This window comes from Pseudomonas sp. MDT1-16, assembly GCF_054898115.1.
In genome coordinates, this window is record NZ_CM142717.1 from 1,965,939 (window position 1) to 2,196,624 (window position 230,686).

Below are 230,686 nucleotides of genomic sequence, written 5' to 3' on the forward strand. Positions count from 1 at the left end.
ACTAGCGTTTGCTGGGAGAACCAAAAGTGCTAGAAGGGGTTGTTTTTTATTTGATAAATGTCATCGCTGTCTTCAAGGCTATGGTTGAATCACTGTCCGTCGAATCCTTTAGATAACGGTAGCTTGAAGGCGTCTTGGTCTCTTACGATCATTATGATTTTTCTTTGGGCACGGGAAAAGAGTGGCGTGCCTGTTTTCAGCATGCCTAGGTCGATAAGCGAGTATATTGTGTTTCTTCCAACGGATAGTACTTCAGCAGCTTGGCTTACCGAGAAGTAGTGTTCAAGGTGATCTGACATTCTGATGACGTCATCGGTGTGGATGTAGTTCGTTATTCCCCATATTTGAGGAGAAATAAAGTTTGTCGAAGAAAAGCGAGTGCCTATAATTCCGTGGCTGATCTCTAAAGCGCATTTGACTTCAGCGTATGAACGGTAATATTTTCGCCATGTATCGATAAGTTTTGTTTGTCGAGAAGATAGCGTGGAGTAAGGCGGCAGCCATTTAAAATGATTGCGAAGGAGATCTTTAAGGGTTCTTATATCTAACGAAAGCTCTTTGGATTTTCTATAAAGCCATACGTCATCTGATATTCCTTTATAACTATGGCGGCGATGGGTGGCAAATAAATGCGGTGTTAGGATCTTGTTGGTTGCGTTTCTTAAGTAAATAGAAGGTATCCACTCGCTTAATGATTCTAGGATTGGAGGGATGTTGAGTTTGTGCATGAGGGTAGTAACCGTTTTGCTTGGGACTCGATAGGTTTCGGCGATCTCACCGGCCGTGATGTAATTAGTTGTGAAGTCATCGATTGACGTTTTCGGTATGAAATGGGCTCTATGATTTTTTAACGCTCCGTAAAAAACGCCTATGCTTATTAAGTTTAAGACGGCTGTCGTGGTCGTGCGCAGTCTGTCAGCGGTCTGAGATGCCGAGAGATAAAGAGCTTCGCTTGGTTTTGAATAGCTGTTGTTGATTGGCTTACTTAGTTCTTCTTGAATGATTGTGCACAGATCAGGTGAACCATAATAGATTTCGTTGGAATTTTGAATGGTGATGGTCTCGACGACTCCCTGTCGGATCATCTCTCTCGCCCGGCGGTGTTCGACATGGCAGGCGTAGCACAATTCTGAGAAGTTTAGTTTGACAGTGCTACAGCACTTGGGGGATTGACATTCTGTCTTATCTCGTTTGCACTGGAATAGAAAGTCGAGGATCTCGAAACGTAATTTCTCGTTTTTTAGATTGTGCCAAGGTGCTTCAAATGCCCTGAGTGGAAGTTTGCAATAAGTGTTAATTTCAATTGTGAGTAAAGACTCTATCAAAGGGTTGGCAAAAAAAGCCGTGGGCACATGGCAATTACTACTTGCAAAGCTGCACCTTAATATGTGATTGTCAAAATATTTGTTAAGCGATCTTATCACGTTCTGTTGACCAAAACTCGACGTCAGGGCGAATAAAAATGGCTTGGCTTTTTTGTAATTTACACGATCTTTGAAGTTGAAGCCGCAGGCGCAAGAGTAGCCGTTGATGTTATACCAGTAATTGTGCGCAGAACAGGCGGGGCATTCAGTAATAAATGGAGCGTGATGATAGGGACATTCATCAAAGAAGTTTAAATCTTGTGGGGATCTTGTGTAACCCTCGATAATGCAATAGGCGCATGGGCGAAACTCTTTCATAAGTGAGCTTGCCGGAACCTCATGACCATCAACCAAAATCGGAGCGCTACGACAAATGTGTTTTCGTGGTTGATCATAAAAGACTTGCCGAAGTTCTTCTGTTAGACCTGGCGCTTCAGTGCACATCAGCTTAAAGAATGCGCCTGATTGAAGGCGTAAATCTAACCAGCGTTTTGAACCTGTTGGTAATAATATGCTTGTCATGTGGTGCACATTCAGGAAGCCATTTTTTTTGGCCGTACGAATAAGAACGCTTGTGGGGCTTTCAAAGGGGCGCGGTCGCGGCACATACACTAAATAATTCATGAAATTTTATTAAGTATTCGAGTAAGTTCAAAGTCGCGTGTGGTAAATGGATTAATATCCGGCCTAATACGACCTTTGAAGATGATTTCATCCGCCGCCTTGGCAAAGTCTTCGCAAGTTAATGAATGGTCTCCTCGAGTTAATGCTCTTTTGAACGCGCCGTTTAAAATGAAGCGCAAGCCACGCATGTTGCCGGCGCAATAGATATAGGTGGCTAATGCAAAATACTCATCTGAGAGAAAAATGTAATCGGTGAGTTCCCCTAGTTCAATCATCGCGGAACTTAACTTCGCAAGTACGATCGTCCATTCAGACTCTATTTCAAGACTGTTTCGCTGATATGTCAGATTTTTTAGTCTTGCGCGATAAGGGTATCGCTGGGAAAGTTGTTCATTGTCGTCAACGATGTCCTCAAGCGTGGGAATTCCTGAAAGTAAACAAGCAATATGGCTTTCATTGAGCAGCGTTTTAACCCAATCACACATCGCCGCTTTAGTCTTAGCTGCTCCCTTGTCGGCGAGGGTCTGGAACTCATCGATTATCACCAGTTTGGTTTCGCAGGTATCTAACAGGGTAATAACGATATCTAGAAGTGTCCGATTGTTTTTCGAACTGTGGAAATACCCAAGCCCGCAAAGCATCTGTTCGGCAAGTTTTTTGGTGGTGGGGTCTGCTTGTATATTGCAATATAAACAAGGTATCGTTTTTATTCGGCCTTCGAAACGGTCTTCCTCCTGAGGTTTACCCAATAAGTTTTTTACTCGCTTGCATACCCTGGATTTTCCAGTTCCAGGCTCACCAAGCAACATTGCCGAGGCCGGTTCGCCCAATTCGGCCGTGGTTTCGATGCTTTCCATTATCCGTTGGATAGCCAGTTTGAACCTGGGGTGCTGAACAGTGAATCTGTTGAACTTTCCAAGCACATCGGATACCTTGTTCATATCTTTAAGCCCTCAAAGCTATTCGTCAATATTTTTCACCAGTCACACATGCTGTGTTGTACTTTTGAGTGTGTGGTTTCTATTGTTTGAAGTTCTTCTACAATGATAACTCGGTTTCCTCGCGCGTTGTAGCATCCGGAGTGAGACCAGAGGTATGGCTTGAATGGCGCGAGGTTTTATATTTCTTCGCATTGGCCGTATTTTGAATATTAGTAATTTTTATTCCTGTCTTAGTTGTGGTGGGAAGGTAGAAGAGGTGTAAATGGTTGTTTGTCGGGTGGCTTGTTAGTCCTAAGTCGGTTTTGAAATATAGAACGTTTCATACAGTTCATTGGCAGGATGGCCCTGCTCATCGACAAACATCGGCTCTTTAGGCCGATCTCCGTCCAGGATCGATGTAAGATTAGCGTTGTGGGTGGTATGGATTTTGGTTTTTTGCTTTCTGCTTTTTGCGAAAAGATCTACATCTCTCATTAGTTCTTGGCGGATTTCGTATAAAACGCGAATGGCAAGATTGGGGGAGAGTTGCGCATTGTGCTGTGTCATCCAGCGTGCTACTAAGTCATGTTCGTACAGTGTTAAGTTATTCTGGTAGGCGGGAAGTGTGGCTGTCGCACGAAATAGTTCTTCTGTACGATCGGAGAGTGCGACAAATACTTCACCCAAATTGCTGTTATTGACGTAAATCGTGGCTTTTTGCCCTGGCTTCAGACGGCGCTCCATTTCCGCAAGTCCTGGGCCGGTCCATTGCAATCCAAACAATTTTACGCGTCCTCCTGAAATGGTTCGTCTATGGACGTTACGAAGAAGTTGGTCTAGGTCCCGTTCTGAAAATTTTTCAGGTGGTAGTTGACGAGCGATCGCCCGATCCCACTTTTCATTAGGAGAGGTTTTTTGGCCGCCTTGGGGGTTGTTATGGTAAAAACCCTCTAGCCACTTGCTAAAATAGTTTTGTAGTTGTTCCAATGTTAGACACGCTTTGGCCTCCGAATCGTAATCTCCTCGTTCGACTGGGTTGGAGAATGTCGTACCTGGAAGCCCATGGATGAACTGGGTATTCATCGTTTTAAAGAAACGTTCGATGTGCGGTTTGGCGTCCGGCGTTTTGGGAGGGACATAGCGAATCTGAATGCCCAATACTTGCGCGATGTTTTTAATCGTACTGTTCGCGACCTCAATACCATTGTCGACAATCAATTCCTGCATTTTACCGCGGTGCAATTCCTCTCCGAGTTTGGCTTCGAGCGCCATTTTCATTACGCGGAGCGTTTTTTCTGCACAGGGAGGAGTGGAAGATAGTTCATATGCAATGATCTTGCTGGATTTTACTTCCAACATTGCAGACAGGTGAGCAATGCGCCCTATTGGTGACCCTTGTTTGTCAACCAATTGCACGTCGACAGGTGTGCAATCCATTTCTACTTGTTCCAGCAACCTTTCGGGTTCTGACCACATCTCTCCAAATTTATTTTTTTTTTGCGCTAAGCGGGAGCCTAGACGACAAGTGTCCGTGCGAAAACCACATAGTTTAATGATTCGGCGACGGACAGTGCTCAGTGACGGTTGATGAATGAGTTTGGCGTTATTTTCGCGTCGGTCGATGTTGTCGTGGATTATCTGTCCTTTTATTAGTCTATGTACATAAACGATTGTATTTTGCTGATCTGATAAATAGATTTCCGTGATGTAGCGGTCGATAATCGATGCGGTGTTATCGGGTGTTAATTTTCCACGAGGTACGGCGCTTTTTTGTTTAAGGAGTGAAAACGGCAACCAGTTGTTCTTCATGCAAAGCTGGGTCCACTTGCAGACGCTGGAATAACCTGGAGGAGAAGCGTCGCCATACTGCTTTGCCAGTTTTTGAATTTCGATTAAGCTAAGTTTTTTGGGAAGTGACCCTTGAAACAGGGATTTCAAACCTTGGACGTAATGATATTTTCGTCGTGCTTCAACAACACGTGGATCTTCTGAGTTGGTAAAGAAGATTGCTGTCGACTCCTGTAATGGGGCGTGTTGAAATAGTGTGATTTCTTTCCGAAAGAGCGCCCCTTTAAAATCATCGGGACTAAAATATTGCGCGCGCTTGCCATGAACGTCGCGAAGCGAAATAAGTGTTTCAGTGATGTTGATGACTTCATAGATTCGCCCGTCCAATTGATACTGCGCGCCGACGGTAATTACATTAGAGTTACTCATGATCCTGACCTCTTTGTCAACATGGCCTGGGGTGTTAATGGTGTATTTAAATTGGTTACCAGTTCACCTGTAAAAATGGCCATGGACAATGCCCGAATCGATGGAGGGTGCCGGGACGCCAAGCATTCATTAATGGTTAGGCTATCATCATGGGTCAATAAGAACTCATGTAGTTGGTTGACCTCCCAACCCGTAATTCGATGCAGTCGGTTGTACAGCAGCTTTAGGTTTTGAAGGCGAATTGGTTGATGAATACTTGTACAATCAGCTAATTTTAGATGAACGTCTTTATGGTCGTCATGAGCAATGAAGGATTCGAGGGTAAGCTTGAATTTATTAGATGTCCTATTAAAATCCGGTTTAACTTCGGTAAAGTGGTTCGGTGAGTTCAGGTGAATGACATAAAAATCCGGTGTGTATCGCATCTTTTCTTTTTTGCACGTCCACCGAAACGTATAAGGCTGGGGGTAGTAAGCTTTGACATCGCTATCCCACTCAAGCCAAATACAATAGTCGGCTTCAAGAGCGCTTTCGCACACCAATTGCGTATTATTTTTGATCGAAGGGAAATAGATCGTGTTGCGGCCATACCGGCCCCGCCCAATGTCTCGGGCGGGGGCTGAGCCCTCGGCCATCCATGCATGTTCATTCCACATGAAGGTTGCCCTCCATACACTGTCACCTACGCGGTCAGGGTGGCTAGGGTGATTGCTCGACCCTGCTGGCGATGACAAAGCGCAAGTGGCTTTGTGAATGACGTTACCCCGTTGCTCGCGGGCAGTTGAACACCTAAGCAAACGATGAATTAACCTAGTAGAAATAAGAGTACACCTATAGTACACATCGTCTACTGGCACGCGACAATCGGTATTAATTCAATTAATACAATAGGTTGTAGGTTTGTCAGTGCCTATGTTTTGAATTGTTTGTTAACATCGTACATACCTTTTTGTGAGCTCGAACCTTTCAGTTCGGGCAAGCTTCACAGTGAAGTGTCGACACTTTGGAGGTGGGTGATGGCACAGATTTGACGGGCATTCTGACGGTGTGGGCCAACAACGGACACAAGATTTCGTGGGCCCGGCTTCATGGGCTTTCGACTACGCGGGCGTGACCGGGCAGCTGTGTGGACTTTTTGCCATGCCCGCGCGGATCGATACCGCCCAAGAGTGAGACTATGAGGGGCGCGGGGGGGGGGCGCGAGACTTTCTGAGAAGTGAATTATTCCACTTTGTTTGTTCCTACGCAGTTAGTTTCCGTGCGTTGTTGCCAGATCAACCAATTGCAGGTCAATGATTTTAATGTTGCCCTCCGAATTCTGCATGTAAACTGATTAAGTTGCTCGAAACGGTGATTCCGTGCATGGAGTACTTGTTATTGTTCATGATTTAAACATTGGTCGGCGCTGAGTTTCTCCAGCAGTCGGGCATTCTCACGATGAAGTTCGACCAATTCTTGTTGCGTGCTCATGAGTATGTCGGAGTTGCGTCGTAACTCTTCAGCTAGTTGTGCAACTTGTCGTTCCTGCTGCTGCAGGGTGGCTTCGTGCATCTCCTGGAGGGTCTGGCGAAACTGTTCAAGGGTTTCACTGGCATGCTTATTTTCATTGTTAAGTATTGCTATATGCGTATTTTGATCCTGCAACCGTTTGGTTAATTCCTGGATAGTTTGTTGCGCCAGTGATAACTCCATTATTTGTTGTTCCATTCGAGCCGCTTCTTCTTGTCGCTGTTGTTGCTCGTTGATCAGTTGCGTCTCTAGTTTATCAATAGTGCGCTGCTGCACTTCCACGGTTTTCTGCGCACTCTGCACCTGTGATTGGAGCTGCGTTTTCTCCAGGAAAAATTGAGCTTGTGCCTCATTCAGCTGCTCATCGGCCTCGACTTGCAGTTGTTCACTCAAGCCCTGGATCAGCCGCGCTACCGGTTCTGTGAGGCGCTCGAGCGTGTCCCTGGGTTTTTCTTCGAGTTCTTTGAGGTAGTGGGAGATCGTGGTTTTGGATCCGGTATTGCCCAACGCAATGCGCACGGCATCGATGGTCGGGCGCTTGCCCTGGGCCAGCAGTGCCGTTTTCGCTTGCTGCACCAATTGCTTATTGATGCCTTCGCGAGCCATTTCCCCTCCGACGATTTCGTCCTGTATTACGTTGCATGTAATTACACCGTACAAAACCAGTAATCGAACGCTTGTTTATCAGGATTCATCACACGGGGTAATTCAATGTTACCCTAGGTGATTACCGTTCATCGGTTGTCGCGACTTTTTTAACGTGGTGTTACAGGGTAAGGACCGACTCTCCAATCGATAACGACTCGGTGCCCTTAGGGACTTGAACGCCGCTCTCGCTTTTGCTGCCAATAATGGAAGCTAACTTCGAAAAAGTATAACGTTTACTCGGTATAATAATACGATATCGTAGTTCAAAACGCCGCTGTATATCCTTTATCTTGCTTACAGGGGGGGTAATCAGGTGTGTCTATGATGACCGGTCGGGAATATCGTCAGCTCTACGCCCCAGCAACCGAGAATTGAGCAAGGAGAAACTGCAGTTATGACTATCGTTGCACCTCGCCAATCAGCGTGGGCCCTGATGAGTGGCACTTCCGGCAGGGGGCTTGCAACAAAAGATTGACCTGGCGCCGCATCGGCTGCACTGCCATGAGGTTTGCGGTAGTTTTATTGCCCTGTATCGATTGGCCCCTCACACAACCAGCGACCAGTATCCATAGGGTTTGTTCTGCTTCCGGAAGCATTTTTTAGCTATCGCAGGGTTATTCGTTGTCGGTGTAAAACATTTTCTGCAAATGGACGCAACGTTTGATCACCGTAGCTGCCTGTCCTATCGAGAAAGTAGCCATGGAAGCCGTAGTTGTTGGGAGCATCGCAATCGCATCGTTTGGAATCACCAATCATCCAGGTGTCGCCAGGGGGTATGGATAGCATGGTTGTCGCGTGCCGATATATTTCGAACGACGGCTTGGTCGCCCCGATGGCAAAACTGTAGAAATAGCCATCAAGACTTGGATACAGTCTTTCAATGGCGGCTGCGTAGGGCTTAGCGAGGTTGGAGCAGACCGCCACTCTCACCCCCGCAGACTGAAGCGCCTCAACCACTTCAAGGCCGTCAGGGTAGGCCTGGATGTTGGCCAGTTCTTCTATCAAGTCGGCCTCTAATCGACGCATCTTGTCCGGGTCAACATGGATGCCAAAAAAGACTGCGGCTTTTCTGAGGTCCATTGGCATTGACAGGAGGTGTTCCGCGTCACTCGGTTTCGGCCGTCGACCTTGATCCCTTCCAAGCTTGAGAATGGCCCGATAGGGGTGGGTGCCCTCACTGATTTTTACCAAAGTACCGAATGCGTCAAAAATAGCCGCTTGAACCGTCATAGAGAGACACTCAGTTTCAGGCATTAGGCTCGCGTTACTGACATCAAACTGCAGGCCGCCACTTATCGGGAAAGAACGGCAGCTAAACACAGCGACCGTTGTGACGTTGACCCCGTAATCCATTTTCTTGCGTCAAACCATGCATCTCCGCTGCGCGGAGGTCCTCTGCGTTTAAGCACCGGGTCAGCGTGAATTAGGCACGCAACGGCTGGAGGACATCTCATTGCGTTGGCTACTGAGGCTAAATACTATAACCGGATCTGCCGGTGCCATTTCTCAAATACTCATACACAGATCAGCGCGGCTCAAGAGGATTTTGGCCTGTCGCAAATCTACAGGGCAGGTGAAGCACTCCAACAGCGCGACTGCTTTTCGAATGTGGCTGGGCTAGGTGCTGATCGACCGACACTTTATCCGCTGACGCTGACCTTTTTTGCGGGCGGCGATGCCGCTGCTTGAGAAATGTTCAAGGCTCTTTGTCTCGTATTTACCGTCGTTGCATCTGTCTGAACGCAACGGGGCTAGACAATTGAGAAACGCTGGTGCGGAAGTCTGCCGGGTTCATGGAAACTCATTGTGCTAAGGGCCGGGCCTGTGCAGTCATTTTTTCAGTGTGCAGCTCCGTGGTTTTATCATTTGTACAACCTAAAATTATTTACAGACAAACCCACCTTCACATGACGCGAAGGTTGCCGGATGCTTATGGAAAATACACATCTACGAAGGTGACCTATGTTCGCTCAAGCTATGCGTGAAATTGCCTACTGTGACTATCGGGTACGGTTAGAAGCGCTTCTCCATATCCCCACAGGCGCCTCGGATCAGGATATCCACAGGATGATCGAAGCAGGATTCTCGGCAAACAGTGTCAAGGCTCTTTGCGATCGTGGAACATTGAGCGCCCTAGAGCGCGACCAGATTATTCCCCCCAAAACCCTCCAAACAAGATTGGCGCGCGGTCAGTTACTGACGGCCGACGAAAGTGATCGTCTGTACCGGGTGGTACACATCACGGCCATGGCTGAGGCTCTCATTGCGGATCATGAAAAGGCGAAGCGTTGGCTCTCCGAATCGAAGGACCGCTTTTCGGGCAAAAGCCCCAGAGAGATGCTCTCCACCGTCGAAGGTGCGCGCCGGGTTGAGGAGATGTTGATCCAGATCGCAGAAGGGTTTGCATTTTGACTGGCCGTTCAGTTCTAACGCCGATATGCAGCCACGCACTGTCTCATTTGGCTCATACTTACGGCCGGCATGCCATTAGCGTCGCCTATTAATGTCAGTGGAGCTCTGTCACGCACGGCTTTGCTTTTGGTTGTGGATTCAACCGGTCTATGCAACAGAACGGATAAGTCGCTCAACACATTTCCTCCCTTGCGCAGACTTCAAAACCGTTCAGCCGTTTAGGTCATGGCGCCCTATGTCAATTGCGGAAACAGGCTTACGATCGGTCTGTGATTTTGGCAAGCAACCTCAGCGCGGGTCATCATATGAGTGAAGACAACAAGCTTTCGGAAGACTCCTGTGTCGAAGAGATATTGGAGGTTAAACGACAAGCCAGAATCAGGCTTATAGATGCGGTATACGCGGCAGATCGAGAGAGCCTTGAACTAGCGGCCGAATTCGTCAAAGCTGCATTACGTGGGAAATCTTCGATTCCAAGACCAAAAAGGTTCAGCAGTCTAGGCCGCGAGGACTGAAGAATGCATGACTCGGCGCGGTAGTCATACGTTGCTCACCTCGGCACCGGCCCGATTCCCACGCTCGAGACCAATGGCATGTTATCCATGCGAGACGCTGGTTCTGCCGGTTGAGCCTTGAAGATGAAGTACTCGGTCACTCGACGTTTTCCAAAAAACGACACGGGCGTTTTCGGGACAGTGATGTGTTTCGTTGGTTGTTCAATGAAGTGCTACGTCGCTGCATGGACGCCGGCCTGGTCAAGCCGGAACTCCTTATTGGCGATGCCGCTTAGCGCCCAACGTAGCCACAGATCAGCTTGATCTGCTCCTTCAAGTTATCCGACCGGCTTTGAGCTCCGCCTCGAGCCTGGGTTGATTCGCCTTCATTGCTTTGGTGTAGGCCCCGATCTGAGTCACCGCCTGGTTCGAGGTCGGTTTGCGGAAATTGTGGGCCTGCTGGCCGAGCCGAAGTATCGGATTCGGGAAGTCGCTATCGTGGCGAACACGTGACATGGCTTCCGACAATTTGTCGTAAACCACGTCTAACGCCTCAGTCTAATCCGACAACATCAGGCAGGAACGCCGATTGAAGGCACAGTCGGCAGCGATCGCTGTGATCGTGTGGCTTTTTCCGGTCCCCGGCGGGCCGGAGACGACAACGATCTTGCCCTCCAGCTGTCGTACGGCAATCAGTACCTTGCGCTGCGCCGCGGCGCCTCGTTGAGCGGGAGCGGGAGCGGCGAGTCGGAGACCATGCGGTCTACCATCGGAAGCGCATCCCAAGCAGTCTCTACAGCCGCAGCAATGGACTTTGGGTTCTCGCGCAGTTTGCCGCCAACGATGCCCTCGAACAGTTCAACCACGGCCGAACCGCCATGTTTAAGTGCTTCGAGTATCTCATCGTAGTCGTTGAGCAAGCCTCGTCCGAACGTTCATAGGCGGCCTGGGATAGGGGGCTGGACAACCCGACCTCAATTGTCGAGGCGTCGGCAGAAGAGGAGAAGAGGCTGATCTTGCCGCCGAGGTCCATCGCATTGGCAACGCGCTGGAACAGTACACGGGCCTCTTCGTATAAGGACTGCTCCGGTTTGATGTAATGGATTCGCTCGGGGATCGGAGAGACCCACGCGCGTTCTAGCCCAGCGGCCAGCTCTTGCAGAACAGAGTCGATCGCCTTGCGGTTGGTATAAAGCTGGTTAATCAGTTTTAGCGTGTATCCAGCTCCCTTTTCCTGCCTGTGTACTTCGATGGTAATGAAGAAGAGCGGGTGTGAAAACGCATACACCGTTTTGAAGCCTGCATTGCAACGTAAAATCTGCCGGTGTTTTGGTTAGTCAGCAGACTTGAAATTTACGTAGGAACGCGATCGATCCATTGACGTATTAAATCCTTAGCCTATCTGGTAAATTCTGAAGGTCCTCAGATTCACCTTTTGGATTTCGCATTTAAGGTCATGAAGGGCAGCTATCGACCAATTGCTGCCTGTCGGCAAGGGATGCATGACGGTGAGGAAATGCAGAAACTGCCAAAGCAGAGACGTCTTACGGCCTATCACCTTCAAAGATGCCGCAGGGTGGGCATCAATCGTTTAAAGTCTGACTAGGGCTAGAAAAGGGAACGCTAAGATTTGATTTGCTCGCCAGGTCGGAGCATTGGGTACGGGCACCTTCACATCAATCGCAGACAGACCGAGGCAACAGCTACCAGACTTATCTCTCTGTGGCTTGGCGGATCCTTGCTGTGGTTCGTCAGTTGGGCCATCATCAGGTCATACCGAGCTGGGCATTTTTGGTTGTAAATATAGATGGTCGCCCCAGCTCCTTTCTAAGCAGAGAACAATATGAGCAGTTATATCTTTAGTAGCATTGAAACAGGTCCGGAAATCGAAGGCTTTTTGCATCAGCTTGCTGATTGGTGTGCCCAAAATTATATTCAATGTTATGTTATTGACAAGCCGCTCATTGAAGTTAAGGGTAGCTATGACTCGGACAGATGCTTTGCTATTTTGATTCCGAAGCGAAAAATTGTATTCGTTAGTTATAACGAAAGTAAAGATACACTATCTGACTATGCAGATGATTTCGTGGAGGATATAGGTTACATCTCGACAAAATTCAACTACAAAGACAAGATAGGTAGACCTAAGCGATGGCAAGACGCTCTAACTTCCCAACAGCTAGATGCTGACAAATTCACAATCGCACAGTATCTTGAAGTTTCGATGCTGAGTAATCCAGAAGATCAGAGACTATCAGAGCTGCTCGTATCGCTAGCCACCGGAAGTATTAACGATATTGAGCGTGTTGGGATCGATGTTCCGGAAAATGATTTAGATCGAATCAAGCGTAATATTCTGCTTTTCGATGGAGATCAGACTCGTTTTGTTTACCAAGACTTGAAGCAGAAAGAGGTCAGGATACAAGGCCTTTCTGGCACGGGTAAAACTGAGCTACTACTTCATAAACTAAAAGAGTTGTACGTTTCTGACGACAGTTCGAAAATTGCAATGACTTGTCATAATAAAATTTTAGCGGCCAACCTCCGAGCGAGAATTCCGAAATTCTTTAACTTTATGAAGGTTGAACAGCAGATTGAGTGGAATCAGAGACTACTCTGCGTCCATGCGTGGGGGTCGACAGGTCAACCTTACTCTGGTGCCTACGCTGCAATTTGTAGTGCGTACGATATTCCATGCCACCCTTGGTCTCGATCTACGGATTTTGATAGAGCGTGTACTCTCTCTTTAGAGTCTTTGAAAGCCAAAGGCGGATCAGGTGGTGTCCATGTATTTGACTACATGCTCATAGATGAAAGCCAAGACTTCCCTGAAAGTTTTTTTGAATTGTGTGAAATCGCCACCAAAAATTCTCTGTTTATTGCTGGCGATATTTTTCAAAGTATCTTCGACGAAAGAAAAGACGCAGGTGCAAAAGCGGAATTCACGCTTAGCAAATGCTACAGAACAGCGCCAACAACGCTAATGTTTGCGCAGGCATTGGCAATGGGCTACTTCGAAGATAGAAAGCTAAACTGGCTGGATCACGACGACTTAGATGCTTGCGGATATCAAACTTCGACTGATCCGCTTACAAATGAGTTGATATTAAAGCGCGAGCCCATCAGCAGGTTCGAGGATATATCTCAGGAAAGTAGAAGCGTAGAACTAATCCGGTTGAATGGAGAGTATCGCCAGCAAAGCTGCCTGCAGATAATTGAGTGTATCAGGGAAATAAAGAGTCAATATTCAAACGTCACTGCGAATGATGTTGGAATTATTATGGTTGACAGAGGTAAGTCGATATATGAGATGTCTGATGTGCTCGCTCAACTTATACCAAGGGAGATCGGCTGGCCCGTAAACAAGGCCTATGAGTCAGGTAGTCCTAGTAAGGATGGAGAGCTATTTCTTAGTAACACTAACCATGTTAAAGGCTTAGAATTCCCGTTTGTGATCTGCGTTACCTCTCATCTTTCGGAGTCGTTCAATCACCGAAATGCGCTTTACATGGCAATAACCAGATCTTTCCTAAAAACGTATTTTTTAATTCCAAATGGAGTAATGAATCAAACTCTCGACAAGGTGCAAGCCGGTCTTGAAAAAATAGCGAAAGATGGCGTTCTAAGAGTGACGCCTCCGCCGCTGAGAGAGCAAGAGCAAATAAGGGCATCAGTTAAATGGCACGGCAGACTGAAATCTTTCGATGATCTTGTATTAGACATTCTCCTAGAACTCGGAGTGTCAGAATCTCGACAACCTCGTTATCTTATTGCGATGAAGTCGTTACTCGACGCAGATGCATCAAAAGCCGAAATCCAAAAGCTTGCTCAAAAGATAACGTCGGAATAATCTTAAATGACGGTTAATATTTTTAAGGTTGACAAATATCAAGCGGAAACTTTTACAAAAGCCATTCGCAGCAGATTTGATGTTCTCCGTATATGGATGGATGCGGTTAAGTTAATCATTAATTATACTCCACCTTCAGAGGAATTCACTGCGGCAGAGATTCATGTTCATAACTCGAGAATGAGCAGGCTTTTTTACTTGAGTGGCGCAAAGACATTTTCGATCGCTTTTCCATTCAGAATTGATACTGAAGAAAATTTATTCACTGTCAGAACTCCAGCCGGTATCGATGTTGACAGTAAGCTTTCGTCCGAAATTGTACTAATGGCAACGCTCCTCAAAAACAACGGGTTGGTGAATGAGTGGGCGTTGGCCGAACACTTTGAAGATCAAGGCGGAGCATCAGCTGAGTTTTGGCCAGTGTTGTCCGGGCTACTTGATGCAGAAGACGGGTATTTACGCTTCGACCATGATCCGGGTAGAAGGGACGACCACAAACACCCCCTGGACCATGCTGACCTTTTTTACACAAATGGCGCTAGTTTTAAAGTCGGCTTGCACAAAAAACTTGCCCTTGAAGAGATCATTGACATTCTCAACCGGGAAACTGACTGTCACTACCTCAATCGTGTTGTTGTACGGAAATAGGCGCTTCGCAAACGGCCAGAAGCGGACGTTAGAGCAGGGAAAATTAATCTGCCCCATTTCGTCTCTACGCGCATGATGCGCGGCTGGCTTGGCAGATCGTGGTGTGGGCGAAAGAGGCTTCGGCACCTTTCTTTGATTAAATCTGCTCTTTGAGATATTGAGACATTTCCTCGAAACCACTCACCACGGTGCAATCCAGAAACTTGTCCAACCCAATTCGTTTGTCGGACAAGAGGGTTGCAAATTTCCTGTCTGTAAAAAGCGCATGGGCAACGGGGAGGGCGGATGCCGCTACCATGAAATCGTTTGGATCTCCATTCTTATAACGGCGGTTTGGGTCAAATCGCATCAAGCCATACAGCGAGCTAAGAATGCGCAATGTCGGCAGTGCTTGCGAAGCAGGTTCATGCTTCCAGAGGTTTATCGCGTTCAGTGCATCCAAAGTGATTTGCTGATGATTGAGGGTTTTGTCTTCATTGATGAACCAAGCTTCGATGCCCCCTTTAAGTTCAAGGAAGATGCCCGTGTTGAGATTCGCTACTTCGGATTGATGTTGAACCTTGCCATCATTTAGGTCGGCAATGCCGCGTGAGTTATCCCATTTTCCACCTGGTGCGTTGCTGGCAATTTCCAATTGGATGGAAAACGGAAGCTCATATTGAGCATCAAAAAAAGCCTTATTGAATGTGATCTGATCTACATGTTCTTTGACGAAAGCCGGTAGCGAGATAGTCGGTATTCCCATCATCTCGATAGGGCTGCACAGGAAACCTTCCAGCCCTTCTACTTCACCTAGCTTGTTCGTTCGAAGCATTTCTAACTCAGAGCCCACACGGTCATGGTAGGACGTGATGCAAAGCCCCTGGGAAAGCTCGTCAACCAGTATCTTTAGCATCCCTTGAGTGACTGGATCGTAAGGGATCCATGAACCCCACATTCCAAGCGGATAGCTGACGGCTGATGCTGTGCTCCCGATTTCCATGAGGAGCCCATCACCATGATGCGTCCCAATGCCAGCGTTGAAAAAGTGTACCTCTATCCAAAGCCGGTAGACTTTCGAAAGTCCATCGATGGCCTGGCTGCGCTGGTCGAACTGGATATCAAGGTCGCGGTGTTTGACCCCGTGCTCTTTGTTTTCCTGAATCGCCACCGTAACCGCGTCAAAGTGTTGTACTGGGAGCGCAACGGCTTCTGCCTTTGGCTCAAGCGCCTGGAGTCCGAGCGTTTTAAAATTTCACCTGATGAGGTGGACGAGGCTATCGTGCTGACCGTTCAGGAACTGAACTGGCTACTGGATGGATTTGATCTCTGGCGCAACCGTCCTCACAAGGTTTTAACGCCAAGATTCGTCGCTTGACGGGTATAATCCGGGCATGGTGCGACACGAGATCGCGTGTTCAACTGTTTAACTTCAATAGGTTAGCAGTCAAACACGTGTCGTAAGCTCTGGATCTCATTGCTCAACTCCGCTTTCTGGAGTAACGAGCCTGACGTGTATCCGTCAGTTCACTAGATCGGCATGCGTCAGGAGCCAATCTTGGGGTGTGAAGCCCGATCAACAATGTCCCTCCCGCAAGAGAGTGCAACCCGGTAACGGGATGCGCAGCACAACCGAATTGCACGGTAGTACGGGGACTAGTGACCCAACCCGCATGGCTAACATATGTGAATCGTCGACAGAACCCTCGTAAGGATTGACGGGCCTACGGCAATTATCGGCCCCAGCCAAAAAAAAGGCATTGCAGCCAGCCATTCCTGTCATGTAATGGGATGCGGTACTAGAAGCGCTGCCGGGGGATAGACGAAGCCTAAACGGGGAATTGATGCGATTCAGGGAACGTGGCAATCCCGACCACTCGCCTTACCATCCACATCGGCAAGGCAGACTTTCCGCAAGGGACGTTGATGAGTGTGGGGAATAGGAGGATGCAAAAAGCAAAGGGCCGTCTGTAACGGATGGCATACCGGTTTCAACATTACCGGCAGGGGCAACCCTGGCTGACGTGCATCTGGTTTACGAGCGCAAATACAACTGTTGATTCCGTCGAACTATGAAGTTAGCACGGGTACACGCTAAGAGATCCTGTGCAAACAGTTTCTAACTTCGAGCAGGACTGTATGAATACGCAACCACCGACTTCGGTTACGTCTGCGTCCTTGGATGGGGCCATGAATTGGTACGGTCTCGATTGGGCCAGAATTCAAACCTCCGTTCGGAAAACACAGTTGAAAATTGCGCAGGCAACAAGGAAGGCCGACTGGCGAAAGGTGAAGCGCCTGCAACGCATGCTAACTCACTCGTTTCATGGGCGATGCTTAGCTGTGCGGCGAGTCACGGAGAACCGGGGTCGCAGGACGCCGGGGGTCGATGGCGAAACGTGGGAGACGCCCCAAGCCAAACTTCGAGGGGTGATGTGTCTATCGATCAAGCGGGGTTACTGTTCTAAACCGTTGAGGCGGGTATGGATACCGAAACCTGGCAAACAGGAGAAACGCCCACTCGGAATTCCCACGATGTTGGACCGGGCCATGCAAGCGCTTCATCTGCTGGCAATTGAACCTGTTGTAGAGAGCCAGAGCGACCCCCGAAGCTACGGCTTCCGACCGGATCGCTCCACGGCCGACGCAATGGTAGAGCTGTTTCATTTGCTGGCCCCCCAAGTAGCCCCTGTCTGGATTCTGGAAGGGGACATCAAAGGTTTTTTCGATAACATCAGCCATGATTGGCTTTGTCAAAATATCCCAATGGATAAGACGATACTGCGCAAATGGCTGAAAACCGGGGTTGTTGACCGGGGGCAATTTGTTGCTACGGAGGCAGGCACGCCACAGGGCGGTATCATCTCTCCCTGTCTGGCAAACGCCACCTTGAATGGTTTGGAGCTTTTGCTGAAAGATCACTTGAAAAAGCGCTTTGGCACCATAGAAGCGAAGAAAACCAAGGTTCAGGTTGTGCGCTATGCAGATGACTTTGTGGTTTTGGCAAACTCGAAAGAGTTGCTTGAAAACGAAATCAAGCCTTGGATAGAGCAATTCCTGTCTGTACGCGGGGTTGCATTATCGCAAGAAAAAACGCGCATCGCACACATCCATCAAGGCTTTGATTTTCTTGGGTGGAATTTTAGGAAGTACGTCCCGAAGTCGCCGCACAGAAAGGCAAAGCTGTTTATCAAGCCTGCGAAGAAGAATGTTTCAACGTTCTATCGGAAAGTGCGAGATATTATAAAAAACAGCGGAACCCTTACTCAGGGTGCACTGATGGGGCGACTGAACCCAGTGCTGCGAGGGTGGGCGCAATATCACTCCCCGGTTGTGGCGAAAGCCACCTTTAACAAGCTGGACAACCTTATCTTCTGGCGGATCTTGAGGTGGGCAAAGCGTCGGCATCCGAGGAAGTCTGTTGGTTGGCTTAAACGGCGATATTACTGTTCCAGAATTCACCGGGCATTTGTATACCCAGTAAAGGGGATCGACGGGACAGTGAAGTTTCGCCAGCTATACATGCTGGCGGATACCGTAATCGTTCGTCACAAGCGCTTGCCGGGTGCGTATCAGCCGTACGATGCAGAACAGGAGTTTAAGTGGGAGGCGTTAAGGGTTCAACGGATGCTACATAAGCTCCGGTATCGGCGGCAGATACTGAGTCTTTTCAGGCGGCAACAGGGTAAATGTGCTTTATGCGGGCATGCCATCAGCAAGGATACCGGCTGGCACGATCACCACATTGTCAGGCGGGTGGATGGCGGCCCGGATAAACTAAATAACCGTGTACTGCTCCATCCCGACTGCCACTTACAGTGCCACAAGCAGGGATTCAAGGAGCCACTTAAGCATAGCGGTTTGCAAAAACCACCTTCCGCGTGACCGGCCAGTAATAGACTGGCTTTCGTAAGCTTGAGCCGTATGCGGGGAAACTCGCACGTACGGTTCTAAGGGGGCCCCGGATCAGTAATGATCTGGGGCTACCCGACACTTTGATGCCCGAAGACCTCCCTGATGACCCTATTCTGCTCAAGCAAATGTTGCTTGAGGCACTCAGCCGTCAGCAGGCAACGGCTGAGGCATACCAGACTCATATCGTCGATCTAAAAGAACAGATCAAGTTGCTGCGCGACCGTTTATTCGGACGTAAATCCGAGCAGACCGTTGAACCCAACACGCCTCAACTCGCGTTATTCAACGAGCCCGAAAGCGAGCCGATGCCTTCAATCGGCGACGCTGACGAAGAAGTGGTTGCTCCGACGCCACGTCGTGGCAAACGCAAGCCACTGTCGGCTGATCTGCCGCGCATCGAAGTCATCCACGAACTGCCAGAACATGAACTGACCTGTGCCTGCGGTTGCCGCAAGCATGTGATCAGTGAAGAAACCAGCGAACAGCTGGACATCGTGCCGATGCAGATCCGAGTGATCAAACACATCCGCAAAGTCTACGGCTGCCGTGGTTGTGAAACGGCTCCGGTCACTGCTGATAAACCTGCTCAGTTGATCGAAAAGAGCATGGCCAGTCCGAGCGTACTGGCGATGCTGCTGACCACCAAGTATGTCGATGGCTTACCGCTGCATCGTTTCGAAACGGTGCTGAGCCGACACGGTATCGATATCCCGCGTCAGACTCTCGCTCGCTGGGTTATCCAGTGCGGAGAGCACTTACAACCGTTGCTGAATTTAATGCGCGACCGATTGCTGGAAAGCCCGGTCATCCACTGTGATGAAACCCGCGTCCAGGTACTTAAGGAACCGGATCGAGACCCTACCAGCCAATCCTGGATGTGGGTGCAGGCCAGCGGGCCGCCAGACCGAAAAGTCGTGCTGTTCGACTACACGTCCAGCCGTGCGCAGGACGTGCCGTTGCGCCTGCTGGAAAGTTATCGCGGCTACGTGATGACTGATGATTACGCGGGTTACAACGCATTGGCGTTGCAACCGGGTGTGGAGCGGCTGGCGTGCATGGCCCATGCACGGCGCAAATTCGTCGATGCGCAAAAAGTGCAGCCCAAGGGCAAGACGGGACGTGCCGATATCGCGCTGACGATGATCAACAAGCTGTACGGCATCGAGCGTGAACTCAAGGATGCCAGTGATGAGCAGCGTTTTATTGGCCGTCAGGAAAAGAGCCTGCCGATCCTGGCTCAGTTGAAAAGCTGGCTGGATAAAACGCAGTCGCAGGTGACGCCGCAAAGTGCGCTTGGCAAGGCCGTTAATTATCTGGCCAGCAACTGGAGCCGTCTGGAGCGTTACGTGGAGGCCGGATTTTTACCGATCGACAACAATCCGGCGGAGCGTGCAATAAAACCGTTTGTGATCGGGCGCAAGGCATGGCTGTTCAGCGACACGCCCAAAGGCGCCACCGCCAGTGCGCAGATCTACAGCTTGGTCGAGACCGCCAAGGTCAACGGCCAGGAGCCCTATACGTGGCTGCGCCACGTACTGGAGCGGCTGCCGCATGCGGAGTCGGTGGCCGATTACGAAGCGCTACTGCCATGGAACTGCTCGCCAGAGATGCCACGGTAAACGAGGCGGTTGTCTTACGGTAGGTGTGGTTCATGGATCGGATACGATCTATTGGCGCAGACGGTAAAAATAGCATAAAGCCATCTCTTGTGGGTGGGGCTTGGAAAATGTCACTTTGGGCAATTATGCTCACGATTATAAATTATGTTCGCAAATATAATTTGTCATAAATCTCGATCCACGACTCGAGGCTATCGCTCGATTGCAACGATGGGGTCAAAGATCAGATCGCTGACTTTAGTCCACCAAGGATGTGTGCAGGCCCGCCTGAGGCAGAGAAATGTTTGTATCGCTATCTCTGATTGCGCAGTTAGCTGTAGATATTATGTGGTTTATTAACTTTTGACCGAACTCATATCCATCTCCGGGCTCAAAGTTCCTAGCCAAGCGACTAGGCACACTATGATTATTGCTACCGAGAACTCTATGGCCATACTGTGCCGCAAAACATTAACGACGCCAGTGTATTCTCTGCTCTGGATTGATCTTTCTAAAAGTGGACTCAAGTGAAAACGGTTCAGCGTAGCTAATAAAATCATTGCTGCAAATAGTAAAATTTTTAAACAAAGCAGCACGCCATAAGTGCTAAACGTTATCCCATCCAATGTTGGACCTACAATGAAAAGATAATTTACTATACCGGTAATGCTTAGACTCACTACGATCAATGCACCAGCTGATTCAAACCCGGTAAGAGCTCGGGAGAGAATTCGCACCTCTTGTTCGCCATTTAGAATCTTAGTGCGCAGCAGTAAAGCGAATGCGGCCAGAGCTCCCATCCAGGCGCCGGCGGCCAAAAGGTGAAGAATATCGCTAGCGAAATGCATATAACGACGATTGCCTTCATCCATCGCTCCATGCCCTGTCCACGCCAAGGTTGCGAGAGCTGTAGCACCGAAGAAGGTAACCGCCCAGAGGCTGAGGGTCGGGAAGCGTTTGTTTAGTGTGACAGCTATACCTGCTAGAACAAGGGCTGCTATTCGGACCATCCAAGTGAGTCCGACGTCGGTACCAGTAAGTACCATTTCGAAGATGTGCTGGCGAAGCTCCATAAACTCTGAAACGCCGCTCATTGCTTTCGCAAGCAGCAACATCGCGGCAAGAGACAGAAGTACACCAACAACGACTGTACCAAAAAGGAGCGACTCAAAATTTAAGACCGTGCCGGATACCCGTTCTTTTCCCCTAAGGCTATACAAGCCAAAAATTGCTAATCCAAATAGCAGCATCAGGTCTAAATAAAGAACGAAGCGAAGGGCGATGTTTATTGAGTCGCTCATGGATCATTTCACTTTAAAAGAGAAGTTGCCTGTGATGGGATGAGTATCGGAAGAGACCGCCCGCCATTCGACCTTATAAGTACCGGTGGTTAACGGAGCGGCAGGCGTGATAACCATCATTTTTGGATCGGCGCCTCCTGCGACACCAGCCTTAACGCCCATTGGAGAGTTCGGCATGCCAGGCATGTCGGTCATGATCAGTTTTGCCCCTGAGAACTGAGTCGTGAGGTTCTCCGAGAAGTGCAGCTCGATTTTAGACGGCGCGGCGGACGTCGAGCCTTCTGCAGGGGTAGAGGACACTAGCTTTGGATGCGCCTGGGCGATGGCGCTCACGAGCAAGCCGGCGGTAAGTGCAACAGCTACGATAGTAGTTTTAAAGAGTGACATGCAAGACTCCTCACAGCTAAAGCTGTTGGTTCGAGGTTTGATGGAGTAGATCTAGTTTTTATTTCTCAATTTCGGTTAAAACCACCTGCGAATACCCAGCGTGTGCCGCGAACTGAAGCTAGGTAACAGATCAGGGTGACCGCGTTAAAGAGCTAGGACACGATGCCACATGACTGCCGACTGTTGGATTACATTTCAGTAAGCTTTGCGCGTGCTCTCTGGTCCAGAATTGGGGGGCATGTGGCCCAACTGTACCTCTGAGGTTCGTAGGGAAGTCACTTCGTCTAGGACGCAGTCGCTATCTTTACTTCGATGCGGTGCCTGAACAAGGATCAGGCACGTTTCAATCCGGCACTAGGAAGCTCCATATGGAAGGCTGTTTTCCCATTGGATGAGTCACACCAGATCTTGCCTTCATGGGCTTCTATGATCGACCGCGTAATTGAGAGCCCCAGCCCAGCGTTGCTGGGGCTTCCTTCGCGCCGGGCCGGATCTGCGCGGTAGAAGCGATCGAAGAGCTTTTCCAGATGCTCGGGCGCGATGGTCTCTCCTGGATTTTCGACCGTCACCATTGTTGACGTATTTCTTTGTTGGATATCGATCCTGATGGTTCGCCCCTCCGGGGTGTACCGCAGCGCGTTCGACAGCAAGTTCGAGATGGCTCTGTGCAACATCAACACGTCACCCCGGACACTTCCTACTCCCGAAACGGTCAGTTCGATACCGCGCTCATCCGCCAGCAGGTGGTAGTACTCAAGCAGTTTCGACACGACCTCCAGCAGGTCAATCAGCTTGTTCTCAGGTTTGATTAACCCGTTGTCGGACTTAGCCAGGAAAAGCATGTCATCAATCATCCGCGACATACGCGTCAAGTCATCCAGATTCGAATACAGATTATTTTCGTAGTCCTCAATATCCCTTTTTCTAGAGAGCACCACTTCGGTATGGATCATCAGGTTGCTGAGCGGGGTGCGCAACTCGTGAGCAATGTCCGCTGAAAAATTTGATAGCCGGACAAAAGCATCATCCAGCCGGGACAACATCGCGTTGAACGACGACACCATCTGTTGCAGCTCTTTTGGGACCGGCGCTAGAGGGATGCGGTCATTGAGTGATTTGGCTGACATCGACGCCGCGACCATGGTCACCTGGCGAATAGGACGCATGCCGCTGCGTGCAACCATCCAGCCTAATGCGGCACTGACGAGCGCGCTGATGACCAACCCTATCCAGAACCATTGCTGAAGGGTTTTGAAGAAGGCCATGTGCTGAGTCACATCGAAGATCAAGATTACGCTCAGCGGTTTTTCCTGACCGACCATCGTCGCTTGTGCCGTCATGCCACGGAACATCTGCTCTTGGTCTTGCCATTCCCACACACTCTTGTTAGTCGTCAGACGGAACTGCTCAGGGACATTTACTGGCCCTGGATCAGCGAAAAGCAGCTTTCCATCGCTATCCAGGATCAGGGCTGTCAAATCACGGTGAGCCCCCAGCAGCGCCTGCAACTGGGGTTTTAGCTCGCTGAATTGATCAACACTGCGCAGCTCTCCCAGGATTCTTTGGGTCGAATAGAGCTTTTCGTTCAGGGTCTGCTGATCCAGCATTTTGAAATGACGCTGGCTGAGGTGGTTAAAGCTGAGTCCGGCGACGGTGAGCACAGCCGTTACCGCAAGCATGAACATCAGGCTCATGCGTGCAGTCAGGGATAGACTGTTCATTCCGACTCCGGGGCATCAAGCATATAGCCCATACCTCGGGCGGTCTGGATCAATTTCAGTTCAAAATCATCGTCAATTTTCGCTCGCAAACGTCGGATAGCAACTTCGATCACATTGGTATCACTATCGAAATTCATGTCCCAAACCTGGGAAGCGATCAAAGATTTCGGTAGCACTTCGCCGCGCCGGCGCAGCAGCAGTTCGAGCAACGAGAATTCTTTCGCCGTCAGGTCAATTCGCTTTCCACTGCGTACAGCACGACGTTTCAGCAGATCGACTTCAAGATCTGCTATTTTCATGATGGTCTGCGTGGGCGAGCTATTCCCCCGGCGGAGCAGCGTCCTGACCCGGGCTAACAATTCGGAAAAGGCGAATGGCTTGACCAAATAGTCGTCTGCACCCAACTCCAATCCTTTGACGCGATCTTCGACGCCATCACGTGCCGTCAGAAACAGCACCGGGACATCTTTCCCCGCTGCTCGCACCATCCGCAGTACTTCCCAGCCATCCAGGCCCGGCATCATCACGTCCAGAATCAACAGGTCATACGCTTCGCTCAGTGCATGCTGAAGTGCATCCGTTCCCGTCATGACGCGGTCGACGTTGAACCCAGCCTCAGTGAGGCCTTGCTGCAGGTAAGTGCCTATTTTTGGCTCGTCTTCAGCGACCAGAAGTTTCATGAGGGCAGTTTCCAAATGTTGTGTCGCCTGAGTGTGCAGCCAAATAGCCCCCCCAACCATAAGCTTACGAAAATGTAATCCTAGCTTCAGGCCTTTGTCAGGGAGTTTTGTCTAGTGTGCAAGCATGAGCACTAGGTTGTGCTCTCGGCCCTCGAATCAACAACAACCAGAGGTGCCGGCCACAGCTTCTTGTGAGGAGACTACCTTATGAAATTGCTTAAACATCTGCTTCTCGTTGGTTCGCTCCTGCTGTCCTCAGCTGTCTGGGCAGAATCCGGGGGTGATCGCACCATCCAGCGCATTGAACAACTGCGGGATAAGGCCGAAGCCGTATTGATCCAGGCGGAGAAGGCTCCCCCTGGCCAGCGCCATGTGCACATGAAGGAGCACATGAAGATGCTCGATGAGATGATGAGCGAGCTTCACAAAGGACACCCAGCTCCCGGTATATCTGCGCAAGAGCATCTTGCTTGGATGGAGCGGCACGACAAATTGGTGGATGACGCCCTCGGGCAGATGATGCGGGAGCACAAGTTAATGATGGCTGACAAAGAGTGCCATCCATAAGAAATTCCCTTCAAGGCCTTCCGTGATTGCTCCTTTGACCTAGCGGCGCCACAACGGCGCCGCGTTTTTTCAAGCTGACTAATTTGTAGTTTTGGGGTAAGCCCCGGCAGGAGCCTGGGAATAGCATGAGATTTCCAACCACCTCAGTGAGGTTTCATCATGAAACGTTCACGTCTCCAACGGTTGATCGCCGGACTTCTCTTCGGTGCTGCAACTCAAGCCTTTGCGCAAACGCCTGGCAGTGAAACCAGCATTGGCCGACAGACCCAAGCAACCCCTGCTACGCGTACCGTTTTCGTCAAGATGGATGACATCAGCTACGGCCAGAAGTCGATCGATGTGAAGTCTGGCGAGACCGTCCGCTTCGTGTTGAAGAACGAAGGGGCGCTGATGCACGAGTTCAACATCGGCAAAGCCGTATCGCAGCTGGAACATCAACGCGAGATGGCGGCGCTATTTAAAGACGGCACGCTGACGCCGACGGGCAAGGCGAAGTCGATCGTCTGGCGGGAGCACTTCACTGCCCCTAGCGATTCCGATCCTCCGGGATATCCGGAGGTCAATGAGGCAAAACATGACGATCCTAACGCCATCCTCGTAGAGCCTGGGACGACGAAGGAATTCGTCTGGACATTCGCCGATGTGTCCAACCTGAACTTTGTCTGAACTTTGCCTGCACCCTGCCGGGACATTATCAGGCAGGGATGGTGGGTGAGTTCGTAATGCGTTGAATCGACGCCCAGGGGCCCCGGCGCTGTGTGCCGGGCAGCACCTGATCTCAGCTAACTTCACCGATATGTAATTATTGCGTAAGTCAGCTGGCAGCTCAGCCTGGCTAGCATTAAGGCGTTTTAAACCACTCTGTCCTGCGAGGTTCACCATGAAAGCTAAGTCCGCATTCCTGCTTTTCGTTGCCAGCCTTATGTTTTCAGCGTCTGCAGCGATGGCCAACCCGAGCCACGGTAATGTAGACATTGGTCAGCCAGGCGATTCTCAAAAGGTTGATCGCACCATCGAAGTGAAGATAGGCGATAGCTTCTTCGAGCCAAAGAGCATTGATGTCAAACCGGACGAAACAATTCGCTTCGTGCTCAAAAACGAGGGCACGTTGCTACACGAGTTCAACATCGGCAAAGCCGCTGCCCATGCCGCGCATCAAAAAGAGATGGCGGCCATGTTCCAGAACGGCTCGCTTAGTCCTACTGGTAAAGGGCAAGCCATGAGCGATATGGACCACAGCATGGTCGGTATGAAGATGGACGGGATGGCGCACAACGATCCCAACAGCGTTCTGATCGAACCAGGGACAACCAAAGAGCTTGTCTGGACCTTTTCCAAGAGCACAGGCCTGGAGTTTGCCTGCAACGTTCCGGGCCACTATCAGTCGGGGATGGTGGGTCAGTTTGAAGTGAAGTAAGCGCGGCTTGATCGATATCACAGCCTCAGAGCGAGCGTTGACTACTCTCAGTCGCAGACGTCACCGCAGCTCTTGCCAGAACACTGGGGACCACATCATGACTAACCATCCGCATTCGGTTGAAAATTCGCCTTCTTCTTTCTGGAGAAGCAAAACGGGTGTCGTACTGACCATGCTGGTTGCAATCGGTGTTTTCTACGTCGTCCGGGAACACTTCAGCCATGTTTCACCTTATCTGCCCTATCTGATCCTGTTGATCTGCCCGTTGATGCATTTTTTCGGGCACGGTCACGGCGGTCATGGTCGACACGTGAGCTCCGAATCCAACAAGGACGATAAAGGAAACTAGTCATGTCTAACGCCACGAGTCACCGCGACCATGATCACGTCCATCCGATAAAACCCCACGATGGTGGTCTACACGATCCAGTGTGCGGCATGGCAGTTACCCCGCCGAGCACGTTCAGTGAGCTATACGAGGGGCGGGCCTATCAGTTTTGCAGCCTGAAGTGCCAAGAGAAGTTTCGAGCAGAACCCCAACGTTATGCTCCGAATCCGTCGGGTACCAATCACTCTAGTCGCACTGAACCCGCGGCTGAGCCACAGCTGAGTACTGAATTCACTTGCCCCATGCACCCAGAGATACGACAGCCTGGCCCCGGCACCTGTCCTAAATGCGGAATGGCATTGGAACCAGTCATACCAGGGCTGGAAGAGGAGGAAAACCCCGAACTCAAGGATTTCACCCGTCGCTTTTGGTGGTCGTTACCGTTAACCGTGATCGTGACCGTGCTCGCCATGGCAGGACATTCATTACACCTCCTCTACGGAACCACACAGAACTGGGTGGAGCTGGTCCTTGCAACCCCGGTGACCCTATGGGCCGGCTGGCCCTTTTTTGTGAGGGCCGTAGCGTCCATTCGTCATCGCAGTCCAAATATGTGGACCTTGATAGGACTGGGTACAGCAGCGGCCTATCTTTACAGCGTTGTGGCGACGTTTTTCCCCCAGAGCTTTCCCGCCACCTTCATGCAAGATGGCCGCATCGGCGTCTACTTCGAAGCTGCCGCAGTCATCATCTCACTCACCCTGCTTGGGCAGATTCTCGAGCTCAAAGCCCGCTCGCAAACCTCCGCCGCCATTAAATCTCTTCTGGGTCTGTCTCCGAAAACCGCACGCAGGATCAATGCCGATGGCACAGAAGAAGACATCCCTCTGACGCATGTCCACAAGGGTGATCACCTCCGGGTAAGGCCAGGTGAAAAGGTGCCTGTTGATGGCTCAGTACTGGAAGGCGAAAGCGCCGTCGACGAGTCGATGCTGACCGGAGAACCCGTGCCGGTGATGAAGAGAGCTGGAGATAGTCTGATCGGAGCCACGCTCAATACCCATGGCAGTCTGGTGATGGAGGCACAGAAGGTTGGGGCCGAGACCATGCTGTCGCAAATCGTACAGATGGTGGCTCGCGCTCAGCGCTCCAAAGCACCGATGCAACGCATGGCTGATGCCATTGCCGGCTACTTTGTGATGGGCGTCATCGCTATTGCGGTGCTGACGCTCTTGGGCTGGGGGCTCTTTGGTCCTGAACCCAGTTGGGTTTTCGGCCTGATCAATGCGGTCGCCGTGCTGATCATTGCCTGCCCCTGTGCTCTGGGGCTCGCGACGCCGATGTCGATTATGGTGTCCACCGGTAAAGCAGCCAGCATGGGCGTGCTGTTCAGAGATGCCAGTGCCATCGAGAACCTTTGCAAGATCGACACACTGATTGTCGATAAGACCGGCACCCTGACAGAGGGACGTCCAGTGTTTCACAGCGTGGAGGCCGCACAGAACTTCGACCCCAATGATGTTCTTCAACTCGCTGCCAGTCTCGATCAAGGCAGTGAGCATCCTCTGGCTCACGCAATCGTTGATCACGCCCGAGCTGAAAACCTTGTATTGAGCAAACCCGAATCGTTCGAGTCCGGATCTGGGATTGGTGTCAGCGGTATGGTTAGCGGCAAGAAAATTCAACTGGGCAATACCGCCTTGATGGAAGAAGCAGGCGTGAGTATCCGGCCCCTCCAATACCGTGCAGAGCTGTTACGACTTGAAGGTATCAGCATCATCTATGTTGCGGTCGACGGAGTACTGGCTGGATTGCTCGCAGTGTCAGATCCGATCAAACCAACCTCCAAAGAGGCTGTCACCAAGCTCAAGGCTGACAATGTAAAAATCATCATGGCCACTGGTGATGGCCTCACCACGGCACGAGCTGTCGCCAAGGAGATGGGTATTGAAGAAGTCCACGGTGAAGTGAAGCCTCAGGACAAGGAGCGCTTGGTCGCGGACCTTCAGCAATACGGTCGGCGGGTTGCCATGGCTGGCGACGGTATCAATGATGCGCCTGCCTTGGCCCGAGCAGATGTGGGCATCGCCATGGGGACCGGGACAGACGTCGCGATGAACAGCGCGCAACTGACCTTGGTTAAAGGCGACTTGATGGGAATTCTTCGTGCGCGAGCCCTTTCTGTCGCGACCGTAAAAAACATGAGGCAGAACCTGGGCTTCGCCTTTCTCTACAACTCGATGGGTATACCACTCGCTGCGGGTCTGTTGTATCCACTGACCGGGCATCTGTTATCACCGATGGTCGCGGCCATCGCGATGAGCGTCAGCTCTGCATCTGTTGTTTTCAATGCATTGAGGCTGAGAAACATCCGTATAGATTGAAGCCTGGGAACCATTCAAACCGGGGCGCAGACACTACTTGACCTTCCTATCGTGTCAACGTTGATGCTGTGGTTGCGGCTAAAGTAGCCGCTCAATACGAGAGGAATAACTATGTTCGTCTTAGATGTGTCCGGCATTGGTTGCGGCAGCTGCGTTAGCAAAATCATCAAAGCCATTCAATCGTTGGATAACGAGGCAACTGTTTCGGTGGATCGTGCTGCCGGTAAGGTCAACGTGGAAAGCATCGAAAGCCCGGAGCGAGTCCGCGCTGCTGTTGAAGCGTTGGGTTTTCCTTCCAAGGTAAGCGCCTGAGTGCGCTGATCTGCTCCAGCGTCAACGCCCTCATGCACAGACTCTCCTGGGCTCATTTCAGATACTCACCGAGCTCCAGCTCCGACAGCGCTGAAGACTCAATGACCACTGTCAGCTTCGATTCGGCTGACCAGTTCTCTGCCGGTTGCTTGGTTTCGGACAATTGGGTTCCTCTGGCAGCAGCTTGTTTACACCAATAAAACAGGGACAAATCACTGCAACCCTTTCGGCGCGCGACTTCTGCCATAGAGAGACTGAGTGGAGGGAGCAACATTTTAAGCAGTGCCGCTTTTCGTTCGGGTGAATAGAAAGGCATGACCATACTCTTGCCGCCCCCGGAATGCGTTTAAAAAATCCGGAGACACGACAACTACTCTGACACGTGGGATCACTCTCCACGTATTGCCTTAATTAATCCTTTAAATGAGCCATTTAATCGAGTAAAAGCCGCCTCGAAATGAATTTCATTCTCCGTATACTTCGCGATTTCGATCTGCTGATCCACGGTATTTTGGTCAAGGGACGGTTGATTTTGAGTTCTGTAAAGTAAAGCACGCCCATCAGAGTCGCCTTCTGAGCCATTTCCATGAATATGATTTTGGTTTGTTGTTTGTAAAGAAATCTGAGTGCTCGCAACTCGCTTTGACTGTTCTGCAAGCAAGGTAGGAAAGTCCAGATCGCGAGCCTTAAAATTCGGTGTGTCGGCGTTGACGATATTGTTGCTCAGCACCTCAGCTCTTTGACTACGATAGATTAAAGCTCTTTCTGCAGAGCCAACGGCCTTATCAAAATTAATACTCATGCCAAATCACCTTTGTGGATAACTTCCAGTTCCAACACAATACGCATAGCGAGCAGTCAGGTTAAAAATAATGGGTCCACATTGGTGAGTTTCAGATTCTCAGCAGTTATTAAAAAGCTGTCGAGCACTTTTAAGAACGTTAAATTCCGCCGACATCCGTCGTCTTCGCTGAAAATGACTGGAGGCTTACAAGTTTGTCATATATTGGTTTTTAAGCGGTTAATTGCAGCTTTGGATGAACGAGACCATACGGATTAAGCCGCATGATGTTCAAGAGGGAAATCGCAACCTGACACAACTGTAATATTCACCTAAGGTTTCTGACAGGGGATAAGTCTTAAGGTGACATCGAGCCTTAAGCTCAGTCCCGAGAATCATCTCTTGATGGGGATTCTACGGGGCAACCAAATACTTATCCGAGGCTACCCAAATGAAATCCATGAAAACCCTATTGGTTATTGCAGCTTTGACCGTTTCTTCTCTGGCGATGGCCGAAGGCGGCGGTGACCGGACATTTGCACGTATGGAAGCGGCCAGGAAGGACTCGATGGAGTCGTACCAAATTGCCCAAAAGCAAGGCACTCAAGCCCCCGTAGCCGAGAGCAAAGCCAAAGCCGTCGACCATGCCAACTGCTGATCTATTTGGCGGATTCCCAAGCTGACAGAAATGTAATCCCCTTGATAGTCAAAATGTGGCAACTTCTGAGCTCGCCTGCCGTATAAATTTTGTCATTTGCGGCGGCGGGCAAGACTCATAGGGATTCAAGACGAACTCCAGAGAAATTGCCCCAACCGGTAAGCAAAACGCACAACGTGTTTCGCACGGCTTCCCTTTTGACTGAGTGGACATAAACGGCATGCATTCCAAAACCTCTAGACGGACATTCGTTAAAGGCCTGGCCGCTGGTGGCATCCTTGGCGGTCTTGGCCTATGGCGCACTCCGGTATGGGCGGTGACCAGTCCCGGTTTTCCAAACGTACTGACCGGTAACGAATTTGATCTGTTCATTGGTGAAACCCCAGTGAACATCACCGGCTCGGCGCGCACGGCGATGACCATCAACGGCTCTTTGCCGGGACCGCTGCTGCGCTGGCGTGAAGGGGAAACGGTCACTCTGCGAGTGAAAAACCGCCTGGATCAGGACACCTCTATCCATTGGCACGGGATCCTCCTCCCGGCCAATATGGACGGTGTACCAGGCTTGAGCTTTCACGGTATCGCGCCGGATGGCATGTATGAGTACAAATTCAAAGTCCATCAGAATGGTACTTACTGGTACCACAGCCACTCAGGTTTGCAGGAACAGGCAGGTGTCTACGGGCCCATCGTGATCGATTCGAAAGAACCTGAACCTTTCCAATACAACCGCGATTACGTGGTCATGCTGACCGACTGGACCGATGAAGATCCTGGTCGGGTCATGGCCAAGCTCAAGAAACAGTCGGACTACTACAATTTCCACAAACGTACCGTTGGCAACTTCATCGACGATGTCAGCGAGAAAGGCTGGGCCGCGACGGTGGCGGATCGGAAGATGTGGGCCGAGATGAAAATGAACCCCACCGATCTCGCCGACGTCAGTGGGTATACCTACACCTATCTCATGAATGGCCAAGCCCCTGACGGTAACTGGACCGGAATTTTCAAACCGGGTGAAAAGCTGCGCCTGCGCTTCATCAACGGTTCGGGCATGAGTTATTTCGATGTTCGTATCCCAGGCTTGAAAATGACCGTGGTGGCCGCCGATGGCCAGTACGTCAACCCGGTCAGCGTCGACGAATTCCGCATCGCTGTGGCAGAAACCTATGACGTGATCGTGGAGCCTGTCAGCGCAGAGGCTTACACCATTTTCGCTCAGTCCATGGATCGAACCGGATATGCCCGCGGAACCCTGGCCGTGCGTGAAGGGTTGAAGGCGCCGGTCCCGGCGATCGACCCGCGTCCCCTCGTCACCATGGATGATATGGGGATGGGCGGAATGGATCACGGCGACATGGCCGGCATGGACCACAGCACCATGAAACCGGGCGACATGGCCGGCATGGACCACAGCACCATGAAACCGGGCGACATGGCCGGCATGGACCACAGCACCATGAAACCGGGCGACATGGCCGGCATGGACCACAGCACCATGAAACCGGGCGACATGGCCGGCATGGACCACAGCACCATGAAACCGGGCGACATGGCCGGCATGGACCACAGCACCATGAAACCGGGCGACATGGCCGGCATGGATCACAGCACCATGAAACCGGGCGATATGTCTGGCATGGATCACAGCAAGATGACTGGCATGGATCAGGGCGATATGTCCGGCGGCATGGATCACAGCAAGATGGCAGGCATGGGCACAGGAGCCATGCAATCTCACCCGGCTTCCGAAACCAACAACCCGTTGGTTGATATGCAAGCCATGAGCACAGCGCCGAAGCTGAACGACCCAGGTATTGGTTTGCGCAACAACGGCCGTCGCGTGCTTACCTACTCAGACCTTAAGAGCACTTTCCAGGACCCGGATGGTCGCGAGCCCAATCGGACCATTGAGCTGCACCTGACCGGTCATATGGAAAAGTTCGCCTGGTCATTCAACGGCATCAAGTTCTCTGATGCTGAGCCTTTGCGCCTCAAGTATGGCGAGCGGCTCCGTATCACCTTAGTGAACGACACCATGATGACCCACCCTATCCACCTTCACGGCATGTGGAGTGATCTTGAGGATGAGGATGGCAACTTCATGGTGCGCAAGCACACGATCGACATGCCACCTGGCACTAAGCGCAGCTATCGAGTAACAGCTGATGCGCTGGGGCGCTGGGCCTATCACTGCCACCTGCTATTTCACATGGAAATGGGCATGTTCCGTGAAGTACGGGTTGATGAGTAAAGGAGACGGGTTATGAGTACATATCTGAATCGTAAGTCGCTGATCAGTTGCGCCCTTGCCATTGGCCTGTTGGGTGGAGTGCCCTTTGCACTGGCAGGAGAAAGCAGTGGTGAGCATTCCCATTCCACTCCAGCATCATCAACGGACAAGCCAGAGCCAACGCAAAAGCCCAAGGCCAATGAATCCAAAACCGATGACGGTTCTATGGATCACAGCAAGATGAGTGAAGAGTCGATGGATCATGACCAAAAAACCAAAAAAGCGGATTGAGATCATGACCAATAAGCTTTTACGTCCGACCCTGATGGCGCTGACGGTTTCAGTCAGCACCGCTTTTGTTGGCTGGGCCAGCGCCGCTGAAGAGATGGATCCGTCGATGACCATGTCCTCGGGAACGGAGTCAAAACCGGCGGTGCCTCAAAAGTCGACCCCGGCCAAAGACAGCCAGATGGACCATTCCAAGATGGATCATGGTTCGATGGGGTCTATAGACCAAAGCAATATGGAGGCGATGGACCATAGCAAAATGAACATGGGCCAAGGCCAAGAAAAGCCGATGGACCACAGCAAAATGAATCATGGGCAAATGGACAAAGGCCAGATGGAAGGCATGGATCACAGCAAAATGAAGATGGATGCCGGGGCGACCAGCACGAGTCGAACTCCCATTCCTGTATTGACGGATGCTGATCGTAAAGCTGCTTTTCCGCCAGTGGCAGGCCATGGTGTTCATGACAAAAGCCTCAACACATTCTTTCTGCTTGATCAGTTCGAGTATCAGGACGCTGATAACGGCAGTGCCCTGAGTTGGGATGCAAAAGGCTGGATTGGTGGCGACATTGATCGTTTATGGCTGCGGTCGGAGGGGGAGCGTACCAATGGTGTGACTGAAGACGCCGAACTCCAAGCGCTTTGGGGGCACTCGATCAGTCCGTGGTGGGATGTGGTGACCGGCGTGCGTCAGGATTTTAAACCAGGCTCGCCACAGACCTGGGGCGCCTTCGGTATCCAGGGTCTGGCCCTCTACAACTTCGAAGCTGAAGCCACCGCTTTCATTGGTGAGAACGGCCAGACCGCGGCTCGGTTAGAGGGCGACTACGACATTCTGCTGACCAATCGCCTGATCCTGCAGCCCACAGCCGAAATGAACTTTTACGGAAAAAACGATCCTCAACGCGGCATTGGTTCTGGTTTGGCCAATACCGAAGTGGGTTTGCGGTTGCGCTACGAGATTGTCCGTGAGTTTGCCCCCTACATCGGGGTTACCTGGAGTCGCTCTTATGGCAAGACCGCCGACCTCGCTAGCGATGAAGGAGAGGATGCGAACGAGGCGCGATTTGTCGCCGGTATTCGGATGTGGTTTTGAGAGCCTGACATGAAAAGAACATTGAAAACATTAACTGCTGCTGGTGTGGTCGCCGCAATAGTAGGTGCCGGCGTGGTGTATTTTGGTGTGATTAATGTTGGGGCGGATGATCCACATTCCGAACTCGTTTACTCACTGCTGTCCACTGCTCGGGATCGCTCGATAGCAGTGCGTTCACGCGACATCAAAGTTCCCGACTTGACCGACGGAACTCTCGTTCGGGCAGGTGCTGGCAACTACAACTCAATGTGCATTGGCTGCCACCTTGCTCCGGGTCTCGCAGGAACCGAGTTAAGTAATAGCCTTTACCCTGCACCTCCAAATCTTTCAAAACTGGGCGTTGATGGAAACCCTGCCGCAGCGTTCTGGATCATCAAGCATGGAATCAAATCCACAGGCATGCCCGCCTGGGGTAAAAGCATGGCCGATCCCTACATCTGGGGGATGGTCGCTTTTCTCCAGCAGCTGCCTGCATTGAATGCGGAGCAATTCAACGCCCTAGTAGCCAGCAGCGGTGGCCATCAACACGGTGGCGGCGAGAGCAAAATGCACGACCATGAAGGCCAGCATGATGCCCAAAAAGGGGCTGCTGCTGGACATCATGATGCGGGTGCAGCCGAAGAGGTAGCCAAAGCAGACGACCATCATGGCGAGAAAAACAGCGCCCATGCTCATGAGGCTGCCGCAGCACCTACTCAGGATGAAAGTCCCGAACACGCCCATCCTCAGGGTGCCGAGGCTTCACTTGACGCTTCTGCAACTCCTGCCGCTCAACCAAAAACTCATCCCCATGCTGATGGGAAGGAGCATACCCATGCGAAATAACATTTATCGGCCCGGACGGATACTTCGCCTTGCTGCATTCGCGGCTCTGTTGATCAGTTCAACTGGTCATGCAGCAGAATCGCTGACTATCGACGTCCATCGTGACGCTAACTGTGGATGCTGCAAGAAGTGGATGCAGCACCTTGAAGCCAACGGCTTCACCGTCGTTGATCATGTAGAAACCAACATGAGCGCGGTCAAGCAGGACCTAGGTGTTGTTCCGCGTCTCTCGTCATGCCACACCGCGGTGTTCAACGGAAAGTTTGTTGAAGGCCACGTACCTGCTGAGCAAATAGTTGCTTTGAGCAAACGCGATGACCTTCTCGGAGTTGCTGTACCCGGCATGCCGGCAGGCTCGCCTGGTATGGAGGTCGGTGGGAAGCAGGATGCGTATCAGGTCATCGGTCTGAGCAAAGCAGGTACCGACCAAGTGATCGCTGAGTACCCGGCAAACTAATCACAAACGTTCATAACCCGAACGATGGTAAACCGGTCGATCCGGCATCGGCAAAACCCTCAAATATCCAGGTGCGAAATGCACCACAAAGAAATTGGGAGTCGGCGCGCGAATGGCCCATCATGGCCCAGCATCAATACGATGCCGCAGTCAGATGCCGAATGACTATACGTGTGTGGTCGGCACGGACAAAAGCGGAAGTGGGCCGAGCTAGATAATGAAGAGCTGGGTTACAACAGAGACCGTGCGCTGGGCAGGTCATGCTTGGGTAGGTCCCGGTATCGGTGTCTTTCATGGCCGCGCCGGTCACCAGGAGTGGCACCTCCATCAAGCGCATCAGATCTCAGTTGGCCTCGACTCAACTGTATCGGTTCAAACCCCGATGGGTATTCAAACCGGGGGCGCCATCTTCATTCCGGCCGGCTTGAAACACCGGCTGAGCGCCGATCACGTTCTGTCGATCTATGTGGATGCGCTGTCCGAGGAAGCTCGTGTTTTGCAGGGTGCCGAAGAGGCGAGGGTGATTGGGATCACTCCGGCGGACGTAGCGCCGATTATCGACGCGCTGCATGCGACTGGACACACTGATCTCCAGGTTAGGACTGGGGTGCGCCAGGCACTGCGACTCCCCGATCTCTCGCCCCCAGATCCTCGCTTGATCAAGGTAATTGAGGCGCTGCGCAGAGGCCAAACGAGACGCAGAGAATTGGCCGCGGTGGTGCATCTATCCCCCACGCGGTTTTCTCATTGGTTCGTGGAGCAGACGGGGCTGCCGCTTCGCAGTTACGCGAGATGGTTACGTCTCACGCAAGCCTTGCAGCATTTGGCCAAAGGTGTACGGCTGACTGACGCGGCTCATGAGGCGGGCTTTTCAGACTCTGCTCATTTCTCCCGGACATTCCGGGCGCTATTGGGTATCGATCCGTCATCCGCCTTGGCTGAAGTTCATCTCCAGGAGATTTAGCTCTTTCGTTCAAGTCGAAAGCTCACCTCTTCACATATTGTGATGGTTCCATATCCAGGAGCTGAGCAATGCCTTCCTCTCTCCGATTCGCCTTACGGTGGGTGAGCTATCCACTCGTGTTTGGCGGCTCTGCCGCCTTCATGATCTGGGCGCTGTATACCGGCGTACCGTATTGGCCCACGATTCCCCTAGTTGCTGCAGTGGGACTTTTGATCATTGCTGGTTTGGAGCGTATTCAACCTTTCCGCGAAGCCTGGCTTGAGGATCATCAAGACACCGCGACAGACCTGCTGCACATGCTGGTGAACCTTTCCGTCATTCAATTCACAGCTGGGATCCTGGTCAAGCTTGGTGATGCGGTGCCAGCTTCGGTTCGTCTCTTTCCGATCGAGAGCCCGCTGTGGCTGCAGTTGCTACTGGTCATCGCCGTGCTCGATCTGAGCCTGTATGCCATGCACCGGACCAGTCACCGAGTGCATTGGCTGTGGCGTTTTCACATGCCTCATCACAGCGCCGAGCGGTTGTATTGGATGAACGGGGAGCGACGACACCCGTTGCACGCGGTGCTTATGGCGAGTCCGGGGCTGGTGATTCTGTTCGCATCAGGCGCACCCTCCGCAGTTGTGGCCATCTGGTTTGGAATTCTAACAGTGCACTTGGCCTTTCAGCATTCGAACCTGGACTACCGGCTGGGATGGTTGCGCCACATCATTGGGGTTGCCGAAATTCATCGCTGGCATCACAAGCGCGACTTTGAGGACAGCCAGGTCAACTTTGGTGAGTTTCTGATGGTGTGGGACCGACTGTTCGGCACGTTCTACGACAGTGTGGGGAAACTGGGCCAAGCTGAGGTCGGATTGCATGAAAAGGATTACCCCAAAAACTACCTTGGACAGCTCATCGAACCCTTTGAGCATGGCCGTATAAACAAAGGCTAGTGGGCTCCCTCGCTTGTAGCTACGGCAGCTACCGAGGCCACACTAAAGGCCAAACCGATCAAATGTGATTCGAGCGGCATGCTGTGAGCTGTAACTACTTCCATGCTCAGGGAATTGGGCGTCGTTGTTTAGCGAGTCCTTGTTTCTGAGAGAGGGGCTTCATGTTGATCTGCAAATGCTGTCTGGCAGGCTCTTCCTGACAGATTCGTAATGGTATAGCCCGTCACCAGCGACTAGACTCCCTCGCATGAAACGCTATCTGCGGTGTTGCCTCATTTTCCTGATCAGTCTGGCGCTTCCCCTGAGCGGGATGGCGGGCATTCAGTCACCGACAGAACCTTGCCCGATGAAAACGACGGGCATGACCATGATGGATGATATGAACCAGGACTGCTGCCTTGACATGAGCAGCTCCGCCGATCACGGCAAAACCTGCAAACCTGGCCAGGAATGCAGGAGCGCCAGTCTGCTACAAGTGTCGTTTGGGAAACCTGCCACCCGTTTGTCCAGTCCGCAGATGCTAACAATCTTCAGCGTCCTCCTCCCTACTCAGGCCCCGTCCGGGGTATGGCGACCGCCTCGCGCTTGATTCCTGTACCACACTGAGCCTCATCCCGCCCTGGCGCGGGATGGCATATCTGCGCGCGAGCCCAAGAGGCGCGCAGTGGATCATCACAGGAATCGTGAACATGAACTCCAAGTGCTACTGCACCGGTTGGCCCCTCGTGGCTGCCCTGGCGGCAAGCGTGCTGGCATTGCCGAGCCTTGCTGCGCCGCTGACACTCGATGAAGCCTTGCGGTTGGCCGAAAGCAATGCCCCATCGCTGGCCGCCCAAGCGGCCAAACTGCAAGCCGCCAGCAGCGCCGCCATTCCAGCCGGCGAACTACCCGACCCGAAGCTCCTGCTGGGCGTACAAAACTATCCCATCGGCGGCCCTGACCGCTGGCGCCTTGAACAGGATTTCATGACCATGCAGATGGTCGGCGTCATGCAGGAGGTGCCCAACCGTGACAAGCGACGGGCGCGAATCGAAGTGGCCGAGGCATCCGTAGATCGCGCCGCGGCCGAAAGCCGTGTCGAGCGACTGAACGTTCGTCAGGCCACGGCATTGGCCTGGATCAGCAGCTACTCCGTCGAGCGTAAAGAGGCGCTGTTTCAGGATTTTTACCGGGAGAATCGTCTGTTGGCCGAAACCGTACGGGCGCAGATCGCCGGTGGTCGTGCTCAACCTGCCGATGCAGTAACGCCGAAACAGGAGGCGGCTCAGTTGGCGGAACAACAAGACGATCTGGTCCGCCTGCGGGCCCAAGCCAGAGCGGCTCTCAGGCGCTGGATAGGTCCGGCCGCCAATGATCAACCCGTTGGCAGCTTGCCCGAATGGCCCATCGATGCCTCGGGTTACCCTCATAAGCTGCAACATCACCCCGCACTGGCGGCATTCACGCCAATGACTCGCGAAGCGCAGGCCAAGGTCCGTGAAGCCAAGGCGGAAAAGCAGTCCGACTGGAGTTGGGAGCTTGATTACCAGCGCCGCGGCCGTCAGTTCGGCGACATGGTCAGCGTGCAGTTCACGTTCGACCTGCCACTGTTCCCCGACTCCCGACAGAACCCGAAGATCGCCGCCAAACACGCTGAACTGAATCAGTTGGAGGCCGAGCGCGAAGCTCTCGTACGTGAACATACCCAGCAACTGGAGGACGATCTGGCCGAATACGAGCGTCTGAACCGTGCCGTGCACCGCAGCCAGGAAAGCCTGTTACCCCTGGCCAAGGAAAAGGTCGGGCTGACCATGGCCAGCTACAGCGCCGGTAAAAGCGACTTGGCGGCTGTCATCGCTGCCCGACGTGAACTCATCGAGACCCGCCTCAAACAGGTCGACTTCGAAGAACAGCAAGCCCTCACCAGTGCTCGCCTATATTTTGCTTATGGGGACACCAATCAATGAGCTCTCAAATCTGGAAAGGGGCTTTGCTGACAGGACTTTCGATTGCCTTGGGCGCGGCCGGCGGTTACTGGTTCGCTCAACAGCGCGTGCCTGATAGCACAGCCGAACAGGCCCCTAAAACCCAAGACGAACGCAAAGTACTGTATTGGTATGACCCGATGTCCCCGCAGCAGAAGTTCGATAAACCCGGCAAATCCCCCTTCATGGATATGGAGTTGATGCCCCGCTACGCTGATGCTGCAGCGGACAGTGCGGCCATCAGTATCGACCCAAGCCTGACCCAGAATCTCGGCGTGCGTCTGGCCACCGTCACTCGCGGCGTGCTTGCTTCCAGTCTGGACGTCGTCGGTGTGCTGGCATTCAACGAGCGGGATGTCGCGGTGATTCAATCGCGTACTGCTGGCTTTGTGGAGCGGGTGTATGCCCGTGCTCCAGGCGATGTGCTCAAAGCCAATGCGGCTTTGGCCGATATCCTGGTCCCGGAGTGGGCCGCTGCTCAGGAAGAGTTTCTCGCACTCAAACGCAGTGGCGATGCGGACTTGCTGGCGGCAGCACGCCAACGCTTGCACTTGACCGGGATGCCAGCGACGTTGATTGCTCAAGTGGAGCGAAGCGGCAAGACCCAGCCGGTCCTGACGCTCACCAGCCCCATAAGCGGTGTGCTGCAAGAGTTGAATGTACGTTCGGGTATGACCGTTGCGGCCGGCGAGACTCTGGCTCGAGTCAATGGCTTGAGCAGCGTCTGGCTGGCAGTGGCCGTTCCAGAGTCGGAGACTGGATCGATCAACATGGGGCAAGCGGTCGAAGCACGTCTGCCAGCCTTTCCAGGAACAGTGCTCAAGGGCACGGTCAGCTCGATTCTGCCCGAAACCAATCCCGACAGCCGAACTGTGCGTGTTCGGGTCGAACTCCCCAACCCTGATGGGCGACTCAGGCCGGGTATGACAGCCCAGGTGCACCTGAATCGTTCGACCGAACAAAGCGTTCTGTGGGTGCCGAGCGAGGCAATCATTCGCACCGGCCGACGGGTCCTGGTGATGCTCGCCGAAGACGCTGGTCGCTACCGACCCGTAGAGGTGCAACTCGGGCAGGAAAACGAAGGCAAGACGGTGGTGTTGAATGGGTTGGAAGAAGGTCAGCAGGTAGTCAGCTCTGGACAGTTCCTGCTCGACTCTGAGGCCAGTCTCAAGGGCATTGTTGCGAGCGCGCTGGAAATGTCACCACCCAGCGCAGCAGCCTCCAGCTTTCATGAGGCGGATGGGCAGATCGTCGAGATCAACAACCAAGACGTAACAATCGCCCTTGGTCCGTTCAAGACGCTGGGCATGCCTGGTATGACTATGACCTTCCCATTGGCTGACCCTGCTCTCAAGCAAGGACTCAAGGCGGGCGACAAGGTTCGGGTTGCGGTGAGCCAAACCGATGATGGATTGCGCGTTGAACGCCTGGAAAAACTAGGGGGCCAGCCATGATCGCCGCCCTTATCCGCTGGTCAGTCGCCAACCGTTTTCTGGTACTGCTGGCCACGATCTTCGTCACGGTCTGGGGCGTTTGGTCGGTTCAGAGCACTCCCATCGACGCATTGCCAGACCTTTCCGATGTTCAGGTGATTATCCGCACCCCTTATCCGGGACAAGCGCCGCAAATAGTTGAGAATCAGGTGACCTACCCGTTGGCTACCACCATGCTCTCGGTGCCGGGGGCCAAGACCGTACGCGGCTATTCTTTTTTTGGCGACAGCTTCGTGTACGTGTTGTTTGAAGACGGTACCGATTTGTATTGGGCCCGCTCGCGGGTGTTGGAATACTTGAGTCAGGTCCAAAGCCGCCTGCCGGCTTCCGCCAAACCGTCCTTGGGACCCGACGCCACAGGCGTGGGCTGGATCTATCAGTACGCACTGGTGGATCGCAGTGGCGGACACGACCTGGCGCAACTGCGCGCCTTGCAGGACTGGTTCCTCAAGTTCGAACTCAAGACCCTGCCGAACGTTGCGGAAGTGGCCACCGTGGGCGGCATGGTCAAGCAGTACCAGGTGCAGCTCGATCCGCTGAAACTGGCCAACCTGGGCATCACTCAAGCAGCGGTGACCGAAGCTATCGGCAAGGCCAATCAGGAAACCGGTGGTGCGTTACTGGAGATGGCGGAGACCGAGTTTATGGTGCGCGCTTCCGGTTATCTGAAGACACTCAACGACTTTCGTGCGATTCCGCTCAAGCTGGGTGCGGGTGGCGTACCAGTGACCCTCGGCGACGTGGCGACGATCCAGCTGGGGCCGGAGATGCGTCGCGGTATCACTGAACTCGACGGCGAAGGCGAGACCGTCGGCGGCGTGGTGATTCTGCGCAGCGGCAAGAACGCTCGCGAAACCATTGCCGCGGTCAAAGCCAAACTTGACGACCTGAAAAGCAGCCTGCCGGCCGGGGTGGAAATCGTCACCACCTACGACCGCAGCAAACTGATCGACCGCGCAGTGGAAAACCTCAGCTACAAACTGCTCGAGGAGTTCATCGTCGTCGCGTTGGTCTGTGGGATATTTCTCTGGCACCTGCGTTCTTCCCTGGTGGCCATTATCTCTTTGCCGGTGGGGGTGCTCATTGCCTTCATCGTCATGCGGCATCAAGGAATCAACGCCAACATCATGTCCCTTGGCGGGATTGCCATTGCCATCGGCGCCATGGTCGACGCCGCCGTGGTAATGATCGAGAACGCTCACAAGAAGATCGAGGCTTGGCATGTGGCCCATCCTGGGGAGGAGTTGAAGGGCGAACGTCACTGGCATGTGATAACCGAAGCGGCGGCGGAGGTGGGACCGGCGCTGTTTTTCTGCCTGCTGATCATCACCCTATCGTTCATCCCGGTGTTCACCCTGGAGGCTCAAGAGGGTCGTTTGTTTGGCCCATTGGCCTTCACCAAGACCTATGCCATGGCAGCGGCGGCCGGGCTTTCGGTAACACTGGTGCCGGTGCTGATGGGCTACTGGATTCGTGGTCGGATCCCCAAAGAGGACCAGAACCCGCTGAACCGCTGGTTGATCAGGATCTATCAACCGGCCCTGGATGCGGTGTTACATCGGCCCAAAGTCACCCTACTGATCGCGTTAATGGTTTTCCTCAGTGCGTTGTGGCCGATCTCTCGCTTGGGTGGCGAGTTCCTCCCTGCGATGGACGAGGGCGATTTGCTCTACATGCCTTCGGCTCTGCCGGGGTTGTCGGCGCAGAAAGCGGCGCAGCTGCTGCAACAGACCGACCGCTTGATCAAGACGGTACCCGAAGTCGAACACGTTTTTGGTAAGGCTGGTCGTGCCGAAACCGCGACCGACCCAGCGCCGCTGGAGATGTTCGAGACCACTATCCAGTTCAAACCACGCGAGCAGTGGCGTCTTGGTATGACCCAGGAAAAATTGGTGGAGGAGCTGGATCGAGTGGTGCGCGTCCCTGGGCTGACTAATATTTGGATACCCCCGATCCGCAACCGCATCGACATGCTCGCCACCGGGATCAAGAGTCCGATCGGAGTGAAAATTGCCGGTGCCAATTTGACGGAAATCGACGCGGCGACTCAGGCGGTCGAGCGCGCGGCCAAAAATGTGCCCGGGGTCAGTTCGGCTCTGGCTGAACGATTGACTGGTGGGCGTTACATTGATGTGGATATCGATCGTAAGGCTGCTGCCCGCTACGGGCTGAACATCGCCGATGTGCAGTCGATCGTGGCTGGCGCTATTGGCGGTGAAAACGTCGGAGAAACGATTGAAGGGCTCGCACGCTTCCCGATCAATGTGCGCTATCCCCGTGAGTGGCGTGACTCGCTCGGCGCCCTGGAACAGTTGCCGATCTACACCCCACTGGGGAGTCAGATCACCCTCGGCACTGTGGCGAAGGTCAAGGTCAGTGAAGGCCCGCCGATGCTCAAGAGCGAAAATGCCCGACCTTCCGGATGGGTGTATATCGACGTGCGTGGCCGGGACATTGCCTCAGTGGTTGCTGATCTACGTCGGGTTGTGGGTGAGCAGGTCAAGCTGCAGCCAGGCATGAGCCTGAGTTACTCAGGCCAGTTCGAGTTTCTTGAACGAGCCAACGCACGGCTCAAGCTGTTGGTGCCAGCCACTCTGTTGATTATTTTCGTGCTGCTGTACCTGACGTTTTCCCGATTCGACGAGGCGTTGCTGATCATGGCTACCTTGCCGTTCGCCCTTACCGGTGGAGCGTGGTTCCTCTATCTACTCGGCTTTAACCTGTCGGTGGCCACCGGCGTCGGTTTCATCGCTCTGGCGGGTGTGTCTGCCGAATTCGGCGTGATCATGCTGCTCTACTTGAAAAACGCCTGGGCCGAACGTGTAGAGGCCGGCGACAGTACCGAGCGTGGGCTAATCGCAGCAATTAGCGAAGGAGCCGTGCAGCGGGTTCGACCCAAGGCCATGACGGTGGCGGTCATCATTGCTGGCCTGTTACCGATCCTATTGGGCAGCGGTTCCGGTAGCGAAGTGATGAGCCGCATCGCCGCACCCATGGTCGGCGGTATGGTTACCGCGCCCTTGTTGTCCCTGTTTGTCATCCCGGCAGCTTACCGCTTGATGCGCCGCCGACGCCTCGCTGTTGAATCCATACCCTCGGATGGAAGCAGGCTATGAAGTGATTGTGTCCGCCACTGCCTACACCGTTACTGCACAACCCCTGATTGCCTGTGCAACATCATCCAGCGGTCTGGTTTTTCTGGTCGGGCAGGGGATGCAAACAAACGCTCGACAATGCCGGGCGTTTGTTCTTCAGGTCCGTACTCAGAAGCGGTAGTTGGTGCTCAGCTCCAGCGTCCGTGGTGCGCCGGGAGTGATCAGATCCACTGAGCCATGCGCCGAAGCGTAATAGTCCTTGTCGAAGACATTGCGCAGACGCAGGGCCATGTCCCATTTCGGCTGGTTGTACAGCAGCGCCGCGTCCACTGTTGTGTAAGCCGGCATGACCACTACGTTATCCAGGGCCGTGTAGCGGTCATCGACATAGTTGGCCCCCATGCCCAAACGCCAGGTTTGCGTCAGCGAACGCACCAACCACAGGTTGGCGCTGTGGCGCGGAGTCAAAGTGGGCACCTGACCTTCGTTGGCGACACCGTTGGTACGGCTGTTGGACTTAATGATCTCGGCATCCAGATAGGCGTAACCGGCATAGACCTGCCATTTGTCACTCAACTGCCCGCTGGCGGTCAGCTCAAGGCCGTCGGTACGCTGCTCACCAGCAAGCACCAGCTTGGTCGGGTTCGCCGGATCGGTGGTTTTCATATTGGTGCGTTCCAGACGGAACAGCGCCGCCGTCAACGCTAGGCGATTGTCGAGCAGGTCCCATTTGCCGCCGATCTCGAAGTTGGTGGTTTCCTCCGGCTCAAGGTCCTGGTTCGTCGTGCTCAGGGCGAACATTTCGGCAGAGGGCTGGTAGGAACGGCTTACCGAGACGTAATAGGACTGCACCTGATCAGGCTGGTAGACCAGACCGACTCGCGGACTCCAAGTAGTGTCGGTGCGGGAGAGTTCCTTGTTCGTCAGGTCATCGGCGTATTCCTGGTCGAACACGTCATAACGCACTCCCAGCAGAGCTTTCCACTGCGGCGCCAGTTCGATCAGGTCCTGCACGTAGAACCCGGCGGTGTCCTGGGTATTGGTGCCCTTGGCGGTTTGCCGGTTGGCCTGGAACGGCACGTCGACCAAAACATCGCGGTACACCGGCACCCTTGCCACGTTGGGTTGGCTGAACACGGACTGGTCCTTCACCTGGCGCCCCAGCTCCACACCATAGAGCAGGTTATGGTTCATCCCGGCGAGCACGGCGCGCTGCTTGAGTTCGGTCTGGTTGAACCAACCGTCTTCCTTGCGCTGCACGTTGCCGCGGTTGAGTTTTACCAGCAATTCGCCGTTGGCGGCGGTAACGAAACGCGTTGGACTGGAGTCCGCGAGCGTATTGTTGCGATCCAGGTCGTAGTGGTAGTAGCGGCTGGTGTTGCTCAGGGTGAAGTCGTCATTGATGCTGTAATCGACGCCGGCCGTGAACGAGAACACTTCGCTGCGGGTGTAATCGTCATCTGGATCAGCGGAACCGAAACGCTTATCGCGGTCCACATCGACTGGACGGTCGCCTCGTGCTGGGATACCGAAGTCGATCAGGCGCTTGTCATACAGATAGGTAGCGCCCAGGTTCAGTTCCAGATCGTCGGAGAGCTTGAAGTAGGCCGAAGGCGCGATGGCCTTGCGGTCGATGTAGCCGTCATCCCGGAAGGTGTCGCTGTTCTCCAGCACCCCTGTCACACGAAAGGCATTATCGCCCTGTTGCTGATCGGCCCAACCGGCATCGAACTGAGTGCGCTTTTTGCCCTCGCTGTCGACACTGACACCGACCTCCTGCTTGGGCGTGAAGTTGGGTTTCTTGCTGATGCTATTGATCAGACCGCCCGAAGAGCCTCGGCCATAGAGCACTGCGGCCGGTCCCTTGATCACTTCCACCCGCTCGACGTTGGACAGATCACGGAAGTACAGCGCATCGTCACGAATGCCGTCGACGTACATGTCGCCAATGGCGCTGAAACCACGGATGGTGACTTGATCGCGCTGGCCGTCACCATTGGACAGGCCGATACCGGGGACATTCTTCAGCACGTCTTCCATCGACTGCGCCCCCTGATCCTTGATAACACTCTGGGGAATCACGTTGACGGTTTGCGGGATATCTCGTAGAGGGGCGTCGATCTTCAGCGCGCTCCTGCTCTCGGTCGGCTTGTAGCTCTGCTCGCTGTACTCACTGTTCACAGCGGTTGCCGGTAGGGTTAGAGCAGACGCCGTTTCTGCCTGTAAGTCAGGTACAACCAGAACGCCCAGCAACGACAGAGAGACTGAGTAAATACGCGATCGAGCCACCATGAACACCTTTTGTATGAATTATCGCGCAGATGATAACGATTATCTTTTGTAAGTAAATACATATCATTCTGATTCAAGCCGTTGATACGACTCGGAACGATCGTCTCAATTTAATAGGTGGTCTATCTGTCACTTGCTTGCCAGTCTTCTGCCCTTGGATCACTTCCACCGGGGTAATCGGCAGTGTTCAGAGTGATGCCGAAGCTGTGTCGTTTGTTGAGGCGCATTTTCCGGGCAGAGAGTATGCCTGGTAGCTGATTGGACGCTGGTCGATGTGTCCGTTTCCGACGAGCAGGCAAGAATGCTTGCGACGCTGGGCCTTACGGCCAGCATCGTTTAACCGCTCTGCGCGAAGGAACAACACAACTCCAAATATGGCACCGGCGAATCGCCTCTCGGGTTGATCTTGATGAAGAAGTCCGGGCTAAATGCGGCTTTTTTCGAGGTAGTTGTCGCGTTCGCCGGCTCGGTATCGATACCCACAAGCACGCGGCGTTCATGCCACGGGATTGTCATGTCTGCCGCTCGGAAGGTTTTTCTGCCTTATCACGCATCGAACTTGTCAAAGGAGAGCGACGCGTGATGGCGACGCTCATGGTGGTCAATGAACAGTGGCTAGCAGGCGGAGAGCTGGTGTTTACGTTGATGGTCGTTTGTTGACCAAGCCTGCTCACAATTCGTGTAAGTCCATGATCAGGAAATAAAAAAAAGGCGCCACAAGGGCGCCTAAGCCGCCTCCCACCAAAGGAATAACAAGGAGACGGGGTGTACCTGGTGAGCGAGCATTGCTAATGCTCGATTTATAGAATCTGCAGCGGGTACTCCACAATCAGACGAACCTCATCCAAATCTGATTCGAAGGCGGTAGCTCGAGTCGTTGCTTGGCGCACACGGAAGGACATGTCTTTCAGAGAGCCGGTTTGAATGATGTACTTGGCCTCGATGTCACGTTCCCAACGCTTCTGGTCCTGCAGTGGGGTGCCATCAGCTCCTCGGCGCATATAGACGCTGTTCGCATTCGAGTAGTCAGCATCCCAGCCCTTCGCGTAACGAGTCATAAAGCTCAGGCCAGGAATGCCAAAGGGCTGCATGTTCAAATCATAGCGTAGCTGCAATGACTGCTCTTTCGGGGAATTGAAGTCGCTGTATTGGATAGAGTTATCCAGGAAAATCGAATCAGATTGGCGCAGGTAATCAAAATCGTCATCCCCATGGCTGCGCTGGTAGCCAACGGTCAGCGTGTGGGCACCAAACTGGACACCGGTCTTACCGCTCCAGATATTGTTATCGAAGCTGCCCAGCAGTTTTTCCCCCTCGTCGACTGCTCGGTAGTAGTTCAGGCCACCAATCAGCGCGACATTCTCGGAAAGCGGGTAGTTTAACGTGGTGCCTGCATAGTACTGGTTCCACACATCTTTGAAGCGGCTGGTATAGAGACTCACACCGACATTTTTGTTGACGGTGTAATCGCCACCCAGATAGGCGATCCAAGGCGCGTCTACAGATCCTGCATAGAACGTAGCAAAGCCGTCGCGCATGCTGCTTGAGTTTGGTTGGCTCATAGCATGCAGGCGACCACCCTGCAAGGTCAGGCCTTCAATGCTGGTGTTGGCAAACGTGGCGCCACGAAAGCTCTCAGGCAGCAGCCGTGAGTCCCCATACGCCACAACAGGCGTGGAAGGAAATACGTCCCCAACCTTGACGACCGTATCTAGCAAGCGAAGCTTGGCTGCTCCACCGACTTTTGAGTAGGTATCCTCAGGCTGACCTTTGCTGTTGTAGGGCATGATGTCTACTGTGCCACCGGCTCCAGAACGGCCATCACCCGAGTCAAGCTTGATCCCTTGCATTGCGAATGCATCAATGCCGAAGCCCACAGTGCCCTGGGTGAAGCCTGACTCAAAACGTCCGATAATTCCGTGAGCCCACTCTTCGGAGTAACCGTTCCCCGTTCGACTGGACTGACCGTTGCGGAAGTCGCGATTGAAGTAGAGATTGCGGTTGAGAATGTTAAAACTGCTCCCCTCAATGAACCCCTCTGGTTTTTGCTCAACGGCCACGGCAACCTGCCCCATACTCATGCCAAGGGCAATGAGGGAAAGCCCATAAAAGCTTTTATTATTCATGTAACACTCCAGGCTATAGCTTGGCAGAGTTTCTATGTGAAATATTTTTATGATTATGGGAGTGCAGGTAATTTACCCTGCGTTCCGTCGTCGATAATTCCACATGAAACATAACTGGAGCGTGACCTGAAAATTACTTTTTTGTCAGCAAAAAGTAAGGCCTTGTTGAATTTTCAATAAATTTTTTGACGCTTTCCTGTGTTTGACTTGTAATCGATCAGCCGCCATGAGGGCAGTTGCTTCCCAACACTTGGTATTCGATAGTGTTGAGCTGGCCGCTCGAGTCTTCGTAGGTCATACGCGAAGGGACCAACCCACAATACTTGGCGGCTGTTGGAGTCACGCTAACCACTTTTTCGATATCGAGGTCCATCCCATACTTGTAGTGGACAATTTCAGGCACGGCTTTACCGTTTTTGATGGCGTATTGCTCCATTGCCTGCTGGTTTTTTTGCAACATCCGACCGTAGATGCGATCCCCTCCGCCTTCAGCCATGGCCGCGGAAGAAGCTGCCAATATTGCAATAGCGATGCCTATATTCAATATTTTCATGATTTTCTCCGTGCTCTAACTAATTTATAGTTAAATAGTAGTCCGCGATACCTGTCAGAAGGCTACCGCGAACATTACTAATGTGTCAGGTATGATCTTTGCTCTGTTAATGGCATTCCGAGCGGTGCACCTATTGTGGTCAACACTTCGTCAGCTAATAGGCTTCGGATGGTGCTAAATACCCATGCGCAACGAAGTGCTAACCGACTAAAAGCTGACAGAAATGTAATATTGATTTCTATCGCCTGCCGCCGAGCGTGGTCTAGGGTTAAATGTGAGCTATTGGGCATGCACTAACTTGAATGCTACGAAACATTATCTTGCGCGCATTACGCTTGGTGTTTGTCTGCAGTATCCTCATCCGCGCACAGTCCAAAATGATCAGCTGTTTTTAATAGAAATTGTCGAATGCCGCTGGTCTCAGCACCACTGCTAGCGTTGTCTTTCCTTGGATGCAATGGAGAACATAGCTATGAGCGACACCCCGGTTACCTCTCACAGAAACACTCACCAATACCTGCAGCCTTGCGTTGAGGCGTGTAGTCACTGCCACAAAACCTGTCTGAATACAGCGATGACCCATTGCCTTGAGGCAGGGGGTAAACACCTTGAAGCCGAACATTTTCGCCTAATGATCAACTGTGCCGAGATCTGTCAGACGTCGGCCAATTTCTTGTTGAGTGGTTCCACCTTTCACCACCACGTTTGTGGAGTTTGCGTCGAGATTTGTGAGGCTTGCGCGAAGAGCTGCGAACAGGTCGGTGGTATGGAAGATTGCGTCAGGGCCTGCCGTGAATGCGCAGAGAGCTGCCGCAAAATGGCTGGCGACCAGAGTTAGTCAAGCCCCATGCAGTACAGAAATAGCAATTCCCGTGTTCGGGGGCCATGGCATGCATGTGTCGACCCTCCGGCCCTAACAGGAGATTCACAATGTCACAGCATGTTAAGCACAACAGCTCTAGTCGGTTCACTTTGTCGATGAGGGCGGCAGCGATGGCTGTCGCGGTAATGGTAGCACCGCCGACGTGGGCCCATGCCGCAGAACCCGCGAAAAGTGAAACGATGCCGATGCCTTCTGAGCAGATGGATCCTTCGAAGATGGGCGGCATGAAACAAATGGGCGGCATGTCCATGACCGGTGATGTGGATTATGACTTTGCGGCCAACATGCGCATGCACCACCAAATGGCAGTCGAGATGGCGCAGGCCGAACTCAAGAACGGGAAAAATCCGGAGATGCTCCGTATGGCCAAGGACATAATTGCCGCACAGAAGAAGGAAATCGCCGTATTCGATCAGTGGATTAAAGCGAATAAAAAACCATGACTATGGTGATGCCGAAGTCGGTCTGTGCGCTGCATCTTTGAAAGAAATAGCCGCGCCGTTTTGGATGGTATTTTGCTGCCGATGCATATCATCTTGAACTGGTACTGGACGAAAACTAAGCTCCGCTTGGTCTATAGATCTCCAGAACCATTCGAGATAGGCCGAAGGGCTGCAAGCAGAGGCACTGATCGGAGCCCGAGACGATGCTCTGACTCTGTCACTGCGCCTTGAGAAGCCCAATCGCTTGAGCGCGGTAGAGACATTCCGAGTCCAGAACGTGGGCCAAAGCGTTCTGTCCGGGCTAATTTCGATGACTGCATGATGGCCGGTATTGCCCTGACCGCGGCACTCTTTAATCTGCGGATGAGTGCCCCGCTGCAACGCTGGATATGGCCGCCGGATCCGCGCAGAACTGGAGGCCCTCAGTTCACTGGCTAATGACGCTGGCGTCCGACAGCATCGGCAACAACTGGAGAGCCAGATGACAAGCAAGCAGGCTCAATGTCATGTGCTGGATTGCCTTATTGTCGGTGCAGGCCCTGCCGGGCTGACGGCGGCTATCTATTTGGCGCGGTATCGCCGACAGGTTCTACTGGTTGATGCCGGCCAGAGCCGTGCAGAGCTGATCCCGATCACCCACAACTATCCGGGTTTTCCTCAGGGTGTTTCGGGCGCCGAGTTGTTGACACGGCTACGCAAACAGGCAGAGCGCTACAATGTTTATATCCGACGAGCCACTGTGAAAGCACTATCAAAGCGAGGAGACGACTTCATCGCCGACATTGATGAAGACCGCGTTGTGTCGTCGACTGTGCTTCTTGCCACCGGCGTTATTGATAAGCCTCCCGAGATACCCGATCTACGTGAGGCCACTTTCGGTGGCGATGTGCGTTGGTGCCCGATTTGCGACGGATACGATGTCATCGACCAGAACATTGCTCTTCTCGCCTCCGCCAAGGAAGGTTTCAGGCATGCGCTATTTCTCCGTACCTACACCCGCCAGCTCACACTAATTGTGCAACCGGGCAGCAGAGAACTAGACAATGACGAACGTCTCAAAATTGCACAGGTAGGCATCCGGCTCGTCGAGGATCCGATCGCGCAAATCCGCAAGATCAAAGGGCATCGTGTGGCGATACGCTTGGCTAACGGCGGCGAACTCAGTTTCGACACCCTATACCCGATGCTTGGCTGCAACGCACGGACCGAGTTGGCTAAAAGCCTCGGCGTAACTTTTGACAGCAATGGCGAGTTGGTGGTGGACACCGACCAGCGCACGTCAGTCCTGGGGTTGTACGCGGCGGGTGATGTAGTCAACGCGCTCAATCAGATGAGTGTTGGAGTCGCCCATGCGGCGACTGCGGCGACCGCGATACACAACGCCCTCAAGGACAACTATCGCTGAAAAGTTATCCAAGGACGGTCTGCTTCGGCCATGCCGCGATAGCAACTGCTGCCCACGACATTACGTGCTGGTGAGATGCGGGTCGGACTGAGCAGCGACTTTAGAGTGGTAAGCGAAGCGTCGTCGGGCAATACCGCCGACCTGAGCCTGGCAGGCGGCAAGCTGAGCTGTGCTCAAACTGACGTTTCCCGGCAAGTCGGCTGAGTTGTTTCGCTTCGTCTTGTCGTGAGCAATAACTACTTTTTCCGCAGCGCTCAATGCCAAGTAGTTGATCATGATCAATGAGCGACGGGTTGCGGCGGCGCAGCATGGTAGGCAGGCGATTGCTCGCCGAACACCAGTCGCAACAGTCACTGTTTCGCTAAAAGGATCAGCGCTCATGTTCAAGTTCAAGTTCAAACTGCTTTTGGCGTCCAGTCTCGCTCTGGCTTTAAACGTAGCGCTGGCAGCGCCAGTTGGCACTGTGTACACGGCCAATGAACGCGACAGTTCGATTAGCCAAGTCAGGCTCGACACGGGAGTAGTCAAAACGCTGGCCCTGAACATTGCACCGCATAATTTACAAATCAGCGCCGATGGACGCTGGCTGCTAGTGGTGGGCATGCCTGCGCATGCTGAGCATCAAACAGGAGCCATGAGCGCGGGTGAGTTGCTGGTGTTCAGCACTGCCGCGCTGGATAAACCGGCCTTTAGCCTGCCGGCGGGGCAACATCCTGCCCACGTGGTGACTGACCTGAGCGGACAGCGGGCTTTCGTTAGCGACTCTGCCGCTAATCTGGTGCGGGTGTTTGACCTACAAGCACGCACTCAGCTCGGCACTGTTAAGACCGGTAGTTTCCCCCATGGATTACGCCTGAGCCCGGATGGCAAGAAGCTGTATGTCGCCAATATGCGCAGTGGAAGCGTATCAGCAATCGATACCGCAACGCTGAAAGAGACCACGCAAATTGCCGTTGGTAACGGCCCCGTGCAAGTCGGTTTCGCCCCAGATGGGCGGCAGGCCTATGTGTCACTGAGCGCGGAGAACAAGCTCGGAATCATCGATACGGAAACACAACGTTTGATAGGTAAAGTTGCCGTCGGCAGAACGCCGATTCAGATGTATGCCACGGCAGATGGTCGCCAGGTCTACGTGGCCAATCAGGGCAGCAGCAGTCAGCCGGATGACCGCATTTCGGTGGTTGACCCGAAGACCTTGAGCGTTGTCGCCACTCTGACCACCGGTAAGGGCGCTCACGGCGTGGCCATCAGCAGCGACGGCGCTTATGTGTTTGTTAGCAATATCGAGGCCGGCACCTTTTCTGTGATCGATACTTCCAGTCGCACAGTGGTGGCCAGCCATAAAGTCGGGGCCGGCCCCAATGGCATTAGCTACCAAGTGCCCGAGTGAGCAGCAAACAACCGCTGGTTTGACTTAGGTCAGTTCGGGTGCTGCTTAGCGTGATCCGAATTGATCCCAAGGGTCAGGGTCGGTCCCCCTCAGTCCGGAACTCCTCGAGTTGACTGGATAGCACCGCTTTGTCATGCAGGAGAAGCTGCTTTTCTGTGGCCAATTCGGTCACATGGGTTTCAGCCCGGGTTAAGCCTTCCGCCAAAAGGCTCCGGTTCCCTATCGACCACTGCCAGGCGCGTCAGTGTTTCGGCCAAACGCTGCTCGCAGTTCCCGTGCTCTTGTGCCTGATGGATCCACGACAACATGCGATCCTGAAAAGATGTGTGTAGTCACTGCCACGAAACCTGCCTGTATACCGCGATGACCCATTGCCTTGCGGCAGGAGGCAAAAACGTCGAAGCAACACATTTCAAGAGCCAATCGAACACCCCAATGCAGGCACACAAGAAAGTAATTTTCATGCTTCGTGGGCAATGGCAGCGTGTGTCGACCCTCCGGCCTCTACGTGGAGATTCACGACGTCACAGCAAATCAAACACAGCAGATCTAACCAGTTCACTTTATCGGCCTGCGCCGTAGCGATGGCCGTCACGGTCATGGCAGTAGCACCGACGTGAACGAATAACGCCGAACCCACGAAGAAGGATGCGAAGTCCATGTCCGCGAGCAGATGGATCATTCGAAGAAGGATGGCATGAAGGATATGGGCGGCATGAAGCACATGGAGGGCATATCCATGACCGGCGATGTGGATTATGACTTCGCGGCCAACATCCGCATGCACCACCAGATGGCGGTCCACATGTCGCAAGCCGAACTCAAGAACGGCAAAGATCCGCAGTGCTCCAGGTGACCAAGGACATCATTGCAGCACAGAAGAAGGAAATCGCCGTATTCGATCAGTGGATGAAAGCGCACAAGAAGCTATGATTAAGGCGCTACTGAAGTCGAATTAGGGTGCGGCTGCTTTGAAATAAGCGGTCGTGCCGGTTTGAACAGCAATCCCCAGCCAGGCTGGTTTGCCTGAACTAAGTAGATCCGAGGATGCGCCGCGGAGCTCGGAAGCATTGATGCGCAACCCGCTCGGTATGCAAGCCGTGGTACCGGTGCTGCTCGATGAAGCAGAACCGAAGACCCCAATCTGCCGCGCTATACGGAGATCGTAGCTATTGCGCATACATCGGAAGGGAATACTCGGAGCCAGATGCCGTTGAGCAAAGCAAGTGCCCTCTTATCCGCCTTTTTTGTATTCACGACAACGGGCTGCCAACCTTCCAACGTTCAACCGTTATCAATCACTGGGGATGCCGTAGCGCGGTCTCAATCGGCGTGTCAAAAGGAGGACTTCATCTGGCATAACAAGATTGTGCCTTCCCTCTACGGCTCTGAACTCCCAGCGCTGACTGCGCCAAGCATCGGCGATACCTTAACCTTGGCAATGCCGAGTTTTACGGTTAAGTCGCTGACTGCGCAGGGAGATGAGCTGGAGCAAGGGCGGCGCAAATTGGTGCATGCATTTGGTGCAGAGGCGCGCTTCCGGTTTGTGGCGAACCGTGCAGTGGCGAGTCACTATACCGGCATTTTCCAAAGCGGCGCCGACTGCGTGATTGGTCGTCTTTCGTTGGCGACTAAGCCGACGGATACCCACTCTGTACCGGCCTTGGCTTTGAAGTTTTTCATTGACGGTAATCATCCGTCGGTCAATTTACAGGTTATGAATTCCATCGATGGCCAAGAGAGATACAATTTCTTCGAGAAGACTTTCAGCAACATCATTCCACCCGCAGGCTCTTTTGCGACGCGCTTACTCGCCGGTTTCTTTAAATGGGCAGCCATACGTTTTGGGGCTAGAGATTCAGATCCCGGTCACTTGACCGTTGAGCATCTGGCCGATATTAACGTCGATGGCTCTAAAGTGGCTGCGCCAAGGGCGCCTTACCAACTTCTTTTTAAGCCGCGGCCGGCAGCTGCTGCTCGCTTCAACGGGGTGACAATGCAGAATGACTTTCGGATAAGGTTGACTGACTTCCCTATCGGAGAGGTGCTGTACGACGTTTACGCTGGGGATTCCATGCGCACTTGGACACCCATTCCACGAACACTTGGACAGCGATTCCACGCTGACTTGGACACTCATTCCACGGCCACTTGGACACTGATTCCACGAGCACTTGGACAGTGATCTCTCACTGATCCGACCCCAAGCTCAGGCAGGCAGCAACGCAGGACTATTCACTACCATCGACCTCTTTTATCGAAGCGAAGAGGTCGTCGTGGAGCGTATATCCATGCGTAAAATCCGAGAGGTACTACGCCTAAAGTTCGACGCCGGCCTGTCCGTGCGCAAAATTGCTACCAGCCTGCGCATTAGCAGCGGCAGTGCCGGCAATTACCTGCACCGTTTCAACGCTTGCGGGCTGACTTGGCCGACGTCGTTGTCGGACGCCGAACTGGAGCGATGTCTGTTCCCGCCAGCACCGACGGTTCCCAGTGATCAACGTCCGATGCCGGACTGGGCATGGGCGCATGCTGAGCTACGCCGCCCCGGCGTAACCCTGGCCCTGCTTTGGCAAGAGTATCGGCTCACCCACCCGCAAGGCTTCCAGTACAGCTGGTTCTGCGAGCACTACCGCCTCTGGGCTGCCAAGGTCGACGTGGTCATGCGCCAGGAGCACCGTGCGGGCGAAAAGCTGTTTGTCGATTACGCCGGCCAGACCGTGCCGGTCATCGACCGGCAGACCGGGGAAATCCATCAAGCCCAGATCTTCGTCGCCGTCCTCGGGGCGTCCAGCTACACCTTCGCCGAAGCCACTTGGTCGCAGAAACTCTCTGACTGGCTGGGCTCGCATGCCCGCTGCTTCGCCTTTCTCGGCGGCACATCGCAGATACTGGTACCCGACAATCTGCGCAGCGGCGTTACCAAGGCACATCGCTACGAGCCCGACATCAACCCCAGTTACCGCGACCTGGCCGAGCATTACGGCGTGGCCGTGCTGCCCGCTCGCTCGCGTAAACCCAAGGACAAAGCCAAGGTTGAAGTCGGCGTACAGGTAGTCGAGCGGTGGATCCTGGCGGTGCTGCGCAACCGCCAGTTCTTCTCCTTGGGCGAACTCAACACAGCCATCGCGCTGCTGCTGGATCGCCTCAATCAGAAGCCCTTCAAGAAGCTGCCAGGCTCACGCCGGTCAGCCTTCGAGACCATCGACCAACCGGCGTTGCAACCGCTGCCGGAACACCCTTACGTCTACGCCGAATGGAAAAAGGTACGCGTACACATCGACTACCACGTCGAGGTCGACGGCCATTACTACTCGGTGCCGTACCAGCTGGTGAAGCACCAACTCGAAGTGCGGCTAACCGCTAAGACCGTCGAGTGCTTCCACGCCAACCAGCGGGTGGCCAGCCATCTGCGCTCGCCGCACAAAGGCCGCCACACCACCCAAACCGAGCACATGCCCAAAAGTCACCGCGAACATGCCGAATGGACGCCGCAGCGATTGATCCACTGGGCAGAGCAGACAGGCCCGAATACGGCCGGCGTCATCGCCTACATCCTCGAACGCCGGATCCATCCGCAGCACGGCTTCCGCGCCTGCCTGGGCATCCTGCGCCTGGGTAAACAGCACGGTGAAGAGCGGCTGGAAGCCGCTTGCCAGCGTGCGCTGGCACTGGGCGCGTGCAGTTACAAAAGCCTTGAATCGATCCTGCGCCAAGGGCTGGAACGGCTGCCGCTGGCCCAGCAAAACCTGCCGTTACTGCCTGAAGAACATATCAATCTGCGCGGCCCTGGCTACTACCACTGACTGAAAAAGGAGCATCAAAATGCTGCCCAACCCAACTCTCGATAAGCTGCAAACCCTGCGCCTGCACGGCATGATCAAGGCGCTTGGCGAACAACACGCAACGCCTGACATCAACGATCTCAGCTTCGACGAACGCCTCGGTCTGATGGTCGACCGCGAGCTGACCGAGCGCGAAGACGCCCGCCTGACGACTCGCCTGAAAGCCGCACGACTGCGCCATAACGCCTGCCTGGAAGACATCGACTACCGCAGCCCGCGTGGCCTGGACAAGGCCTTGATCCTCCAACTGGGCAGCGGCCAATGGCTGCGCGACGGCCTGAACCTGATCATCGGCGGCCCAACTGGCGTAGGCAAAACCTGGCTCGCCTGCGCGCTGGCTCACAAGGCCTGCCGCGACGGTTACAGCGTGCGTTATCTACGCTTGCCGCGCTTGATGGAAGAACTAGGCCTGGCCCACGGCGACGGCCGCTTCGCGAAACTGATGGCGGGTTATGCCAAGACCGACTTGCTGATCCTGGACGACTGGGGCCTGGCGCCGTTTACCGCAGCGCAACGGCGCGACATGCTTGAGCTGCTGGACGACCGCTACGGCAACCGCTCGACGCTGGTGACCAGCCAGATGCCCGTGGACAAATGGCATGCACTGATCGGCGATCCGACCTTGGGCGACGCGATCCTCGACCGGCTGGTGCACAACGCTTATCGGATCGAACTGAAGGGCGAATCGATGCGCAGACGCGCAACGAAATTGACGGCGGTAGGAACTTCAGACTAACAATGCAAACCTGCGTCGCTGCGCTCCGACTGCCTGTCCAAGTGGATGTGGATCAGGTGTCCAAGTGAGCATGGAACGAGTGTCCAAATGATCGTGGGCTGAGTGTCCAAGTGTCGTGGAATCCGCAGTTTACGCCTTGGATAAAGGCGAGACGATCGAGCAGGCTAAACTTTTAGGCCAACTGGTTCTAAATTCCAAGATCGTGGCGTCTCGGTATGGCGACGAAAAGCTCTACTTTCAACACAATATGCAAAGATAAGAAGCCTAAGCCGCTTGCGGGACAGCAGGTTGATTCGGTGCTCGCCGGTAATGCGTTGACCATCAACCGCCGTCTCAATGGTCGCGGCAGGAAGGGCAGTTACCTGCCCCCCGGGCACTGACACAGCGCTCGCGCGGGTCGTGGCGGTGTTCGGTGCGGCGCAGCAACACGGTGCTTATCTGTTCGCCAACCGCCGCGCCAATCGCATGAAAGTGCTGGTGCATGACGGGCTGGGTATCTGTCTCGCTGAACGCCGTCGGCATCAGGAAAAACTCTTCTGGCCTGGCTCTCGAAACGGTTCTGAAGTTGAGTTGAACACTGAACAACTACAAGCCCTGGTGCTGGGTTTGCCTTGGCAAAGAGTCGGGCCAAACGGAGCAATTACGGTCTTGTAAATGACAGCCACGGACAGCCTGCCAGCAGGTAAATGCCGGCGGTTGCCAAAATTACGATTCGAACGCAGCATGACTGTGATGACTTTGGACAACGATGTTTGGAGGGGGCGTACAGGTATGAGCGAAGACGAACGCTGGTTTGCGAAATGCCAAGACGCTGGGGATGGAAGTGGCGACCTTGTCATCGATTTACCGCCCGAGCTGCTTAAAAAAATGGGCTTAAGCCTCGGGGACGAGTTGACGATCGAAGTGGTGGATGAGGTGATCGTCCTTACGCCCATACGCCAAGACCATCCATCATCGGCATGACTCTTTGGGTTCAAGCAGCTGCTTTTTGCCGCTTTCTGCCTGTCGCGACTGACTGAAATCGACCAATTGCTGTCCGTCACCACAGGCATTTATGGGGCGGTTCGGCCTTTCAACCTAGAAACGACAGTTGAGCGATGTCCCAGTACTGGCGCGAGTTTTCGGCCCCTTTTTTGACAACTTCGGAGCAGTTTCAAATGGGTGAGTCGGCGAATCGGCAGATCCCACGGCGCGACAAGCATTTGTTTTGGTTTGGGCTCATCAACTGCCGTTTTTAGGCTCAATGGTCGTCCGAGAAGAGGATAGCGTCCTTCAAGCCGGCGGCAACCATCGCAAGGTCAGGCTCGATCCAGTCAAAGTCCGGGGCAAGAATCAATCGCTTGGGTACGCTGCAATCCGCCAGATGTCGGATGAGATCCTGCGAATCTTGGACGACGACCGGGTAGTTGTGCGCCTCAATGAAGAGGGCCAAGGGTATCCGGACAGTATTGTCGTCCGTAATGTCCTGGGGCAGTTTCGCAACGTATTGCGCCATCAACGAATCAGTCAGGGGTATTGCCCCTAACAAGTCGTCGTCGGTATTAGTGACAAGCGCGACATACCCTTTACGAAGTTCGCTCGACAAATCCAATCTCATGCCGCTGAACTCGATGCAGGTTCTTTTGGCAGCGGCGGCACGGTCGTTCCGTTTACTGGCAGCCGCGGCGCTGGGATCGACCAACTTGATTCCGATGGCTTCCATTATGGACAAATCGAGAATCCAGTTCAGCTCTGCGGGTCTTTGCGCTTTCCGCTCACGCAAGTGTGCAGAAAACTCTTCCTCGGTCCATCCGGTGAGTTTGCGAATGTGTGCTCCGACCTCTTGGGTACGTCCAATGTTCCCGGTGAATCCCCAGTGCGTCCCGAGGTGACATGACTTGCAGAGACACATGAGGCGGGTGAGCTTCTGCGTCTTGGTGCTCGCATCGAACGACCAACGTTCATGCGCTTCAGGCCGTCGCTCCGACGAACAAATCTCGCATTTCCCGCCCGCACGGGCCCTCACGTACTGACTGGTCGCCTTCCACTGCGCTGGCGATATTGAGTTCTTGAGGTCTTTACCCCATGAGCTCGCTGGAAGCATGTCCACATAAAAATCGTTGCCGCCGAACGACCGATCCTCCCCGGGCAGGCAGTCGCCGTACTTCGTCAGGTCAAGTGTTTGAGCTTTCATAGTCGGGGTAATCATCCCTTCGATTTGTGAGCAGTGAGTTTGGCCGTAGCACTTGAACGAGGTGCTGGTGACATCGATCGTTGAGCCGCTGGACGCTGAAGGACTCCATTTGGTCGAGTGTAGCCGCTCGCTTCGCGCCGCGTTCGACACATCGCTGCCGGTGGCTACAGGCAGCAATTGGCCGATTTCTGCCTGTTACGAAGGTCAGCAATCGGCCCATACCAGCGGGTAAATGACACCTACAAAATCAGGGGCTATTCAGTTTTTATTTCAAACTCCGCTCCCCGGGCTAGTGTTCTGCGCTCGAACGAAAAAACTGACGAAAACTAATTTGGAAGCGCGGCACTCAGTTAACGCCGAAAATTAATTCTTTTGCGTAAGGACTAAAGCGATATCCTTTATATTCTTCAGGATTTTTAAGAGGCACATAAATTTTATGGCTTTCGTCAGTTCGAAATTTAGGAGAGAAGCTAAATACGGTAACCTTTGTTGCCGTAGCCCAACCCCACAAATAACGCCAAAATCCTTCTTTCTCCCTAAGTTCGATAGCGACATACTCTCCATAGTCCCGCTTGATCCAGTCTCCTATCCCTTTGTTGTCTTTGGCAACAACCCCTCTGTACCTAATATCCCACTCATGCTTTGATTGCGTTTCACTAGATAGAGATACCTTGACATCCAGACCCGAACCAAGCGACATATAGATAGGGGTATCCTTTCCCAAATAATTAGGCACGGCAAACGCACCGTCCGTAAAAGAGATCTTATCTGCAGGTGGCATCAGTGCGATTCGATAGTTGGAATACACGTAACTATCGTTTGAGTTTGTATCATGCAATATATCTGCTGCGCCAAGCGAGCCAGAGTGTGTCTGCGCGCTTTCAGGCAATTTATCGCGATCGGTTGCCTTGACGTATTTCAGAGACAGGTTGACGCTTTTAGCCGCCTTCCTTGATTCATTTAATACCGATATTTCCACAGGAACTATAATGCGCTCTGATTCTGAAAGCCTAGGGCTTGCGTAAAACATATAAACTGGCAAATCACTTTCAAGCGGCTCACTGTGCAGATAGAGCGTCGTCTCACCAGACCATTTTCCATCTGATAAATCACCTGCCACCTGGTAGATAAATGGAGTAGCGGGCATTGCCAAAACAACAACGGCGGCAATCGGATGAGCCATTATATACGCCAAAATTTTGCCAGTCTTCGATAGCTTCGCCACCTCAGTTCGAGTTGGGTCTTGAGTTTTCACAATAGGCTTAGACTGTTTTTTTTTATTTCCCAAAACTTATCCCTTATTTGGCTAAATCCAATTGGCTTTAATCAAAGCCATGAATGTATCGGCAGTAACAAAAAAATCTTGATTTCAAAGAGAGGCATTATTTGTAAAAAATTCACGCTTCCGCGTAGCGCCAACGACGTGTCGGGCAAATTTCGACTGAGCTTAGGTAGCATCGAAATGGGAAAAAAGTGTTGCCGTCTTTACAGCTAGCTGAATAGCCGCGTTTCGCGGATGCATTTGAGTACCCGCTTCTGGCCGATTTCTGCTTGTCGCGACTGGTTGAATCCACAACCCATAACGGTCATTCAGCCTTTAAGCACGGTGGATGTCGAAAGTCCTTACGCGCCTCAGCCACATGCCGAAGCGCGTTAGACTACGATTCAACTGTCATCGTCTTCAACGGCGGACTTCTGGGAAAAGTAACTTTTCACGACTTAGCCCTAGGCTCAAACCTGTTGGGAGTTGCTCAATGGCGATGAGTGAGATGTTGTCAGTGATGATCCTATTGTCGTTCAGTACTGCAAATGATGGACACCATATGAATGCTTCCTTATCGAACTCATAGATCAACTGCCGCGCTGCTGTTCCCCGTGCCTTTAGCTTCGCAACCAACTTCGCTGCCTGAGCCGCCGCAGCAGGCAGGGCGTCGTGCGCTGCGTAGTGCTTTTTCACGTCCTTACCTCGCAAGAGGAACGACACCTGACAGCCATCCTGATGCGTATGAATATCGAGTATCGGGTTACTCCGGTCAGCCATCCGTCCAAGTAATTTCCGGAGCCACGCACGAGTCGCGGCATAAGTACCTTTACCAGCCTCTGATGCAATCGAGGTTATAAACGGATTCCAGATGACGGCCAGATAGATAAGACCAAGTCTGATTAACTCTTGTGCGGAATCTGCTGCGTTGTGTGAAAGTTCAGTGCGTTCAATCCGAAGTGGTGCATCGCTGATTACCTGATCCAGCCATGCCGCATCCACTTCCCTTGGGTCCGTCGCGAACTGAATCCAACTGCCATCGGGCATCATGGGAAGGGTTGCCGGCGGCGGTACAGATGCTGTTGTATCGAGCCCCAATGCTCGAAAGTCCAGTACGTCGCCGCCCGCGTAATACCCCAGAATTGCAGCAATAAACTTGCCACCGCCTGCAGTCTCGAAGTACGCACTTTCAAGGATCTGACCTTTTGGTCGTCCGGGATCGTGATTGTAGAGAAGGATGTGCGGATTTTCGTTGATATTTGCAACTAACTCTAATGGATCGACTGGCACCAAAGGTTCGCCATCATCATGTCGTGCATCAGTCCAAATCACCGCAGACACAAGCTTTCCAAATATACCCGCCGAGTGACGCTGGATTGTGCTGTCCGCCCAATCACGGGCGGTAGGAGTTCCTTCTAACAGATTAGACATAAGCATCTCCAGTATGGTTACTTGCGTTGTACCTAATGAAGGCTTGATTCACCATCCACTAAAAGACATTGCTATTCTATATCGCACGTCTGTGCTGAATTGCCCTAATTCAGGTCCAGTGTGAGGGACCGCGTTTGGCCGGACAGCGACGGTCTAGCCTCGACCGTCGCAGTGGAAAGTCAGACTTCCGTCTGTTCCGCCATTTCAAGGGCATCATCGACCTCAATTCCCAGGTATCTGACGGTGCTTTCAAGCTTCGTATGACCAAGCAGGAGTTGGACTGCTCTCAGGTTCTTCGTCCTGCGATAGATCAGCGATGCCTTGGTTCGGCGTAGCGTGTGAGTGCCGAACATGGTTGGGTCCAGGCCAATGGTTTTCACCCAGGCTTTGACTATTCCGCGTATTGCCTGGTGGAGAGGTGATCTGAATCGTGCAACCGGCTCGGAAACAAGAAGTCCTCACTGCGAAGATGGGCTTAATGCATCCAGGCCTCCAGAAACTTTCGAGTCTGCTCAGTGATTTCAAATTGCACTGGTCGTTGAGTTTTCTGTTGCATCACGATAGCCCGTGACGACACATGTTCCCCATGGGCTATGTCTCGCACGCAAAGCTTGGTTAAGTCACAGGCACGCAGCTTGCTGTCGATGGCCAAGTTGAACAGAGCCAGGTCGCGTGTCTTCTCCGCCAGTTGGAGCCTTACTCGAATGGCCCAGATATCTCTGACTCGAAGCGGGGCTTTTTGCCCGACAAGCTTTCCCTTGTTCCAAGGCCGATGGCTGTATCTAGCAATTTTTTTCATGTCATGTCCTCCACGTTGTGGGAGAACAAGGGTGGATCAGTCACTGTGCGCGGTCGCTATCAGGCCGATGCCGCTTGTCACGACGGGGCTCTTCAATTGGTCGGCGTTTACGAAAGACTCCCGAGAAATTAGGTAGAAGTATGATTGCACGGAGCTCAGGGAGAAGAGGGCTTACTGCGTACTGGCTTTAGCACTATTGCGCCATCAGTCACCTCGAGACTCAACTCATCACCTAGGTCTAGGCCAAGTCTCGCAAGCACTTCTGGTGGCAGTTCGACGATGAAGTCGCCGCTTTCATCTGGGGTGTCCTGGCATTTGACCGCCCAGCTTCTGATGTCACTTATGATACGACTCTCACTACATCGTGGGGGAGTCGCTTCATTATGCTCGTGCTTTGTCCTGCATGGATGGAGGAAATTTAACAGTCGGTGATGGCTGAGCGCCGCCCATTAAGGCAAATGAATTTTGAGTGAACGCACCCGACGCTTCGATCAAAAACGTTGGCCGCGGGGTAGGGCAAAACCGGTGCAGTTCATTTTTTAATGAATTCGTTCCAATTTCTAATGAATCTCTACGCCATAACTCTCAAGCAGGTATTGAGTCGCCTTGAGTTGAAAGGGATGATCTTCCACCAGCAAGATGCGCAGATCGTCTTTGAACATAGGATTATTCACGCTTCTTCTGTCGAACTGAGAGAAGCGGGATTATTTCGCGAGGTTACTGAATAATCGATCAGCTAGCTCAGCACATGTTGTAGGGGGATTCGGCGAACGTTGAGTGCATTTGGGTTTTTGAGAGGTAAATCAACCATTGCAGGCGGCGTAATGGCTGATCAACCGGGTCTCATCAGTGGCTCGAACGACCCGTCATCTCCAGCGCCATTTCGCTCGCATAGCTGTCGGTCATACCGGCGATGAAGTCAATCATCCGTAGAAACGAGGTGTGCAATGGGCCGTGAGGGTCGGGTGCATTGTTGCCCAACAGGTCGAGGATGCGGCGACTCTTGAAGGACGGCGTTCGACCGTTATGCTGTTCCAGTGCCGCGCCGCAGAAGGCGTTGAGCAGGATTTCCAGCGTGGTGTATGCGCCGATTTCATGCAGGGTCTTGCGCTTGTCCTGAAAGATTTTTTTGCGCGCCATGTCCTTGGCATTCAGTACGCAACGCTTGGCGGGACCGTGCATGTGCTCCACCAGATCACCGGGCAGCGTGCCGGCCAGCAACGCGTCCTGTTGCTCGACAAAGGCGCGGGCTGCGGCGTTGGTCAGGTGTTCAATGGCTTTGCCTCGCAGGATCGCCAGTTTGCGCCGACGCGAATCCTGTGGACCGAGCTGGCGGTAGGTTTCCGGCAAATCGTCACCTACAAGGTCCAGCAACAGGGCCTCGACTTCGGCGTATTCCAGCAGCTCCATCTCCAGACCATCTTCCAGGTCGATCAGCGCGTAGCAGATGTCATCGGCAGCCTCCATCAGATACACGAGCGGATGGCGCGCCCAGCGCTGTTCCTCGAGTTGCGGCAGACCGAGTTTATGGGCGATCTGTTCCAGTAGCGGCAATTCGCTCTGATAGCAACCGAACTTGTGTTTCTTATAGCCCAGTGAATCCGCGTGTTTTGCAGTCCATGGATACTTCAGATAAGTACCCAGCGTGGCGTAGGTCAGCCGGGTACCGCCGTCGAACTGGTGATATTCCAGCTGGGTGAGTACCCGAAAGCCCTGGGCATTGCCTTCGAAGTTGAGGAAGTCATTGCGTTCGACTTCGCTCATTGCATCCAGCCAGCCACGGCCGGCGGCTTGCTGGAACCAGTGGCGAATCGCGTCTTCACCGGAGTGTCCGAAGGGCGGATTGCCGATGTCATGGGCCAGGCAAGCCGATTGCACCACCATCCCCAGGTCGCTGGGCTCGCACCAGTCGGGCAAGGCGCTGCGGATGGTTTCGCCGACGCGCATGCCCAGCGAACGGCCGACACAGCTGACTTCCAGCGAGTGGGTCAGGCGCGTGTGGATATGATCGTTGCTGGTGACCGGATGGACCTGGGTCTTACGCCCGAGGCGGCGGAACGCTCCCGAGAAAATGATGCGGTCGTGGTCTTTGTGGAAAGGGCTGCGGCCGAGTTCTTCCGGGCTGTGCAGAGGCTTTCCGAGGCGTTCGCGGGTAAGCAGGGTTTGCCAATCCAAGGCTGGTTCTCTCCGTCAGGTGACTGAGCCCCTAGCTTCCCGTTTCGCGTCATGGCCTGCAAGGGAAAAACACGCACACCTGTAGGAGCACGGCTTGCCGGCGATGAGGGTGTGTCAGGCACTCCATTATCGATTGACCTGCCGTCATCACGCCCTGAGCCTTTCCGTCAACACGATGTTGCTGTGTCCGGCTCGCTGATCAAAGGCGAGCCGTGCCGAAGCAAGGTCTGTAAATAAACGTTTTCGTCGTACACGGTGCTGGTCTTCCAGCACCGATAAACGATGCGGATCCACTTGAACGCCAGAGCCCTGAGGCCTCCTTGGTTAGGTCTTGTTCTGGGGTAAAACCTGGTCACCGGTCAGGCACGCAGGATTGAACCCCTCGATAAAGAGGTTCATCCCGATGATGTTGCAAGAATGCAGCCAGAGGGTGGCTTTAGCGGTTGCGCGAAGAGCCCAGCATGACCAGCTTGATCAGCGGCCCCAGCGTGGTGCCCAGACGAACCAGTCGAGTGAGGCTGCTTATGCCACCGCTCTTGGCACCCTTGCCAGTCAAAAAGCCCAGCAACGTGACGGCTGCCACGCCCCAGAGTGGGGCGTGCTTGATGCCGAAACCATCGTGCAGGTTTTGCGTCATCCCGCGCATGCGCTGCAAGGGTTGCAGCAATTCCCGGGATTCGTGGCGAATTTCCTGGCGATGCATTTCCATGCGCAGGCGGATCAGCGCTTTGCGCATTTCTGTGCGCGAGCTGTTGTGAGGCAGTTCAGGCAGGCTCATGGCAGCAGGCGCTCCCGATCATTGGCCAATTCTTCCAGGGTGCCGTGGAAGGGCGAGGATTCATCGAAAATCGCCGCTCTCAAGCGCATTGCACAGAATATGGCCGCGAGTGTGTAGAACACGCAGAGCCCAATGATGGCCGCCAGGCGATAGGTGTCCCAAAACAGGATCATCACCAGCGTCGACAACCCCACCAGTAACAGCAAGGCAAAAACCAGCGCCAGGCCTGCAAACAGCAACAGGCTTACAGTGCGCGCTTTTTGTTCCTGCAATTCGATGCCGAATAGTTCGACATGGCTGTGCAGCAATCCAAGAAAAGCGGCACCCAGGCGCCGCGGAGAGGAGCTTGTGCCCGTCGCGGACGAGCCGGATTCGCCGATCGCCATATCAGCGCCGCGTTGCCAGCAAACCAATCAGGAAACCTACGCCAGCCGCGATTCCGACCGATTGCCATGGATTTGCCTGAACGTAATCTTCGGTGGCGGTGACGGCGGCCTGGCCGCGTTCGCGCAGGGAATCTTCGGTCAATTTCAAGGTTTCGCGGGCACGCAACAGACTGTCGTGGATCTGCTCACGCAACTCATCGGCCTGATCGCCGGCCAAGGAGGCGGTGTGTTCCAGCAACCGTTCGGTGTCGCTGACCAGTGTCTGAAAATCGTTCATCAGGATCTCTTGAGCAGTCTTTGCCTTGATGCTGGCCATGGGTGGATCTCCGTAAGTGGTTTCTGTTGCTTTCGAGTATGAGCCTTGCGCGAAGGTTCAGTACAAATGACTGGTACAACTTTTGCTACGTCGTGGTGCGTTTGCCTGCGCCGTTGCGCTGTTGCTGGGCATGATTTCAGTAAAACCTTAACTCAAACAATCAAAACTCGCGCAATCGTCCCGGTCTTGATTTGCCTTCATGAATTTTGTGCGCCAAAGCGGTTCACCGCGATCGGCTCCTTGATTCCGGCAAGTCGCAACTTGGTGCATGAATTGTTTGCGCGAACTGCTTTGGTGCTTTTTTCAGCCTTAAGGTCTGCCAACCCATGGAAAATCTGCAAAGCGCTGTGGACAGTCTGGTCCATAGCTCTAATACGTTGTTCATTCTGACCGGCGCGGTCATGGTGCTGGCGATGCACGCCGGTTTCGCCTTTCTCGAAGTCGGCACGGTTCGACAAAAGAACCAGGTCAACGCCTTATCGAAGATCCTTAGCGATTTCGCCATTTCGACCCTGGCCTACTTCTTTATAGGCTATTGGATTTCCTATGGGGTGACCTTCATGCAACCGGCGGCTGTGATCAATGCTGATCATGGCTATGGCCTGGTGAAGTTTTTCTTTCTGCTGACCTTTGCTGCGGCGATACCAGCGATCATTTCCGGGGGGATCGCCGAGCGTGCCCGGTTCGTCCCTCAGTTGTGCGCGACGGCACTGATCGTGGCGTTCATCTATCCCTTCTTTGAGGGGATGATCTGGAACGGCAACTTTGGCCTGCAAGCCTGGTTGCTGGAACGCTTTGGCGCCAGCTTCCATGATTTTGCCGGCTCGGTCGTGGTCCACGCCATGGGCGGTTGGCTGGCGCTGGCAGCGGTGTTGTTGCTCGGGCCACGTCAAGGCCGCTATCGCGAAGGGCGCCTGGTGGCGTTCGCGCCCTCGAGCATTCCCTTTCTGGCGTTGGGGTCGTGGATCCTGATCGTTGGCTGGTTCGGTTTCAACGTGATGAGTGCGCAAACCCTGCAAGGTGTCAGTGGGCTGGTGGCGGTGAACTCGTTGATGGCCATGGTCGGCGGTACCGTGGCGGCGCTGATCGTCGGGCGCAATGACCCGGGCTTTCTGCATAACGGCCCGCTGGCCGGATTGGTGGCGATCTGCGCCGGTTCCGATCTGATGCATCCGGTGGGAGCACTGGTGACGGGCGCTATCGCCGGGGCTCTGTTCGTCTGGTGCTTTACCGCGGCCCAAGGCAAATGGCATATCGATGATGTGTTGGGGGTTTGGCCGTTGCATGGCTTGTGTGGCGTCTGGGGCGGGATCGCCTGCGGTATCTTCGGTCAAAGTGCTATGGGCGGTTTGGGCGGTGTGAGCCTGATCAGTCAACTGATCGGCACGGCACTGGGCGTGGTCGTCGCGCTGACCGGTGGTTTTGCGGTGTATGGCGTGATCAAGGCGTTCCATGGTTTGCGCCTGAGTCAGGAAGAAGAGTATTACGGTGCAGACTTGTCGGTGCACAAGATTGGCGCCGTGAGCCAGGACTAGTTCTCTTCATCGTCTGCACCGGGATAAAACCCGTGCAGCAAGCGATAGCGATCATGCCGCACCTGATCGACCCGGTCCTGCACTTGCTGTCCGGGCAAGCCGAGCATGATCAGCGCATGGGAGGCGAGCATCAGGCTGGACTCCAGCAACTCGGGCACGACTTCGCTGGCACCGGCCGCCTTCAACTCGGCCAACTGACTGTCATCGCGGGTGCGCACCAGGATCGGCACGGTCGGGTTGAAGCGCCGTGCCTCCTTGAGTATCAGCAGGGCGATGTCAGTATTGTCGACCGCAACCACCAACAGCCTTGCGCGCTCCAGCCCTACGGCAACCAACAGTTCGCCGCGACGGGAGTCGCCGTAATGCACACAGCTTTCAGCGACGGCTGCTTCCTGGACTCGCACCGGATCACTGTCCAGCGCAATGTAGGGTTGATGCTCGTAGCGTAAAAAGCGGCCGATGGACTGGCCGACGCGACCGTAGCCACATATCACGACATGGCTGTGTAACCCCGCATTGAGCGCGCTGATTTCTTCAAGTTTCGCTTCTTCGTTGGGTTTGCGGTGCAGGCGTGTGGCGATACGAGGCGCGGTGCGCAGCAGCAACGGGGTGACGAGCATCGAACAGAAGGTCGCCGCCAGCAGCAGGCCGCCGAGGTCGGCGGGCATCAGTTTGTTCAGCTGCATCTGTGCCATCAGCGCGAAGCAGAACTCGCCGCCTTGGGCCAATGCCAAGCCGCTGCGCCAGGCGGTTTCACCATCGCTGCCGCGCCATTTGACCAGCAGCGCAACGACGCTGCCCTTGATCAGCAACAATCCCAGGGTCAGGCCGAGAATCAGCAGGCCGTGGCTGGCGAACAACTGCAAGTCGATCAACATGCCGATACTGACGAAGAACACCCCGAGCAGGATGTCGCGGAACGGGCGGATGTCGGCTTCGATCTGATGCCGGTAGTGGCTTTCCCCCAGCAGCATGCCGGCGAGAAACGCACCCAGGGCAGGGGAGAGGCCGAGCAGGTGAGTCAGCCACGCTGTCAGCAGCACAATGACCAGCGCCAGTAGCACGAACAGTTCCGCGGAACGGGCCGCCGCCACTTCATGGAAGAGCCTCGGCAGCACCCAGCGACTGGCCAGCAGCAGGCCGACGAACAACACGACGGTTTTCCCCAGCGTCAGTGGCAGCGCCCAATACCAGGCCTGATCGCTGCTGCCAGCGAACACTGGCACCAGGGTCAGCAGCAATACAGCCACGATGTCCTGGAACAGCAACACGGCGATGGCATTCTGGCCGTGGCTGCTGAAAATCTCGCCAAGACTGCTCAGCTCTTTACTGACAATGGCAGTGGATGACAGCGACAGGCCGGCGCCGAGTAACAGCGCAGGCGTGATCGGCATGCCGAGCAATATCAGCAAACCGCCCAACAGCATCCCCGAGCACAACACCTGCAGACTGCCAAGCCCGAACACCACCTGGCGCAATGCGAGCATTTTCGACAGGGAAAATTCCAGACCGAGGGAGAACAGCAGGAACACCACGCCCAACTCTGCGAGGTCTGGTAACTCTTCGCTATCATTTATCCAGTCGAACGCCGTCGGCCCGATCATCAGCCCCACGCACAGGTAGCCCAGCACCGGTGGTAATCGCAGGCGCTGGAACAGTGCAATCACCACCAGGGAGGAGGCGAGGATGATCAACAGGTTGGCGAACACAAAAAACTCCGGTGATGGACGCTGGCCACTCAAGCGTAGAGGCAAAAAAAACCGTGAGCATGGTGCAAGTGATGTTCAGGCCGATTGATGTGCGTCAGGGAGTTGCCGAAATCTCTTGAAACCCGGCTTTGGTCCAGACGTCCGGATCACTGGCTCGACTGCTTTTCATGGCGGGCCTAGAATGAACGCCTACTTTGCCGGGTCTTATGGTCATGCTTCCTGAATGTCAGCTGTTCGGCACCCTTGGGTGTCATCTCTGTGAAGTGGCTGAAGCCATGCTGATGGAATTTGTCGAGCGCGGTCTTCCGGTGGAACGGGTGGATATCGCTGACGACGAAACATGGTTCGAAGCTTACAGTCTGCGTATTCCGCTGTTACGACGGGTTGATACCGGCGCGGAGCTGGGTTGGCCGTTTAGTGCCGATCAGGTAGTGGCGTTCCTGAGTTAAGCGGTTTTTGCGGTGACGGTGTTCCCGCCTGTCGAACTTTGCGATTGATCCCCTTGGCTTTACCGGTGTTGTTCGGATACTGTATGCGCATACAGTTATTCGTAATGCCTGCCTCGCGTAGGCAGTCCGGGCGTGAGAGGGATGAATCGTGGTCAATGTCGAACAATTGAAGAACAGCGTGAACCGGATGTCGGCGGACGTGGTACGCGAGGCTGTCCTCGAATTGCGTCTGGATGGCCTGGTGACAGAAGGAAAAACCCCCTTCAACAAACTGCATTTCAATACCTGTTTCGCCGAAATCGAAGCCTTGTTCCAGCGCGCGGGCTATCACCGGCAGCTGGATGTCGTGGGTTATCAGGGGTTGTTGTACGCGCTTTATGATCCCGGTCGCTGGGAAGCGGTCGATGTGTTGCGCTGGCTCAAGGAATTCACCGAAGCGGCAGCGCGCACGCAGATAACGGCTTGAGGATTCTCTTCTAGGTTCGTCCCGGCCGCTGTTGGATAATGCCGCCCTGTATTGAGGGTTAGAGCTTTCGTATGTCCACTTCATCTTTTTCTGCTGCACACAACCAGGCCAGCACGCTCTACTTGCCGCCTGGCCCGTGGCAGACCGTACTCGATTGTCTGTGCGAACATTTCAGTGCCATTGGCCGTGATCAATGGCTGGACAGAATCGCCCGCGGTCGTGTGCTTGATGGCCATGGCATGCCAATCGCCCTGGACTTGCCTTACAAGGAAGGCCTGCGGATTCACTATTTTCGCGAAGTGCCGGACGAAAAGCCGATTCCGGTGGTTGAGTCGATTCTGTACGCGGATGAGCATCTGGTAGTGGCGGACAAGCCACATTTTCTGCCAGTGACTCCGGCGGGTGAATACGTGGAGCAGACCTTGCTGCGACGGCTGATACGTCGACTCGATAACCCGCATCTGGTGCCTTTGCATCGCATTGACCGTCACACGGCGGGGCTGGTGCTGTTTTCCGCCAACCCTCAGAGTCGTTCGGTGTATCAGTCGTTGTTTCCTACGCGGCAGATCGAAAAGCGCTACGAGGCAATTGCCCGAGCATTGCCTGAACGCTCTTTTCCATTGGTCCATAAGAGCCGGCTCATCGATGGCGAGCCTTTCTTCCGCATGCAGGAAGGTCCTGGCGTCAGTAATACCGAGACGGCAGTCGAGGTCAGGGAGAAGAATGGTGACCTCTGGCGTTATGCGCTTTACCCGGTGACGGGCAAGAAACATCAGTTGCGAGTACACATGACCGCCTTGGGCGCCAGTATCTGCAACGACCCGTTTTATCCGCAGGTACTCCAGGATGTTGAGGATGACTATGACAATCCTTTGAAACTGCTCGCTCAGGGGCTACGGTTTATGGATCCGGTCACCGGCCAGGAAAGAGTGTTCGAAAGTACCATCACCCTGCAGTGGTGATCGCGAGTTCAGCGAACCTGCTGATCTTCAGCCACGAAAAAGCCCGCATAAAGCGGGCTTTTCCATATCCGGTTATCACCGCAAAAATTAAAGCTCTTTAACGGTACGAACCTGATCCTTGTTGATGCGGGTCTGCTTGCCATCCAGTTGTTCGAATTCGTAGAAACCTGAATCCTTATCGAACTGTGGCGCATCGACAGCCTGGATTTCTCGACCGTCATTCAAGGTGATCACTGTAGGCGATGCACAACCGGCGAGGGTAGCGAGGCCCAGTGCGAGCATGAAAGTGGCGAGGGTCCGTTGAGTCATGAGTGTGTCTCCGAATATGAATTTTTTGGTTACTGTGCTTGAGACGTGTACAGCGCGCGCAAGTTCCTTCTCCTGTCAGTCTGACACAGTGTTGTGAGCACTTAACAGTTCTGGCGTGTTGAGGTTGGCCAGGCGCGGGTCATTGTCGGAGCATTGCAGGGCGGTAGTGCCCAGTTTGCGCATGAGGCGACCCGGGCTGCGTTCACCGTGGTTCCAGGCACTGTCGAAATCTGCCAAGAGTGCCACGGGGATAATGCACAACAAGGGCTCCCAGTGTTCACCATGGCGCAGCATTAGCGGTTGGTCCGGGTGCTGGCTGGCGGTTTCGCGCATGCTATTGAGCAGCGCGGCGTCGATGCGCGGTACGTCACAAGGCAGCACCAGCAGATGCGCATGGCGGGCGGCCTTCAAGCCTGCGCGAATACCGGCCAGGGGGCCAGGAAAGTCGCCTTCATCGTCATGAACCAGTTGGTCGGCGTAGGGCGCATACTTTTCCAGGTTTCTGTTGCAGGAGATGATCAGGTCATCGCTCAGCGAACGGGTCTTGCGGTGCAAGTGGGCAATCAGTGGTTCGCCGTGCCATTCCAGCAACCCTTTGTCCTGTCCGCCCATGCGTTGGCCACGACCACCTGCCAGGAGCAGAATGGAACAGGGTGGCAAATGTGTATTCGAGGTCATGGCAGGTCTCCACGGGGGCGGCGAAAAAATGAGGCGCTGTGATATAACACCGGGCTGTTTCTCCTACAACTGGATGAGCCTATGACAGCCAAGGCTGATGTGCCTTTCGCGCCGCTCAATATCGCGGTGCTGACGGTCAGCGATACCCGTACCCTGGAAACCGATACCTCAGGCCAGGTCTTCGTCGACCGGTTGAGTGCCGCCGGTCATAACCTTGCGGCCCGTATTCTGCTCAAAGATGACCTCTACAAAATTCGCGCGCAAGTCGCCAACTGGATTGCCGACGATGTCGTGCAGGTCGTGTTAATTACTGGCGGTACCGGTTTCACTGGACGCGACAGCACTCCGGAAGCGGTGAGTTGCCTTCTGGACAAACAGGTCGACGGTTTTGGTGAGCTATTCAGGCAGATATCGGTGGCGGATATCGGCACCTCCACTGTTCAGTCCCGTGCCCTGGCCGGCCTGGCAAATGGCACGCTAGTCTGCTGTTTGCCGGGCTCGACCAATGCCGTGCGTACCGGTTGGGATGGCATTCTGGCCGAGCAGCTCGATTCGCGGCACCGCCCGTGCAATTTTGTGGCTCATCTCAAACAGGCGGCACCCTGTGAATCCCGTGGGTAAGCCAGGCAAGACGGGTAGTCTGCTGGCTGTCGAGGTGGCTCTGGCACGCTTGCTGGCAATGGCTGAAGCTTCCCCGATTCGTGAACGTGAACGCTTACCATTGGCGCAGGTTCAGGGCCGCGTGCTGGCCGATGACTTGGTCTCGACGCTTGATCTACCACCTTGGCCCAATAGTGCCATGGACGGTTATGCCTTGCGCATGGCCGACTGGACTGGAGAGTCACTGGTGGTCAGCCAGAAGATTTTTGCCGGACAGGCTCCGGAGCCCTTGAAGCGCGGCACCTGTGCACGAATCTTCACCGGTGCGCCCGTTCCCGCAGGGGCTGATTGCGTCGAGATGCAGGAAAATGCCGAGGTTCAGGCGGATGAGCGAGTACGTTTCACCGAAACCATGGCTTCAGGACAAAACATCCGTCCCCAAGGCCAGGAATCCACTGTCGGTGAATTGATTCTGCCAGCCGGCACGCGCCTCGGGCCGATCGAACAGGGACTGGCTGCATCGCTGGGATGTGCAGAGCTGGACGTGATTCGCAAGGTTCGTGTTGCTGTTCTGTCCACCGGGGATGAACTGATTGAACCGGGTCAGGCACTGGGGCCGGGACAGATCTACAACAGCAATCGAGTGTTGCTTTGCAGTTGGTTGCAGCGCTTGGGTTGTGAGGTGATCGATGCCGGTATTCTTCCGGATGATTTAGCAACCACTCGCGCTCGCCTTGGTGAACTGAAGGGTGTCGATTTGATTCTTTCGACCGGTGGTGTATCGGTGGGAGAGGCTGACTTTCTGGGCATTGCCTTGCGTGAAGAGGGCGAGTTGACGTTGTGGAAACTCGCCATCAAACCAGGCAAACCGCTGACATTCGGGCATTTTCGCGGTGTACCTGTGATTGGTTTGCCCGGCAATCCGGCGTCGACCCTGGTGACCTTTGCTTTGTTGGCAAGGCCCTATCTCTTGCGTCGACAGGGCGTAAAAGAGGTTGAACCCCTGAAGTTCCAGGTGCCGGCAGGGTTTGCCTGGCCCAAAGCAGGCAATCGGCGCGAGTACTTGCGTGGACGTCTGGAGAACGGCCGGGCAATCATCTACAAGAATCAGAGTTCTGGTGTACTGCGTAGCGCCGCCTGGGCCGATGGTCTGGTTGAGGTGCTGGAGGATCGCACGCTGATCGAAGGTGACTGCGTAAGCTTTATCCCGCTGAGCGAAGTCCTGAGCTGATTCCTGCAGCAGGCTTGCCGCAACCCCGGTTGATCGAACCGGGTTTTGCATTCATGGCTACCCCTTAATGAGCCAGGAGTGTCACGACCTGGTCAAAACGGCTATTGGCGATCCAGGCCAGCAGCCCGATAACCACGGTTGTTCCGCCAGCCGAATAGGCAAGCCTGTGTTTAATGGATTTGACGTCACTACGGACTTCATCCATGTCTCGTCGGATGTATTTGAGGTGAGTCTCCAATTCAACGACGCGAGGTTCCATATCAACTTCTCCAGTGGGTTGTGCGCTGTTTTTGAATTCAGCTTGATGATTGGCGCGTTTTTCTGCGTACGGTACGACCGGAATGACCGGTGACCTGATCTCATGGTTATGCATGGCACGTCCCTGTGTGTTTCCTGCTGATGTTTGATAACCGCAGACGCCAAGGTGTACCAATCGCACTTGCCGGTCAATTGAGCCGATTCCTCAGGTTTTGTAAGAAAAAGCCCCGCCTTGTAGGACGCCATACTGCTCGCCTTCAAATAATTCAAATTCTTGCGACTTTTATGTGGCGCGACGAGGTCAACATCTCTCATACGGAATTCAATCATGGGAGTGACAACAATGAGCGAACGCAAGGCGGTGTTGATTCTGCATGGCAAGCAAGCGCTCAACGAGGCGGTTCGTTCTGCCGTCGAGGGCAAGCGTAAGCAGGGTTGGGAGCTAGCCGTTCGAGTGACCTGGGAGGCCGGCGACGCACAGCGGCTGGTGGATGAAGCGCTGGCGGCAGGCTACATGCAAATCATCGCCGGCGGCGGTGATGGCACCTTGCGTGATATTGCCGAGGCCATGGCGGCGCATTCGACGCAGGCCAGCCTGGTACTGATGCCCTTGGGCACCGCCAATGATTTTGCGCGTGCCGCCGGTGTGCCTCTGGAGCCCGCTCAGGCGCTGGATCTTCTCGACACTGCGCCGAGTGCCATCGATCTGGGGGAAGTTGGCGGGCAGGTGTTCCTGAATATGGCCACGGGGGGGTTTGGCAGTCAGGTCACTGCGAACACCTCGGAGGACTTGAAAAAAATCCTCGGGGGCGCGGCTTACCTGTTCACCGGTTTATCGCGATTCAGTGAACTGCACGCGGCCTATGGCGAGTTGCAGGGTCCTGATTTTCAGTGGAGTGGCGAGCTGTTGGCATTGGGCATCGGCAATGGCCGACAGGCCGGCGGAGGACATGTGTTGTGTCCAGAAGCGCTGGCTGACGATGGCCTGCTGGACATCAGTATTCTACCTGCGCCACAGGAACTCGTCGGCACCTTGAAAAACCTGCTGGCCGATGGCTTCGGCATCGACAATATGTTTGTGCGAGCCCGACTGCCCTGGGTCGAAATCAAGGTCTCGGAAGGCCTCTATATCAACCTCGATGGCGAGCCTCTGGAAGGCGACAACTTGCGTTTCTCGGCACGTCCGGCGGCACTGCGCGTACATTTGCCTGAAAACTCGCCGCTGCTGGGGGCATCGCAATTGATCAATCATCCAGGCTGATGATCTGCTCGCGAACGGCGAACAGCACCAGGCCCGCCACATCGTAGATCTGCAAGCGCTTCATGACCTGCGAGCGATGAGTTTCGACCGTCTTGATACTGAGACCCAGGCCGTTGGCGATCTCTCGGGTGGATTTTCCGCGAACGATCAGCCGAAGGATTTCCAGCTGACGCGCTGTCAGGTTGTGCGAGTCGGCAGGTTCCGGCGGGTGTTTCTGAGATCGGGTCAGCGCCTGGTTGATGACGGTGTGAGCGATGGCCGGGCTAAGGTAACGTTCGTTGTTACGCAAGGCTTGCAGGGCATGTTCGAGCTCGGTGGCCGTGGTGTCCTTGAGCAGGTAGCCATGTGCACCGGATTCCAGTGCCTGCATGATGAGTGCAGGATCGGTGTGCATCGACAGGATTAGCACCTTGCTCTGCGGGCGTACTCGCTTGAGTCGCTGCAAGGCTTCAAGGCCGCTGGTTTCCTTCATGGAAATATCCAGCAGGACGATGTCCGGGGACAGCTGCTCGACCATCTCGAGCAACTGCGAGCCATCATTGGCCTCACCGATTACCGCGTAGCCTGGAATATCCAGCACCAGAGCGCGCACACCTGCCCTGATAAGCGAGTGGTCATCCACCAAAAGTAAGTTACAAGTCAATGCATAACCTTATTCGAACTGGCCCGTTCGAGCGCACGAGGCGCCCAGGGAAAGAGAGTTTCGATTTGAGTGCCTTTGCCCGGCTCGCTGGTAACGCTCAGTGTGCCGCCGAGCTGATCGATCCGTTCCGACATCCCCGCCATTCCGCGTTGCCCTTCACGACCTGGATCCATCGATGGCGCGAAACCCAGACCATCGTCGCTGATCGACAGCGCCAGTCCCTGAGGCAGACGTTGCAGGCGGACCAGCAGATTTTTCGCGTCGGCATGGCGCAGTATATTGGTGACCGCTTCCTGGGTTATTCGAAAGGCGGCCACCGCCATTTCTTCCGGCAGACCGGTTAAGCGCTGATGGCATTCCAGGCTCCAGTGCACCGACGTGTTGGCCAGTGTCTTGAGTAAATGCGCACGCAGACTGGCTTCCAGCCCGAGACTGGTCAACTGCCTGGGATTGAGAGTGGCCGATACATCCCGAACTTTGGTCAGAGTTTCTTCCAGCGTGTCGCAAAGCACCGAACACTGGCCCTGAAGTTCTTCGGGCATTCGGCGTTTGAGCCAGTCACTTTGAAGTTTTGCCGCGGTCAGCAACTGGCCGATGTCGTCATGCAGTTCTCGACTGAGCCGGTGACGTTCGTTTTCTTGAACCTCCAACAGCCGGTCGGCCAACTCTTGAGGTTGAAACTTTATCGATTTGCGCGAGAGGCAATGCCCCACCCAGACGCAGGTCAGCGCCGCCACATTGAGCACCAGCAGGCTCAGCGGCAGGCGAGTGGACAGACTGTAAATCAGCAGGCTGCCAATCGCCGAGCAGGTACACAACATAAGCGTGACCAAGCGCGCGTTTTTTCGGGAGGGTGGCCATAGGGTGATTGACTTGAGGCTGGCGTACATAGCGGATGGAGCCAATGGATGTTCGCTGCGGGAAGACCGGTCATAACGGATGACGGTCTCTGTCTGGAGTCACTCTGCCATTAATTGACGTCAACTAATGGGCGGCATAATACCACTTAAGATACCGTTGGTCGCGTTTGGTATATAGGTCCGCAGGGGCAGGAAATAAGAGGTTATGGACTGCAGTTCCATAATGGAAAAAGTTGGGTGGCAGGCATTGTTTATGGTTTTCGAGTTGTCGTTAACAGGTAGGGGATATTCAATTGCGACATGACTTCGCTAAAGTTAGAGAGGCGGTCACGGCAATAAAAAATCGGAGCTCGGCAGAGTGCTCCGATAAATTCAGGCTTGTCGCCCTGAAAAGGAAACGAGTGCAAACGGTTTGGAATGAGCGGGTGGATGAAACTGACTGTGTCCGACCTGGCAGGCGAAGGCTTCGATCAGAGAGGTCTGTTCACTGTCATCGAGGCTGAGTTGGCCGGTGTTCTGATCGATAAGCTCGAGTTGCCAGGCGATCAACGTCAGGCAGTCTTTCAGCGCACCCAAGGCCTGCTCGTGCAAGTCCATGTGATTCTGGGCGTGGCTCAGCAAACCATGAATGTGCAACGAGAACTCCGAAACGGCTGCCAGGGCGAGCGCATCAGCCTTTTTGGCCAGTTTGAGCAGGGTGCTAAGCATGCAGTCGATGGCGTCCATGTCATTGCTGATCAGTTGCAAATGACTCAGGCATTCCTCGGTTTTGTCCAGGAGCGTCTCAGCTTCGACGAGAAACTCCGCGAGCTGCTGAGCCAACTCTTTAGGATCGTTCGGCATGCTTAGCTCCACAACGTCATGTCAAATGAGGGAATGTCGTGTGTGTCGACGAGGACGATCAGAGTACCGGCATTGCCGTGCCATCGTGGGATCGCGCTCCGGCCTGTCTCGCTGCAGGTTGGGGAATTCGATAGGGTGGATGGCCACTGACCTGCGATCGCACACAAAAGCCTGACTCCGTTCATGCAATGAGAATGGCGTCACATTAATGGCTATTGGATATTGCGAACATCAGGTTAGACCTGATTGCTACTAGGGGAATCCCTTACACAGAGGAACCAACCGACCGAAACGAGGTCTCGCGGGAGGGAATGAAGCAGGTGAAATCACGTGGCCAGTAAAGCATGATGTTAATGTGACATCAATGTTCGATCGTGGCATTTTACAGGGGGGTCAAGGTCCGGCAAAAACAGCCGATAACCTCCTTTAGTGAATTCATCAGAACAAGCCCAGGAGTCATTGATGGCCGGCATTCTCGACACGGTAGACCAACGCACGCAACTGGTGGGTGAGAATCGCCTGGAAATTCTCATGTTCCGGCTGGCCGGACGGCAATTGTTCGCGATCAACGTCTTCAAAGTGCAGGAAGTGCTACAACTGCCGAAGCTGACCCTGATGCCCCAGCGTCATCCGTTTGTCTGCGGCGTGGTCAACCTGCGCGGCCAGACCTTGCCGGTGATCGACCTGTCCCAGGCGATCGGCATGCGTCCGCTGGTGCCAAGCCCTACCAGCACGATCATCGTCACCGAGTACAACCGTTCGGTGCAGGCGTTCCTGGTCGGCGGCGTGGACCGCATCGTCAACATGAACTGGGAAGCCATTCTGCCGCCGCCGGCCAGCGCCGGTCGTCAACATTACTTGACCGCTATCAGCAAGGTCGACGACCAGTTGGTGGAAATCATCGACGTCGAAAAAGTCCTGGCGGAAATTGTCCCGTACAACGCGAAGGTATCGCGCGACAAACTCGACGATCCGGTTCTGGAACGTGCCCGTGGCCGTGAAGTGCTGCTGGTGGACGACTCTAACGTGGCACTTTCGCAATTGCGTGACACCCTGGGTCAGTTGGGCGTGAAGATGCACATTGCCAGCGATGGCTTGAAGGCACTGAACATGCTCAAGGCCTGGGCCGATACCGGTGTGAACATGACCGACAAACTGCTGATGATCTTCACCGACGCGGAAATGCCGGAAATGGACGGCTATCGCCTGACGACGGAAATCCGCAACGACCCGCGTCTGCGTGGCCTTTACGTGGTGATGCATACCTCGTTGTCCGGTAGCTTCAACGACTCGATGGTCAAGAAAGTCGGCTGCGACAACTTCCTCTCCAAATTCCAGCCGGACAAACTCGTCGATGTGGTGCGCCAGCGCCTGATGCTCGACGAAGTGCCTGCCTGACACCCCCCGCAGAGGCTGGCCTGAAGTCAGCCTTTGATTCGGCGATCAAGCTCGTATAGGGTGGCGTTTTTTGCCCACCAGGGAGCTGGCCATGCTGCGTCTGAGCGCGCTTTATCGTTATCCGTTGAAATCCGGCAAGGGCGAGATCCTGCAGCAGGTCAGCCTCGACAAGCTGGGCCTGGACGGTGATCGACGCTGGATGCTGGTGGACGAGGCCAGCGGCCGTTTCCTGACCCAGCGCGTAGTGGGGCAGATGAGTCAGTTGTCGGCGCTGTGGAATGCCGGCGGTGGTTTGACCCTCAGGGCTCCGGGGCGCTCAGCGATCGATATTGCCTTGCCGGCCAGCGACGCTGAACTGCGCGGCGTGACGATCTTTAGAGACAGTCTGCGAGTGCCCGATGCCGGTGATGAGGCCGGTGCCTGGGTCAGTGAGTTCATTGGCAAGCCGACGCGACTGGTGCAAATTCCTCTGGGTCGCGCGCGCACCACTCAAGCGGGCTACGGAAGGGACGACGATCAAGTGGCTTTCGCCGATGGCTTTCCGCTGTTGCTGATCGGACAGGCTTCCCTGGTGGACTTGTCGCAAAAGGTCGGCCGTGCGCTGGAAATGCTGCGCTTTCGGCCCAATCTGGTGATCGAGGGCAGCGAAGCGTATGCCGAGGATGGCTGGAAGCGCATCCGCATCGGCGATGTCGAGTTCCGCGTGGTCAAGTCGTGCTCACGCTGCATTTTGACCACCATCGACCCGCAAACCGGCGAGCGCAGTGAAGATCGCGAACCGCTGGCGACCCTGCAGAAATACCGCGCGCAGGAAGACGGCGCAATGTTCGGCCAGAACTTGGTCAATGACGGCAATGGCCGGCTTGAAGTCGGTATGCCGGTGACGATCCTGGAATAAGACAATCTGAACGACTGTCCTTGAATAAAAAGTGCCCGTGTCCTAGGACACGGGCATTTTTTTTCGCTGTGAAAACCCGAGGGTTTAGCCGCGGTATTCGCACAGGTAAGCGGTGTCGACGGCCACTTTCAGCTGGAACTTGCTGTTGGCGGGTACGTTGAACTGGCTGCCGGCGGCGAAGGTTTCCCAGTCGCTGCTGTCCGGCAGTTTGACGGTCAGGGCGCCGGTCACCACGTGCATGATTTCACGCTGGCTGGTGCCGAATTCGTATTCGCCCGGTGCCATGACGCCGATGGTCGCAGGACCTTCAGCGGTGCCAAAGGCGATCGACTTGACGGTGCCGTCGAAGTACTCGTTGACTTTAAACATGGGCGATTCCTCGAAAAGGGCTAAAAAGGGCTGGCCAGTATGCACAAGGCCCTTGGCGCCGTCACCTCTCTAGAGGGGGAGAACCAGTGGTAACAGACGCGCTGTATTGCGCGCATCTTCAAGCGCCCGATGTTGTTGGCCGCTGAACTGCATACCCGCCAGTTGCAGCGCGCCGTTGAGCCCCAGCGGGCGTTCCAGCCGGCGAGCCTTGGCAAAGCGCTGCTTGAGGTTCATGTGCGGCACCCGGCTCAGGGCGCTGTCGAGTTGCAGTTTTTGCCATTCCTGAAGCAGCTGTTTGCGGTCGTAGTCGCCCCAACTGGCCCAGCCTTCCAGGCGCGAGTGATGTTGGCCGAGCCAGCGTTCGAACGACACCCAGACCTCGCTCAGCGACTCGGCGTCATCGATGTGGGCCTGGGTGATGTGGGTCAGTTCCCGACAAAACGGCGTCAGCAAAGGCCGACGCGTCGGGCGCACGAAGCGCTGAAAGCTATCCAGTTCTCGACCTTTTCGGTCCACCAGGGTGGCACCGATTTCGATGATTTCCATTTCAGTTACTGGCCAACCACCCTGATCGGTGGTGGCTTCGAGATCAATGACCAGCCAGTGAGGCATCGCAGGGTTCCTGGTATCCGCGTCCTGATAGGGCTTGAGCGTAGCCAAACCCGGCGGATCCGCCTAGCGGCTTATTCGACCTCCAACAAAATCTGACGATTTTTCACCTGATCACCGACCCTGACCTGCAAGCGTTTGAGCACACCGTCGATGCCCGACTTGAGCGGATGCTCCATTTTCATGGCCTCCAGCACGACCAACAACTGGCCTTTAATGACCAGACTGCCCTCAGTGACCAGCACGTCGACGATCGCCCCGTCCATCGGAGCCTTGAGGGTGCCGGTGCTGACGCTGACCTGGCTGCTGACCAATGCCTGGGTCCGTTCCACCAGCCGTAAACTGCCGGGTCGGGTGAACAGCCAGAGGTGTCCGGCTTCAAGACGGTAGGCATGGCGTCGCCGTATACCGTTGATTTCCAGACTCGCCCAGCGTCCGTCACACTGGATGACCTTCAGTTCAAAGGGCGTTGTGGCAACTTGAATCCGATACGGTTCGCCCGGCTCAGCGTTCAATTCCACTGACCAATCCTGATCATCAAGGCCGATTCGATAGTGCAACGGCACGCTGGCGTTGTTGCGCCAACCGGCCAGTGGCGCCGGATGAACCTGCGCCGAGGCCTGATAGAACAACGCTGCGGCGATTGCCAGTGCTTCGGCGCCGGGTGCACGGGGGTGCAGACAGGCATGGTCGGCAAAATACGTCGGGATGAACCCGGTGCTGAACTCGCCACTGATGAACTGCGGGTGTTCGAGCAGACTGGCGAGCAAGCGCTGATTGCTTTGCACGCCGAGCAGCACGCTGTCTTGCACCGCCCGCAGCAACTTGCGCCGGGCTTCTTCGCGGGTAGCACCGTGGGCAATGATCTTGCCCAGCATCGGGTCATAGAACGGGCTGACGTTCTGGCCTTCGATCAGACCATGGTCGATTCGTATATCGCCCTGCAACGCTGGCTCCCACGCGGCAATGCGACCGGTTTGTGGCAGAAAATCGTGCGCCGGATCTTCGGCGTACAAACGGACTTCCATGGCATGTCCGTTGAGTTGTACGTGTTCCTGACGCAGCGGCAGCGGCAGCCCTTCAGCGACGCGTAACTGCCAGGCCACCAGATCGAGGCCGGTGACTAATTCAGTCACCGGGTGTTCCACCTGGAGTCGGGTGTTCATCTCCAGAAAGTAAAACTGCCCGCGCGCATCCAACAGAAACTCGACGGTGCCAGCGCCGACGTAATTCACCGCGCGACCGGCCTTGAGCGCCGCTTCACCCATGGCCTGACGCAAGTGGGCGGTCATCACCGGGCAGGGCGCTTCCTCGATGACTTTCTGGTGGCGGCGCTGGATCGAACAATCGCGCTCGCCAAGGTAGATCAGGTTGCCGTGCTGGTCGCCGAACAGTTGAACCTCGACGTGGCGCGGATCAACCAACGCTTGCTCAAGGATCAGCTCGTCACTGCCAAACCCGTGCAGCGCTTCGGAGCGGGCAGTGCGCAACTGCTCCAGCAAATCCTTGGCCTCGTGCACCAGGCGCATGCCACGCCCGCCACCGCCGGCACTGGCCTTGATCATCAGCGGATAGCCGATGCGTGCGGCTTCGCGGCTCAGGGTGGCGTTGTCCTGTTCGGCGCCCTGATAGCCTTTGATGCACGGCACACCGGCTTTGATCATGGCGAGTTTCGACAGGCGTTTGCTGCCCATCAGTTCGATGGCCTCGGGGCTGGGGCCGATGAAGGTGATGCCGGCATCCTGGCAGGCGCGGGCGAATCCGGCGTTTTCCGAGAGGAAGCCGTAGCCGGGATGGATTGCGTCGGCACCCGTGCGCCGGGCGGCGTCGAGCAATGCCGGGATGCTCAGATAGGATTGCTGTGCCGGGGCCGGGCCGATGTTCACCGCTTCGTCGGCCATCTGCACATGCAGGGCATCGGCGTCGGCATCGCTGAACACCGCGACCGTGCGATAGCCCAGGGCCTGGGCGGTGCGCTGGAGGCGGCAGGCGATTTCACCACGGTTGGCGATCAGGATTTTGCTGAATCCGGGCATGGGGTTTTCCCTTTTGTTTTGCGGTGAATGTCAGGGCCTCTTCGCGGGCAAGCCTCGCTCCTTGTATGTTGACCCTGACTCCAGCGAGAGAGGTTACGCTCAAGGATTCATTCAACAGCAAGTGCGTTTCTGGGGGAGGCCGATCGCTCCTGAAGGCAGGATTTGCTCCTGACCTTGTCTGTAGAGAGGCCCCCCCGCCTCATTGCCCACCACGAAGAGTATCGAGAAGCCGACAAGTCGGACTTCGCATTACAAGGTTGCAGTGGCATGAAGTTCGAGGTCGGGGGAACCGGAAGCAATCTTACCTAAAGTCAGGGAAGTGAAAAGCATGAATACTCATGTCGGCATAGACATTGGTGCCAAAACGTCTGCCATGGGATGGCGGCAGAACGGCAAAACAGTCGGCCAGTGGGACATTCAGCACACGCCCAAGGGTCGTAAGGCCGCGGTGAATAAGATGATGGGCCTCAAACCGCTGAGCGTGGTCATGGAGGCCACCGGTATTTACTACCTGGATCTTGCGTTGGAGTTGCATGCCGCGGGCTTACCGGTCTCGGTGATCAACCCAAAAAGCTTCCACAACTTTGCCAAGTTGATGTTGCAAAACAGCAAGACTGACCAGATCGATGCGCAGTTGCTGGCTGAATATGGCGAGCGCATGGCACCCAGGCTTTGGGTCCCGCCTACGGCGGATCAAATGATGCTGCGTGCGATTGGCCGTCATATCAATCGACTGATTGGCCATCGGACCAGAGCCAAGAATGAGCTGCATGCGCTACAAGCGACAGATACGAGTATTGAGTTGCTAATCGCAGATGAGAAAGACGCGATTGCTGCATTGGATATACGCGTTGACCGTTTGAAAAAGGCTGCGCGCGACGCCATCGCCAAGTGCCCGAACCTGACCTTGCAGTTTCGCTGCATGATGGCGGCACCCGGCGTGGGAGAGGCTTCAGCGATTGCTGCACTGGCTGAGTTGACGACGCTACCTGTAACGCTCAAATCGGCACAGGTGAGCCGTTATGCGGGGCTGGACGTGAGATTGACCCAGTCAGGAACAAGTGTGAACCGCCCTGGCCGAATGTCGAAATGTGGCAACGCCTACTTACGCGCAGCGATGTTCATGCCGGCAATGACGGCAATCCGTTGCGATGAGAACGTGAAAGCCTTCTACGAAGCTCTGGTGGCCCGGGGCAAGAAGAAAATGCAGGCCATTGGAGCGGTGATGCGCAAGTACCTGACGGGTTTATGGGCTTGCATGCGCTCCGGCGAAGAATTTGATACGGCCAAGCTTTTTAGCGAAAAACATCTCGCGAAAGCTTGACCGTGAACAGAGTATCTACAGGTTTGCGCAAAGCTCTGTAGGAGCGAGGCTTGCCCGCGAAGCTTTTAAGGCGCCCACCCCGGTTTACGCTTTTGTACAAAAGCCATGGTCCCCTCAATACCTTCAGCCCCGGTCACCGCTTCGCTGAACCACTCGGCCGCTTCATCCAGCAACGCATTCGACGGCTGCCCCGCACTCGCCAGCAACAGTTTTTTGGTCCGCGCATTCGCCTCCGGCGCGCAGCACAACACATGGGCCAGAATTTCATCGAGACGCTCGGCCAACGCTTGCGCGTCATGCTCGACAAAATGCACCAACCCCATGCGCCGTGCCTGTGTGCCATCGAAACGTGCCGCGGTCAGCGCCAGTCGGCGAGTCTGAGTCAGGCCGATGCGCTGCACCACGAACGGCGCAATCTGCGCCGGCAGCAGACCGAGGCTGGTTTCCGGCAGACCGAATTGCGCCTGGTGATCGGCCAAGGCGACGTCGCTGACGCAGGCCAGACCCAAACCACCGCCGAGCACCGCGCCTTGCAGGACCGTGATCACCACTTGCGGCGCGTGTTGCACCGCTTGCAGCAGCGCACCGAACGCTCGATTCAAGTCGCGATAGGCGCTCGGACCTTGAGCGCGTGCATTGGCCATGTCCTTGATGTCGCCACCGGCGCAGAAATGCCCGCCGGCACCGCCGATCACCAATGCACGAACCGCGCGGTCATCGTGCACGGCCGCCAGCACCGCGCGCAGTTCAGCGACCATCTCCAAGCTCATGGCGTTGCGGCTTTGCGGGTGATTGAGGGTGATGTGCAGGACACCGTTATGGGGTTCCAGCAGCAACGTCTGGCAAACCGGCAGGGTGCTCATTTCTTTTTCCCCGGCAGGATGCCCATGAGTTTGCAGATGATCCCCAGCATGATTTCGTCGGCGCCGCCGCCGATCGACACCAGCCGCACATCGCGGTACGCGCGGGCCACCGGGTTGTCCCACATGAAGCCCATGCCGCCCCAATATTGCAGGCAGCTGTCGCTGACTTCACGACCCAACCGTCCGGCCTTGAGTTTGGCCATGGACGCCAGGCGGGTGACGTCCTGGCCTTTGATGTATTGCTCGGTGGCCTGATAGACCAGTGCCCTCAGGCATTCGATTTCGGTTTGCAGTTCGGCCAGTCGGAAGTGGATGACCTGGTTATCGATCAGCGCATTGCCGAAGGTTTTGCGCTCCTTGCAGTACTCGATGGTGCTGTCGATGCAGTACTCCAGGCCTTTGATCATGTTCGCCGCGCCGAACAGCCGTTCCTCCTGGAACTGCAGCATCTGCATCATGAACCCCGCGCCTTCGTGGCCGATGCGGTTGCGTTGCGGCACCCGCACGTTGTCGAAAAATACCTGAGCGGTTTCCGAGCTGCGCATGCCGAGCTTGTCCAGGTGCGAGCTGAGGCTGATGCCCGGCGTGTTCATCGGCACCATGATCAGCGACTTGTTGATGTGCGGTTTGTCGTCTGAGGTGTTGGCCAGCAGGCAGATGAAATCCGCGCTCGGTGCGTTGGTGATCCACATCTTGCTGCCGTTGATCACGTAGTCGTCGCCGTCTTTGCGGGCGGTGGTCTTCAAACCGGCTACATCGGAGCCGGCGCCGACTTCGGAAACACCGATGCAGCCGACCTGCTCGCCAGTGATGGCCGGACGGAGAAACTCTTCGCGCAATTCATCGGAACCGAAGCGGGCGAGGGCCGGGGTGCACATATCGGTTTGCACGCCGATGGACATCGGAATCCCGCCGCAATGAATGGTGCCGAACGCTTCGGCAGCGACGATTGAGTAGCTGTAGTCCAGACCCATGCCACCGAACTTTTCCGGTTTGGAAATCCCCAACAGGCCAAGATCGCCGGCCTTGCGAAAGATCTCGTGGATCGGAAAGCGTCCGGCCTTTTCCCATTCCTCGACGTGTGGATTGATCTCGTGATCGACGAATTGGTGGACGGTGCGGCGCAGTGCTTCGTGTTCCTGGGTGAAGATCATTTTTATTGTTCTCCTGAATGATCGTTCCCACGCTCTGCGTGGGAATGCAGCCTTAGACGCTCTGCGTCATCAAAAACGGGCGACACCAAAACTGTTGGATTGCAGCGGCCGCACGTCGGCCTCATGGCAGATATCCAGCAAGTACCCAAGCAAGGTCCGGGTATCGCGAGGGTCGATCAACCCGTCATCCCACAGGCTGGCGCTGCCATACAGCGCGGTGGACTGGCTGTCGAGTTTCTGCGCGGTGACCTGTTCCAGCAGGTCGAGCATTTTCGGGTCGTGCACCAGGCCGTCCTTGGCCTGTTTGGCCTCGGTGACGATCCGCAGCACTTTGCCGGCCTGGGCGCCGCCCATCACCGCCGTGCGGCTGTTGGGCCAGGCGAAGATGAAGCGCGGGTCGAGGCCGCGGCCACACATCGCATAGTTGCCGGCGCCGTAGGAGCCGCCGACGACGAGGGTCAGTTTAGGCACCCGGGCGTTGGCCACCGCTTGAATCATCTTCGCGCCGTGTTTGATCACGCCTTGCTGCTCCGACTCGGTGCCAACCATGAACCCGGTGGTGTTGTGGAAAAACAGCAGCGGCGTCTGGCTCTGGTCGCAGAGCTGAATGAACTGCGCCGCCTTGCTCGCACCCTTGGGGGTGATCGGCCCGTTGTTGCCGATGAACCCGCAGGCGCGGCCTTGAATCTGCAAATGGCCGCAGACCGTTTGCTGATCGAACTCGCCCTTGAATTCGAGAAAGTTCGAGCCGTCGGCAATCCGCGCGATGATCTCGCGCACGTCGTAAGGTTTTTTCGTGTCGTCAGGAATCAGTCCGAGCACTTCGTCGATGGGGTAGAGCGGTTCTTCCCAGTGCCGCGCAGGCGCTAAAGGTAACCGGGCATTCCACGGCAGCAGGCTGACAATCTCGCGCACCTGCCGCACGCCATCGGCATCGCTCTCGGCCAGGTATTCAGCGGTGCCGGCGATTTGCGCGTGCATCTCGGCGCCGCCCAGTGCTTCATCGGTGGCGACTTCGCCGGTGGCCGCCTTGAGCAGCGGCGGGCCGGCAAGAAACAGCTTGGCCTTGCCACGCACCACCACGACGTAATCCGAGAGCCCCGGCTGATAAGCGCCGCCGGCCGTGGCCGAACCATGAACCACCGTGATTTGCGGCAACCCCATGGCTGACATCCGCGCCTGATTGGCAAAGCTGCGGGCACCTTCGACGAAAATCTCCGCCGCGTAATTGAGGTTCGCGCCGCCGCTTTCGGCCAGGGTAATGACCGGCAGTTTGTTCTCCATGGCGATCTGTTGCAGACGCAGGGATTTTTTCAAACCGCTGGGGGAAATGGTCCCGCCCTTGATCGCACTGTTGTTCGCCACCACCAGAACCCGAACGCCGGACACGTAACCGATCCCGGCGATCAAACCGCCGCCAGCCGAATTGCCGTCCTTGTCGTCATGCAGTTTGTAGCCGGCCAGGCTGGCCAGTTCAAGGAACGGTGCGCCAGGGTCCAGCAGCAGATTGAGGCGTTCGCGGGGCAACAATTGGCCGCGCTTGTCGAACCTGGGTTTGGCTTCGGCAGCCTTGTTCAGCAGGTTCTGTTCGAGCTGGCGGACGTGCTCGATGCCGACCAGCATCGCCGCTCGATTGAGCGCGAACTGCTCGCTGAACGGGTCCACTTGCGACTGAATCACCGGCATGACTTATTCCTTGTCCTTGAGCACGTCGGGTCTGAGCACGTCGGGTAAGTACGCGCGGTGGAAACCGTTATACGACGTACTGATCTGCGCCTTGTGTATCGGCCAGGCGCGCCCGCCCAGGCTGGCGGCGCCGTCGATGCGCAAGGTGCTGCCGCTGACAAATGCCGCTGCCGGGCTGAGCAGGAAAACGATCGCCGCGCTGACCTCCGATTCGGTGCCGATGCGTTTGAGCGGCACGTGCTCGCTCAACGTCGGGATCACCGCTTTGAATGCGCCTTCGTAGGTGTCCATGCCGCTGGACGCGATCCAGCCCGGCGCCACGGCATTGACCCGGACCCCGGCGTAACCCCATTCGAACGCGGCGGTCTTGGTGAGGTTGTCCATGCCCGAACGCGCTGCACCCGAGTGGCCCATGCCGGGCATACCGCCCCACATGTCGGCGAGCATGTTGACGATGGCGCCGCCGTGCGTGCTCATGGACTGGTTGAACACTTCCCGGGCCATCAGGAAGCCGCCCATCAGGTTGGTGCGCAACACCGTTTCGAAACCTTTTTGATTGATCGACGCCAACGGCGCCGGGTACTGCCCGCCAGCGTTGTTGACCAGACCGTGAATCGGTCCGTGCTTGCGGATCAACTCACTGACCACATGCTTGACCGCTTCCTCCTCACGAATATCGCAGACCATCCAATCCGCCTTGCCGCCATCTTCGGCAATCTCGGCAGTGACGTTTTTCAGCTTGTCGACCTTGCGCCCGAGCAGCAGCACATGGGCGCCGAGGGCCGCCAGTTCGTGAGCGGTGCAACGGCCGATGCCGCTGCCGCCACCGGTGACGATGATGGTTTGGCCTGCAAACAAATCGCCTTTGAAAATCGAATCGTATGCCATGGCGACAGTCCTCTAGTTGACTTGGTCGGCGATGCGCTGAGGCACCGGTATCTGGATTTCCAGCAGTTGCTGGGCGAAGGCTTTGCCTTGCGGATCGATCCGCAGGCTGGCCACGCCACCGCCTCCAAGGGCGTTCTCCAGCAGAAAATTAAGGCTGTGGGTGCCCGGCAGATACCAGCGTTCAACACGGCCGTGGATCGGGTCGAGGACATGACTCATCCAGTCGACGATCACTTCTGGCGTCAAGGCTTCGGCAATCCACGGCAGGTACTCCGGCTCGCGGGCCATGACGCCGATGTTGCTGTGGTTGCCCTTGTCACCGGAGCGCGCCACGGCGAGTTTGACCAGGGCCACACTGGCATCGGCCCGGTCTGAGGGTTTCGGTGGGGCACACGCCACGGGCAGGTCGGCGGTGTCGAGCACATCCACGGCGGGCAGGGCGCATGGGTGGCGCTGGCCCTTGAGGTCAATTTCCAGCGTGCAGGCAGTTTTGTCGATAAGGAACGAGAACAGCCGGATCAGCGGATACACCGTCGGCCGTCCACCGACAATCCCGGTCAGTCCCGGCGCCATGCCAGTGGCGGCCTGGGCAATTTCCCGGGAGAACACCATCAACGCCTGTTTACCCGGATGGCGCACCGCCAGTTTGATCACCACTTCGCGGCTGTCATGGCGCTGACCGTGGGGGCCGTAAGTGGCTTCGCTGCCGAGCAGTTCGATGTTCACTTCGCTGTAGGGCGGCCAGCCACGCTGGCTGAAGATTTCCGACGTCTTGTTGATGATCGCTTCGCTGACTCGACGCGCCTTGTCTACCGCATCGATCCCGGCGATCAGGCAACTGGCGGTGCAGCGAAAACCGTCCGGGTAAGTCGCGCTGACCTTGTACTGATCGGTCGGCGGCAGGCCTTTTGCCCCGTGCACCTGAACCGCATGTTTGCCTTGTTGCACGAGTTTGACTTCAGTGAAATCGCAGACCACGTCCGGCAGCAGATAGGCCTGCGGGTCGCCGATTTCATACAGCATCTGCTCGCCGACCGTCAGCGGTGTAACCAGTCCGCCGGAGCCTTCGGGTTTGCTGACGATGAACTGGCTGTCGGCGCTGACTTCGACGATGGGGAAGCCGATGTGTTCGTAGTCGGGCACCTCGCGCCAATCGGTGAAGTTGCCGCCGGTGCACTGGGCGCCACATTCGATGATGTGGCCGGCCAGTGCAGCCTGGGCAAGTTTGTCGTAGTCGTGCCAGGACCAATTGAATTCATGCACCAATGCAGCGCTGACCACGGCGCTGTCGACCACACGCCCGGTGATCACAATGTCGGCGCCCAGGCGCAGGGCTTCGACGATGCCCGGTGCGCCAAGGTAGGCGTTGGTCGAGACGCACATCGGCGGCAGGGGCGCGCCGCTGAACATTTCATGGATACCGCTGCTGCTCAGCTGTTTGAACTGCGGCTGCAGGTCATCGCCCAGCAGCACGGCGATTTTCAACGCCACCCCGGCCTTGTCGCAGGCAGCGGTCAGGGCGGCGGCGCAGGCCTGCGGATTGACTCCGCCGGCGTTACTGATGACGCGGATTTTCTGTTCGGCGAGTTGACCCAGCAGCGGGCTGAGGACTTCGATGAAGTCGCTGGCGTAACCAGCCTGAGGCTCTTTCATCCGCGCACCGGCCATGATCGACATCGTGATTTCGGCCAGATAATCGAAGACCAGATAGTCCAGGCGCCCACCTTCCACCAATTGCGCGGCGGCGGTCGAGGTATCGCCCCAGAAGGCGCTGGCGCACCCGATGCGAATTGTTTTAGGCCCAGTCAACTCCATAGCCACCTCCGACAGAAGTGCATCGAGACTACCAAGCAAGCGCTTGGTTTGTAAACGGCTTAACTATCTTCTTCCCGAGCGCTTGCTTGGGCGCCCCGGCCAGCTTAAATTGCCCGCGCAACCCCGCTGTTTTAGCGGTGATTGGCGTATTTGATTGATCGACTGTAGGAGAGAACGGGTGGACGAGCAAAAAGCCCTGAGGGTGATGCGCGAATTGGTCGACAACGGCCAATTGACCGACCCGGACAGCGCCCGCGGCAAATTGCTGCAAGTGGCGGCTCACCTGTTCCGCAACAAAGGTTTTGAACGCACCACCGTGCGCGATCTGGCCGGCGCCGTGGGCATTCAGTCGGGCAGTATTTTTCATCACTTCAAAAGCAAGGACGAGATCCTGCGGGCGGTGATGGAGGAAACCATTCGCTACAACACCGCGTTAATGCGTGCAGCCCTGGCAGACGCCGGCAGTGTGCGCGAGCGCGTGCTGGCGCTGATTCGTTGTGAATTGCAGTCGATCATGGGCGGCAGTGGCGAGGCCATGGCGGTGTTGGTGTATGAATGGCGTTCGCTGTCCGAAGACGGGCAGGCGCAGGTGCTGGCGCTGCGCGACATTTATGAAGATCTCTGGCTACAGGTGCTGGGCGAGGCCAAGGACGCCGGTTTTATTCGCGGGGATGTGTTCATCACCCGCCGCTTTCTGACGGGGGCGTTGTCCTGGACCACCACTTGGTTTCGCGCCGGCGGCAGCATGAACCTCGATCAGTTGGCCGATGAGGCGTTGATTCTGGTGCTGGAAGAGAAACAATAGCTTTCCAAGTCAGACGGAAACTGGCTAAGTGGCCGAAACCACCTAGCTTGAATGCATTGATGCGTATTTTCTCGGGGAGTAGGTTGTTTTGATATCTTCGCCAAATCGGACGGCCTCGCGGCTTTTGCTGGCGGCGCTTGCAGTGTTCTGGGTGTTGCCTTCTCAGGCTGCGCAACTGGTGCGGATCGGTGCCGCACACTTTCCGCCCTATACCGTGCGCCCGGAGTCCGGTGCCGATACCGGTCTGTTGCCGCAACTGGTCGAGGCACTCAATGCCTTGCAAAGCGACTATCAGTTCGCCCTGGTACCTACCTCCATTCCCCGGCGCTTCGGTGACTTCAAGCAAGGCCGGGTGGACATGGCGATTTTCGAGAATCCGGATTGGGGCTGGAAGGACATCCCTCACACCAGCGTCGACATGGGCCTGGAAGATGCCGAGATTTTTGTCGCACAACGGGAGCTCGATCGCCGGGAGAGTTACTTTGCCGACCTCACCGGCAAGCGTCTGGCGCTGTTCAGCGGCTATCACTACGAATTCGCCAACTTCAATGCCGATCCAAAATTCCTCGCGCAGAACTACAACGCCACGCTGACGTATTCCCATGACAGTAACCTGCTGATGGTGCTGCGCGGGCGTGCCAACGTTGCCTTGGTGACACGCTCGTACCTGAGCGATTACCTGCTGCGCAACAAGGAAGTCGCTGATCAACTGCTGGTGTCCCAGCGTATCGATCAGGTTTATCACCACTACGCCATCCTCCGTCCGGCCGCACCCATCAGCGGCGTGGCGTTCAGCAAGTTGCTGCAAGGGTTGCGGGACAATGGCCAGATGCTGAAGATTTTCGACCCCTACAAGATCGCCGTGGTGCCGGTCCCGGGAAGCTGAGATCGCGCCACAGGTCGCGTATTTGCCGACCTCTCTTAAATTTCCCGCGCTGGCTCACGTCACATCGTTGAACTGCCGACGATTAACGTGAGCCCGACCCATGTCCACTCTGAATGTCCTGACTGCCCTGGCCTTGCCGACAGGAAGCCGTCTTGTAGCTGATGAAACCGAACGCCGCCTGTGCCTCAGCCTTGAAGGGCAGCCGCTGATCCAGCTGCGCCTGACTCGCGAGCCCGAGCTGCATGTGCAAGTCGAAGAGCGTTTCGACCACGCCGACAGTCAGGCAGTATGGGTGGCCTGTTATTGGCTGTTTGCCCGTGACCCGGGCTGTCAGCGCCTGATCTGGCAACTCGATGTAGCCCCCACCGAAGCATTGCTCAGCGGGTTGCTGATCCCCACCGAACTCGTCGGCCAGTATCGCTGTGAGCGAACACTGTTCTGGCAATTGCCTCAGCCTTGGCTGGGTGTGTCGCTGACTTCGAGTTATCCCCAGCAAATGATCATCAGTGGCGGCAAGCGTCATCCGCTGCGCCCGATGAAACCGCGCGGTGAAGTCTATCGGCGTTTTGATGCGCGCCTCGGTGCCTGGATTTCCCTGCGCACGGTGGACATCGACCTGGACCTGGCGCGTTTCAATCGTTGGCAGAACAGTCCGCGAGTGGCGAGTTTCTGGCAGGAGGAGGGCAGCCTCGACCAGCATCGCGAGTACCTGAGCAAACTTGAAGCCGATCCCCGCACACTGACGCTGATCGGTTGTTTCGATGATCAGCCGTTCGCCTACTTTGAAGCCTATTGGGCCAAGGAAGATCGCATCGCGCCGTTCTATGACGCCGGCGATTACGACCGCGGTATTCACATGTTGGTGGGTGAGGAAAATCACCGTGGCCCGCACAAGGTGGCGAGCTGGTTATCGGCGTTGACGCATTACCTGTTTCTCGACGATCCACGCACTCAGCGGGTGGTTGCCGAGCCTCGCGCCGACAACGCGAAGATGATCGGGCATATGCAGAACCAGGGTTTTCACTGCCAGAAAGAGTTCGACTTCCCGCACAAGCGCGCGGCGTTGATGATGTTAGGGCGTGAGCGGTTTTTTGATCGGTGTGCGTTGGCTTGATACAAAAAAACGCAGCCTTGGGCTGCGTTTTTCCTGCGTGCGCTTGCGTGTCAGCGGCGAGCAAAGGTATCCACACGACTGCCCGACACCTTGCGGCAATGCACCAGCGCATCGCGAATCATGAAGTTCACCAGGGTCGGCGAGACGCCAAGCTCCTTGGCGATGTCCTTTTGCGGCACGCCGTGCAGGCGATACATCTCGAAGGCGTAGCGGGTGCGGCTGGGCAGCTCGGTCAGCGCATCGGCAATGTTTTCCAGCGTCGAGAAGTTGATGTGCGAGGTTTCCGGCGAAGCGCCTTGAATCACCACGTTCAGGCCTTCCTCTTCAGGGCCCGAATACTTCTGCTCCAGTGCCTGTTTGCGGTAGTGATCGATCGCCAGGTTGCGCACGATCTGGAACAGGTAGCTGAGCTGAGCCTTGAACGAGGACGTGATCTGCGGCGCAGATTGCAGCCGGAAGAACGCATCCTGCACCACGTCTTCAGCACGCGACCGGCAACCGGTAATGCGGGCTGCAATCTTGACCAGAATCAGTCGATTGTCGACGAATGCCTGAAGTAGCGGTGAATCGCACCTGCCTGTGGACATTTGTTCCGTCATGGAAATCACCTTGCTGCCAATAGGTTCGTGGGACGGCAAACGGGGCTGAGCCGTCCTACACATCGAGCGACAAATTATTCTGAATGATAATGATTGTCAAATGAGAAAGAGAACTAATGATCGACAAGGGTGCAGAGTGAGAACGGCGACACGCTGCCGCGCCCGCTTGCCGCACCGCAGCCCCATTGGCGATCTGGTCTTCCGACTAATTATTTGAAGACGTCAACCGTTCTCATTGGTGAAGGGTTCCGGGTAGCACCTGCGGCCAAAACAGCATTCCCAAACCTTGCGCGGTCGGCGAAGACCGCGTCCTGCGCGCCCTCGAAGGGGCGTGACGTCAGAAAACCGATTTCACTTGCAAGCCGAATTCAGGCAGGAAACCTCATGACCGACGCGTTCGAACTCCCCAGCACACTGGTCCAAGCCCTTCAGCGCCGAGCGGCCCTGACGCCGGACCGGGTGGCCTTGCGTTTTCTCGCCGAAACCCAGGATCAGGCTGTGGTGCTCAGTTATCGCGAGCTGGATCAGCGGGCGCGGACCATGGCTGGCGCGTTGCAGGCCGAGGCTGCATTTGGCGATCGCGCGGTGCTGTTGTTTCCCAGCGGCCCGGATTACGTCGCGGCGTTCTTCGGCTGCCTGTACGCCGGTGTGATCGCGGTGCCGGCTTATCCGCCGGAGTCGGCTCGTCGTCATCATCAGGAGCGTCTGCTGTCGATCATCAGCGATGCCGAACCGCGTCTACTGCTGACCAGCGCCAGCCTGCGCGATGCGTTGCAGCAAATTGAGGGCGCGCCGCCATTGCTGTGTGTCGATACGCTCGACAGTGCATTGGCCGAACGTTGGGTGGCGCCGAACCTTGCAGACGACCACATCGCGTTCCTGCAATACACCTCCGGCTCCACCGCGTTGCCCAAAGGGGTGCAAGTCAGCCACGGCAACCTGGTGGCCAATGAACTGCTGATTCGCCACGGCTTTGGCATTGATCTGAATCCTGACGACGTGATCGTCAGCTGGCTGCCGCTGTACCACGACATGGGCCTGATTGGCGGTCTGTTGCAGCCGATTTTCAGCGGCGTGCCTTGCGTGTTGATGTCGCCGGCGTATTTTCTCGGCCGGCCGTTGCGCTGGCTGGAAGCGATCAGCGAGTACGGCGGCACCATCAGCGGCGGGCCGGATTTTGCCTATCGACTGTGCAGCGAGCGGGTCAGCGAATCGGCCCTGGAACGCCTCGACCTGAGCGGCTGGCGCGTGGCGTACTCCGGCTCCGAGCCGATTCGCCTCGATACGCTGGAACGCTTCGCCGGGAAGTTCGCGGCCTGCGGTTTCACCCAAGACAGTTTCATGGCGTCCTACGGGTTGGCCGAAGCGACGCTGTTCGTGGCCGGCAGCCCTCGCGGTCAGGGCATTGGCAACCTGTGCGTGGACGATCAAGCCCTGGCACAAAACCGTGCGGAGGCAGGCGACGGCAGCCCGATCATGAGTTGCGGCATCAGTCAGCCGGAGCACGCGGTGCTGATTGTCGATCCGATTGCGCTCAACGCGCTGGCGGACAACACGGTTGGCGAAGTCTGGGCCGCCGGGCCAAGCGTCGCCCACGGCTACTGGCGCAACCCTGAAGCCAGCGCCAAGACGTTCGTTCAACATGCCGGCCGTACCTGGCTGCGTACCGGCGACCTGGGCTTTATGCGCAACGGTGAACTGTTTATCACTGGGCGCCTGAAAGACATGTTGATCGTCCGTGGTCACAACCTTTACCCACAGGACATCGAGCAAACCATCGAACGCGACGTGGAGGTGGTGCGCAAAGGGCGGGTCGCCGCTTTCGCGGTCAACATCGAAGGCCAGGAAGGCATCGGCATTGCGGCGGAAATCAGCCGCAGCGTGCAAAAAATCCTCCCGCCCGACGCGTTGATCAAAGCCATCCGCCAAGCCGTGGCCGAGGTGTATCAGGAAGCGCCGAGCGTGGTGGTGCTGCTCAATCCGGGGTCGCTGCCGAAGACCTCGAGCGGCAAACTGCAACGCTCGGCATGCCGCAATCGCCTGGCGGACGGCAGCCTCGACAGCTATGCGCAGTTCCCGTCGGCAAACGTCGACAGTAAATCCACAACTGAATCAGGTTCTGAACTGCAATCCTTGATCGGCCAGATCTGGTGCGAACAATTGCAGGTCAAACAGGTCAGCGCCGACGATCACTTCTTCCTGTTGGGCGGCAACTCCATCGCGGCCACTCAGGTGGTCGCGCGTCTGCGCGAAGAACTCGCTCTGGAGCTGAACCTGCGCCTGCTGTTCGAAGCGCCGACCCTTGGCGCGTTTGCCGCCGCGGTCGCTCAGCAACAACAGGAGGGTGGCCTCGCCCAAGGCGCGATCACCCCGCTGTCGCGCGCAGAAGCCATGCCGCAATCCCTGGCGCAGAACCGACTGTGGATTACCTGGCAACTCGACCCGCAGAGCAGTGCCTACAACATTCCCGGTGCCTTGCGCTTGCGCGGCGAGCTGGATGAAGACGCCTTGCGCGCCAGTTTCCAGCAACTGATCGAGCGTCACGAATCCCTGCGCACGCGGTTCTTCGAGCGTGACGGTGTGGCGCTGCAACAGGTCGATGCCGCGAGCGAATTCAACCTGCAACTCATCGATATCAGCGACCTGCCGGTGGCCGAGCGTGAAGGCCGTGCGCAGCAAATCCGTGAGGACGAAGCCCGTACTCAATTCGATCTGGAAAAAGGCCCGCTGCTGTGGGTGACCCTGGTGCGCCTCGATGATGAGGACCATCAACTGTTGGTGACGATGCACCACATCATCGCCGACGGTTGGTCGCTGAACGTGCTGATCGACGAGTTCTCGCGCCTGTACGCCGCAGCGTCCCAAGGACAACCAGCGACGCTCGCGGCATTGTCCACGCAATACGCCGACTACGGCAGCTGGCAGCGCCAATGGCTGGCGCAAGGGGAGGGCGAGCGTCAGCTGGCTTACTGGAAAGCGCAATTGGGCTCTGATCATCCAACCCTGAGTTTGGCCACCGACCATCCACGCTCGGCGCAACACACTCACCGTGCTGCCCGCCATTGCGTGAAGCTGGGCGCGACCCTGAGCGACGCCATTCGCCAGACCGCCCAGGCCCATCAATCCACTTCGTTCATGCTGTTGCTCGCGGCGTTCCAGAGCCTGCTGCACCGCTACAGTGGCCAGCGCGACATCCGCATCGGCGTGCCGAACGCCAACCGTCCGCGCCTGGAAACCCAAGGGTTGATCGGCTTCTTCATCAACACCCAAGTGCTGCGCGCGGAGTTGGATTCGCAGCTGCCATTCGTGGCGTTGCTGGCGCGAACCCGTCAGGCCGCGTTGGGCGCACAAGCGCATCAGGACCTGCCGTTCGAACAACTGCTCAAAGCCTTCCCGCAAGCCCGCGAACAAGGTTTGTTCCAGGTCATGTTCAACCACCAGCAGCGGGATTTGAGCGCACTGCGTCGCCTGCCTGGGTTGCTGGCCGAAGAGCTGCCGTGGCACAGCCGCGAAGCCAAGTTCGACCTGCAGTTGCACAGCGAGGAAGACCGTAATGGTCGCCTCAGTTTGTCCTTCGACTACGCCAGCGAACTGTTCGACACCGCGACCATCGAGCGTCTGGCCGAGCATTTCAGCAACCTGCTGCGAGCGATCTGCGAGCAACCGAAAACCGCTATCGGCGACCTGCAACTGCTGAACCCGTCCGAGCTCGATCAGCAAACTTTGTGGAGCGCCGCACCGTGTACGCCGGCCCGCGTTTGGCTGCCCGAGTTGCTCAATGAACAGGCTCGCCTGACCCCTGAGCGCACCGCCCTGATGTGGGACGACGGCAGCCTGAACTTCGCCGAACTGCACACCCAATCCAACCGCCTGGCCCATTACCTGCGCGACAAAGGCGTCGGCCCGGATGTTTGCGTGGCCATCGCCGCCGAGCGTTCGCCGCAGTTGCTGATTGGCCTGCTGGCGATCATCAAGGCCGGTGGCGCCTACGTGCCGCTGGACCCGGATTACCCGGCCGAACGCCTGGCCTACATGCTCAGCGACAGTGGCGTCGAATTGCTGCTGACCCAAACCGAGCTGCTTGACCGCCTGCCGGCCGCCGACGGCGTCAGCGTGATCGCCATGGACGCCTTGCATCTGGAAAACTGGCCGAGCCACGCACCAGGCCTGCACTTGCACGGAGACAACCTGGCCTACGTGATTTACACCTCAGGTTCCACCGGCCAGCCGAAGGGCGTCGGCAACACCCACGCAGCCCTCGCCGAGCGGCTGCAATGGATGCAGAACACCTATCGCCTGAACGAAACTGACGTGTTGATGCAAAAGGCGCCGATCAGTTTCGACGTGTCGGTGTGGGAGTGCTTCTGGCCATTGATTACCGGTTGCCGCCTGCTGCTCGCCGGGCCGGGTGAACACCGCGATCCGCACCGCATCGCGCAGCTTGTCCAACAGTACGGCGTGACCACGCTGCACTTCGTGCCGCCGCTGCTGGCGCTGTTCATCGACGAACCACTCACCGTCGAATGCACCAACCTGCGCCGCATATTCTCCGGTGGCGAAGCCTTGCCTGCGGAACTGCGCAATCGCGTGCTGGAACAACTGCCAGCCGTGCAATTGCACAACCGCTACGGCCCGACCGAAACCGCGATCAACGTCACTCATTGGCACTGCACAACCGCCGATGGCGAACGCTCGCCAATTGGTCGTCCGCTGGGCAATGTGCTGTGCCGCGTACTCGATGAGGCACTCAATCCCGTTCCGGCCGGTGTGCCGGGCGAGCTGTGCATCAGTGGCATCGGTTTGGCGCGCGGTTATTTGGGTCGTCCAGGCCTGACCGCCGAACGCTTCGTCGTCGATCCGCTGGGCGAGCAGGGCGCTCGCTTGTACCGCACGGGTGACCGTGCGTGCTGGACCGCCGATGGTGTGATCGAATACCTCGGCCGTCTCGATCAGCAGGTCAAACTGCGTGGTTTCCGCGTTGAACCGCAAGAAATCGAAGCACGCCTGCTGGCTCAGGACGGCGTCGCTCAAGCCGTGGCGCTGGTGCGCGAAACGGCGGCCGGCGCACAGTTGATCGGTTACTACACCGCCACTGAAACCAGTGAAACTGAAGACGTTCAAACCACCCGCCTGACAATAGCGCTAGCCGCAGAGTTGCCGGAGTACATGGTCCCGGCGCAGCTGATGCGTCTGGACGAAATGCCCCTGAGCCCCAGCGGCAAACTCGATCGTCGCGCCTTACCGGAACCGCAATGGCAAGTCCGCGAACACGTCGAACCGGTCACCGCGCTGGAACAACACATCGCCGGTATCTGGCGTGAAGTATTAGGCTTGGCGCAAATCGGTCTGCGCGACGACTTCTTCGCCCTCGGCGGCCATTCCTTGCTGGCCACGCAAATCATCTCCCGCACCCGTCAGGCCTGCGACGTCGAGTTGCCGCTGCGCACGCTGTTCGAAAACAGTGAGCTGGGCGTGTTTGCCGAACAGGTTCGCTTGATTCAGGCCAGCGGCAAAACCAACCAGCAACCGCCCATCGAGAAAGTCGACCGCAGCCAACCGGTGCCGTTGTCCTATTCCCAGCAGCGCATGTGGTTCCTCTGGCAGATGGAACCGGACAGCCCGGCCTACAACGTTGGCGGCATGGCGCGGCTGCGCGGGGTACTTGATGTCGGGCGCTTTGAAGCAGCGCTGCACGCATTGATCATGCGTCACGAAACCTTGCGCACCACGTTCCCGAGCATCGATGGCGTGGCGCAGCAAAGGGTTCACCCGGACACCGGCATGCGCATGGACTGGAAGGACTTCTCCGCGCTCGACGCTGATAGCCGCGAACAGCGCGTCCAGCAACTCGCGGACGACGAAGCGCATAAAGCCTTCGATCTGGAAACCGGACCGCTGCTGCGCGCCTGCATGGTCAAGACCGCCGAGCAGGAGCATTACCTGGTACTGACCTTGCACCACATCGTCACCGAAGGCTGGGCGATGGACATCTTCGCCCGGGAACTGAGTGCACTCTACGAAGCCTTTGTCGATGACCGCGAATCGCCGCTGCAACCACTGCCAGTGCAATACCTGGATTACAGCGTCTGGCAGCGTCAGTGGCTGGAATCCGGCGAACGTCAGCGCCAACTCGATTATTGGACCGCACAACTGGGGCGTGAACATCCGCTGCTGGAATTGCCCGCCGACCGTCCACGTCCGCCCGTGCAAAGTCATCGGGGCGAACTGTTCCGTTTCGACCTGAGCGATGACCTTGCCGCCCGGGTCCGCGCCTTCAATGCACACAACGGTCTGACCCTGTTCATGACCATGACCGCCGCGCTGGCCGTGCTGCTTTACCGCTACAGCGGCCAGACCGATTTGCGCATCGGCGCGCCGGTGGCCAACCGGATTCGTCCGGAAAGTGAAGGGCTGATCGGTGCGTTCCTCAACACCCAGGTGCTGCGTTGCCAGCTCGACGGGCAAATGTCCGTGGGTGAGTTGTTCGAGCAGGTTCGCTACACCGTGATTGAAGGTCAGTCCCATCAAGACTTGCCGTTCGATCACTTGGTTGAAGTCTTGCAGCCACCGCGCAGCGCCGCTTACAACCCGCTGTTTCAGGTGATGTGCAACGTGCAGCGCTGGGAATTCCAGCAGAGCCGCACACTGGCCGGCATGACCGTCGAGTACCTGGCCAACGATGCGCGAGCGACCAAGTTCGACCTCAACCTGGAAGTCACCGACCTCGACCATCGCCTGGGTTGCTGCCTGACCTACAGCACTGATCTGTTCGATGAACCACGCATTGCGCGGATGGCCGGGCATTGGCGCAACCTGCTGGAGGCGCTGCTGGCCGATCCGCAACAGCGCCTCAGTGAGCTGCCGTTGCTGGAAGCTGCCGAACAGCAAAACCTGCTCAACAGCCTCGGCGTCGAGCCGGGCGAACATCGACTCGATCAGTGCATTCAGCACCTGTTCAGCGAGCAGGTCCTGGCCCGCAAAGATTCACCCGCACTGACTTTCGCCGGGCAAACCCTGAGCTACGCCGAACTCGACAGTCGCGCCAATCGCCTGGCCTGGATGCTCCGCGAGCGTGGGGTTGGGCCGCAGGTTCGGGTCGGCCTGGCACTTGAGCGGTCGCTGGAAATGGTCGTCGGCCTGCTGGCGATCCTCAAGGCGGGCGGCGCCTATGTGCCGTTGGACCCGGAATACCCGCTGGATCGTTTGCACTACATGATTGAAGACAGCGGCATCGGTTTGCTGCTCAGCGATGCGGCGATGTTCCAAGCGCTTGGCGAACTGCCGCCTACCGTGGCTCGCGGGTGCCTCGAAGAGGACGCCGCCACACTGGCCTATTACCCGGACACCGAGCTGCCGTTTATCAGCCTGCCACAACACCAGGCGTACCTGATTTACACCTCGGGCTCTACTGGCAAACCAAAAGGCGTGGTGGTGTCCCACGGTGAAATCGCCATGCACTGCCGCGCCGTGATCGAGCGCTTCGGCATGCGCCCGGACGACTGCGAGCTGCATTTCTATTCAATCAACTTCGACGCCGCGACCGAGCGTTTGCTGGTGCCGCTGTTGAGTGGGGCGCAAGTCGTTCTGCGTGCGCAAGGCCAGTGGGACGCGGAAGAAATCTGCGGTCTGATTCGCCGTCACAACATCAACATCCTCGGCTTCACCCCAAGCTACGGCAGCCAGTTGGCGCAATGGCTGGCGACTCAGGGCGAGACATTACCGGTGCGGATGTGCATCACCGGCGGTGAGGCCTTGACCGGCGAACACCTGACGCGAATTCGCGCAGCGTTCAAGCCGAGTCTGTTTTTCAACGCTTACGGCCCGACCGAAACCGTGGTCATGCCGTTGGCCAGTCTGGCGCCTGAGCAGCTTGAAGAGGGAATGGGCAGTGTGCCGATCGGCAGCGTGATTGGCGCTCGGGTGGCTTACATCCTCGATGCCGATCTGGCGTTGGTGCCGCAAGGCGCGACCGGCGAGTTGTACGTCGGCGGTGCCGGGCTGGCGCAGGGTTATCACCAGCGTCCGGGCATGACGGCCGAGCGGTTTGTCGCCGATCCTTTTGCCGCCAATGGCGGGCGCCTGTACCGCACCGGCGATCGGGTGCGTCAGCGCGCCGATGGTCTGGTGGAGTACCTCGGGCGCATTGACCATCAAGTGAAAATTCGTGGTTTCCGCATTGAACTGGGCGAGATCGAAACCCGTCTGCTGGAGCATGAATCCGTGCGTGAGGCCGTAGTGTTGGCCCTTGATGCACCGAGCGGAAAACAACTCGTCGGCTACCTGGTAACTGACATTGCCGAGCAGGACGAAACCCAACAAGCCTCACTGCGCGAGGCCCTCAAGGCTCACCTGAAATCCCAGTTACCGGATTACATGGTGCCGACGCACTTGATCTTGCTGGCTCGCTGGCCACTGACCGCCAACGGCAAACTCGACCGCCGCGCACTGCCGGCGCCGGATCCGGAGCTGAGCCGTCAGCACTACGTGGCGCCGAGCAATGAGCTTGAACTGACGCTGGCCGCGATCTGGTGCGAAGTGCTGAATGTCGAACAAGTGGGCCTCAACGACAACTTTTTCGAACTGGGCGGCGACTCGATTCTGTCGATTCAGGTGGTCAGCCGTGCGCGGCAGCAGGGCATTCACTTCAGCCCGCGTGACCTGTTCCAGCACCAGACTGTACAGACCCTGGCCGCCGTGGCGACCCGTACGGAGCAGGTCACGGCCGAGCAAGGTTTGCTGATCGGCGAATCACGGTTGACGCCGATCCAGCACTGGTTCTTCGACACCGATATCCCTCAGCGCCAACACTGGAACCAGGCATTGCTGCTGGAGCCCACCGTGGCGCTGGAACCCCATCGCCTCGAGCAAGCATTGCTGGCGGTGATCGAACAGCACGACGCCTTGCGTTTGCGCTTCACCGAAGTCGCAGGTCAATGGCAGGCCGAGCATCAGGCGATTTCCGATGCGCCGGTGCTGTGGCAAGTGCGCGTTACGTCCATGGACAAATGCGCGGCACTGTTCGCCGATGCCCAGCGCAGCCTCGACCTCGAAGCGGGGCCGTTGATGCGGGCGCTGCTGGTCGACGGCCCCGAGGGCCAACAGCGGCTGTTCATCGCCATTCACCACCTGGTGGTGGACGGCGTTTCGTGGCGAGTGCTGCTGGACGACCTGCAAGCGGTGTATCGCCAACTGGACGCGGGGCAGTCGGCAAAACTGCCGGCGAAAACCACTGCCTTCAAGGACTGGGCCGCACGCTTGCAGGCATATGCCGGCAGTGAATCCCTGCGTGAAGAACTGAGCGGGTGGCAGTCGCAACTGGCCGGTGAAAGCGTCGAGTTGCCGTGTGATCGCCCCGAGGGTGGCCGGCAGAATCGTCATGCACAAACCGTCAGTGTGCGTCTCGACAGCGAGCGCACCCGACAATTGTTGCAGCAAGCGCCGAGTGCCTATCGCACCCAGGTCAACGACTTGCTGTTGACTGCATTGGCGCGCGTTCTGTGTCGCTGGAGCGGTCACGCATCGGCGTTGATTCAACTCGAAGGCCATGGCCGTGAAACGCTGTTCGACGAAATTGACCTAACGCGCACCGTCGGCTGGTTCACCAGCGCTTATCCGTTGCGGCTGACGCCAGTGGACGGGCAGGGCGCCTCGATCAAGGCGATCAAGGAACAACTGCGTGCGGTGCCGCACAAAGGTCTGGGTTATGGCGTGTTGCGTTATCTCGCCGATGATCTGTGCCGTCAGAGCATGGCGGCCTTGCCGGTGGCGCCGATCACCTTCAATTACCTCGGTCAGTTCGACCAGAGCTTCGGCGCGGACGCCTTGTTCCTGCCTCTCGATCAAGCGGTCGGCGCGGCCCATGATCCTCGCGCGCCGCTGCCCAATGAGCTGTGCGTCGACAGTCAGGTCTACGGCGGTGAGCTGGTGCTGCGTTGGACCTTCAGCGCCGAACGCCACGACCCGCAGACCATCACTGAACTGGCGGACGCATACCTTGGCGAATTGCAGAGCCTGATCGAGCATTGCCTGGGCGACGATGCGGGTGGCCTGACGCCGTCGGACTTCCCGTTGGCGAAACTGACCCAGCCACAACTCGACGCGCTGCCCATCCCCGCCGCCGCTATCGAAGACGTCTACCCGCTGACCCCGATGCAGGAAGGCATGCTGTTGCACACCTTGCTGGAACCGGGCACCGGCCTCTATTACATGCAGGATCGCTACCGCATCAACAGCGAGCTCGACCCGCAGCGTTTCGCCCAGGCCTGGCAAGCCGTCATCGCCCGTCACGAAGCCCTGCGCGCGTCGTTCTGCTGGAACGTCGGCGAAGACATGCTGCAAGTTATCCACAAGCCAGGCAGCACGCCGATCGAGTATCTGGACTGGACCGCAATCGTCGATGCCGAGCAGGAGCCGACGTTGCAGGCACTGCTCAAACGCGAGCGTGAGGCTGGGTTCGATCTGCTCAATCAGGCACCGTTCCACCTGCGTTTGATCCGGGTGGGCGCGGCGCGTTACTGGTTCATGATGAGCAACCACCACATCCTGATCGATGCCTGGTGCCGTTCGCTGTTGATGAACGATTTCTTCGAAATCTACACCGCACTGGGCGAAGGTCGAGACGCGCAGCTGGCCGTGCCACCGCGCTATCGCGACTACATCGGCTGGCTGCAACGCCAGAGCCTGGCCGAGGCGCGGCAGTGGTGGAAAACCAACCTGCAAGGCTTCGAGCGGACCACGCCGATTCCGAGCGACCGGCCGTTCCTGCGTGAACATGCCGGTGAAAGCGGCGGGATGATCGTCGGCGACCGCTACACAAGGCTTGATGCTCGTGACGGTGCGCAACTGCGCGAACTGGCCCAGGCGCATCAACTGACCATCAACACCTTCGCTCAAGCGGCGTGGGCGCTGGCGCTGCGACGTTTGAGCGGTGATCGCGACGTGCTGTTCGGCGTCACGGTGGCTGGGCGTCCGGTGGCAATGCCAGCGATGCAGCGCACCGTCGGGCTGTTCATCAACAGCATCGCGCTGCGGGTGAAAATGCCCGAGGACGATCAGCGGTGCAGCGTTCGTCAATGGCTCAGTGGCTTGCTCGACAGCAACATGCAATTGCGCGAGTACGAATACCTGCCGCTGGTGAGCATTCAGGAAAACAGCGAACTGCCCAAGGGCCAGCCGTTGTTTGACAGCCTGTTCGTGTTCGAAAACGCCCCGGTGGAAGTCTCGGTGCTGGACCGAGCGCAGAGCCTCAACGCGACGTCGGATTCGGGCCGCACCCACACCAACTTCCCGCTGACGGCGGTGTGCTATCCGGGCGATGACCTGGGCTTGCACCTGTCTTACGACCAGCGTTACTTCGATGAGTCGACCGTCGAACGCATGCTCGGCGAGTTCAAGCGGTTGCTGCTGGCGCTGGTCGAAGGTTTCCATGGCAACATGGCTGACTTGCCGCTGCTGGGGGCCGAAGAGCAGGATTTCCTGATCCATGGCTGCAATCAGAGTGAACACGACTATCCGCTGGAGCAGAGCTACGTCGCGTTGTTCGAGGCTCAGGTCGCGCAACATCCACAACGGATTGCCGCGAGTTGCCTCGACAGGCTGCACAGTTACGTCGAGCTGAACCAGCGCAGTAACCGTCTCGGTCATGCGTTGATCGCGGCAGGCGTCGGGCTGGATCAACCGGTGGCATTGCTCGCGGAACGAAATCTGGATTTGCTCGGCATGATCATCGGCAGCTTCAAGGCTGGCGCCGGTTACCTGCCACTGGACCCTGGCCTGCCGAGTCAGCGTCTGAGCCGGATCATCGACCTGAGCCGCACGCCGTTGCTGGTTTGCACTGAGGCCTGTCGTGAACAAGCTGTCGCGCTACTGGATGAGTTCAGTTGCGCCAATCGGCCGAAGTTGCTGGTGTGGGAAGAGGTGCAGGCGAGCGATGTTTCGGTGGTCAATCCGGGTGTCTACAGTGGTCCGGACAACCTCGCTTACGTGATCTATACCTCGGGTTCCACAGGTCTGCCGAAGGGCGTGATGGTCGAGCAGCGCGGCATGCTCAATAACCAGTTGAGCAAGGTGCCGTACCTGAATTTGAGCGCCGACGATGTGATCGCTCAGACCGCCTCGCAAAGTTTCGACATTTCGGTCTGGCAGTTCCTCGCCGCACCGTTGTTCGGCGCTCGGGTGGACATCGTGCCGAACACCATCGCCCATGATCCGCAAGGGTTGCTGGCGCATGTGTCGGCGCAGGGCATCACCGTGCTGGAAAGCGTGCCATCGCTGATTCAGGGCATGCTCGCCCAGGAACGCATGAGCCTCGACGGACTGCGCTGGATGCTGCCGACCGGTGAGGCAATGCCGCCGGAGCTGGCGCACCAGTGGTTGCTGCGCTACCCGCAGATCGGTCTGGTGAATGCTTACGGTCCGGCGGAATGCTCGGATGACGTGGCGTTCTTCCGCGTCGACATGGCGTCGACTCGCGGCAGTTATTTGCCGATCGGTACGCCGACCGACAACAACCGTTTGTACTTGCTTGATGGCGCGCTGGAACTGGTGCCGCTGGGTGCGGTGGGCGAGTTGTGCGTCGCGGGTACCGGTGTCGGCCGTGGCTACGTCAGTGACCCCTTGCGCACCGCTCAAGTGTTTGTGCCGAACTCGTTTGGCGCGCCCGGTGATCGTCTGTATCGCACCGGAGATCTGGCCCGTCGTCGCAGTGACGGCGTGTTGGAATACGTCGGGCGTATCGACCATCAAGTGAAGATCCGCGGCTACCGCATCGAACTGGGTGAAATCGAGGCGCGTCTGCATGAACAGCCGCAAGTCCGCGAAGCGGCAGTAAGTGTGCAGGAAGGGGTCAACGGCAAGCATCTGGTCGGTTATTTGGTAGCGGCTGATTCTTTGATCAATCCAACCGAGCGACTGGAGCGCATCAAGCAACGGCTGCGTGCCGAGCTGCCGGAATACATGGTGCCGCTGCATTGGTTGTGGCTCGACCGGATGCCGCTGAATGCCAACGGCAAACTCGACCGCAAGGCCCTGCCGGCGCTGGAAATCGGCCAGTTGCAGAGCCAGGACTATCAGGCGCCACGCAATGAACTGGAGCAGATCTTGGCTGATATCTGGGCCGAAGTGCTAAAGGTCGGGAAGGTGGGGGTGCGTGACAACTTCTTCGAGCTGGGCGGGCATTCATTGCTGGCGACGCAGATCGCTTCGCGGGTGCAGAAAGCCCTGCAACGTGATGTGCCGCTGCGGGCGATGTTTGAATGCAGCACGGTGGAAGAACTGGCCGAGTACATCGAAGGGCTGGCGGCGAGCGACATCACCGAGGAGAAGGTGGATCGGTTGAATGATCTGATGGCGGAGTTGGAAGGGCTTTGATTCTCTAGCGATTGTGAAGGCCCCTTCGCGAGCCTGCTCGCGAAGGGGTCGGTGACGTCACTTAGGCCCGAGAATCTTCACCAACTTGTCCGGCGAAGGCGCGCCTTGCTGCTGTTGCAACTCGCCCTTGTCGTCCATATAGAAAATCGCCGGGGTGGCCTGCAACTCAAGGTCCTCCATCAGCTGCATGTTCGCCGCCAGTTTCGCCTGAATCGCCGGAGGTATATCCTTCAGGGCTTTTAGCGAACTGCCCTTGCCGGATTTCTCGTGATCTTCCAGCGCTTTGCTCGGATCCTTGGCGGCCAGCAGCGCGGCCGATTTGCCCGGGCTGTCTTCGCGAATGATGCCGACCATAATGTGCCGCAGCTGCACCTTGCCAGCCTTGACCCATGGCCGCGCCTGCTCCCAGAACATGTTGCAGTAAGGGCAATTCGGATCGCTGAACAGGTAGACGATCCGCGGCGCATCTTTCTTCCCGTCACCGATCCAGTTGCTGGTTTCCATTTTGCCCCAGACCTCCTTGGCCATCGGTGCATAAACCAGCTTCTGCAGCGGCGCACTGCTCAGGTCGTTGCCGTCGGCATCGTACAAATTGCCGAGCAACACATGCTTGCCATCCGGAGTCAGGTACAGCGCTATGCCACGGCTCTGGTACTGCGCCGCATAACCCCGCAGACCGTCGGGTGCGTCGAATTGGCCAACGATTTTCGCGCCCTTGGCTTCGATTTTCTTAATCGCGTCGGGCAGCTCTTCAGCCTGGACCGACGGTAGATGCAGCAGGGCAGCGCCCAGGGTCAACGTCAGCAGGTGGTGGAGGCGGGGCATGGCAGTTTCCTTGAAGAGGTGGCCGGTGCGGCAGGACTCGGGGTATCGAAGTTTTCCAGGGCGCGGGCCAGGCTGGCGTCCGACAGCTCACCCAGGTGGCTGCCCAGCAGGCGACCGTCGGGACTATAGAACAGCGTAGTCGGCAACGCCATGGAGCCGACGGCCTGGCCCAAACGGCCACTGCCGTCGAACAGCACGTTGGACAGGCTCAGGCCCTGGGTTTCCAGGTAAGTACTGACGCTTTGCATGCTTTCAGCCTGGTTGACGAACAGGAAGGTCAGGTCCGGGCGGTGTTGCTGGGCGTTTTCCAGCACCGGCATTTCCCGGCGGCACGGCGGGCACCAGGTGGCCCAGAGATTGATCACCAACGGGCCACCCTTGTAGTCGGCCAATTGCACGGTTTCACCGGCGGCATTGCGCAGGGCAATTTCCGGCAGGCGCGTGCCTTGTTCGTAAATCGTCAGGGAGAAAGTCGCCAGCAGCCAGAACGCCAGGCCACTGGCCACGCCAAAGCCCAAGGGGCGGCGCAAGCCCGGGCGACGCCAGCCTCGATGCAACGCGGCGAGCAGCAGCACGATCACACCGGGCCAGGCGAGAAAGCCGCCGTCGCGCAGGTCGATGATCTGCCACGGATCGTTGCGGTACTGCGCCCAGTAGGCGATCACGAAGCTGATCCGGGCGGCCAGCATGCCCAGCAGGAACAGGCTGAACAGCACCGACTCCGGGTTCTCGCCGCCGCGCTTGGCCACTCGCCAGCCGACGAAGGTCGCCAGCGCCAGGGCGCTGATCAGCAGCAGGTGATTAAGCGCAATGGCAAAAGTGCCGAGGGTAAAGGTCAGCATTAACGGGCGTCTCGGGTGGTGGACCAGCGTTGCAGGAAGGTGTCGGCATCGACCTCACCGGTAATGCGCTGGCTGCGACGCTCGATGCCGTCGGCACCGATCCACAGCAGGCTCGGTGGCCCCGGCACTTTATAACGGCCGAGCAGTTCGCGGCTGGCGGCATTGTCGGCGGTGACGTCCAGGCGTAGCAAGCGCACATCGCTCAAGGCTTCCAGTACGTGGGGTTTGCCGAATACCTGTTTTTCCATGACCTTGCACGACACGCACCAGTCGGCGTAGTAGTCCAGCAGCACCCACTGGCCTTGGGCCCGTGCCGCGTCCAGTTCCCGTTGCAGTTCGGCGGTGTCCTTGAGGGTGGTGAAGGCATCGTGGCCGACAGGGTTTGCCGCACGGCTCGAGTTTGAAGTGCTGTAGACCTGCAACGGCTTGAATAGATCGTCACTGCCACCGGCGGCCCCCAGCAGCAGCAGGCTGCCCCACAAACCCAGTAACAATGAGCTGGCCCCGAACACATGAGCGGTGCGTCCGAAACCGTCGGATTGGCGCCAGGCGCTGTAAGCCGCGATCACCAGCAAGGCGCCGCACAAACCGACCCACAGGGATTCATCCAGCACCGGGCGCAGCATCAGCAGGGCAGTGGCGAGGAACAGGAAGCCGAACACACCTTTGAGCAGGTTCATCCAGGCGCCGGGTTTGGGCACAAAGCGATTGCCGACGGTCACCAGCAACAGCAGCGGTACACCGATGCCGATGCCCATGGCGAACAGAATCAACCCGCCCTGCAGCGCATTGCCGCTTTGCGCGATGTAGAGCAAGGCGCCCGCCAGTGGGGCGGTCATGCACGGGCCCACCAGCAAACCGGACAAGGCACCCAACACACCGGCGCCGAACAGGCTGCCGCCGCGCTGATTACGCGAGACATGTTCCAGGCGATCACGCACAGCCACCGGCAGTTGCAACTCGAAGAAGCCGAACATCGGCAACGCCAGCAACACAAACACCGCCGCGAAACTGCCCAGCAACCAAGGGTTTTGCAACAATGCCTGCAGATTCGCCCCGAGCAGCGCGGCCAAAACGCCCAGCGCCGCATACACCAGCGCCATGCTCACGACGTAGCTGGTCGCCAAGGCGAAACCGCGCTTGGGCGTGGCGCCACTGCCGACGATCAAACCGGCCAGAATCGGCAGCATCGGCAACGAGCAAGGCGTGAAGGCCAGCAACAGCCCCAGACCAAAGAACACCAGCAAGCTCCAGCCCAGCGCCCGTTGCTGCAGGTCACTGGCCAAGGCTTCATCCGGCGCTTCGTTTGTCGCAGCGATAGCGGATTTGCCGCCCAGATCCACCACCTGAGTTTGTGGTGGATAACACAAACCGGCGTCGGCGCAGCCCTGGAATCCAACCTTGATCTGGCCGGTCGCACCTGCCGGAATCTTCAGTTCCAGACCCTGACGATAGACCTGCTGTTCGCCGAAGAATTCATCGCTGTGCGCTTCGCCGTCAGGCAATACAGGCTTGTGTTCCGCGGGCAAGCCATCGAACTTCAGGCGTTGCTGGTAGAGGTAATAACCGTCGGCGATTTGCCAATAGAGCTGGGTTTCACCGGAATCAAGGCGTTCGGAGGTGAAGATGAACGCCTTGCCGACGGGAAGAAAGTCGGGTTTGGTCGCGAACGGATCAGTCCCTGCCTGGGCCAGACCCGAGATCAGGAGAACAAAGAATAGAAACAGTCGACGCATGGGTAAGCCTTGTCCCTGTGCAAGTGAGGTGCACAATGGGCGGCGTCGATTAACCGATGATTAACCGCGGTGGCCTTGTGGCATTGGCGCTTGCGGCATAATGTCCGCTTAATCGGCCACCGGCCTAATCAGCTTTTTTCTACGGGGCTCCCCATGCACGTACTGGTTTGCGAAGACGATGAGCTGATTGCCAGCGGCATTGTCGCCGGCCTCACCGCTCAAGGCCTGACGGTAGAGCACGTCGCTACCGCATCGTCTGCCAGGGCGATGCTCAAAGTGGCGGAATTCGACGTGATGGTGCTCGATCTTGGCCTTCCCGATGAAGACGGCCTGAAGCTGTTACAGCAGTTGCGCCATCATGGTCTGGAGATTCCAGTGCTGATTCTGACGGCCCGGGACTCGGTCACCGACCGCGTCGATGGCTTGCAAGCCGGCGCCGACGATTACTTGCTCAAACCTTTCGACCTGCGCGAACTGGCGGCGCGCCTGCACACCCTGTTGCGGCGGGTGGCGGGGCGCAGCGTCAACCTGATCGAGCACGGCCGTTTGACTTACGACCCGAGCAGCCGCGAAACCATGCTGGGCGGCCAGCCGGTGGACCTTTCCCGTCGCGAGCAGTCGCTGCTGCAGGCTTTGCTGCATAACCGGGGTCGGGTGCTGTCCACCGAGCAACTCAAAGACAGCGTCTACGGTTTCAACGATGAACTGGAAAGCAACGCCCTCAACGTGCATATCCATCACCTGCGGCGCAAACTCGGCAATGGCATTGTCGAGACGGTGCGCGGCCTGGGCTATCGCCTGGGGCCGGCCGATGGCGCAGAGGAATTGAAAAAGTGATGAGCCTGCGTTTGCGCCTGAGCCTGACACTTGGCGCCGCTTTTGCGCTGATCTGGGCCCTGGCTGCGGCCTGGATGCTCAGCGACCTGCGCAACCAAATGATGTTTTCCCTCGACCAGCGGCTGGTGGCCTCGGCACGCATGGTCGCCGGCCTGATGGAACAATTGCCCGCATTGCCGACTAAGGGTGAGGGCACCCATTTCAGCGCGGAACAACTGAACATCCCCGGCGGCATGGCCTGTCAGGTCAGTTCGTTGCGTGGAGAAATCCTCGCCCGCAGTCACACCGATCCGCAACAAACCCTGGAAGCCGAGAAAATGGGTTTCCACGACCAGATGATCGATGGTGCACCGTGGCGTAGTTTCACTCTGGCCCGCGGCGATCTGCGCATCACCACCGCCGATCGACAGATCGAACGTGAGGCTCTGAACCTGTCGATCCTGCTGGCGGCTTCGGTGCCGGTGGGCGTGGCCTTGCTCGGTTGTCTGTGCCTGCTCTGGCTGGGCATCGGCCAGGGGCTGGCGCCACTCAACCGCATGCGCGATGCCTTGATGCGCCGCAGTGCCGACTCCCTGGAACCTCTGCAGATCCAGCCGCTGCCCAGCGAACTGCAACCGTTGCTGGACACCCAGAATCAGCTGTTTCAACGGATCGGCAAGACCATCGAACGGGAACGCCGTCTGACCGGTGACGCCGCCCACGAGTTGCGCAGCCCGCTGACGGCGATCAAGACCCACCTGCAAGTGGCGCGCATGACCGACGGCGCGGCCCGGGATCAATCCCTGGCCCGGGCCGAAGAGGGTGCCGATCGCTTGCACCGGACCCTTGAGCAATTGCTGCTACTGGCGCGGGTCGAGGGCAGTCTGTCGTTCGATGATGGTGTGCAATGCAGCGCCGAGCAGGTGGCGAAACTGGCGATTCAGGACGCCGCCAGCGGTGATCGTCAGCGGATCAAGTTTCAGGTGCCGCCGAAGATCTCTCACGCCCCGGTGCAAATGCCCGCCGTGCTGTCGATTGCCGCGCTGCGCAACCTGCTGGACAACGCGCTGCGTCACACCCCGGGCGACGGCGCGGTGGAGCTGAGTCTGGTCACCACCGGCAATCGCGTGCAGTTTGTGGTTCGCGACCACGGGCCCGGCATTGCCGAAGACGATCTGCAACACCTGACCCAACGCTTCTGGCGCAACGGCCAGAGCACCGGCTGCGGTCTCGGTCTGGCGATTGTCCAGGCGATTGTCCAGCGCTGCGGCTGCACCCTGCATTTCGACAGCCGGCCGGATGGGCTGCGGGTTGAGTTGACCATGCCGTTGCAACCCATCTGATCGCCCCCTCAGGGGTTCCGTGTCGCACACCAAATGTAACGTCTCTCCATTAGCCACCCACTCACCATGGCGCTATCGTCCCCGGCAGCTTTGACTCAATGGATTGAGGTAACAGCGCCATGGATGCACCCCTACACATTTGCAAGGCAACCCCCGCCGACGCCGGCATCATCAGCCGGATCGTCGAGCGCTCCATTCGCGTGGGTTGCGCGCTCGACCATCGCAACAATCCGCTAACCGTCGCCACCTGGACCCACAACAAGACCATCGAACACGTGCAGCCCTGGCTGACCGACCCGCGGTTGTACCTGAACATCGCCCTGTTGCAGGACAAACCGGTCGGGGTCGCCATGGCCGGCATCAGTGGCAAGGTCGCGTTCTGTTACGTGCAGCCGGAATGGTTTCGTCGCGGGGCCGGGCAAGCACTGGTGCACGATCTCGAAGGCTGGTTGACCGATCAGGGTTTGCGCCAGGCACGACTCAATAGCACGCGAACCAGTGAAGCTTTTTACCGTCATCTGGGTTACCAGCCTTGCGCTGAAACCTTCGCGGTGGCGGGGCTCCATGCCATTCCCATGTGCAAAGCGCTGACACCCCCTTCATAGAAAGCTGATCGAGGGTCTAAATCCTCGGCGCCCTGACGCGTTTCCAGAACAGGAAAACCTTATTGAGGGGTCGAGAGATGTCAGTCGCTACCAGCCTTATGGAAGATCAGTCGGCCCGGATCACTCCGGCGCCGACTGAGACGCTTTATCAGTTCAATGAATCGCCGTTGCTGGCCCGTCAAAACCAGCAGGAATCGAATGCCCGCAGCTATCCGCGACGCATTCCCCTGGCCCTCAAACGTGCCAAGGGCATTTATGTTGAAGACGTCGAAGGCCGCAGCTTTATCGATTGCCTGGCCGGTGCCGGCACGCTCGCGCTGGGGCACAACCATTCGGTGGTGATCCAAGCGATCCAGCAAGTGCTGACCGATGAACTGCCCCTGCACACCCTCGACCTGACCACCCCGGTCAAGGATCAGTTCGTTCAGGACCTGTTCGGTTTGCTGCCGCCGACATTGGCCGCTGAAGCCAAGATCCAGTTCTGCGGCCCGACCGGCACCGACGCGGTGGAAGCCGCGCTGAAACTGGTGCGCACCGCCACCGGACGCAGCACTGTGCTGTCGTTCCAGGGCGGTTATCACGGCATGAGCCAGGGCGCGCTGAGCCTGATGGGCAGTCTGGGGCCGAAAAAGCCCTTGGGCGCCTTGCTCAGCAGTGGCGTGCAGTTCATGCCGTATCCCTACGATTACCGCTGCCCGTTCGGGCTCGGCGGCGCGCAAGGCGTGCAGGTCAATCTGAATTACCTGGAAAACCTGCTGAATGATCCCGAGGCGGGTGTGCAATTGCCAGCGGCAGTGATCGTTGAAGCGGTGCAGGGCGAGGGCGGGGTGATCCCGGCCGATCTCGATTGGTTGCGCGGCCTGCGACGTATCACCGAAAAGGCCGGCGTGGCGCTGATCGTCGATGAAATCCAGAGCGGTTTTGCCCGCACCGGCAAGATGTGCGCCTTCGAACACGCCGGGATCATTCCCGATGTGGTGGTCATGTCCAAAGCCATCGGCGGCAGTTTGCCGCTGTCCGTGGTGGTCTATCGTGACTGGCTCGACACCTGGCTGCCGGGCGCCCATGCCGGGACCTTCCGCGGCAATCAGATGGCCATGGCGGCAGGTTCTGCGGTGATGCGTTACCTGACTGAACACAAGGTCTGCGAGCACGCCGCTGCCATGGGCGAACGCTTGAGCGAACACCTGCGCATCTTGCAACGGGACTTCCCGCAACTGGGTGACATTCGGGGGCGCGGCTTGATGCTTGGCGTTGAACTGGTCGATCCGACGGGTGCGCCAGATGTATTGGGTCATCCACCGATTTTCGGTCGTCTGGCACCGCTGGTGCAGCGTGAATGCCTCAAGCGCGGCTTGATTCTTGAACTGGGCGGTCGTCATGGCGGCGTGGTGCGCTTCCTGCCACCGCTGGTGATCACTGCGGCGGAAATCGATCGGGTGGCCGAGATTTTCGGCAGGGCCATGGCCGCGGCCACCGCCAGTCTCTAAATTTTTCCACCTCTGGCACGTTCCTTTTACATAACGGCTGCGCACGCAGTGCAGCCCACCCTACAGCGATGGAGAAACACCATGACTTCAGTATTCGACCGCGAGGACATCCTCTTTCAGGTCGTGGTCAACCACGAAGAGCAATACTCGATCTGGCCCGACTACAAAGCGGTGCCTGCAGGCTGGCGCACCGTGGGCAAGAGCGGCCTGAAAAAGGAATGCCTGGCCTACATCGAAGAAACCTGGACTGACATGCGTCCTCTGAGCCTGCGTCAGAAAATGGAAGAACAGGCGGCTGTGGCTCATTAAGTCACGGCGCAGAAAAGAAGCCCGCTGAACCGGTAAGGTCAGCGGGCTTTTTTTGATCTGGAGTTTGTGTTGTCTGACTTTACGCCCCGCTCAACCCCTTGATCACCAAATCCACATTCCCTTCCAGCTCGGCCACCGGATCCGCCGCATCCACACTCAACACCACCAATCGGCTACCTGCCTCGGCAATCACTGCTTTCAGCGCATCCGACGGCTGCCGATGATGCAACACCACCGCCACGTCATTGTCCTTGAGCGTCGCGCCCAATTGCTTGAGCGCTTCAGGTGTCCACTCGGCGTCCGGCCGCGCATCGAGGCCGATCAGCTCCAGGTTGACGCCGCCAATCAGATAGCCAAAGTGATCAGTCAGGCTCATCACGCTGAGGTTGTCGGCGCTGGCCAACCGCGCTTCGCTGTCGGCGCTGAACGTGAGCAAGCGCTGTTTAAGCGCCGCCAGGTTGGCCTCGATTGTCGGCTTGGCCTCGGGCGCCAGACGCACCAGGTCCGCCGCCATCACGTCCGCCATCCGCCCCATATTGTTACTGGAAAACCACGGCTGACTGTTCAACCCATCGACCTTGTTGCCAGCTTGCAGGGCGATGCCGGGCAAGGCGCCATCCACCGGGCGCGCGGCATCGACCTCAACAATACGGATGTTGCTGCGCCGGGCGATCGGGTACAGCGGGTCATCCGCCCACAGCGAGCGCAGGCCGATCACCGCATCGGCATCGGCCGCCAGTTTGGCCAGCGCCGGAGCGCCACGACCTGTGAAGTACGCGGTCTGACGGCTGCCTGGCAGATTGGCTGGCGCGGCCCGTTCTAGGTTGACGTCGGTGCCTTTGAGCAAGACCTCGCCCAAACCGTAGGTGATCGGTAAGGAGGCCAATACACGCAGCGGTTTGGCGCTGTCAGCCGCTATGGATGTATTGACCAGCCCACACAGGGGCAATGTGAAGGTCAATGCCAGGGTCAGTTGACGCAGAGAAAAAGACATTTATCCGAGATTCCCTTTCAGGCTTGGGACGACGCCACGGGCAATGGCAGCGAGAGCGAAGGCGATACCGGCCACCAGAATGATCGCGGCGCCGGACGGGATAGGCAGGTCGAACACAATCGGCGCGAGGATCCCGCACAGCGTGCTGACCGTGGCGATCAGCACCGAGCACCAGAAGAATCCCTTGAGCGACTGGCTGAGCAAACGCGCCGCCGCCGCTGGAATCACCAACAGGGCACCGACCAGAATCGCGCCGATGACTTTTACCGCCGCCACGGTGATCAGCGTCACCAGAATCACAAACAGATAATCCAGCGTCTTCACCGCCACACCGCGAACCGCCGCCAGTTGCGGGTTGAAACTGGCCAGCATGATGCGGTTGTACAGCGGCAAGGCCAGTGCCATGACCAGCGAGCCGACGATGGCCAACACCAGCAAGTCATTACCGTTCACCGTCAGTACCGAACCGAACAGCACGTTTTCGAGGATGTGTACGTTGATCTTGCCCGCCAGAATCAGCAGCAGACTGGCGCCCAATGCCAACGACACCGACAGAAACACACCGATCAACGTATCCGGCGCCAGACCCGTGCGGTTGCGCAGGTAGTTCAGCAAAATGCCAAACAACAAGCAGTAGCCGAACAGGCTGCCGTAAGGCCCGGTGTAAGGTTCGCCCAGCAGAATGCCGATGGCCACGCCGGTCAGCGCCGCATGGCCCACCGCTTCGGAGAAAAACGCGAACCGCTTGACCACCACCAACGTACCCAACCCACCCAGTACCGGGCCGATCAGCAAGCCGGCGAGCAGCGCGTTGACCACAAATCCGTAGGCCAGCGCCTCGGGCAGATAACCCGACGAGGCCCAACCCTGAACCATCAAACGAAAGGCTTCGTAACTCATCAGGCAGCGCTCCGTGGATGGGTCGAAAACAGCGTCAGCAATCGCTCCGGCGTCAGTGCCTGTTTCGGCGCGGCATCGAACAGCACCCGGCGATTGAGCCCGGTGACGCGATCCGCCAGCCGTCCAACCGCTTCCAGATCATGTTCGATCCACAGCACGGTGATCCCGCTCTGGCGCCAGTCGCCGAGCAGCCGTTCGAACACCTGAATACCGGCCTCATCGAGCGCCGACATCGGTTCGTCGAGCACCAGCAACTGCGGCGCCGGAATCAGACCCTGAGCCAGCAATACCCGTTGCCGTTCACCGCCGGACAACGCACCCATGCGCCGCTTGCGTTTGTCCTGCATGCCGACCCGCTCCAGGGCTTCGCCAATAGCGGCGGCGTAGTGTTTGCTCAAGCCGAGGAACGCCGGACGGCGCTGACACATGGCCGCCATGAAATCATCGACGGTCATCGGCAAGCCCCGATCGAATTCCAGGGCTTGAGGCACATAGCCGATGGCCCCCGGCGTGCCGGGCCATTGCAGACTCAAACGGCCCTGATGCGGCATCTGCCCGAGCAGGGTCTTGATCAGCGAACTCTTGCCGCCACCGTTTGGGCCGACCAGCGCATGCACGCTGCCGGGCTGAACCTGGAACGTGACGTTGTCGAGGATCGACGTGCGGCCCAGTGTCAGGCTGACGTCGGAGAAATCGAGGGTCGGGCCGGCGCTTTGCACCGTCAGGGTTTCTTGAACAGTCATTTGCCAGACTCCTGAATCGCCCGGACCACGGTGTTGAGGTTGCCGGTCATTTCCTTTTCGTACTTGTCGGCGGTGTATTCGCCATAGGAAATGTGCGACAGCGGATACAGCTTCACCCCGGATTCACGCTGGATGGTCTCGACGTAGGTGGACGGGAAATCCATCTCCGAGAAGATCACCTTCACGTCCAGATCCCGCAGTTGATCGATGGTCTTTTTCAGCTGGCTCGGGCTCGGTTCGATGCCGTGGGCCGGTTCGACCACGGCGGTCACTTCGAGGCCGAATTCACGCAGCAAATAGTCGTACGCCGCGTGGACAGTGGCCACTCGCAGTTCCGCGTTCGGCGCCTGGGTCAGTTTCGCCAGGGCATCGGCGCGCATCTGCCGCAGGCGTTTACCGTAGGCGCGGGCGTTCTGGGTATAGGTCTTGGCGTTGGCCGGGTCGAGCTTGCCCAGTTCCCGGGCAATGTTGTTGACCTGGGCAATCGAGGCGCTGATCGACAGGAACGTGTGCGGGTTTACGACCTTGCCGGCGCCGCGAGCGGCGACGCCGGTGGCGGCCAGCAACGGCACGTTTTCGTTGGCTTCGATCACGGGGATGTTCGGGGTTTCGCTGGCGGCGATCATGCGGTCGGCGAAGTCGTCATGGCCGACGCCGTTGAGCACGATCACGTCCAACCCGCTGATGCGCTTGATGTCTTCGGCGCGCGGCTCGTAGGCATGTGGGTTGAAACCGGCCGGAATCAGCGGCACCACCTCGGCCTTGTCACCGACGATGTTCGCCACGTAGCTGTAATAAGGGTGCAGGGTGATGCCGATGCGCAGGCGCTTGGCCTCGTCAGCATGGGCCATGGGTGTCAGCAGACAGGCAAACAGGCCAACCAGCAGCAGGCGCAAAAGTAGACGACGTTGAGATGAAATAGGCATGGGAAAGCGTTCTTCTCTCGGGTGAAGGCGAGGGTTCAGTGCCGGTGCTGGCGGGTCACGCCGGCATCGAACTGCGCGACGATCTGCTGCCAGCCGGCGCTTTCGAGCGCGGCGTCGGTGAGATCGCTCGGGACCGCGAGGGCTTTGCCGCGGTTGAGCCAGACGTCCGGAGCATCGCCGTCAGCGGTCAAGCGCATCAAAAACGAACCCGCCACGGTGGGTGTCTGGCTCTGGCCGAAGTAAGCCTTGGCGTCGAGCAATTGCCAGGCATGAGCGCCGCGGCTGACGGAACTGGCGTCCTGGGCGAACGGCGCAAAACCTTCATCGGCAAGGGCCGCGGGGGCGGGGAGCGCCTGTTGCTCCTGACGCAGCAGGTGAATTTCGTCGAGCGTCACCCGCAGGTCGGCGTAGATGCCTTGCTCGGACGCGCTCAAGTCACGGCGGGCATCCAGTTGATGGCTGCCTACGCTACTGACTTCCTGAGATTCATGGCGCCAGGCGACCACCGAGCCGGCAACCGCCAGGATCATCAGGCACAACAGCAACACATAAAGGGTTTCATGGCCGGCACCGGCCGGGCGGACGACGTGGGTGGTTGGCGTACTCATGGGGCTTCGATGTCCGCTTGGTCGATCTCGACGACGTGGCCGGGACCTGCGTCGAACAGCACGTAGAACTCGGCGCCCGGCTTCTTGAAGGTCAAGGTTGAATCGGCACCGAGCTTGCCGGGCACCAGGATGGTTTCGTCGTAGCCGATCACATCCAGGGTCACGCCCGGCGCGCCGCTGCCGTCGGAGAAACCGCCGGTGCATTTGATCTGCTCGGCGTCGATGGCTTTGCATTCGCACATCGGGTTGTGGGCCAGGGCGCTAGCGCTGAAACCGGCGCAGAGCACCAGCAGCACGGCGCTGAGAGGACGTTTAACGTTGCTCATGGTTTGCCTCCTTGTTGGTTCAGCCACTCGACGGTGGCGGGGGATGCCTGGCTCAGCGGGATGGCGGCCTGATGCATCGCGCCATCCCAGCCTTCCATGGTGATCCACAGCTCGGCGTCGGCTTTGGTCTTCTCGGGAATCGGCAGCATCGCGCCCATGCGGTACGGCGTACCGAAGAAAATCACCCCGGCCGCGCGCAGGCTGCGTGGTTTACCAATGCGCAGGTAAGTGGCCTTGACCTGATCACGACAGCGGTCGCACAGCGCCGCGTTGAAGTTCTTCATGTAGCCGGCCGGGCCATCGAGCGTCGGCGCTTCGTTACGCAACTCGGCCAGTCGCAGGCTCCAGGGACCCACCTGAACCTCGCCGATTTCCCGCTCACCCAAACCGGTGTCACCGCGAAACAACGCGGCGTCGGCGAAGTATTTGGGCATGAACCCGAGCGGCACCAGCAACAGCAGCACGTTGATATGGAAGCGCCATTTGTGCCAGAAACGGCTCAGTTTCGAGCCCGGTTTTTCTGCGGCGAACAGGCTCATTGGCTGGCCTCCGTGGTTTCGCGGCGGGTGGCCGCAGCGGCCTGACTGCGTGGGCGTTTGTTGCTGCGTCTGAGGGCGTTGGCCGTGGCCAGGGCGGTGCGCTTGGTCCAGATCAACAGGCCGCTGAGGACCATCATGCTGAGGATCAGGCCGAAGAAGAACCAGATCAGTTTGATCCAGATGCCGCCGAAATCGCCGGTGTGCAGTGGACGCATGGATTCGGTCACCCACTCCAGGCCGGAGCGGTCCGACAACAGGCGGGTGGCGGCGATGTCGCCGGTATACGGGTTGATGTCGGCGGTCTGGAACATCAGCGGATACCAACTGCGCCCGCCCACCGATAGATAGCTATAGGCATTGGCGGGCAGGCTGACGAAACTGTCGTCCAGACCGGGAATTCGTTCCTTGGCTTGGCGAATGGCCGTCTCCAGACTGATCATCGGCGCGGGCGAACCGTCGGCAGTCAGCGGGACACTTTCACGCGGAACCACGGCAGCCACCGGCGCGGTGGAAATCGAAATCTGGTTATCGAACATGAACGCCTGAATCAGGAACCAGGTGCTGGTGACGGAAATTACCGCGATGAACCAGATCGACCAGATGCCGCTGAGGCGATGAAAGTCGCCCCAGAAAATCCGTGCACCGTGACGAATGCGCAAAGTCGGTCGGAAGAAACCTTTCCAGAAGCGCTTGTAGACCACCAGCCCGGTGACCAACGAAGCCAGCAATGGCAGGCTGAGAAACGACACCAGATACCATCCCCAGCTGTAGCCATTGGTAAACGGCACCAGCCACCAGCCATGCAGCGCGCGGGTAAACGCCTTGAAATTGAATGGCGGGGCAGTGCCCTGAATGACGCCGCTGTAGGGATTGACGTAAACCGTCACGGAGCGACCATCGGGATAGCTGACGTCTACGTCGAGGGCGAAGTGCGATTCATCGGGCCGACTGATGGCCTCGACCAGGGTGTTGGGCTCAGCCTTCTTGATGGCGGCGATGATCTGGTCATAGCTGAGCAGCGGCGCATCGTCCGAGGGTTGGCTGGCGCGCATTTGCGGGTTGGCCAGCCAGACGATTTCCTGACTGACCACCGCCAGGGTGCCGGTCACGCAGACGATCAGCACGAAAAACCAGATCGGCAGCGCCAGCCAGCTATGGACCAGAAACCAGAGTTTTGAACGGGATTTCTTCGACATGATTAAAGGTCTTGTTTCGATGAGTGGGCCGCAGCTAGGGGCTTCCCAGCAATGAGGTCCATGAAAGGCCAGGCCGTGGCTTTTGCCTACGCGGGCCGACTGCATCTAAATAAGACGGATGAGCATTGGAAATCCCGAACGGGGATGTGAAAGAAAATGTTTCGTATTGCTGGGGGGCGGGATTTTGTTTACTTGGGTGCGGCTGTGCGTAAATTGTTCATGAAGTGTGTAGAGCCATGATCGTTCCCACGCAGAGCGAAGGAACGATCATTAGGTTCAACCCTGCTTGAACATCTCCTTCGCCCGCTGCTCAATCTGCTCCTGAGTCAGATCTTCCTTGCGCGTGGCCAGAAACCACAGATGCCCATAGGGATCCTTCAAGGTCCCCGAACGGTCGCCATAAAACTGATCCTTGACCTCGGACACCACCGTACCGCCGGCGGCAATCGCCTGTTTATAAGATTTGTCCACATCGTTCACATACAGGTGCAGGCCCACGGACGGCGACGTGTCCGGATTGCTCAAGGGGCCCTGATCGCAAGGCGTGCCGAGCATGATCGGACAATCGCCGATGCGCAGTTCGGCATGCCCGATGCCGCCATCGGGCATGGACAGGCGCATGACTTCGGTGGCGCCAAAGGCTTTCTTGTAAAACTCGATGGCTTCGGCCGCTTTTTGAATGCCCAGATACGGGGTGATGCTGTGATAACCCTCTGGAATGGGTTTGACGCTCATGATGGTTCTCCCTGTTCTCTTGTCGTGAGTGAAAAGTGTTCCTTCGCCGATTTCCGGTCGAGTAACTATAGGTCAGCGTTTTTCGCTCGACCGAACCCCCGACGAGCAGTAATCACTGTTCAGTTATCATTAAAGCAGCTGCGCCCCGGGCCCTTGCTCCCCCAACACATCGCCAAAATTACGCAACGGACACGCCTCCATCGATAGACACCCACACCCAATGCAGCCATTAAGCCGGTCCCGCAGCAGCACGAGCTGATTGATCCGCTCATCCAGATCCCGACTCCATTGCGCTGACAACACCTTCCAGTCCGCCGACGTCGGGGCGCGGTTATCCGGCAGGGACTTGAGCGCCTCGCCAATCTCCGCCAACGGAATTCCCAGCCGCTGGGCCACTTTGATCAACGCCACCCGCCGCAACACTTCTCGTGGATAACGCCGCTGGTTGCCTTGGTTGCGATTGCTTTTGATCAAACCCTTGGACTCGTAAAAGTGCAGCGCCGTGACCGCGACGCCGCTGCGCGCAGCCAATTGGCCGACGGTGAGTTCCTTATGCAGATTTTCCGAGGTGATCATTTAAAAAATGCCCCTTGACCTCTAGTTAGCTAGAGGTTTTACCCTGCAGACCTTCGGATCGCAAGATCTGGCTTACACGCAAGTGGGGACTATTCATGAACGCGTCAGAGAAAAATCGCAGCTTCACCCAACTGATCGAATTCGAGATCGAACCTCATCAACAGCCCGCGCTGGTGTCGGCCTTGTCGAAACAGACCGAGCGCCTCGCCCAGGGCTACAGCGGTTTTCTGAGTGCCAGCATCCAGGCCAGCGACGATGGCCGGCGGGTGCTCAACTACTTGCAATGGCAAACACGAGAGGCGGGAGAAGCCGCGTTTCAAAGCTTTGAAAGCGGCGAGCAGGATTTCTGGCAGCTGATCCGTGCGCATCAAGCGAAAACCGTGACCTTCGGCTCGTTCCAGGTGCTGCACAGCCTGGAACGCAGCCACGACAACGCGCTGCACTGCAATCTGGTGGGTTAGATCGACAACTGCATGACACGCTCGCCCTTGAGGTTTTCCGTGGGCCGGCGCTTGTTCACCGCCAGCTCGCCGATCTTGATCAGTCGCGTGCGTGTTACGTTGCGGCTCAACCCCAGTAGCGCAGCAGTGTGCACCTGGTTGTAATGGCTGAATCGATAGGCCGCCCGCAGCAAAGCGTCTTCGACTTTTTCGTGCAGCGCCCCGGCCTGTTCTTCGAGTGACGCTCGATGCGCATGTTCGACAGGCGCAAGTCGTCGCGTTCGATTACACCGTTTCGGCAGATCAGCAGGGTGTGGTGAATGACGTTTTCCAGTTCGCGGATGTTGTCAGGCCAGCTGTAGCTGCGCAGTTTCAGTTCGGCTTCTTTGCTGAGGGTGATGGCGCCGTATCCGAGGCGCTGGCTGTAGGCTTCGACGAAGTGTCGGGTCAGCGGCAGGCTGTCGCCGGGGCGGTCGCGCAGCGGGCTCAGTTCCAGGCTGACCACGTCGAGGCGGTAGTACAGATCCTCGCGGAAGTGCCCGGCGTTGATGGCTTTTTCCAGTTGCACGTTGGTCGCCGCCAGCACGCGCACGTCGATGGGAATGCTCTTGCGCGAACCCAGTCGTACCACTTCGCGCTCCTGCAACACCCGCAACAACTTGACCTGAATCGCCATCGGCAAATCGCCGATTTCGTCGAGGAACAACGTGCCGCCGTCGGCCTCTTCAAACCGCTTGCCGCCAGCGCTTTCATCCACCGCCGAGACGATCAGCATTTGCGAATTGCTGGCGCCGGAGCAGAAGCTTTTCTTGCCGGAAAACTCACGCCAGCCCCCAAGGTCTTTCACCACGGTGCGGGTGTCCAGCGGGTTGAGAGCGTTGCCCCAGAACCAGTTCTTGCGGGCCGTCTGTTCGAACCACGGCTGCCACTGCTCGGGCCGGGAGAACAGGCGGACGGTGGCGAGCATCAGGTGATGGAAGCCGAAGACATGGGCAATCGAACTGTCGACTTTGGCGAACTCGCGCACGATGGTCAGGGTGTCACTCCAGCTGGCGCCGAGGCCGCCGTACTGGGTGGGAATGCTTAACGCGAGCAGACCGCTGTGACGCAAGGCGTCACGTTCGGCTTTGGGCGTACCGCCACGCTCATCGCGCTCGACAGCGGTCAGGGCAAACTCGGCGGCCTATCGGCGGGCGGTCTGCAAGGGGGACAACAGGGCGCTTTGTGGTTTGGCCGTCACGCAGGGTTCCTCAGTGAAGTCGACCACAGGGATTGCTTGTCAGGCCGAGGCTTTAGCCGGCAGCACATCATTGGCGATCATTTCGCCAAACGGCCCGGTGAGGTTAGTGACGCCGCGCCCAGCAAGGCTGGCGTATGGCTCAGGCAACAGCGGGAACACCAGCTCGGCAAAGCGATAAGCTTCTTCGAGGTGCGGATAGCCGGAGAAGATAAAACGCTCGATCCCCAGGTCCGCGTACTCCTTGATTCGCGTCGCCACTTGCTGCGGATCGCCCACCAACGCCGTCCCGGCACCACCGCGCACCAGGCCGACGCCGGCCCACAGGTTGGGTGAGATTTCCAGGTTGTCGCGACGCCCGTCATGCAACGCCGCCATGCGCCGCTGACCTTCTGAATCGAAACGCGAGAACGACTTCTGCGCTGCCGCGATGGTTTCGTCGCTGATGTGTTCGATGAGTTTTTCCGCGGCTTTCCAGGCCTCTTCGGCTGTTTCGCGGATGATCACGTGCAAGCGAATTCCGAACTTCACCGTGCGACCGTTTCGGGCTGCACGCTCACGCACATCGGCCAGTTTTTCCGCCACGGCGGCCGGTGGTTCGCCCCAGGTCAGATAGACATCAACCTGCTCGGCGGCCAGTTCATGGGCGGCTTCGGAAGAGCCGCCGAAGTACAGCGGTGGATAGGGTTTTTGCACCGGCGGATACAGCGCCTTGGCGTTCTGCACTTGCAGGTGTTTGCCTTCGAAATCCACCGATTCGCCTTGCAACACCCGACGCCAGATTTTCAGGAATTCGTCGGTGACTTCGTAGCATTCGCTGTGATCGAGGAAGATGCCGTCGCCACGGTTTTCATCTGGGTCGCCACCCGTTACCACGTTGATCAGCAAGCGGCCATTGGACAGTCGAGCCAGCGTGGCGGCCATGCGCGCCGAGACCGTCGGCGAGATAATCCCCGGCCGGATCGCCACCAGATAACGCAGCCGTTCGGTCAGCGGGACCAGCGCCGAAGCAATGACCCACGAATCTTCGCAAGAGCGTCCGGTTGGAATCAGTACACCGTGGTAGCCAAGGCTGTCGGCAGCCTGGGCCCCTTGTTTCAGGTAGTCGAGTGTCACCGGGCGTGCGCCCTGAGTGGTGCCCAGGTAATGGCCGTCGCCGTGAGTCGGCAGAAACCAGAAAACATCCATGAAGAGACCCTTAAGCGATTTTCAGCAGATTTTTGGGGTGCACGCCGAACAACGGCGCGGCGCGTTCTGCAGCAAGACGAATGCGGGCCTTCAAGGGCTCACTGGTTATTTGGTAATTGGAGAAGGCGGCTTCGGAGGCATAGACGCCAATGGGCAACGTCAGGGCCTGGAAGAAACTGAATAGCGGTCGCAACTGGTGATCGAGCACCAGTGCATGACGCTCGCTGCCACCGGTGGCGGCCAGCAATACCGGCGTGTTCGATCGCTTGCAGTTCGGCTTCGATCTCGGCGCTCAATTCCTGACGGGACAACGCGGCGCCCAACGGTCGGGCAATGTCACCCAGTTCAATCAGCTTGCCTTCAATCGGTAATTGCTCGGCCAGCTGCGTCAACAGCGCCTGAGTGAGCACTAACGTGCGAGACGGATGCCAGGTACCGCCGGAGAGGGCAACGACTTTCAATGGACGCGACATGATCAGTTCCTTTTTAAACAGTTGCTCAGGGAGCAGTGAGTAGTCACTGACAGTGAGCAAGAGCTGTACCAATCCCTCGGAGCCCCTATTCACGGGGCTTTCAGCGCGTTGGCCGGTTGACGCTTTTCGAATGGAAGCGCTGTTTTTTGAATGACTGTTGCTCGGCAAACAGTTGCTTGGGCAACAGTGCGTGAAGCGATGGTTGTTATAAAGACTCGGTGTTATTCCGTAAAAGACATTAAATTATTATTTATAGATCGTTTGGAGATATAAGGCGGTCTACCTGAGCGGCATTAGTCAAAGTCGATAGCCACTATCGAGAGCGTTGATTTCTGCTGATCGGATGCCCGGCGTAGCCTGTGTTCATTGCCTCGAACCCAGATGTCAGGACGCTCACAATGAAACCTCTAATCGCTACTTTCTTGCTGCTTGCGGTCTCCGTGCTCGCCGGATGTACCAGCCATGTTTCCCCGGAATTACGGCCGTACACCGCGGAAAAAACCAGAGAATTGGCACTTGAGGCGTTGAATCGTCGCGGTCTGTCTTTTGAGGAGTACCACGCGAAAAAAGCCGAATTGCTCGGCCAACCGCAAAAGTCGTTCAGTTTCGACAAACAAGGCGAAATGAATGCCGAACGTGCTGTACAGCTTCACGGACGTCCTGGCTGAGACTGTACGGGTCGAAGTTTTACGTAACTGTCCATGGGTTTCCCTCAAGGCGTGCGATAGGGTCAACACCTGACTGACCTGATGGATCGCCGCTATGACGCTCTCGCTCGATTTGCTGCTGGGCTTCGCCCTGTTTGCGCTTGTTACCTCGATTACTCCCGGCCCCAACAACACAATGTTGCTGGCATCGGGTGTGAACTTCGGCTTTAACCGCACCATTCCCCACATGCTTGGCGTCACCTGTGGGTTCTTCGTGCTCGTCGTGGCGGTAGGTTTCGGCTTGGGGGCAGTGTTTCAAACCTATCCTTTGCTCTACAGCGTTCTGCGTTACGTCGGCGCGGCGTATTTGTTGTATCTGGCGTGGAAAATCGCCCATTCAGGTCCGGTTTCCGAGAGCGAAAAGGGCGAGAGTAAGCCGATCAGCTATTTGGGCGCCGCAGCGTTTCAGTGGGTCAACCCCAAGGCCTGGATCATGGCCATCGGTGCCATCAGCACCTACACGCCGATGCAGGGCTACTTCACCAACGTGATCGTGATTGCGGCAGTGTTCGCCTTGATCAACCTGCCGAGCGTCGGTGTCTGGGCAGGTTGCGGCACGTTGTTGCGCAACGTGCTGAAGGATCGCCGCTGGTTGCGGCTGTTCAACTGGGGCATGGCCTTGCTGCTGGTGGCTTCGCTGTATCCGTTGTTGCTCGAAAGCTTTGACTGACGCATTGCTTCAACCGGTTGCCCGATGCCTGTTAAGCTCGACTTCAGGAGCGTTCCTACGCACTTTTAAATGAAGTTGTTCTTCTTTAACGGCCTCCGATCAGGTATTTCTAACGCTCTGAACGATCGGCGCAGCTCACGAGGCTGCGTTTGACGTTTCAGTGACGAGCTTCCTGATCCCGGAACACGCTCTGCGAGTCTTTTATGAATAAACGTCCGTTGTATTTCGACTACGCCGCCACCACGCCGGTGGATGAGCGAGTCATCAAGGTGATGGTCGAGTGTCTGGGTTTTACCGGCAATTTCGGCAATCCGGCGTCCAGCTCCCATGCGTTCGGGCAACAGGCCCGGCAATCGGTCGAGCAGGCGCGGCGCCAGGTCGCCGAACTGGTCGGCGCTCAGGCGCAACAGATCGTCTGGACCTCCGGCGCCACCGAATCGAACAACCTTGCTCTCAAGGGCGTGGCCCAGGCCCGCGGCGTTTCTGGCGGCCACATCATCACCAGTCAGATCGAACACAAAGCGATTCTCGACACGGCAAAGCAGTTGCAGGACGCCGGTGTTGCGGTGACTTATCTGGTGCCTGACGCCGAGGGTTTGATTACCCCGCAAGCGGTCAGCGAAGCGATGCGCGAAGACACCTTTCTGGTGTCGTTGATGCTGGTCAACAACGAGCTTGGCACCCTCAACGACATCCCGGCCATCGGTCAGGTGGTGCGTGATCGCGATGCGTTATTCCATGTCGACGCGGCTCAGGGCGCGGGCAAAGTGGCGATCGATCTGGCCCAGTGGCCGGTGGATCTGATGTCGTTTTCCGCCCACAAACTCTATGGCCCCAAAGGCATCGGCGCGTTGTATGTCGGGCCTCGCGCGCAACAGCGCTTGCAGGCGCAGATCCACGGCGGTGGTCACGAGGGTGGTTTGCGTTCCGGCACCCTGGCGACTCACCAGATCGCCGCCATGGGTGTGGCGTTCGCGTTGGCGGCGGCCTCGTTCGATGAAGAGAAGGCCACGATCGTGCGTCTGCGTGAACGCTTGCTTGAGCACCTGCTGAGCATTCCCGGGGTTCGGCTTAATGGCAGCCCGACCCAACGCATTCCCCATACCCTGAGCCTGACCTTCAACGAAGGCGAGTTCAACTCTGCGGCGCTGGGCCATTCGATTGCGTTTTCCGCGACCTCGGCCTGCAACTCCGCCAGCAATGCTCCCTCCCATGTGCTGCTGGCCCTGGGGCATGACGCCCGCTCGGCGAGTCGCACCATTCGCTTGAGTCTCGGCCGGTTCAGTACCGAGCAGGACATCGACCAAGCGGTACACCTGATTCAAGCGGCCTGCGCCAGTGCTCCGGCATTCTGGCAATAAGGTCTGAAAGTGCCGGCGTTGATCGGCACTCAACAATAATGATGCAGTGATTAGCAGGAGACACGATGAGTACGCAGCCTTCGATCAATGGATCGGTGCCCCAACGCCTGGCGCAAACCCGCGAACTGATGAGCCGGGAGGGCATTCACGCTCTGCTGGTGCCGTCGGCCGACCCGCATCTTTCGGAGTACCTGCCGGGTTACTGGCAAGGGCGGCAATGGTTGTCGGGCTTCCATGGCTCGGTCGGCACGCTGATTGTTACGCCGGACTTTGCCGGTGTGTGGGCCGACAGCCGTTATTGGGAACAAGCGACCAAGGAACTCAAGGGCAGCGGTATCGAACTGGTCAAGCTGCAACCGGGTCAACCCGGCCCGCTGGACTGGCTGGCCGAGCAAACCCCTGAAGGCGGCGTCGTCGCGGTAGATGGTGCAGTGATGGCCATGGCGTCGGCGCGTACGTTGGGTGGCAAGCTCGAAGAACGCGGCGCACGCCTGCGCACCGACATCGACTTGTTGAGCGGAGTCTGGAGCGACCGTCCGACGCTGCCGAATGAACCGATCTATCAACACCTGCCGCCTCAGGCGACTGTCAGCCGCGGCGAGAAACTGGCCAAGCTGCGTGAGGTTTTGAAAGATCGCGGTGCCGACTGGCATTTCATCGCCACCCTCGATGACATCGCCTGGCTGTTCAACTTGCGCGGCGGCGACGTGTCGTTCAATCCGGTGTTTGTTTCCTTTGCTTTGATCAGCCAGCAGCAGGCAACCCTGTTCGTGGCCCTGAGCAAGGTCGATACCGAACTGCGCGCAGTCCTCGAACAGGACGGCGTAACCCTGCGCGACTACAGCGAAGTGGCTGCCGCCTTGCGCGCCGTACCGAACGGGGCGAGTCTGCAAGTCGATCCGGCGCGCGTCACCGCAGGCTTGCTGGATAACCTGGATAGCGGCGTGAAGCTGGTCGAAGGCCTGAACCCGACGACGTTGGCCAAATCGCAAAAAAGCCTGGCCGATGCCGAGCACATTCGTCAGGCCATGGAGCAGGACGGCGCGGCGCTATGCGAGTTCTTCACCTGGCTGGACACTGCGCTGGGTCGTGAGCGCATCACCGAACTGACCATCGACGAACACCTGACGGCGGCGCGTACCCGACGTCCCGGGTACGTGTCGCTCAGTTTCAACACCATTGCCGCATTCAACGCCAATGGCGCGATGCCGCACTACCACGCCACCGAAGAAGAACATGCGGTGATCGAAGGCGATGGTTTGTTGTTGATCGACTCCGGCGGCCAGTACCTGGGCGGCACCACCGATATCACTCGGATGGTGCCGGTCGGTACGCCGACCGATGAGCAGAAGCGCGATTGCACGCGGGTGCTCAAAGGCGTGATTGCGCTGTCCCGTGCGCAATTCCCGAAAGGCATTCTGTCGCCGTTGCTGGACTCCATTGCCCGCGCGCCGATCTGGGCTGAAAGCGTTGATTACGGTCACGGCACCGGTCATGGCGTCGGCTACTTCCTCAACGTGCACGAGGGCCCGCAGGTCATCGCCTACCAAGCCGCCGCCGCGCCACAAACTGCAATGCAGCCGGGCATGATCACCTCCATCGAGCCGGGCACTTACCGTCCGGGACGCTGGGGTGTGCGGATCGAGAACCTGGTGTTGAACCGCGAGGCGGGCACAAGTGAATTCGGTGAGTTTCTGAAGTTTGAGACCCTGACGTTGTGCCCGATCGACACTCGTTGCCTGGAGCCGTCGCTGCTGACGGATGACGAAAAACAATGGTTCAACGCCTACCACGCCGAGGTGCGCGAGCGCTTGAGCCCGTTGCTCGACGGTGCAGCCCTTGAGTGGTTGAACACCCGCACTGCGGCTATTTGATCGGTTGGAGTGCAGGCGCTTCATAGAGCGCCTGGCTCATGTGGTCGTCGAGTTTTAACTCAGGGCTTCAAGGACGAAGTCCAGGCGATCCTGACCGAAGAACAGCTGATTATCGACAAACATGCTCGGGGCACCAAATACGCCTCGTTGCACGGCTGTCTCTGTGTTGTCCTTGAGAGTGGCTTTGACTTCCTCGTCGGCAGTCAGGGCCAGCACCTCATTAGGATCGAAACCGTTCTGTGTCAGAACTGTCGCGACAGTCGCCGGATCAACAAGGTCGCGGCCTTCAACCCAAAGCGCGTGAAACAGGCAATCGATGAACGCCTGAAAGCGTTCGGGATGGCGCAACTGCATGCCGGTGATGGCGCGCATCAACATCAGGGTGTTGATAGGGAAGTGTGGATTGAACTTCAGCGGCACGCCGTAGCGCTTGGCATAGCGATCCAGGTCCTGAAACATGTACCGGCCCTTGGCCGGGATGGTTGCCGGAGACGCGTTGCCGGTGGCTTTGAAGACCCCGCCCAGCAACATCGGCTTGTAGATCAGCTGGCTGTCGGTCTGCTCGCAGATCTTCGGCAGCTGGGTATAAGCCAGGTAGGTGGCTGGGCTGCCGAGGTCAAAATAGAACTCTACGGTTTTGCTCATGGTCGATGCGCTCTGCTTATTATTTTAGGGTGGGTTTACCAGCGTTCGCTCCAGGGACGCAGGTCCAGCTCGAAGGTCCATGCGTCACGGGGCTGGTTGTGCAGGTACCAATAGTTCTCGGCGATGTGCTCAGGATTGAGAATGCCGTCCTGGTCCTTGGTCGCGTACTTCTCGGGGAAACTCTCGCGGATAAAATCGGTATCGATGGCACCGTCGACTACGACGTGGGCGACGTGAATGTTCATTGGCCCCAGTTCTCGAGCCATGCTTTGCGCAAGGGCGCGAATCCCGTGCTTGGCGCCGGCAAAAGCCGCAAACCCTGCTGCTCCACGCATGCCTGCGGTGGCACCGGTGAACAAGATAGTGCCGCGTTGACGCTTGGCCATGCGCTTGGCCACTTCACGAGCGTTGAGAAAACCTGAGAAACAGGCCATTTCCCAGATCTTGAAATATTTGCGCGCGGTTTCTTCGAGAACGCTGCAAGGCACATTGGCGCCGATGTTGAAAACGAACGCTTCGATTGGGCCAATCTGGCTTTCGATCTGCTCGACCAACGCAATCACGTCCTCTTCCTTGCGCGCATCACAGGCAAAACCATGGGCTTCACCGCCATCGGCCTTGATGGTATCCACCAGCGGCTGGAGTTTGTCCGCGCTGCGGCGGGTGACACAAGCCACAAATCCTTCCTGCGCAAAGCGTTTCGCAATGGCGCCGCCTGTGGCATCTCCTGCGCCTACAACCAGTACGACTTTCTTGTTATTCATGGGTAGATCCCTTTGCTAAACGATCGTTAACTAAACGAACGTTATGCTACGATTCGGCAAGCGTCAAGGCGATCAATCCTGAGGGCAAGGCAATGCGTTACTCGGCCAATCACAAACTCGAAACCAAAGAGAAACTACTTGAAAGCAGTGCGGTGTCGGCCAAGAAGTCAGGTTTTTCAACGGTAGGTGTCGACGGTCTGATGAAGGCGATCGGCTTGAGTGGCGGGGCTTTCTACAGTCACTTTTCTTCGAAGGATGAACTATTCGCCTCAATCGTCGAGCGTGAGTTGTGCCAAAGCCTGGAGCGTTTAGGGGCGGACCAGAATCGTGACAAGCTCGAGCGCTGCCTGAAACGCTACCTGAGCATGGCCCATGTCGAGCACCCGGAATCCGGTTGTGCTTTGCCGGCATTGGGGGCTGAAATTGCACGCTCAGACGTGATGATTCGTCAGCAGGCGGAGAACTGGATTTGTCGGCTTCAGCAGAGTTGGGCGCGGGTTCTGGAAAGCGACAGCCTGGCATGGGCAATTCTGTCGCAATGTATCGGTGCGTTGGTTGTGGCACGAATGCTGGCCACGCCAGACATCCAGCGCACGGTGCTGAAGTCCAGTTACGATGAGATTGGCCGCCAGATTGCAGGTCCACGAACCTGACAAGGCGGTATCAACCTATTTGCAGATGACAATCATGCTGCGGCTGGTATAGCCGGCAGGGTTGAGGCCGAACGGGTAATCGCCTGGTTCCTCCACGGCGTCCCCCGACTTGGCGATGACCTTGTAACCTTTGGGTGCGCACGAGTTGGCAGCGCTGGTGTAGCACTTGTCCCAGGATGATGAGAGCCCGGAACAGTTGATATGCAGCCCTTTCTTGCCGTGTTTTATCTGGGTTTTCGATGTCGCCGCGCAGCCCGCAACCGCAAGTACGGCGATCAGTATCAAAATTCGTTTCATTGCTGTCCTTATAGCGTCCCGGATCTTTGCGCCCGGGTCTGGCTGCATTCGCTTTCGCTTGAAGCGTTCTGATATCCCTATCTGAAAAATCCATGTCTGACACTGGGTTACGGGCCTAAACATGGCCTAATTGCGCGGCAAATACCAGACCCTCGTCAAATCCTGTCTCAATCTGCAGCGACTGCAGGCTTGGCCGCACGCCCCATCGTCATGGTCGCGCCTATGGAAGCCAGAATGATGCACATGATGGCCATCCATTGTGACAGTGAGAGGTACTCATGAAGAAACAATAGGCCTGACAGTGCGCCGATAGCAGGTTCAATGCTCATTAACGTTCCGAAGGTCCGGGTTGGGATTCGGGTGAGGGCGATCATCTCCAGCGTGTAGGGCACGGCGGTGGACAGAATGGCGACAGCGATGGCCACGGGGATCAGTGAGGGAGTGAGCAGCGCGGCGCCAGCATGGACGATGCCGATAGGGGCTACAAAAAGTGCCGCAATCATCACCCCCAGTGCCGCGGTCTGCACGCCATTGTCGGCGCCGGCCTTTTGGCCGAACAGAATGTACAGCGCCCAGCAGACACCCGCGCCCAATGCATAACCGGCGCCTACCAGATCGATTCCCGCAGTCGTTTCTCCCGTAGGTATTAACAGCAGTAAACCGATGGTAGCCAGGGCGATCCACAAAAAGTCAATCGCGCGACGTGACGCAAAGATGGCTACCGCCAGTGGGCCGGTGAATTCCAGCGCAACCGCGATCCCCAGAGGTACGGTTTGCAAGGACATATAGAAGAGGAAGTTCATGCCGCCTAACGCCATTCCGTAGACGATGACGGTGCGCAGGGATTTTGCGGTGAGCTTCGCTCGCCAGGGACGCAGTATCAGCATCATGATCACGCTGGCAAAGATCAGTCGCAGGGTGGTGGTCCCCTGCGCGCCGATAATGGGGAACATACTTTTAGCAAGGGAGGCTCCCGACTGGATCGATGCCATGGCTATCAACAGCAGGCCAACCGAAAACAGAGTCGAGGCAAGGCTGCGGGGTTGGTCATTCATTGCGTGGCATCGTCCGAAGTAGAAAGCAAGAGTGTTGTTGAGCAATATACTGCGCATTCGTTACGGGCGCGTCTATATATAGCAACGATTTTGAACATCCTTATAGAAAAGCGTAATTAGGTGTTGACGGCAGATTCTGGACGTCTATAATTCGCCCCACTTCCGGCGCAGTCGAAACGGAAAACTCCTTGGTAAACAATAAGTTACGCAGTTTTCGGCAGCGAGTTGCTTCAGGTCATCGAAGCCCAGAAGGAGTTGAAAGAGCGGGGTTGTTTGGCTCTTCTAACGGTTCGGTCTTCTCGGTCGAAAGCGGTGTAAAAGAGGTGTTGACAGCAGCGAGTAACGCTGTAGAATTCGCCTCCCGCTAACGAGAGATCGAAAGCGCAAGTGGTTGAAGTTACAAAGGAAACTTTGAAAACTTCTTAAAATAACCGCTTGACAGTAACAGGGGCTGCTGTAGAATGCGCGCCTCGGTTGAGACGAAAGATCTTAACCAACCGCTCTTTAACAACTGAATCAAGCAATTCGTGTGGGTGCTTGTGGAGTCAGACTGATAGTCAACAAGATTATCAGCATCACAAGTTACTCCGCGAGAAATCAAAGATGTAACCAACGATTGCTGAGCCAAGTTTAGGGTTTCTTAAAAACCCAAAGATGTTTGAACTGAAGAGTTTGATCATGGCTCAGATTGAACGCTGGCGGCAGGCCTAACACATGCAAGTCGAGCGGCAGCACGGGTACTTGTACCTGGTGGCGAGCGGCGGACGGGTGAGTAATGCCTAGGAATCTGCCTGGTAGTGGGGGATAACGCTCGGAAACGGACGCTAATACCGCATACGTCCTACGGGAGAAAGCAGGGGACCTTCGGGCCTTGCGCTATCAGATGAGCCTAGGTCGGATTAGCTAGTTGGTGAGGTAATGGCTCACCAAGGCGACGATCCGTAACTGGTCTGAGAGGATGATCAGTCACACTGGAACTGAGACACGGTCCAGACTCCTACGGGAGGCAGCAGTGGGGAATATTGGACAATGGGCGAAAGCCTGATCCAGCCATGCCGCGTGTGTGAAGAAGGTCTTCGGATTGTAAAGCACTTTAAGTTGGGAGGAAGGGCATTTACCTAATACGTAAGTGTTTTGACGTTACCGACAGAATAAGCACCGGCTAACTCTGTGCCAGCAGCCGCGGTAATACAGAGGGTGCAAGCGTTAATCGGAATTACTGGGCGTAAAGCGCGCGTAGGTGGTTCGTTAAGTTGGATGTGAAATCCCCGGGCTCAACCTGGGAACTGCATTCAAAACTGTCGAGCTAGAGTATGGTAGAGGGTGGTGGAATTTCCTGTGTAGCGGTGAAATGCGTAGATATAGGAAGGAACACCAGTGGCGAAGGCGACCACCTGGACTGATACTGACACTGAGGTGCGAAAGCGTGGGGAGCAAACAGGATTAGATACCCTGGTAGTCCACGCCGTAAACGATGTCAACTAGCCGTTGGGAGCCTTGAGCTCTTAGTGGCGCAGCTAACGCATTAAGTTGACCGCCTGGGGAGTACGGCCGCAAGGTTAAAACTCAAATGAATTGACGGGGGCCCGCACAAGCGGTGGAGCATGTGGTTTAATTCGAAGCAACGCGAAGAACCTTACCAGGCCTTGACATCCAATGAATCTGCTAGAGATAGCGGAGTGCCTTCGGGAACATTGAGACAGGTGCTGCATGGCTGTCGTCAGCTCGTGTCGTGAGATGTTGGGTTAAGTCCCGTAACGAGCGCAACCCTTGTCCTTAGTTACCAGCACGTCATGGTGGGCACTCTAAGGAGACTGCCGGTGACAAACCGGAGGAAGGTGGGGATGACGTCAAGTCATCATGGCCCTTACGGCCTGGGCTACACACGTGCTACAATGGTCGGTACAGAGGGTTGCCAAGCCGCGAGGTGGAGCTAATCCCAGAAAACCGATCGTAGTCCGGATCGCAGTCTGCAACTCGACTGCGTGAAGTCGGAATCGCTAGTAATCGCGAATCAGAATGTCGCGGTGAATACGTTCCCGGGCCTTGTACACACCGCCCGTCACACCATGGGAGTGGGTTGCACCAGAAGTAGCTAGTCTAACCTTCGGGAGGACGGTTACCACGGTGTGATTCATGACTGGGGTGAAGTCGTAACAAGGTAGCCGTAGGGGAACCTGCGGCTGGATCACCTCCTTAATCGACGACATCAGCTGCTCCATAAGTTCCCACACGAATTGCTTGATTCATTGAAGAAGACGATAAAGAAGCAGCCCTGAGGGGTTGTAGCTTGGTTGGTTAGAGCGCACCCCATGCTCTGTGGTAGAGAGCAGGGTGAGGTCGGCCTTATAGCTCGAAATTGGGTCTGTAGCTCAGTTGGTTAGAGCGCACCCCTGATAAGGGTGAGGTCGGCAGTTCGAATCTGCCCAGACCCACCAATTTTGTGTGGGAAACGCCTGTAGAAATACGGGGCCATAGCTCAGCTGGGAGAGCGCCTGCCTTGCACGCAGGAGGTCAACGGTTCGATCCCGTTTGGCTCCACCACTAACTGCTTCTGTTGTTGAGAGCTTAGAAATGAGCATTCCATTGTACGATGGTGAATGTTGATTTCTAGTCTTTGATTAGATCGTTCTTTAAAAATTTGGGTATGTGATAGAAAGATAGACTGGACGTTACTTTCACTGGTAACGGATCAGGCTAAGGTAAAATTTGTGAGTTGCTCTTTATGAGCAAGAATCGAATTTTCGGCGAATGTCGTCTTCACAGTATAACCAGATTGCTTGGGGTTATATGGTCAAGTGAAGAAGCGCATACGGTGGATGCCTTGGCAGTCAGAGGCGATGAAAGACGTGGTAGCCTGCGAAAAGCTTCGGGGAGTCGGCAAACAGACTTTGATCCGGAGATGTCTGAATGGGGGAACCCAGCCATCATAAGATGGTTATCTTAAGCTGAATACATAGGCTTAAGAGGCGAACCAGGGGAACTGAAACATCTAAGTACCCTGAGGAAAAGAAATCAACCGAGATTCCCTTAGTAGTGGCGAGCGAACGGGGACTAGCCCTTAAGTGGCTTTGAGATTAGCGGAACGTTCTGGAAAGTACGGCCATAGTGGGTGATAGCCCTGTACGCGAAAATCTCTTAGTCATGAAATCGAGTAGGACGGAGCACGAGAAACTTTGTCTGAATATGGGGGGACCATCCTCCAAGGCTAAATACTACTGACTGACCGATAGTGAACTAGTACCGTGAGGGAAAGGCGAAAAGAACCCCGGAGAGGGGAGTGAAATAGATCCTGAAACCGTATGCGTACAAGCAGTGGGAGCCCACTTTGTTGGGTGACTGCGTACCTTTTGTATAATGGGTCAGCGACTTATTTTCAGTGGCGAGCTTAACCGAATAGGGGAGGCGTAGCGAAAGCGAGTCTTAATAGGGCGTCTAGTCGCTGGGAATAGACCCGAAACCGGGCGATCTATCCATGGGCAGGTTGAAGGTTGGGTAACACTAACTGGAGGACCGAACCGACTACCGTTGAAAAGTTAGCGGATGACCTGTGGATCGGAGTGAAAGGCTAATCAAGCTCGGAGATAGCTGGTTCTCCTCGAAAGCTATTTAGGTAGCGCCTCATGTATCACTGTAGGGGGTAGAGCACTGTTTCGGCTAGGGGGTCATCCCGACTTACCAAACCGATGCAAACTCCGAATACCTACAAGTGCCGAGCATGGGAGACACACGGCGGGTGCTAACGTCCGTCGTGAAAAGGGAAACAACCCAGACCGTCAGCTAAGGTCCCAAAGTTATGGTTAAGTGGGAAACGATGTGGGAAGGCTTAGACAGCTAGGAGGTTGGCTTAGAAGCAGCCACCCTTTAAAGAAAGCGTAATAGCTCACTAGTCGAGTCGGCCTGCGCGGAAGATGTAACGGGGCTCAAACCATACACCGAAGCTACGGGTATCACTTAGGTGATGCGGTAGAGGAGCGTTCTGTAAGCCTGTGAAGGTGAGTTGAGAAGCTTGCTGGAGGTATCAGAAGTGCGAATGCTGACATGAGTAACGACAATGGGTGTGAAAAACACCCACGCCGAAAGACCAAGGTTTCCTGCGCAACGTTAATCGACGCAGGGTTAGTCGGTCCCTAAGGCGAGGCTGAAAAGCGTAGTCGATGGAAAACAGGTTAATATTCCTGTACTTCTGGTTATTGCGATGGAGGGACGGAGAAGGCTAGGCCAGCTTGGCGTTGGTTGTCCAAGTTTAAGGTGGTAGGCTGGACTCTTAGGTAAATCCGGGAGTCTAAGGCCGAGAGCTGATGACGAGTTACCCTTTGGGTGACGAAGTGGTTGATGCCATGCTTCCAAGAAAAGCTTCTAAGCTTCAGGTAACCAGGAACCGTACCCCAAACCGACACAGGTGGTTGGGTAGAGAATACCAAGGCGCTTGAGAGAACTCGGGTGAAGGAACTAGGCAAAATGGCACCGTAACTTCGGGAGAAGGTGCGCCGGTGAGGGTGAAGCATTTACTGCGTAAGCCCATGCCGGTCGAAGATACCAGGCCGCTGCGACTGTTTATTAAAAACACAGCACTCTGCAAACACGAAAGTGGACGTATAGGGTGTGACGCCTGCCCGGTGCCGGAAGGTTAATTGATGGGGTTAGCTAACGCGAAGCTCTTGATCGAAGCCCCGGTAAACGGCGGCCGTAACTATAACGGTCCTAAGGTAGCGAAATTCCTTGTCGGGTAAGTTCCGACCTGCACGAATGGCGTAACGATGGCGGCGCTGTCTCCACCCGAGACTCAGTGAAATTGAAATCGCTGTGAAGATGCAGTGTATCCGCGGCTAGACGGAAAGACCCCGTGAACCTTTACTATAGCTTTGCACTGGACTTTGAATTTGCTTGTGTAGGATAGGTGGGAGGCTTTGAAGCGTGGACGCCAGTTCGCGTGGAGCCAACCTTGAAATACCACCCTGGCAACTTTGAGGTTCTAACTCAGGTCCGTTATCCGGATCGAGGACAGTGTATGGTGGGTAGTTTGACTGGGGCGGTCTCCTCCTAAAGAGTAACGGAGGAGTACGAAGGTGCGCTCAGACCGGTCGGAAATCGGTCGTAGAGTATAAAGGCAAAAGCGCGCTTGACTGCGAGACAGACACGTCGAGCAGGTACGAAAGTAGGTCTTAGTGATCCGGTGGTTCTGTATGGAAGGGCCATCGCTCAACGGATAAAAGGTACTCCGGGGATAACAGGCTGATACCGCCCAAGAGTTCATATCGACGGCGGTGTTTGGCACCTCGATGTCGGCTCATCACATCCTGGGGCTGAAGCCGGTCCCAAGGGTATGGCTGTTCGCCATTTAAAGTGGTACGCGAGCTGGGTTTAGAACGTCGTGAGACAGTTCGGTCCCTATCTGCCGTGGACGTTTGAGATTTGAGAGGGGCTGCTCCTAGTACGAGAGGACCGGAGTGGACGAACCTCTGGTGTTCCGGTTGTCACGCCAGTGGCATTGCCGGGTAGCTATGTTCGGAATAGATAACCGCTGAAAGCATCTAAGCGGGAAACTAGCCTCAAGATGAGATCTCACTGGGACCTTGAGTCCCCTGAAGGGCCGTCGAAGACTACGACGTTGATAGGTTGGGTGTGTAAGCGCTGTGAGGCGTTGAGCTAACCAATACTAATTGCCCGTGAGGCTTGACCATATAACACCCAAGCAATTTGCAGGCTTTGAGCTGAAAAGCGAAAGAGCATCAGATTGCGGTGTGTGAAGACGAAACGAACCGAAAGTTCGAGATACTCACAAAACACCAAACTATCACTTACCCATTCGCTGGAGCGTGAACCTGAAAAGGCCCACGACCTGGCTACCGAATTTCTTGACGACCATAGAGCATTGGAACCACCTGATCCCATCCCGAACTCAGCAGTGAAACGATGCATCGCCGATGGTAGTGTGGGGTTTCCCCATGTGAGAGTAGGTCATCGTCAAGATTAAATTCCGAAACCCCTATCTGCGTATGCAGGTAGGGGTTTTGTTTTGTCCGCAGGAAAGTGACGTGACGAAAAAGGGAAGCCGATTGACTATCCCTGGTTCCAGCAGCATCGTTGTGAAACTTCGGCAAAATGTATTCAGCGATCTGTTCAATAACTCCGGCAACCGGTCGTTCGCTACGACGCAGATGCAAGCCAATATGCTGCACACCGGCCTCTCGCAACACCTGAAGCTCATCGATCAATGCCAGCTCCCGCAGCTGCCACCGAAACGCACACGGCGCATCGGCGCATGGGGAGTGGCTGCCAGATCCAGGTGCACGAAGCTGATGTAGGGTTTATCGCCACCGACCTCCCGCCACTGCCCCACTCGACGACGATGTTCCTTTGGAGTGCCGGGGTAGGCGAGCAGCCGGATCGCTTGACTGTGTGAGTGTCAGCTTATGGCCGTTCACTGCCTGTAAGGGAGGACGGCTCTCATAGCGGACACACAGAGGAAGTACAGCTACTTATTCTAGGCAGTCAATCCAGGGATGGGCCGCCCGCTAATTGAAAGAGCGGCCTATAACCATCGCAGAAGGGGCCGAATTTTGTATTTTGTTTATGTGAAATAGCGATCCATAAAAATCTCGGTAAATCAATGTGATAGGTCTAAAGTCCTGGTTTTTCCCTTATCTTGGCATGATCCCGATTTCGGGTGAGGCTGATCGCGCCTCAGTTCGTCAAACCGTACGTCAAGAGCAACAAGAACGACGCCAACGATGCCGATGTAATTTGTGAGGCAATGAGCCGTTCCAGCGTCTGCTTCGCCGCCATCAAGACCATCGTACAACAAGATTTCCAGGCGACGCATGGCATCCGAGCCGTCTAAATTGAACAGCGGACGGCCAACGCTAATCAGATCCGTGGTCTGGTTGCGGAGTACGGCCTCGTCGCTCCGAAAGAGTTACTGATGCTACGTCTTGGCATACCGAATTGCCGATGCGCGGAGATCCACGCACCGGTGCCGTCATTATCCATGGAGTGGATAAGTTCGATGCAACTGTCAGTGTAAGACAGTGTGCCTTCTGATGGGAGCCTTACAGATGCCATTCAAAGTTCAGAAACGGCGTATTGGCCTCGGTGCCAGATGTGTTGGAAGAGTTGTTGCCGAACTTGTTCTTCCAATATTCGTAACCCACCCCGGCAAAGAAGGTATCTTTCTTGCCGAAAGTGAGCTCGCCCACGTCCATAAGTAAGGAGGCGTGCACGAGCGTCTCGCTCACGGTGTCGTTCCCGAAGCCATCCTTGCCTTTGGGGGGGATGAAGTTGGCAAAGCCCTTGAATTTGAGCGGTACCGAACCGAGCTGGAAGGGAATGTCCCAAGCAGTTTCCAGGTAGTAAGTGTCGTTGAAGCGGATATCGTGCTCTTGGGCGAACGCTAAGCCATTATGGTTGGTCTCGGAGCGGTACATCACACTCAAGTCCCAGAAACCTGGTACGTCGAAATTGATAGTCGGGCCGATGACGAGCATGCGTTTTGCTGGCGCGAAGGTAGTGTTTTTGGTGTTCCAGTCGAGGCCACCCGATAGTGACCAGTCCCGAACGGGGCCCCATTTGAAATCCTGACCGGAAATTTTATTGAGTGAAAGTTGATGGCGATACACCGCATACACCTCGGTAGATCCGTTGTCGCCACCGGCGGCTGGATCATTTTTATCGGAAAATAGCACCTGTACGTCGAGGAAGTTGCTACCGTATTTGTATCCATCAACATGAGTGAACTCGACTATATTCTTGGCTATCGGACCATCGATACCCGGCTCAGCGAAGTGGGTGCCATACAAGTAACTAATAGAGTTGTCGCTCCAGTCGGCCGCTTGCACTGAAGTGGCCGTACTCAATAACAGAGCACTGATGGCAAAGGTCTGGTGGACAAGCAACTTTCGGTTCTGCATATTCTATTTCCTTGAGTAGTCGTCCATTTCGGCTAAAGGGACTGTTTTTTATATTTGCCGAGGAAATCTCGCAGTTGTACAAATAGTCTGAGTAGGTTAACAACCCCATTCCCTACTCGAATTCAGAACGTATTCAGCACTATCACAGCTAGGAAAACTCTGAACGCCGGCTTTTATGAAGTCACTGGCCTGTAATGTGCTTAATTACTTGGGCACTTTTTGGGGTATGGATTTTTTCAGACCATCCTTAGTTACTCGACTCACCCTTACGCTGGGCAAGACGATGGAACGATGCAGGCAAGAGCAGCTTCACGTGATTGCGGTCTTTTGATCTTCATTGAAAACACCTCAATTAACCGCTGCCGCCACCTCAAACTTTTCACACACCAACAAATCCACTTGATGAATTGGTTTGCTCCGGTGCTTCAGCATCCCGCCGTTACGCTGATTCAACGCTGCCATCATCTCCGCCAGAATCGAGAGCGCCACGCTTTCGGGCGCATCGCCGCCAAGGTCCAGGCCCATGGGGTAGTGCAGTTGTTGCAACGCATTCAGGACCGGAATGTGTTGGTGAATGTCGGTCAACAATCGCTCGGTCCGCTCTCGGGGGCCGAGTTGGCCGATGTAGGCCGGTGCGTCTTGCAGCAATTGGCCGAGCCAGTGACGGTCCTGTCGGTAGCTGTGAGTCATGACGGCCACCGCTGCCCCCTCGATCAACGGTCCGAGGACGAAGGGGGGGCCGAGGTTCGCGACGATTACCGCATCTGCCTGCGGAAAGCGTTCAGGTCGGGCAAAATGGCTGCGGCTGTCGATCACGCTGACATGCCAGTTCAACAACTTGGCCATGCGTACCAGTGGTTGGGCGTCGTGGCCGGCACCGAAGATCACCAGGCGCGGCGGCGGGGCGATGTACTCGAAGAATACTTCGACTTCGCCACGGGCGTCGGTGTAGAGCCGCAAGGAGGATTTTTTCTCGCTGAGTGTCTTGTGCAGGTCGTTGTGGATGGCCTGTTCCAGAACAGGGTGTCGAAGGCTGGCAGCGGCGTTCGATATCACCCGATCACCGACTCGAACCAATGCGTTGCGTGAGGTGGCAATGATGGTCGCCATGGCCGCAGGCTGCTGACGATCACGTACCTGGCGTAGCAGCTCAACGGCGGCTGAGGGCGTTTTCACCCGTAGGCGTTCGAGCATGACGAACACCGTGCCATTGCAGCCGAGGCCGAAAGTCAGGGCGCTTTGTTCATCGTCTTCATCCTCGGTGGCGCCGGTGCTGTAGCGGCGCACGACTGGTTCGCCGGTGTCGGTCAGCCACCAGGCTTTTTTGGCTAGGTCCTGTTCCAGGCAACCGCCGCTGACGGTGCCGATGGTGCGGCCGTGGAGGGGAATGAGCATGCGTGCGCCGGGGCGGCGGTAGGCTGAGCCTTCGACCTTGACCACGGTGGCGAGGATGGTTTCTTCGCCCTGACCGGCGGCGGTTTCGATGGCTTGCAGCAGATCATTTACGCCGGACATGTAATCTCATCCTCAGTCTAATTCCTGCGCAAGACACAAGCGGGCTTGCCCGCGATGACGGCGGAACATTCAACATCTCTGTTGCCTGACACACCGCTATCGCGGTCAAGCCCGCTCCCACAGGGGGTGTATTGGGGGGTGGTTAGTCATGCACGTTCATTAACTGCCGCACCCCGTCCCACGCCTCGGCGCGTATTTTCGCCAAATCCAGCCCCGGTATAACGCCGTCATCGACCACCACGCGGCCACCGACGAGGCTGTACCTCACGGTAATCGGTTCACCCGCTACCACCGGCGCCACGGCGACGTCGTGGAAGCCGAAGAACCGTGGATGATCTAGGCCATAGATCACCAGATCCGCCGCCTGACCGACTTCCAGCGTCCCAACCGCACCGAGCCCCAACACCTGCGCGCCACCGGCCGTCCCCCAATGGATCACGTCTTCGGCGGTGGTGGCCGAAGCCCCTTGCTCCGCTCGATGAATCAGCCACGCCGTGTGCGCTTCACCGACCATACTCCCGGATTCGTTGGACGCCACGCCATCCACCCCGAGGGAAATCGGTACGCCAGCCTCGTACATCTGCGGCACCGGAGCCACGCCGCTGCCCAACCGCGCGTTGCTCACCGGGCAATGAGAAATGCCGGTGCCGGTTTGCGCGAGCATGCGGATTTCCCCCGGTTGCAGATGCACCGCGTGGGCGAACCACACGTCCGGGCCGAGCCATTCGTGTTCGGCGACGAATTCCACCGGCAGGCAGTTGTATTTCTCGCGGCAGAAGTTGACGTAGTTCTGCGTCTCCGAGAGGTGGGTGTGCAACCGCAACCCAAGGCCGCGGGCGGTGTGGGCCAGTTCCCGCAGTAAGGTGGGTGGCAGCGAGAAGGTCGGTGTCGTCGGCGCCACCACCACTCGACGCATCGCATCGGGGCTGTCCTGGTGGTACAGCGATTTGAGCCGTTCGATGTCACCGACCATTTGGTCCAGCGTCTCCGGTTGCAGCGCGGTTTTGGAGAATCCCGGGTGAGCGCTGGCCGATTCCAGCGCACCACCCCGGCACAGTACAAAACGCATGCCGAACTCATCGGCCAAGTCGAACAGCAAATCACCGGTTTCGGTAGTGCCGTTAGCATGGTAGAGATAGTGGTGGTCGGCGCAGGTCGTCACCCCGGACAACAGCAACTCGGCCATGCCCAACCGTGCGGCGATCTGCGCCAATTGCGGAGTAAAACGGTTGAGGCGCGGGTAGGGCACGCTGGCCAGCCAGCCTTGCAAGTCTTGGTTCAACCCTTCCGGCACGGCTTTGAGCAGGTTCTGGAACAGGTGATGGTGGGTGTTGATCCAGCCCGGGTAGACCACCGAGTTGCGTGCGTCGATCACCCGTTCACCGGGTTGCGCTACGAGGTCCGCAGCCATTTCCGAGATGCGACCGTTGACGATGCGAATGTCCACGCTACCTGCCCGGGCACGCGGGCCGCGCAAACCGGTCATCACCGCCACCGGGTTTTTGATCAGTATGTTTTGAAGTTGAGTCATGGGCTTCTCCAGTCAGAGGCTGTGGGAGGCAGGCTTGGTGGCCGCACTGTCGGGAACGCTGACGCCGTTGAGCGCCGCGTTAAGCAGCACTGACACCAGGCAGGCGATCACCACGCTGCTGTGCAGGAACGGCTGGGACCACTCGGGCATTTGCTTGAACAGGGCCGGCGCGAGTACCGGCACCAGAGCCGCGGCGATGGTGAAACCGACGATCAGCACGTTGTAGCGGTTGCGCTCGTAATCGACCTTGGCCAGGGTTTGAATTCCGGCTGCCGCGACCACGCCGAACATGGCAATCCCGGCACCGCCGAGGGCGGCAGTCGGCATCGACGCGATGATCGCCCCGGCTTTGGGCACCAGTGCCATGGAACACATCATCAGCCCGCTGATTGCCACCACCCAGCGACTGCGCACTCCGGTCAGAATCACCAGCCCAACGTTTTCCATGAAGGCAATGAACGGAAACGCCGCGAACATCCCGGCGATGGTGCTCGCCAGTCCGTTTGCCCGCAGGCCGTTGATCACCTGTTTCTCCTCCACCGGTTTGTCGACGATGTCGCCGATGGCCACGAACAGGCCCATGGACTCGACCATCTGCACGATCATCACCACCACCATGGTCGCAATCGGGATCAGGCTGAAGGTCGGCAGGCCGAAATAAAACGGGTAGGGCACGGTGAGCCAGGGTGACCCCTGCACGCTGTGAAAACTGCCCATGCCCAGACCGTAAGCCAATGCGGCGCCGACCAGCATGCCGACCAATACAGCCATATTGCGCATCATCGGGTTGCCATAGCGGTTGACCAGAAGAATGGTCGCGAGCACCACGGCGGCGACGGCAAGGTACGCCGGCGCCCCGAAATTACTGGCGTTGCGGCCACCACCGATCCATTCATAGGCAATCGGGAACAGCTGCAAACCGATCACGGTGACGATGCAGCCGGTGACCACCGGTGGAAAGTACCGGCGCAATCGGCCCACGAACGGCGCGACGAGCATCGTAAAGATCCCCGCGCCGATCACCGCCCCGCAGACCCCGGCGAATCCAACCTCCGGATTAGTGCCGATGGCGATGACCGGGCCAACACTGCTGAACGCCACGCCCTGCAAGATCGGCAAACGCACGCCGAATTTCCAGAAGCCGACGGTTTGTAAAAGCGTGGCGATGCCCGAGCAGAACAGTGTGGTGCTGATCAGCACCACGGTGTCGGCTTGGGACATTTTCAACGCGCTGGCGACAATCAACGGCACGGCGATGGCGCCGATGTACGAGACGGCCATGTGTTGCAGGCCGAGGGTGAGCATTTGTCGGATCGGCAGAATCTGGTCTACCGGGTGCACGGCTGAAGTCATGGCGAAACTCCTCTTGCTGTTTTTTGTTGTAGAGAGGGATACCCGTTCAGTGTGCCCGGAGCCGCCATCCACCGGCCCCGGAGCCGTTTAGCCTGCCAGGCAGGCGGCAAAGCCATGGTTCAACGCCGCGCGGTCCAGGTCGCGGCCAATGAACACGATCTTGCTGGAGCGCGGTTCGGCGCCCCATGAAGTGGACGCGCGAAACTCGACCAGGCTGTGCACGCCTTGCAGCACGTAGCGCTGATCCTGGCCCGCGACCGCCAGCACGCCTTTCATGCGATAGAGGTTGTCGGCCTGTTCGGTGCGCAGTTTGCTGATCCAGCGGTGGAAGTCACCCAGATTCACCGCACCGTCCACGGCGATGCCGACTGACGACACGCTCGGGTCGTGGTCATGATCCAGATCGTCATGCTCGTGATGATGTTCATCGGCGTGATGGTCATGCTCAGAGCCAATCTCCATCAGCTTCTGAGTCGACTCAAAGGCACCGATGCCGAGGATCTTCGACAGGTCGATCTCGGCGTAGCTGGACGTCACCAGCTCTGCCGTGGCGTTCAATCCACGAATTTTGTCGCACAGGGCCGCCACTTCCGCGGCACTGACCAGATCGACCTTGTTGATGACGATGCGGTCAGCGCAGACGATCTGATCCACCGCCTGGTTATCGACGCCATCCAGTTGCAGGTCTTCCAGATGTTGAGCGATGTGCTTGGCATCGACCATGGTGACGATGGCGTCCAGTTCCACTTCATCGGCAATCGGGTCGTTGATAAAGAAGCTCTGCGCCACCGGGTACGGATCGGCCAAACCACTGGTCTCGATCAAGATGTGATCCAGCCGCACCGGGCGCGCCACCAGTTCGCGGACGATGCGCACCAGGTCCTCTCGAACCTCGGCGGTGCAGCACACGCAGCCGTTGACCATCTCGTAGATTTCTTCGGTCTCAGAGCTGAGCACCAGGTCGCCGTCGATGCCGACTTCACCGAACTCGTTTTCGATCACGGCGATTTTGCGGCCGTGGTTTTCCTTGAGGATGTAGTTGAGCAGGGTGGTTTTGCCGGCGCCGAGAAATCCTGTGAGGATGGTCACCGGGATCTTGCGGTTCGGGGTCGGGGCGTTGAATGGGCTGTTCATGCGAGCTCCTTCATGGTTGCGGAATGGCCGGTGGCCGATGGGCTGGGTTCACCCCAGCGCAGCGCGGTCCCGGCGTCGAGGCCGAACAGGTCGAGGACACGGCCGAGGCTGTGATCGACCATTTGCGAAAGGTTTTGCGGGCGGGCGTAGAAGGCCGGCACCGGTGGCGCGATGATCCCGCCCATTTCGGTGACGGCGGTCATGTTGCGCAGGTGGGCGAGGGTCAGCGGCGTTTCCCGGGCCATCAACACCAAGGTCCGGCGCTCTTTCAATGTGACGTCGGCAGCGCGACCGATCAGCCCCGAGGAGGAGCCGGTGGCAATCTCCGCCAACGTGCGCATGGAGCACGGCGCGACCACCATGCCCAGGCAACGGAACGAACCGCTGGCGATCCCGGCAGCCACGTCGTCAGCCCGGTGGTAGTGGCTGGCCAGCGCGGTGACGTCCGCCAGTTTGTAGTCAGTTTCATGGGCCATGGTCAGCAGCGCGGCGCGGCTGATGATCAGGTGGCTTTCGATGTTCAGCTCAGCCAGCAACTCCAGCAGGCGCACGCCGTAGATGAAGCCCGACGCGCCGCTGATGCCGACCACCATGCGCTGGCGGTTCATGATTGAACGCTCTTCAGCAGATTGCGCGCCCGCTCGACCACGTCTTGATCCAACTGCGCCTTGATCCCGTCGAATCCCGAGCCTCGCGTGGCATCCAGGCCCATGCGCGAGGTGGTGCCGTTGACCGAGGACGACGGATCGAGCGGACTGCCGGGCAAACCGTCGATGACGAAAATATCCTGATGCGGCTGAAAGTGTGTGGCCAATGCCCACAGCACCTGGCTGTCGTCGCTGATGTCAATGTCGCTGTCCACCGCGATCACGGTTTTCAGGTACGGGTCCCAGCCGAGCAGGGCGAGCATGATCTGCCGCGCCTCGCCGTCGCGGCTTTGATCCAGCGCCACGTAGCAATGAAAGTGCGTGCCGGAGTTCGGGTAGTGCACGGCGGTGACGGCGGGGAAACGTGCCTTGAGTTTTTCGCTCATCTCCGCTTCCCGTGGCAGCCGCGCCAGAGTCAGGTGTTCGGCGTACCGTCCGCCGACCACGTCCACCAGCCAGGCGTCCTTGCGGCGCATCAGGGTGTCGACGCGCAGCACATTATTGGTTGAACGGTCCGAGGAATAGCCGCTGAACTCGCCGAACGGACCTTCCTCGGCATAGGCCGTCGGGTCGATGGCGCCTTCCAGCACAAACTCCGCGTAGGCCGGCACGCCGATGCCATAGCGCGGAGTCTTGACCAGTTCCAGCGGTGCGCCAAATAGGCCGCCAGCCACCGCGCGTTCATCACTGCCAAACGGCAAGCGTGCCGCTGCCGCGAGCATGAACAGCGGATGCGCGCCGACCACCATCGCCACGCGCAATTCTTCGCCGCGCTCGCGAGCGGTTTGCAGCATGCGCCACAAGTGACCGCGTGAATGCAGGCTGGTGGCGAGGGTCTGCCGGGCATGGCGCATCGAACGGTGATAGCTCATGTTGGCGATGCCGGTGACCGGGTCCTCGGCAATGATGATTGCGTTGGTGATGTACGGCCCGCGATCGCTGTCGAAGTGCTTGAGCATCGGCAGCAGCGCGAGGTCCACGGCTTCGCCTTCAAAAATCTCGTCGAGTACCGGGCCGGTTTCGACGTATCGCGGTGGAATCGGGTGGTTGGCACGGGCCTGGAAAGTTTCGTGCAACTGTGCCGGGCTGACACCGAAGATCCGTGCGATACGGGTCCGGGAAGCGAACAGATTGGTAGCGACTTGCACACCGAGGCTGCCAACCTTCTCGCAGATCAGCAGCGGGTCGCGACCTTGGGTGGCCAGGGCATCGACCAGGGCGGTGACGTCCTGATCGGCCGACAGCGATTGGTGAACGGTCAGCACATCGTCCGGGTATTGTCGGCGATAGGCGTCGATGAAATCGTGGAAGTCCTGGGTATCGCCGAGCGTAGAGAGGGTCATGGTTTCACCTCGTAAAAAGCAGGCGCGCAGGGCTGAGGGCGACGTTCGATCGACAAGCCGTTGGCCTGCCGGTCGATCGAACTCCGGTTCATCTGTACGCCTGTAAAGTCGCTGTGCTCTGGTTTTAAAACGTTTAGAGGTAGGTCGTGGTCAGACGAATGTCCGCCTCGATCAGGTCCTTGGGTGGCGGTGTCGGTTCGATACCGCACAACCGGGCAATGTTGTTGCCCAGGTAATCCTCAAGGTGATCCTCATCAATCCCCAGGCCTTGCGGCGCTGGCGAACACAGGACTTCGAGTTCGCGCAACCACATGCCCGGTTCGTTCGGCGGCGAGTCGGTGCCGAAGACGATTTTGTTGCGCGGCAGTTCCTTGGCGAACTCGACGATCCGCGACTGGAAGCACCAGCCGGATTCGCAGTACACGTTCGGCGTGTCCATGGCCATCCAGAACGCTTCGAACGAGTAGTTGCCGCCGGTCTGGATACCGAAGTGGCCGATGATGAAGTTGACCATCGGGAACTCGCGGATGATCGGGTAGAACATCGTCGGGATGGTGTACGGGCCATCACCGGTGTGGATCAACACCACGATGTTGTACTTGGCGCAGACTTTCATCGCCGGGCGCAGCCAATCGAGTGCGCGGTCCGGGCGATAGCCGTGCATGTTGGCGTGCAGCTTGAGCATCTTGAAACCGTATTCCTTGATGTGGAATTCCAGCTCGGCCGCACCGTTTTCCGGTCCCCAGCGCGGATTGAAGTTGAAGTTGCCGATGAAGCGATCCGGGTACTTCATGCACAGCTCGGCGATGTACGACATGTAGTCGCGCACGCCTTCGCGGCCCCGCCGGTTGCCGTCGCGATAACCGGTGTTGCCCGGTGGCGGCTGGATGAAGCCCATGTCGATGCGGCGCGGTTTGCCGTTGATCATGTACGGGCCGTCCATCAGCTTGAGCATGCGCTCGCCGGTAAACGGTTCGCCGGTGTGGCGCCAGGCCTCGTCGACCAGGTTAGTGGGGTGCAGGTGGGTGTCGATAATCATCGGTTTAGCTCCTGGCCAATTGTGTGGTGACAGGGCGCTTGAGCTGCGCCTCGGCTTCGGACACGGAACGTGGCGGCGGGGTCGGTTCGAGGCCGATCATCCGTGCGGTGTTGTTGCCCAGGTATTCTTCGAGGGTGTCCTCGTCGAGGTTCAGGCCTTGGGGCGGCTCATGACAGAGCACTTCCAGCAGGCGCAGCCACATGCCCGGTTCGTTTGGCGGGGTGTCGGTGCCGAACAGGATCTTGTGGGTCGGCAGGACCTTGGCGAACTCGACGATCCGCGATTGCAGGCACCAGCCCGATTCGCAGTAAACGTTGGGCAATTCCATCGCCCATTGCATTGGCTCGAACACATAGACGCCACCGGTCTGCACCCCGAAGTGCGCCATGATGAAATCGACGTTGGGGAATTCCTTGATCATCGGCACCCATTCCGACGGGATGCTGTAAGGCCCGTCGCCGGTGTGCAACTTGACCGGGATACCCAGCTCAGCGCATTTCTCGAAGGCCGGGCGGACCCAGTCCAGCGCACGGTCCGGGCGATAGGCGTGCATGTTGGCCTGCATCTGGACCATCTTGAAGCCGTGTTCCTTGACGTAACGCTCAATCGCCTCGACACCGTTTTCCACGCCGCAGCGCGGGTTGTAGACGAAGCAGCCAATGAATCGATCCGGGTAGGTCTGGACCATCTTCAGCGTGTAAGCCATGTAGGCATCGATGGATTCGCGTCCGCTGAGGTCGCCGTCGGTCCAGGTGTAGATGGTGTTGCCTTGTGGCGGCTGGATGAAGGCTTTGTCGATGCGGCGAGGTTTGCCGTTGACCATGTACGGGCCATCCATCATCTCCAGCAGACGCTCGCCGGTGAACGGGTCACCGTCATGCCTCCAGGCGAGGTCCACCAGGTCGGTGGGATAGCAACTGATATCGATGATCATTGAAGTCGATCTCCTGATAGCGGGGAAGGGAACCTTGCGGTTCACAGCAGCCACGTCCCGGGTAATCGGCCATTTCTATGCGCACTGCTGCGCATTCCCTCGCCTGGTCGCATCCGGCTCGGGACGCTGGCTGCTTGGGAGGAAGTATTGGAAGGGGGGATCGGGTTCGTACAATATTAATTGGGCGGGGTGTTGATATGTGTTCGATATGGGGCAGGGTTTGGTGGTGGATGTGCCGGCGCCATCACGAGCTTGTTCACGATGGCGTCAGTCCAGTGTTTGCCGAGCCAACTGGCGGATCACTTCAACCACCGGCGCCACCCGCTCGGCCTGCCCTGGTGGCCACACGGCGTAGAGGTTGTAATGCGCGGGAATCTGCGCGTCGTTCAGCTCCACCAAACGCCCCGCGCGCAACGCATCCGCCGCGAGCAAACCGCGCACCAGCCCCGCGCCAACTCCGGCTTCGGCCGCTGCAATCAGGTTGGCCGCATTATCGAAAACCACCCGCGCATTCGGCTCGGTCGACGCCATTGCGGCTGCATCCAGCCAGGGAATCCACGAGCGCCGCGTATACCCCAGCAGCGGTAATTCCAGCACCTGCGCCGGCGTGATCGGCACCTGCAATCCATAGCGCTCAAGCAACGCAGGTGAAGCCACCGCAGTCACTCGATCACCACAGATCTGCGTCATCTCGCAGTCTTCCCAATCGCCATACCCGTAGCGCAACGCCAGGTCTACGCGCTCGAACGAACTGCGATCCGACCGCGGCATCGACAGCAATACCACTTCATGGGCAGGCAACAAATCGAGCAGTTCCGGTAGCCGTGGATTGAGCCAGCTCTGGGCCAATTCACTGTCGACATCAAGGGTCAGCCGTTGCGCGACGCTGCGGTTTTTCACCGAGGACAGCGCCCGGTCGATCTGCGCCAGGCCGTCGGACAGCACGCTGGCAAACAATTGCCCGGCATCGGTCAGGTTACTGCCGCCACCTTCGCGTACGAACAGCGGCTGGCCGATGAAGTCTTCCAGGCTGCGGATCTGCTGGCTGATAGCGCTGTGAGTCAGGTCGAGTTTGCGCGCGGCACTGGAGAAGCTTCCGCTGCGCGCGGCCTGGATGAATGCACTCATGGACTGCACTGACGGGTATCGCTTGTACATGCTGTTAGTCCTACTTACACAGGATGGCAGAAATCGTCGCTGGCCCGTTTTTGCGCGGACTCCCAATAATCGGCGACCAGGCCTGCACAAAGACGGGCCGCTCTCTTGGAGCCTGACAATGATCGAATTCACGGTAAACGGCGAACGACACGAGCTGGTAGAGCCATCGCCCTCCATGCCCTTGTTATGGGTGTTGCGAGACCACTTGAAACTCACCGGCACCAAGTTCGGTTGCGGCATGGGCCTGTGCGGTGCCTGCACCGTGCACCTGGACGGTGTCGCGATACGTTCCTGCCAACTGCCGGTCGCCGCCGTGGCGGGGCACAGCATCACCACCATCGAAGGCTTGTCACCCACCGAACAGCATCCGCTGCAACTGGCCTGGGTTGCCGAAGATGTCCCGCAATGCGGTTACTGTCAATCCGGGCAGATCATGTCCGCGGCCGCGTTGCTCAACACCGGTGCGACAATCACCGATGACTCGATCCGCAACGCCATGTCCGGCAACGTGTGCCGCTGCGGCACTTACGGGCGAATCAATAAAGCCATCAAGCGCGCAGCTGCTGCGCCGAAGGAGGCGTGATGACGTTTATCGACGACACACAGATCGAACTGCCGCGCCGTCTCTTTCTCAAGCAGGCTGCCACGGTTGCCAGCGGCCTGGCAATTGCGTTTTATCTGCCCTCAGGCATAGCCGCGACGGACCCGAAAGCACCTGCGCCTGCGGGTGAATTCGAGCCCAACGCCTGGGTTCGGGTATTGCCCGACGGCACGGTGAAACTGGTGGTGCACAAACACGATTCCGGCACCGGCACCCACACCGCATTGGCCGCTTGCGTGGCTGAGGAACTGGACGTCAACCCGATGACCGTGCAAGTGATATCGCCGGAAAATCCATTCTTTGAAACCTATATTCACCCGATATGGAAAGTCTTCTCGACGGGTGGTAGCACCAGTGTTTCGCTGGAATACGATCGCCTGCGAATGGCCGGTGCCACGGCGCGCGCACTGCTGATCACTGCGGCGGCCAAGCAATGGAAAGTCAGTCCCGACAGTTGCACAACCGAAGAGGGCCGGGTGGTGCATTCCGCCAGCAAACGCAGCCTGGGTTACGGTGAGCTGGTGAGTGTTGCCGCGAAATTGCCAGCACCGGCCAAGGTCACTCTGAAGGACCCGGCGCAGTTCAAATACATCGGTAAGTTGCGGCATAAACGGGATGCAGCGGCCAAGGTTTGCGGGCGCTTCAAGTACAGCATCGACGTGGTGTTACCGCAGATGCTGGTGGCGGTGATTCAACGCACACCAGTGGTCGACGCGAAAGTGCTGGCGGTGGATTCCAGCGCCGCGTTGCAGGTGCCGGGAGTACGCAAGGTGATCGCGATTCCGGGCCGGCCCGACGTACTCGGTGGTAACCAGGAAGGCGTCGCCGTCCTGGCCGATAACTACTGGGCCGCCCATCAGGGTCGCGAGTTATTGAACGTGCAATGGAGCGACTCGCCCCTCGCCGGGTTCGATAGCGATCAACTGGCAACGGCGCAAGCAGCGGCCATCGACGACAAGGCTGCGCAACGGGTGTCCGCGATGGCGGCGGGGGATGTCGCCGCGCAATGGCCGAAAGCCGCGAAGCTGCTCGAAGCCGATTACCTCATGCCGTACAAGGTGCAGAACCCGCTGGAACCGATCTGCATCACCGCCGAGGTGAAGAATAACGCCATCACCTACTGGGGCGGCGTTCAGGTGCCATCTTCGGCGCTGGAGGCTGCGCAAAAGGTGTGCAAGATCGCCAAGGATAAGGTCACCATCAATGAGTTGGTGTCCGGCGGCAGTTTCGGGGCGCGGGAGGCCAAGTACTGGTTGTTCGAAGTGGCATACCTGGCGCAGGAGGCCAAGGTGCCAGTCAAGTTGATGAACAGCCGTGAAGACGAAATGCGATCGCTGTTCATGCACCCGGCGACTCTGCATCGAATCAAAGGTGCGCTGGATGCTCAGGGCAAACTCACGGCGTTGAAACTTGACGCGGTCTCACCGGCTTCGCCGGAACAGTGGGAACCAGGCTATTTCGAACGCCCCGACCACATGGACTACAGCACCACCGAAGCCATCACCGCGTGGGATTTTGCCTATCGCCCGGCGAATCTGGACCTGGTCTGGGTCAAGCATGAAAGCAACGTGCCCAGCGGCTGGTATCGCTCGGTGAGCTTCATTCCCAACGTGTTCGCCGTGGAAAGCTTCATGGATGAACTGGCCCACGGTGCTGGGCAGGATCCATTGGCCTTTCGCCTGGCCAACATGCACGGTCGCCCTCGGCACGTCGCGGTGCTCAAAAGCGCCGCCGAACGCGCCGGTTGGGGCCAGCCGCTGCCGGAAGGCACAGCATTGGGGATTGCTACCAATCAGGGTTACACCAGCTTCATCGCGGTGGTCGCCAGGCTTTCGAAAAAGGACGGTGTGATCAAGGTCGATAAGCTCACCTGCGTGGTCGATTGCGGCCTGGCCGTGTCGCCGGGCGGTGTCGAAGAGCAGATCTACGGCGGCCTGATGTGGGGCCTCGGTCACGCGCTGTTCGACCGTATGGACATCAAACAGGGCAGGGTGGTGCAGAGCAACTTCCATGACTATCGGGTGACCCGCATGTCTGACATGCCGGCGGTGGACATCCTGGTGCTGGACGGTGAGCCGAGCAAACCCGGCGGCGTCGGTGAGCTGGGCAGCCCGTCGGTGGCCCCGGCCATCGCAAATGCACTGTTCAGCCTGATCGGAGTGCGCCAGCGCTCGACGCCACTGACCCTGGGGTAAGCCGTCATGGACCTGCGATTGCTGCGGTATTTCATGGCCGTTGCTGAAGAGCTGCACTTTGGCCGGGCTGCCACGCGTCTGCACATCTGTCAGCCGCCGCTGAGCCAGCAGATTCGTCTGCTGGAAGAGGAACTGGGTACGCCGCTTTTCGAGCGCAGCCATCACCGGGTCGAGCTGACGGCGGCTGGACAGATGCTCAAGGAACAGGCGCCGCTGGTGTTCGAACAACTGAACCGCGCGCTAGACCTGACTCGTCAGACCGGTCGAGGTCAGTTGGGCGAGCTGGAAATCGGCATGATCAGTTCGGTGATGGTTGGCGTGCTGCCGCGGGCCTTACACCTCTTCCGCGAGCGCTATCCTCAGGTGTCCTGGCGTCTGCATGAAATGACGCCGGCGGCACAGGTCATGGCGTTGAAGGAGAAACGCATCGATGCCTGTGTGTTCCGGGTCGGCTATGACGATCTGCAGTTGCGCAATGAACTGTTGATCTACGAGCCGATTCGCGTGGTCATGCCTGTCGACCATCCCTTGGCACGGCGCGAAAGCCTGGCGCCGGCGGACCTGGCACAGGAGCCTTTTGTGGCGCTGGAACTCAAGCAGTCGCGGTTTGCCGATTTTCTCTTTCAGTGCTGCATCAAGGCCGGGTTTACCCCGCAAATTCGCCAGCAGGTGATCGAGGTTCAAACCTTGCTCAGCTTGGTGCGGGCTGGTTTCGGCGTGGCGTTGTTGCCAGCGTCCATCGAGCAGATGGCGCCAGCCGGGCTGGTGTTCCGCCGCCTGACCCCAGCATTGCCGGAAGTGCCGCTGTACGCCACTTACCGCGCAGACGATGACTCGCCGGTGCTCAAACTGTTTCTCGATACACTGCGCGAACTAGTCCTGGAAGAACGCGGTGGCCGCCCCTCAACGATCTCCCAGGAGCTGCCGAAGGCTGCGATCTTTTGATCTTGCCCTAAACCTCCCAGCCTCTCCTCGCCCTGCTGCGGCTGCCGCATTCAGACTGATAACCCGACCAGCCCGGCAATCGCAAGACGATGCGGTCGCACGAAGCTTTAGAACCAGCTGGCCGGGACGTTTAACGATGTGGCGATTTTTGATCCCGAGAGCATGAAGCAGATTGGCAGCATCAAGTTTCCGGGTAGGGATATGGCGATCACGACTGCGCAACTATTTGTTCGGTAGCTGCGGCGCCTGAGCTGACGCCTTCGCGAGCAGGCCCTTAAAGGCACCGAATCATCAAGCACCGGGCACCGGGCAACTCAAATCCCCCTCCTGACACTTCAGATAATTCTTGAAAGTCTCAACCCGCGCCTTGGTCAATTCAGTAACGCAGCTGCTGTAGATCAGCGCAAACACACTCCCGCCTTCCATACCGGCGCTCGAGAACTTGCACTCGGCATCCCGAAACGCAACCCACGAACGCTGCGCCCCGATCAGCAGTTTTTTGCTTTCGGGGTTGCTCTTTAAACGCGCATTGATCTGCTGGTAAAGCGTATTTAACTCCTTATCCGCCGCCTTGTGCTGCTGCGCCACGCACTGATTCATCGCGGCCTGATCGGCGGCGTTGTCGCAGTCCACAGCATAAGCAGCGGTGGTGAACAGCAGAGGCGTCAGCGCCAGAAAAAAACGTGGGTGCATGGGGAGTCTCGTTGTGACGTGGAAAGTTGAGGTGCAGTGTAACGCTATGTATTGGCCTGGCTACGCCTGCCATTCAGGGTGATTTTCGATCGGCTCGTAGTTGAGCCACGGCACATCAAGTGACGTCCAGATATGGGCCTGCGGCGTCATTTTCGGGTCATCGTCCAGTGTTGCCACACGAACAATGACGTGGGGTTGGGCCAAGCGCTCAGCCATCAAATGTGAACCGCAGACCGAACAGAAATGCCGAAGCTTGCCCGGCGACGATTCATAGCTGCTCAGATGGGGCCATGAAGGCTATTCATGATGTTTCCCTGAGGGCATGAGTGAGTGTGGGGCTAATATTCTTGTCTGGTTTGCAAACGTTACCAGCTTCAGCCCGCTGACTCTTGTCTTCAAACCGTTGCTCAGGGGCAGAAAGGCAGCCGAACATTTCCTACTGGGTTGATTGCGATACCCGATTGATACAACTTTAGGGTTGGTCTTGTGGTCTTACAGGCCTACTGTTCAGTACAGGAGGTGACTTATGAATCCAGCATCAGATCGCATCGAAAGGAAGATCCTGCTCAAAACGCCGCGTTCGCAGGTCTGGCGCGTGCTGGCCAATGCCGAAGCCTTCGGGCAGTGGTTTGGCGTGGCGCTGGAAGGCAAGCGTTTTGTCGCCGGTGAATGGACCCAGGGGCAGATTACATATCCCGGATATGAGCACCTGCTGTGGAATGTGCTGGTGGAGCGAGTCGAGCCGGAACGGGTGTTTTCGTTTCGCTGGCACCCGTATGCGATTGAGCCCGAAATCGATTACTCCCAGGAGCCCACCACGCTGGTGAAGTTCGAGCTCGAAGACATGGATGAAGGCACGTTGCTCAAGGTCACCGAGTCCGGTTTCGATCACATTCCTCAGACGCGCCGGCTCAAGGCGTTCCGCATGGACAGCCGCGGTTGGGATGAACAGATGAACAACATCGAAGAGTTTCTCAAAGTCAGTGCCAAGGAACGCGAGCGCCAGGAAGAGTGATGGCTGCAAGTTCGAACCCAATTCCGACTTATGCTGCCGAAGGTCAACTGCAGGCCGCTGAGCTCGAGGCCTCTATGCTTGATGCCTGACCTGTCTAAGGGTTTTCGGAAGGCTGGCTATAGCGAATGTCTTACACGCGATGGTAGCTATGTCGTCTATTGCACATTGGATCCGAAGCGTAATCTAGCCTTATCAACCGAAGCACAGGAAGTGCTCGGGATCACGGATGATCGACCATAAGCAAGGAATCGCTACCGACAGGGAGTCGTAATGGTCTTGGAAAAACCCGCTTCGGCGGGTTTTTTTTCGCCTGCTGAAATTCGCTTCAGGACCCGAGTAGCCGAAGGCTTACACCCGCTGACGGGTATGTCGTCTTTTGATGCGGCACCGATGTGTTTAATCTGGATTTATCAACTGAGTCGCAGGATGCACTCAGGATCACGGATGATCGACCATAGGCCCGGATGGCTGCTGACAGGATGTCGCAATGGTCTTGAGAAACCCGCTTAGGCGGGTTTTTTTGTGGGCGATGGAAAGTCCTCGATGCAGCCGGGCGCTGGCAGCACCGAGGAACGGATCAACGTACTGACGCCCGATCAAGTTTCGCCGCAACACGCTCGGTAATTTCTGAGCGCAGTTTCAACGATCCGGCAGCACGTTTCCGTGCTTCCTCCAGCACGCTGACCGGTGCTGTCTCAGGACTGCCCGACGCAAACGGCGGTGCTGGGGCATATTCCAGCTGCAACTGCACCAGCTCTGCCGTGTCCTTATCGAACAACTCCGCGGCCAGCGTCAGAGCAAAATCGATGCCCGCCGTGATCCCGCCACCGGTCAGCAGATTACCGTCGCGCACCACTCGATCCTTCACCGGGATCGCACCCAAAGGCGCCAGCAATTGGTGATAGGCCCAGTGAGTGGTGGCGCGCTTGCCTTTCAACAGACCCGCCGCGCCGAGCACCAGCGCGCCGGTGCAGACCGACGTGATGTAACGCGCGTTGGCGGCCTGAGCCTTGATGAAAGCCAGTGTCTGTTCATCCTCCATCAATGGCCCGACGCCGCTGCCGCCGGGGATGCAGATCACATCCAGCGGTGGGCAATCGTCGAACGTGGTGGTCGGTTTCAGCACCAGGCCCGTGCTCGCGGTGACCGGCATCAGGTCCTTCCAGATCAAATGCACCTTCACGTTCGGCAGCGAGGCCAGTACGTCGTAAGGGCCGGTGAGGTCCAGTTGCTGAACCTGTGGAAACAACAGAAAACCGATCTGCAACGTCATGGCATTTTTCTCATGAAATGGGGGTAGACGACTTCACTTTAGGTTCGTAGGATTTGGCGTATACGCCAATAACCCCACGAATTACGCCAATCATGCCGAAAACCATTCACGTACTCGCCTTTGCCAATGTGCAATTGCTCGACGTCACCGGGCCATTGCAGGTGTTCGCCTCGGCCAACGATATTGCTCGCCAGAAAGGCTTGCTGCCGCCTTACGCGCCGACGGTGATTACCAGCGGCGGCGGGGCGGTAAAGTCGTCGGCGGGGTTGGTGCTGTTAACCGAACCGTTGCCCGAGGGGGGGAGTGACACGTTGATCATTGCCGGTGGCTGGGGTGTTTACGACGCGGCGCAAGACCCACCGTTGGTGGCTTGGGTGCGTGAACATGCGGCGGGGTGTCGGCGGGTATCGTCGGTGTGCACCGGGGCATTTTTGCTGGCGGCCAGCGGCTGGCTCGATGGCCGGCGGGTGGTCACTCACTGGACCCGTTGCGAGCAGTTGGCGCAGAAACATCCGCTATTGCGGGTCGAACCCAATCCTATTTTCATCAATGACGGCCCGGTCTGGACCTCGGCCGGGGTCACCGCCGGCATCGACCTTGCGCTGGCGATGGTTGAAGAAGATCTTGGCCGCACGATGGCCCTGGAAGTCGCCCGGCAACTGGTGGTGTTCCTGAAACGGCCCGGCGGCCAGGCGCAGTTCAGCGTGACCCTCTCTTTGCAAAAGGAGGGCAACCGTTTCGACGAACTTCACGCCTGGATCAGTGAAAACCTCACCAAGGATCTGGGCATCCCGGCCCTGGCCTTGCAGGCGGGCATGAGCGAACGCAGCTTCGTGCGCCATTACCGCGCCGACACCGGCCAGACGCCAGCGCGGGCCATCGAGCTGATTCGGGTCGAGACCGCCCGACGCTTGCTCAGCGACACCGGAGTGCCGATCAAACGGGTGGCGGTGCAATGTGGATTCGGTAGCGAAGAGACGCTTCGGCGCAGTTTTCTGCGGGCCATGGGCGTGACCCCGCAGGCCTATCGCGAGCGTTTCAGCGTCAGCCCTCCAGCAGATCCAGTAACGCTCTGACCGTTGCCTCCGGCGCCTCTTCGGGAATGTTATGCCCGACGCCCACCAGCACTCTCCGCTCATAACGCTCGGTGAAATGGGCGATGTCTTCGTCTAACTCCGGTGCCGGTCCGACGCCATCGTCGGCCCCGCACAGGGAAATCGTCGGTACGCTGATCGGCGGCTGTCGGGTCAGCGCTTCTTCGATCCACTCCAGTGCCGGGTCGCCGGGCGCGTACATGAACCGATGGCGGTAGGAGTGAATCACCACTTCGACGAAATCCGGATTATCGAAGGCCGGTGCGCTTAACGGATACAACTCAGGGCCTTTGCTCCAGGTGGGTGACCACAACGTCCAGAGCAATTCGCACAAGGCTCGGCGATTTGTCGTCAGGCCTTCGACGCCGCGTGGTGTGTGGAAGTAGTACTGATACCAGAGGCGGTGCTCGGTTTGCGGGTCCAGCGGTTCGGTGGAATGGGGAATGTTCTGAAGGTTGTAACCGTCGCCGGTCACCAGGCAACGAACCCGCTCAGGCCATAGCGCCGCCACGATGCACGCCGCCCGACCGCCCCAGTCGTAGCCGCACAGGGCGGCTTGTTGAATGGCGAGGCCGTCCATCAAATCCAGCAAATCCTGGGCGAGCGCGGCTTGTTGTCCGGAGCGCAGGGTGTCGGGGTTGTTGAAACGGGTCGGGCCGTAACCGCGCAGGTAGGGGACGATGACGCGGTAACCCTTTGCGGCGAGGGCTGGGGCGATTTCGTCGTAGGCGCGCGGGGAGTAGGGGAAGCCGTGGAGGAGGATGACGGGGTCGCCGGTGGTGGGGCCGTGTTCTTCGTAGGCGAGAGACAAACTTGGAGTTTTGGTGAAGTGGATCCGCGCTTCATTGTTCATTCGATTCTCCAGAGAGGTTGTTCTTGCCGACTTCCTAGACTTCGATTTCCGCCACCTGATTGAAGTACTTCGACCGATCCGGCGTAAACGTCACCACCATTTTTGTCCGCGAACAGGTCAACGCCCGTTCTTCACTCAGATCGATATCCAGATCGTCCCCGCGCAACCCCTGCCACTGAGCTAGGTATTTGAGGGATCCGTATTTTTCGAGTTTCTTCAGGCTACGGCTGGCACCCCCTTTCCAGCCCAGCACCGGCAGTTCGCCGGCAAGGCATCGTTGGGCGAGCTCGGGAAAGCGGGCGGCGCGTTGGCGGCCGATCTCCCAGCATTTGATCAGGCCTTTGTCGTGGGCTTCCCACAATTCGTCGCGGTTCAGGCCGGACCTGAGTGAGGTGTCAATGCTGCGGTGGATGCGCTGGGTCATTCTGGTTCCTTGAATTCGGGTTTTGTTGGACAGCTCCGCTGTACCCGTTGACGGTGGATGGTAGGGGTGGAGGTAACGGCTGGCAACAAAGGATTTTCGGGGGGGGATGCGGACTTTGTTTATGAAATGTAAGGTTTTGGTCTACACAAAACCTGTGGCAAGGGGCGACTCGGTCTCAAGGCTGCCAGTAATTCTTCTCCCCACTCAGTTTTCGATCCAGAAAACTGGCCGCACTGATCAGCGCCAAATGCGTCAGCGCTTGCGGCGTATTCCCCAGATGCCGCGCATGGCTGTCGAACTCTTCGGCGTACAACCCCAGCGGGTTCGCATACCTCAGCAACTGTTCAAATTCCAGATGAGCCTTTTCCACCTTGCCGGCGCGGGCCAGGCATTCGACGTACCAGAACGAGCACGCGGCGAATGCGCCTTCGGTGCCGTCGAGGCCATCGATCCGGGTGTCGTCATTGCGATAGCGGTAAACCATTCCATCGCGCACCAGATTCTTTTCGATAGCGTCGAGGGTCGCGAGCCAGCGCGGGTCCTTGGCACTGACGAAGCGCACCAGCGGCATCAGCAGCATTGAGCCGTCGAGGGCGGTGCCGCCGATGTGCTGGATGAAGTGCCCGCGTTCTTCGTTCCAGAAGTTTTCCCAGATGTCAGCGTAGATCGCCTGTCGGGTCTGGTCCCAGCGGGCGAACGGGGCGGGCAGCGAGCGTTTGGAGGCGAGGCGAATGGCCCGGTCCAATGCGACCCAGCACATCAGTCGCGAGTGCAGGAAGTGATGTTGTTCGCCGCGCATTTCCCAAATGCCAACGTCCTTTTGCTCCCAGGTTTCGCAGACTTGATTGACCACTTGCACTGCGTGTTTCCAGCCTTCATGGGAAATGGCGTCGCCGTATTTGTTGACCAGGTACACCGCGTCCATCAGCTCGCCGAAGATATCGAGCTGGACCTGTTCGTAAGCCTGATTGCCGATGCGCACCGGTGTCGCACCGCCATGGCCGGACAGGTGCGAGAGTTCGGATTCCGGCAGTTCCTGACGGCCATCGATGGCGTAGAGAATGTTGAGTTTCATCGGCTTGCCGTGGCAATCACTGACTCTGCCACGTAGCCAGCGCATGTAATCGTTGGCTTCGTGAACGAAACCCAGGCGCATGAACGCGTAAACCGTGAACGAGGCGTCGCGGATCCACGTGTAGCGGTAGTCCCAGTTGCGCTCGCCGCCAGGCGTTTCCGGCAGGCCGAAGGTCGCGGCGGCGAGGATTGCGCCATGCTTGCGCGAGGTCAGCAGCTTCAGCGCCAGGGCCGAACGATTGACCATTTCCCGCCAGCGGCCGCGGTAGGTGGACTGGCCGATCCAGTCGCGCCAGAACTTCAGGGTACCTTCCAGGCATATCGCGGCGGCACCTTTCTTGAACCGCGGGTCGTCGATACCGCCCAGCATGAATTCGGCGCTCTGGTCCTGTTCAAGGGTGAACTCTGCGACCGCCGCATGGCCATCTATGCGTAAAACCTGGTCCGAAGACAGGCGCAGGGACGGCTGACCGGCGGCCTCGAAGGTCACGTCCTTTTCATCCATGCGTGCGCGGGTCTTGGCGCGAGCGTAGTCATGACGCACGGCGCAGCGCATGTGAAACGTTGCCTGGCCACTGACCACGCGAACCCGGCGCATCAGCACCGACGTGTCATCTTCGCTGTCGCCAATGGGCAGCAGGTCGGTGACTTCGACGACTGCGCGGTCGCTGAGCCATCGGGTTTGCAGCACATTGGTGTCGGGCAGGTAAATCTGTTCGCGGCGAGCGTCGGGTAAATCCGGGGACAGTTGGAAAATCCCGGCCTCAGGCGTGTCCAGCAGCGAACAGAAGATCGACGGGCTGTCGAATTCGGGCCAGCAGAAAAAATCCACGCTGCCCTTGTCATTGACCAGTGCCGCGCTGCGCATGTCGCCGATGATGCCATGGGCATCGATAGCGCTTTGTTTTTCGGGATGATGATCAGCCATTGCCACGAAACTCCGGATAAAGGCTCATGCAGCCGTCGATGAACAGGGTGGTACCGACGATGTAGTCGGAGGCGTCGAGAGTTTGTGCAAATAACTATTCGATGCCTGCTTCTTTGGATACGTCGGCGCCAATGCCCGATCTGGCACCCGTGATCAGGGCGACCTGTTGGTCGAGGGAAATCTGCATGAAGGTTAAAGACTTGAGTCGAGGGCTTACCTAGCTGACTGGTTTGAGCGGCAGAGAGTTCATTTGTGACTGCGCTGGCCCCTTCGCGAGCAAGCTCGCTCCCACAAGGTTTGCGTAAATCAGTGGGAGCGAGCCTGCTCGCGATGGGCCTTCACATTCAACCAACAATTAGCCGCTTTCCCCTCGCTCAGCGTTTATGGCAACTTGCACGCCCTTGTTGAGACCCGAACCATGGCCAACCCCTACCGCGAACTATTCAAAGCCCCCGGCAGCAGAGCCTTTGTGCTGGCCGGCATGATCGCGCGCATGCCGATTTCCATGACTGGCATCGGCCTGATCACCATGCTCTCGCAATTGCAGGGTGGCTACGGATTGGCCGGTGCGGTGGCGGCGACGTTTGCCCTGGCTACGGCATTTTGTGCACCGCTGGTTTCGCGGCTGGTTGACCGTTTCGGGCAGCGCCGGATCTTGCCGGTATCGGCGCTGATCGGTGGCGGGGCGTTGTTGCTGGTGTTGCTTTGCACTCGCTTGCAGGCGCCGCAGTGGACGTTGTTTGTGTTCGCAGCGCTGGCCGGTTGCATGCCGAGCATGTCGGCGATGGTGCGGGCACGCTGGACCGAGATGTATCGCGGCCAGCCAGAATTGCAAACCGCCTATGCGTTGGAGTCGGTGCTGGACGAAGTCTGCTTTATTGTCGGGCCGCCTCTGTCGGTGGGGTTGTGCGTGGTGGCGTTCCCCGAAGCCGGGCCGTTGGCGGCGTTGCTGATGCTGGCGATCGGGGTCACGGCGTTTGTGCTGCAACGTGACACCGAGCCGGCGGTTCATCCTCATGAAGACCATCATCAAGGTTCGATCATTCGTTCTGGCGAGATTCAGTTGCTGATGCTGTTGATGGTCGCGATGGGCACCATCGTCGGGGTGGTGGATGTGGTCAGCGTGGCGTTCGCCCAGCAGCAGGGCCAGCCAGCGGCGGCGAGCATTGTGTTGTCGGTGTATGCCATCGGCTCGTGCCTGGCCGGGCTGGCGTTCGGGGCATTGCGCTCGAAACTGCCGCTGCCGCGACTGTTTCTTTACGGCGGGGTGGCGACGGCGGTGACCACGTTGCCGTTGCTGCTGGCGACGAACATTCTCGGGCTGTCGCTGGCAGTGTTTGTCGCCGGGTTGTTCTTTGCGCCGACGCTGATTGTGGCGATGGCGTTGGTGGAGCGCATCGTGCCGCCGGCCAAACTCACCGAAGGCCTGACCTGGCTGGTGACCGGGTTGAGCATTGGCGTGGCGATTGGTGCGGCCAGTTCCGGGTGGCTGGTGGATGCGTTCGGGGCGCGTAGCGGGTTCTGGGTGGCGATTGTTGCTGGCGCCGTGGTCCTCGGTTCCGCAGTCCAAAGCTTCCGCCACTTGAAATGATGATTTACCTGTTCGACTAATTCCCCTCGGCGCTCACCCGTTCTTCTATACAGACAACTTTCGAGGTAAGCCTGGTGACCCAGCTGACATTGCTCTGCCTGCCCTATTCGGGCGCGAGCGCCATGGTCTACAGCCGCTGGCGGCGCAAACTGCCGGAGTGGCTCCAGCTGCAACCCGTGGAACTTCCGGGACGTGGCGCCCGGTTTGGCGAACCCTTGCACACCGACATGCGGCGCTTGGCGCTGCAACTTGCGCAGGAACAAAAAGCCACGCTCAAGACGCCGTACGCGCTGTTCGGTCATAGCCTTGGCGCGTTGCTGGCCTGTGAGATGGCCCATGCGTTTCGCTCGCTTGGCTGCGCGGAACCGGTGGCGCTGTTCGCCTCGGGCACCGCCGCACCGACCCTGCGTGCCGACTACGATCGCGGTTTCGCCGAGCCCAAAACCGATGCCGAATTGATCGAGCAACTGCGCACCCTCAACGGCACCAGCGAGGAAGTGTTGGCCAACGAAGAGCTGATGAGCCTGACGCTGCCAGTGCTGCGCGCGGACTTTCTATTGTGCGGACGTTTCGAACCGCAGCAACGGCCGTTGCTCACGTGCCCGATCCATGTGCTCGGCGGCAAGGCTGACCGTGCCACCACCGAACAGTTGATCGGCTGGCGTAAGGAAACCCACGGCAGCTTTTCGGTGGACATGCTCGCTGGCGGTCACTTTTTTATCCATAAGCACGAGACCAAGGTGTTGCGGGTGATCAAGGATCAACTTGAGGTTCATCATCGGCGGCATGCCATGGCCACCAGCGCCTGACCCAATACCTGTGGGAGCGAGCTTGCTCGCTCCCACATTTTGAATTGCTACAACCTGACTTTCCTCGCTACAACCTTCCTTTCTGATACTTGTTCTCATTCGCTAATTTTTCCGGTCTGCATTCGTTTTATAGGGACGACGTGCCGTTGTGCTTCCCGCCACTGATCCGGATGCTAAGAAATGAATGCTGAAGACTCCTTGAAACTAGCTCGCCGGTTTATCGGGTTGCCCCTGGAAAAGCGCCAGATGTTCCTTGCGGCCTTGCACAAGGAGGGCGTTGATTTCGCCCGTTTTCCGATTCCTGCCGGCGTTGACGCCGACGATCGCCAGGCGTTGTCGTACGCCCAGCAGCGCATGTGGTTTCTTTGGCAGCTTGACCCGCAAAGCGGCGCCTACAACCTGCCCGGCGCGGTGCGTCTGACCGGGCTGCTGAATCTGTCAGCGCTGGAGCAAGCCTTCGCTAGCCTCGTCGCGCGCCACGAAACCCTGCGCACGGTGTTCCAGCGTCAGGCCGACGGCAACCTGCTGCAAGTGCCGGCCAGCGCGCCTCTGGTGATCGATCAGGTGGATTTCAGCGCATTGCCGGCTAATGAACGTGAGCAAGCAGTCGCCCGCGCGGCCGAGCAGCAATCCGTGCTGCCCTTCGATCTATCGGCCGGCCCGCTGCTGCGCGTCACCTTGCTCAAACTCGCCGAGCAGGAACACGTCCTCCTGCTGACCCTGCACCACATCGTTTCTGACGGCTGGTCGATGAACGTGCTGATCGACGAATTCATCCGCTGCTACGACGCCTTTGAGGCGGGCGCACAACCGCAACTCACGCCGTTGCCGATCCAGTACAGCGACTATGCCCTGTGGCAACGCCGCTGGCTGGAGGCTGGCGAACAGGCGCGCCAACTCGACTATTGGCAGGCGCAACTGGGCGCTGAGCATCCGGTGCTGGAGCTGCCCACCGATCATCCGCGTCCGGCGATGCCGAGCTATCGCGGCACCCGCTACGAATTCGCGATCGACGCGCAACTGGCCGAGCAACTGCGGGCCACCGCGCAGAAACACAACATCACCCTGTTCATGCTGCTGCTCGGCGCGTTCAACGCGCTGCTGCATCGCTACACCGGGCAGACCGACATCCGCGTCGGCGTGCCGATTGCCAACCGCAACCGCGCCGAAATCGAAGGGCTGATCGGCTTCTTCGTCAACACCCAAGTGCTGCGCACCAAGCTCGACGGTCAAATCCGGGTCGACGATTTGCTGCGCGCCATCAAGGAAACCGCTCTCGGCGCCCAGGCTCATCAGGATTTGCCATTCGAGCGCCTGGTCGAAGCGCTGAAGCTGGAACGCAGCCTCAGCCACACGCCGCTGTTCCAGGTGATGTACAACCACCAGCCGCAGGTCGCGGACATTTCTACGGTCAGCACCGCGTCCGGTCTGGCGCTGGGCGTGATCGAGTGGGAAGGGCGCACAACTCAGTTCGATCTGACACTGGATACTTACGAGAAGCGCGGCAAGCTGCACGCCGCGCTGACCTATGCCAACGACCTGTTCGACGCGGCGACCATCGCGCGTATGGCGCAGCACTGGACGCATTTGCTGCACGGCATGGTCAGTGATTCGCAACAACGCATCAGCGATTTGCCGCTGCTTGAGACAGTCGAATATCAGCGCATCGTGCATGACTGGAATCGCGCTGACGAAGGCTTCGCCCAGGACCTGTGCATTCATGAGTTGATCGCCCGGCAAGCCGCCGCGAGCCCGGATGCATTGGCGGTGACCTTCGGCACAAAGCAACTGACTTACGCCGAGCTCGACACTCGGGCCAATCGTATGGCCCACAAGTTGATCGAGCTGGGCGTAGGCCCGGAAGTCCGGGTCGGCGTGGCGATGCAGCGTTCCGAAAACTTGCTGGTAGCGTTGCTGGCCGTGCTCAAGGCCGGTGGCGCCTACGTGCCGCTGGACCCGGATTACCCCGCAGAACGCGTTACCTACATGCTTGAAGACAGTCGCGCGCTGTTGCTGCTGACGGAACAGGCTGTCGCCGCGACATTGACCGTCGCCGCCGACACCCAAGTCCTGATGATGGAGGGTATGGAGTGGGCCGATTACCCAAGCAGCGCGCCGGTGACCCGCGTCACGCCGGATAACCTTGCCTACGTCATTTACACCTCCGGTTCCACCGGCAAACCCAAAGGCGTGGCCATCGCCCATCGCAACGTGCTGGCGCTGATCGACTGGTCGCAGTCGGCCTACAGCCGCGAAGACATTCAAGGTGTGCTGGCCTCGACATCGGTCTGCTTCGACCTGTCGGTGTGGGAGCTGTTCGTCACGTTGGCCAACGGCGGTTCGGTGATCATTGCCCGCAATGCCCTGGAATTGCCGCAGCTGCCGGCCCGTGATCAAGTGCGCCTGATCAACACCGTGCCGTCGGCGATCAATGCGTTGCAGCGCGACGGGCAGATCCCGCCGAGCGTGCGCATCATCAACCTCGCCGGCGAGCCGCTGAAGCAGAGCCTGGTGGACGCGTTGTATCAGCAGCCGACCGTCGAACACGTCTACGATTTGTACGGTCCGTCGGAAGACACCACCTACTCAACCTGGACCCGTCGCGAGGCCGGTGGCCGCGCAAACATCGGCCGCCCGCTCAAGCACACCGCCAGCTACTTGCTGGACGCTGACCTGCAACCGGTACCTCAAGGCGTGTCGGCCGAGCTGTACCTGGCTGGTGCCGGCATCACCCGCGGCTACCTGGCGCGACCGGGCATGACCGCCGAAAAGTATGTGCCCAACCCGTTTTCCAGCAATGGCGAGCGCCTGTACCGCACCGGCGACCTGACCCGTTATCAGGCCGACGGCACGCTGCAATACGTCGGGCGCATCGACCATCAGGTCAAGGTCCGCGGTTTCCGCATCGAACTCGGTGAAATCGAAGCGCGGCTGTTGCAGCAGGACGCCGTGCGTGAGCTGGCGGTGCTGGTACAGGACGGCGTCAACGGTCAGCAACTGGTCGCCTACATCGTGCCATCCGATCCGGCCATGTTGCTGGACGATCTCGACGCTCAAGCGACCCTGCGTGAAACCCTGAAAGCTGCGCTGCGCCGACATTTGCCGGACTACATGGTCCCGGCATTTCTGCTGTTCCTCGAACAGCTGCCGCTGACCCCCAACGGCAAACTCGACCGCAAGGCCTTGCCGGCGATTGACGGTACCCAGCAACAACGCGAACACGTCGCGCCGCGCACTGCGATGGAAAAATCCCTCGCGGCGATCTGGCAGGACGTGCTGGCCATCGACAATGTCGGTCTTGAAGATAACTTCTTCGAACTGGGCGGTGACTCCATCGTTTCCATGCAAGTGGTCAGCCGCGCGCGTCAGGCCGGGATCGTGTTGAGCCCGAAAGATCTGTTCCAGCACCAGACCCTCCGCAGCCTGGCCCAGGCCGCTCGCAGCGGCGAGCAGCCGTTGATCGACCAAGGTCCGGCCATTGGCGCGGTGGCGCTGGCGCCGGTGCAACAGTGGTTCTTCGAACAAACCATTCCTGAGCGTCAGCACTGGAACCAGTCGCTGCTGCTGGTGCCGCGCGAGGCGTTGAGCGTCGAGGCGCTGGATCGCGCGTTTGAGCAGTTGCTGACTCATCACGACAGCTTGCGTCTGCGCTGCGAGCAGACCGAAAACGGTTGGCAGCAAGCCTACGCGGCGCCGACTACTGAATCGGTGTTGTGGCAGCGTCAGGCGCAATCGGTTGAAGAACTCAATGCCCTGTGCAACGAAGCCCAGCGCAGTCTTGATCTGCAGAACGGCCCGTTGCTGCGCGCACTGCTGGTGGCGATGGCCGACGGCTCGCAACGTTTGCTGCTGGTCATTCATCACCTGGCGGTGGACGGTGTTTCCTGGCGTGTGCTGCTGGAAGATCTTCAGCAGTTCTACAGCGGCAGCCCTGTTTCGCTGGCGAGAACCAGCCCCTATCAACGCTGGGTCGCCCGTCTGCACGATCATCTTCCAGCCTTTGAAAACAGCCTCGGTCACTGGCAGGCCCAACTGCGCGACGCACCGAACGATCTGCCGTGCGACCGTCCAACTGGCGCGCTGGAAAACCGCTTCGAGCAGAAACTCGAACTCAAATTCGACGCCGAGCAAACCCGCAAACTGCTGCAACAGGCCCCGGCGGCCTATCGCACGCAGGTCAACGACCTGTTGCTGACTGCCCTGGCGCGAGCGGTGTGCCGCTGGAGCGGGCAGGGCAGCACGCTGATCCAGCTCGAAGGCCATGGCCGCGAAGACCTGTTCGATGACATCGACCTGACCCGCACCGTGGGTTGGTTCACCAGCCTGTTCCCGGTCAACCTGATGCCTTCCAGCAATCTCGGCGCGTCGATCAAAACCATCAAGGAACAACTGCGTGTCGTGCCGGACAAAGGTCTCGGCTACGGCGCATTGCGTTACCTCGGCACTCCGGCGATGCGCGCCGAACTGGCGGCGTTGCCGCAACCACGTATCACCTTCAATTACCTGGGGCAGTTCGACCGTCAGTTCGACGAGGGCGCGATGTTCGTGCCGTCCACCGAAGGCAACGGTGTGGCCCAAGACACCTCAGCGCCATTGGGCAACTGGCTGACGGTTGAAGGCCAGGTTTACGGCGGCGAGTTGTCGCTGAGCTGGGGCTTCAGCCGTGAGATGTTCGACAGCGCAACCATCCAGCGTCTGGCGGACGATTACGCACTGGAACTCAACGCGCTGATCGAGCACTGCTGCACGCTTGAGGAAAGCCAGGCCACACCGTCGGACTTCCCGTTGTCGCGCATCAGTCAGGCGCAACTCGACGCATTGCCGGTCGCTGTCTCGACCCTCGAAGACCTTTATCCACTGTCGCCGATGCAGCAGGGCATGCTGTTCCACACCCTGTACGAACCCGAAGTCGGCGCCTACATCAGCCAGTTGCGTTTGGACATCCAGGGCCTCGATCCCGTGCGATTCGCTCAGGCCTGGCAGACCGCGCTGGAGCGTCACGATATTTTGCGCAGCAGTTTCCACTGGCAGGGCCTCGACACCGCGCATCAGGCGATTGTCCGCCAAGTGGCGCTGCCGCTTGAAGTGCTTGAAGCGACCGACACCGATGCGCTGGGCGACACCGAGCGTGCTCAAGGTTTTGAATTGGGCACTGCGCCGCTGTTCCGTTTGAAGCTGGTCCGCACGGGCGTCAATGACTGGCACCTGATCTACACCAGCCATCACATTTTGATGGACGGCTGGAGCAACGCGCAGTTGCTCGCCGAAGTGATCCAGCACTACGCCGCCGAGCAGTCGCTGCCAGCGCCGATCGGACAATACCGCGACTATCTGGGCTGGTTGCAGCAGCAATCCGCCGTCGCTGGCGAGCAGTTCTGGAAAACCGCGTTGGCACCGCTGCAAGCACCAACGTTGCTGGCCGAAGCCTTGCGGCCACCGGTAGGCGCCGAAGGTAACGAGGAATATCGCGCAGCACTCGACAGCCGCGCGACCCAGCGTCTGGCCGAGTTTGCCCGCCAGCAGAAAGTCACCCTTAACACCCTGCTGCAAGCGGCCTGGAGCCTGTTGCTGCAACGCTACACCGGCCAGGATTGCGTGGTCTTCGGTGCCACGGTCGCCGGTCGATCCGCGCCGCTGCCGGGGATCGAAGAGCAGCTTGGGCTGTTCATCAACACGTTGCCGCTGGTCTGCGCGATGAAGCCGGATCAAACCGTCAGTCAGTGGCTGAGCGAGTTGCAAGGGCTGAACCTGGCCATGCGCGAGTTCGAGCATGTGCCGCTTTACGACATTCAGGGCTGGGCGGGGCAGCAGGCTTCGGCGCTGTTCGACAGCCTGCTGGTGTTCGAAAACTTCCCGGTGGCCGAAGCGCTGAAACAGGGCGCGCCGGCCGGGCTGTCGTTCGGCAACCTGCACAACCACGAGCGCACGCACTATCCGCTGACGCTGGGCATCGAACTGGGCGAAGGCCTGAGCCTGGACTTCAGCTACGACGCGGCGCGGTTCAGTGCCGCTCAGGTCACTGAGTTGTCGGCCAATTTTCAGCACCTGCTGGCGCAATGGGTGGCGCTGCCGGACGCGGCATTGGGCGCGCTGGAGTTACTCGATGAGGCCGGAAAAAATGCGGTGCTCGCGGTCAGCCAACCGGCTGCAGTTGAGTTATCCACAACACTTTTGGCGCACGAACAAATCGCGGCTCAGGCCGCAGCCACCCCGTACGCGGTGGCGTTGCAGGTGGGCGGTCAGTCGTTGAGCTACGGCCAGTTGAACGCTCAGGCCAACCGCTTGGCCCATCGCCTGATCGACAACGGCGTCGGCCCAGGCTCGCGTGTCGGTCTGGCGCTGCATCGTGGTCCGCAACTGATCGTCAGCCTGCTGGCGGTACTCAAAGCCGGCGCGGCCTATGTGCCTTTGGACCCGAAATACCCGACCGAACGCCTGACGTACATGATCGACGACAGCCGTCTCGATGTGCTGCTGTGCGAGTCCGGTGTGCTGGAAGATGTGCCCGGCGTGCGACGTCTCAGCCTTGAAGACAGCACCGACTACCCCGACAGCAATCCGCAAAACCATGCGGTCGCCGACAATCTGGCCTACGTCATCTACACCTCCGGTTCCACCGGTCAACCCAAAGGCGTGGCCATCGCCCATGCCGCGCTGCGCGAGTTCTGCCAGACCGCCGCCAACTATTCAGTACTGTCGGCGTCCGACCGCGTGTTGCAGTTCGCGACCTTCAGCTTCGATGGCTTCGTCGAGCAGTGCTTCCCGGCGCTGTGCGTCGGCGCGGCGTTGATCATGCGCGGCGATGACGTGTGGGATGCCGGCCGACTCGCCGCCGAAATCGTTCAGCAGGGCGTGACCGTGGCGGACTTGCCGGCCGCTTACTGGTACTTGCTGGCCCGCGAATGTGCGAGCGGCGCGGTGAGCAACCTGGGTGATTTGCGCCAGGTTCACGTTGGCGGCGAAGCGATGTCGGTCGAAGGTCTGCGCTTGTGGCACCAGGCCGGTTTGACCCACGTGCGTTTGCTCAACACCTACGGCCCGACTGAGGCGACGGTGGTGTCCAGCGTTCATCAATGCCGTCTCGACGATGCCAGCGACGCGTTTGGCATCCCGATTGGTCGAGCCATCGCAGGTCGGGCGCTGTACGTGCTGGACGCGGCCGGTCAATTGTTGCCAAACGGTGGCGTCGGCGAATTGTGCATCGGTGCTCCGGCCAGCCTGGCGCAAAGCTACTTTGATCGCCCGGTACTGACCGCCGAGCGTTTCCTGCCAGACCCGTTTGCCCGTGAGCCGGGCGCGCGTTTGTACCGCAGCGGTGATTTGGCGCGTTACAACGCTGAAGGGAATCTGGAATACGTCGGCCGCATTGACCATCAAGTGAAGATTCGCGGCTTCCGCATTGAAATGGGCGAGATCGAAGCCTGCCTGCAAGCTCGGGAGGAGGTGCGCGAAGCCGCCGTCATTGCTCAGGACGGGACGCAACTGGTGGCGTATATCGTGGCCAGCGGCGCGGTGATTTCTCAGGCTGATTATCTGGAAGAACTCAAAGCAGTTTTACGCCAGTCGTTGCCGGAATACATGGTGCCGAATCACCTGATCCTGCTGCCGAAACTGCCGCTCAACAACAACGGCAAACTCGACCGCAAAGCCTTGCCGCGTGCGGCAGCCGCCGATGCACAACGGGCGTTCGTGGCGCCGGCCGAAGGGCTTGAAGCGCAACTGGCGCTGATCTGGCAGGAGGTGTTGCAGGTCAAGCAAGTGGGTCGCGACGACAACTTCTTCGAGTTGGGCGGGCACTCGTTGCTGGTGCTTCAAGTGATCTCCCGTGTGCGTCAGCAACTGCAACTTGAACTGTCCGTGAGCAGCCTGTTCTCCGCCGCCAATCTGGCGCAATTCGCCGAGCGTGCCGCACTGTCGAACGTCAGCGGCCAACCGGTGCTGCAACGTGCAACGGTCGATCAGCCGCAGATCCTGTCGTACGCCCAACAGCGCCAATGGATTCTCTGGCAGCTGGACCCACAGAGTCCGGCCTACAACATTCCCGCCGCGCTGCGCCTCAAGGGATCGCTGAATCACGACGCCCTGCGCGAAGCCTTCGCCCAGTTACAGGCCCGTCATCAAACTCTGCGCACGACCTTTGAACAGGATGGTCAACAGGCGCGTCCGGTGCTGCACGACACTCTGGCGCTGCAACTGGATGAACGCACACTCGATCAGTCGTCGATCGACAATGCCGTGGCCGAAGAAATCGCCCGTCCGTTCGACCTGCGCAACGGTCCGCTGTGGCGCGTGTTGCTGTTGCAAGTGAACACCGACGAACACGTGCTGGTGCTCACCGTGCATCACATCGCCGCCGATGGCTGGTCGATGCAGATCATGGTCGATGAATTCAGCGCGCTGTATCAGGCCGCCGTCGAAGGGCATCTGGCAAACCTGTCCAACCTGCCGGTGAACTACAGCGACTACGCCCGTTGGCAGCGTGACTGGCTGGAGGCCGGGGAGGGCGCACGCCAACTGACGTGGTGGAGCGAGCAACTGGCGGGCAGCCAGGCACCGCTTGAGTTGCCAAGTGAACTGAGCCGTCCGGCCCGTCGCACCGAGCGTGGTGCCAGCCTGGCGCTGAACGTTGATCGCGAGTTGCTGGCCGGTTTGCGCCAACGCGCCCAGGAACAACAGGTGACGTTGTTCATGGTGTTGCTGGCAAGTTTCCAGACCTTGCTGCATCGCCAGAGCGGGCAGTCGAGCATCAGTGTCGGCGTGCCGAGCGCCGGTCGTTCGCGCCTCGAAACCGAAGGCCTGATCGGCTTCTTCATCAACACTCAAGTGCTGCGTGCCGAGATCGACGGGCAGCAGACGTTCAGCACCTTGCTGCAACAGGTTAAACAGGTAGCACTTGGCGCGCAGGCCAATCAAGACGTGCCGTTCGAGCAGTTGGTCGACGCCTTACAGCCTGAACGCAGCCTCAATCACAGCCCATTGTTCCAGGTGCTCTACAACCATCAACAGCAATTGGGTGCCAGTGTCGAGCGCACGGTTGCCGACTTGCAGGTCGAGCGTCTGCACTGGCAGCAACACACCACGCAATTCGATCTGGTGCTCGACACTCAAGAGCAGGGTGAAGCGCTGGACGCCAGCCTGACCTACGCCACTGATGTGTACGATGAGGCTTCGATGAAGCGCCTCGCCGAGCAGTGGCTGAACCTACTGCGAGCGGTGGTCGCGGATCCGCAGCAGCGGGTGGCGGAACTGCCAATAATTGACCGGCTGCAACGGGAGGCTTTGGCGCAGCACTGGAACCCAACGTTCCAGGCGCAACCGCCGTCGCCCACCTTGCACCACTTGTTCGAAGCCCAGGCTGCCGAGCGGCCGAACGCAATCGCCTTGGTCTACGAAGGCGAGCAACTGACCTACGCCGCACTCAACGCTCAGGCCAATCGACTGGCGCGCAAACTGCGTGAGCAGGGCGTCGGGCCAGAGGTGCGGGTCGGCATTGCCACCGAGCGGGCGATGCCGCTGGTGGTGGGCTTGCTGGCGATTCTCAAGGCCGGCGGCGCCTACGTGCCGCTGGACCCGCATTACCCGGCCGAGCGCTTGAGCTACATGATCGAAGACAGCGGCATCACGCTGCTGCTGACCCAGCAACACCTGATCGACGGTTTGCCGTCCCGCGACGGTGTGCAAGTGTTGAGCCTGGAGTCGTTGCAACTGGATGGCTACAGCGCCGACAACTTGCCGGCACTGGCGACCCCGGAAAATCTCGCCTACGTGATCCACACCTCTGGCTCCACCGGCCGGCCGAAGGGTGCCTTGCTCAGCCACGGCAACGTCGGGCGCCTGCTCACGGCCACCGCTGCCGAGTTCAACTTCGGCCCGGACGATGTCTGGACGCTGTTCCATTCCTACGCCTTCGATTTCTCGGTGTGGGAGCTGTTCGGTTCGCTGTGCACTGGCGGGCGTCTGGTGATCGTGCCGTATGACATCAGCCGCGAGCCGCAAGCGTTCCACCGCTTGCTCTGTGATGAGGGCGTGACGGTGTTGAACCAGACCCCGACTGCTTTCCGGCAACTGTTGCCGATTGCCTGCGCCAGCGAGCGAAACCTGGCGTTGCGTCAGGTGATATTCGGCGGCGAAGCCCTCGAAGTCGCGAGCCTACGTCCCTGGTTCGAACGCTTCGGCGACCGCCAGCCAACCTTGGTCAACATGTACGGCATCACCGAAACCACGGTGCACGTGACCTACCGCGCCATCCGCCTGGCCGACCTCGATGGCAAGGCCCAAAGCCCGATTGGCCTGCCGATTCGCGACCTGCGCTGGTACCTGCTCGACAGCCAGTTGCAGCCGGTGCCGGTGGGTGTGGCGGGTGAGCTGTACATCGCCGGCGCCGGTCTGGCGCGCGGTTATCACGGACGTTACGGCCTGACCGCCGAGCGCTTTGTGCCGAGCCCGTTCGAGGCCTCCCAGCGCCTCTATCGCAGCGGCGACCTGGCGCGTCAGCGTGCCGACGGCAGCATCGATTACCTCGGACGGATCGACCAGCAAGTGAAGATTCGCGGTTTCCGCATTGAGCTGGGTGAAATTGAAGCCGCGTTGCTGGTGCAGCCGGGCGTGCGCCAAGCGGTACTGAGCGTGCATGCAGGCGACGGCGGCCCGCAGCTGTGCGCTTACGTGGTGGCCGAGCAAACCCCGCACGACCCGATCGCCTGGCGCGACAATCTGCGCGCCGCGCTCAAGGTTGATCTGCCGGATTACATGGTGCCGAGCCACTGGTTGCTGCTCGATGCCTTGCCGCTGACCGGCAACGGCAAGCTCGACCGCAAGGCCTTGCCGGTGCCCGATGCCGAGGAATGGCAGCGACCGTTCGAGGCCCCCGAAGGCGATCTCGAACGACAACTGGCAGACATCTGGGCCAGCGTGCTGGGCGTGGCGCAGATCGGTCGGCGCGACAACTTCTTTGAACTGGGCGGGCATTCGCTGCTCGCCGCCCAGGCCAGTGCCCGTGTGGAACTGGAACTGGGCATCGAGCTGCCGCTGCGCGCGCTGTTCGAATCCACCGACCTTCAGGCTTATGCCGCCATGGCCGGGCAACACGCCCCGGCTGACAACGATGCACGTCTTGATGCGCTTGAGTCGCTTCTCGACGAGATGGAGATCAACTGATGGAACACACCACTGCCCAGCGTATCGCCACTCGCTTCGCCGGCCTGCCTGCTGACAAGCGCCGCGAGTTTCTGCAACGCATGCAAGAGCAGGGTGTGAGCTTCGGGCAACTGCCGATTCCGCCGGCTGCCGAGCCGCAAACGACCTTCGAACTGTCGTACGCGCAGCAGCGCCAATGGTTCCTCTGGCAGCTTGATCCGCAGAGCTCGGCGTACAACATTCCGGCCGCATTGCGTTTGCACGGGCCACTGAATGTCGCGGCGTTGCAGCAGAGTTTCGACGTGCTGCTGGAGCGGCATCAGAGCCTGCGCAGCCGTTTCGTCGAAGACGACGGTCAGGTGGTGCAGACACTGGCCGAGTTCACGTCGCTGCCGATCGCACAGATCGACCAGCGCGCCGAACCTCAGGAACAGCGCCTCGATCTGGCGATGAAAAGCGTCGAGCACGAGATTGCCCGGCCGTTCGATCTTCAGCACGGTCTGTTGTTGCGGGTCAGCCTGTTGCAACTGGAACGCGACGACCATGTGCTGTTGCTGACACTGCACCACATCGTCACCGATGGCTGGTCGATGGGCGTATTGGTGGAAGAATTTTCCCGGCTCTACGCCGCGCATTGCCAAGGTCAGAACGCAGCGCTGGAAGCGTTGCCGATCCAGTATTCCGATTACGCGATGTGGCAACGCCGCTGGATGGAAGCGGGCGAGCTGGAACGTCAACTCAACTGGTGGCGTGAAACGCTGGGCAGCGAACAACCGCTGCTGGAATTGCCCACCGACCGTCCACGCCCGGCGCGGCCGAGTCAGCGCGGTGCGCGTCTGGATTTCGCCCTCGACGCGACCCTGGCCAGCGGCCTGATGAGCCTGGCCAAACAGCGCGGCGTCACGCCGTTCATGCTGTTGCTGGCGAGCTTCCAGGCGTTGCTCTATCGCTACAGCGGCCAGTCCGATTTGCGCGTTGGCGTGCCGATTGCCAACCGTAATCGTGCGGAAACCCGGGGTCTGATCGGCTTCTTCGTCAACACCCAGGTGATGCGTGCCGAACTCGATGGACGTCTGCCGTTCAGCCAGTTGCTCGACCAGACCCGTGCCGCTTCGCTGGATGCCCAGGCCTATCAAGACTTGCCGTTTGAACGTCTGGTGCAAGCGTTACAAGGTGAACGCAGCCTCAGCCACAGCCCGTTGTTCCAGGTGATGTTCAACCACCAGCAAGCCAAACCGGCGGCGGTCAGCGGTTTGCTCGCAGGCCTGCGCGTCGAAGCACTGAACGCGACGGCGCACACCACGCAATTCGACCTGCAACTGGACACTCAGGAAGAGGGCGACAAGCTGTTCGCCAGCCTGACCTATGCCACCGATCTGTTCGACGCCGAGCGCATCGAACACCTGGCTCGTCACTGGCGCAATCTGTTGGCCGGGGTGCTGGCGAATCCGCAATGCCCGCTCGCCGAGTTGCCACTGCTGGATGCCAACGAGCGTCTGCGCATTCTTGATGACCTCAACGACACCGCTCAGGATTTTCCGGGTGAAGTCTGCGTGCAGCGGCATTTCGAGGCGCGCGTGGCTGAAGACGGTGAAACGACGGCGCTGGTGTTCCAGGGCCAGCGCCTGAGTTACGCCGAGCTGAACCGGCGCGCCAACCGCTTGGCCCATCACTTACGCGCCCAAGGTGTTGGCCCGGAAGTGCTGGTGGGGATTGCCTGCGACCGCTCGTTCGAAATGGTCGTCGGCCTGCTGGCGATTCTCAAGGCCGGTGGCGCTTATGTGCCGCTGGACCCGGAATACCCGCTCGATCGCCTGAGCTACATGATCGAAGACAGCGGCATTTCGTTGTTGCTGACTCAGGAACATCTGCTGGCGCAATTGCCGACGCCGGACAACGTGCGCACCTTATGCCTGCACGCCGAAGGCGATTGGCTGAGCGATTGGCCGGGTACTGATTTACCCAACCTGGCAATCGCTGAAAACCTCGCCTATGTGATTTACACCTCCGGTTCCACCGGTAAACCCAAAGGCGCCGGCAACCGCCATGTGGCGCTGCATAACCGTCTGGAGTGGATGCAGCAAGCCTACAACCTGTTGCCGAGCGACCGCGTGCTGCAAAAAACGCCGTTCAGTTTCGACGTGTCGGTGTGGGAGTTTTTCTGGCCGCTGATGAAGGGCGCAACACTGGTCATTGCCGCGCCTGGCGAGCATCGCGATCCGCAACGCCTCGCTGCGTTGATCGTCGAGCAGGCGATCACCACGCTACACTTCGTGCCGTCGATGCTCTCGGCCTTCATCGGTGCCGACGAGGCGCTGGCCTGCACGTCGTTGCAACGGATCATTTGCAGCGGCGAAGCGCTGCCGGTGGAGCTGCAACGCCAGACCCTGCGCAGCCTGCCGCAAGCCAATCTCTACAATCTGTATGGCCCGACCGAAGCAGCCATCGACGTGACCCATTGGACCTGCGTGGAAGAGGGCCGCGACAGCGTGCCGATCGGTCGGCCGATTGCCAACCTGCGCACCTGCATCCTCGACAGCGAACTGCAGCCGTTGCCACTCGGCGCGGTGGGTGAGTTGTACCTGGGCGGCGTCGGCCTCGCTCGCGGTTACCACCGTCGTGGCGCGCTGACCGCCGAGCGTTTTGTGGTCGACCCGTTTGGCAGCGGCGAGCGCCTGTACCGCACCGGTGACCTGGCGCGTTATCGCGCTGACGGCGCCATCGACTACTGCGGTCGTATCGACCATCAAGTGAAAATTCGCGGTTTGCGCATCGAACTGGGCGAAATCGAAGCGCGTCTGCAAGAGCATGCCGACGTTCAGGAAGCCGTGGTGTTGGCCCTCGACGGACCGAGCGGCAAGCAATTGGTCGCGTACATCGTGCCGCAGGATCGCGCATTGGTCAGCGTCGATGCAGAGCAACAAGGCGCGTGGCGCGAAACCCTGAAAAGCCATTTGCTGGCGAGCCTGCCGGATTACATGGTGCCGGCGCAGACTGTGCTGATCGAACAAATGCCGCTGAGTCCGAACGGCAAACTCGACCGCAAACGCCTGCCCGCGCCGACCGCACAGGTCAGCCAACGCGCGTTCGAAGCGCCACGCAGCGAACATGAACAGGTGCTGGCGCAGATCTGGCAGGACGTGTTGGGCGTGGAGCAGGTCGGGCGTCAGGACAACTTCTTCGAACTGGGCGGTGACTCGATCATTTCGATTCAAGTGGTCAGCCGTGCCCGTCGTGCAGGCCTGAGCCTGCAACCGCGCGATCTGTTCCAGCAGCAAACCTTGCAAGCGCTGGCCGCTGTGGTCAAAGAACAAGCGGCACCGCTGGCGCAACAAGGGCCGGTGGACGGTGTGCAAACACTTACGCCGATCCAGCGCTGGTTCTTCGACGAACCGATCCCGCGGCGCGCGCATTGGAACCAGGCGGTGTTGCTGGTGCCGCGCGAAACCCTCGAATTGCCGCGTCTGCAAGCCGCGCTGCAACGTTTGCTCAAGCAGCACGATGCGCTGCGTTTGCGCTTCAGCCAGGTCGACGGTCAATGGTCGGCGCGCTACGTCGGTGCCGACAGCTGCGATGTCATCGACATGCTCTGGACCGCTCGCGTGGCCAGCGATGCCTCGCTGGAAGCGGTGTGCGACGAAGCCCAGCGCAGCCTTAGTTTGCAAGACGGTCCGTTGCTGCGCGTCGCGTTGATCGCCCAGGCTGATGGTTCCCAGCGGTTGCTGTTGGTTATCCACCACTTGGCGGTGGACGGTGTGTCCTGGCGGGTGTTGCTGGAAGATCTGCAGGCGGCTTACCAAGGGCAAGACCTGCCGCCGAAGACCAGCGCCTTCCAGGCCTGGGCCGATAAGCTCGACGCTTATGCGCGCTCCGATGCCGCTGCCAGCGAGCTGGACTGGTGGCAGGCGCACCTTCGCGTCGCGAATGATTCGTTGCCAGCGGCAAATACCGGGGCCAGTCAGGCCGGGCATCTGCGCCAGGGCGTCAGCATCGGTCTGGACCGCGAACAGACCCGCCAGTTGCTGCAACAGGCGCCAGCGATCTACCGCACGCAGGTCAACGACCTGCTGCTGACCGCGCTGGCCCGAACCCTCAGCCGCTGGACCGGCCACGCATCGGCGCTGATTCAGCTCGAAGGCCATGGCCGCGAAGCGCTGTTCGATGACATTGACCTGACCCGCACCGTTGGCTGGTTCTCCAGCTTGTTCCCGGTGCGCCTGACGCCGACCGCCAACCTTTCGGGTTCGATCAAGGCGATCAAGCAGCAATTGCGCGAGATTCCGGTCAAAGGCATGGGCTACGGCCTGTTGCGTTACATGGGTGATGCCGCGACCCAAGCGGCATTGGCCGCGCTGCCGCAAGCGCGCGTGACGTTCAACTACCTTGGGCAGTTCGACCAGAGCTTCGCCGAAGACGCCCTGTTCACCCCGGCTCGCGAATCCAGCGGTGCCGCGCAATCGGCGGACGCACCGTTGCCGAACTGGCTGTCGGTGGACGGCCAGGTGTATGGCGGTGAACTGAAACTCGACTGGACCTTCAGCCGCGAATGCTTTGACCCGCTTGAGATCGAGGCGCTAGCCGCGCAATTCCGCAGCGAGTTGCTGGCGCTGATCGCCCATTGCCTGAGCGATGGCGCGGGCGGCGTGACCCCGGCGGACTTCCCGTTGGCGCGCCTGACTCAAGCGCAACTCGATGGCCTGCCGGTGCCGCCAGCGCAGATCGAGGACCTGTATCCGCTGTCGCCGATGCAGGCCGGTTTGCTGTTCCATAGCTTGTACGAATCCGATTCCGGCGCGTACGTGAACCAGCTCAGCGTCGAAGCGCGAGGTCTCGACGCCGAGCGTTTGGGCCGCGCCTGGCAAGCGGTGCTCGACACCCATCCAATCCTGCGCAGCAGCTTCCACTTCCCCGACGGCTTCGAAGCGCCGGTGCAACTGGTGCATCGTCATCTGCACTTGCCGCTGACCTGCCTCGATTGGTGCAACCGCAGCGATCAAGCCGACGCGCTGGCGCAGTTGATCGACAGTGAGCGCCTGCAACTCGATTCGACCCAGGCGCCGTTGATGCGTTTGACCCTGGTGCGTCTGGACAATGAGCGTCAGCAACTGATCTACACCCACCATCACCTGTTGCTCGATGGCTGGAGTAACTCGCTGCTGTTGAGCGAAGTCTTGCAGCGTTATGCCGGGCAAGAAGTGCAGGCACCGACCGGGCGTTTCGCCGATTACATTGGTTGGCTGCAACGTCAGGATGCCCACGCTGACGAGATCTTCTGGCGCGAGCAACTGGCGACCCTCGACAACCCGACCCTGTTGGCGCAGAGCCTGGCGCATGTCGATCTCAAACAGCAGGCGACGGCAGCGTTCGCCGACCATCGCCAGACCTTCGATGTCGCCACGAGCAAGCGATTCAGTGAGTTTGTCCGTCAGCAAAAAGTCACGCTGAACACCTTGGTCCAAGGTGCCTGGGCACTCTTGCTGCAACGCTACAGCGGTCAACGCAGCGTCGCGTTCGGCGCCACGGTGGCGGGGCGTCCAGTGGACTTGCCGGGCGCCGAAAGCCAGCTCGGCCTGTTCATCAACACCCTGCCGGTGATCAGCACACCGGACGCGGTCGAAAGCGTCGGCCAGTGGCTGACCCGCTTGCAGGCGCAGAACCTGGAATTGCGTGAGCATGAATTCACCGCCCTCGGTGATATTCAGCGTTGGGCCGGACGTGCCGGTGAACCGCTGTTCGACAGTCTGTTGGTGTTCGAAAACTTCCCGGTGGCCGAAGCGCTGCAACAGGGCGCTCCAGCCAGTTTGAGCTTCTCGATCCCGCAGAACCACGAACGCACCAACTTCCCGCTGACGCTGGCGGCCACTGCCGAAAGCCAACTCAGCCTGAACTGGAGCTACCAGTGCGCGCACTTCAGCAGCGAAGCGATTGCCCGCATGAGCGAGCATTTGGCCGCGTTGCTGGCGGCGATGGTTGCCGCGCCACACGCTGCATTGAGTGAACTGGACCTGCTGACTGCGCCGGAACGCGCACAACAGTTGGTGGAGTGGAACCCACCGTTCACCGTGACGGAAAACCCGCTCTGCGTGCATCAGTTGATCGAGGCCCAGGCCGTCGCCCGACCAGACGCCACGGCGCTGATCTTCAACGACCTGGAATTGAGCTTCGACCAACTCAACCGCCGCGCCAACCAATTGGCCCATCGCCTGCGTGCACTGGGCATTGGTCCGGAAGTGCGGGTCGGCCTGGCGATGCAACGCTCGCCGGAGATGATCATTGGCCTGCTGGCGATCCTCAAGGCGGGCGGCGCCTACGTGCCGCTGGACCCGGCGTACCCGGCCGAGCGTCTGCGCTATCTGATGGAAGACAGCGGCATTTTGCTGCTGATCAGCCAATCGTGGCTGCGAGAAAAACTGCCCTTGCCGCAAGGCCTGTCGGTGCTGGAAATCGACCGCGAACCGCTGGCGTTCATGGCGGACACCAACCCGGTCAACCTGACCTGCGGCGAGAACCTCGCGTACCTGATTTACACCTCGGGCTCCACCGGGCGACCAAAAGGCGTCAGCGTGGCTCATGGTCCGTTGGCCATGCATTGCCTGTCGATCGGCGAGTTGTACGGCATGACCCCGGATGATCGCGAGTTGCAATTCGCCTCCATCAGCTTCGACGGCGCTCACGAGCGCTGGCTGACACCGCTGGTGTTCGGTTCGGCAGTGATGCCGCGCGATGACGAGTTGTGGAGCGTGGAGCGCACCTGCGCCGAGATCGAAAAGCACGGCATCACCCTCGCCTGCTTCACCCCGAGTTACCTGCTGCAGATGGCCGATTTCATGGGTGAAGCGGGGCGTGATCTGCCGATCCGTTCCTACACCCCGTGCGGGGAAGGGATGGCCAAGCATGCGTTCGACGAGGTGCAGCAAGTGCTGCAACCGAAGCGCCTGATCAACGGCTATGGCCCGACCGAAACGGTGATCACGCCGCTGATCTGGCTGGCGTATCCAGAGACTGAATTCGACTCGGCGTTCATGCCGATTGGTCGGCCGGTCGGCAACCGCAGCGCCTATATCCTGGACGGTGGCTTGCAGCCGTTGCCGGTTGGCGTGGCGGGCGAGTTGTACCTGGGCGGCGAGGGCGTCGCGCGTGGTTACCATCAACGTCCGGACCTGACCGCTGAACGTTTCGTGCCCGATCCGTTCGTGCCGGGCGCACGTTTGTATCGCAGTGGCGACCTCGCGCGGTTCCGTGCCGATGGTGTCGTTGAGTACCTCGGCCGTATCGACCAGCAAGTGAAGATTCGCGGGTTCCGTATCGAGCTGGGTGAAATCGAAGCCTGCCTGCTTGAACACGAAGGTGTGCGTGAAGCGTTCGTGATCGATCGCGAAGGCCCGGTGAGCCGCCAGTTGGTTGGTTATGTGGTGCCGCGCGATCCGCTCGCTGATGAGCAGGACCTGCGTGAAGCGCTGACGTTGCACCTGCGCAGCCGTCTGCCGGCGCACATGCTGCCGGCGCACTTGATGTGCCTGGCCGCGTTGCCGCTGACGCCGAACGGCAAGCTCGACCGTCAGGGCCTGCCGGCGCCCGAAGCGTCGCGTCAGAACCACGATCAAGTGGCCGCCGCGTCGCCGGTCGAAGCGTTGCTGGTGGAGATCTGGCAAGCGCTGTTGGGGCTGGACTCGGTGGGCGTCACCGAGAATTTCTTCGAACTCGGTGGTGACTCGATCATCTCCCTGCAAGCGGTGAGTCGTGCCGGGCAGCGCGGGCTGGTGTTCAGTCCGAAGCAACTGTTCGAGCAGCAGACCATTCGTGCTCTGGCCGCAGTCGCCAGCAGCCGTGAAGCGGCGTTGATCGAAGCGCCGAAAGTCCCAGCCTTTGCGCTGGTGCCGCACATCGATGTGGCCGCCCGTGAGGGGCTGCAAGACTTGTATCCGCTGTCGCCGATGCAGCAAGGCATGCTGTTCCATTGCCTTGATTCGCCGGAGCTGAACCCCTACGTCAACCAGTTGAGCGTGGCGGTGGACGGCTTGCAGGTGCCGCGTTTTCGCGCGGCCTGGCAAACGCTGGTGGAGCGTCATGAAGTGCTGCGTGCGGCGTTCCGCTGGCGCGATGGTCTGGCCGATCCACTGCAAGCGGTGTTCGCCGACGTCGAGTTGCCGATCGAAGAACTCGACTGGCGCGACCGCACCGACACCGAGCAGGCGCTGAGTGAATTGGCGGCAGCGGAACAAGCCAAAGGCTTCGACCTGAGCTGCCCGCCGTTGATGCGCTTCATTCTGGTGCGTCTGGGCGATGACCGTTACCAGATGATCTGGATTTACCACCACTTGCTGCTGGACGGCTGGAGTGCTTCGCGCCTGTTGGGCGACATGTTGCGCCTGTACCACAACGACAGCCTGCCGACCCTGACTGGTCGATACGCTGACTACATTGCTTGGCTGCAACGTCAGGACGGTGCGCAGGCAGAAGGTTTCTGGCGCGAGCGCCTGGCGTTGCTCGAAGCACCGACCATTCTGGCCAAGGCATCGGGTGCCGCAGGTTCCGGTCATGGCGTGATGTACAGCAACCTCGACGCCGAGGCGACGCGCAAACTGCACAGTTTCGCCAAGCGTCAGCGCGTGACCCTCAACACGCTGGTGCAAGGTGCATGGCTCTTGCTGCTGCAACGCCACAGCGGCCAGCGCAGCGTCGCGTTCGGCGCCACGGTGGCGGGGCGTCCGACGGGACTTGCCGGTGCGCAGGACATGCTCGGCCTGTTCATCAACACCTTGCCGGTGATCCAGACCCTCGATCCGGAGCAACCGTTGGGCGAGTGGTTGCGCGCGTTGCAGGATTACAACCTGATGGTGCGCGACTACGAACACACGCCATTGTCGGACATTCAGCGCTGGGCCGGGCAGGGTGGCCAGGGCTTGTTCGACAGCATCATCGTGTTCGAAAACCATCCGGTGGACCGGGCCTTGAAAGGGGGCGAGGAAGGTGAATTGCGTTTTGCCGAAGTCGGCAGCGGTGGCGTGACCAACTTCCCGATGGACTTGATGGTCAGCGCCAACGAAGAAGGTCTGGAGGTCGAGTACCTGTTCCTGCGTGATCGCTTCAATGAAGTGGAAGTGCAGCGGATTCGCGCGCAGCTTGAAGGGTTGTTGCGTACGTTGCCTGAGGATGCTGCTTGTCTGCTCGGCAACATTGGCTTGCCTGAAGCGCGTTTGAGTTTGCCGCAGGTGTCAGACGACAACGCCGATTTGCTCCACGTCTTCAATCAACATCTGCGCATTCAGCCGCAGAAAATCGCCCTGATCTGCGAGGATCGGGACGTCAGTTATGCCGAGCTTGAGGCGCAGGCCAATGGGTTGGCGCAGCAATTGATCGGTCGTGGTATTGGCCCGGAAAGTCTGGTGGCGGTGGCGTTGCCGCGTTCCGAGCGCACCATCGTTGCGTTCCTCGCGGTGCTCAAGGCCGGGGCGGCTTATCTGCCGCTGGACCTGGCCTACCCGGCCGAGCGACTGGCCTACATGCTCAGCGATTCGGCCGCCAGCCTGTTGCTCTGCGACAGCGATCTGGGTGAACGGTTGACGCTGGCTGATAGCCCGCCGCGCTTGTTGCTCGATCAACTGTCCATTGCCGGCAGCACCGAGTGCCCGGTTTCCAATCCGCTGCCGGGGCACCTTGCGTACCTGATTTACACCTCCGGTTCCACCGGTCAACCGAAGGGCGTGGCCGTGGCGCGAGGACCGATTGCCCGGCATTGCCGAGGCATCATCGAGCGCTACGAATTGGCGCCGCGCAGCCGTGAGTTGCACTTTATGTCGTTCGCTTTTGACGGCGCTCAGGAGCGTTGGCTGAGTGTGCTGTTGGCCGGTGGCAGTCTGGTGATCCGCGATGACAGTGTGTGGACGCCGGAGCAAACCCTGGACGTGCTGCAGCGTCATGGCGTCACCGTGGCCTGCTTCCCGCCGGCGTACCTGCAACAGATGGCCGAAGTGGCTGAACGTCTGGGCAATCCGCCAGCGGTCGAGGTGTATTGCTTTGGCGGTGATGCGGTGCCGGAGGCCAGTTTCGAGCAGGTCAAGCGGGCTCTGCGTCCGCAGCGTCTGATCAACGGTTATGGCCCGACCGAAACCGTGGTCACGCCGCTGTTGTGGCGCGCCGAAGTCAGCGAAACCTGCGACGCGGCCTATGCGCCGATTGGTCGTGGTGTGGCCGGACGTGGGCTCTATGTACTCGACGCCGACCTCAATCCGTTGCCGGTCGGTGTCAGCGGCGAGTTGTACCTGGGTGGCGAATGCCTGGCGCGCGGTTATCACCAGCGTCCCGGCATGAGCGCCGAGCGCTTCATCCCCGATCCGTTCGAGGCCGGTGGCCGCATGTACCGCACAGGCGATCTGGTGCGCCAACGCGAATGCGGGTTGATCGACTATTTAGGGCGGCTTGACCAGCAAGTGAAAATCCGTGGTTTCCGCATCGAACTGGGCGAAATCGAAGCCCGTCTGCGCGACTGCGCCGGGGTGCAGGATGCCGCCGTGGTGGTGCACGAAACGCCGACTGGCAAGCAATTGGTCGGTTACGTGGTGGCTGCCGGCGCTGTAGGCCTTGATCGCCGCTTGAAGGCTGAACTGCAAGCACAACTGCCGGACTACATGGTGCCGGCGCGAATCCTAGTGCTGGAACGCTTCCCACTGTCGGCCAACGGCAAGCTCGACCGTCGCGCGCTACCGGAACCTGAATGGGCGCTCGGCGGTTATCGTGCGCCGCGCAACGCGCTGGAAACGGCGTTGACTGCTATTTGGCAAGAGGTGCTCGGCGTGCCGCAAGTGGGCATCGACGACAACTTCTTCGAACTCGGTGGCGACTCGTTGCAGGTGCTCAAAGTCATCTCGCGGGTGCGCAGTCAGCCGCAACTGGGCTTCGAATTGAAGCTGCGGGATTTGATGCAGAAACCCTGCATCGCCGAACTCAGCGGTTATCAGGCGGCCGAGCCGGCCAAGGCGCCAGACCCATTGCTGGCGCTGAATGCGCGGATCCCCAACGTGCCGGCGCTGTTCTGCCTGCACGCCGGTTTCGGCACGGTGTTCGACTACGAACCGCTGGCCCGCCGACTGGAAGGACGGCGCACGGTGTACGGCGTGCAATGCCGCATGCTGCTCGACCCGCACTGGCAGGACGAGTCGCTGCTGGCCATGGCTCAGGCCTACGCGCAACGGATTCGCAGTCAGCAGGCCAAGGGGCCGTATTACTTGCTGGGTTGGTCGTTGGGCGGCGCGTTGACGCAACTGGTCGCTCACGAACTGGAAACCCAGGGTGAGACGGTGGCGTTTGCCGGGCTGGTCGACAGTTACGTGGCCGGCGCCGCAGAAGCGGGGGACTGGCGCGAGGACCTGGGCGACTTCCTGAAGTTTGTGCTCGGTCTGCCGGCCGATGAGGCTCAAGCGCTGATTGCGCTGAAAGCCGCTGATTTGAATGAACGCGAGGGTTCCACGGCGGTGATCGAGGCGGCCATGCACGGCTCCAATGAACAATCTGCGTTGGGCGCGGGGGAACTCACACAGATCTTCGCCACCGGTTCACGGCTCAAGCAATTGGCCCTGGCGCATCGGCAACTGCCGGCGATTCAGGTCACGGCACATCGCTGGTGGGTGGCCGAGCGCGACGACGAACGCCGAGTGTTCGAGGCTCAGGTTGGTAGCCACGGCGTTGATCGCTTGTTGGCGGGCGGGCACTACGAGTTGCTGCGCGGTGACGAGTTGCTCGACGCGCTTGAAGACTTGCTGGAACGCCGATTGGCGATCATTTGAAAACAGCCGGGTGCTTCACCGCGCCCGGTTATTGACCTATTTGTGTGAAGGATTCGTCCCATGGCTGTGTTGCCAGAACTTGAAGCATTTTTAGAACTCGCCGAGTTCGGCCGGATGACCGGCAAAAGTCGCGCGATGCACGAACTGTCGCCGCAACAGGCGCGGATCGATTTTGAAGCGTCGTCCGGGTTTCTCGATGTGCCGCTGGACAGCGTTTCCTGCGAAGACTTCAGGATTGCTGCGCGTGACGGTCACAGCCTGTCGGCACGGCTTTATCGCGATGGGCACACGGTCGACGGGTTGCAGCCGGTGGTGTTGTATTTCCATGGCGGCGGCTACGTGGTCGGCAGCCTCGATTCCCATGATGCGCTGTGCCGGCGATTGGCGGCACAGGGTGGTTTTGCGTTGTTGACCGTGGGTTATCGCCTGGCACCGGAATGGCGTTTCCCGACGCCGGTGCAGGATGCCTGCGATGCGGGGAACTGGCTGGTCCGCGAAGGCGCGGCGCATGGCCTGGACGCGACGCGAGTGGCCGTGGCCGGTGACAGCGTGGGTGCGACGCTGGCGACGGTGTTGTCGATCATGGCGGTGCGTGAACCTCAGGAACTGGCGTTGAAACCCAAGGCACAATTGCTGGTGTACCCGGTGACGGATGCCACGACGAAACGGGCGTCGCATCGGGATTTCGCCGAGGGTTACTTGCTGGAGACGCCGACGCTGGACTGGTTCTACGGGCATTACGCACGCACGCCTGAGGATTTGGCGGATTGGCGTTGTTCGCCGTTGCTGGCGGCGGATCTGTCAGGTGTGGCGCCGGCGTTGGTGTATTTGGCCGGACATGATCCGTTGCATGACGAAGGGTTGGCGTATGCCGAGCTGTTGCGTGCCGCCGGTAACGACGTGTCGTTGCTGGAACAGCCAGGGATGACCCATGACTTTTTGCGCATGGCGGGGTTGTTGGGGGAGGTTGAGGGGATTCAAGCGGAAGTGGCGGGGTGGGTGCGTTCGCGGCTGTGATCTGAAGTCTGGCTCAGATCGTTAAACGTCGTTTGATCGCGCTTGTTTAATTCCCCGCAGCGTTACTTCATGAAAGCTACAACGCCTTGCGTCGTTGCCTACAGTTACGCCAGAATCCGCCGGCTTGTGCGCCTTGGGGCCGGCCGGTAACTTGGTTCCCGTCACTGATTGTCAGTGATCGGGTTTAGTAGCCCGCAGTCCCCACCATCGGTTGCATAAGCGTCATTCAGTCAGGTTCACCTGCACTTAATGGTGGCTGTGCGCATGGCGTCCTCGGACGCGCCGGGTTTGGTGGGTGTTACCGGTCTACTAACTTGCGCACAGCCGCCACCCTTTCGTGTAGTAGCGGAATGGGTGTGGCCCTATGAGGAACACCACCAATGTTCAAACCTACACCGAATCCACCAGACACCGATCCAGCATCCCCGCACGAAAGCCCTGCTTCAAAAAAACGCCACGAAGCCGCCGACCGCGCCCTCGATTACCACCTCCACCCTGCCGCTTTCATCCACGTCACCCCGCGCAAACTCAGCACCATGTTCACCGTCAACCCGGAGCTCGATACCGAAACCCTGCTGGCCCATGCGTGCGAGTCGCTGGCCTCGGCCAATGTCATGGCCATGGACCTGGCGGACCATATGGATGGGCCGAGTCGAAATTCCCTGTTGGGCATTGCGCAAGTCATCATGCTGGGCGAGCTGGCGGTGAACCGGGCGCTGGATAGACTCGATCAACCTGAATAGTTGACACCTGATCGTTCCCACGCTCTGCGTGGAAATGCCGCCAGGGACGCTCCGCGTTCCGCTTCTGAAGGTGACGCAGAGCGTCACGGGATGCATTCCCACGCGGAGCATGGGAACGATCATGGAGTAGCCATAAAAAATGCCCGTATCTCACGACACGGGCATTTTTCATTTCAGCTCAGCAACTCAGAAATCATACTTCGCGGTGAGCTGCAGGTTGCGTGGCTCGCCGTAGAACGTGGTATCGAAGTTGCCAAGGCCCGTCAGGTATCGCTTGTCGAAGACGTTGTTGGCGTTGACGGTGAAGCTCAGGTGTTCGTCGAACTGATAACGGGTCATCAAATCCACGAGGGTGTAGCCGCCTTGCTTGATCTGGGTGTAGTCGCCCACGCTGGAGCTGTAGATCTTGCCGTAGTAGGCACTCTGCCAGCTGACGCCGCCACCGACGGTGAACGGGTTCAGGACGCCCGGCAGACGGTAAGTCGTGAATGTACGCACGACGTGTTCCGGCCGGGTGGTGGACAGCGGGTATCCGAAGATACGTTGCTCGTCCTGGTCACGGGTACGGGCGTAGGTGTAGCCGGCGGACAGGTTCCAGCCTTCGGCCAGTTCGCCCGCCAGTTCCAGTTCCACGCCTTTGGTGGTAGCGCCGTCGATGGCTTTGTAAATGCCTTCGTTGGTGACCGGGTTGGTGCCGATCGATTCGGCGACGTTGTCCTGCTCAATGCGGAAGAAGGCCAGGCTGGCGTTCAGTTTGCCTTCGAAGTAGGCCGCTTTCAGACCGGTTTCGTAGGCGCTGCCTTCAACCGGTGCCAGGGTCGAACCGTTGGCGTCCTTGTAGATTTGTGGCTGGTAGATAGTGGTGTAGCTGGCGTAGGCCGAGTACGTGTCGTTCAGGTCATAGACCACGCCGGCGTACGGTGTGACGACGCCGTGTTCCTTGTAGCTGGCGTGAGTGTCGGAGAGGGTGCCACCCGGAGTGTAGGAGTAATCCTCGTTGTACTTGAAGGTGCTCAGACGGCTGCCGAGGATGAACGACAGGTCGTCGGTCGGACGCAGGCGCGTGGCCAGGTAAATACCGTTTTGGCTTTGGGTGCGTTCGTATTTGCCGTTTTTCGGGAACTCCTGTTTCGGCAGATTGCCTTCCCAGTCATAGATGCTACCCGGCACCAGTTGGAAAGCGCTGGAGTCGTAAGTCGAGCCGGTCTGGCGCGAGTGCGATGCCATGACACCGGCAACCACTTCGTGTTCGCGACCGCCGAGGGTGAACGGGCCGGAGACGTTGACGTCAGCGGTGTTCTGCACGCGATGGCCTTCCCAGCGACCCCAGTAAAGGAACATGCCTTCACCGGTGGCGCGGTCCGGGCTGCCGCCGCTGGCCGAGGCCAGTTGGGTATCGTGATCGGTGGTTTTCTGGTCCAGGCTGAGTTTGAGTTTCCAGTCATTGGCCAGCGCTTGTTCCAGCGATGCGAAGTAGGTGGTGCTGTCGAAATCACGACGGCTCCAGTCGGCGCCGGAGTTGAAACTGCGAGAGAAGTCGGTACGGCCGCCATCGGCGAAGTAGGTAGGGTTACCTGTCCAGGATGTACCGCGCGGGGTGGCGCTGGATTTGTCGATGCCGAAGGTCAGCAGGGTGTCGTCCGTGAGGTCGGCTTCGAGGACGCCATAAAACAGGTCTTTTTTCTGGCTGTAATGATCCAGGTAAGAGTTGGCGTCCTGATAAGTGCTCACGAAGCGACCGCGCACGTTGCCGGAATCGGTCAGCGAGCCGGAAATGTCGCCTTCTGCGCGGTATTTATCCCACGAGCCGGCGGCGGCGCTGACCGAGGCCTTGAATTCCTTGGTCGGCTTCTTGCGGATCAGGTTGACCGTGGCGGAAGGGTCGCCGGTGCCGGTCATCAGGCCGGTAGCACCTTTAATGACTTCGATGTGGTCCAGGCTGGCAGCGTCGTCGCTGTTGTTCGGGTTTTCACCGTAAACACCGTCGTAGAGGGTGTTGACGCCATCGTACTGAAAGTTGGTGATGGCCTGGCCACGGGCGGAAAACTCGGTACGGTCGCTGTCGTACTTCTGCGACGTGATGCCGGGGGTGTTGCGCAATACGTCACCGACGCTTTTGGCGCCGCGATCGTCCATCTGCTGACGCGTCACCACGGTTACCGATTGCGGTGTTTCACGCAGGGTCAACGGCAGCTTGGTCGCGGTGGTGGTCGCGCCGGTGGTGTAAGAACCGGTGTCTTCGGTGGTCAGGCCCAGGGCCTGGCCGGAAATGGTGGTCGCGCCCAGTTGCAGGCTCGAGGAACCGCCGGACACCAGGGTGACGCTGTTGCCGTTGATCTGGAACGCGATGCCGGTGCCTTGCAGCAGGGCCTTCAGGGCGTCGGACGGTTCCAGCGAACCGGACACCGCGCGGGACTTGATGCCTGCAACCTGGTCCGGGCTGTAGAGGATCTGCAGATTGGTCTGCATGCCCAGCTCGGTCAGCGCGTTGGAAAGCGATTGACCTGCAATGTTCACTTTCACAGGTGCAGCATTGGCCATCGAGCTCCCCAGCAAGGTGGCGGTCAGCAATACGCTAGTGAACAGGGTGCGATGCAAAGTCGGGCGCTGTACGGCCAGCGCGAGAGGTGTGCGGCGTGTTTGAGGTCGCATTACTTACCTGAGCTCCAGAAAAAGAGTTGTGCAGAGTTTTTGTTAATAGGAATGATTATTAGACGCAGCACGAACGAAAAACCGGAAAGAAACCGGAAAAATAAATGTCGAAAGGTGGTTGTAGGAGCCAGGCTTGCCGGCGAAGGCGTCCTCAAGATCGCTTTCGCCGGCAAGTCGGATCGCCGCACCGCTGGCTCCTACGGGGGCCGGGTTGTCAGGCGGGGGCCAACTCGGTGACGACCCGTCCGCTTTCCATGCGCACCAGTTGGTCCGCCACGTCGAAATAACGGTCATCGTGGGAGATCACGATGATGGTCTTGCCCAGACGTTTGAGGTCCGGCAGCAACTCGGTGTAGAAAATCCGGCGGAAGGTCGGGTCCTGATCGGCCGCCCATTCATCGAACACCAGCACCGGACGTTCCTCCAGCCAGGCATTGACCAGGGCCAGGCGTTTGCGCTGGCCGGTGGAGAGGTCGGTGGTGGTGAAGTTGCCGTCCTTGACGCTGACCTTGTGCGCGATCTCCAGCCGTTGCAGGTATTGGTTCGCATCTTCGGGGATGTGCTGATCGCCCTGGACCACATCATCGAACAGGTAATAGTCGGCAAAGATGGTGGTGAACAACTGGCGATAGTCATCGCGGTTCTGCGCGTCGATCGCTTCGCCGTTGACGCGGATTTCGCCCTGTTGCGGTGTGTACAGGCCCAGCAGCAGCTTGATCAGCGTGGTCTTGCCGCAGCCGTTCTCGCCGACAATAAAGGTGATGTCGCCTTGCTTGATCGTCAGGTTCACCGGCCCGAGCTGGAATGGCGCAGCACCTTCGGCAGCCGGGAAGCTGAAACGCACATCGGCCAGTTTCAGTTCGTGTACCGCTTGTTTGACGTTGCCTTTATCACTCAGCAGCAGGTGAGGTTCCGGGGTGGAAAACTGCTCCGAGAGTTCGGCGATGCGGCGGAAGGCGATCTGCGCGCGGCTGACGATTGGCAAGGTGCTGATCAAATGCTCCAGCGGACCTTTCATGTACAGCAGCACCAGCACGAAGCCGCTCATCACGGTTTTGTCGGCACTCGGCCAAAAGGTTTGCAGGGCCAGGGCCAGGCCGATCACCACAAAGAACAGCATCGAGCCGAACGTCTTGGCAATGACGAAGGTGTTGATCGAGCGCACCTGAGTGTTGCAGATGAACTCGGCCGTTGCCTTTATGCCCGAGACGAACATGCGCTGGCGGCGTGGACGATGAATGCGCAGTTCCTTGGCACCTTCGGCAATCGCGTTGTAGTGCTTTTGCAGTTCATCTTCGGCCTCACGGGCAGCCATGAAACCCTGCACTCCTTTGCTCTGAGCGTAAGCCTGAATAGCGGTGCCGATCAGGATCGCGGCGACCATGATCAGGAACATCGGCCACGACAGAATGGCCAGGTAGCCCATGCAGCCCAGGGTCACGGTGACGGAAATGGCCAGCGGCGCAAAGGCGAAAGCGAAGTCGCTGATGGTGTCGACGTCGTGGGTCAGCACCGGAATCAACCGGTGGCTGCGATAGCGCTCGATGTGTTCGATCGGTGCCGAGAGAACCTTTTCACCCAACTGTTTACGCAGTTTGGCGATGATGTGCTGGCCCACATAGTTGGTGCCGATGTCCGAACAGATCGAACTGGCCAGTGCCAGCAAGCACAACCCGGCGAACAGGGCGACGACGCCCTGGGTCAGGCCGGTGTCCGAATGCAGGGCGTTGTTGATGGTCGCCAGCAATACCGTGACGCTCAGGCCGCCGACCATGCCCAGGAAAATGGACGCGGCGACGATGAGCCGAAAGGGTTTCAACAGGGCGAACAACTCGCCGATGGCACCACGGGTAGGCTGGGTCATGGAAGACAGTTCCTTGGGTCGTAAAGGCAGATACCCAGTAGAACGTCTGGTGGAAGGCTTAATTTACAAGGTCGCCGATTGGTGGCGATCCGATAATAACTGCGTGCCTGATGATCGTTCCCACGCTCCGCGTGGGAATGCATCCCGTGACGCTCTGCGTCACATTCACCAGCGGAACGCGGAGCGTCCCTGGCGGCATTCCCACGCGGAGCGTGGGAACGATCAACACCAGAAAGCTTAAAGGTCACGCACGATACGGAATCCCATCCAGTCGCCGCGCTCTTGCGGGTACTGGCTGTTGCGGTTGCCGGAGCGCGAGAACACCGGCGCTTCACCCCAGTCGTTGCCGCGAATCCGCACGGCTTCGCACGTGGGCTCGACCCAGGCGCTGCCATCGGTGGGGGCACCGACGTAATCAGGGTGTTCGCAGTCTTCGACCCATTCGTAGACGTTGCCGTGCATGTCGTACAGGCCGAAGGCGTTCGGCGGGTAGCTGCCCACTGGCGAGCTGTAGCTGTAACCGTCCGCGGGGCCATACGTATTGGCGTGCTTGGCGATGCTGTATTCCTTGCCTTCATCGAACGGGAAGGGGAACGGCCCTTTGCTGCCGCCACGCGCGGCATATTCGCGTTGGGCTTCGCTGACCATGTGGTACGTCTGCCCGGTCTTTTTCGACAGCCAGGTGACATAGTTTTTGACGTCGTCGAAGTTCATGCACACCGCCGGTTGACGCGGGCTCTGCGGATAGCGCGGCTTGCTGGCGACGCACTCGCGACCCGGCCGGGTGTCGCCATTGGCGATGGTCACGCCACTTTCGCGTACGTAGCTGTCCCATTCGCCGGCGGTGACCTGGAAGCGGCTCATGGCGAACGGTTTGGCAAAGGTTACCTCGTACATCGGACTTTCATCAGGCTCGCGCCCGACTTCGTCGTCCGGCGTACCCATGGTGAAGGTGCCAGCCGGCAGCACAACCATTTCCGGGCAGCCCCGGCAGTCCTTGAACACTTTGCCTGGTTGCGCCGGTGCGGCGGCCTGGGCGGCGGTCGGCAGCAGTCCTGCGAGGAGGGCAGTCAGCGTCAGAGTCAGCAGATCACGGTTCATGAGTCATCTCGATTAAAGGAAATCACAGGCTCTTGCTCAACACGGCCATGAAACGGTCGATATCGTTTTCGGTGTTGAGCAGGCCGGGGGCGATGCGGATCACCGGGCCGACGTCGCGGTCCACCGAGTCGCAGACCACGCGGTTTTCCATCAGCTGGACGGCGACTTTTTCGCAGTCCCGGTCCTTGATCCGGAAGAAGGTAAAACCGGCCGACAGGTCTGGACTTTTTGGCGTCACTGTTTCGATCTGCGGGTGCTCCAGCAGACGGTTTTTTGCGTAGGTATTGAGCGCGTGGATGCGCGCCTGGACCTCGGCCTTGCCCAGCTCCAGGTGCAGCTTGAAGGCTTCGTTCAGGGCCCAGCGATGCTCAAAGCTGTGATAGCCGCCGGGGGTCATGAGGGTCGAGAAGGTGGTGGCTTCGGAGAACGTCGGGATGGTCGGCGTCACGTCCTTGAGTTCGGCCGAACGCGCGCAGATGATCCCGGTACCGCGCGGGCCGAACATCCATTTGTGGGTGCCGGCAATGAAGAAATCGCAGTGCATGTCGGGGAAGTCGAGGTCCTCGACGCCGAAGCCATGGACGCCGTCCACTACATACAGGATGCGGTCCTTGTCCTCGCGGTTGCGATTATGTTCGTCCACCAGTTTGCCGATCTCGCCAATCGGCAGTTTCACACCGCTGCCCGATTGCACCCACGTCATGCCGAGCACTCGGGTTTCAGGGCGAATGCCTTTGGCGATCGAACCCAGCACTTCATCCACTGAAAGGGTGTGACTGTTCTCGAACAACTTGAGCTTGCGAACCTTGACGCCGTCCTTTTGCTGGCGGTACGCCAAGGCGTAGTTGGTGGCGTAATGTTCGTGTTCGCTGGTGAGGATTTCCTGGTCGGGGCGCACATGAATGCCGCCATAAATCAGCGACAGGCCTTCGGTGGTGCTGCCGGTGAGGGCGATTTGCTCGGGCTTGGCCTTGAGGTAGCGACCGGCCCAGACGCGCACTGCTTGCTCGCGCTTTTCGGTTTCCCCCAGGTCCCAGTCCATGGCCCGACCGGGATTACGGTCGAGGTTGGCGCGGTGCATGTCGATGGCTTCACGCACCGGTCTTGGGTGTGAGGTCACCAGAAAATTGGCGAAGTGCAGGTAATCCGGGTCCTGATTGAACATCTGGCGCAGTTGCGCCCATTTATCCTTCGGCAGCGGCGCCGGATTGGCGGCCAGCGCCGGCAGGTTCACGGCTGCGCCCAAGGGCAGGCTGGCCGCGAGAATACCGGCCTGCTTGAGGAATGAACGACGGTTGGTCATGAGCTCGATTCGCTTTTGCAAAAGAGGGGATCAGTTCTTGGCGACAGGCTTGGACGATTTTTGCACCTGGTCCCAGACCCGCAGGAAATTGCCGCCCCAGAGCTTGGCGATATCAGTTTCGCCGTAGCCGCGGCTGATCAGCTCGGCGGTCACGTTGCGGGCCTCGCTGACGTCTTTCCAGCCGTCCAGGCCGCCGCCATCGTTGAAGTCGGAACTGATGCCGACGTGGTCGATGCCGATTTTCTTCACCGCGTAGTCGATCGCGTCGCCGTAGTCCTTGAGCGTGGCCTTGGGCTCCTCGTCGACGATGGCGTAGAGCTGGCTGGCGTATTCGCCGAAGCGTTGTTCGGACCAGACGGTGATCACCGGATCCCCCGGCATCAGCGCCATCTCCAGGCCTTGCAACGGTTGCAGGTCGAAGCGTGCGCGCAGGGCGTTGAGTTTGTCCTGGGTGGCCTGGCTGAGTGGGCGGATGTAGGTCGGGAAACCGACAATCTGTACCACGCCGCCGCTGTTTTTGATCAACTGCATTTCCTGATCGCTGAGGTTGCGCGGGATGTCCACCAGCCCGCGTGGCGCGGAGTGGGAAGCGACCATGGGTGCACGGCTCAGCTGGGCGACTTGCTCCAGTGCCTTGGTCGACATCTGCGAAACATCGATGATCACGCCGAGGTCGTTGAGGCGGTGCACGGCTTGTTTGCCAATCTCCGAGAGGCCGCCGAGGGCGTCCCGCGAGTCATTGAAAAACGGCAACGGCCGGGACGAATCTGCCCAGGCGTTGTTGCCCACGTAACTGAAGCCGAACATGCGCATGCCCCGGGCCGCCCATTTGTCCAGGGCATTCAGGTCGTTGCCCAGCGGATAGGCGTTGAGCATGCTCATGAAAATCGCGAACTTGCCTTCGCCGTGCAGGCGGCGGAAATCGTCGGGGGTGTAGGCGATGGCGACCTGATTGGGGAAGTCACGAACCAGGGTACTGATGATTTTGTAGCGGGTTTCCTGCTCGAACCGTGCTTCGTCGACAAAACCGGCGGTTGGGCGGTGCGGGGCGTTTTCGCCGTTCCAGATTTCCGGCCAGCCGAAGATTGTCAGGGCCGCACCGGACAGGCGTCCGCGTGCGGACTTGACCAGGTCGAACTGCCCGGTGCCGTCCTTGTCGGCTTCATTGCCGGCGGTGCCGAAGTCCAGCGGAACGGTGACGTGGCTGTCGAAGGAAAGGATCCGCTCGTGCAACTCATCGGCCTGTTTCATTACCTTGACCGAGTAACCGGGATTGTCCTTGAACCCGTAATCCCAGGCCGCAAAGCCTGCACCGGCGCTGATCGCCAGGGCCAGCGGCAGGCCGATGTAAAGCGCCTTTTTCGAACGTGGTTTTGTCATTGCCGTCTCAGTCAGGTTCGCCGTTGGGGGGCAGGCGCAGGGGCCTTTGCTATCTGGGAAGAACGAGTGACCGACGAGAGAATTTAGGTGTTTGTGCTGACACCATGGTGATCGTTCCCACGCAGAGCGTGGGAACGATCTTTCGGGGGCATCATAAATTTTCGGTGGCAACAAACGTTCTAGCTTGGATAAAGCCTGCTTCATGGCTGACACAGGTAGGGCAATGACGATTTCTCGACGATGGTTCATGGCAGGCCTGGCGCTGACCGGCGCCGCGGTGCCTGCGGCTTTTTATGGGCATCGTGAATGGACGAAACCGGATCCGACGATCACCCCCGGCGAAGCTTCGTTCGATGTCGCGGATGTCGCTGGCCAGCACTTGGCGAACACCTTGCGCGGTGTCTGGCAGATTCGTTTCGAGGGGCCTGACGCTGGCATCGAAGGCCTGCCACGGGACGGGCTGGAGGTGTTTCTCGACATCGGTCACAAAGGTCGCGGCTTGAGCGGGTTCCTCGACACCGCCGAACGTTTGCGTTCGAGCGAAGCGCCGCGTTATCGGGTGCTCGGCGACCTGGCCGGCGCCAACCCGGCGCAGTTGCGCTGGCGACTGCTCAGCGCCAGCGGCACAGCGGACTATGAATTCAGCATGGCGCTGGACGAGGTCTGGGCCGGTTTCGGCAACGCCGGCAGCGGCACCCTCAGTGGTCGGGTGTTGAATCTGGACCGTCCGTTGATGTTGACGGCGCAGGACAATCGCTTCATTGCCGTCAAGCGCGTGTTCCCCGAAGCCCGCGAGCGAACCGGCCTCAATCCGACGCTGCTGGCCTGGCTGATTTCGCCCGGGCATCGACTGTTCCACCAGCTCTGGCATGCCTCCCGGGACAAATGGCACACACTGTCCGAAGACAAGCGCGCAGCCCTTCGCGGCATTGGTTGGCAGCCTGGCCCGCGAGACAAGGAGCGTGATGCCCGTGGCGCGCGCAAGGATCGCAACGGCTCGGGGGTGGATTTTTTCTTCATGCACCGGCACATGCTCGGCACGGCGCGCTCCCTGCAGGACTTGCCGTCCTGGCCGCATTTCCCGTTGCCACAGCCGGAACTGGCGCGGGATCGACTCGGGTTTGCCGATTATTTCGACAACCACGACGGCACCGCGCTGCCGCCGACCTGGCTGGCCGATGACGATGCCGAGTACTCGCAATGGGTCAGCGACATCAAGACCGCCGAGACCTACCACAGCAATTTCCAGGTCTGGGAGTCGCAGTACCGCGATCCGCGTTATCTGTCGACATTGACCCTGGGTCAGTTCGGTTCAGAGGTGGAATTGGGGCTGCACGACTGGCTGCACATGCGTTGGGCCTCGGTGCCGCGTGATCCGTCCAACGGTCAGCCGGTGCCGTTTGCCCGGGATCCGGCGGACTTTTCCGCTCGCTGGTTTGCTCCGGAAAACGACTTCCTAGGCGATCCGTTTTCGTCCCACGTCAACCCGGTGTTCTGGCACTTCCATGGCTGGATCGACGATCGTCTGGAAGACTGGTTCCGCGCGCATGAGCGTTTTCATCCGGGGGAGGTCAGTCGGCTTGAGGTGAAGGGTGTGCCTTGGTTTGCGCCGGGACGTTGGGTCGAGATCGACGACCCGTGGCTCGGCCCGAGCACTCATGGTTGCAGCACTACGCCGGGGTTACAGACCGGCAAGTCGGTCGAGATGGACCCGGAAACCATGAAGCTGGCGTTGCGGATTACCTTTGGGGATGACGAGAAGAAGCTGGAGGATTTGTTCCGCAAGGTGCCGCAGCGGCCTTGGTATGCGCGGCATTTGAAGGCCAAACCGGTCGTCACATGATCGTTCCCACGCTCTGCGTGGGAATGCCTCAACGGACGCTCCGCGTTCGGCTCTCGATGGGACGCAGAGCGTCCCGGGCTGCATTCCCACGCGGCGCGTGGGAACGATCAATTACAGTGTCTGCCACCCCCCACCCAGCGCCTTGTACAACGCAATACTCGCCTGCAACCGCGACAACCGCAGCTGCACATTCAAATCCTGCGCCGCATACAGCGTGCGCTGCGTCTCCAGCACCGTCAGCAAATCCTCGGCTCCGGCCTGATAACGGCTTTGCGCAATGTTGAATGCCGTCTGCGCCTGGTTCAGTTCTTCACCTTGCCACTGCCGCTGTTCGTCCAGTCCGCGAATGCTGTTGAGGGCTTTTTCCACATCGGCGAACCCATTGATGATCGCCCCGCGATACGTCTCCAGCAGTTCTTCCTGGCGGGCCGTGGCCTTGTCGCGCTCGGCACTCAGGCGCCCATTGTTGAAGACTGGCGCGAGCAATCCAGCGGTCAGGTTGTAGAACGGACTGCGCAGGATGTCGGCTGCGCGGTCGGCACCGGAGCCGATGTCTGCGCTCAGGGTCACGGCCGGCAGCATGGCGGCGCGGGCGACGGTGACGTCGGCCTGTGCGGCGGCCAGTTGTGCTTCGGCACGGGCGATGTCCGGTCGACGGCTGATCAGTTCACTGGGCACACCGGCAGCGATGGTTGGCCATGACAGTTGATCAAAGCGTTCCTGGCCCAAAGACAATTCCTGTATCGGCCGGCCGAGCAGGGCGGCAAGACTGATCTGCGCGTCCTGAGCCTGTTGCTGCACCAGCGGCAATTGTCGTTGTTGTGCGGCGACCAGACTTTTCTGCTGCGCCAATTCCAGCGCCGTCGCCGAGCCTGAGTCAAAACGCGTCTGCACCCGTTTCAAAACATTCTGCGCGTTCGCCAGATTCAACTCGGCAATGCGACTTTGCTCACGCAACGACAAGCTTTGCGCGTAACTGTTGGCGACGCCGCTGAGCAGCGTCAATTCCACGGTCGCCTGATCGAACTCACTCGCCTGCAAACCGAATTGTGCGCCTTCACGGGAAGCGCTTTGACCGCCCCAGAAATCGATTTCGTAACTGGCGCTGAGGCTGGCGTTGAAGTAATCGACGGCCTTGTTGTCGCTGTCGGCATCAAGCTGGCTGTAGCCGTTGCCGCGCAATAGTTTTTCCCGATTGGCGTTCAGGGCACCTTTGACTTCGGGTAGCAGCGAACCACCGACAACGACCGTTTCAGCCCGAGCCTGGCGCACCCGGGCGATGGCGGCGGCCAAATCGTAACTGCCGACCCGGGCCTGTTCGATCAGGCGATCAAGCTCGGGGCTGCCAAACTGCGTCCACCATTGCAGGTTGCTGCGTGTGGCATTGGCGGTATGCGGCGACTGCCAGGAGGCGGGCGGCTGGAGGCCGCTGTCCGGGCGCTGGGCGGGACTGCCGCAGGCGCCGAGCAGCAGGCAGAGGGTCAGCAGACTGAGTTGCGGCTTCATGGAGAGATCATTCACTGGTAAGGGCCGTGACCGGGTCGAGTCGGGCAGCTTTGCGGGCCGGCATGAAGCCGAAGACAACACCGGTGACCAGGGCGCAGCCGAAGGCGCCGAGCACCGCTATCAAGGAGAACGCGACAGCGACTTCGCTGAGGATCAGCACGCCGCCGACGATCAGCGCCAGGGCGATCCCGGCGAGCCCGCCGACCACCGAAAGCATCACCGCTTCGGTGAGGAACTGGCGCAGGATGTCGCGTTGGCGCGCGCCGGTGGCCATGCGGATACCGATCTCACGTGTCCGTTCGCGCACGGTCATGAGCATGATGTTCATCACGCCGATGCCGCCCACCAGCAACGAAATCGCGGCAATCGAGCCGAGCATCAACGACAGGGTATTTTGCGTGCGTGCCTCGGCTTGAATCATTGCCGCGTTGTTGGTCAGTTCGAAATCCTTTTTGCCGTTGTGCAATCGCAGCATCAATTGCTCGATGGCTTTTTCGGTCTCCTTGACCTTGCGCGCATCGGCGGCGGCGATGGCCACGTATTCGGGATTGTGGGTGCCGAACAGCCGCACACTCGCAGCGGAATACGGAATGGCGATGCGGTCGTCGCTGTCGGAGTCGCCGGAGCTGGCGCCTTTTTCGGCAAGCACGCCGACCACCTGGAACGGCACGTTCTCAATCAGGATGTACTGGCCGATCGGGTTGGCGACGTCCTTGAGCAACTTGGTCCGCACCTTGTGGCCAATCACCGCGACCGCCGCCGCATTACGTTCATCGTCTTGAGTGAAATAGCTGCCTTCCACCACCGGCCAGTTGAAGATGTTCGGGAAGTTGGTGTCGTTGCCGCCGACGTAACTCAAGTGGTCGAGGTTGCCGAAACGCACCCCGGCCTCCTGGCCATTGACCGGCATGATACGCATCACTTGGGGCAGGCTCGCCACCGCTGCGACGTCATCCAGGGTGACGATGCCCAGTGGTGTTCGCGGGTTTGGCGACGAGCCGCTGAGGTAAATGATGTTGGAACCGAACGCGCCCATTTGCGCCATCACCTGGCGCTTGCTGCCTTCACCCACCGCCAGCATCACCACCACCGACGCGACGCCGATGATGATCCCTAGCAACGTCAGCGCGGTGCGAAAGCGGTTGATCCACATCACCCGCCACGCGGCTTGCACGGCATCGACCAGTTCGCCTTTCCAGGCCCCGGTGGCTTCGGCGCCTTCGGTGAGGCGCTTGCGCAAGTCCACCGCTTGCAGCGCGCCGGGATTGGCCGACGCCTGTACTTCGGGGTTGTCCCGGGCGCTGTCGCTGATGATCAGCCCGTCGCGAATTTCGATGATGCGTTTGGCCCGCGCCGCCACTTCGCGGTCGTGGGTGATGAGGATCACCACGTGGCCCTGGCTCGCCAGTTCGTCGAGCAGGGCCATGACCTCGGCACCGCTGTGGCTGTCGAGGGCGCCGGTGGGTTCGTCGGCGAGGATGATGTGGCCGCCGTTCATCAAGGCGCGGGCGATCGACACCCGTTGTTGCTGGCCGCCGGAGAGCTGGTGCGGACGATTGCCGGTGCGTGAAGCCAGGCCGAGACGGTCGAGCAGGGCGGCAGCGCGGGCGTGGCGTTCGGCGGCCGGCGTGCCGGCGTAGATGGCCGGCATCTCGACGTTTTCCTGGGCCGAGCCGGACGGGATCAGGTGATAACCCTGAAAGACAAAACCAAAGGCTTCGCGGCGCAGCCAGGCCAGTTCGTCGCTGTCGAGTGCGGCGACGTTTTCGCCGGCGAAGCGGTACTCGCCCGAGGTCGGACGGTCGAGGCAGCCGAGGATATTCATCAGCGTCGACTTGCCGGAGCCGGAGGCACCGACGATCGCCACGAACTCCCCGGCATGGATCGACAGGTCGATGCCGCGCAACACGTGAACTTCTGGTGAGTCGCCGCCGCCGTAGGCTTTGCGGATGTCCTGCAGGTCAATCAGGGGCGTCTGCATTCAGCCGCCACTCCCGTCGGCCGGGCCGATCAACAGGTGATCGCCTTCCTGCAAGCCGTCGAGGACCTGCACCCGCAGGCGATCGCTGATGCCGGTGCGTACGTCGCGCTGCTCGATGCGGCCATTTTTGGTGACGACCTGCGCGGTCTGACTGTCGGTCTGATTGTGGGTTTGAGCGCCGACTTGCAGGGCCGCGATGGGCGCGGTGAGGACGTTTTTCGCCTGCTCAGCGACGAAGAATACTTGTGTGGTCATTTCCGCCATCAGCGCGTTGTCGGCGTTGTCGACGTCCAGCAGTACGGTGTACAGCACCACGCGAGCGCTGCCGCTTTTACTCGAACTGGCCGGGCTGCCGCCACCTTGGCTGGTTTGGTCCAGTGGCTTGGGCGTCACGGGCAGAATTTGCCGCACGGTGCTGTTCCAGCGACGGTTGCCGCCGCTGAGGGTGGTGAACCAGGCGGTCATGCCGGGTTTGACGTGACCGATGTCGGCTTCCGACACCTCGGCCCAGACGGTCATCGGCGACAACCTGGCGATGCGCAGAATCAGTGGCGTCTGCTGCTGGGCGTTGAGGGTCTGGCCCTCACGGGCGTCGAGTGCAACGACGGTTCCGCTCATGGGCGCATAAATTCGCGTGTAACCGAGTTCCGCCTGATCGCTGCGCAGACTGGCCTGGGCCTGGCGGATCTGCGCCTGGAACATGTCGATACGGGCCTGGGTGGCGCGCAGTTCGGCCTGGGCGGTCTGCACATCTTCTTCACGGGTGGCGCCACCGGCCTTGAGGTTCTGCTGGCGCTGGAATTTCTGCCGGGCGAGGTCGTGCTGCGCCCATTGCTCCTGCAGCTGTGCCTTGAGGTTTTCGATGGAGAAACGCCCGGCGTCGAGTTTGGCCTGCTGCGTGGAGGGATCGATTTCCACCAGCAACTGGCCATCCTTGACGGTGTCACCTACTTCCACGTGGATCTTGTGGATCTGCCCGGACGCTTGGGCACCCACGTCGACATAGCGGCGAGGTTGCAGAGTGCCCAGCGCGGTGACGCTGCTTTCGATGTCGGCGCGGGTGACCTGAACGGTGGCGAACTGGTCGCGGCCGGGCGGGATGATCCGCCAGGCGGCCACGGCGATAACGGGGATCAGACAAAGTGCTACAAGCAGTGCGCGTCGGGTCTGTCGGGGACGTTTCATGCAGGGTTCCGGCCAATGAATATCGGCCCGTCGTTCAAAACCGTTGAATAGGGACGGGGAGCTGTCCTGTAAACGAGGAAAGTGGCAGGAAATTTAGGCGACGACGCTCCCACAGTTCAAGACTATTTGTCGGGCAAGGTGAAGCAACACTTTAAATCTATATGAGAATTACTATAAATTACGCGCCTCGAACTGCCACTATCGTGCCACTGCCTATGTCGGCGGTCGTCGATCTGGCTCAAGGACAGAAACCGCACCCCTGCGGCCGGGAGTCATGTTGGAAAACTACTATCGCGAGCTGGTGTGTTTTTTGAACGCCAAGCTGGGCAACCGTCAGGTGGCCGAAGATGTGGTGCATGACGCTTATCTGCGGGTACTGGAGCGTTCCAGCGACACGCCGATCGAGCAGCCTCGGGCGTTCCTGTATCGCACCGCGCTCAATCTGGTGATCGACGACCATCGGCGCAATGCCCTGCGTCAGGTCGAATCGCTGGAAGTGCTCGACAACGAAGAGCGCTACTTCACCCCATCGCCTCACCACAGCCTCGATCACGGTCAACGCCTGGAGATGCTCCAGCGTGCATTGGCGGAATTGCCACGGTTGTGTCGCGAGAGTTTCCTGCTGCGCAAGATCGATGGCCTGTCGCACCCGGAGATCGCCCAACACCTGGGTATTTCCAGGGCCCTGGTGGAGAAACACATCGTCAATGCGATGAAGCATTGCCGTGTGCGGATGCGTCAATGGGATGCCCATTGATCTTTTCTGCTTCATCAACATTGCGTTAAATTTTGTTTCATTGTCCTCGTTCCCTTCAACAGACGACTTGCTGTCCTGCTCAAGGCCGGTCAGGTCACGTAGGCTTATTCCCCGCAGTAGAGGGGTTCATCCAGAGGACACTGGAAATGACACAGGCAATTGCATCGCCCATCGTTCACGACCTGATCGGCGTCGGCTTCGGCCCTTCGAACCTGGCGCTGGCCATCGCTCTGCAGGAGCGCGGGCCGAGTCAGGGCGAGCTGGATGTTCTGTTTCTCGACAAGCAGGCCGACTACCGCTGGCACGGCAACACCCTGGTGACCCAGAGCGAGTTGCAGATTTCCTTCCTCAAGGACCTGGTGACCCTGCGCAATCCGACCAGCCCTTACTCGTTCGTTAACTACCTCAAGCACCACGGCCGTCTGGTGGACTTCATCAACCTCGGCACCTTCTATCCGTGCCGTATGGAGTACAACGACTACCTGCGCTGGGTCGCCGGGCAATTCACCGAGCAAAGCCGTTACGGCGAAGAAGTGCTGACCATCGAGCCGGTGCTGCACAACCAGCAGGTCGAAGCACTGCGGGTGATCTCGCGCGATTCCCAAGGTCAACAGCACGTTCGCACCACCCGTTCGGTGGTGGTCAGCGCTGGCGGCACACCGCGCATTCCCGAAGCGTTCAAGGCACTCAAGGGTGACAGTGGCGTCTTCCATCACTCCCAGTACCTGGCGCAGATGGCCAAGCAGGCGTGCGTGAACAATCAGCCGATGAGCATCGCGATCATCGGCGGTGGGCAGAGCGCGGCGGAAGCCTTTATCGATCTGAACGACAGCTTCCCTTCGGTACAGGTGGACATGATCTTGCGCGGCTCGGCTCTGAAGCCGGCGGACGACAGCCCGTTCGTCAACGAAGTGTTCTCGCCGGAGTTCACTGACCTGGTGTTCCAGCAGGCGAACAGCGAGCGCGAGCGACTGGTCAACGAGTACCACAACACCAACTATTCGGTGGTGGACATCGACCTGATCGAACGCATCTACGGCATCTTCTATCGTCAGAAAGTGTCGGGCATCGCGCGCCATGCGTTCCGCACCCTGACCACGATCGAAAAAGCCACCGCCACCGAGCGCGGTATCGAGTTGGCAGTACGCAACAACGCCACGGGTGAAGTCACGGTCCGTCATTACGACGCCGTGGTGTTGGCCACCGGTTACGAGCGCCAGATGCACCGCAAACTGCTGGCGCCGCTGGAGCAATACCTGGGTGATTTCGAAGTCGATCGCAACTACAAACTGATCACTGACGAGCGCTGCAAGGCTGGCATTTATATGCAGGGCTTCTGCCAGGCCAGCCACGGCTTGAGCGACACCTTGCTGTCGATCCTGCCGATCCGCGCCGATGAGATTGCCGGCTCTTTGTATGACCATGGCAAAAACCGTGGACACAGCCGTTCGGTGGTGGATTTGTTGCTAGCCACCGCGAGCTGACTCCACACCTTGATCGTTCCCACGCTCTGCGTGGGAATGCCTCAACGGACGCTCCGCGTTCGGCTTTGAATGGGACGCGGAGCGTCCCGGGCTGCATTCCCACGCGGAGCGTGGGAACGATCTGCGCAGCAATCCTGAACCCTTCCTGAAGAACCTCGCGATTCCCCCATCCCACGCCTTTGCATCGTTTACTCTCCAGAAATCGGGGCGTAAGCTTCGTGCGTTTTCAATCAATAGCGGAGACCCACAGTGGGTACTTGTTCGAGTGACAGTAGTCGGCCGGTTTCGATAACCGGCACCTTCCCGGCAAGATAACGCGCCACTTTTCGTGCCGTTGTCTCGCCGAAAAGCGAGCAGCGGCATCCCGAACGCGGCCAGTCCTGGCCCGATTCCCGACGTCCTCTCATCGACGCTGAACCGTGCGTGATGTTCGACTTTTTCGTCGTCATCGCGGCGTATCGACACGCCTGCTCGAAGGTTTCCCGGCCGACCCTTGGGGAACTGCCATGAACCTGACCCTGCTCAAAGAATTCTTCGCCGGATTCCTGCGCACCCGCCACATCGCCCGACACTTCCGTCGACTGGCGCTGCTGGAAAACTTCACCGCCATCACGGTCAGCCGCGAGGTGCCGCCCTCCCTGGCGCAAACCCTGGTAAGCGCCGCCAACAGCGACACCGGCCAACTGCTGGACAAACTCGGCAGCCACACCGATGGCTTGAGCGAGCTCGAAGCCGATGCACTGCGCGCGCAATACGGCCTCAACGAAGTCGAGCACGAACAGGCTCTGCCGTGGTGGACTCACCTGTGGCACTGCTACAAAAACCCGTTCAACCTGCTGCTGACATTGCTCGCGGTGATCTCCTGGCTGACCGAGGACATGAAAGCCGCCATCGTGATTTTTTCCATGGTGGTGCTCTCGACCTTGCTGCGCTTCTGGCAGGAAACCAAATCCAACCAGGCCGCCGATGCCCTCAAGGCAATGGTGAGCAACACCGCCACGGTGTTGCGTCGGGACGCGGCACGTACCGAGTTGCCAATCAAACGGTTAGTACCGGGCGATCTGATCGTATTGTCGGCCGGCGACATGATCCCCGCCGATTGCCGGGTGCTCGGCGCCAAGGACTTGTTCGTCAGCCAGGCCGCGATGACCGGCGAATCGATGCCGGTGGAAAAATTCCCCCGTCAACAGGACAGCGACACCCGCAACCCGCTTGACCTCGACAACATTCTGTTCATGGGCACCAACGTGGTGTCCGGCACGGCCATGGCGGTGATTCTCACCACCGGCAACAACACCTATTTCGGTGCCCTGGCCCAGCGGGTCGGCGCTACGGATCGCGCACCCACCTCATTCCAGACCGGCGTCAACAAAGTCAGCTGGTTGCTGATCCGCTTTATGTTCGTCATGGCGCCGCTGGTGTTGTTCATCAATGGCTTCACCAAGGGTGACTGAACCGAAGCGCTGCTGTTCGCGCTGTCGATTGCCGTGGGCCTGACCCCGGAAATGCTGCCGATGATCGTCACCTCGACCCTGGCCAAGGGCGCGGTGTTCCTGTCGCGCAAAAAAGTCATCGTCAAACGCCTCGACGCGATCCAGAACTTCGGCGCCATGGACGTGCTCTGCACCGACAAGACCGGCACGCTGACTCAGGGCAAGATCTTCCTGGCGCGCAATGTCGATGTCTGGGGCAACGACTCCGATGACGTGCTGGAAATGGCCTACCTCAACAGCTACTACCAGACCGGCCTGAAAAACCTGCTGGACGTGGCAGTACTCGAACACGTGGAACTCCACCGTGAACTGAAAGTCGGCACGGCGTTTTGCAAGGTCGACGAGATCCCGTTCGACTTCACTCGCCGACGGATGTCGGTGGTGGTCGCCGAGCGAGATCATTCGCCCTTGCTGATCTGCAAGGGCGCGGTGGAAGAAGTGCTGGCAGTCTCCACGCGAACAGGCGCTGACGCTGATCGGTTACGTGGCCTTCCTCGATCCACCCAAAGAAAGCACCGGGCCAGCCCTCAAAGCGCTGGCCGCCCACGGCGTCGCGGTGAAAGTGCTGACCGGCGACAACGAACGGGTGACCGCGAAGATTTGCCGCGAAGTCGGCCTGGAGCAGCAAGGTCTGCTGATGGGCAACGACATCGAGCGCATGAGCGACGCCGAACTGGCGGTGGCGGTGGAGTCCACCAATGTCTTCGCCAAACTGACGCCGTCGCACAAGGAACGCATCGTGCGTCTGCTCAAGGGCAACGGTCATGTCGTCGGCTTCATGGGCGACGGCATCAACGACGCGCCAGCGCTGCGCACCGCTGATATCGGTATTTCGGTGGACAGCGCGGTGGACATCGCCAAGGAAGCGGCGGACATCATCCTGCTGGAAAAAAGCCTGATGGTGCTGGAGGAGGGCGTGTTGGAAGGGCGCCGGACCTTTGCCACATGCTCAAGTACATCAAAATGACCGCCAGTTCGAACTTCGGCAATGTGTTTTCGGTGCTGGTGGCCAGCGCGTTCATTCCGTTCCTGCCGATGCTGCCGTTGCATCTGCTGGTGCAGAACCTGCTTTATGACATTTCGCAGATCGCCATCCCGTTCGATAACGTCGATGAAGAAATGCTCAGCAAACCCCAGCGCTGGCAACCGGCGGATGTCGGGCGTTTCATGCTGTTCTTCGGACCGATCAGCTCGATCTTCGACATCAGCACATTTGCCCTGATGTGGTACGTGTTCGACGCCAATACCCCGGATCACCAGACCCTGTTCCAGTCCGGCTGGTTCGTGGTCGGGCTGCTGACCCAGACCCTGATCGTGCACATGATCCGCACGCCAAAGATTCCGTTCCTGCGAAGCCGCGCGGCGATGCCACTGATGGTAATGACCGTGATCATTATGGCCGTGGGTATCTTCCTGCCGATGGGACCACTGGCGCACTACTTCAAACCGCAGGCGCTGCCGTCGCTGTACTTTGTGTTTTTGCCAGTGATTTTGCTGGCGTACATGGCACTGACCCACGCGGTGAAAGGCTTCTACATTCGCCGGTTTGGTTGGCAGTAAAGGGTGCTCATTTAGGAAAGGTCCTACAGAAAACGCGACAGGTCTTCCGTAGCCTTGCGCCCTCACAAATCCGACACCTTCTGGGGGCCCCTGTTGTCGAACAAAGCCATACGTATCCTGATCGCCGACGAGCTGCATTTTCACCGCATGAAGGTTGAGCGGTTGTTCAATCAACTCGACTACTACCGGATAGCGCCGGTGCACAGCCTGGGAGAGCTATTGGCCCTGGTCGAATACGGTTGCGAGCCAGTTGATCTGGTCGTCATCAATGCATCGCTGGCGGGTCGAGCGTTGAACCTGCTCGATTTCTTCCTCGATAACCAACAGGTTCATCACGCTTTGATCTACGACGGCCAGCAGGCGCAGTTGCCGCCCATTCCTGCCTGCGATCAACAGACCGTTCAGGTGAGCCATGCGACGTTGCCTGATTTGCCGTCCATCCAGCGGCTGATGGCGATCATCGATCCTCGTCTCCCGTTCGTCGGCACTGTCATTTCTGTCAGGTAGTTGCGTCCGGATTTTCATGCAAAAGTCTTTGCGCAGCCGGTGCGTTTAACCGGGCCGGGCTCATGGGCATTGAGTTCTCAATCGTCGTGTTTTTTGCACAGGAAGTTGACATGAAGTCAGTGCCGTCAGTACTGGTTGGAGACGATCATCCGGTGGTCCGTGCCGCGGTCAAAATGGTATTGAAAGAAGAAGGCTTCAAACAAATATACGAAGCGTCCAGCGGTAACGAGGTTTTATCGATTGTCCGGGAGCATTCACCCGATCTGGTGGTGCTGGATCTGGTGATGCCCGGTGGCGACGGGCTGGATGTGCTGGCGCGGATCCACGCCAGTCAGGTGCCGTGCCGAGTGCTGGTCTTCACGTCGCAGGAGCCTATGTTTTATCAGGATCGGTGCATGCGCGCCGGTGCCGCGGCCTATGTCGCCAAGACCAACACGTTGCAGCATTTGCACAAAGCGGTTCACGCCGTGATGGCCGGTTATACCTATTTCGCCCAGCTTCCCTGTGCGTCGGTGTCGCTGAACACGTTGCAACTCAGTGAAAAACAGATGATCGACACACTCTCCGACCGCGAACTGGCCATCTTTCAGCATCTGGCCCGAGGCATGAGCAACAAGGTAATCGCCGACATCATGCACCTGAGCCACAAGACCGTCAGTACCTACAAGACCCGTTTGATTGAAAAACTCAACGTGGAAGCGTCGGTGCACCTGAGGGATTTTGCCAAGCGTAATCATCTGATCTGAGTGAGCCTGATCATGCGTAATTGTTTGTGGGCTCTGTTGCTGTTCTGTGTACCGGGAGCACCGGTTGCGGAAGCTGACGAGCCACAGCTTTTGCATTTGCTGGGACGTTCCTCGGTGGAGGGCTATCAGGTCCAACTGAATCAAAAGGACTGGCAGTGGCTGCGCGACAAGCGAGTCTTGCGCCTCGGGGTGTCGGGGCCGGATTATCCGCCGTTCGAGATCACGCGCAATGTTGATGAACTGGAAGGCATCACCGCAGACTATGCCGCGCTGGTGGCGCAACTGCTGCACGTCAAAATCGAAGTGCTTCGTTACCGCACACGCGAAGCGGCCATGAATGCGCTCAAACACGATGATCTGGACCTGCTCGGCACGTCCAACAACTTCGAGGCGGCCGATCCCGAGCTGACCCGTTCCAGTGCTTATGCTGAAGATCAGCCCATTCTGGTGAGCCGAGTGGACGAGCAAATGCCCGTCGATCTGGCGGGTAAACGCATCACCATGGTCGATGACTATCTGCCGTCGCAGACCGTCGAAGCCTTCTATCCCGAGGCCAGCCTGCAACGTTATGCCTCGGTGGTCGATGCGCTTGGGGCGGTGGCGTATGGGCAGGATGACGTGTACCTCGGTGACCTCATCAGCGCCAATTACCTGATCAACTACAACAACCTCAATAACGTTCACCTGGTGGGGCCGTCCGGCCTCGACGCTAACCCGTTCGGTTTCGCATTGGCTGGGGGCAATGTGCGTTTGAAAAGCATTGTCGACAAGGCCCTGACGGCGATCCCCATGGATCAACGCTCGGCCATTGAGCATCGCTGGAGCGTGGGCAAGGCCAAAATGATGGGTCAGCAGCGCGTGAGTCTGAGCGCGAGTGAAAAGCGCTGGCTGGATCAGCACCCGACGGTGAATGTCGGCGTGGTCGAGAATTTTGCGCCGCTGACGTTTTACGACGCCGAAGGGCGATTCAGCGGGTTGACGGCGCAACTGCTGACGCTGATCAGCCAGCGCAGCGGCTTGAACTTCAACGTGCTGCGGGGGCATTCCCTGGACCAGCAAATCCAGCAACTCAAGGCTGGCGAGATCGACGTGTTGCCCGCCCTCATCCCTACGACCGAAGGCGTCGCCGAGCTGCGTTTTACCAGCCCCTACGTGACGAATCCGTACACGCTGGTCAGTGCAATCAGCCCCGGTAGCCCAAGGACGCTGGACGATCTGGCAGGGAAACGCCTGGCGATTTACCACAGCCATCCGATGCGCTCGTTCATTCAGGCAAAGGCGCCGGATGTGCGGATGGTGGATGTCGAAAACCCGGCCCAAGGTCTGGAGTTGGTCATGAAGGGGCAAGCCGATGCCGCGCTCAGTTCGTTGTTCATGACCCGTTACCTGATTGCCCGGTATTACCGCGAGCGTCTGCGGATCAGCAGCACCGTGGGCGATGAACCGGCGCGCATTGCCCTGGCCATCGGTCGTGATGCGCCGCAGTTGCAGTCGATTCTAAACAAGGCGTTGCTGAGCATTTCGCCCCAGGAGATGGACGAACTGGTCGCCCGTTGGAGCAATGATGTGGTGGTGGATGACAGCTATTGGCTGCGTCATCGCGAAGGGATTTTCCAGGCATTTGCTGCGGCCGGCGCCTTGTTGTTGCTCGCACTTGCCTGGATTGCCTGGCAGCGTCGGCAGATCCGTCAGCGCCAACAACTGCTCGGGCAATTGCGAGACGCCAAGAACGCTGCCGATGATGCCAATCGCGCCAAAACCACATTTTTGGCGACCATGAGCCATGAAATCCGAACGCCGATGAATGCCCTGATCGGCATGCTCGAATTGGCGCTGAAGCAAGCGGAGGAGGGCGTCACTGACCGTTCTGCCATTGAAGTGGCGTCCGAAGCCGCGCAGCAATTGCTGGCGTTGATCGGCGACATCCTGGACATCGCCCGCATTGAATCCGGGCATTTGTCGTTGACCCCTGCGCGAGCGAATCTGCGGACACTCGTGGCGTCGGTGTGCCAGGTGTTCGAAGGCCTGGCACGGCAGAAGAATGTGCAGTGGCGAGTGGAATTGGGTGAGCACTGCGACCGTGACGTGTTGGTCGACCCCACGCGCCTCAAGCAGGTGCTGTCCAATCTGCTGAGCAATGCGATCAAGTTCACCCGTGAAGGTGAGGTGAGCCTGACGCTGCAAGTGGACCCGGGTTTGCCGGGGCATCTGGCAGTCAGTGTGCGCATTGAGGACAGCGGCATCGGGATCAGTCTGGTCGATCAACAGCGATTGTTCAGCCCGTTCGTGCAGGCCGGCAGCAGCCAGCAGTCCGGCCGTAACGGGTCCGGCCTGGGGCTGGTCATCAGCCGTTCTCTGTGCGAAATGATGGGCGGCCGATTGCAGCTCGTCAGCGTCCTCGGACTGGGGACGCAGATTGAAGTCAGCCTTGATCTGATCGCGTTGCAACCGTTGTTGCCCCGCGAGTGGGTGGATAGCGGTTTGCAGGTGCTGACCCGGCCGCTGACGATTCTGGTGGTCGACGATTACCCGGCCAATCGATTGTTGCTCTCACGCCAGCTGAGCTATCTGGGGCATCGTGTGCTGGAGGTGGAGAACGGCGAGCGCGGTCTTGCGCAGTGGCGCGAACATGAGCTCGATTTGGTCGTCACCGACTGCAATATGCCAGTGGTCAGCGGTTATGAGCTGGCAGGTGCGATACGCGATGAAGAGCGTGCCCATGGATTGCCGCCGACGCTGATTCTGGGATTTACCGCCAATGCACAACCTGAAGAGAAGGTCCGCTGCCTGGAGGCGGGCATGGATGACTGCCTGTTCAAACCAATTCGGCTGGCGGATTTGCGTGCCTGGTTGGCGTCCCGATTTGTGAGTGAGCCGCCAGCGCCGGTAGAAGAGCAATCAACGTCCGAGATCGACTTGACCGGCCTGGAGCTATACGTCGGTGACGACCGGACGCTGATCAATCAATTGTTGCGCGAACTGGCCGTGACCAACCTCTACGATCGCGATGATCTGCTTGCAGCGCACGTCAGTGGCAATTGTCACCGTCTGCAAGACCTGGCGCACCGCATCAAAGGTGGTGCGCGCATGGTCCGTGCAGAACGTTTGATCGAGTGCTGCGAACATCTGGAGCGTGCCTGCGCCGAGGGGCGCGCGACGTTGATCGACGAGGCCGTCGATCAATTGCAGCACGCCATGTCACGCCTTGATCAGAGCCTCAAGAGAGACTGACGCTTAATCCCAGTGTGGCGCGATGCGTTTGGTCGACGAAGGAATCACTCCGAGTGTTTTGGCTTCTAGCAGGGCGCCCATGAGCGCCTCGACCGGCACTTGATCTTCCGGGGACGGCCAGTGGATCAGGGTCAAGTCCAGGTAGTCGGTTTGCAGCTTTTGCAGGCTTTTTTTGAGGCTGTCGATCAGTCGATCCCTGGCGAAGTTGGCGACCCAGATCTTGCTGGTGATGAACAGACCGTCGAACATCTACTGACTCAGTGGGCGGCGACTCGTAAACAGCTTCTATCCGGTATCTACCGGCCCAGTCCGGTAAGCCGCGTGGTCATTCCCAAACCCGACGGTGGTCAGCGCGAGTTGGGAATTCCGACGGTCATCGACCGTTTGATCCAACAAGCGTTGCTGCAAGTCTTGCAGCCATTACTCGATCCGACTTTCAGTGAACACAGCTACGGCTTTCGCCCGGGACGCTGCGCGCAGGACGCCGTTCTGGCGGCTCAGCGCCATGTGTCTTGTGGGCGCAGAGTGGTGGTGGATGTTGATCTGGAGAAGTTCTTCGACCGGGTCGATCACGACATCTTGATGGATCGTTTGCGCAAGCGGATTACGGATCAGGCGGTTATCCGGCTGATTCGGGCGTATCTGGATGCGGGAACGCTGATCAATGGCGTGGCCGAGAAAAGCCGCTGCGGGGCGCCGCAAGGCGGCCCGGTGTCGCCGTTGCTGGCGAATGTGCTGCTGGACGAAGTGGATCGGGAGCTTGAACGTCGAGGACAAGGCGCGCAAGCAGTTCAAGCAACGGATACGCGAACTCACCCGTCGCTCAGGTGGCCGCAGTCTGCGACAAGTCGTCGAAAATCTACGCCCTTATCTCTTGGGCTGGAAAACTTACTTTGGGTTGTCACAAACACCGAAAATCTGGCGAGAGCTGGACGAATGGATACGACACCGATTGCGAGCGATCCCGCTTAAGCAGTGGAGGCGTGGACCGACGATCTACCGCGAACTGAGGGTGCTGGGAGCCAGCAGTCAAACGGCCCGGAAAGTGGCGGCCAACTCGAATAGCGGGTGGCGTAACAGCCGATTTGAGCTGAATCGAGTGTTGGATGTGGCATGGTTCGACAGGCTGGGACTGGTGCGACTCTCATAACCTCAATCTCTCGAACCGCCCGGTGCGGACCCGCATGCCGGGTGGTGTGGCAGGGGAGTGGCCTATGAAGGCCGCCCCCTATGCCGATTTTTTCAAAGCTATAACTCCACAAGCGAAATGTGTGCGATCTTCCGCTCATTGGCCTTCGCTGGAGTTGCTTGATGCTGTCACTGCTCACCGATCACCCTTTGCTCTGCGCGATGGCTTTGATCGTTATCGATCTTGGGCTGTGGCGTCTGCTCAGTGCCAATGGCAGCCACTGGAAACTGTTTGTGCGGCTGGTGATTTTCTCGTTGTTCAGTGTCCTGCTGTTCAACGAGGGCATGAACCCCATGGAGCCGGCGCCCTGGGCCGACAACGTCCCGGTGCACCTGGCGGCCACCGGTTTGCAGATCGGCTGGTGGCTGTTCGGCGCACGAACCCTGACGGTGCTGATCGGCGCGGTGATGACGCAACGGGTCGGGCACACCGGGCGCTTGCTGCAGGATTTGCTCGGCGCGGTGATTTTCCTGATTGCGATCATCGCCGCCCTGGCGTATGTACTCGATCTGCCGGTCAAGGGCGTGCTGGCGACCTCTGGTGCGTTGGCGATCATTGTCGGCCTGGCCTTGCAAAGTACCCTCAGCGACGTGTTCTCAGGGATCGTCCTGAACACCACCAAACCCTATCAACTGGATGACTGGATCTCCATCGACGGCACCGAAGGTCGAGTCACCGATATCGACTGGCGCGCGACGCGCCTGCAAACGGCCCAGGGCAGCATGGCGGTGATCCCCAACTCCCTGGCGGCCAAGGCCAAGATCATCAACTTCAGCCGGCCCAGTGATATTTTCGGCGTATCCATCAGCTTGCAACTGAGCCCGCACGCTCGTCCGCAAACGGTGATCGACGCGCTGGAACGGGCGATGCAAGGATGCCGCTATCTGTTGAACAAACCGGCGCCGAGCGTAGCGTTGAAGGGCACCAGCGCCACCGGCGTGGAATACGAAATCAGCGGTTTCGTGGTCTCAATGGACCAGAAACGCATGGTTCGTAATCTGCTGTTCGACCTGGCGTTCCGGCACTTGCAGGCCAGTGGTGTCAGCCTGTTGTCGAACGACGAACCGAATGCACCGGCCAACCTGTCACGGCCACGGGCATTGCTGGACGCGTCGAACATTTTCTCGACCCTGCGTCAGGAAGAGAAAGAAACCTTCAGCCAGAACATGACACTGCAAACCTTCCGCGCCGGTGAAATGATCCTGTCGGCGGGGGAGGTCAGCGATCATTTGTTCATCATTGAATCCGGCGTCGTATCGGTGGAGCTGAGCCGAGGCGGGGTCAAGTTCGAAACCGGGCGCATGGGGCCGGGAGAGGTGATCGGCGAGGGCGGGATTTTGTCGGATACGGCGTTGCCGGCGGACTTCAGCGCCAAGACGGTCTGCAGCGTGTACCGGATCGAGAGGGAATACCTCCAACCGTGCCTGGATGCGCGGCATGACATCGGCGAAGCGATGAAGGCGTTGCTGGATTTCCGCTTGAACAAGGCCCAGAGGTTGACTCAAGAAGCGCCTAAGGTTGTGCAGAAGAAGGGGTTTTTGCAGTGGCTGCGCAAGCGAGCGTAGGGGTTCGAAGGTCACGGGCGCCCAACGGGGCAGGCGATCAACAGCAAGGCTAGATAAGCCAGGGTTTGTCGACGCGTCAGCGGTTTTTTGTGCACCGACTGCTGCGCTGCGATCCGGGTGCGGTCATGTCCGTGAATCTGGGAGAGCAGAAAGGCTTCACCCGCCTGTTCCGGCATTTCCCACAACAAGGACTCCAGGTGCCAACGCGCTTCGGAATTCGGTGTAGTGGCCGGTGGCAACGGCATTTCGGATGAGGACGACATGGCGTTGCGCAAAAAAAAACTTTTTTATTTTTTGTGTTTTTTGCGATATCAAACGTCAATTTTGCAGCGTCATTGCTAAATTAAAAAATAATACTGTTTTCTGGTAGTTTCTCAATCTCAGAAATATTTGCCGTATTGAAACCTAGGTGCGCACATTCTCTGAGGAAGTCTTCTGAATCCGAAATTATTGATAACTCCCCCTGACCAAAGAGCGTCGATATTATTTTTGATGTTGGCATAAAATCCTCCTCTTCTTTCCAATGAGCGGCAAGAGAGTTCTTGTCGCTCATTGGTATTATTTACTTCCCCGTGTGAGCCCAAGCCAGAGGTGCCCAACCAAAATTATCCGGGCCAGAAGTGATTCGGTTGAGTTTTTCTTTGATGATGTTTTTCTTTTTCATCTGATCTTCCTTGTTCATTTTGTTGGTTTGTACTCCCTGAAATGCTTGGGAGTGGACTAATTAATACAGGGTTTTTGATGTGTTAAATAATTTGTTAGGAGTTTTTTAGAATTAATTTACTGTTGGAGTCCTCGTAAAGCTCTATAGGTTATTTGTGTAGGGCGTATCTGTAATATTGTTCTGAAAATTTAATATTTTCCTTTTTTTTGGTTGTGGCTGATGACCTGATGTCGTTAGGTTTATTTATGGGTTTTGTTTTTTGAAAGCAAATGTTCAACTGTTAATAGAGGGTTATATAGTGCATGCATCAAAGAAATGCCTGACAGATACGTCTGTCCATCAAGCTCTACTACTGGTTGATCTTACCGAGGCAAGCGCACCCGATCACGCCGTCCGACTATTGCTAAATGAAGTTCTTCAGGAGCTTGCTGAAAAAGGCTGGCCCCAAGCGCAACTTCAGACCGGACCACGAATTGTGTCCGCTGAAGAAAATTACGGTTTGCTGGGTTATGACCCAGCAGAAGTCACTCTTGGAAGTGAACACACCCGTTGGGTCGATGAGTGTTCCCTTTTGCGTACACAAACCACCAGTCAAATTCCGGCGCCACTTCAGCGTGCAGCTCATGTGCGGCAACCGGGGGAAACGATATTGCTGGCCGCGCCAGGTATCACTTTTCGTCGAGATAGTCGGGATCGTTGGCATTGCGCAGAACCACATCAAATGGATATCTGGGTGCTGGGTGATCCGGAACTGTCGACGCATGACCACGTGTTGCGTCTGGTCAGCGATATCCTCAAATCAGCCGTTCCTGACAAGCGTTGGGTCTACAGCGATAGTCCGCATCACTACACGGAGGGCGGAATAGAAGTGAATGTGTTGAATGACGGCGCTGCGGTCGAGGTGCTGGAGTGCGGTCGTATTGCTACGTCTTTGTTAGAGCGCTTGAAGATTGATCCGCAGTGTCATGGAGGGCTGGCGCTCGGGATGGGGTTGGATCGACTGACCATGCTGCGCAAGGGGATTCCGGATATTCGCTTGCTGCGTGATCAGAACGTACGAGTACAGGCGCAGATGCATGATTTGAATCCCTGGAGCGCTGTATCACGTTTGCCTTCGATTGCTCGTGATATTTCGTTGGCGGTAACGCCAGGGTTAAGCGAGGAAGTGTTGACCGAGAGGATGTTACAAGCTGCTGGCGACAACTCTGACTGGATCGAGGAGATGCAGGTCAAGGGACGTTGGGGATTCTCGGATTTACCTGTGCAGGCAATTGAACGCCTCGGACTGCTGCCGGGCCAGGAAAATGTGCTTCTGCGCGTTGTACTGCGTGATTGTTCGCGATCAATCACTACCCACGAGGCGAACGCCTTGTATGCGAACATTCAGTCGGCGTTGCATGAAGGCGCGCCGGGGGCGGGTTACAGAATGGATCTTCCAAAGGTTTGAAAGCGCCATTGTCGAATTGCCCAAGTAATCAATGAGACCGCGTAACTGCCGTTTGAAGCGGGTCATCAGTGATGACTGGTTGGAAAATCCATCGGGCATCCAGCATAGAACTGACACAAACGGAAATCGGAGACGGTCATTTCGGAAACCTCCCACACCCAGAGTTTGAGCTTCCCGGTAGGGTCAACGGCCCCGGTACCCTGCCGGGACACCCCAAGGAAGAACGAACCATGACCAGAAAGGCCGTTATCGTTTTCAGCGGCGGACAAGACTCAACCACCTGCTTGATCCATGCATTGCCGATGTACGATGAAATTCATTGCATTACGTTTGATTATGGCCAGCGCCATCGTGCGGAAATCGAAGTGGCGCAACAGCTTTCGAAACAGCTTGGTGTGAAGGTACACAAAGTAATAGACGCTTCATTGTTGAGCGAACTGGCCATTAGTAGTTTGACGCGCGACCACATTCCAATTGCAAGAAGTACGGGGAGCGGTGTGCCTGATACGTTCGTGCCAGGCAGGAATATTTTGTTTTTAACGTTGGCTTCTATTTATGCCTATCAAGTGGGCGCTGAGGCTGTCATCACAGGCGTTTGTGAAACAGAGAGTTCTGGCTACCCGGATTGTGGTGATGAGTTTGTCAAGGTGTTGAACAGCGCCATTCACTTGGGCATGGGTTATAAGATTCGAATCGAGACGCCGCTTATGCGGCTTAATAAAGCTGAGACTTGGGCTTTGGCTGATTACCATAAGCAGTTGGATTTGATTCGTTACCACACATTGACTTGCTATAACGGAGTAATGGGAAGTGGGTGCGGCGACTGCGATGCATGTGTTCTTCGTGCGAAAGGATTAAATGAATTTCTGGAAAGCAGAGCAGAAATCACAAGTAGTCTAAAAATTCAATTAGGTTTGTGAAATGAAACTTGCTAATCAGGGTGGAGCTATTAACTGCTAGCTCCCCTTGGTTTTATGGTGTTTGGATGCGAGCGGTGTACCTTTTAAACAATGACCTCGCCCCGTAGGCAGGTAGAATATTAAAAAAAGCAAAACACATTTTTATAGCTATCTGAACATAGGCTATATGTAGTATTTCGCTGTTTTGCATGGTTCCATAAAACGCAATAAAGCAAAAAAGGAAGCTGTCGATTATCACTGCGAAGAATGTACTAAAAAAGACTCGCAGAAAAAGAAGTCTGGAGTTTGTAAGCTCTTTTATTTTACATAGCAAATAAGAGTTTACGTACTCGGAAAAAAGAAAAGAGACGGAAGACGCCACTAATACGGATGAAACATGGCTGATGAGTTCGCCATAAGAAGTATCAAGCTTCCAGCTAGGCAGTCCTGGAAGATAGCTAGTGGCGTTTAATAGAGCAAAAATAAAAGCGTTACTTAAGAATGCGAACAATATAGCTTTTCTTGCAAGCCTGAATCCATAAAATTCGTTCAATAAGTCGACTATTAAAAATGTCAATGGATACAGGAAGACACCTGGGGTGACAATGACGCTAAATTGCTCTAGATAAAACAATTTTGCCGTGGCGAAGTTTGTAAAGATGTACAGCGTAAAAAGTATTAGATTTAATACAACAAAAATAATCCACGCTCCTTCGTGACGATCATTTACTTCGTATGCGGTCGGTGCGGTTCCGCGAGAATAGAACTTCCGATACACGCTTTTTATTTCTGCTTTGTTTAAATTATCCAGTATCTCGCTTTTTAATAGCGAGCTCAGCGTTATTTTTATAACTTTTCCAGTGGAGAGAATCATGATTATTGCTAGGTTTTTATCGTTTTCAAATCCCAATAATTTATATTTACTGTTCTCGATCGCGTCTTTGTTAATCATTAAACCTTTCCTCAATGATTTCCCCTACTACACAGAAAACATCAGAAGTAAGAGCGCGATCATTGGCTATAAATAATTTTCTTGTGGTCTTGTTGTATATTAATTTTTCTCTATCGCTGTTCAAATGTCCCTTGTTTATTATTAACAGGTCTCCAGGTTCATTGGTCCCACTGATTTCGCTCTCAAGAAGCACGCCGATTAAATTGCACGCAGCACCGAAATAGTATGTCAAGGGATGAAGTGTCGCTAGCTCACCGATTCTTTTGTCCAAACTCTGAATAAGCAGGCTTTCTTTGATTATGGGGACTGCGGCTGGATTCATGTTTCCGTGAAGGGAAATACTACTTTCGATTATCTCTTTCTCCTCAAAATCTATGCTTTCTATTTCTTTATAGGATACTCCGAAAAAATCAGAAATCTTGCGAATTGTGGACTGTTGAACATTTACAACTTTACCCTCCAAAATGTTGTATATCGTAGTTCTGGTTAAACCAATTGAGTTGCATAGTGATAGTTGTGTTTCTCCGCGACTTTTTATCAGATACTTAATATTGTTTTTCAAGGTTTCTGTTTTTTCTTTTCTGTGCATTAAATATCACCGTTTGTTTATTGCTAGAGAAAATTTCCCCGATACAGCTGAGTAACGATGGTGGTGTTGTTTTCAGAGAGCCCTACATCCTGAATGCTTGAATTATGTGCAAAATAATGCCGTAAGCACGTTGGCAAACGTTAGATAATGTGTCGCGGTGGGGGCGTAGGGGCATATCACCGAAATTTCTTACAGAAATGAGGAAGTAATGGTTGTTTCGTGTGCGGCACAGTTTGCCGGGGGAAATATCGTCTATTTTTTTGTAGCTATCGAATCTTGCTAAATGTACAAATATTAACCATTTATAATCATTTTTTTGCACAGATGTTCACTTGTTTGATTAACAAAGTTAAATTTATTATTAATGTTTTTACCTCTCTAATAACACGCGTACAGTAAGCATCCTTGTCCCGGCTGGCAGTGTGGGACTTGCATTTTTTAACTTTGCAAGGAGCTCTGTTATGAAAAAATCCACCATCCAATCCGCGGAATCACCAAACGATTCCCCCAACAACACCGTCGATTCATCCAATCCCGCCAAAGTCACCGAACAACTCGTCAGCGTGCCCCTGCGCAATCACACACGTCCCGAATCTGCCAAGTATTTCTTCGCCGTCGTTCCGGATGTCGACATGGAATCCCTGCTCTGTCACGCCTCTGAAACCCTCGCCTCCCTCAGTGTCATGGCCACTGATCTCGCCCGTGAACTGGAAGGCCCTCGTCGCCATGTCATTGTGGGTATTCAGCAACTGTCCGCGCTGGGCGAATTGCTGGTCAATCGAGCGCTGGACAACCTGGAGCCGCCCCGGGGATCGTCTGAAGGTCGTCCAACTGCCAACGCTGAATAATCGTGTGCCTTTTCCCAATGGAGGTTTTTCATCATGGATCGATACATGCCTATCACTGGCATCGACTGCAACATCCCATCATTGCTGATCGACACTGAAGCACCACTGGACGTGTTGCATGAAACCGCGGCCTACCGCATTCGTACCGCAACGCAACTGCTGGAGAGCATTGCGTTTGGCGAGGGTGTCCACAGTGAGCTGGCGCGGGTGTTGGTGACTTCACTGCGCGATGGCTGTGATTTGATGGATGTCGTCGGACGACGACTGCAGGTGCACGTTTCAACGTAGAAAAAGGGCGCCTTTCGGCGTATTGCCGATCAGTTAAGCCGTAAGACGATCTGTAGCAGAGATCGTGTTACGGGTTAACTGATCGGCTCCGACGGCTGGCTACTGTAAGGGCTTCAAAAAAGATGATTATTTGTTATTAATAAAATCAATGAGTTACGCATTTTTTTGAAGGATCAGCACCGTAGACTTTTCAGATTTACTGATAAAAACATATGAAACTTTCGAAATAAATGAACCGCTCGGGCCGGGTCTGTTTCCATCCCGAGGATCACTTGTTCGCCCCATTTTCGCCGGCCACGTAGACCGGGCTGCGGACCACGGCGAGGGGGCCGTTCCAGGTTTTCAGTTCACCGTCGACGAGGTACTCGCGTTGCTCGGTCTTCGCGTCGAGGCGGTATTTTTCCGGGATGTCGCGAGCGTGAGAGAACAGGTTGCCAAGGATGTTTTGGGTGATGCGGATAAGGGTGTTATCGCCACTGCCGTGAGGTCAAGGCGTGCGAGCAGGGCTTTTCTCGAGATGATGGTTAGTGGCTACAGTTCGGTCTTGTTGCTGCCTTGGGCTCGGCGTAGGATGCGCGCCCTGATCAGCATGGCTGAATCGTTTTACCCGGACTCGACACGGATTGTTATGACTCACCCCACCCGTTTTTTTTCACCGCTGCTCATTCTTACGATAGTGACGATCCCGGTTATTGCCGATGCAAGTCCCGATCGCGCCGATTTGCTGGGGGTTTACCGTCAGGCGGTCGAGCACGATGCTCAGCTTTCTGCGGCGCGCCATGATTACCAGGCCCGGCGCGAAAGTGTTCCGCAAGCCCGGGCCGGGTTACTGCCAACGCTCAACGCCGGCAGCACGGTGGAGTCAGTGCGTCTGCAACGTGATGAGCCGGGTCTGACACGCACTCGCAGCACCGCGGTATTTCAGGCCAACCTCAACCAGCCGCTGTTTCGTGCCGATCGCTGGTTTCAACTCGAAGCGGCGCATGCCAGTGTCTCGCAGGCCGAACTTGAATTGGGTGCCAAGGAACAGGGACTGGTCCTGACCACGGCCCAGGCCTATTTCGAAACCTTGCGTGCGCTGGATTTGCTGGCTGCCTCCAAAGCGGAGGAAGCCGCGCTCAAGCGCCAACAGCAACAGGCCCAAGCGCGTCTGGAAAATGGTGCGTCGAGCATCACCGATGTACTCGACGCCCAGGCCGCCTACGACAACGCCAATGCCAATCGCAAACTCGCCGAACGCAAGGTCGACGATGCATATGAAGGGCTGTCCCGTTTGACCAGTCAGGACTATTCGGCGATCGAGGGCATTCAACATCAACTGCCCGTGGAGCTTCCGGTCCCCAACGATGCCAACGAATGGGTCAGCCGCGCGGTACGTCAGAACCTTGCATTGCAGGCCAGCAGCTACGCGGTGATTGCTGCCGAGCAAACCAATCGCCAGCGCAAGGCCGGCTATGCACCGACCGTCGATGCGGTGGCGTCCTGGCGCAAGGGCGAAAACGACAGCTTCGGTTATAGCAACCCCACCGACTTCGGGCGTAACGGCTATCGAGGAAATGTCGCGCAAGGCAGCATCGGCCTGGAGCTGAACATTCCGTTGTACGCCGGTGGCATGACTCGCTCGCAAGTGCGCGAAGCGACCGAACGGCTGGCCCAGAGCGAAGATGAGCGAGAAGACCGGCGCCGCGAGGTGGTGCAGAACACCCGCAACTTCTACCGCGCCGTCAATTCCGATATCGAGCAGGTGATTGCCCGCCGACAGACGATTCGCTCCGGCCAGGCTTCGGTCAAGGCCAATCAGGTGGGTCGTGATCTGGGCTCGCGTAATACCGCTGATGTGCTCAATGCCCAGCGCCAGCTGTATAGCGCTGTACGTGAATACAACAACGCTCGTTACGACTACATCATCGACACGCTCAAACTCAAGCAAGCAGCCGGAACGTTGAGCCCCACCGACCTGACCGATCTGGCGATGTACCTGACAAAGGACTACGACGCGGATCGGGATTTTCTGCCGCCTCAGGAGCGCAAGGCGCTCTGATCATCGATTCATACGCCTGAGTGAAATAAATCTCAGGCGATGATGTCGTATTGATACTAATTGTTTCGGGTTTGATATAACCTCTTGAAAGATTTATGAATTTATTGCCGCTATGCGGCACGCATGGAAGCTTATGAGTGATCAAGGAAGGGGCGCCGAGTCGCCCACGCCAGACACCGGTCTCGTGTGTCTGGTGATGCTGGCCCGGTTTCATTCGGTGGTGGCATCCGCCGAGCAACTGGCTCACGAATTCGCTCCGGCGAATCAGCCATTCACGCAACGTGAACTGCTGCTCGCCGCACGCAAGCTGGGACTCAAGGCCAAATCGGTCAACACCACCATCCCCCGTCTGGACCGTACGCCAATGCCTGCGATTGCGGCCGATGGCGACGGGACGTTTTTCATCATTGCCAAGCTGGACCAAGGGAAGGCGCTGATTCAGGACCCGCGATCGGAGCGTCCTGAAGTCATCACCTTCGAGGCCCTGGCGGCGCGCTGGACCGGTGAACTGCTGCTGGTGCGTTCCGAGGCCGGGTTGCCGGGTGAAACCTCGCGGTTCGACTTCACCTGGTTCATTCCCGCCATCGTCAAATACCGCAAGCTGTTGGGCGAAGTGCTGCTGGTGTCCTTTGCCTTGCAGCTGTTTGCGTTGGTGACGCCGTTGTTTTTCCAGGTGGTCATGGACAAAGTGCTGGTGCATCACGGTCTGACCACCCTCGATGTCATCGCAGCAGGGTTGTTGGGCATCATGGTGTTCGAGTCCGCCTTGAGCGGTCTGCGCAGCTACGTGTTTGCCCATACAGCGAGCCGTATCGACGTGGAGCTGGGTTCGCGATTGTTCCGACATTTGATCAACCTGCCACTGGCGTACTTTCAGGCGCGGCGGGTTGGTGATTCGGTCGCCCGAGTGCGTGAACTGGAGAACATTCGCAGCTTCCTCACCGGCAACGCCATCACCTTGTTGCTGGACGTACTGTTCTCCGTGGTGTTCGTCCTGGTGATGTTTTATTACAGCGGTTGGCTGACTCTGATCGTGCTGCTGTCGTTGCCGTTGTACGTGTTGGTCTCGTTGCTCATCACGCCACTGTTGCGTGCCCGGTTGCAGGACAGTTTCACCCGTGGCGCGGAGAACCAGGCGTTTCTGGTTGAGACCGTGAACGGTATCGATACCGTGAAATCCATGGCCGTCGAGCCTCAGGCCATCCGTAAGTGGGATAACCAGATGGCGGCTTATGTCGCTGCCGGTTTCAAGACCCAGACCTTGTCCACCATTGCCAACGAAAGTGTGTCGTTGATCGGCAAACTGGTCACGGTAGCGACTCTCTGGCTGGGGGCTCGATTGGTGATTGACGGTCAGCTGTCGGTGGGCGAGCTGATTGCCTTCAACATGCTCGCCGGTCGCGTCAGCGGCCCGATCATGCGCCTGGCGCAGTTGTGGACCAGCTTCCAGCAAACCGGGGTTTCGGTGCAGCGTCTGGGCGACATTCTCAACACCCGCACCGAGCTGTCCCAGGCCACTCGTAGTGCGTTGCCGCCACTGAGGGGGCAGATCGAGTTCGACCAGGTGCATTTCCGTTATCGTGCCGACGGCTCGGAAGTCTTGCGCGGGGTCAGTCTGCAGATCGCGGCCGGTGAGGTCATTGGTGTCGTGGGGCGTTCCGGCTCCGGCAAAAGCACTCTGACGCGACTGCTTCAGCGCCTGTACGTGCCCGAGCGCGGACGGGTGCTGGTCGATGGCATGGACCTGGCGCTGGCCGACGTTTCCTCCCTGCGCCGGCAGATCAGCGTGGTGTTGCAGGACAACATGCTGTTCAACCGCAGCATCCGCGAAAACATCGCCCTGAGCGATCCGGGCGCACCGCTCGAAGCGGTGATGCATGCCGCCACCATGGCTGGCGCTCATGAATTCATTCTGGAGCTGCCCGAGGGCTACGACACCATGGTCGGCGAGCACGGCACCTCGCTCTCCGGCGGTCAGCGGCAACGGGTCGCCATCGCTCGCGCCTTGATCGGCAACCCGCGGATTCTGATCTTCGATGAGGCCACCAGCGCCCTGGACTACGAGTCCGAGCGGATCATCCAGCAGAACATGCAAAGCATCTGCGCCGGCCGCACGGTGATCATCATCGCCCACCGATTGTCGGCGGTTCGCGATGCCAATCGCATTCTGGTGGTCGATCGCGGGCAAATCGTCGAGCAGGGCAGCCATGCCGAATTGCTCACGCATCAGGCCGGCCACTATTCGCGTCTGCACCGTATGCAACAGGGCTGAGCAGCCCTTCACTCACTCGTCATTGGTTTGTCGACCGCGCCTGATATCGGGCGCGGCGGCACTCACTGTATTCCGGATTCAAGGACCGATTTCCCATGAGCGCAACGCCTTCGTTATTGCAGCGTTACCGCCACGCCTGGCGAGACTCCTGGCGCCAGCGCAAACAGATGGACAGCGTGCAGCGCCTGCCACATGAAGCGCAGTTTCTTCCCGCCGCGCTGGAGTTGCAGGACACCCCCGTGCATCCGGCACCGAGAATCTTTGTCTGGAGCATCATGGGGTTCGCCGTGTTGGCGCTGCTGTGGGCCTGCATCGGCAAGATCGAAGTGGTGGCGGTCGCGCCGGGCAAGATCGTTCCGAATGGCAAAACCAAGCTGATTCAATCCAGCGAAACGGCGGTGGTCAGGGCGATCCATGTCAGTGATGGTCAGGCCGTGAAAGTCGGCGAGTTGCTGGTCGAGCTCGACCCGACGGCAGCGGACGCCGATGTCAGACGGATTCAGAGTGACCTGCTGGCAGCACGTATCGACAGTGCCCGCAGTGCAGCGATGCTCGATGCGATCAATCAGCAAAAGCCACCGGCATCGCTGATCGGAGCGATTGCCAACGCCAACCCAGAGCAGGTGCTCAGCGCCCAGCGTTGGCTGCAAGGGCAGTATCAGGAATACCGCAGTAACCTTGAGTTGGTAGACGCGGAAATCCTTCAGCGCAGCGCCGAAATCCAGTCTGCCCAGGCCCAGGTGGCCAGCCTGCGACAAACCGTGCCGATCGCCACGCAACTGGCCGAGGACTACCAGCGGCTGTTGGCGCAACAGTACGTGGCGCGTCATGAATACCTGGAAAAGGAACAGGCCCGACTCGACTTGCAACGTCAATTGAGTGTGCAGCAAGCCAGCGTGCTGCAATCCACTGCCGCCCAGGGTGAGGCGCGGCGTCGACGCGAAGGCGTCGTTGCGCAGAATCGCCGCGCCATGCTCGACCTGCAACAAGAGGCCAACCAAAAAGCCGCGAGCCTGGTTCAGGAACTGGCCAAGGCCCGCTACCAGGAAA

General features: G+C 57.8%; 169 protein-coding genes, 2 tRNA genes, 3 rRNA genes and 16 pseudogenes (1 of these 190 running past the window's edge). 95 read left to right on the plus strand and 95 right to left on the minus strand.

Annotation, left to right across the window (positions count from 1 at the left end; all coding sequences use genetic code 11):
• Positions 1 to 89: 89 nt before the first annotated feature.
• From ACYZT3_RS08920 to ACYZT3_RS08945, 6 genes are all read right to left on the minus strand, one after another.
• Positions 90 to 1,988, minus strand: coding sequence for a hypothetical protein (locus ACYZT3_RS08920; protein ID WP_462031889.1), 1,899 nt, complete (start codon positions 1,986 to 1,988; stop codon positions 90 to 92).
• Complete coding sequence (locus ACYZT3_RS08925) at positions 1,985 to 2,929, minus strand: TniB family NTP-binding protein (protein ID WP_462031890.1); 945 nt, start codon at positions 2,927 to 2,929, stop codon at positions 1,985 to 1,987. Before ACYZT3_RS08925 ends, ACYZT3_RS08920 begins: the two co-directional genes overlap by 4 nt.
• Before the next feature lie 291 nt (positions 2,930 to 3,220).
• Complete coding sequence (locus ACYZT3_RS08930; protein WP_462031891.1) at positions 3,221 to 5,125, minus strand: hypothetical protein; 1,905 nt, start codon at positions 5,123 to 5,125, stop codon at positions 3,221 to 3,223.
• The gene (locus tag ACYZT3_RS08935) at positions 5,122 to 5,781 is read right to left on the minus strand and encodes a hypothetical protein (protein ID WP_462031892.1); all 660 of its coding nucleotides are present in this window, start codon (positions 5,779 to 5,781) and stop codon (positions 5,122 to 5,124) included. The genes ACYZT3_RS08930 and ACYZT3_RS08935 overlap by 4 nt, the downstream gene beginning before the upstream one ends.
• Positions 5,782 to 6,499: 718 nt before the next feature.
• Entirely contained in the window at positions 6,500 to 7,240 is a 741-nt protein-coding gene (locus tag ACYZT3_RS08940) for a DNA-binding protein (RefSeq protein WP_462031893.1), read from the minus strand.
• Between the two features lie 645 nt (positions 7,241 to 7,885).
• Positions 7,886 to 8,512 (minus strand): HAD family hydrolase, encoded by a 627-nt coding sequence (locus ACYZT3_RS08945; RefSeq protein WP_462031894.1) that lies wholly within the window; start codon positions 8,510 to 8,512, stop codon positions 7,886 to 7,888.
• Positions 8,513 to 9,244: 732 nt separating this feature from the next.
• On the opposite strand from ACYZT3_RS08945, the gene ACYZT3_RS08950 reads away from it, so the two are divergent.
• A complete protein-coding gene (locus ACYZT3_RS08950; protein WP_462031895.1) occupies positions 9,245 to 9,694 on the plus strand; it encodes an antitoxin Xre/MbcA/ParS toxin-binding domain-containing protein in 450 nt (149 codons plus the stop codon).
• Positions 9,695 to 10,235: 541 nt separating this feature from the next.
• Positions 10,236 to 10,481 (plus strand): annotated as a pseudogene (locus ACYZT3_RS08955) (transposase); the annotation flags it as partial.
• A 399-nt stretch (positions 10,482 to 10,880) separates the two neighbouring features.
• On the opposite strand, the gene ACYZT3_RS08960 reads toward ACYZT3_RS08955, so the two are convergent.
• Positions 10,881 to 11,108 carry a hypothetical protein gene (locus ACYZT3_RS08960; RefSeq protein WP_462031896.1) on the minus strand — a complete coding sequence of 76 codons (228 nt, stop codon included), beginning with the start codon at positions 11,106 to 11,108 and terminating at the stop codon, positions 10,881 to 10,883.
• A 923-nt stretch (positions 11,109 to 12,031) separates the two neighbouring features.
• On the opposite strand from ACYZT3_RS08960, the gene ACYZT3_RS08965 reads away from it, so the two are divergent.
• Entirely contained in the window at positions 12,032 to 14,038 is a 2,007-nt protein-coding gene (locus ACYZT3_RS08965; RefSeq protein ID WP_462031897.1) for an ATP-binding domain-containing protein, read from the plus strand.
• 6 nt (positions 14,039 to 14,044) lie between these two features.
• Positions 14,045 to 14,686, plus strand: coding sequence for a hypothetical protein (locus ACYZT3_RS08970; protein WP_462031898.1), 642 nt, complete (start codon positions 14,045 to 14,047; stop codon positions 14,684 to 14,686).
• 136 nt (positions 14,687 to 14,822) lie between these two features.
• Here ACYZT3_RS08970 and ACYZT3_RS08975 read toward each other — a convergent pair whose 3' ends face one another.
• The gene (locus tag ACYZT3_RS08975; protein ID WP_462031899.1) at positions 14,823 to 15,668 is read right to left on the minus strand and encodes a hypothetical protein; all 846 of its coding nucleotides are present in this window, start codon (positions 15,666 to 15,668) and stop codon (positions 14,823 to 14,825) included.
• A 15-nt stretch (positions 15,669 to 15,683) separates the two neighbouring features.
• On the opposite strand from ACYZT3_RS08975, the gene tnpB (ACYZT3_RS08980) reads away from it, so the two are divergent.
• The 3 genes from tnpB (ACYZT3_RS08980) to tnpC all read left to right on the plus strand — a co-directional run bounded on the left by tnpB (ACYZT3_RS08980) (position 15,684) and on the right by tnpC (position 20,199).
• A complete protein-coding gene (tnpB, locus tag ACYZT3_RS08980; RefSeq protein ID WP_252117532.1) occupies positions 15,684 to 16,043 on the plus strand; it encodes an IS66 family insertion sequence element accessory protein TnpB in 360 nt (119 codons plus the stop codon).
• A gap of 761 nt (positions 16,044 to 16,804) precedes the next feature.
• Complete coding sequence (ltrA, locus tag ACYZT3_RS08985; protein ID WP_462030198.1) at positions 16,805 to 18,550, plus strand: group II intron reverse transcriptase/maturase; 1,746 nt, start codon at positions 16,805 to 16,807, stop codon at positions 18,548 to 18,550.
• A gap of 113 nt (positions 18,551 to 18,663) precedes the next feature.
• Positions 18,664 to 20,199 (plus strand): IS66 family transposase, encoded by a 1,536-nt coding sequence (gene tnpC, locus ACYZT3_RS08990; protein ID WP_462031900.1) that lies wholly within the window; start codon positions 18,664 to 18,666, stop codon positions 20,197 to 20,199.
• Positions 20,200 to 20,534: 335 nt separating this feature from the next.
• Here the strand turns inward: tnpC and copD are convergent, their stop codons facing one another.
• From copD to ACYZT3_RS09010, 4 genes are all read right to left on the minus strand, one after another.
• The gene (copD, locus tag ACYZT3_RS08995) at positions 20,535 to 21,479 is read right to left on the minus strand and encodes a copper homeostasis membrane protein CopD (RefSeq protein ID WP_462031901.1); all 945 of its coding nucleotides are present in this window, start codon (positions 21,477 to 21,479) and stop codon (positions 20,535 to 20,537) included.
• A gap of 3 nt (positions 21,480 to 21,482) precedes the next feature.
• Entirely contained in the window at positions 21,483 to 21,866 is a 384-nt protein-coding gene (gene copC, locus ACYZT3_RS09000) for a copper homeostasis periplasmic binding protein CopC (protein ID WP_462031902.1), read from the minus strand.
• A 332-nt stretch (positions 21,867 to 22,198) separates the two neighbouring features.
• Entirely contained in the window at positions 22,199 to 23,587 is a 1,389-nt protein-coding gene (locus tag ACYZT3_RS09005) for a heavy metal sensor histidine kinase (RefSeq protein WP_462031903.1), read from the minus strand.
• Complete coding sequence (locus ACYZT3_RS09010; RefSeq protein WP_462031904.1) at positions 23,584 to 24,267, minus strand: heavy metal response regulator transcription factor; 684 nt, start codon at positions 24,265 to 24,267, stop codon at positions 23,584 to 23,586. Before ACYZT3_RS09010 ends, ACYZT3_RS09005 begins: the two co-directional genes overlap by 4 nt.
• Before the next feature lie 207 nt (positions 24,268 to 24,474).
• Here ACYZT3_RS09010 and ACYZT3_RS09015 point away from each other — a divergent pair, with 207 nt between their 5' ends.
• The 6 genes and pseudogenes from ACYZT3_RS09015 to ACYZT3_RS09040 all read left to right on the plus strand — a co-directional run bounded on the left by ACYZT3_RS09015 (position 24,475) and on the right by ACYZT3_RS09040 (position 29,275).
• Entirely contained in the window at positions 24,475 to 24,834 is a 360-nt protein-coding gene (locus ACYZT3_RS09015) for a co-regulatory protein PtrA N-terminal domain-containing protein (RefSeq protein WP_462031905.1), read from the plus strand.
• A gap of 159 nt (positions 24,835 to 24,993) precedes the next feature.
• Positions 24,994 to 25,565, plus strand: a pseudogene (locus tag ACYZT3_RS09020) (cupredoxin domain-containing protein).
• Positions 25,566 to 25,714: 149 nt separating this feature from the next.
• A complete protein-coding gene (locus ACYZT3_RS09025; RefSeq protein ID WP_462031906.1) occupies positions 25,715 to 26,251 on the plus strand; it encodes a cupredoxin domain-containing protein in 537 nt (178 codons plus the stop codon).
• A gap of 97 nt (positions 26,252 to 26,348) precedes the next feature.
• Positions 26,349 to 26,600 (plus strand): DUF2933 domain-containing protein, encoded by a 252-nt coding sequence (locus ACYZT3_RS09030; RefSeq protein ID WP_462031907.1) that lies wholly within the window; start codon positions 26,349 to 26,351, stop codon positions 26,598 to 26,600.
• A 2-nt stretch (positions 26,601 to 26,602) separates the two neighbouring features.
• Positions 26,603 to 28,963 carry a heavy metal translocating P-type ATPase gene (locus ACYZT3_RS09035; protein ID WP_462031908.1) on the plus strand — a complete coding sequence of 787 codons (2,361 nt, stop codon included), beginning with the start codon at positions 26,603 to 26,605 and terminating at the stop codon, positions 28,961 to 28,963.
• Between the two features lie 111 nt (positions 28,964 to 29,074).
• On the plus strand, positions 29,075 to 29,275 hold the full coding sequence (locus ACYZT3_RS09040) for a heavy-metal-associated domain-containing protein (RefSeq protein ID WP_462031909.1): 201 nt from the start codon (positions 29,075 to 29,077) through the stop codon (positions 29,273 to 29,275).
• 52 nt (positions 29,276 to 29,327) lie between these two features.
• Here ACYZT3_RS09040 and ACYZT3_RS09045 read toward each other — a convergent pair whose 3' ends face one another.
• On the minus strand, positions 29,328 to 29,591 hold the full coding sequence (locus ACYZT3_RS09045; RefSeq protein WP_462031910.1) for a hypothetical protein: 264 nt from the start codon (positions 29,589 to 29,591) through the stop codon (positions 29,328 to 29,330).
• Between the two features lie 72 nt (positions 29,592 to 29,663).
• The gene (gene flgB, locus ACYZT3_RS09050) at positions 29,664 to 30,077 is read right to left on the minus strand and encodes a flagellar basal body rod protein FlgB (protein ID WP_462031911.1); all 414 of its coding nucleotides are present in this window, start codon (positions 30,075 to 30,077) and stop codon (positions 29,664 to 29,666) included.
• Between the two features lie 430 nt (positions 30,078 to 30,507).
• Here flgB and ACYZT3_RS09055 point away from each other — a divergent pair, with 430 nt between their 5' ends.
• The 12 genes from ACYZT3_RS09055 to ACYZT3_RS09110 all read left to right on the plus strand — a co-directional run bounded on the left by ACYZT3_RS09055 (position 30,508) and on the right by ACYZT3_RS09110 (position 44,091).
• Positions 30,508 to 30,714 (plus strand): co-regulatory protein PtrA N-terminal domain-containing protein, encoded by a 207-nt coding sequence (locus ACYZT3_RS09055; RefSeq protein ID WP_462031912.1) that lies wholly within the window; start codon positions 30,508 to 30,510, stop codon positions 30,712 to 30,714.
• 220 nt (positions 30,715 to 30,934) lie between these two features.
• A complete protein-coding gene (locus ACYZT3_RS09060; protein WP_462031913.1) occupies positions 30,935 to 32,968 on the plus strand; it encodes a copper resistance system multicopper oxidase in 2,034 nt (677 codons plus the stop codon).
• 12 nt (positions 32,969 to 32,980) lie between these two features.
• Positions 32,981 to 33,238 carry a hypothetical protein gene (locus tag ACYZT3_RS09065; protein ID WP_462031914.1) on the plus strand — a complete coding sequence of 86 codons (258 nt, stop codon included), beginning with the start codon at positions 32,981 to 32,983 and terminating at the stop codon, positions 33,236 to 33,238.
• A complete protein-coding gene (locus ACYZT3_RS09070) occupies positions 33,210 to 34,334 on the plus strand; it encodes a copper resistance protein B (RefSeq protein WP_462031915.1) in 1,125 nt (374 codons plus the stop codon). The genes ACYZT3_RS09065 and ACYZT3_RS09070 overlap by 29 nt, the downstream gene beginning before the upstream one ends.
• Positions 34,335 to 34,343: 9 nt before the next feature.
• On the plus strand, positions 34,344 to 35,159 hold the full coding sequence (locus tag ACYZT3_RS09075) for a c-type cytochrome (protein WP_462031916.1): 816 nt from the start codon (positions 34,344 to 34,346) through the stop codon (positions 35,157 to 35,159).
• Positions 35,149 to 35,616: a DUF411 domain-containing protein gene (locus ACYZT3_RS09080; RefSeq protein WP_462031917.1), complete on the plus strand. Its 468-nt coding sequence runs from the start codon at positions 35,149 to 35,151 to the stop codon at positions 35,614 to 35,616. Before ACYZT3_RS09075 ends, ACYZT3_RS09080 begins: the two co-directional genes overlap by 11 nt.
• A 217-nt stretch (positions 35,617 to 35,833) precedes the next feature.
• The gene (locus ACYZT3_RS09085; RefSeq protein ID WP_462031918.1) at positions 35,834 to 36,580 is read left to right on the plus strand and encodes an AraC family transcriptional regulator; all 747 of its coding nucleotides are present in this window, start codon (positions 35,834 to 35,836) and stop codon (positions 36,578 to 36,580) included.
• Between the two features lie 68 nt (positions 36,581 to 36,648).
• Positions 36,649 to 37,518, plus strand: a complete 870-nt coding sequence (locus tag ACYZT3_RS09090) for a sterol desaturase family protein (RefSeq protein ID WP_462031919.1) — start codon at positions 36,649 to 36,651, stop codon at positions 37,516 to 37,518.
• A 247-nt stretch (positions 37,519 to 37,765) separates the two neighbouring features.
• The gene (locus ACYZT3_RS09095) at positions 37,766 to 38,107 is read left to right on the plus strand and encodes a hypothetical protein (protein ID WP_462031920.1); all 342 of its coding nucleotides are present in this window, start codon (positions 37,766 to 37,768) and stop codon (positions 38,105 to 38,107) included.
• 100 nt (positions 38,108 to 38,207) lie between these two features.
• Positions 38,208 to 39,464: a TolC family protein gene (locus ACYZT3_RS09100; RefSeq protein WP_462030191.1), complete on the plus strand. Its 1,257-nt coding sequence runs from the start codon at positions 38,208 to 38,210 to the stop codon at positions 39,462 to 39,464.
• Positions 39,461 to 40,936 carry an efflux RND transporter periplasmic adaptor subunit gene (locus tag ACYZT3_RS09105; RefSeq protein WP_462030190.1) on the plus strand — a complete coding sequence of 492 codons (1,476 nt, stop codon included), beginning with the start codon at positions 39,461 to 39,463 and terminating at the stop codon, positions 40,934 to 40,936. Before ACYZT3_RS09100 ends, ACYZT3_RS09105 begins: the two co-directional genes overlap by 4 nt.
• The gene (locus ACYZT3_RS09110) at positions 40,933 to 44,091 is read left to right on the plus strand and encodes an efflux RND transporter permease subunit (RefSeq protein ID WP_462031921.1); all 3,159 of its coding nucleotides are present in this window, start codon (positions 40,933 to 40,935) and stop codon (positions 44,089 to 44,091) included. The genes ACYZT3_RS09105 and ACYZT3_RS09110 overlap by 4 nt, the downstream gene beginning before the upstream one ends.
• A 147-nt stretch (positions 44,092 to 44,238) precedes the next feature.
• On the opposite strand, the gene ACYZT3_RS09115 is transcribed toward ACYZT3_RS09110, so the two are convergent.
• The 3 genes from ACYZT3_RS09115 to ACYZT3_RS09125 all read right to left on the minus strand — a co-directional run bounded on the left by ACYZT3_RS09115 (position 44,239) and on the right by ACYZT3_RS09125 (position 49,041).
• Positions 44,239 to 46,362 (minus strand): TonB-dependent receptor, encoded by a 2,124-nt coding sequence (locus ACYZT3_RS09115; protein WP_462031922.1) that lies wholly within the window; start codon positions 46,360 to 46,362, stop codon positions 44,239 to 44,241.
• Positions 46,363 to 47,162: 800 nt separating this feature from the next.
• On the minus strand, positions 47,163 to 48,488 hold the full coding sequence (locus ACYZT3_RS09120) for an OprD family porin (RefSeq protein ID WP_462031923.1): 1,326 nt from the start codon (positions 48,486 to 48,488) through the stop codon (positions 47,163 to 47,165).
• A 217-nt stretch (positions 48,489 to 48,705) separates the two neighbouring features.
• Positions 48,706 to 49,041, minus strand: a complete 336-nt coding sequence (locus tag ACYZT3_RS09125) for a DUF2790 domain-containing protein (protein WP_462031924.1) — start codon at positions 49,039 to 49,041, stop codon at positions 48,706 to 48,708.
• Between the two features lie 930 nt (positions 49,042 to 49,971).
• Between ACYZT3_RS09125 and ACYZT3_RS09130 the strand changes: the two genes are divergently transcribed.
• Together ACYZT3_RS09130 and ACYZT3_RS09135 are read left to right on the plus strand one after the other, a co-directional pair.
• Positions 49,972 to 50,367: a DUF305 domain-containing protein gene (locus ACYZT3_RS09130; protein ID WP_256656941.1), complete on the plus strand. Its 396-nt coding sequence runs from the start codon at positions 49,972 to 49,974 to the stop codon at positions 50,365 to 50,367.
• 481 nt (positions 50,368 to 50,848) lie between these two features.
• A complete protein-coding gene (locus tag ACYZT3_RS09135) occupies positions 50,849 to 51,772 on the plus strand; it encodes an NAD(P)/FAD-dependent oxidoreductase (RefSeq protein ID WP_462031925.1) in 924 nt (307 codons plus the stop codon).
• Positions 51,773 to 51,832: 60 nt separating this feature from the next.
• On the opposite strand, the gene ACYZT3_RS09140 is transcribed toward ACYZT3_RS09135, so the two are convergent.
• Complete coding sequence (locus tag ACYZT3_RS09140) at positions 51,833 to 52,153, minus strand: hypothetical protein (protein ID WP_462031926.1); 321 nt, start codon at positions 52,151 to 52,153, stop codon at positions 51,833 to 51,835.
• Here ACYZT3_RS09140 and ACYZT3_RS09145 point away from each other — a divergent pair.
• The 7 genes from ACYZT3_RS09145 to ACYZT3_RS09175 all read left to right on the plus strand — a co-directional run bounded on the left by ACYZT3_RS09145 (position 52,152) and on the right by ACYZT3_RS09175 (position 58,706).
• Complete coding sequence (locus ACYZT3_RS09145; RefSeq protein WP_462031927.1) at positions 52,152 to 53,162, plus strand: YVTN family beta-propeller repeat protein; 1,011 nt, start codon at positions 52,152 to 52,154, stop codon at positions 53,160 to 53,162. The two genes, ACYZT3_RS09140 and ACYZT3_RS09145, sit on opposite strands and share 2 nt — an antisense overlap.
• Positions 53,163 to 53,859: 697 nt before the next feature.
• Positions 53,860 to 54,018 (plus strand): DUF305 domain-containing protein, encoded by a 159-nt coding sequence (locus ACYZT3_RS09150; protein WP_462031928.1) that lies wholly within the window; start codon positions 53,860 to 53,862, stop codon positions 54,016 to 54,018.
• A gap of 351 nt (positions 54,019 to 54,369) precedes the next feature.
• The gene (locus ACYZT3_RS09155; protein ID WP_462031929.1) at positions 54,370 to 55,347 is read left to right on the plus strand and encodes a hypothetical protein; all 978 of its coding nucleotides are present in this window, start codon (positions 54,370 to 54,372) and stop codon (positions 55,345 to 55,347) included.
• Between the two features lie 106 nt (positions 55,348 to 55,453).
• Complete coding sequence (gene istA / locus ACYZT3_RS09160; RefSeq protein ID WP_462030507.1) at positions 55,454 to 56,968, plus strand: IS21 family transposase; 1,515 nt, start codon at positions 55,454 to 55,456, stop codon at positions 56,966 to 56,968.
• A 19-nt stretch (positions 56,969 to 56,987) separates the two neighbouring features.
• A complete protein-coding gene (gene istB / locus ACYZT3_RS09165; protein ID WP_462030508.1) occupies positions 56,988 to 57,743 on the plus strand; it encodes an IS21-like element ISPsy14 family helper ATPase IstB in 756 nt (251 codons plus the stop codon).
• Positions 57,744 to 58,079: 336 nt separating this feature from the next.
• On the plus strand, positions 58,080 to 58,397 hold the full coding sequence (gene tnpB, locus ACYZT3_RS09170) for an IS66 family insertion sequence element accessory protein TnpB (RefSeq protein WP_462031930.1): 318 nt from the start codon (positions 58,080 to 58,082) through the stop codon (positions 58,395 to 58,397).
• A 117-nt stretch (positions 58,398 to 58,514) separates the two neighbouring features.
• Positions 58,515 to 58,706 carry an AbrB/MazE/SpoVT family DNA-binding domain-containing protein gene (locus ACYZT3_RS09175; RefSeq protein WP_462031931.1) on the plus strand — a complete coding sequence of 64 codons (192 nt, stop codon included), beginning with the start codon at positions 58,515 to 58,517 and terminating at the stop codon, positions 58,704 to 58,706.
• A gap of 277 nt (positions 58,707 to 58,983) precedes the next feature.
• Here the strand turns inward: ACYZT3_RS09175 and ACYZT3_RS09180 are convergent, their stop codons facing one another.
• From ACYZT3_RS09180 to ACYZT3_RS09225, 10 genes and pseudogenes are all read right to left on the minus strand, one after another.
• Positions 58,984 to 60,093 (minus strand): HNH endonuclease, encoded by a 1,110-nt coding sequence (locus ACYZT3_RS09180; protein WP_462031932.1) that lies wholly within the window; start codon positions 60,091 to 60,093, stop codon positions 58,984 to 58,986.
• 169 nt (positions 60,094 to 60,262) lie between these two features.
• On the minus strand, positions 60,263 to 61,099 hold the full coding sequence (locus ACYZT3_RS09185) for a hypothetical protein (RefSeq protein ID WP_462031933.1): 837 nt from the start codon (positions 61,097 to 61,099) through the stop codon (positions 60,263 to 60,265).
• A 498-nt stretch (positions 61,100 to 61,597) separates the two neighbouring features.
• On the minus strand, positions 61,598 to 62,608 hold the full coding sequence (locus ACYZT3_RS09190; RefSeq protein WP_462031934.1) for a hypothetical protein: 1,011 nt from the start codon (positions 62,606 to 62,608) through the stop codon (positions 61,598 to 61,600).
• A gap of 179 nt (positions 62,609 to 62,787) precedes the next feature.
• Positions 62,788 to 63,407, minus strand: a pseudogene (locus ACYZT3_RS09195) (tyrosine-type recombinase/integrase).
• Between the two features lie 155 nt (positions 63,408 to 63,562).
• Complete coding sequence (locus ACYZT3_RS09200) at positions 63,563 to 63,832, minus strand: AbrB/MazE/SpoVT family DNA-binding domain-containing protein (protein ID WP_462032352.1); 270 nt, start codon at positions 63,830 to 63,832, stop codon at positions 63,563 to 63,565.
• 150 nt (positions 63,833 to 63,982) lie between these two features.
• A pseudogene (locus ACYZT3_RS09205) lies at positions 63,983 to 64,069 on the minus strand (response regulator); the annotation flags it as partial.
• Positions 64,070 to 64,253: 184 nt separating this feature from the next.
• Positions 64,254 to 65,582, minus strand: coding sequence for a deoxyguanosinetriphosphate triphosphohydrolase (locus ACYZT3_RS09210; protein ID WP_462031935.1), 1,329 nt, complete (start codon positions 65,580 to 65,582; stop codon positions 64,254 to 64,256).
• A gap of 436 nt (positions 65,583 to 66,018) precedes the next feature.
• Positions 66,019 to 66,360: a hypothetical protein gene (locus tag ACYZT3_RS09215; RefSeq protein ID WP_282380112.1), complete on the minus strand. Its 342-nt coding sequence runs from the start codon at positions 66,358 to 66,360 to the stop codon at positions 66,019 to 66,021.
• Positions 66,357 to 66,746: a phage holin family protein gene (locus ACYZT3_RS09220; protein ID WP_282380110.1), complete on the minus strand. Its 390-nt coding sequence runs from the start codon at positions 66,744 to 66,746 to the stop codon at positions 66,357 to 66,359. Before ACYZT3_RS09220 ends, ACYZT3_RS09215 begins: the two co-directional genes overlap by 4 nt.
• Position 66,747: 1 nt before the next feature.
• Entirely contained in the window at positions 66,748 to 67,062 is a 315-nt protein-coding gene (locus tag ACYZT3_RS09225) for an ElaB/YgaM/YqjD family protein (RefSeq protein WP_282380109.1), read from the minus strand.
• Between the two features lie 326 nt (positions 67,063 to 67,388).
• On the opposite strand from ACYZT3_RS09225, the gene ACYZT3_RS09230 reads away from it, so the two are divergent.
• Positions 67,389 to 68,597, plus strand: a complete 1,209-nt coding sequence (locus ACYZT3_RS09230) for an ammonium transporter (RefSeq protein WP_282380107.1) — start codon at positions 67,389 to 67,391, stop codon at positions 68,595 to 68,597.
• On the opposite strand, the gene ACYZT3_RS09235 is transcribed toward ACYZT3_RS09230, so the two are convergent.
• Positions 68,594 to 70,306, minus strand: coding sequence for a cation:proton antiporter (locus ACYZT3_RS09235; protein ID WP_282380106.1), 1,713 nt, complete (start codon positions 70,304 to 70,306; stop codon positions 68,594 to 68,596). The genes ACYZT3_RS09230 and ACYZT3_RS09235 overlap by 4 nt on opposite strands.
• Positions 70,307 to 70,518: 212 nt before the next feature.
• Here ACYZT3_RS09235 and ACYZT3_RS09240 point away from each other — a divergent pair, with 212 nt between their 5' ends.
• The 3 genes from ACYZT3_RS09240 (at position 70,519) to ACYZT3_RS09250 (ending at position 72,183) form a co-directional block, all read left to right on the plus strand.
• Positions 70,519 to 70,755, plus strand: a complete 237-nt coding sequence (locus tag ACYZT3_RS09240) for a glutaredoxin family protein (protein ID WP_282380105.1) — start codon at positions 70,519 to 70,521, stop codon at positions 70,753 to 70,755.
• A gap of 148 nt (positions 70,756 to 70,903) precedes the next feature.
• The gene (locus tag ACYZT3_RS09245; RefSeq protein WP_282380104.1) at positions 70,904 to 71,221 is read left to right on the plus strand and encodes a transcriptional regulator; all 318 of its coding nucleotides are present in this window, start codon (positions 70,904 to 70,906) and stop codon (positions 71,219 to 71,221) included.
• 71 nt (positions 71,222 to 71,292) lie between these two features.
• Positions 71,293 to 72,183, plus strand: a complete 891-nt coding sequence (locus ACYZT3_RS09250; protein ID WP_282380103.1) for a pseudouridine synthase — start codon at positions 71,293 to 71,295, stop codon at positions 72,181 to 72,183.
• An 87-nt stretch (positions 72,184 to 72,270) separates the two neighbouring features.
• On the opposite strand, the gene ACYZT3_RS09255 is transcribed toward ACYZT3_RS09250, so the two are convergent.
• Together ACYZT3_RS09255 and mobA are read right to left on the minus strand one after the other, a co-directional pair.
• Positions 72,271 to 72,492 carry a YgdI/YgdR family lipoprotein gene (locus ACYZT3_RS09255; protein ID WP_282380102.1) on the minus strand — a complete coding sequence of 74 codons (222 nt, stop codon included), beginning with the start codon at positions 72,490 to 72,492 and terminating at the stop codon, positions 72,271 to 72,273.
• 75 nt (positions 72,493 to 72,567) lie between these two features.
• The gene (gene mobA, locus ACYZT3_RS09260) at positions 72,568 to 73,170 is read right to left on the minus strand and encodes a molybdenum cofactor guanylyltransferase MobA (protein ID WP_282380101.1); all 603 of its coding nucleotides are present in this window, start codon (positions 73,168 to 73,170) and stop codon (positions 72,568 to 72,570) included.
• Positions 73,171 to 73,251: 81 nt separating this feature from the next.
• Between mobA and moaB the strand changes: the two genes are divergently transcribed.
• A complete protein-coding gene (moaB, locus tag ACYZT3_RS09265; RefSeq protein ID WP_282380099.1) occupies positions 73,252 to 73,791 on the plus strand; it encodes a molybdenum cofactor biosynthesis protein B in 540 nt (179 codons plus the stop codon).
• Positions 73,775 to 75,001 (plus strand): molybdopterin molybdotransferase MoeA, encoded by a 1,227-nt coding sequence (locus tag ACYZT3_RS09270; RefSeq protein ID WP_282380097.1) that lies wholly within the window; start codon positions 73,775 to 73,777, stop codon positions 74,999 to 75,001. Before moaB ends, ACYZT3_RS09270 begins: the two co-directional genes overlap by 17 nt.
• Positions 75,002 to 75,065: 64 nt before the next feature.
• Here the strand turns inward: ACYZT3_RS09270 and ACYZT3_RS09275 are convergent, their stop codons facing one another.
• Positions 75,066 to 75,374, minus strand: a complete 309-nt coding sequence (locus tag ACYZT3_RS09275) for a hypothetical protein (RefSeq protein WP_462031936.1) — start codon at positions 75,372 to 75,374, stop codon at positions 75,066 to 75,068.
• A gap of 228 nt (positions 75,375 to 75,602) precedes the next feature.
• On the opposite strand from ACYZT3_RS09275, the gene yegS reads away from it, so the two are divergent.
• The gene (gene yegS, locus ACYZT3_RS09280) at positions 75,603 to 76,520 is read left to right on the plus strand and encodes a lipid kinase YegS (RefSeq protein WP_462031937.1); all 918 of its coding nucleotides are present in this window, start codon (positions 75,603 to 75,605) and stop codon (positions 76,518 to 76,520) included.
• On the opposite strand, the gene ACYZT3_RS09285 is transcribed toward yegS, so the two are convergent.
• The 3 genes from ACYZT3_RS09285 to ACYZT3_RS09295 all read right to left on the minus strand — a co-directional run bounded on the left by ACYZT3_RS09285 (position 76,504) and on the right by ACYZT3_RS09295 (position 78,866).
• The gene (locus ACYZT3_RS09285; protein WP_462031938.1) at positions 76,504 to 77,163 is read right to left on the minus strand and encodes a response regulator; all 660 of its coding nucleotides are present in this window, start codon (positions 77,161 to 77,163) and stop codon (positions 76,504 to 76,506) included. The two genes, yegS and ACYZT3_RS09285, sit on opposite strands and share 17 nt — an antisense overlap.
• Positions 77,160 to 78,053, minus strand: coding sequence for a sensor histidine kinase (locus ACYZT3_RS09290; protein WP_462032353.1), 894 nt, complete (start codon positions 78,051 to 78,053; stop codon positions 77,160 to 77,162). Before ACYZT3_RS09290 ends, ACYZT3_RS09285 begins: the two co-directional genes overlap by 4 nt.
• Before the next feature lie 342 nt (positions 78,054 to 78,395).
• Positions 78,396 to 78,866 carry a hypothetical protein gene (locus ACYZT3_RS09295; protein WP_282380090.1) on the minus strand — a complete coding sequence of 157 codons (471 nt, stop codon included), beginning with the start codon at positions 78,864 to 78,866 and terminating at the stop codon, positions 78,396 to 78,398.
• A gap of 462 nt (positions 78,867 to 79,328) precedes the next feature.
• On the opposite strand from ACYZT3_RS09295, the gene ACYZT3_RS09300 reads away from it, so the two are divergent.
• Together ACYZT3_RS09300 and ACYZT3_RS09305 are read left to right on the plus strand one after the other, a co-directional pair.
• Complete coding sequence (locus ACYZT3_RS09300; RefSeq protein WP_282380088.1) at positions 79,329 to 80,264, plus strand: chemotaxis protein CheV; 936 nt, start codon at positions 79,329 to 79,331, stop codon at positions 80,262 to 80,264.
• Positions 80,265 to 80,355: 91 nt separating this feature from the next.
• Positions 80,356 to 81,162 (plus strand): MOSC domain-containing protein, encoded by an 807-nt coding sequence (locus ACYZT3_RS09305; RefSeq protein ID WP_282380086.1) that lies wholly within the window; start codon positions 80,356 to 80,358, stop codon positions 81,160 to 81,162.
• An 84-nt stretch (positions 81,163 to 81,246) separates the two neighbouring features.
• On the opposite strand, the gene ppnP is transcribed toward ACYZT3_RS09305, so the two are convergent.
• From ppnP to ACYZT3_RS09320, 3 genes are all read right to left on the minus strand, one after another.
• Positions 81,247 to 81,531 (minus strand): pyrimidine/purine nucleoside phosphorylase, encoded by a 285-nt coding sequence (ppnP, locus tag ACYZT3_RS09310; RefSeq protein ID WP_054614024.1) that lies wholly within the window; start codon positions 81,529 to 81,531, stop codon positions 81,247 to 81,249.
• Between the two features lie 69 nt (positions 81,532 to 81,600).
• Positions 81,601 to 82,143 carry a 3'-5' exonuclease gene (locus ACYZT3_RS09315; RefSeq protein WP_282380079.1) on the minus strand — a complete coding sequence of 181 codons (543 nt, stop codon included), beginning with the start codon at positions 82,141 to 82,143 and terminating at the stop codon, positions 81,601 to 81,603.
• Positions 82,144 to 82,214: 71 nt separating this feature from the next.
• On the minus strand, positions 82,215 to 84,176 hold the full coding sequence (locus ACYZT3_RS09320) for an acetyl/propionyl/methylcrotonyl-CoA carboxylase subunit alpha (protein WP_462031939.1): 1,962 nt from the start codon (positions 84,174 to 84,176) through the stop codon (positions 82,215 to 82,217).
• Positions 84,177 to 84,504: 328 nt separating this feature from the next.
• On the opposite strand from ACYZT3_RS09320, the gene ACYZT3_RS09325 reads away from it, so the two are divergent.
• Complete coding sequence (locus ACYZT3_RS09325) at positions 84,505 to 85,500, plus strand: IS110 family RNA-guided transposase (protein WP_462030744.1); 996 nt, start codon at positions 84,505 to 84,507, stop codon at positions 85,498 to 85,500.
• A gap of 65 nt (positions 85,501 to 85,565) precedes the next feature.
• On the opposite strand, the gene ACYZT3_RS09330 is transcribed toward ACYZT3_RS09325, so the two are convergent.
• The 5 genes from ACYZT3_RS09330 to ACYZT3_RS09350 form a co-directional block, all read right to left on the minus strand.
• A complete protein-coding gene (locus tag ACYZT3_RS09330) occupies positions 85,566 to 86,363 on the minus strand; it encodes an enoyl-CoA hydratase/isomerase family protein (RefSeq protein WP_282380075.1) in 798 nt (265 codons plus the stop codon).
• Positions 86,360 to 87,517 (minus strand): citronellyl-CoA dehydrogenase, encoded by a 1,158-nt coding sequence (gene atuD / locus ACYZT3_RS09335; protein WP_462031940.1) that lies wholly within the window; start codon positions 87,515 to 87,517, stop codon positions 86,360 to 86,362. Before atuD ends, ACYZT3_RS09330 begins: the two co-directional genes overlap by 4 nt.
• 69 nt (positions 87,518 to 87,586) lie before the next feature.
• Complete coding sequence (gene atuC, locus ACYZT3_RS09340; RefSeq protein WP_462031941.1) at positions 87,587 to 89,203, minus strand: geranyl-CoA carboxylase subunit beta; 1,617 nt, start codon at positions 89,201 to 89,203, stop codon at positions 87,587 to 87,589.
• A 3-nt stretch (positions 89,204 to 89,206) separates the two neighbouring features.
• Positions 89,207 to 90,091, minus strand: coding sequence for an SDR family oxidoreductase (locus ACYZT3_RS09345; protein ID WP_282380069.1), 885 nt, complete (start codon positions 90,089 to 90,091; stop codon positions 89,207 to 89,209).
• A 12-nt stretch (positions 90,092 to 90,103) separates the two neighbouring features.
• On the minus strand, positions 90,104 to 91,906 hold the full coding sequence (locus tag ACYZT3_RS09350) for an acyclic terpene utilization AtuA family protein (RefSeq protein WP_282380067.1): 1,803 nt from the start codon (positions 91,904 to 91,906) through the stop codon (positions 90,104 to 90,106).
• Positions 91,907 to 92,084: 178 nt separating this feature from the next.
• On the opposite strand from ACYZT3_RS09350, the gene ACYZT3_RS09355 reads away from it, so the two are divergent.
• The 3 genes from ACYZT3_RS09355 (at position 92,085) to ACYZT3_RS09365 (ending at position 94,711) form a co-directional block, all read left to right on the plus strand.
• Entirely contained in the window at positions 92,085 to 92,711 is a 627-nt protein-coding gene (locus ACYZT3_RS09355; RefSeq protein ID WP_462031942.1) for a TetR/AcrR family transcriptional regulator, read from the plus strand.
• Positions 92,712 to 92,802: 91 nt separating this feature from the next.
• Entirely contained in the window at positions 92,803 to 93,597 is a 795-nt protein-coding gene (locus ACYZT3_RS09360) for a substrate-binding periplasmic protein (protein WP_462032354.1), read from the plus strand.
• Positions 93,598 to 93,697: 100 nt separating this feature from the next.
• On the plus strand, positions 93,698 to 94,711 hold the full coding sequence (locus ACYZT3_RS09365) for a GNAT family N-acetyltransferase (protein ID WP_462031943.1): 1,014 nt from the start codon (positions 93,698 to 93,700) through the stop codon (positions 94,709 to 94,711).
• Positions 94,712 to 94,761: 50 nt separating this feature from the next.
• On the opposite strand, the gene ACYZT3_RS09370 is transcribed toward ACYZT3_RS09365, so the two are convergent.
• Positions 94,762 to 95,310 carry an RNA polymerase factor sigma-70 gene (locus tag ACYZT3_RS09370; protein ID WP_282380058.1) on the minus strand — a complete coding sequence of 183 codons (549 nt, stop codon included), beginning with the start codon at positions 95,308 to 95,310 and terminating at the stop codon, positions 94,762 to 94,764.
• A 384-nt stretch (positions 95,311 to 95,694) separates the two neighbouring features.
• Between ACYZT3_RS09370 and ACYZT3_RS09375 the strand changes: the two genes are divergently transcribed.
• Positions 95,695 to 108,678 (plus strand): non-ribosomal peptide synthetase, encoded by a 12,984-nt coding sequence (locus ACYZT3_RS09375; protein ID WP_462031944.1) that lies wholly within the window; start codon positions 95,695 to 95,697, stop codon positions 108,676 to 108,678.
• A gap of 57 nt (positions 108,679 to 108,735) precedes the next feature.
• On the opposite strand, the gene dsbG is transcribed toward ACYZT3_RS09375, so the two are convergent.
• Genes dsbG through dsbD form a run of 3 tightly spaced genes read right to left on the minus strand, consistent with a single transcriptional unit; the run spans position 108,736 to position 112,081 of the window.
• Positions 108,736 to 109,503: a thiol:disulfide interchange protein DsbG gene (gene dsbG, locus ACYZT3_RS09380; protein WP_282380053.1), complete on the minus strand. Its 768-nt coding sequence runs from the start codon at positions 109,501 to 109,503 to the stop codon at positions 108,736 to 108,738.
• Complete coding sequence (locus ACYZT3_RS09385) at positions 109,479 to 110,345, minus strand: TlpA family protein disulfide reductase (protein ID WP_462031945.1); 867 nt, start codon at positions 110,343 to 110,345, stop codon at positions 109,479 to 109,481. Before ACYZT3_RS09385 ends, dsbG begins: the two co-directional genes overlap by 25 nt.
• Positions 110,345 to 112,081, minus strand: coding sequence for a protein-disulfide reductase DsbD (gene dsbD / locus ACYZT3_RS09390; RefSeq protein WP_462031946.1), 1,737 nt, complete (start codon positions 112,079 to 112,081; stop codon positions 110,345 to 110,347). The genes ACYZT3_RS09385 and dsbD overlap by 1 nt, the downstream gene beginning before the upstream one ends.
• A 153-nt stretch (positions 112,082 to 112,234) precedes the next feature.
• Here dsbD and ACYZT3_RS09395 point away from each other — a divergent pair, with 153 nt between their 5' ends.
• The 5 genes from ACYZT3_RS09395 (at position 112,235) to ACYZT3_RS09415 (ending at position 116,644) form a co-directional block, all read left to right on the plus strand.
• Positions 112,235 to 112,918, plus strand: coding sequence for a response regulator (locus tag ACYZT3_RS09395; protein ID WP_282380047.1), 684 nt, complete (start codon positions 112,235 to 112,237; stop codon positions 112,916 to 112,918).
• Positions 112,915 to 114,240 carry an ATP-binding protein gene (locus ACYZT3_RS09400; protein ID WP_282380045.1) on the plus strand — a complete coding sequence of 442 codons (1,326 nt, stop codon included), beginning with the start codon at positions 112,915 to 112,917 and terminating at the stop codon, positions 114,238 to 114,240. The genes ACYZT3_RS09395 and ACYZT3_RS09400 overlap by 4 nt, the downstream gene beginning before the upstream one ends.
• A gap of 119 nt (positions 114,241 to 114,359) precedes the next feature.
• Positions 114,360 to 114,845, plus strand: coding sequence for a GNAT family N-acetyltransferase (locus ACYZT3_RS09405; RefSeq protein ID WP_282380043.1), 486 nt, complete (start codon positions 114,360 to 114,362; stop codon positions 114,843 to 114,845).
• 77 nt (positions 114,846 to 114,922) lie between these two features.
• Entirely contained in the window at positions 114,923 to 116,335 is a 1,413-nt protein-coding gene (locus ACYZT3_RS09410; RefSeq protein ID WP_462031947.1) for a diaminobutyrate--2-oxoglutarate transaminase, read from the plus strand.
• 81 nt (positions 116,336 to 116,416) lie between these two features.
• Complete coding sequence (locus tag ACYZT3_RS09415) at positions 116,417 to 116,644, plus strand: MbtH family protein (RefSeq protein WP_008152757.1); 228 nt, start codon at positions 116,417 to 116,419, stop codon at positions 116,642 to 116,644.
• Positions 116,645 to 116,723: 79 nt separating this feature from the next.
• On the opposite strand, the gene ACYZT3_RS09420 is transcribed toward ACYZT3_RS09415, so the two are convergent.
• The 10 genes from ACYZT3_RS09420 to soxR form a co-directional block, all read right to left on the minus strand.
• The gene (locus ACYZT3_RS09420) at positions 116,724 to 117,638 is read right to left on the minus strand and encodes a metal ABC transporter substrate-binding protein (protein ID WP_282380039.1); all 915 of its coding nucleotides are present in this window, start codon (positions 117,636 to 117,638) and stop codon (positions 116,724 to 116,726) included.
• Positions 117,639 to 118,538, minus strand: a complete 900-nt coding sequence (locus tag ACYZT3_RS09425; protein WP_003226663.1) for a metal ABC transporter permease — start codon at positions 118,536 to 118,538, stop codon at positions 117,639 to 117,641. It abuts the gene before it with no gap.
• The gene (locus tag ACYZT3_RS09430) at positions 118,538 to 119,281 is read right to left on the minus strand and encodes a metal ABC transporter ATP-binding protein (protein ID WP_282380034.1); all 744 of its coding nucleotides are present in this window, start codon (positions 119,279 to 119,281) and stop codon (positions 118,538 to 118,540) included. The genes ACYZT3_RS09425 and ACYZT3_RS09430 overlap by 1 nt, the downstream gene beginning before the upstream one ends.
• A complete protein-coding gene (locus tag ACYZT3_RS09435) occupies positions 119,278 to 120,207 on the minus strand; it encodes a metal ABC transporter substrate-binding protein (RefSeq protein WP_462031948.1) in 930 nt (309 codons plus the stop codon). The genes ACYZT3_RS09430 and ACYZT3_RS09435 overlap by 4 nt, the downstream gene beginning before the upstream one ends.
• A gap of 35 nt (positions 120,208 to 120,242) precedes the next feature.
• Positions 120,243 to 120,815, minus strand: a complete 573-nt coding sequence (locus ACYZT3_RS09440; protein WP_282380030.1) for a DUF6162 family protein — start codon at positions 120,813 to 120,815, stop codon at positions 120,243 to 120,245.
• Positions 120,812 to 121,141 (minus strand): hypothetical protein, encoded by a 330-nt coding sequence (locus ACYZT3_RS09445; RefSeq protein WP_462031949.1) that lies wholly within the window; start codon positions 121,139 to 121,141, stop codon positions 120,812 to 120,814. Before ACYZT3_RS09445 ends, ACYZT3_RS09440 begins: the two co-directional genes overlap by 4 nt.
• Positions 121,138 to 121,680, minus strand: a complete 543-nt coding sequence (locus tag ACYZT3_RS09450) for a thiamine pyrophosphate-binding protein (RefSeq protein ID WP_462031950.1) — start codon at positions 121,678 to 121,680, stop codon at positions 121,138 to 121,140. The genes ACYZT3_RS09445 and ACYZT3_RS09450 overlap by 4 nt, the downstream gene beginning before the upstream one ends.
• Positions 121,677 to 122,876, minus strand: a complete 1,200-nt coding sequence (locus tag ACYZT3_RS09455) for a PepSY-associated TM helix domain-containing protein (protein ID WP_462031951.1) — start codon at positions 122,874 to 122,876, stop codon at positions 121,677 to 121,679. The genes ACYZT3_RS09450 and ACYZT3_RS09455 overlap by 4 nt, the downstream gene beginning before the upstream one ends.
• A 276-nt stretch (positions 122,877 to 123,152) precedes the next feature.
• Positions 123,153 to 123,611 (minus strand): VOC family protein, encoded by a 459-nt coding sequence (locus tag ACYZT3_RS09460; protein WP_462031952.1) that lies wholly within the window; start codon positions 123,609 to 123,611, stop codon positions 123,153 to 123,155.
• Positions 123,612 to 123,740: 129 nt separating this feature from the next.
• Positions 123,741 to 124,187, minus strand: coding sequence for a redox-sensitive transcriptional activator SoxR (gene soxR, locus ACYZT3_RS09465; protein WP_462031953.1), 447 nt, complete (start codon positions 124,185 to 124,187; stop codon positions 123,741 to 123,743).
• 95 nt (positions 124,188 to 124,282) lie between these two features.
• On the opposite strand from soxR, the gene ACYZT3_RS09470 reads away from it, so the two are divergent.
• On the plus strand, positions 124,283 to 124,648 hold the full coding sequence (locus tag ACYZT3_RS09470; protein ID WP_462031954.1) for an antibiotic biosynthesis monooxygenase: 366 nt from the start codon (positions 124,283 to 124,285) through the stop codon (positions 124,646 to 124,648).
• Here the strand turns inward: ACYZT3_RS09470 and ACYZT3_RS09475 are convergent.
• The 3 genes and pseudogenes from ACYZT3_RS09475 to ACYZT3_RS09485 form a co-directional block, all read right to left on the minus strand.
• Positions 124,645 to 125,795: pseudogene (locus ACYZT3_RS09475) on the minus strand (sigma 54-interacting transcriptional regulator). The gene ACYZT3_RS09470 and the pseudogene ACYZT3_RS09475 overlap by 4 nt on opposite strands.
• Before the next feature lie 111 nt (positions 125,796 to 125,906).
• Positions 125,907 to 127,052 carry an FMNH2-dependent alkanesulfonate monooxygenase gene (gene ssuD, locus ACYZT3_RS09480; RefSeq protein WP_282380017.1) on the minus strand — a complete coding sequence of 382 codons (1,146 nt, stop codon included), beginning with the start codon at positions 127,050 to 127,052 and terminating at the stop codon, positions 125,907 to 125,909.
• Positions 127,053 to 127,062: 10 nt separating this feature from the next.
• Positions 127,063 to 127,525, minus strand: a pseudogene (locus ACYZT3_RS09485) (NAD(P)H-dependent oxidoreductase).
• Positions 127,526 to 127,923: 398 nt separating this feature from the next.
• On the opposite strand from ACYZT3_RS09485, the gene ACYZT3_RS09490 reads away from it, so the two are divergent.
• From ACYZT3_RS09490 to ACYZT3_RS09505, 4 genes are all read left to right on the plus strand, one after another.
• Positions 127,924 to 128,193 carry a hypothetical protein gene (locus ACYZT3_RS09490; RefSeq protein WP_282380016.1) on the plus strand — a complete coding sequence of 90 codons (270 nt, stop codon included), beginning with the start codon at positions 127,924 to 127,926 and terminating at the stop codon, positions 128,191 to 128,193.
• A gap of 94 nt (positions 128,194 to 128,287) precedes the next feature.
• A complete protein-coding gene (locus ACYZT3_RS09495; RefSeq protein ID WP_462031955.1) occupies positions 128,288 to 128,902 on the plus strand; it encodes a LysE family translocator in 615 nt (204 codons plus the stop codon).
• A 203-nt stretch (positions 128,903 to 129,105) separates the two neighbouring features.
• Complete coding sequence (locus tag ACYZT3_RS09500) at positions 129,106 to 130,263, plus strand: cysteine desulfurase family protein (protein WP_462031956.1); 1,158 nt, start codon at positions 129,106 to 129,108, stop codon at positions 130,261 to 130,263.
• 65 nt (positions 130,264 to 130,328) lie between these two features.
• The gene (locus ACYZT3_RS09505) at positions 130,329 to 132,137 is read left to right on the plus strand and encodes an aminopeptidase P family protein (RefSeq protein ID WP_282380012.1); all 1,809 of its coding nucleotides are present in this window, start codon (positions 130,329 to 130,331) and stop codon (positions 132,135 to 132,137) included.
• Positions 132,138 to 132,191: 54 nt separating this feature from the next.
• On the opposite strand, the gene ACYZT3_RS09510 is transcribed toward ACYZT3_RS09505, so the two are convergent.
• Together ACYZT3_RS09510 and ACYZT3_RS09515 are read right to left on the minus strand one after the other, a co-directional pair.
• A complete protein-coding gene (locus ACYZT3_RS09510) occupies positions 132,192 to 132,782 on the minus strand; it encodes a 2-hydroxychromene-2-carboxylate isomerase (RefSeq protein ID WP_449644186.1) in 591 nt (196 codons plus the stop codon).
• Positions 132,783 to 132,817: 35 nt separating this feature from the next.
• Positions 132,818 to 133,546: an SDR family oxidoreductase gene (locus tag ACYZT3_RS09515; protein WP_462031957.1), complete on the minus strand. Its 729-nt coding sequence runs from the start codon at positions 133,544 to 133,546 to the stop codon at positions 132,818 to 132,820.
• Between the two features lie 92 nt (positions 133,547 to 133,638).
• On the opposite strand from ACYZT3_RS09515, the gene ACYZT3_RS09520 reads away from it, so the two are divergent.
• Positions 133,639 to 134,199 carry a TetR/AcrR family transcriptional regulator gene (locus ACYZT3_RS09520; protein ID WP_462031958.1) on the plus strand — a complete coding sequence of 187 codons (561 nt, stop codon included), beginning with the start codon at positions 133,639 to 133,641 and terminating at the stop codon, positions 134,197 to 134,199.
• 15 nt (positions 134,200 to 134,214) lie between these two features.
• Here the strand turns inward: ACYZT3_RS09520 and ACYZT3_RS09525 are convergent, their stop codons facing one another.
• Positions 134,215 to 134,496 carry a hypothetical protein gene (locus ACYZT3_RS09525; RefSeq protein WP_046049236.1) on the minus strand — a complete coding sequence of 94 codons (282 nt, stop codon included), beginning with the start codon at positions 134,494 to 134,496 and terminating at the stop codon, positions 134,215 to 134,217.
• Positions 134,497 to 134,663: 167 nt separating this feature from the next.
• Complete coding sequence (gene rhtA / locus ACYZT3_RS09530) at positions 134,664 to 135,551, minus strand: threonine/homoserine exporter RhtA (RefSeq protein WP_282380000.1); 888 nt, start codon at positions 135,549 to 135,551, stop codon at positions 134,664 to 134,666.
• Positions 135,552 to 136,211: 660 nt separating this feature from the next.
• Between rhtA and ACYZT3_RS09535 the strand changes: the two genes are divergently transcribed.
• The 6 genes and pseudogenes from ACYZT3_RS09535 to ACYZT3_RS09560 all read left to right on the plus strand — a co-directional run.
• Positions 136,212 to 137,750: ribosomal RNA gene (locus tag ACYZT3_RS09535) — 16S ribosomal RNA — on the plus strand.
• A gap of 162 nt (positions 137,751 to 137,912) precedes the next feature.
• A tRNA-Ile gene (locus ACYZT3_RS09540) sits at positions 137,913 to 137,989 on the plus strand.
• A gap of 30 nt (positions 137,990 to 138,019) precedes the next feature.
• Positions 138,020 to 138,095, plus strand: a tRNA-Ala gene (locus ACYZT3_RS09545).
• 248 nt (positions 138,096 to 138,343) lie between these two features.
• Positions 138,344 to 141,235, plus strand: a 23S ribosomal RNA gene (locus ACYZT3_RS09550).
• Between the two features lie 173 nt (positions 141,236 to 141,408).
• A 5S ribosomal RNA gene (rrf, locus tag ACYZT3_RS09555) occupies positions 141,409 to 141,524 on the plus strand.
• Together the 16S, 23S and 5S rRNA genes with 2 tRNA genes alongside form the textbook arrangement of a ribosomal RNA operon.
• Positions 141,525 to 142,221: 697 nt before the next feature.
• A pseudogene (locus ACYZT3_RS09560) lies at positions 142,222 to 142,458 on the plus strand (IS110 family transposase); the annotation flags it as partial.
• 145 nt (positions 142,459 to 142,603) lie between these two features.
• On the opposite strand, the gene ACYZT3_RS09565 reads toward ACYZT3_RS09560, so the two are convergent.
• From ACYZT3_RS09565 to ACYZT3_RS09610, 10 genes are all read right to left on the minus strand, one after another.
• Positions 142,604 to 143,461 carry an outer membrane protein OmpK gene (locus ACYZT3_RS09565; RefSeq protein WP_282382944.1) on the minus strand — a complete coding sequence of 286 codons (858 nt, stop codon included), beginning with the start codon at positions 143,459 to 143,461 and terminating at the stop codon, positions 142,604 to 142,606.
• Positions 143,462 to 143,809: 348 nt separating this feature from the next.
• The gene (locus tag ACYZT3_RS09570) at positions 143,810 to 144,976 is read right to left on the minus strand and encodes an XdhC family protein (RefSeq protein ID WP_282382946.1); all 1,167 of its coding nucleotides are present in this window, start codon (positions 144,974 to 144,976) and stop codon (positions 143,810 to 143,812) included.
• A gap of 142 nt (positions 144,977 to 145,118) precedes the next feature.
• Positions 145,119 to 146,507 carry an amidohydrolase family protein gene (locus tag ACYZT3_RS09575; protein WP_462031959.1) on the minus strand — a complete coding sequence of 463 codons (1,389 nt, stop codon included), beginning with the start codon at positions 146,505 to 146,507 and terminating at the stop codon, positions 145,119 to 145,121.
• 12 nt (positions 146,508 to 146,519) lie between these two features.
• Positions 146,520 to 147,860 carry a nucleobase:cation symporter-2 family protein gene (locus ACYZT3_RS09580; RefSeq protein ID WP_282382951.1) on the minus strand — a complete coding sequence of 447 codons (1,341 nt, stop codon included), beginning with the start codon at positions 147,858 to 147,860 and terminating at the stop codon, positions 146,520 to 146,522.
• Positions 147,861 to 147,947: 87 nt separating this feature from the next.
• Positions 147,948 to 148,994, minus strand: a complete 1,047-nt coding sequence (locus ACYZT3_RS09585) for a CobW family GTP-binding protein (protein WP_282382953.1) — start codon at positions 148,992 to 148,994, stop codon at positions 147,948 to 147,950.
• Positions 148,991 to 149,602, minus strand: a complete 612-nt coding sequence (locus ACYZT3_RS09590; RefSeq protein ID WP_282382956.1) for a UbiX family flavin prenyltransferase — start codon at positions 149,600 to 149,602, stop codon at positions 148,991 to 148,993. Before ACYZT3_RS09590 ends, ACYZT3_RS09585 begins: the two co-directional genes overlap by 4 nt.
• Positions 149,599 to 150,984, minus strand: a complete 1,386-nt coding sequence (locus ACYZT3_RS09595) for a UbiD family decarboxylase (RefSeq protein ID WP_282382959.1) — start codon at positions 150,982 to 150,984, stop codon at positions 149,599 to 149,601. Before ACYZT3_RS09595 ends, ACYZT3_RS09590 begins: the two co-directional genes overlap by 4 nt.
• A 133-nt stretch (positions 150,985 to 151,117) precedes the next feature.
• Positions 151,118 to 152,023 carry an amidohydrolase family protein gene (locus ACYZT3_RS09600; RefSeq protein ID WP_134418495.1) on the minus strand — a complete coding sequence of 302 codons (906 nt, stop codon included), beginning with the start codon at positions 152,021 to 152,023 and terminating at the stop codon, positions 151,118 to 151,120.
• Between the two features lie 4 nt (positions 152,024 to 152,027).
• On the minus strand, positions 152,028 to 152,957 hold the full coding sequence (locus ACYZT3_RS09605; RefSeq protein ID WP_150732737.1) for an amidohydrolase family protein: 930 nt from the start codon (positions 152,955 to 152,957) through the stop codon (positions 152,028 to 152,030).
• A 267-nt stretch (positions 152,958 to 153,224) separates the two neighbouring features.
• The gene (locus tag ACYZT3_RS09610) at positions 153,225 to 154,115 is read right to left on the minus strand and encodes a LysR substrate-binding domain-containing protein (protein ID WP_462031960.1); all 891 of its coding nucleotides are present in this window, start codon (positions 154,113 to 154,115) and stop codon (positions 153,225 to 153,227) included.
• Positions 154,116 to 154,233: 118 nt separating this feature from the next.
• On the opposite strand from ACYZT3_RS09610, the gene ACYZT3_RS09615 reads away from it, so the two are divergent.
• From ACYZT3_RS09615 to ACYZT3_RS09630, 4 genes and pseudogenes are all read left to right on the plus strand, one after another.
• Positions 154,234 to 154,698 (plus strand): (2Fe-2S)-binding protein, encoded by a 465-nt coding sequence (locus tag ACYZT3_RS09615; protein WP_282382980.1) that lies wholly within the window; start codon positions 154,234 to 154,236, stop codon positions 154,696 to 154,698.
• Complete coding sequence (locus ACYZT3_RS09620; protein WP_282382985.1) at positions 154,698 to 156,911, plus strand: xanthine dehydrogenase family protein molybdopterin-binding subunit; 2,214 nt, start codon at positions 154,698 to 154,700, stop codon at positions 156,909 to 156,911. The genes ACYZT3_RS09615 and ACYZT3_RS09620 overlap by 1 nt, the downstream gene beginning before the upstream one ends.
• A 6-nt stretch (positions 156,912 to 156,917) precedes the next feature.
• Entirely contained in the window at positions 156,918 to 157,856 is a 939-nt protein-coding gene (locus ACYZT3_RS09625) for a LysR substrate-binding domain-containing protein (RefSeq protein ID WP_282382988.1), read from the plus strand.
• Between the two features lie 117 nt (positions 157,857 to 157,973).
• Positions 157,974 to 158,093, plus strand: a pseudogene (locus ACYZT3_RS09630) (quinohemoprotein amine dehydrogenase subunit beta); the annotation flags it as partial.
• Between the two features lie 54 nt (positions 158,094 to 158,147).
• Here the strand turns inward: ACYZT3_RS09630 and ACYZT3_RS09635 are convergent.
• Together ACYZT3_RS09635 and ACYZT3_RS09640 are read right to left on the minus strand one after the other, a co-directional pair.
• On the minus strand, positions 158,148 to 158,549 hold the full coding sequence (locus tag ACYZT3_RS09635) for a lysozyme inhibitor LprI family protein (RefSeq protein ID WP_462031961.1): 402 nt from the start codon (positions 158,547 to 158,549) through the stop codon (positions 158,148 to 158,150).
• Positions 158,550 to 158,609: 60 nt separating this feature from the next.
• Positions 158,610 to 158,831, minus strand: a pseudogene (locus tag ACYZT3_RS09640) (GFA family protein); the annotation flags it as partial.
• A 244-nt stretch (positions 158,832 to 159,075) separates the two neighbouring features.
• On the opposite strand from ACYZT3_RS09640, the gene ACYZT3_RS09645 reads away from it, so the two are divergent.
• Positions 159,076 to 159,564 (plus strand): SRPBCC family protein, encoded by a 489-nt coding sequence (locus tag ACYZT3_RS09645; protein WP_282382993.1) that lies wholly within the window; start codon positions 159,076 to 159,078, stop codon positions 159,562 to 159,564.
• A gap of 577 nt (positions 159,565 to 160,141) precedes the next feature.
• Here the strand turns inward: ACYZT3_RS09645 and inhA are convergent.
• Positions 160,142 to 160,837: an isonitrile hydratase gene (gene inhA / locus ACYZT3_RS09650; RefSeq protein ID WP_282382996.1), complete on the minus strand. Its 696-nt coding sequence runs from the start codon at positions 160,835 to 160,837 to the stop codon at positions 160,142 to 160,144.
• Positions 160,838 to 160,929: 92 nt separating this feature from the next.
• Between inhA and ACYZT3_RS09655 the strand changes: the two genes are divergently transcribed.
• Entirely contained in the window at positions 160,930 to 161,913 is a 984-nt protein-coding gene (locus ACYZT3_RS09655; protein WP_462031962.1) for a GlxA family transcriptional regulator, read from the plus strand.
• On the opposite strand, the gene ACYZT3_RS09660 is transcribed toward ACYZT3_RS09655, so the two are convergent.
• The 4 genes and pseudogenes from ACYZT3_RS09660 to ACYZT3_RS09675 all read right to left on the minus strand — a co-directional run.
• Positions 161,882 to 162,784: an alpha/beta fold hydrolase gene (locus tag ACYZT3_RS09660; protein WP_462031963.1), complete on the minus strand. Its 903-nt coding sequence runs from the start codon at positions 162,782 to 162,784 to the stop codon at positions 161,882 to 161,884. The two genes, ACYZT3_RS09655 and ACYZT3_RS09660, sit on opposite strands and share 32 nt — an antisense overlap.
• Positions 162,785 to 162,818: 34 nt before the next feature.
• A complete protein-coding gene (locus tag ACYZT3_RS09665; RefSeq protein WP_282383003.1) occupies positions 162,819 to 163,208 on the minus strand; it encodes a hypothetical protein in 390 nt (129 codons plus the stop codon).
• Between the two features lie 175 nt (positions 163,209 to 163,383).
• Positions 163,384 to 165,210: a glycoside hydrolase family 15 protein gene (locus tag ACYZT3_RS09670; protein ID WP_462031964.1), complete on the minus strand. Its 1,827-nt coding sequence runs from the start codon at positions 165,208 to 165,210 to the stop codon at positions 163,384 to 163,386.
• Positions 165,203 to 165,286, minus strand: a pseudogene (locus ACYZT3_RS09675) (sugar dehydrogenase); the annotation flags it as partial. The gene ACYZT3_RS09670 and the pseudogene ACYZT3_RS09675, both read right to left, overlap by 8 nt.
• Positions 165,287 to 165,628: 342 nt before the next feature.
• Here ACYZT3_RS09675 and ACYZT3_RS09680 point away from each other — a divergent pair.
• The 8 genes and pseudogenes from ACYZT3_RS09680 (at position 165,629) to ACYZT3_RS09715 (ending at position 192,289) form a co-directional block, all read left to right on the plus strand.
• Positions 165,629 to 166,801 (plus strand): MFS transporter, encoded by a 1,173-nt coding sequence (locus ACYZT3_RS09680; RefSeq protein WP_462031965.1) that lies wholly within the window; start codon positions 165,629 to 165,631, stop codon positions 166,799 to 166,801.
• A 74-nt stretch (positions 166,802 to 166,875) separates the two neighbouring features.
• A complete protein-coding gene (locus ACYZT3_RS09685) occupies positions 166,876 to 167,610 on the plus strand; it encodes a thioesterase II family protein (RefSeq protein WP_462031966.1) in 735 nt (244 codons plus the stop codon).
• A gap of 246 nt (positions 167,611 to 167,856) precedes the next feature.
• A pseudogene (locus ACYZT3_RS09690) lies at positions 167,857 to 169,266 on the plus strand (condensation domain-containing protein); the annotation flags it as partial.
• Between the two features lie 90 nt (positions 169,267 to 169,356).
• Positions 169,357 to 170,766: pseudogene (locus tag ACYZT3_RS09695) on the plus strand (amino acid adenylation domain-containing protein); the annotation flags it as partial.
• Between the two features lie 84 nt (positions 170,767 to 170,850).
• Complete coding sequence (locus tag ACYZT3_RS09700) at positions 170,851 to 178,767, plus strand: amino acid adenylation domain-containing protein (protein WP_462032355.1); 7,917 nt, start codon at positions 170,851 to 170,853, stop codon at positions 178,765 to 178,767.
• Positions 178,767 to 190,529 (plus strand): non-ribosomal peptide synthase/polyketide synthase, encoded by an 11,763-nt coding sequence (locus ACYZT3_RS09705; protein WP_462031967.1) that lies wholly within the window; start codon positions 178,767 to 178,769, stop codon positions 190,527 to 190,529. The genes ACYZT3_RS09700 and ACYZT3_RS09705 overlap by 1 nt, the downstream gene beginning before the upstream one ends.
• A gap of 60 nt (positions 190,530 to 190,589) precedes the next feature.
• Entirely contained in the window at positions 190,590 to 191,546 is a 957-nt protein-coding gene (locus ACYZT3_RS09710; RefSeq protein ID WP_462031968.1) for an alpha/beta hydrolase, read from the plus strand.
• Positions 191,547 to 191,926: 380 nt separating this feature from the next.
• On the plus strand, positions 191,927 to 192,289 hold the full coding sequence (locus tag ACYZT3_RS09715; RefSeq protein ID WP_462031969.1) for a DUF6124 family protein: 363 nt from the start codon (positions 191,927 to 191,929) through the stop codon (positions 192,287 to 192,289).
• A 186-nt stretch (positions 192,290 to 192,475) separates the two neighbouring features.
• On the opposite strand, the gene ACYZT3_RS09720 is transcribed toward ACYZT3_RS09715, so the two are convergent.
• The 5 genes from ACYZT3_RS09720 to pvdM form a co-directional block, all read right to left on the minus strand.
• A complete protein-coding gene (locus ACYZT3_RS09720; protein ID WP_462031970.1) occupies positions 192,476 to 194,941 on the minus strand; it encodes a TonB-dependent siderophore receptor in 2,466 nt (821 codons plus the stop codon).
• Between the two features lie 214 nt (positions 194,942 to 195,155).
• Positions 195,156 to 196,805, minus strand: coding sequence for a cyclic peptide export ABC transporter (locus ACYZT3_RS09725; RefSeq protein WP_282378515.1), 1,650 nt, complete (start codon positions 196,803 to 196,805; stop codon positions 195,156 to 195,158).
• 237 nt (positions 196,806 to 197,042) lie between these two features.
• Complete coding sequence (pvdO, locus tag ACYZT3_RS09730) at positions 197,043 to 197,906, minus strand: dihydropyoverdine dehydrogenase (RefSeq protein WP_462031971.1); 864 nt, start codon at positions 197,904 to 197,906, stop codon at positions 197,043 to 197,045.
• A gap of 22 nt (positions 197,907 to 197,928) precedes the next feature.
• A complete protein-coding gene (pvdN, locus tag ACYZT3_RS09735; RefSeq protein WP_462031972.1) occupies positions 197,929 to 199,209 on the minus strand; it encodes a pyoverdine-tailoring periplasmic protein PvdN in 1,281 nt (426 codons plus the stop codon).
• Between the two features lie 30 nt (positions 199,210 to 199,239).
• Complete coding sequence (pvdM, locus tag ACYZT3_RS09740; protein WP_462031973.1) at positions 199,240 to 200,589, minus strand: pyoverdine-tailoring dipeptidase-like protein PvdM; 1,350 nt, start codon at positions 200,587 to 200,589, stop codon at positions 199,240 to 199,242.
• Between the two features lie 223 nt (positions 200,590 to 200,812).
• Between pvdM and pvdP the strand changes: the two genes are divergently transcribed.
• Positions 200,813 to 202,432 carry a pyoverdine maturation tyrosinase PvdP gene (pvdP, locus tag ACYZT3_RS09745; protein WP_282378525.1) on the plus strand — a complete coding sequence of 540 codons (1,620 nt, stop codon included), beginning with the start codon at positions 200,813 to 200,815 and terminating at the stop codon, positions 202,430 to 202,432.
• Between the two features lie 111 nt (positions 202,433 to 202,543).
• Here the strand turns inward: pvdP and ACYZT3_RS09750 are convergent, their stop codons facing one another.
• Genes ACYZT3_RS09750 through ACYZT3_RS09760 form a run of 3 tightly spaced genes read right to left on the minus strand, consistent with a single transcriptional unit; the run spans position 202,544 to position 207,104 of the window.
• Positions 202,544 to 203,938 (minus strand): efflux transporter outer membrane subunit, encoded by a 1,395-nt coding sequence (locus tag ACYZT3_RS09750; RefSeq protein WP_462031974.1) that lies wholly within the window; start codon positions 203,936 to 203,938, stop codon positions 202,544 to 202,546.
• A 7-nt stretch (positions 203,939 to 203,945) separates the two neighbouring features.
• Positions 203,946 to 205,919, minus strand: a complete 1,974-nt coding sequence (locus ACYZT3_RS09755) for a MacB family efflux pump subunit (protein WP_462031975.1) — start codon at positions 205,917 to 205,919, stop codon at positions 203,946 to 203,948.
• Positions 205,920 to 207,104 (minus strand): efflux RND transporter periplasmic adaptor subunit, encoded by a 1,185-nt coding sequence (locus ACYZT3_RS09760; protein WP_462031976.1) that lies wholly within the window; start codon positions 207,102 to 207,104, stop codon positions 205,920 to 205,922.
• A gap of 274 nt (positions 207,105 to 207,378) precedes the next feature.
• Between ACYZT3_RS09760 and ACYZT3_RS09765 the strand changes: the two genes are divergently transcribed.
• From ACYZT3_RS09765 to ACYZT3_RS09790, 6 genes and pseudogenes are all read left to right on the plus strand, one after another.
• Positions 207,379 to 207,861: a sigma-70 family RNA polymerase sigma factor gene (locus tag ACYZT3_RS09765; RefSeq protein WP_282378534.1), complete on the plus strand. Its 483-nt coding sequence runs from the start codon at positions 207,379 to 207,381 to the stop codon at positions 207,859 to 207,861.
• Positions 207,862 to 208,007: 146 nt separating this feature from the next.
• Positions 208,008 to 209,345, plus strand: a complete 1,338-nt coding sequence (locus tag ACYZT3_RS09770) for a lysine N(6)-hydroxylase/L-ornithine N(5)-oxygenase family protein (protein ID WP_462031977.1) — start codon at positions 208,008 to 208,010, stop codon at positions 209,343 to 209,345.
• Between the two features lie 506 nt (positions 209,346 to 209,851).
• Positions 209,852 to 212,398 (plus strand): annotated as a pseudogene (mgtA, locus tag ACYZT3_RS09775) (magnesium-translocating P-type ATPase).
• Positions 212,399 to 212,491: 93 nt separating this feature from the next.
• Positions 212,492 to 212,905 carry a response regulator gene (locus ACYZT3_RS09780; RefSeq protein ID WP_462031978.1) on the plus strand — a complete coding sequence of 138 codons (414 nt, stop codon included), beginning with the start codon at positions 212,492 to 212,494 and terminating at the stop codon, positions 212,903 to 212,905.
• Positions 212,906 to 213,015: 110 nt separating this feature from the next.
• A complete protein-coding gene (locus ACYZT3_RS09785; protein ID WP_462031979.1) occupies positions 213,016 to 213,651 on the plus strand; it encodes a response regulator in 636 nt (211 codons plus the stop codon).
• A 12-nt stretch (positions 213,652 to 213,663) separates the two neighbouring features.
• Positions 213,664 to 216,882: a transporter substrate-binding domain-containing protein gene (locus ACYZT3_RS09790; protein ID WP_282378542.1), complete on the plus strand. Its 3,219-nt coding sequence runs from the start codon at positions 213,664 to 213,666 to the stop codon at positions 216,880 to 216,882.
• 45 nt (positions 216,883 to 216,927) lie between these two features.
• Here the strand turns inward: ACYZT3_RS09790 and ACYZT3_RS09795 are convergent.
• A pseudogene (locus tag ACYZT3_RS09795) lies at positions 216,928 to 217,125 on the minus strand (aldo/keto reductase); the annotation flags it as partial.
• On the opposite strand from ACYZT3_RS09795, the pseudogene ACYZT3_RS09800 reads away from it, so the two are divergent.
• Positions 217,114 to 218,032: pseudogene (locus ACYZT3_RS09800) on the plus strand (reverse transcriptase domain-containing protein); the annotation flags it as partial. The pseudogenes ACYZT3_RS09795 and ACYZT3_RS09800 overlap by 12 nt on opposite strands.
• 161 nt (positions 218,033 to 218,193) lie before the next feature.
• Positions 218,194 to 219,636 (plus strand): mechanosensitive ion channel family protein, encoded by a 1,443-nt coding sequence (locus ACYZT3_RS09805; protein ID WP_282378544.1) that lies wholly within the window; start codon positions 218,194 to 218,196, stop codon positions 219,634 to 219,636.
• A gap of 11 nt (positions 219,637 to 219,647) precedes the next feature.
• On the opposite strand, the gene ACYZT3_RS09810 is transcribed toward ACYZT3_RS09805, so the two are convergent.
• Entirely contained in the window at positions 219,648 to 219,899 is a 252-nt protein-coding gene (locus ACYZT3_RS09810) for a hypothetical protein (protein WP_282378546.1), read from the minus strand.
• Positions 219,900 to 219,979: 80 nt separating this feature from the next.
• Positions 219,980 to 220,189, minus strand: coding sequence for a hypothetical protein (locus ACYZT3_RS09815; RefSeq protein ID WP_282378549.1), 210 nt, complete (start codon positions 220,187 to 220,189; stop codon positions 219,980 to 219,982).
• A 409-nt stretch (positions 220,190 to 220,598) separates the two neighbouring features.
• On the opposite strand from ACYZT3_RS09815, the gene srmL reads away from it, so the two are divergent.
• Positions 220,599 to 221,747, plus strand: coding sequence for a PheS-related mystery ligase SrmL (srmL, locus tag ACYZT3_RS09820; protein ID WP_462032356.1), 1,149 nt, complete (start codon positions 220,599 to 220,601; stop codon positions 221,745 to 221,747).
• Positions 221,748 to 221,977: 230 nt separating this feature from the next.
• Positions 221,978 to 222,667 carry a 7-cyano-7-deazaguanine synthase QueC gene (queC, locus tag ACYZT3_RS09825; protein WP_282378739.1) on the plus strand — a complete coding sequence of 230 codons (690 nt, stop codon included), beginning with the start codon at positions 221,978 to 221,980 and terminating at the stop codon, positions 222,665 to 222,667.
• A gap of 52 nt (positions 222,668 to 222,719) precedes the next feature.
• Here the strand turns inward: queC and ACYZT3_RS09830 are convergent, their stop codons facing one another.
• Positions 222,720 to 223,598, minus strand: a complete 879-nt coding sequence (locus tag ACYZT3_RS09830) for a queuosine precursor transporter (RefSeq protein ID WP_462031980.1) — start codon at positions 223,596 to 223,598, stop codon at positions 222,720 to 222,722.
• Positions 223,591 to 224,187, minus strand: a complete 597-nt coding sequence (locus tag ACYZT3_RS09835; RefSeq protein ID WP_462031981.1) for a helix-turn-helix transcriptional regulator — start codon at positions 224,185 to 224,187, stop codon at positions 223,591 to 223,593. Before ACYZT3_RS09835 ends, ACYZT3_RS09830 begins: the two co-directional genes overlap by 8 nt.
• A 461-nt stretch (positions 224,188 to 224,648) precedes the next feature.
• Here ACYZT3_RS09835 and ACYZT3_RS09840 point away from each other — a divergent pair, with 461 nt between their 5' ends.
• Complete coding sequence (locus ACYZT3_RS09840) at positions 224,649 to 225,035, plus strand: DUF6124 family protein (RefSeq protein ID WP_462031982.1); 387 nt, start codon at positions 224,649 to 224,651, stop codon at positions 225,033 to 225,035.
• Between the two features lie 33 nt (positions 225,036 to 225,068).
• Positions 225,069 to 225,323 (plus strand): hypothetical protein, encoded by a 255-nt coding sequence (locus tag ACYZT3_RS09845; RefSeq protein ID WP_282378559.1) that lies wholly within the window; start codon positions 225,069 to 225,071, stop codon positions 225,321 to 225,323.
• 260 nt (positions 225,324 to 225,583) lie between these two features.
• On the opposite strand, the pseudogene ACYZT3_RS09850 reads toward ACYZT3_RS09845, so the two are convergent.
• Positions 225,584 to 225,777, minus strand: a pseudogene (locus ACYZT3_RS09850) (NADP-dependent glyceraldehyde-3-phosphate dehydrogenase); the annotation flags it as partial.
• A gap of 174 nt (positions 225,778 to 225,951) precedes the next feature.
• On the opposite strand from ACYZT3_RS09850, the gene ACYZT3_RS09855 reads away from it, so the two are divergent.
• From ACYZT3_RS09855 to ACYZT3_RS09865, 3 genes are all read left to right on the plus strand, one after another.
• On the plus strand, positions 225,952 to 227,364 hold the full coding sequence (locus tag ACYZT3_RS09855; RefSeq protein ID WP_462031983.1) for a TolC family outer membrane protein: 1,413 nt from the start codon (positions 225,952 to 225,954) through the stop codon (positions 227,362 to 227,364).
• A 133-nt stretch (positions 227,365 to 227,497) separates the two neighbouring features.
• Positions 227,498 to 229,636, plus strand: a complete 2,139-nt coding sequence (locus tag ACYZT3_RS09860) for a type I secretion system permease/ATPase (protein WP_462031984.1) — start codon at positions 227,498 to 227,500, stop codon at positions 229,634 to 229,636.
• A 95-nt stretch (positions 229,637 to 229,731) separates the two neighbouring features.
• Positions 229,732 to 230,686, plus strand: the 5' portion of a protein-coding gene (locus ACYZT3_RS09865) for an HlyD family type I secretion periplasmic adaptor subunit (RefSeq protein ID WP_282378565.1). 461 nt of this gene lie beyond the right edge of the window; only the first 955 of its 1,416 coding nucleotides appear in the window; its start codon is at positions 229,732 to 229,734; the stop codon falls past the right edge of the window.

Coding starts and splice junctions, on each gene's coding strand:
- ACYZT3_RS09395 (WP_282380047.1), top strand. CDS start 112,235: ATGCACGTACTGGTTTGCGAAGACGATGAGCTGATTGCCAGCGGCATT.
- ACYZT3_RS09855 (WP_462031983.1), top strand. CDS start 225,952: ATGACTCACCCCACCCGTTTTTTTTCACCGCTGCTCATTCTTACGATA.
- ACYZT3_RS09410 (WP_462031947.1), top strand. CDS start 114,923: ATGTCAGTCGCTACCAGCCTTATGGAAGATCAGTCGGCCCGGATCACT.
- ltrA (WP_462030198.1), top strand. CDS start 16,805: ATGAATACGCAACCACCGACTTCGGTTACGTCTGCGTCCTTGGATGGG.
- ACYZT3_RS09570 (WP_282382946.1), bottom strand. CDS start 144,976: ATGTCCGGCGTAAATGATCTGCTGCAAGCCATCGAAACCGCCGCCGGT.
- ACYZT3_RS09225 (WP_282380109.1), bottom strand. CDS start 67,062: ATGGCCAGCATCAAGGCAAAGACTGCTCAAGAGATCCTGATGAACGAT.
- ACYZT3_RS09575 (WP_462031959.1), bottom strand. CDS start 146,507: ATGACTCAACTTCAAAACATACTGATCAAAAACCCGGTGGCGGTGATG.
- ACYZT3_RS09325 (WP_462030744.1), top strand. CDS start 84,505: ATGAATACTCATGTCGGCATAGACATTGGTGCCAAAACGTCTGCCATG.
- ACYZT3_RS09080 (WP_462031917.1), top strand. CDS start 35,149: ATGCGAAATAACATTTATCGGCCCGGACGGATACTTCGCCTTGCTGCA.
- ACYZT3_RS09350 (WP_282380067.1), bottom strand. CDS start 91,906: ATGGAGTTGACTGGGCCTAAAACAATTCGCATCGGGTGCGCCAGCGCC.
- ACYZT3_RS09660 (WP_462031963.1), bottom strand. CDS start 162,784: ATGAACAATGAAGCGCGGATCCACTTCACCAAAACTCCAAGTTTGTCT.
- ACYZT3_RS09605 (WP_150732737.1), bottom strand. CDS start 152,957: ATGATCATCGATATCAGTTGCTATCCCACCGACCTGGTGGACCTCGCC.
- pvdP (WP_282378525.1), top strand. CDS start 200,813: ATGACGATTTCTCGACGATGGTTCATGGCAGGCCTGGCGCTGACCGGC.
- pvdM (WP_462031973.1), bottom strand. CDS start 200,589: ATGACAAAACCACGTTCGAAAAAGGCGCTTTACATCGGCCTGCCGCTG.
- ACYZT3_RS09765 (WP_282378534.1), top strand. CDS start 207,379: ATGTTGGAAAACTACTATCGCGAGCTGGTGTGTTTTTTGAACGCCAAG.
- ACYZT3_RS09580 (WP_282382951.1), bottom strand. CDS start 147,860: ATGACTTCAGCCGTGCACCCGGTAGACCAGATTCTGCCGATCCGACAA.
- ACYZT3_RS09435 (WP_462031948.1), bottom strand. CDS start 120,207: ATGCCTATTTCATCTCAACGTCGTCTACTTTTGCGCCTGCTGCTGGTT.
- ACYZT3_RS09315 (WP_282380079.1), bottom strand. CDS start 82,143: ATGCCTCACTGGCTGGTCATTGATCTCGAAGCCACCACCGATCAGGGT.
- ACYZT3_RS09345 (WP_282380069.1), bottom strand. CDS start 90,091: ATGGCATACGATTCGATTTTCAAAGGCGATTTGTTTGCAGGCCAAACC.
- ACYZT3_RS08965 (WP_462031897.1), top strand. CDS start 12,032: ATGAGCAGTTATATCTTTAGTAGCATTGAAACAGGTCCGGAAATCGAA.
- ACYZT3_RS09145 (WP_462031927.1), top strand. CDS start 52,152: ATGTTCAAGTTCAAGTTCAAACTGCTTTTGGCGTCCAGTCTCGCTCTG.
- ACYZT3_RS09720 (WP_462031970.1), bottom strand. CDS start 194,941: ATGCGACCTCAAACACGCCGCACACCTCTCGCGCTGGCCGTACAGCGC.
- tnpB (WP_252117532.1), top strand. CDS start 15,684: ATGATGCGTCCCAATGCCAGCGTTGAAAAAGTGTACCTCTATCCAAAG.
- ACYZT3_RS09785 (WP_462031979.1), top strand. CDS start 213,016: ATGAAGTCAGTGCCGTCAGTACTGGTTGGAGACGATCATCCGGTGGTC.
- ACYZT3_RS08925 (WP_462031890.1), bottom strand. CDS start 2,929: ATGAACAAGGTATCCGATGTGCTTGGAAAGTTCAACAGATTCACTGTT.
- ACYZT3_RS09425 (WP_003226663.1), bottom strand. CDS start 118,538: ATGAGTTACGAAGCCTTTCGTTTGATGGTTCAGGGTTGGGCCTCGTCG.
- ACYZT3_RS08940 (WP_462031893.1), bottom strand. CDS start 7,240: ATGGCTCGCGAAGGCATCAATAAGCAATTGGTGCAGCAAGCGAAAACG.
- mobA (WP_282380101.1), bottom strand. CDS start 73,170: ATGACCTCGAATACACATTTGCCACCCTGTTCCATTCTGCTCCTGGCA.
- ACYZT3_RS09440 (WP_282380030.1), bottom strand. CDS start 120,815: ATGAGTACGCCAACCACCCACGTCGTCCGCCCGGCCGGTGCCGGCCAT.
- ACYZT3_RS09445 (WP_462031949.1), bottom strand. CDS start 121,141: ATGAGCAACGTTAAACGTCCTCTCAGCGCCGTGCTGCTGGTGCTCTGC.
- ACYZT3_RS09755 (WP_462031975.1), bottom strand. CDS start 205,919: ATGCAGACGCCCCTGATTGACCTGCAGGACATCCGCAAAGCCTACGGC.
- ssuD (WP_282380017.1), bottom strand. CDS start 127,052: ATGGATGTTTTCTGGTTTCTGCCGACTCACGGCGACGGCCATTACCTG.
- ACYZT3_RS09455 (WP_462031951.1), bottom strand. CDS start 122,876: ATGTCGAAGAAATCCCGTTCAAAACTCTGGTTTCTGGTCCATAGCTGG.
- ACYZT3_RS09655 (WP_462031962.1), top strand. CDS start 160,930: ATGCCGAAAACCATTCACGTACTCGCCTTTGCCAATGTGCAATTGCTC.
- ACYZT3_RS09805 (WP_282378544.1), top strand. CDS start 218,194: ATGCTGTCACTGCTCACCGATCACCCTTTGCTCTGCGCGATGGCTTTG.
- ACYZT3_RS09190 (WP_462031934.1), bottom strand. CDS start 62,608: ATGTCTAATCTGTTAGAAGGAACTCCTACCGCCCGTGATTGGGCGGAC.
- ppnP (WP_054614024.1), bottom strand. CDS start 81,531: ATGTTTAAAGTCAACGAGTACTTCGACGGCACCGTCAAGTCGATCGCC.
- ACYZT3_RS09510 (WP_449644186.1), bottom strand. CDS start 132,782: ATGAGCAAAACCGTAGAGTTCTATTTTGACCTCGGCAGCCCAGCCACC.
- ACYZT3_RS09275 (WP_462031936.1), bottom strand. CDS start 75,374: ATGCATAACCATGAGATCAGGTCACCGGTCATTCCGGTCGTACCGTAC.
- ACYZT3_RS09015 (WP_462031905.1), top strand. CDS start 24,475: ATGAAATTGCTTAAACATCTGCTTCTCGTTGGTTCGCTCCTGCTGTCC.
- ACYZT3_RS09405 (WP_282380043.1), top strand. CDS start 114,360: ATGGATGCACCCCTACACATTTGCAAGGCAACCCCCGCCGACGCCGGC.
- ACYZT3_RS09365 (WP_462031943.1), top strand. CDS start 93,698: ATGTCCACTCTGAATGTCCTGACTGCCCTGGCCTTGCCGACAGGAAGC.
- ACYZT3_RS09595 (WP_282382959.1), bottom strand. CDS start 150,984: ATGACCCTCTCTACGCTCGGCGATACCCAGGACTTCCACGATTTCATC.
- ACYZT3_RS09140 (WP_462031926.1), bottom strand. CDS start 52,153: ATGAGCGCTGATCCTTTTAGCGAAACAGTGACTGTTGCGACTGGTGTT.
- ACYZT3_RS09615 (WP_282382980.1), top strand. CDS start 154,234: ATGATCGAATTCACGGTAAACGGCGAACGACACGAGCTGGTAGAGCCA.
- ACYZT3_RS09300 (WP_282380088.1), top strand. CDS start 79,329: ATGGCCGGCATTCTCGACACGGTAGACCAACGCACGCAACTGGTGGGT.
- ACYZT3_RS09430 (WP_282380034.1), bottom strand. CDS start 119,281: ATGACTGTTCAAGAAACCCTGACGGTGCAAAGCGCCGGCCCGACCCTC.
- ACYZT3_RS09665 (WP_282383003.1), bottom strand. CDS start 163,208: ATGACCCAGCGCATCCACCGCAGCATTGACACCTCACTCAGGTCCGGC.
- ACYZT3_RS09600 (WP_134418495.1), bottom strand. CDS start 152,023: ATGATTATCGACACCCACCTGCACCCCACTAACCTGGTCGACGAGGCC.
- ACYZT3_RS08970 (WP_462031898.1), top strand. CDS start 14,045: ATGACGGTTAATATTTTTAAGGTTGACAAATATCAAGCGGAAACTTTT.
- ACYZT3_RS09070 (WP_462031915.1), top strand. CDS start 33,210: ATGACCAAAAAACCAAAAAAGCGGATTGAGATCATGACCAATAAGCTT.
- ACYZT3_RS09185 (WP_462031933.1), bottom strand. CDS start 61,099: ATGGCTCATCCGATTGCCGCCGTTGTTGTTTTGGCAATGCCCGCTACT.
- ACYZT3_RS09025 (WP_462031906.1), top strand. CDS start 25,715: ATGAAAGCTAAGTCCGCATTCCTGCTTTTCGTTGCCAGCCTTATGTTT.
- ACYZT3_RS09625 (WP_282382988.1), top strand. CDS start 156,918: ATGGACCTGCGATTGCTGCGGTATTTCATGGCCGTTGCTGAAGAGCTG.
- soxR (WP_462031953.1), bottom strand. CDS start 124,187: ATGATCACCTCGGAAAATCTGCATAAGGAACTCACCGTCGGCCAATTG.
- atuC (WP_462031941.1), bottom strand. CDS start 89,203: ATGCCGGTGATTCAGTCGCAAGTGGACCCGTTCAGCGAGCAGTTCGCG.
- ACYZT3_RS09645 (WP_282382993.1), top strand. CDS start 159,076: ATGAATCCAGCATCAGATCGCATCGAAAGGAAGATCCTGCTCAAAACG.
- ACYZT3_RS08950 (WP_462031895.1), top strand. CDS start 9,245: ATGTTCGCTCAAGCTATGCGTGAAATTGCCTACTGTGACTATCGGGTA.
- ACYZT3_RS09420 (WP_282380039.1), bottom strand. CDS start 117,638: ATGTCTTTTTCTCTGCGTCAACTGACCCTGGCATTGACCTTCACATTG.
- ACYZT3_RS09450 (WP_462031950.1), bottom strand. CDS start 121,680: ATGAGCCTGTTCGCCGCAGAAAAACCGGGCTCGAAACTGAGCCGTTTC.
- ACYZT3_RS08930 (WP_462031891.1), bottom strand. CDS start 5,125: ATGAGTAACTCTAATGTAATTACCGTCGGCGCGCAGTATCAATTGGAC.
- ACYZT3_RS09520 (WP_462031958.1), top strand. CDS start 133,639: ATGCGTTACTCGGCCAATCACAAACTCGAAACCAAAGAGAAACTACTT.
- copC (WP_462031902.1), bottom strand. CDS start 21,866: ATGTCACTCTTTAAAACTACTATCGTAGCTGTTGCACTTACCGCCGGC.
- ACYZT3_RS09810 (WP_282378546.1), bottom strand. CDS start 219,899: ATGTCGTCCTCATCCGAAATGCCGTTGCCACCGGCCACTACACCGAAT.
- ACYZT3_RS09830 (WP_462031980.1), bottom strand. CDS start 223,598: ATGATTAACAAAGACGCGATCGAGAACAGTAAATATAAATTATTGGGA.
- ACYZT3_RS09815 (WP_282378549.1), bottom strand. CDS start 220,189: ATGAGCGACAAGAACTCTCTTGCCGCTCATTGGAAAGAAGAGGAGGAT.
- ACYZT3_RS08920 (WP_462031889.1), bottom strand. CDS start 1,988: ATGAATTATTTAGTGTATGTGCCGCGACCGCGCCCCTTTGAAAGCCCC.
- ACYZT3_RS09750 (WP_462031974.1), bottom strand. CDS start 203,938: ATGAAGCCGCAACTCAGTCTGCTGACCCTCTGCCTGCTGCTCGGCGCC.
- ACYZT3_RS09255 (WP_282380102.1), bottom strand. CDS start 72,492: ATGACTCAACGGACCCTCGCCACTTTCATGCTCGCACTGGGCCTCGCT.
- ACYZT3_RS09590 (WP_282382956.1), bottom strand. CDS start 149,602: ATGAACCGCCAGCGCATGGTGGTCGGCATCAGCGGCGCGTCGGGCTTC.
- ACYZT3_RS09155 (WP_462031929.1), top strand. CDS start 54,370: ATGCCGTTGAGCAAAGCAAGTGCCCTCTTATCCGCCTTTTTTGTATTC.
- ACYZT3_RS09370 (WP_282380058.1), bottom strand. CDS start 95,310: ATGACGGAACAAATGTCCACAGGCAGGTGCGATTCACCGCTACTTCAG.
- ACYZT3_RS09115 (WP_462031922.1), bottom strand. CDS start 46,362: ATGGTGGCTCGATCGCGTATTTACTCAGTCTCTCTGTCGTTGCTGGGC.
- ACYZT3_RS09845 (WP_282378559.1), top strand. CDS start 225,069: ATGGATCGATACATGCCTATCACTGGCATCGACTGCAACATCCCATCA.
- ACYZT3_RS09470 (WP_462031954.1), top strand. CDS start 124,283: ATGAACGCGTCAGAGAAAAATCGCAGCTTCACCCAACTGATCGAATTC.
- ACYZT3_RS09230 (WP_282380107.1), top strand. CDS start 67,389: ATGGAAAATCTGCAAAGCGCTGTGGACAGTCTGGTCCATAGCTCTAAT.
- ACYZT3_RS09075 (WP_462031916.1), top strand. CDS start 34,344: ATGAAAAGAACATTGAAAACATTAACTGCTGCTGGTGTGGTCGCCGCA.
- ACYZT3_RS09150 (WP_462031928.1), top strand. CDS start 53,860: ATGAAGGATATGGGCGGCATGAAGCACATGGAGGGCATATCCATGACC.
- ACYZT3_RS09010 (WP_462031904.1), bottom strand. CDS start 24,267: ATGAAACTTCTGGTCGCTGAAGACGAGCCAAAAATAGGCACTTACCTG.
- ACYZT3_RS09045 (WP_462031910.1), bottom strand. CDS start 29,591: ATGCCTTTCTATTCACCCGAACGAAAAGCGGCACTGCTTAAAATGTTG.
- ACYZT3_RS09585 (WP_282382953.1), bottom strand. CDS start 148,994: ATGAACAGCCCATTCAACGCCCCGACCCCGAACCGCAAGATCCCGGTG.
- ACYZT3_RS09105 (WP_462030190.1), top strand. CDS start 39,461: ATGAGCTCTCAAATCTGGAAAGGGGCTTTGCTGACAGGACTTTCGATT.
- ACYZT3_RS09290 (WP_462032353.1), bottom strand. CDS start 78,053: ATGTACGCCAGCCTCAAGTCAATCACCCTATGGCCACCCTCCCGAAAA.
- ACYZT3_RS09670 (WP_462031964.1), bottom strand. CDS start 165,210: ATGGCTGATCATCATCCCGAAAAACAAAGCGCTATCGATGCCCATGGC.
- ACYZT3_RS09295 (WP_282380090.1), bottom strand. CDS start 78,866: ATGCCGAACGATCCTAAAGAGTTGGCTCAGCAGCTCGCGGAGTTTCTC.
- ACYZT3_RS09500 (WP_462031956.1), top strand. CDS start 129,106: ATGAATAAACGTCCGTTGTATTTCGACTACGCCGCCACCACGCCGGTG.
- inhA (WP_282382996.1), bottom strand. CDS start 160,837: ATGACGTTGCAGATCGGTTTTCTGTTGTTTCCACAGGTTCAGCAACTG.
- ACYZT3_RS09610 (WP_462031960.1), bottom strand. CDS start 154,115: ATGTACAAGCGATACCCGTCAGTGCAGTCCATGAGTGCATTCATCCAG.
- ACYZT3_RS09505 (WP_282380012.1), top strand. CDS start 130,329: ATGAGTACGCAGCCTTCGATCAATGGATCGGTGCCCCAACGCCTGGCG.
- ACYZT3_RS09790 (WP_282378542.1), top strand. CDS start 213,664: ATGCGTAATTGTTTGTGGGCTCTGTTGCTGTTCTGTGTACCGGGAGCA.
- ACYZT3_RS09030 (WP_462031907.1), top strand. CDS start 26,349: ATGACTAACCATCCGCATTCGGTTGAAAATTCGCCTTCTTCTTTCTGG.
- ACYZT3_RS09840 (WP_462031982.1), top strand. CDS start 224,649: ATGAAAAAATCCACCATCCAATCCGCGGAATCACCAAACGATTCCCCC.
- ACYZT3_RS09060 (WP_462031913.1), top strand. CDS start 30,935: ATGCATTCCAAAACCTCTAGACGGACATTCGTTAAAGGCCTGGCCGCT.
- pvdO (WP_462031971.1), bottom strand. CDS start 197,906: ATGAACCGTGATCTGCTGACTCTGACGCTGACTGCCCTCCTCGCAGGA.
- ACYZT3_RS09835 (WP_462031981.1), bottom strand. CDS start 224,187: ATGCACAGAAAAGAAAAAACAGAAACCTTGAAAAACAATATTAAGTAT.
- ACYZT3_RS09305 (WP_282380086.1), top strand. CDS start 80,356: ATGCTGCGTCTGAGCGCGCTTTATCGTTATCCGTTGAAATCCGGCAAG.
- dsbD (WP_462031946.1), bottom strand. CDS start 112,081: ATGCGTCGACTGTTTCTATTCTTTGTTCTCCTGATCTCGGGTCTGGCC.
- ACYZT3_RS09515 (WP_462031957.1), bottom strand. CDS start 133,546: ATGAATAACAAGAAAGTCGTACTGGTTGTAGGCGCAGGAGATGCCACA.
- ACYZT3_RS09215 (WP_282380112.1), bottom strand. CDS start 66,360: ATGAGCCTGCCTGAACTGCCTCACAACAGCTCGCGCACAGAAATGCGC.
- ACYZT3_RS09005 (WP_462031903.1), bottom strand. CDS start 23,587: ATGAACAGTCTATCCCTGACTGCACGCATGAGCCTGATGTTCATGCTT.
- ACYZT3_RS08935 (WP_462031892.1), bottom strand. CDS start 5,781: ATGTGGAATGAACATGCATGGATGGCCGAGGGCTCAGCCCCCGCCCGA.
- dsbG (WP_282380053.1), bottom strand. CDS start 109,503: ATGCCCCGCCTCCACCACCTGCTGACGTTGACCCTGGGCGCTGCCCTG.
- ACYZT3_RS09035 (WP_462031908.1), top strand. CDS start 26,603: ATGTCTAACGCCACGAGTCACCGCGACCATGATCACGTCCATCCGATA.
- yegS (WP_462031937.1), top strand. CDS start 75,603: ATGAGCGAACGCAAGGCGGTGTTGATTCTGCATGGCAAGCAAGCGCTC.
- ACYZT3_RS09770 (WP_462031977.1), top strand. CDS start 208,008: ATGACACAGGCAATTGCATCGCCCATCGTTCACGACCTGATCGGCGTC.
- ACYZT3_RS08975 (WP_462031899.1), bottom strand. CDS start 15,668: ATGGAAATCGGGAGCACAGCATCAGCCGTCAGCTATCCGCTTGGAATG.
- copD (WP_462031901.1), bottom strand. CDS start 21,479: ATGAGCGACTCAATAAACATCGCCCTTCGCTTCGTTCTTTATTTAGAC.
- ACYZT3_RS09860 (WP_462031984.1), top strand. CDS start 227,498: ATGAGTGATCAAGGAAGGGGCGCCGAGTCGCCCACGCCAGACACCGGT.
- ACYZT3_RS09680 (WP_462031965.1), top strand. CDS start 165,629: ATGGCCAACCCCTACCGCGAACTATTCAAAGCCCCCGGCAGCAGAGCC.
- ACYZT3_RS09385 (WP_462031945.1), bottom strand. CDS start 110,345: ATGCTGACCTTTACCCTCGGCACTTTTGCCATTGCGCTTAATCACCTG.
- ACYZT3_RS09635 (WP_462031961.1), bottom strand. CDS start 158,549: ATGCACCCACGTTTTTTTCTGGCGCTGACGCCTCTGCTGTTCACCACC.
- ACYZT3_RS09460 (WP_462031952.1), bottom strand. CDS start 123,611: ATGAGCGTCAAACCCATTCCAGAGGGTTATCACAGCATCACCCCGTAT.
- ACYZT3_RS09095 (WP_462031920.1), top strand. CDS start 37,766: ATGAAACGCTATCTGCGGTGTTGCCTCATTTTCCTGATCAGTCTGGCG.
- ACYZT3_RS09085 (WP_462031918.1), top strand. CDS start 35,834: ATGAAGAGCTGGGTTACAACAGAGACCGTGCGCTGGGCAGGTCATGCT.
- ACYZT3_RS09700 (WP_462032355.1), top strand. CDS start 170,851: ATGGAAAAATCCCTCGCGGCGATCTGGCAGGACGTGCTGGCCATCGAC.
- tnpC (WP_462031900.1), top strand. CDS start 18,664: ATGCCCGAAGACCTCCCTGATGACCCTATTCTGCTCAAGCAAATGTTG.
- istA (WP_462030507.1), top strand. CDS start 55,454: ATGCGTAAAATCCGAGAGGTACTACGCCTAAAGTTCGACGCCGGCCTG.
- ACYZT3_RS09490 (WP_282380016.1), top strand. CDS start 127,924: ATGAAACCTCTAATCGCTACTTTCTTGCTGCTTGCGGTCTCCGTGCTC.
- ACYZT3_RS09040 (WP_462031909.1), top strand. CDS start 29,075: ATGTTCGTCTTAGATGTGTCCGGCATTGGTTGCGGCAGCTGCGTTAGC.
- ACYZT3_RS09135 (WP_462031925.1), top strand. CDS start 50,849: ATGACAAGCAAGCAGGCTCAATGTCATGTGCTGGATTGCCTTATTGTC.
- ACYZT3_RS09090 (WP_462031919.1), top strand. CDS start 36,649: ATGCCTTCCTCTCTCCGATTCGCCTTACGGTGGGTGAGCTATCCACTC.
- ACYZT3_RS09125 (WP_462031924.1), bottom strand. CDS start 49,041: ATGAAAATATTGAATATAGGCATCGCTATTGCAATATTGGCAGCTTCT.
- queC (WP_282378739.1), top strand. CDS start 221,978: ATGACCAGAAAGGCCGTTATCGTTTTCAGCGGCGGACAAGACTCAACC.
- istB (WP_462030508.1), top strand. CDS start 56,988: ATGCTGCCCAACCCAACTCTCGATAAGCTGCAAACCCTGCGCCTGCAC.
- ACYZT3_RS09065 (WP_462031914.1), top strand. CDS start 32,981: ATGAGTACATATCTGAATCGTAAGTCGCTGATCAGTTGCGCCCTTGCC.
- ACYZT3_RS09120 (WP_462031923.1), bottom strand. CDS start 48,488: ATGAATAATAAAAGCTTTTATGGGCTTTCCCTCATTGCCCTTGGCATG.
- ACYZT3_RS09320 (WP_462031939.1), bottom strand. CDS start 84,176: ATGCCCGGATTCAGCAAAATCCTGATCGCCAACCGTGGTGAAATCGCC.
- ACYZT3_RS09375 (WP_462031944.1), top strand. CDS start 95,695: ATGACCGACGCGTTCGAACTCCCCAGCACACTGGTCCAAGCCCTTCAG.
- ACYZT3_RS09250 (WP_282380103.1), top strand. CDS start 71,293: ATGTCCACTTCATCTTTTTCTGCTGCACACAACCAGGCCAGCACGCTC.
- flgB (WP_462031911.1), bottom strand. CDS start 30,077: ATGAGTATTAATTTTGATAAGGCCGTTGGCTCTGCAGAAAGAGCTTTA.
- rhtA (WP_282380000.1), bottom strand. CDS start 135,551: ATGAATGACCAACCCCGCAGCCTTGCCTCGACTCTGTTTTCGGTTGGC.
- ACYZT3_RS09705 (WP_462031967.1), top strand. CDS start 178,767: ATGGAACACACCACTGCCCAGCGTATCGCCACTCGCTTCGCCGGCCTG.
- ACYZT3_RS09055 (WP_462031912.1), top strand. CDS start 30,508: ATGAAATCCATGAAAACCCTATTGGTTATTGCAGCTTTGACCGTTTCT.
- ACYZT3_RS09330 (WP_282380075.1), bottom strand. CDS start 86,363: ATGAGCACCCTGCCGGTTTGCCAGACGTTGCTGCTGGAACCCCATAAC.
- ACYZT3_RS09220 (WP_282380110.1), bottom strand. CDS start 66,746: ATGGCGATCGGCGAATCCGGCTCGTCCGCGACGGGCACAAGCTCCTCT.
- atuD (WP_462031940.1), bottom strand. CDS start 87,517: ATGATCTTCACCCAGGAACACGAAGCACTGCGCCGCACCGTCCACCAA.
- tnpB (WP_462031930.1), top strand. CDS start 58,080: ATGGTCGCGGCAGGAAGGGCAGTTACCTGCCCCCCGGGCACTGACACA.
- ACYZT3_RS08945 (WP_462031894.1), bottom strand. CDS start 8,512: ATGACGGTTCAAGCGGCTATTTTTGACGCATTCGGTACTTTGGTAAAA.
- ACYZT3_RS09710 (WP_462031968.1), top strand. CDS start 190,590: ATGGCTGTGTTGCCAGAACTTGAAGCATTTTTAGAACTCGCCGAGTTC.
- ACYZT3_RS09620 (WP_282382985.1), top strand. CDS start 154,698: ATGACGTTTATCGACGACACACAGATCGAACTGCCGCGCCGTCTCTTT.
- ACYZT3_RS09240 (WP_282380105.1), top strand. CDS start 70,519: ATGCTTCCTGAATGTCAGCTGTTCGGCACCCTTGGGTGTCATCTCTGT.
- ACYZT3_RS09495 (WP_462031955.1), top strand. CDS start 128,288: ATGACGCTCTCGCTCGATTTGCTGCTGGGCTTCGCCCTGTTTGCGCTT.
- ACYZT3_RS09175 (WP_462031931.1), top strand. CDS start 58,515: ATGAGCGAAGACGAACGCTGGTTTGCGAAATGCCAAGACGCTGGGGAT.
- ACYZT3_RS09110 (WP_462031921.1), top strand. CDS start 40,933: ATGATCGCCGCCCTTATCCGCTGGTCAGTCGCCAACCGTTTTCTGGTA.
- ACYZT3_RS09525 (WP_046049236.1), bottom strand. CDS start 134,496: ATGAAACGAATTTTGATACTGATCGCCGTACTTGCGGTTGCGGGCTGC.
- ACYZT3_RS09100 (WP_462030191.1), top strand. CDS start 38,208: ATGAACTCCAAGTGCTACTGCACCGGTTGGCCCCTCGTGGCTGCCCTG.
- ACYZT3_RS09565 (WP_282382944.1), bottom strand. CDS start 143,461: ATGCAGAACCGAAAGTTGCTTGTCCACCAGACCTTTGCCATCAGTGCT.
- ACYZT3_RS09715 (WP_462031969.1), top strand. CDS start 191,927: ATGTTCAAACCTACACCGAATCCACCAGACACCGATCCAGCATCCCCG.
- ACYZT3_RS09760 (WP_462031976.1), bottom strand. CDS start 207,104: ATGAAACGTCCCCGACAGACCCGACGCGCACTGCTTGTAGCACTTTGT.
- ACYZT3_RS09130 (WP_256656941.1), top strand. CDS start 49,972: ATGTCACAGCATGTTAAGCACAACAGCTCTAGTCGGTTCACTTTGTCG.
- moaB (WP_282380099.1), top strand. CDS start 73,252: ATGACAGCCAAGGCTGATGTGCCTTTCGCGCCGCTCAATATCGCGGTG.
- ACYZT3_RS09725 (WP_282378515.1), bottom strand. CDS start 196,805: ATGACCCAGCCTACCCGTGGTGCCATCGGCGAGTTGTTCGCCCTGTTG.
- ACYZT3_RS09415 (WP_008152757.1), top strand. CDS start 116,417: ATGACTTCAGTATTCGACCGCGAGGACATCCTCTTTCAGGTCGTGGTC.
- pvdN (WP_462031972.1), bottom strand. CDS start 199,209: ATGACCAACCGTCGTTCATTCCTCAAGCAGGCCGGTATTCTCGCGGCC.